Here is a 227988-nt window from a genome sequence, read left to right on the forward strand (position 1 = left end):
TAATTAACCTTTATTTGGATCGAGATAATCGCGAAGACCATCACCGAATAAATTTAAACCAATAATTAAACCTGCCATCGTCACTGATAAAATCATGGCGATGTGAGGTGCTTCTAATAAAACTGTTTTTGCCGCAGAAAGCATTGCTCCCCACGAGTATGGACTTCCACCAAGACCTAAAAATCCAAGCGAGGCTTCGCTGATAATAACACCACTGATTCCCAGAACCATGTTAACGATCATCACTGGCAAAATGGCCGGGATAATAATCGTAAAGAAAAGTCTCACTTCACCAATTCCGATAGCACGCGCCCCTTCAACATAGGTTAGCGATAGCACTCTCTTTGCTTCACCGCGGGCAATCTTGGCGTAACCAGGCCATCCGGTAATGATCATTGCAAAGATCAGACCTTTCATTGATTGACCAGTAACGGCCATAATCATAATCGCAATCAGAATGCTTGGAAAAATAAAAACTAAGTTGATCGCCAGGTCAAACCCAAGCTTAAACCAGCTCGGCGCTTTGACCGCCATATACCCCATCAGGATTCCAATAGAAGCTGTAATGATTGTCACCAACATCGAGAGAGTCAACGAGTAAGTTAATCCAGCAGAAAGAACTTCAAGCAGCGAGCGACCAAGTAAATCTGCTCCCAAAACAAGCCCTTTAGTCATAGGCATTGCCAGCTCTTGTTTCATATCGAGCTCTGGAGTGTAAGGCTTTAGGAATGATCCTTTAATAGTGTATTTATAAACAAACCACGATAAGGCCCAAACGATATAGAGCGAGAGGACTCCAAGTCCCCACTTCATTTCTTTAGTAAATTTTCTTTGTAGACTCATGGACTCTCCTAGCTCTGGGTTCTTGGATCTAACTTTTCGTTAACAAAATCGATAACGAAGTAGATCACCATGTAGGTTAAAGTTGAGTACACAATAACGGCCTGGACAATTGGGTAATCGCGGTTTTGGATTCCATCAAACAGAAGGGACCCCATCCCCGGAATATCAAAAATAGTTTCTGTAATCATTGTTCCTGCGATAACCACCGAAAGCTGGATAGAAACAACGTTTAGAATTGTAGGAAGACAAACTTTTAATACGCGAAGAAGAATGGAAACTTCATTAAGACCTTTTGATCTCGTCACCATAACCCATTGAGAATGAACTTCTTCCAGGTATTTGTTTCTCGTCACGCGCATAACGACTGCACTTAGAGGAATAACTAATGTCACAATCGGCAGGAACATATGCTTAAGAGTTCCCCACTCAGAAACCGGGAACCAGTTAAGCTTAATAGAGAATAAAAGAACCATTAGCGGCGCTAATGAGAATATCGGAAATGATAAGGCAAAAAGAGAAATCAAACGAGAGAACTTATCAAAACTTTTGTTCTTTTTGTAACCAGCAAGAATCCCCAGGAATATTCCTACGATCGCGGCAAGGGTAACTGAAATAGAGGCCAGTGTAATCGTCGGCTTCATTCTTTCTTTCAGAAGTTCTTTTACATCTTTGTTTCCAAAGATTGTTTTTCCCATGTCTCCCTTAGTTAGGCCTTTTAAGTAAGCCTTGTACTGAGAAGACATTGGCAAGTCCAGACCAAGCTGACTTTTTAATTTCATGATTTCTTCTTGAGTCGCTTTTTGACCAAGGACTGTCTCAACAGGGTCTCCCGGAGACATGCGAATGACAAAAAAGATTGTCGTCAACGCAACAAAGATAGTCAGCGCTGCGTACAGAATTTTTTCAATGAATCTACTCAAAACTTCCCCCGTCCTCTGCTGAAGTTTCTTTGGCGACCGACTTGCTCACCATCGAGATCCCCTGGCTAACCCAAAACATTTTAATCATGACGTCCTTATCATTTAAAATGTAGAAAATTGATTGCCCGGCAACTCTTAAATTAAATCTTCTCTCAGATTCTTTGGTTTTGCCATCATATTCAAGTACAGCTTCAGAAAAAAGCTCACTTGGGAAATCACTGAAGGTTTCATTGAGATAGGGGTAGCCTTCCCAGATCACCAGCATTTTTGTGCTGCCAGATTTTTTATCAGAAGCTTTAGAAATAAAGCCTGAAACTTTTGCACACTCAATAATCTGTGAGAAAAAGCACGGAAGCATCTTAGTATTGGGAAACTTGACTTGTTTTGTTCCATTCCACTGAGACTCGGGGCTTGTCATCTTTAGATCGATGGCCTTTTTTGCGGCGTTGATCTTAAGTTCAGAAGCGTATTTCTTTCCATCAAACCAGACGTTGTATTGGGAAATTTTTGGTCTCAATATGATATTTTTTTTCACTGACCCCAGTGTTGAGATTGCCACGCTTTGCTCAAGGATTTTATCCTTTTGACGGTTGGGGATCTCCATCACTCGTTTCGTTGAAAAATTCTTATTGTTTTTATCGAGCCCAGCTGAAATACGGACTGAGAACTCACCATTCTTATCCGTATAACTAAAGGCCCCATCTTCGGAAGGAAGTTTGGAAACGGCGCCTTTTTTCCCCATCACACTACAGGAGATCAACGTCACCAGTAAAATAGGTAGGAGATAAAAACTCTTATTCATTTTTTATAAACTCTTCAAACTCTTTTTGATAATCCACCAGGTCTACTGTGATGCCTGAATGGTCTTCAATTTTTCTCTTTAAACTTGGGCTGGCCTTGAAAGTGATCCCGATTTTATACATCGGCACACCAGAGAACTGCGAATTGATATAATTAATTTTATAAACAATACTCGCTTCTTCCAGGTTAAAAACCTGCATTTCAAAATTTAAAACTAAAGAAAATTTTCCGTCGCCTAAAGCGTCCAGAATATTTTCTTTTTCTTTTGTGTTGGCAAAAAAGCTCAGCCCAGATGAAGAGAGGTCTTCTACACGAAAACCTACCAAGTCTTCGCTTTCACCCAAATGAAGATCAGAAGTCAGCGATTGAATTCTATTTTTTTGAAGGTTATCGATTTCTGAGAAAAAATCGCGGCTCTGTTGTTCCTTTTTATTAAAGAACACTACATTGGTTGCCGGATTTTTAGCGTACTTCAAATAAGCATAGACTTCATACACCGGGTAAGTCAGAAGTCTTTCACGACTTCTCTTTTCCACTCGGAAGCAATGCTCTTCAAGCTCCACCACCATCTGCATATTGTTTTCCTCTTGCTCAACTACTTTTCCTCTAAGGAAATAGTCGATGTCATTGATAGAAAAATTCAAACAAATGCGCTCTCCACTTAATCTTAAATGTATGTTGCAATCGCTGACTGTCAGATAGGTTTTTCTTTGGCGAACATCGAACAGGAAAGCTCTCCCTTCGTAATAACGAGGGGCCGTTTTCCAGAAGATCACTCGGCTGGTCTCAGAAACTAAAAGAGCTATCTTGGCAGATAGCTCTTCTTGATTAAGTTTAATGAAGTTAATTTTTGCTCGCGACACTTGTCGCCTCTTAGCTAATTGTTACTTGTCTTAGAAGTTCAAGAGACTCTAGAACTTTTCCACACCCACGAACAACACAAGTTAAAGGATCTTCAGCGATTGAAACTGGAAGACCTGTCTTTTCCTTGATTAGAACATCTAGGTTAGCTAGAAGTGCACCACCACCAGCAAGAATGATTCCGTTATCAACGATATCAGCTGCAAGTTCAGGTGGAGTTTTTTCAAGAGAGATTTTGATGGCTTCAACAACTTCTGAAACTGGATCTGCTAGAGCATCACGAATTTCATCAGAAGTTACTTCGATAATTTTTGGAGCACCTGCAATCAGGTCGCGTCCTTTTACTTCGTAAGTTTTAACTTCATCATCGAATGGATAAGCGTTACCGATAGCAAGTTTAATGGCTTCAGCTGTTCTTTCCCCAATTAGAAGAGAGTATTTTTTCTTAATGTATGAAGCGATGGCCTCATCGAATTTATCACCGGCTACACGAACTGATTTAGAGTAAACGATACCTCCAAGAGAGATAACCGCAACTTCAGTCGTACCACCACCGATATCAACGATCATGTTACCTGATGGTTCAGTGATTGGAAGGCCAGCTCCGATAGCAGCAGCCATTGGTTCTTCAATTAGATAAACTTCGCGAGCACCAGCTTGTTCAGCCGATTCTTTTACCGCTCTTTTTTCTACTTGAGTGATCCCGAAAGGGATACAAATAACGATTCTTGGCTTAATCAGTTTTGAACCGGTAAGTGATTTTGTAATGAAGTATCTGATCATCGCTTGAGTCACTTCGAAGTCTGCGATAACCCCGTCTTTAACTGGTCTGATGGCTTTGATAGATCCAGGAGTTCTTCCCAACATATCTTTTGCTTCTTTACCAACAGCTAAAACTCTACTTTGGCCTTTTGCACCCTGGTGAACTGCTACCACTGAAGGTTCGTTAACGATAATCCCTCTGTCTTTTGCATAAACCAATGTGTTAGCTGTCCCAAGGTCGATAGCTAAATCATTTGAAAACCAGTCTAAAGCTCTTTTAAACATTTTCCATATTCCTTAATTAGTTTTTACCATTGATAGTGACGGATAGCCTCTCCTCTCTCCGCAATGTCGGCCATAGCTTCAATACCAAGTTCGATGTGAACATCGGTAAATTTTCTAAAGACTGCTTTTGCTGACTGTTTAGTTTTAATTCCACCTTCTTTTAGTGGGCAGTCAGAGATGAGTAAAAGGGCTCCAATATTAACTTTACTTACAAAACAAGAAACGAAAAGAGCGGCAGTTTCCATCTCTACGGCCAGTACTCTTTCTTCTAATAAATTTAATTTGAATCTGTCGTCGAATTCCCAGAAACGGTAATCCGTCGAGTGAATCGTTCCTGTTCTGTATTCTAATCCGTGCTCTACCAGAATTTGTGAAACAAACTTCTGAACCTTGAACGTAGGAAGGGCCGGAACTTGCTCAGGTAAAAAGTGCTGAGTTACACCTTCTCCTCTCACTGATGCGATTGGAAGAACGAAATCTCCAACATCAAGAGAAGGGTGAACACCGCCAGCTAAACCTAGGAATAGAACTGCTTTGGGCTCTACTACTGCCAGAAGCTCGCCGATTAAAGCGGCCATTGCTGAACCAACACCAAATTCAATAATCGTTACTTTTGCTTTCTTCGATGAAGAAGCCTTAAACGCTGAGCCTTGAGTGTAGTGTGCATCTGGAAGAAGAGCATTGAAGCGCTCTACGTAGTAGTGAAAGTTTGTTAGAATAATCTGTTTTTGAAAGTCTTTGATTTCATGGCCAGTGTATCGCTCAAGCATGTCGCGAGCGATTTTCTTTTTGTCTTCATTTCCATGAATTCTTCTGTGGCGAAGTTTTTCTTTAAGATCACTGATCTCGTGAAGGACTTCACGTCTTTGCTGGCTGATAGTTGAATCTTCGTTCAGCGCAGTTTCAATACTTGTATCTAAGGCTGCAGCGATATCTTTTTCAGCTCTCGCCTTCACGGCCTTAACCGTCTTCTTTGTCGAATTAGCAGTTTTTTTGGCCTTTGCAGGCGATTTTTTTTGCACTGCTTTTTTTTGCGTGCTTTTTTTAACAACCATTGTTATTTTCCGAGTCCATTCTAATAAACTAAAATGTTTATAATAAAATTTATCATTTCACTTGGTTGGATACAACAATTAAATACTAGATTTCCCTTGTTGTTTTTAATAGACTATGACATCTGAAAATCAGCTTAATTAACCGACCAAAAAGGAAGAATAAAATGGGAATGGGAAGAAAATCTATCGCGCTAAAAATGAAAAGAAAAACAGCTCAAGCAAAGAAAAAAGCAAGAATCAAAAAGAAAATTGCAGCTGCTAAAAAATAGTTTTTCAGTGCCGATTACCTGATTATCCCAATCGGGTAATCGGCGCAAACTATTGATAAAACTTAATTTACTACAGCTTCAATTCCTTCTCTCTTAATTCTAAAAGTGCTCATATCCTTCATCCAGATATCATCCGCCAATTTCCACGACCCACTTTCACTTTTTAAATTTTCCTTTTTAATGAGGGCTAAATCTAAATCTTGTCGCGTCTGATAAGAAGAGTCCGCCTCAATGACGTCAAACAATATTCTTAATGAGTCATAGGCAATAGTTTCTACTATGTTTGGTTGCTTCTTAAATTTTTGGAAAAATTTCTGTGTAAATGGAGTCTCGGTTCCACTGATTGGCTCATCCATGAAATACACATTTCCGTAACGGTAACCTTCGTTCACCATCAACTCAGACCTCCAGCTTGGCACCCCTACGTAGTTTAAGTTGAAAGCATCAAAGTAATTGTAGTTTGGCAGGATCTGCACCACTTCTCTTGGAAGGGCCGGAACAAATACCCAGTCAAAATCAATTTGTGGCTGAAGATTCTGCACGCGCTTAATGCTCTTTTTACTCTCCAGGTGAGCGATGTCTTTAACAATCGCCAGCTCTTCTTCACGTTCACGATTAAACTTAATTCCCAGAATATTTTTAACCGGGTCGCGGTAATCAGTTTGATTTGGATCGAAAGAAATAAGACCAGTCACGTCTAAATTGTATTTCTTTGATTGTCTCCAGAACTCGTTCGCGTAAGCTTCGCCGATATCCGTCTTTGGATACATGATCGCCGGACGCTTACCGATTTTTGCGAGCATTCTCTCAGAGAAAAGTGTATTCACCTGCGATTCTATTGAGCCTGGGATCTCGATTAAAAGATGGTTCTTTTCTTCTTTTGGCAGAAGAACCTTTGAGAGCGAAATAAAGACTACTCCATATTTTTTAGCTTCCAGGTACTCTTTTGTCGCTTCAGCTGTTGTTAGCCCACCAATAACAGCGGCAACGTTGTTTGTTTCAATAAAGTCCTTAACCGCAAAAGCTCCGTTGGCCGGATTCCCTTTTGTGTCTTTAATTTCTAAACGATATTTCTTGTTTGGGTCCTGTGACATTTCTTCAAGGGCCACATCAATACCCGCCAGTGCTCTTTCTCCCAGGCTTTTTAGGTCCCCAGAAAGAGGCAGGGCCACACCAATGTAACGGAGATCAATCTTTGCTGTGTTGTTTTGGTTTCTTGCTCCAAGGCTTGCCACCAGTCCCATAATCTCTGTGTTTGATCCATAACGTTTTTCAATCCATTCTGAGAAGTCTTTAACTTTGTCCTGGTCTCCTTCACGGAAAGCAGTCTCGGCTTCCTTATAGGCTAAATAGGCCACACTCAGGTTTTTGTCCTGATCGAACTCTTCTAATAAACGTACACGCTCACTGCTTGAAAGTTTTTTAAACTGCTCTTCAATTTGTCCGTATCTTGGATCTGTTGTCAGTTCGCTGATTGATTTTCTATCTTCAAGTGAACGGATAAGGGCCGAAAGGCTTTGTTCTTTTTTTCCAAGTTGTTGAGAAAGAAGAGCGTAAAGTTGGTGGAATTTTTTTGCTTCTGTATCCTGAAGATTTTTGTAATTTGCCTGAGAAAGCGTATTAAGCGCTTTTTCATTTTGATTCATCTTATAGTAAGCACTTCCCAGGTTGAGATAAATTTGTGCATCTAAGGCCGGGTCATCTTTTGCTAAAGCACTCGCCTCTTCAAAACTCTTAGCTGCAGCTTCATATCTTTTTTGAGAGAAATTAATAACACCTGTTAAGTTTCTCTTCGTTGCTTTCTCAGCATTTGAAAGTTTTTCTTCCTTAATTGCTGCTACATCTTTAAGAGCGAGGTCGTTTTTCCCTTGGCGCACTTTTTCTTTAGCTGCATTGATTTTTTGCAGGAAATCCTGGTGGTATAATTTAGAAGTATCAACATTGTCTGCCACTTTTCTTTCCGGTGTGATCATACTCACCCCTGAACATGAAGTAACAAAAAGAAAGGCCATCAAAACAAAAACACTTTTCACAATACAATCCTGGAAAATCTATTATTTGATTGGATTATTCTAACAAGCGTTGGAGTTTTATAAAAGGAAGTTGTGTTATAAATTGACTGACTAAAAAAGCCGGGCATTGCCCGGCTCATCATTTGCGAAGTTATTATTGAAATAAGTCTTTTACTTTATCAAAAAACCCACGGCTCATCGGATTAGAATTCTCTTCAACTTCTGCTAAGCGCTGGAATAAATCCTTTTGTTCGCTTGAGAGTTTAGTTGGAGTTTCAACTTGTACAGTTACGATCTGGTCGCCCACTCCGTATCCGCCTAGTCTCTGGATTCCCTTTCCTTTAAGACGCATTTTTACGCCCGACTGAGTTCCTGCTGGGATTTTCAATTGAACTTTCCCGGATAGTGTCGGAACTTCCATTTCCGCTCCCAATGCAGCTTTCGAGAAGCTGATAGGCACTGTACAATGGACGTCGAACTCATCGCGCTCGAAAATTTCGTGCTGACGAATATTGATCACTACGTACAAGTCTCCGTTTGGTCCACCATTAGATCCAGCATCACCTTCACCTGAAAGTTTTAAGCGCTGACCTTGGTCAATTCCCGCCGGGATTTTCACTTGCAGATCGACTTTCTTTTTCTTCTTACCTTGACCGTGACAAGTACCACATGGATCTTTAATCATCTGACCTGAACCATTACATTTTGGACATGTCGATGAAACAGTGAAGAAGCCTTGTTGACGGCGAACTTCTCCGTGACCATTACAGTAATCACAAGTCGTAGGAGATGATCCGGCCTTTGCTCCCGTTCCGCTACAAGTGTCACACTTCACGTTTTTAGTTAGTGAAATGGTTTTCTCTGTACCAAAAGCAGCTTCGCTAAAGTCGATATCAATTCCCATTTGCAGATCGTCACCAGGGCGTCCTGTTGATCTTCTGCCTCCGCGGCCTCTACCGCGTCCACCAAGCATATCTCCAAAGATGTCGCCGAAAATATCGCCAAAATCCCCAAAGTCTCCTTGTTGGAATCCGCCGCCGCCAAATCCGCCTTGCCCGTTCATACCGGCATGACCGAATTGATCATAGCGTGCTTTTTTATCATCATCTAAAAGAACTTCTGCGGCTTCAGAAGCCTCTTTAAATTTTGCTTCAGCTTCTTTGTTGTCGGGGTTTTTATCAGGGTGATACTGCATGGCCATCTTGCGATAGGCCTTTTTAATTTCATCCTTGCTAGAGCTTTTCTGGACCCCAAGAACCTCGTAATAATCGCGTTTGTTGCTCATATGATCCTTTACGAAAAAGGTCTCTCCGCTAGGAGAGACCTTCAATTCTTAGTAAAATTATTTAACTGAACTCAGATTAAACTTCTTTGTAGTCTGCGTCTACTACATCGTCGTCATTCTTTTTTGCACCAGCGTCTGCACCAGCTCCAGCACCAGGGTTACCTTGTGCTCCAGCTTCTGCTCCAGGAGCTCCACCAGCTTGGTACATTTCTGTAGCAACTTTATGAGATACGTTTTGTAGTCTTTCTACAGCTGCTTTTAACTCATCAAGAGACTCAGAAGTTAATTTAGTTTTCGCTTCTGTTACGGCCCCTTCAAGCTCTGACTTAGATTGAGCAGAGATTTTCCCTTCTCCATCTTTAATCATTTTTTCAGTCGCGAAGATTAAACCATCAAGGTTGTTTCTTGCGTCTACAACGTGACGTCTTTCCTGGTCAGCTGCACGGTTAACTTCTGCATCTTTTACCATTCTTTGGATTTCTTCTTCTGTTAAACCTGAACCAGAAGTGATTCTGATTTCTTGAGATTTACCAGTTGCTTTATCCTGAGCAGAAACGTGAACGATACCGTTGGCGTCGATGTCGAACGTTACTTCAATTTGTGGAATTCCACGTGGAGCTGGAGAAATTCCAGTTAAATCGAATCTACCAAGAGTTTTGTTGTCTTTAGCAAATTCTCTTTCCCCTTGAAGTACGTGAATCGATACAGCTGGTTGGTTATCCTGAGCTGTCGAGAACACCTGAGACTTCTTAGTTGGGATCGTTGTGTTTTTCTCGATGATTCTTGTAGAAACACCACCAAGAGTTTCGATACCAAGTGATAATGGAGTTACGTCTAGAAGAAGAACGTCTTTAACGTCACCAGCTAGAACCCCACCCTGGATAGCAGCACCAGCGGCTACAACTTCATCCGGGTTTACACCTTTAGAAGGCTCTTTTCCGAAGATATCTTTTACTTTAGCTTGTACGATTGGAGTACGAGTCGCACCACCTACTAGAACAACTTCATGGATTTCAGCAAGTGAAAGTCCTGAGTCTTTGATACATGTGTTACATGGCTCAACTAGTTTTTGTACAAGGTCAGCAATTAACTGTTCAAACTTCGCTCTTGTGATCGCTACGTTTAAGTGCTTCGGTCCAGTTGCATCTGCAGTGATGAACGGAAGGTTAACGTCTGTCTGGTTAACGTTTGAAAGCTCATGCTTAGCTTTTTCAGCGGCTTCTTTTAATCTTTGAAGCGCCATTGTGTCTTGTCTTAAATCAACACCATTTTCTTTCTTAAACTCTTCAGCAAGGAAGTTGATGATTCTGTAATCGAAGTCTTCCCCACCAAGGAATGTATCCCCGTTAGTCGCTTTTACTTCGAATACACCATCAGATGTAATTTCAAGAATAGAAATATCGAATGTACCACCACCAAGGTCGAATACAGCGATGTTTTTATCTTTCTTAGAGTCCATACCGTAAGCAAGTGCAGCTGCAGTTGGCTCGTTAATGATACGTTTTACATCAAGACCCGCGATACGACCTGCATCTTTAGTTGCCTGTCTTTGAGCATCGTTGAAGTAAGCTGGAACAGTAATAACTGCTTCAGTAACAGATTGTCCTAGGTAGTCTTCAGCAGCTTTCTTAAGTTTCTCAAGGATTTTTGCTGATACTTCTTGAGGTGACATTTCTTTTCCGTCAACCTTTACCCAAGCATCTCCATTTTTGTTAGCTAGGATTTCAAAAGGTGCTACTTCCATGAACTTTTTTACTTCTAGAGCGTCAGCCTTTCTTCCGATTAGTCTTTTAATACCAAAAAGTGTTTTCTTTGGGTTTGTAACTGATTGTCTTTTAGCAACCTGACCAACAAGTACTTCACCGTTATTTGCGAAACCAACGATTGAAGGAGTTGTGTTGTGTCCTTCAGCGTTTGCGATAACTTTGTATGTTCCGTTTTCAAGTACGGCCACACATGAGTTTGTTGTCCCTAAGTCGATACCAATAATTTTTCCCATAAATGTCTCCTTATATTTTTAATTTCTAAATCTAAATTACGCGTTATTTGCTACTACTACTTTTGCGGCCCTTAAGAGCCTTCCATTTAACACATATCCTTTTTGATACTCAGTGATGACTTCTTGGTCTTCTTTCCCCGGAGCCGGAGCCTGAGCGACTGCTTCGTGGAAATTAGGGTCAAAGGTTTTGCCAAGAGACTCAACCTGAGTTAGTCCATTTTGTTTTAATACGTCTAAAAATTGTGTGCGGATCATTTCAATTCCTTTCACAATATTTTGAACTTTATCGTCATTATCATTTTTAAGTGCTGCCACTGTTAAATCGAAGTTATCCACGACGTTGATCAGGTTAGAGAGAATTTTCTCACTTCCATACTTAAGAAGATTTTCTTTCTCACGCTCAAATCTCTTTCTCGTGTTTTCAAATTCAGCTGCCAGGTAATAGTATTTCGCTTTGAAATCTTCCCCCGCTTTCGCGTTGGCCGCTCCAATGCTTTCTACATTTTCTGTCGTTGCTTCATTTCCATCAGCGTTTAAAATCTCTTCGCTGTTTGTGTCGTTCGTGTTTTCCGTCATTTCATTTCCTCGATTCAAAATCTTATAATTTAAAGGTGGTATCATCCGGGTGAGTGTCAATGTTATGAACGAAAAATACTTTGGATTTGCCTAAAAATAGCCTGATTATAAGCACTTAAAAGTGCCCTCTTTTCAAGGATTTAGAGGTGCGATGCGCAGGCCGGAGTTATAAGAACTTAATGTTGAGTCCGTTTCCGATGTCTCGCTGGTCTTTGAATTCGACTCCATCAAAGACAAACCACATGAAAACAGAGTCGGTGTAAGTGATCACATGCGGGTGTCTTGAGCCATCAAATTGCATATGAAAAATAGAGCCATCCATCGGCATATTGAGTTTCATATAAGAAAGATCTAGGTCTCGGATTCGTTTGTAATCGACATAATAACGAGTCGGCCACTGGGTTTCATTGACATAAATATCAAAACTCGGTGCTCGCTCTCCTAAATAAAGTGGGATGCCAAAAGTTAAAACATTGCAACGGTCTCCATTCATTTTCGGATGAAGATGACGGATTCCCATTTCTGCGCCGGTAATATCTGTTGCAAAAGTAACAAAAGTTGCTTTTGCACTTGAGGCCACTTCAGTAACGTAGGCCAGGACATGATCCATGGCCTTTCTGATTTCAGCATAGTTTGGACAGTTCTCAAAAACGACATCGAAGTCAGCGACTTGCCCTGTGTATTCTGTCAGCGGAGTTTTCACTTCCAGAATATTAGGTTGTTCATTATCATCGAGCTTTTGTTCGCGGGCCTCAACATTTCTTTTTAAGAATTCAGCTCTTGGTTTAAAAGCACTAAAGGCCTCTCGGATAAAAGGTGTGGCTTGTTTTTTCCATTCTAAATCGTATGTTGGTACTTTCATGCAATGATCCTGCTTAAGGAAGAAAGGTGAGCTTTAATATGCTCAATCTCTTCTACCTTTAAATCCGATCGACTTGTGATGTGCAGAGCTTTTGAGAAATAATCCTCAGCGCTCTCGCGCGTCCCTTCTATCATCTTGGCGTCTTTAAAGGCATTGTACATATATAATGGTTTGTGATTCAGGTAACACTGAATCCCGTTATTATTAAAATACTCTTTTGCTGCTTCTCTTTGAGCGTTCGTTGCAAAACGCATGAAGTAAGTCAGGCACACTCCATTTAAATCACTTTTGATCTGATTAAAGGCTGCGAGTTTATCAAACTCTAATGAAAGCGCTTTTCTCTTCTCTGTGTCCTCGTTAAATTTCTCCAACTGAAGTGAAACGAGTGCTGCCCCCAAAGCATTAAAAGGTGCTTTAGTGGTAATCTCATTGATCTCATAGTCACTTATTCCATAAGTCCCAGTGAGATTGGTGATTCCACAATATCTTTTTTCTTTATAAAACTCTGTATTATTTGTTGTAAAAACAATTCCACCTTCACCAGCAGTTAATGGTTTCCCGTAGGAGAAACTAATCACTGAATCGTAAGGGGCATCGTAGATCAGGTCTTTGCCATCCTTAAATTTGCCACCAAAGGCAGAAGCGGCGTCATCAATAATTGTGAGATGAGAGAAGTCGCGCAAATCAGACACGCGGCTATTCATATGCACATTCATCACAATGTAATTGTCCGGGATGTTTTTTAAAACTGACTTATCAATATTTCCATACTGGTCAACAGGAGCAAGGATGTAGTCGTGCCCGACCTCAAGGATCGCGCCAATCACTCCAAAAAAAACCACAACCGGAACAACCACAGTTGTTGGTTTGTATTTGCTTAGAGCAATCTTTAATCCACTCGTGCAGTGGTTAACTGCCACGGCCTGTTTTCCCCCTTTAGAAAACTTTTCTTCCAACTTCATCACATGACGGCTTTTCACGCCGCCGAGCATATCCGCTTCATTGAAATACTTATGAAGATGAGACAGGTTCGTTTTTAAATGTGGAACTGAATAAATATTAATCATAAATTAAAGCTGCAGGTCTTTTTTAATAAACCAATCTGCTAAGTAAAGTCCGATGCGTTTATATCCTAGTTTGTTGTACTGGATGGCATCTCCTAAGAAAATCAGCTTCTCGTCTGATTTCTCTACTTCTTCGCGCGTATGGTGTAATTCACTAAGCCAGTTCACCTTTCCCCAAAAAAGATTTTTCTCTTCTGCCGTCGGTGCCGGGTCTAATGAAGCTGATGTATCCACAAAGTACATTCTTTCTTTAGGAGCATCAAAAGCTGTGTACTCCTGATTTGGAATCGTCACACCTCTGTGTCTTAAGAATACCACTGGGATCTTGTTTTCTTTTGCCCACTCTCTTAAAAGTGTCATAGATTCTTTCCACCCGTCAATGGCATCACTGTAGCTGACTTTTGTCATTTTATTCAGCGAGAACTTACAAAGGGCCAAAGGTTCAAGGATGGTGTTCACACACTTTCTAATAACTTGTCTTTCAAACCAATTCAGGTTTTTAAGCTCAACTCTCTTTCCATCTTGCTTTACCATGTCTCTGCCGAGATAGAGTTCAATCCAACCAAAGTCCCAAATAATGAGATCGGGCCTTAAAGAGAGAGCGTCTTTTTTCAAACGCGAGTAACCCATGATACTGGTTGCCCCCTGTTTTCCTCCATTCCAGATTTCAATGTTCTTTTTCCCATTGAAATGTTTGTTAAGAGAATTTTCAAGAATACTGGCATAGGTTTCATCGTCATTAACTGCGTGACCAAAGGCCGGATAGGAACCAAGTAAGACAATGCGAAAAGTGTCTGTTTTTTTTTCAATTGGAATATTTCTACTCCCACGAAATCCTAAATTATTGCTGGTCACGGTAAATGTTTCGTTTTGTTTTTGATCATTTAAGCGCAAAAAATTTTCAACTGTCGTATTAATATTTTTTGGCAGTGAAACATAATTGTGAATAAAATCCAGGCGGCTTTGATTATGAAAGTCTTTGTTGACGAAAACATCAAACGGCGGCTCAAAGAAGTGGTGGCGGGCGTCTCTTCCCCTTACCCAAAGGCGATTGATTTTATCCTGCAAAAAACTCTTCATTGCTTGCGACTGAATCCCTTCACCTTTTTCATTTCCTGGTGCAGATTTGCGAGCGTAATGATCGACTAAGCGGAGAGAAACCTCACATATGACAAGGGTAAGGACAGTGGCCAGGATGAGTTTTAAAATATTTTTCACTGATAATAATTAAATAGTGCCATAACCCCCATGGCAAGTTAAAGTTTAAGCCTAACGAATTACCAAGTGGAAAACTCCTCGAGTGAATAACGGATTAATTATTATCAGGTTGATTTTCTCTTCTCTCATCTGCCTGATTGCCTTACTTCTTCCCTACCGACTGAGACTCATGTGGTTTCAGATGATTTCTTTTTTTGTTCATCTTCCTTTTAAACTTTTTGGCGCCTTGGCCAAATGGATGCTTAAAGAATTAGGAGTACAAAATCCATATGAATGAGTGTGTCGTTTTATTTTCAGGTGGAACTGATTCTTTTTGCACAGCGGGACTCGCTGCTGAAAAGCACGACCGCGTTCATCTTCTGACTTTCTACGAGAAAGCGACTGAAAACTCTCCCTGGCCAGAGCAAAATCTTGAGCGCCTGCAAAAAAAATACGGCGCTGATAAATTCACTCTTTCAGTTTTTTCAACTGATAAAATCGTTAAGCATTTAAGCTACAAACATTTCTTTAAATTCTTAAAAGAGTTTCACTTTTATAACCTGGCCACTCCCGGGTTAAGTTCGCTGAGCTGGCACACGAGAACGGTGCTTTTTTGCCAGGAGAAAAAGATTCAAACCGTCTATGACGGAATGACCAAAGAACTTCTGCATCTTCCGGGGCACATGCCAGAAATCAGAGAACTCTTCCGCGAGTTTTATAAAAGTCATGGCATCCAATTTTCCAGCATGGTTATCGACTGGGATATTCCGGAAGATCAGCGTTTTATGGATCGATTGATTGTTGACCGCCACGGTTTCACGCTAGGCCCAAAACCCAAAACGCGCACGACCGGGGACTGGTTGTTTAATAACGGACTTCTTCCTAGTAAAAATGTTAAGGGGAGTGAGTTTGACCGGCTTATGCAGCACGATTGTTACCCTTTCATCGTCTACAACATGCTGGTTTTCTGGTTTTTTGAACCACTGATTGGTTATGAGAAATATAAAATCAACCTGCGCACATTTATGAGTAAAAAAGTTGAGATGGCCCAGGCCTTAATCAATGATGAATCTCACTTCCCATTTGTCAGATCTCCAAATGAAAGAGTCTGATTTCCTCAGGATAAAAAAATCTAGTCAAATAAATCATTCAGTGGTCTACTAAATACATTATGCAGAACACCGATAATACTCCTGAACAGAAGGAAGAAATTCCCAGAACGACGTCTGGTTTTTTAATTTTCTTATTTAAAAAGATTATTGAAAAAAGAAAGTACTGGCTTCTTCTTGTATGGTGTTTATTGGCGGCACTCGGCCTGGTTCTCTTTCTCACAGGTAACGGTGCTCTACTTCCTGCCATCTACATGGCCTTTTAAAAAAGATTATGACCGACAGAATATTAGCTGTTAGAAATTCATGGGTCTTTAACTGGAAGCTCGACCTCTTATCTTTTATTGCGCCTTTTATCGTCGCTTACTTTTTCATAGGTACAAAATACAACAGTGTAAATAACTACTGGTTGAGTTTTTTCCTGGCGAAAGTTTTTATCGGTGGCGGTCACATTTTTGCAACCTACATTCCTTTTGCCACTGGTTCTGAATTAAAAAAGCGACTGGATAAAAAATTCTATATTGTTCCTCTCGTTTTCGTCGGAATCTATGCGATTGCAAACTTTATCTCTGATGTCTATTTTATGAATCTTCTGGCCATCACAGGTCTTGCTCACATTTATCTTCAGCACCAGGCCTGGTTAAAAATGTCTCAAGGGAAACTCTCCGCTCAAAGAAAGAAATTTGAACGCATCTTTTTTCTGACTGTATTAGGACTTCCAAACTTCATCTGGTTTTTTCGCCAGCTGGATAATCTTCCTTCTTATCTTTATGGGATCACAATCACTCAATCAATTCCTAATTGGGGAATCTTCACTCCTGCTTTTTTAACTACTTTTACGGTGATCTCGCTTATCATCAGCATAGGATTAGGTTTTAGAAAAGAAAATGGAGTACTCGTTTTAGATTTTGCCCGCCTGATTTATTTTCTCTCAACGACTGTCTGGATGTGTTTCGGTCTCTTTTTTATAAAGTCTCTCGGCTTCTTCCACGTCTACCTCGCCATCTCTCACGGGACTAGCTACATGGCCTATATTTCACAGGCCTGGCCCAAACACCTCGAAAACGGAGTGTGGAACTCAAACTATAAATTCGTTATCGTTTGCCTTGTCTCTCTAATTTTTGGTTTAGCATGGGTTGGATCTTTCTATTTATTTAAATGGACTCCTAGCTCTTTAATCTTTCTTCCATGGGTGCCTTTACTCGTTCACTACTCTTACGATTCTATTATCTGGAGAAAATTCCAACCAAAGGCCGTCACCAATGAGTGAGATTGTTAGCTGGAAAAGGGCAGCACTTCAAAAGCTTTTAGAGATTGAAGGCGGATCTTCTGTCTACTCTCATCAAAAGAATATCATTCAGGAAGAGCGTCCTAGTATCTTCTACACCATTGCTGAAAAAAGACTTCCGATGAATGAAGTTATTGCCATGGTCAAAAGTGATTTTGCAACCAACCTTCCAGAGGGACATTTTTCCAATGGAATTGTTGAACTAACCCTTAAACTTTTAGAGAAATCAAAAGACAAAATCGACTCTCTTTCAAGCCTCTTTGTGGCCATTGAAACAAATTGGGGGGTCATTGATTCAAGGTTTGAGCGCAGAAAATTTTATGATCACTACCATCCACCACGTGGGGATAGAAATGAAATTAGCACACTTTCTTATTTCGCTCCTCTCTATTTAGAAAATAAAGTCGATGAAAGTTTTAACTATTGTGATCTCTCTAAGATGAATCTGTCAGGCAAACCTTATAGTTTCTGGAAGAATAACAATCCAGAAAAGATCGCTGAAGATTTTATTGAACTCTCACAAAAAACTTTACCTGCTGACTGGAAAAAGATTCTTTTCCCGGAGAATGGGGCCTTAGAAATCGCTTTTGATTCCTTCTACAATCTTCACAACCTAAGTGATCTTTCAGGCAACTTGTTTTTAACAATTGTTATTAATGATGTTGAATTGAAAACCAAGATGACTAGAGGTGGAATGTTCTCTACTTACCTTTCGCCGAGTGAAATTGGGTAAATCCCTCTGTATCTGTCACATCCATAATAAGATGCCAGCGATCCTCTTTTCCATAATTCACGACACGGTGGCGTTGATTGACTTTGATAAAATAAGCATCACCGTTTGCCGGAAAATGCTCTCTTTCATTTTCTGTTTCAAAAAACGCCTTATTATTCGTTAGAAGTGGAATATGGAGTCTGACGGAATACACATCCTTGGGTGCATCCGAGTGCCAATACAATTCACTTCCGGCAGAAAGAATACTGATGCGCATACGACAAGGCTTCAATCCTTTGCTTGAAACGAGGGCCACTACCCTCTCTAATTCAGGAGTCATAAGTTCAGTTGGATGAACGTGTTTTAAATCATTAATAAGACCAAGCTCTTTCTTTTTAGTGTAAGACTTTTCTAAATCCATTTCACCTTTATCATTAAAGACGACTGCTTCTGCATTCCATCCGCTAAAGAGTCCACCATCTTCTGAAAGAATCGACCAACCTTGGTAACCAGGGTAAACTTCGCGGGCCTCTTGAGTGCTCGCTTTAATGATAGATTGGTAAATGTCCTGGACATTAAATCCAGCTTTCCAGATTTCAGCGATCATCGTCTTTTGTTTTTGGTTACAGAGTCCACCAGGTCATAGAACTCTTCGAGTCTTAAAGAATCGTAAGCAGCATCCCATGAAGGAGCATCATATTTTTCACAAAATTCCACAGTGGCTTCATAAAGCCTATGAGAAACAAACTGATCTCGAGCATTTTTATCAAGGCCGATTTTATCAAAGTAATGATAGCTCTGAAAAATTTCATGATGAAGAATCATCCAATGCAAATCCTGACTTACATAAGGCCTGATCATCGCTGCTGAAATCTCAGCGTGATTGACGTGAGTGAAATAAGAGCCGATATCATGAAAAAGTGCAGTAAAGACATACTCATCGCTTTTGTTGTCGCGATGAGCGCGTGTGGCTGCTTGCAGACTATGTTCTAGTCTTGAAACAGGAAGAGCCCCTTGGATTGTATCGAGTTGCCTAAGAGTTTCAATCAGCCTGTTGGGTAATTGATCACGCAGCTCATAATAACTCAGGTCGATTGATTTCCAATCTTCACTCGTACTGTCTTTAATATTCTTAAATTTTGTAGTCACTTTTCCTCTCTCTCTATACTATCTAACAGATGAAGAATATCCAAGATCAGCTGCTAGATTTAAGCCCTGCGCTCTATAAAAAATTATCCTGGTTGCGCCTGGAGGGGAAAACTCCATTTTACAACGACATAACTCCTACATGGTTTTTGAACTTTAAATCAGCACTGGAAGCAATTTCCGACATCCAAGTCTTAGGTTCAGGGATGGCCTCGCCTTCTGAGTACCATATCGACCTGGCCTTTTTAAAACCTCAGACCCATCTCGACTTCATTCACAGTTTTTATATCGATGGTATGGTTAAAACCTTGTTTAAAGATAACATGGCCTATTCCACACAAAACAATATAGCTTTTCACATGGCCTCAGTGCTTCCTCCCACCTGGGAAAAAAGAAATGAATCTTTAAACCTAAAGGCCCATGTACTTTATGAAATCAGACCAGATGGAGAGAAGTTCCAGGCAGCAACGAAAGAGCATAGAAACTCATTTGATTATTTTCAGTGGATGCTCTTTTTCCCTCATACCTGCTCTATTTCGGCCTACTACGACTACGATCATCGCGCTCGTCATATCCAGACAATTTATATGGATTACGATGAAGTGGCCCATGCGAAAGTGGTTCATGAAGCACAAAAATACCCTTCATTCTTTCAGAAGCGCTATGACTACAATCAGGAAAAACACATTATACACAAGCAAGGAATGGTGGAGTACAAAGGCAGAATCGATCAACACCTCATTTCTGAGTCAGAGTTTCTCGATAACCGCCCTTTTGCACCTAAGAAGATTATTTTAGAACTTATTTAACAGCTTCGATTTTTTGAACCCAGTCTTTTAATTTAGGAAGATCTTCTCTTACCTTCAGACCAATTTCATGCAGGCGTTTTTCTTCTGCCTCAGGAAGCTTTACGAACTTCACACCTTGCTTAATCAGCTTCTCTCTGTTTTCGACTTCTAGTCTTAATGAAAGCTCTCTCTCATCCATTGCCAGCTTGTGTGTTTCTTCCAAGAAGATTTTTTTAGTCGCGCTATCAAGAGATTTTAAGAAATCTTCATTAACTACAATCAGAGTTAAATAAAGGCTGTGGTACGTGTCGATAACATAGTTAGCTTTTGTTTTTAACTCTGGGTACGTTCTATAGAAAACTTCGTAACGGTTTAACTCACCTTCTTCGATATCAATCTGGTTAGCATTGAAACTATAAGCATAAGTTAAAGAACCAAACCCAGCGTTACCTGGAACGTATTTAACCCCAAGTCTTTGAGCAAATTTATCACCGGGAATGTTTCCTGGACGGTACATTCTTAGACCTTTGAAATCATCAACTGATTTGATTTCTTTTGATCCGTAAATGATTCTGTATCCACCACTGTATGTGTAAAAGAGTCCGCGGATTTTTTTGTCTGTCTTTTGATTTAATTCACCATTATAAATCCCGTCGAGGATTTTGTTACCGATATCACCATCAAGAACTTTATAAGCGTGCTCGTGGTTGCGAAATATGAAAGGCATATCAAAGGCCATGATTGGTTCGTAATACTTCTTAAGTGAAGAGATTGTCACCTGAGACATCTCTGCCTGGCCTTCTCCTACTTTTCCAACCGGATTATCACTTCCCGGGTGATTTAAAGGACTGGCCTTGTTGATTACAACAACCTTAAGTTTCTGAGAACTTTTTTTGTAAAGCCTTTCAGAATACTCTTCAATGATATTTTTTAATTCAGTACTGCTCGGGCTATGGGCCAGGTACCAACGGATTTCTCTGGTTTTTTCAGTAGCATGAGCAGATGTAGATAAAACAAAAGCTGCAACTGTGAAGATAAGGGATAATTTCATGACCTTTCCTTAGCTATGAGATTTAAACTTATTATGAGAGAAGATTATTTTATTAAGCTGTTTGCATCGAAATCTTAATATCTTTCTGCTTTTTAAAAGCAATCAACTCATCTGAAACAGACTTCGATGACTCAAGAAAAAGATCGTATGATTCCTTTGATTTAAAAACAAGAGTTGATTGCATTGTGCCTTCTGCAATCGGGTAGAATTCTGAACGGTAAACCAGGTGACCATCATTTTCTAGCTTCGTGTTGTTGCTTCTGACTCCAGAAGTTTTAAGAAGCGTTAGAAACTCTAAAATGTCTGCTTGGTTTTTTGCGGTGAAAGTATAAAGAACTTTGTAAGTGCCTGTTGCTTTTGCAGCTGCTGTCGCACCAAGAACTGCATCCGTGCCCTTTGCACCAGACGCAAAACTCTTACCAGGTAAAATAGCCAAGCTGGCCGCTACCAGTGATAACTGTTTGAAAAATTCTCTTCTATCAAAATTCATAATTCTATTATGACCTATTTTCTAAAAAACGCTAATAAATTTATTTAATATTTCAATGGCTTAAGCCAAACTATCTGGAAAAGGCCAGTTTTAAAGACCAAATTTTAATGACTTAGAACTTTCAATCCCCTAGCTAAAGGACTGAGTTTACAAAGGCCTCCCGCTAAAAGTGAGTCCTATTCTGGGCAGGAGTGTATACACACCTAAAACCCATAAATGGGTATCGCTTGAAGGTAAAGACATCTACGCCCAATGAAAAAACACCAGTCATAAAAGGCGATTTATGTTTCCAAAAACCACTGCGACCAATTCCATTTCTTTTCACATCGTGAGTCCAATAATAACCAAGCCCACAATAGCTATATTCAATTTGTGGTGTTTCACATTTTTGATCCGGTCCAAAAGAGGCATAACGAACATCTTTAAAATCGACGAGGCTTACATACATCTGAGGAGCTTCAATTTGTTTTTTATCATTGATGTCTTTGACCCATTCAGCAACATTGCCGGCAAAATCCCAGATTGTTTCACCGTTAGAAAGTTTATGGGTTCTCTTTTCTAAATTCCATTTTAATGAAGAGCAACTTTGTCCTGTGAGATAACAAGCTTCATCATCATTAGAACTAGCTTCAAGGGCCCTGTCAGGCACACCATCGCTATGGCCAATATTCAATGTTCCTTTAAAAGGAACACCGGTATTCCAATTTGATTGAGTATGAGAAATATCTCGAGCAATGTCAGTCCACTGAGCATTGCTAATAAGATCATAACCGTGACCTAGATCCTGACAGGCCTTCAATGCTTCTTTTTGATTAATCTCTACCCATGGTCGATCTTTAGCTTCTGATGAAGCTTTTTTATCTTTGTCTTTTTTCATTTCATACTTGGCGACACAAATATTTTTAAAGACGACATAGTTCGCTGGACATGCCGATTGAGCATAAAGTGATTGCGAAAAAAAAGAAGGGCCTTAATAAACAAAACCATCAACCAAACCAATTTTATCCTGCACTTCTTTTGTAAAAGTGCCATCGATTCTTAAAGTATAGCGCATTTCATTTTCAGCATCGACACCATGATAATCGCGATTATTAAAGAAATAAGCGCGGCAATTTGGATCAAGATAACTCTTCTCTCCAGTCACTTCGTTGTAAATAAAACTTGGTCTTCCTTTTGATAAAAAAAGATTTACGCTGTGATCGCGGTGAGACTCTTGAATATAGTCACGGTGTACGACAGTTGGAACCAAAGGGTAGCTGACAAAGAGAAGAACTCTTCCTACTTCATTAAAAACCTTTCCCTTCAGGGATTCAATATAAGAGACAAGCTTCGGAAAGTGAGCTGCATTATCATGCCAATCAATCTGAAGTTCTTTTTCAGAAGTTTTCTTTAAAAAATTATTATAGCGTAAATAACAAACACCATACCACGGGCTAAGGGCCCCGAAGGCCATGTAGTAGTAACGTCTTTTTTGCTGCAAGGTTAAGTCTTTAGTTCTTTCGCGGTGAAATCCAGTTGGGTCGTAGGCTTCGATGTTCTCAACGATTTCTGACTCTAGAAACATATTTCCGTAGTCTTTACGAAGCTCAGGCGGAATTTCCCCCATAATGTAGGAATGGTCCAATTTATCGACTAAGGCCAGGCCAAGAATCACTTCGTGGTGAAGATCCATAAAATAAGACGTGTCCAGGAACTCTTCCATATTCACGAAGAGTTTTCCATTCACTCCTTTAGGTCCAATAAGGGAATGTTTAAAATTTCCACTTGTCGTTGACATCGCTTCCTTATTTTTCTTTACTATTAAAAATGATTAATCCCATAAAGCTTAACAAATCCGACATCAATAAAGAAGTCTCTAGAGTCACCCGCGCAGGAAATTTACTGTCAAAGGACTCTGTTCTTTATCACCAGTGGAGGATTTTCTGGGTTACCGAAGACGTCGTTCATCGGATTAAAGTGATCAGGATCATTGAATCAGGACACCCTGAGTCGCTTTATACCAAAGGATCATTGCATCCCATTAATAGTGTGGCCATTCCCAGCTCAGAGCTTGAAAAAACTCTTCAAGGCATTGAACCTCACCTTTTCGATTATGCTGTCGTCATTCGCGATGGAACTTTGATTAATCACTTCATGGATTTCTGGATTTATGTCAATTACCAGATCTATCTTTTAGAAAATGCCCACGCACATAAAACAAGTAATCATTTTATTTCTATTTTCAATTTAAAAGAAAAGAACTCAAAAGAAATTGATCTCATTCATGAATTCCAGAGAATTCTAATCCCTGCTGAAAATGCGAACGCTATTCATACTTTCATCAAGCGCTATTACGATTATTCTCTGCAAAGGGTTTACCTGCTTAATAATGACAGTCTGGAAATTGCTCCTTATAACTTTTCTCCAGAAGAGATTTTCTGTGTGTCTTCTGGGATAAAACCCGTGCATTACTTTGATCAGATGAAGCAGTCGCTAAAAAAAATTCATTTTTGTGACTATAGCCCGTTGGCCCTGCAGTTCTGGAAAGATGTCATCCAATGTAAAAACATGAATGCACTCCTGAGTGTTTTTGAAAAATACTCTCCCTATTTTTTGGGCCCTTCAGCTAATGCGATGGAAGCTGTCAAACTCACGCTCAATCATCAAATTGAAAATTTCTTTCAAGACAGTGCCCACTTCTTCACTCTCCTGGATCAAATGAAAGAGCGCTCTCATTTTCTTCAAGTTGATATTATTGGCAACTTAGATTTTTTAACTCAGGCAAGCGGCCCTTATTATTTCTGGTTTTCTAATTCCTATGAAAGAAACCTCACTCTTCTTCAAGAAACAAAGGTCCAGCATAGGGAAGCTCACTTAATGCGCCTTCAGCGATTAAAAAGCTTTCATCAGGAAACCATTTATTACAACACCGACAATTACGATTTTAAAATCGGAAGCCTCACATCGCCTCACTCTCTTGGCACCCAGGACATTCCAGACTCAACTCCCATGGAATGGCTTTCGCTATAATTGTCATTTTTACCAATTAGGATAAAATAGATGCATGTTTAAATGGGACGAAATTCTTCAGAGTAAAGTGCACCGCTATTACGGCTCGTGCCTAGCGCTGATTCATGTGATTACTTCCTATCTTTTTTCAAGTTACCGCATTGATGACCTGGCCCGTGAAAGTGCTTTCCCTATTTGTTACCCCGGTCTTGAAGGTTGTGAGCACTGGAGGTTTTTCTCTTCTCCAGAACTACGCGCCCTAATGATTCTTTATGGAGCATTCGCGATTGCGACTATTGCTGCTTTTATCAGCGAACGTTTTAAAAAGATCGCCCCCTTAATGCTTCTTGGTCTTTGCGTATTCAAATTAATCCTGCAGCTATCTGATTACAGGATTGCTACGAACTACCACTTTCTCGCTCAAGTCATTACTTTCGTTTTTCTTATCGTCCCTCAGCGTATCGCCACGATATCTATCTTGATCCCCGGAGTTTATTTCTGTGCGGGACTTCTCAAGCTTAATGTCGATTGGTTGAGCGGTGATACTTTAATTAAACCTTCTATCATCCAAGGGCCGCTCTTAAGTGCCTTGCTCGTTTATGTTCTTGTTCTCGAAATTTTTATTGTTTGGTTTATTTTCTCCAATAAAAAAGCTATTCGCCTGGCCGTTTTACTGCAACTGATAGCTTTTCACATTTATTCATGGCACATTGTAGATTATCCCTACCCATCATTTATGTTTTGCATCCTGGGATTTTTTGTCCTGACTTTAAACTACGATTATAAAATTAAAGACAACCTTCCTCGTTTTGCCACAATCATGGGGCTTCTATGCCTATTTCAGTTAACCCCCTACCTTTTTGCCAAAGATCCAGGTCTTGACGGTCGCTCGCGCATTCTTTCTCTTAACATGATGGATGTGAAGTCTGTGTGTGAAAGACAAATTGAATTAACAACAGCTGAGGGTATGACTTCTTTTAAAATCCCCATCGACATTAAAAGACCACGCATGCTTTGTGACCCCCAGGTTACCAAAGAGATTGCTCGCCATTACTGCGAAAGATCGATTGTTCCGGGAACGATGAAAATCTTTCAGCAATCGCGACGATCAACTGAAAAAGACTTCAAAGAAATTCTAAACTATTCACTCCAATGCCCAGGTATCTCCCATGGGTCTTGAGTCTTTCGTTAACTTCGCCCGATTTTTTGTCACCTTTAATGACTTAAGCCTGGCGATTTTAGTCCTGGGACTTGGGTTGTTTTTAACTCTGCTAAATTCTCGCTATAAACTCACAAAAGAATCATTTTCTAATCTCCTAACCTTTCTTTTGCGCTCTTATATCAAAGTTTATATTCTTCTCATCTTTGGAAACTTTTACACCTACACTTCTTTTTCCAAGCTTAACCTGGTGAAACTTCCTAAAGGATGGTTAAGTTTTCTATTTTGCTTTTTGCTAGTTGATTTCATTAAATACTTCCAACATTGGTGTGGCCATCGTTTTACTATTTTCAGGCTGGGTCATACTGTTCATCATTCAGGGACTCATTTTGATATCACGACGGCCATCAGAGTTCCGATGATGCTCTATGAACTTCTTTTTCTTTTGCCTTGTTTTTTATTAGGTTTTTCGATGGAATACATTCTCATCGCTATTGTTGCCCAGTTTCTTTACAGTCTTTTAGTGCATATTAATTACGACTATCCATGGTTGAGATCTCTGGAATGGATTCTAATCACTCCACGCTTGCATAAAATTCACCACAATAGAACGCTCACCCATAATAAAAACTTTGGTTTTATTTTTAGTTTTTGGGATAGATTATTTAAAACCTATGATGACTCATTAGAGATGGATGAAATCAATATAGGACTCGAGACTCTCCCGCAAGAGTTCAACCCCATTATGATTCAAATAAGACCATACATGAACTATTGGAAGAAAATGAGAAACAAATTATGAAATATAAATGTGGCTTTTAATTTCAAAGTCTTTATTAAACTGAGGGTCCTTAAAGATAAAACCATTTTTTCCTCTCATGACAAGATTCGAAATATGTTTTAATTGATTTAAATCGCTCTGACCAAAGTCCACCAGGTCTGCCTTTTTCCCTAACTTCACCATACGCTTAACACGATAAAGAACGACATGCAGATTATCGTCGTGGACAAATGATGTGGTATGATCAAAATCTGATTTAGGCTCATTGGTATTGGAAAAATCAAAGATTTCTAAACTTTGGTCTTTTCTAAATTTTCCTATAGCCATGTTGGTGACTAGGTCTGTTTTTGGGTCAAATGCTGCGAGAACAGGATAGAAAGCATCCTTAGTCTGCATAAAATGCCTGAATTTTAGATGCTTATATTTTTCATCAATAGGTTGTGTGCGAATAGTTTTTAAAGAGAATAAATCCAGATAAACCAGTGCACTTAACTTGTTTTGTGCATCTCTACTGACGGCCATGACTATCTCATTTTTATGAATAATCAATTCATGTGGCCCATAACCAAAACCCTCTAGCTGACTAACAAGCTTTAATGTCCTTTTGTTATAAATCAATAAAACACCTGGTGCTTTATTAGGATTAAACTTGTCGATATCATAATCACTTTTTGTATTCTCAACTTTTACGCCACTAACATAAAGTAGATCCTGGTAAACAATACTATGCCCGTAATAAAGAATTCCGTCCGGAGACTTAATCATCCTGACATCTCTTGGATTTCTAAAATCAATCTTAGCCAGGTTAGGACCTTTCTTCTCAACCCCATAATAAATGCCACTATCATTTTGATAAGAATGTGGCCCGCAAATCGCAGGGATCTTCACAATACTGTTTATCTCGGGGTTGATTCCGACGAAATAAAGCTTTCCGTCTAACTTCGCAGTAAAAACCATCTTTCTTGCTTGATAAGCAGAAGATACACTTTTCACGCTACCGCCCATGGCACTAGAGGCTACTAACCATGTTCCGGCCATGAAAATAAAATCTCTTCTGTTATATGAGGTCATAAAAAATTTTCGCTTGAAAAGGGTTAATACTCAAACCGCGGTGAACAGATACAAAACTTCGTGAAATCTTTAGTTAAATAACCTTCGCTGATTTAGATCAATGAAATGGCCATTCACTCTTTTGACCGAAGGCAATAAAGGGAGGATAACAAGCCTAATTTCCCTTAATTTCATTGCTAAATTTAGCAAATTACGGAACAATTCCCCTATAAAACCTGCGAGAAAATTGCATGATCCATAAAAATAAAGACGATGCTTTAATCAACTCCGCCTATCTTTCCGAGCTTTGGGCCGTAAACGATTTATTGCGTTTAAAAAATCTTTATCCAGCAGCATGGTCTCCTGAAAGAGAAGTTCAGCTTCAAGATGAAATCCGTCATGCCAATATGCTACTTCATGCTCTTAAAAGCAAAAACTCAATTATTATAAAAGATTTAGATTTTTCCATGCAGGCTAAGCTATATGGAATGTTTATTGATTTAGGTAAAACGAAATCACTAATTGAAGCAGCTCAAGTGCATGACATGACCGAAAGAAGAGCAGTATGGATTTACCGCACATACCGCCGAGTTGGAACAGACCGCGATTATAAAAAAGTAGCTAATGATATTTGTATCGATGAACAAAATCATTTTGACATCAACTCTGATCAAATCGGCCAGGAAGATGCAAATAGTGTTTTTGCCGATTCAATCGTCAAGATCGATCAATTTCTTTTTAGCAAATACCTTCCGGAAAAATTTGGTTCAATTGTCTTTGCTTCCGAAGATTTCTGGAACTTCTACTACGATGGAGCAAAGGCTTGATCACCGAAAAGATGGTCAAGACCCATTTAACGAAGGCCCTTTCAGAGGGCGGTCTCATTGCTGAGAATTTAAAAGTAACTGAACTCGAGAAAAAAATAACGTCGTTCAGGTCACTGGATGAACTCGATTACAACCATCCTGAAAATAAAGCTTTCTACAGTGCTGCTTATGCACTTATGGATGCTCATGCTCAGGAATTAATCACAGAACATAAAAGGCGCATTGGGGGGTTTAACCTATACCCTATCAATTTCCATGCTGGAAGAATTCAAATCCGTCCTCGCGTTTTCAGCGGGCAGTATCGCATGGGGTTTTGTAATTTTGAACTGGCCTCATCAATGTTGAGTGCTGGCGTACTTGAAAAATTAAATGAACTCTACCGCTTCATCAGAAGCGAAGTTGAATCTGAAGTTGAATACAACACTGAAGACTCAACTATGGTTCTACATAGAACCGGATGGGAGCCACCTCACTTTCACGTGCAGGATAAAGACCATGCTGATGATATTTACTCTGTCTCTTACGCAGTAAGAATTGCAGGAACTAAAGAAAGCACATCGGTCTTTGATTTTTTCTCTGACTCTTTTAAAGTTTTTGATTCCCCGGAAAACTCTATCACTAAGATTTACTTCAAAAGCAAATTCATTCACCAGGTTTTTAAAACAAGCATTAAAGACGACGATCTTTACTACTTTTTTGTCTGGGATGGATGCAAATTCAAAAAACCAATTAACTTAGACGACAATATTTATGTTCAAAGACTCTATTGTCCAAAAGTTTAGCGAAGACGGACACGAGTTCACGCTCACCCACTACTTCGACACCACTTTATGTTATGAGCAGATAAAAACTGAAGCCCAAGCCTATTGGGAAACCAAAGGGAAAAAAGACGCTGAAGCTAATTACCTCTTTGACAATAAGACATCGTGGTCACTAGGTCAGATGCTAAAAAATCAAGGCTTCGAATTGGGTTTTACTGTTGTGGAAATGGATGGAAAATTCCTAGCGGCAGCTGGATTAAGAAAGCATGATGAAAACGAAACAATCTGCTTAAGTCGCTTTTTTGGCACCCCTTCCCTTTATCCTTACGGCAATGCCTTCATTCTTCCTCTGCATATTAAACTCAGTCAAGAAAGCGGCTACAAATCGACCATCATCACTTTTAACCCCTACAACGAACATCTCTTGAATTACTACACGAGAATTCTTCCTCGAAAAAGCGACAAGATTTCGCTGATGGTTTATGAAGAAATCAAGAACTTTAAATCCTTAGGCCTTCAGACCATCAATCATACAGAGCAATTTGTTTTAGCTTATTCGTTTTAAGAAATATCCATGTGGTCAATGATTACATTGATGTTTTCTTCGCTCACGGGAATATTGAGAACGGCAATCATCGTATCATCTGAAAATGAAAACACGCTGTGCTCTTTAAAAGTATTAATGGCATACCATTTTCTTTCAATCAACTCGAGTCTCTTGTCCTCTTGAAGCCACACAAAGTCCGATTTGTTAGAGCCCTTAACCAGTGCAAAAACTCTGAAACTTTTAGCTGGTAGTCTGAAATTTCCATCTCGGTGATAAGGAAAAAATCCACCTGCACCAAACTTAATAAAGTGACTTCTGCCAAGGCTCGCAAACTTTGAAGTGATGTTAACAAGCGATGGACTGGCATTCACTACAGCTGTTTTTTTATTGAAGTCCGGTTCATCCAGTTTTAGTCCATGAATCTCATTGTACTCTTTCACTGAATCTAAATCAGGATGTCCCGTCAAAAGACCATCGAGACTTGTAATACTTAAACCCATACGCTTGATATGTGGTTTTTTAGAATTGTATTGTTTCCAATCATTATCAAAAGGTTTTAGAAGATCAGTTAAGTTCGCTTCCATCGGAGTAAACTTCAATGGGATCACATCACCGTACAATGTAAAAAGCTGACTTAACATAATCTATTCCTTACTAACTTCAACGCATTCAAGTTCAACTAAATCCTTCAGGCTGTTTTGTCCGTGCATATCAATAATTAAGTGCAAACGGCCTTCGTTTGAGTTATTGCTGGCAAAGTGCTTAAGACCAGCATTTAAAAAGTAAAGACGGCCATCGGCCGGGTAATGAGCGCGGTACTCTACGTTATTGCGAAAAACGTGCATGTGGCAATTCGGATTGGTGATAATTGGTAAATGCAGTCTCGTAATATAACTTGGATCGTAGTCCACATGAGGTTTAATCGAAAAATTTGGCGACAAATACGCCAGTCGCACGCGAGTGATTTTATCTGAAAATGAATCCAGGATCGTTTCAAAAAGTCCTGTGACTAATTTGTTTCTCGTATTGTAATTAAGTTCATCAGCAACCGGGTTATAGTTTTCACTACCAGGGTCAAGGCGTCTTTGCCTGGCCATGCGCGAATTATTTGAACTTAAATCCAGTGGCTGATCCAGGTATTTTGGGTCGAGCTCAGTCAGATAAATTTGGCGATACTTTTCACCTTCAAGTTCAGCGGCCTCTTCTTCTTTAAAAAAAGAGTTTTTGTTAAAAGCATTCACTCGCACAAAAAGAGATTGTTTGGAATTTGAACTAACTTTGATGTCGTTGTAGTTGTCGAAATTTAAAAGATCGAGACTTTCACAAAGTTTTAAAATCTCCTCAATAGGAAATTTTACATTGGCAATATAACCAAAGTTTGGAAGTTCTTTGCGTGTTTTTGTTTCAACCATTCTTACTGCCCTGCAAGGTCTAAATTAACATGACTACAAAGTAGAATCAAGGTTATCCTGTCCCTATGGATTTGTCTCTAGTCATCCCTACTCATAATCGCCACGAAAATGTGCTGCTTCTCCTGGATTCTATCAGAGAGCAGGACCTGGGCGCTACAGTGATAGAAGTCATTGTTGTGAGTAATTTAAAAGATCAGGTTTTAGAGAAAAAACTAAGGGCCCATAAAGTTCCAACAAGTGTGTATTTCACTGGGAAAATCGGTGTGAATGCAGCCAGAAACCTGGGAGTGCAAAAGGCCCAATCAAAAAATATCTATTTTCTCGACGATGATGTTCTCTTAAAAAATCCAAAACATCTTCAGCATCTTCTGACCCTTTCAAAAAAATATAAATCCATGGCCGCCATTGGTGGAAGTTATCTATTAAGCAAAAAGGCCGGTTTGGTTGATGAAATTTATCATCAGATCAGTACTGCCTGGATGAATAAAAAAAGCACATACCTCTTAGGTGGTAATACACTTTATCATCTGGACTCCATCCGTATTCCTTTCCACTTTAACGAAGGGATCATTTTTGGTGGATCTGAAACTGAACTCAATTTACGCCTGCATAATAGCGGACATGAATTTCTTTTCTTAGAAAGCTTAAACATTGAACACGACACTCATCTCAATGCTTTTTCATTAGCAAAAAAAGCCTTAAGGCAAGGAATGGGACGATCTTTTCATGAAGATATAGTTCCAAATTCATTTTGGAGCGTGGACACAAATAGCTCTCAAGATATTCTTTCACGTTACCAACATTCTAAAATTCTTTATTACTCTGCGCTTTGCCACTTAGCTCTTTATGAATTCTTTTTTCATGTCGGCTACAGGCATGGAAAAAAAGAGCACAATGGACCGCTTTCTCTAAAAGTCGTTTTCACTTCTATGCTTGAAACTTTTTTTCAAGTCGACTCAGATAAGATCCTCTACATACCCAATGCAGATGCAACACCTTTTCACCAGAAGGCCTTTCCATCCTTAAAGTTTAAGGAGTTTCATCACTGGACTAAGGCCAATGTATGGTGGAAGATCCCAAATTTTATTTTCTGGAAAGCAGTTCCGCCTCTGGTGACAGTTTTTGTCTGCGCTCTTTGGACATTGATCCCCTTTAATACAATTGGGCTTCGTGTGCCTTATGACCGCGCGATTAATCGCCTTGAAAGATTATTTAAAAAAGAAACTTAGATGGCGAGTTTGCGGCAGTGTTCGTAGAAGTCTTTCATTTCAGGAAAAGTTTTTAAGAAGTCAGTGCCACGTCTTTTGTCATGTTCACTAAAAAAAGAATAGAAGTCTCTTTGATGTTTATAAAGCTCTTGTTCTTCTTTTTTATTTTGAGGTTGTTTTGATTCCATCCAGTCTAAAATGCGTTTCATTTTTAGCGTTTCAGCAGGCTTAATCCCGAAACGGTTGTCTTCTCTTTCTTCCATAAAAGCGATGATTTTTTTCATATGCTCCTGGTAGTCAGGGGTCAGGGCCGCACACGACATAAACATAGGGTATTTTAAATGGGGAAGATCAATATAGATTTGTCTTCCGACACTTGCAAAACGCTTACGAAGAGAAATGACCCACTCAAGAAATGGAATAAATCCCACCACACTAAGGGCATTAAATGTACAGGTAAAAGAAATAGATGAAGTTGGAAGCTCTGTTAAATAGCGCTCTACATAGCCTTCAAAACGCTTAAAATCCAATCCATGCCTGATGTACTCGGCGTGAGTTCCGTAGGTATCTAGACTCGTGTGCATCATGAAGTGCTTCACTTTCTTATTTTCAACAATACTCTTCGTCAGAGTCATGAATTTATCAAACTGCTTTTCCGGCACACCTAAATTCGAATTTACTGAAAGCTCCAAATGTGGAAGAGGTTCTTCATCAATCAGGCCTAAAAGCTTAAATGTATCGGGGATTAAAAGTGGCTCTCCACCTGTCAGTCTGAAAAACATCAATTGCTTTTTTAATGTCGGCCACCATTTCCAGAAAGCATCAACATAAGGATTCACTTCATCAGTAATCGGCATTAGACCTTGGGCCTTAAGCCAAAAAAGGGATTGGTGATCCGTGAAGTTGGAAAGTTTATACCCACCCTTCTCTTCAATTTCCTGAATCCAGGCCGTCGAATAAGTCGGGCCGCAATAGCTGCACTTAAAATTACAAGTCGAACTGAAACTCACTTCCAGGTAAGATGGATTGATGTCTTTATCCCACTTTGAAGAAGTGACTTCTTCATAAAAAGGTTTGATCCATGAATCCTGGCCTCGAAAATGGCGATCGCTGTAACGTTTTTCCGGGAGGTCTTCAATATCCCAACATGTCTGGCATTCGCTTGGTCTTTTCCCTTTTAGCATCATTTTGCGCAAATCTTTTTTATAAGACGTATTATGCAGGGCCGATGGATTCTTTTTGATTTCTTTTAAAGGAATCACATGGTGATGCGGCAAGTGACAACTATGAGTTCTTCCAAGATTTAAATGAATCGTCGAATGCATCCATTTGGCCATGCAAAAAGATGGCGAAACTGCATTGAGTTTTTGGACGGCTTCTTCAATGGAAGATGGATCATTGAACATGGGCATAATCGTATCTGAGAAAGAGGGTCAGTTCAATGAAAATAGTAAAAGGTGAAGTAGCGGAATGAACGTGATTAATATAGTATAACTCAATGAAAAAAACCGTCATTATCATAGGGGCCGGGCCTGCTGGGCTTACCAGCGCGTTACTTCTCGCCCGAGAAGGGCATAACGTTATTGTCTATGAATCTGACAAGGAATATGTCGGTGGTCTTTCCCGCACTGTTCTTCATAATGGTTACCGCTTTGATATTGGTGGGCATCGCTTTTTTACCAAAGAGAAAGTTGTCAGTGATTTCTGGAAAAAAATTCTTCAGGATGATCTCTTAAGAAGAAAAAGAACCTCACGCATCTTTTACAAAAAAACATTTCTTTCGTATCCGCTTAATCCATCTGAATTGATTTTTAAACTCAATCCACTGGAAACTGCCGGTTTTATGCTTTCCTTTTTCAAAATCAAACTCTTTCCTCAAAAAAGAAAAGATAATTTTGAAAATTGGATTATTTCAAACTTTGGACAAAAACTTTATCAGGCCTTTTTTCAATCCTATACGGAAAAAGTCTGGGGAATGGAATGTTCCAAAATTTCTTCAGACTGGGCCGTTCAGCGAATCAACAACCTCAACATCACCGCTTTGATCAAAAAAACTCTTATGCAGCTTTTGAGAATCAAAAATAACGATATCAAAAGTTTGATTGAAGAATTTGATTACCCAAAACTGGGTCCAGGAATGCTCTGGGAAAAAGTTCGCGATGAAGTTGAAGCGCTAGGTGGCACTATTGTGATGGGTGCCAAAGTAAACTCTATTCATCAGATCAATGCTCAATGGAAAGTTTCTCTTTCTAATGGTGAAGAAAGCCCTCTTGCAAATGATATTATTTCGACGGCCCCTCTTCGCGAACTCATTAAAGGAATTCATCCTCAACCACCGGACAATATATTAAAAGCTGTTGAAAGCTTTTCTTATAGGAGCTTTGTCACAGTTGCCATCATGTTCCGTGGAAGAAACCACTTTCCTGATAACTGGATTTACATTCATGATCCACGAGTAAAAGTCGGCCGCATTCAAAACTACGGCAACTGGTCTGCGGCCATGACTCCTGGGCTAGACTGCGTTTGTTATGGACTTGAGTACTTTTGCCAACGCGATGACGACTTCTGGAAATTAACCAACGAAGAGCTTTTTGAGTTAGCTAAAAAGGAACTTGATATCCTGGGATTAAAATACTCACAGGAAGAGCTTGATTACAAAGTGATAAAATCTCCTTACGCCTACCCGATTTACGATCTTTCATACAAAGAAAGACTGATTCAAGTGCAAGAATACTTAAATCAATTTAGCAATCTTCATCCGATTGGAAGAAGTGGGCTTCATCGCTATAACAACCAAGACCATTCAATTAAAACGGCTATGCTTGCCAGTGAGAATATTAAGCTGGGGCACAAGAAATTTAATCCATGGAAAGTAAACCAGGATGCTGAGTATATTGAAGAGATTAAGCTATAGCTTAGGTTTCATTTTATACACCGTGGCACCTTTGTATGGATAAGACTCTGCCACATCGTAAAAATCACTCACAAATCGAACCTTGCACTTTGCTCTACTGTAATCAAAATCAACAAAAACAATGTCTTCAGTGGCCACTAGACCTTTGCGGTTAAAGCTGTTCATGCATTGAAGTTTATTTGATTTAATGTAATACGAAAGACAATTGCCACAATTGATAATACTCAGTTTTTCTTTCGATAAGTCCTGCGACTTAAGCGCCACACTTTGTGAATCAATTTCATAAGGCCTGTGTTGAATGTCTTCCTTGATAAAACTTTTATAAATCAAAATGACAATGGCCAGACCAAAAAAGACATTTTGAATATTCATCTCGTCAAAAGCATCGTCGAGCATCGAAATAATCATTAACGGAATCAAAGGCAGGGTCAAAAGCAAATGTCTTGGGTAAGCATATTCCGGGAAAAAGAGAAGAAGGAAAGCTCCTAATCCAGCCGTCCAAAAGAAGATTTGGACATAGTCACGGTCAAGGCCTTTAAAGTTCTTCTTTTTATAGAGATAAGTCCCACTCAAGATCAAGATCCAAAGAGAAAATACCCCTCCTGAAAAAATGAATGATAATTTCCTTAAGTAATCAACAATGCTTAGTAAGTTTCTTCCACTATTTAAGATCAGCATCACGCCTTTAAAACGGTATTCTACGTAGAGGGCCAGAGCGACTAAAAAAATCCCAATGTAGCGGTAAAAATATTTGCGGTGCTCACGTGAAGAAAAGAGATTATGCCCTAGAAAAACAAAAGAAAACACGACCCCTAGTGGATGTGAGAGGGCAAGAAGTAAAAGAGCTAAAGATGTCTTAACAATTTCCAACGAACTGCGATCAAAGCAAGGAACAGGGTCTTTTTTAAAGTTATAAAGCACGACAACCTGAAAAAAGACCATCGTAGCATAAGGTCTCATTGAGCCAGAAAAAAGCAGTAAAGGATGTGCCAGCATCATTAAACAAACTGCTTTTAAAGCATTGTTACGATTAAAACTCAGGCGCGCCAGTTTATAGTAAAAAAAACTCAAGCCCATAGTAAAAAGAAGTGAAGGTAAACGAAGAATTCCTGAATTGTCTCCAAACATTTCAAAAAGCTTTTTAGCTAGATAATATGGAAGAGGCATCTGGATTTCAAAAGTTAAAAGCAATTCAGTTAAAAGCTTATAGGGAAACTGGGAGATGATGTCATACATCAGGAGTTCATCATACTGCAGGGGAATTTTGTTGAAGATATAAACATGAAGGACGAGAGTCCCCATCAATAAAATCCAAAGAATATTAAATTCTGCTTTTTTTTCGTCCATTACTGAATCGTTCTCTGGTCTAAGATTCCGTTTAGTGCTTTAAAATTATTAAACTTTAAAAAATCATTTTTCTCGATGTTCATCACATAGAGGATTTCATTGTCTTGATTAATAAAGCGCAAATTCGTATCCAGATTAATTTTCTGGTTATTTTGAAAGATAATAGATTTATTCAGGACATTTTCCTGATAGCGAGGCTCGAAGCGTCCCCTATAGTCGTTTTTTAAAATCCCTAGAGCTCTTCCTGTCGCTTTAAAAGTTGAATTAATCGCCTTTAGAAAGTAATAACTGTCCCATTTAATAAGTGAACGAATGACGTTGAAAACAATTTCATCTTTGACCAGGTAATAGTTTAAACGGATAGAATCCGGAATAAGTGGCTTTTTTACTGGCCCTTCAGGTGCCTCATTGTGTTTTAGAGTGGTAAAATACTGCTGCCATTTTTTATTGTAACTCTGTTTTGTGTAACCTTCTGACAGAGAGCGCATAAAATACGAACCCCATCCTTCCCCATGATATTCGACATGGGCAACGGCTTGAGTCTGTGCTGTTAAGTCATAACCAGCAAGACTGACTCGTTTTGAAAGATCAATGTCTTCATGCCTTTCTAAAAGAACATCAAAGCCACCTACGAAATGAAAAGCCTCTTTACGGTACATACATGCCGCTGAATTTACCATTGGACTTTCAATATACATCAAACGGAGAATAATATTTGTCCCACTTGTCGATTCTGTTTGTTGGCGAATACGAAAGCGGTTTAATGAAAGCTGGCCGTCTTGATCGCAAGGAATGATTCTTCCTTGTCCTCCACCAATATAGTCTTTATTAAAACCAGCTGCGAGGTGTTTTAGCCATCCAGCTTCGATGAAGACATCTGAATCGATAAAAGCGAGTAGTTCTCCTCTGGCCATCTTTGCCCCAGTGTTTCGAGCATAACTTCTTCCCTGAATCGTTTCTTTAGCATAAGTCACTTCAGGAAAAGACCTAATGATTTCTGCAGTCTTATCTGTTGAATTATTATCTACGACAATAATCTCGTATGAATTTTTATCGTAATCAGCATTAATCAGTGATGAAAGACATTTATGAATAGTTTTTTGGGCATTGTAGGCAGGAATGATGACACTAATAAATTTCATGTCAATTCTCTCTCAAACACTTTTTCTTTTTCTCCGGTTGAAAGCAAGCTTCCATGAAAGATACCGCAGAAATAAATCAAGTGATCAAAAAATGTCCAGGCGACAGATTGAATTAAAAACCACGTCCCTTTTTTCTCTTTTTGTGAAAAAAATAAGTCCTTATTTAAAAGAAACCAAGCAACCATTAAAAAGGGAGTTATTTCCGGCATAATGAAAAACATCAAAGTCATAGTTACAGCTAAAAGCACACTGGCAATTTGAGTCTTAGAAGTATGTCCAAAATTTTCCCGAGTGTAGAGAGTGTTCCATCTTTTAAATCCCCAGAAAGCTCTGGCGAAATAAGATGAGATAAGAAAATCATTTTTTACAAGCGTATAAAATGAATAGTTTTTTAAATGAATCACATTTACATGTTTCAAGCAATGAATGCTGTGCCCTTGAGTCTTTTGTAAATACCCCCAAAGAGAGTCTTCAGTTAAGCGTAAATGAGTTGGCCATGAAATATAACCGCTTGCTCTGGTTGCACAACAAGAACCATACACATAGTTCACATCATCGTCTCCCATGCTGATAATATGGTTCATATAAAGATTTTTATATTCACTGAAAAAATTATTATGGGCTGCACTTGGATTCACATTAAGTGTGACCGTATGACAGCTTCTGAATTTCTCAAAATATTTTCTGATGTTTTCCACATTGTCTTTTGTAATCAAAACATCTGAATCGACAAAAAGAAAAAGGTCATTTTTGGCCGATCCCGCTCCTTCGTTGCGAGCATTGGCTGCGCCTTGATTCTCACTCAATCTAACCAGGTGGCACCTAAAGGATTGAGCAATAGAGACAGTTGAATCATTCGAGCAATCATCGACAACAATAATTTCATCCATTTCCCCAATTGCTGAGGCCACTGACTTTAAACACTCTCCGAGCGTTTTCTCAGCGTTGTAAGCAGGAATAATCACCGATATTGAAAGACTCATGAACCTTGCCAAATGACATTACAAATTGAATGATAGTTCCTAGATACTTTACCATAACAGCTTTGAGTGTCAAAATGACTAGCATGGAAAAAGAGCCCCTGGCCCCAATGATGACGGCCATCATTCACTTCACAAATGCACTGTATGATCCACAGTGTTTTGAGCTTATTAAAAAAGAAGAAATCAGAGACGTTTTATCTAAAGGCCAGCTTGAAAGTAAGATGTGGCTTCTTAACGAATTTAAGCAAATATTTAAAAACAACCCATACCTTGATAATCTTAAAACCATTGTTGTTGGTGGTTGGATTGGTATCCTGGCCCGCGCCCTCAATGAATCGGACAAACGCATCACTGCTGACACTGTCGATATTGATCCGAATGCCACGATCATCGCGCGCCTAACATTGGACCTGGATAGAGGTAAGGCCTTCACCATGGATATGTTTGACCTAGACTATCGTAGCTATCAGTGCGTGGTGAATACATCTACAGAGCATATTTTAAATTTGAAGGCCTGGTCAGATAATCTTCCGAAAGGAACTTTTGTCGTGGCCCAAAACAATAATGGTCACAAGATTCCTGGACATGTCAATTGCGTGAACTCTAGCGAAGAATTGGAAAAGCTTTTAGGATTATCTGAAATTTATTATACGGGGACAAAGGCCTTTTCTCTTTATGACCGCTTTATGGTGATTGGAAGAAAATAATTAAAACTTAATCGCCTTGGATAATTCATTTACAACTTGTTTGTTGCCTAGAGCATTGAAGTGATAATCAGGCAAATGAAATTTTTTAACATCCATAAATCCTTTATGAATTTCAACAAACTCTATCTTATCTTCAGCCAGGTATTTCATTAAGTCTTTAGACCATATCGGCCTCATCAAATTATAATCGCTGATTGCGACGACGAAACGCCCCTTAGGAAATTTCTTCATATACTCTTCTTTCATTTTAAGAAAGATTTTAGAAATTAATTTGAAGTCACTTGCCCCAACCTTAGGCAAGTCTCCTATCCAATGAAATCTATCAATAGAATCAATAAATCGCAGAACTTTAGATAACCATCTCTTATTGAAGTATCCTCTTCGTTTTACTTGGTCATTTGAATCGAGCTCATACCATGGGCTCAATCCACCATCCCACTTAATAAACTCCTTTGTCCCCATAACTCTGACTGTCATCCATTGAGGGTAAAAGATATAAATCATCATGCCTTCAGGCTGTCTGATGGTTTTTTCCCACGGATAATTTTCCATCAAGGCCAATGTATTATTCGGGGCCCCACCACCATGTCCGTAATTGTAAGTCTCGTACTCAGGATGAGCTTGTCCCATTTGAAAAGTAACAGTGTCTTCATCTTTGTTACCGATACCAAAAGTATTTGAATCACCTGCAATGATAAGATGTTTTTTTCGCAGTTCTTTTGGTGGTGGAATCACACGTTGACCATATTCATTAATGTTGTAAAAAACATCAATACGGCCTGGACCATTGACCTCTTCTTTAATGTGCTGAATGCGCGAACTAATTGAATACACCCAGCCAATATTGAGCTTTAATCTTTTATACTCATAGAAATTGAATTTAGGCCCAATAAAAACTCTGGCTTCATCTTTAAATTGTCTTCCATTAGGAAGGGTTGTAACCATCCGATGAATGTAGGAAGGCTTTTCGGCCATGGCATTCATTGAAATGAAAATAGAAAAAATGAGCGACTTTAGCAACATAGACCTATTTTACCTGCAATCTACAGCTATACAAGCCAGGCTCTTGCATTCTTTCACACTCTGAATTGCGAACCAGGCGTTTGAAGAAAAAATAGTGGTCTTTGTGTACGATAAACTGATTTGCTCCGGCGGTCATTTGTTCGTAGTTTTGATAGTAGTCTTTGCAGAGGTAGTTGCTACTTGGGAAGTAGAATTTTGGGCATGGGGTGATAAAAAGACCTACTCCTTCGCTCGTGCGGGGGACTTTTTCATATTTTGTGACAAAAGAAGCACCGAAGGTTCCCTGTAGTTGGTGAAGAGAAAATAGACTGACGACAACAAAAACAGGCACGATAAACTTAATTTCGATTCCTTTAAAAAGTGCATAAAGAGGATAGATTAGAATTAATAAATAACGGGCCTCAAAAGAGGGCGAGATAAGGCGGGATTTTAAATAAGCAATTGCCACAACTGTAACAATAAATAGAAATTCTCTGGTTAAAATGATTTTCCATTTTCTTTTCCATAACAACAGAAAAATAAGGAGAATTGAAAGATAACGACCACCATTAAGAAGGTTGATTGAACCTAAGACCGTATAGAGGGTCGGCATCTTTCGGTAATTGTGAACAACGGCAAAGTCGTTGCGGAAGTCACTAAAAGCAATCAGAGTTCCAAAAAGAATTAATGTAAGGAAGAAGAATCCGACTTTAAGCTTTTTGTTGGGGCTGCGATAGATATAGTAAGCTGTTACTAAAATGGCTTGGAGGGCTCCATAGTAATGAGTAAAAATCAGTATTAAACTCGATAAAAGAAATTGCAGAAAGTTATTTTTATTTTCCTCTTTTTCTAAAACGGCCAAAGCGTAATAGTTAAAAACAGAGGCCAATATCAATAAAGAATAAGGAAGAAAAAAAGACGAATACATTAACAAGAAAGGCGAAAAAAGATAAAGACTCCATGGAATTTGATTCTCTTTTTCTGTATAGGGAAAGAGTTTATTCCAGAAAAAAGCCCCTCCTAAAAAAAAGAGAAGCGAAGGAAGTCTTAGAAAAAACTGGCCCCAGATAGTTGTAAAAAGAGGGTACCAAAAAAGATAGAATAAAGGTTGGTGAGTATCGTATTTTACGAAATGGTTCCAAAACTCCTTGAATGAGTCACTATATTGAAAGTTATTCCAAATATTTAATTCATCAACAGTTAACGAAAAATGAAATGAAAAAAGTAAATGTGATACTAATGATAAAAGAAACAATATGATAAATTGCTTTTTAGTCATTAATAATATTAATCAATAATTAGTCGCACAAGTAGAATTACCGAAACTATCAATGGCAATCATTACTTGATTAGCTCCACTGCAGACTGCACCAGGTAGAGTTAGAGCACTACAATTTGTAATGGCCCCATTAGCATCGACACTCCTAACATAAGTTCCGCCAGGACAAGCTGTCGCTGTTTTCGTAATGGCCCTACATTGAGCATTCCCACTAGCATCGATTTGATAAACATATTGATCGGCCGGACAAGTATTTGCGATTGTTTTTGGAACACAAACTTTACCAGTAGTGTTATTAAATTTTTGTAAAACTTGCCCCGCTGGACAATTCAAGTTTTGAGCGACATAGCCTCCAGTAGTTGTAGAAACTACATACGAATCAGTCATAGAAGCCAGAAGACTTGCTACCGTTACGCATACTGCTGCACCATTAACATCGATTTCTTTCAAATACGATCCAGCCGGACATGAAGAATTTAAAGTCACTGTTTTACATTCATAAGTTATCTTCCCAGGAGTTGTAGTTCCACCAGCCGTACCATTTGAATTTGATGTTTTAACTAAAAATTGATTTGGAGGGCATACATTTGTAGCTTGAACAGTATTTGCTTCATTTCGAGTTTCAATATTATGTCTTACGCATTCACCATATGGAAGAACACTCCCATTATATGTAACGACTCCATTAGCAGTCCCACTAGGGTTACAACTCAATCTTACAGCATCTTGAATCATCTTGGCTGTATCTGTAAAGCAACTCGCAACTCTCAATCCAGTTGCCGCATCTTTCCCAATAAAAACCTCGACAGTAAAAAAATCTGTCTTTTTTGTTGTCTCAACTTTTAATCCCGCTAAAATCTGATAATCAACCCTAATATTCATGATATTCGCTTTAGTCGTAGAAAGAGATGTTCTGATTTGATTAACTGTTACTGCATTTTGACCGGCATTTTGTCCGTATGATCTATTTTGCTCAATAAACGGAATGGTCGTACCATTTCCCTGTTTTCTGATTAAACTTGTATAGCTCGTTGGAGTTGCAGCTGTACCAATAATTTGATTATTGAAATTCAGCATGCAATTTTCTGGCATAGAAATAAAAGCGATTACTTGATTTTTTAAGAAAGAAATTTCATGAGTAGCAATATTGGTGTTAACAGTTTTTCTTGAAGTTGATAGAAGACCATAGGCCATAAGCCCAATTCCTCCGGCAATTCCCAAGGTAACCATTATTTCAACCAGCGTAAACCCAAATTTATTTTTAAATAAAGATTTCATTAGTAGCACCCTACCGACGTTTGATTAGAGTAAATTGTTGCATATGTGGATGCGTAACAAGCATGGCTTGTATTTGGGTACCCCGACCACAAGATACATCCCGTTGATCCTTGCCCATTATTCTGCCAGTTTCCATCTCCCCCTGGAGGAACTGCATATCTCCAAGTTCTGTTTCCATCGCAATAGCCGGTGTTACTGGCATCAAAACAGGCGTTTGTTGTCTGATGCCCAAAGCTGTAACATCTTGACCATCCTGCTGGACAAGTAGCTAAATTGAATCGGCACATGCTATTTCCTGTTCCTTTATACTCAATTGTCCCGCCAGCGTTAGTGCAATCCTGATAATTATGACTGGCCCTTGTTCCATCACAAGCTAAAGGGCGTTGAATATATTTACACGTCCTATAACCACTAGCATCTACACCATCAATAGCATATCCGGGAGGACATGAAGCGGGTAATTGAAACCAATCTGCACAAGTCACATTTCCATCTAAACCAATTCCAGTAACTCTTTGTCCTACTCCACATCCACTAGAGTTTACTGTTGCTGTATTGCAAGTCACAGATCCATCAGTGTTATATGAAGTTGCATAACCAGTACCGCATCCGGAGACTGGAATATTTACACAATTTGCAGCTCCAGTAGCAGCATTAAAAGTTCCATTAAAAGCCTGTAGAGAAGGGCAATTGATATCGGTACAAACATAAGCTCCGCTTGATGTTTTGAAGAGAATTTTATTTGGCCCACACTCTTTATAGACCAAGGCGCATTGAACAGACCCGTCTGAATTAAATCCAGTCACAAAATAATTATTTGGGCAGGCATTTTCTAAACTAGCACAGACATACGAAACCGTAGCTGTTCCTTTAGCATTTGCACTCGCCCCGGGAGGTGCAACAACTCGCTTAATGTATTGCCCAGCTGGACAAGTGATAGCAGTGTTAACATGCTGGCATTCTCCATATGGGAGATTGACAGTAGGATCATACTTTGCCCCATTACCAACACACGATAACTCAACGGCCGTCTTTACAATTAAATCGTAATTACCATAACAATTCGTAACTCTTGCAGGTGAAGCTCCATCTGTTAAAATATTTAATGGAATTTCTCTTTCAACACTTCGAGTAGTGAATTTACTTAAAACACCACTAATGATGTTTCCTTCTTTTTTTCTAAAACTAAGAGTAAGGTACATTTCATTTGGAGAAAGTGAAGATGATTCACGGAATGCACTCTTAATTCCCGTGACCTCAATTTGACCATTACCACTTCCGAAGACGTCCCCAACTTTAATAATAGTATTCGAAGTTGTTAGCGCCCCTGCTGTATTTTGCAAACTAGTGATACTTGAACGTTCTACATACTGACCACCAAAGTTCTCAGACAATGAGCAGACTGAGAGTAGGCCAACTTCAGAAAACACTCTTTTTGTTACGTTGTTAATCTCTGTTTCAGAGGCAACTGTTGTAATACCTTTTGATGACAATCTTTGTTGGCTAATTAGCCCGGTTACGAGAATTGCCAACACCCCGATAGAAACTACGGCTTCAGTTAGACCAAAACCTGAGTCTTTTTCTTTTCTTATTAAATTCATAAAGTTATTGAGCTTTTTAGACATAAAGTAGCCTTTATTTAAATAATTTATCCTTAACTTTAGTATATTATGATCTAATATTAGAATTATAGAAATCTTTTTTGATTATACATGAGATTAAAGATGCTTAAATTAGACCAGCGAGGAATGTCACTTCCTATAGTCATTGGAGTTGCAGCTCTAATTCTTGCCAATTCGTACTACTTTATGTCCCTCAATCGCTCATCTCAAAAAACTGCGATAGGTACCAAAACTGAAGTTTCAGAGCAATCAGAACAGTCTCGAATAGCAGGGGCCCTTTCAGACTTAAACGTTTGTACCAGCAGTGATAATTTTGGAGGCAAAAACTTAGCCTCTATGGTAGGAGCACAAATTCCTTTTCCAATCAAAAGAAATTCCATCAATATTCTAGAACTCAACAAGGCCTACTCCAAAGACACGCACGTTGTCAGCAGATTCCAACTTGAAGGTGATTCTTCAATTTCAAATGCGCAATTAAGGTACTCTCTTGTTGTAACTTACAATGCAAATAACAACGTTGCTGCTGGAGTCAATGGGAAAGCCAGTCTTCCCAAAAGGTCAGCGGTTGTTAAAGTTCCACTTTTCATAGAAACAGATGTCAGTGGTAACATTACTCGTTGTTATGCCCGTCCAACACAAGACACTACAGCAAATTCAACAGCAGTTGAAATTGTAGTTACTCAAGCTTGTGTGAATGGTTCTTCCACAACACCTCTCTCTTTTAAAAGGTCAACTGCAGGTTCAGCTATTGCTGAATGTGTGACCAACGTTGAGGAAATAATTTGTGGGACCGGTCAGGTAATTAATGGATTAGGTATTAATACATCCAACACTGGAACGCCCGGCGCTGAAAACCGTAGAGAAGCTTCATGTTTAGGATACAGTGCGCTTTGTACTTCTTCACCAGTGCAACTAGTAGCTACTAACATAAGTAGCAGTAACTTAACATGCTCTGATCCGGCCAACGGAATCTGTACCGGAAGTGCGATGATCAGAAACTCTGGAAGTGGTTCTGGAATTTCTTGTTCAACTAGCTGTTCTACGACCCACTTGCTTTTTAATTCTTATAACGCAAATGGATCACCAAACTGTCTTAATGCGATAACATCGTGTCCAGCAGGACAATATCCGACAGGAGTCGACTCTGTAGGTAACGTGACAGGTTGTGCTTATGTACAATATAGAGGAAAGTCATGTGGTGCTAACCAATACGCTACTGACATTGACCCAAGCGACACCGCAAACCCATTCAAATGTGCCGCCTATACAAGAACCAGAACATGTAGTGGTACTTTTAACTTTGCCACAAGCTTTAACACAACAGGCATCGGTTGTACGAACTATAACTACTAATTACTCTCGGCCGGTTTGTAAGGAACTTTATTTCTAATCATTTCTTCATAAACCTGCTTAAACTTAACTTCATCTTCTCGACTAGAATAGATTGTCAGTAACATCTGATACCAATCTTCTACTGGAAATTTCAGTTTATTCAATTGAATAAACTTATCGGCATCATCATATAATTCCTTCTTCATAAGTAATTGTGCATAAGTTAGTTTAACTTCAAGTTCATGCTCATAACTTTCAGGCAAAAAGGCTAGCTCTTCTTTCCACATTTTTACATAATCCATGCTGGTTCTCTCCCAACTAATCAAAGCTGCCGACCAAACCAGAACAATGAAAGCAATGATAGTTTGTTGAATTTTACTATTCTTAAGTAAATCCAAGTATGAATTAATAAAAATGAGAAATAGAGGAAGAATTAATGAATAAGATGTTGGAAGAAAAAAATATGGAAAGCCTCCTGACCCGAGAATCTCTTTTGCGGCTAAGAATGATCCTAAAAAAAGAGACAGCCAGATTAAACCGATGAATCTCAATTTACCCTTCTTCAAAAATAAACCAAATATCGCAATTCCAATTGTGCTTAGCCAAAACAATAACATAAATGTCGACAAGTAATTAGGAATTAATACTGCACGATTTAAGCTACTCATACTCAAAGGGGAAACTGCAGTCAGTAATACATAACTTAACGAACTGAGTTGCTCTTCAAAGAAATAATCCTTCTGGTAAAAACTAATTGCAGTAAAAATTAATATACTGAAAGAAGTAGCACACAAGAATATTTTATAAGTATTTTTTAACCTTAAACATGTTGAAACTAATATCCCCAAAAATGCTAGTTTTACGTTTAGTAGCATTGAAATTATAAGGGTCATCACTGACCAGCTCTCTCTGGACATTAACCAGAAATAGCATGATAGCAACATAAAAAACTCTGCCAGAAAAGCTTGCCACTGCGAAGGAAACAAAAAAGAATCGAGATGCAAGGGAGCTACTATGTAAATCAAGGCGAGAAAAAAAGCTCTTTGTTTATCAGAAACCCACTTCAAAGCTATTAGATATACTAGTGAACTATTAAAAAACAAAATTACAAACGGCGTAAAAAATAAATATTTCCCTGCAAGAAGTGTGTGCTCTGGTATGTTGGAAAACCACATCCCAACATAGGCAGCTATCGCGGAAATAAAAAGATAAAAAAATTGATCCTTAGAGTGCGTAATCATTTACTTCCTCGCCTTTTATTCCTCTTAAGTTAGCTTCTATCTCGAGGTCAATTTTATCAATATCTCTCTTAAAATCTTTTTTATATTTAAGAAGGATTTCATTGGATTTTGAATATTCGCCCTTATAGAAATAATGTTTTGATAGAATTAATGGGATGAGAACATTCTTTGGAGAATCAGCTGCCGAATTATTTATGATCGCTATTGAATTTGAGTTCTCTCTGACTGAAAAAAACGTTTTCCCTGAAAAGAACAGCAGCATAACACTTAAAGCAATAAATGTATTAAATCTATAATTCGACATTGATACTGCCAGGATTATACCAAGAAATGGAACTGCCAACCAATATTCAACAAAGTTTGAATACTGAAAAATAGGGATTAGAATAATCCCGCAAAAAGGAATCAAAGTGATTAAATAAAAGAAGATGCCGGCCATAAATCCTTTATTCTTATCCTGAAAAGCCTTAATTATGAAAGATACGATAATCAAAAATAAAATTGTAAATCCGGTCATTTCAAAAAAATTATTTGATATTTTTGTTGTTGGATGTACTAATAAGTTTTTCCAAGGAAAAACCACGTACCAAGAATATTTTGTTAAGTTAACGAGAGAGAGAATCAAAGAATCAAATGGTGTATGTATAGGGTCAATGATTATTGGTGGTGGTCTCATTGATGTAATCTTCTCAGCAGCTAAAGCACTCTCAAAGAAGAGGGAGGTAATTTTTTTTTGTAATCCTTCAATGACCCCCCCTAAGTGTGAAGACCATATCGTTAATCCCATGGAGTACAATGACACTAAGAAAAATGGTACTAATTTGATTTTTTTTCGATAAAAAGGAAACAATAAAACAATCGGAAGGAAAGATGACTTGGAAAACAACGAAAAAGAGTAAAAGAAAAAGGAAGGTACGATCTTCCACCCTTTACTCTCTCTTTCACTTTCAAGGAAAAAATAAAATGCAATTAAGAAGAAAAATATCGCCATCAAAGTTTTTATCTGAATAATCCATATTACATTAAATAACTGCAAAGGGTGCACCAAATAAATCAATGATAATAGTAATGGGTAATTGCCTTTAATCTTTTTGATTAACTTATAGATGAAAAAACTATTAGTAACATGTAAGATCAAACTCGTTAGATGATATAAAAGATATTCACTCTTCCAATATTTCAACATTATAGAGCAGGCACTATAAAAAAGTGGCCAAGATCTCTTATATGGCCCCCATTTCCAATACTCTAAAAATCCAACATGATTTATGGTCCAAGATTTAAAAATATAGTACCAATCATCCCATAAAGGTTCTGCTTTGAGAGATGGGAAATAAATAACAAAGGCAACAATAGTAAAAAGTAGAACAATACCAAAGCAGCTACTTTTTACTTCTTTGAGAGAATGGTTCATCCTTGCTCCATCTTCAACTTGAATTAAATCGATAAATTTCTTAACATTATTATAACTAATGAAAATATTAAAACCTATCTTTTTTATAGTATTTCAATTCATCCTTTGTGCATTTATGCTCGAAGTGACTTCCTATTTTTTTCTTATAAAATCATCTAATCCACTTTATCGCTCGCGCAGACTTCTCCAATATGATGCCGATTTAGGCTGGATGCAGAAAGAAAAATTAAATACAAAATTTGAAAATCAAATCCTCAAAACTGACAATAGAGGTTTTAGATCAACTGATGGTTTAGCAAACAATAGTACTGAAGTGAAAATGCTTACGCTTGGGCCTTCTTCTGCATTCGGTTGGGGTGTAAAAAATGAACAAACATATACGTCCCTTAGTGCTAAAGCCATCAACACAAGATCTATAAATGCCTCCGGCATAGGACATTCAATAATGCAAGGTCAGCTTATGTGGAATAAAATTAAAAATGATGTCCATCCAGATTTTGTCTTGATCTCATATGGCGTAAATGACCTTGATAAGTTTCGTTTTTTTGATGCGGACTCAATTAACGATAAAACTTTTTTTCAAGCTGAGCCTCGAGCATTAAGATTAGATAAACTCAAGCTGCCATCTGATTTCTTAGTCGTTCTATCATTAGTCATTCGACAACTTACTCATACATTGCAATGCGATCAGCTTATAAATTTTCCCCAGCGAGTAGAATGGCAAGATTATAAAGAAGTTTTAACCAATATGATAAACGAAATGAGATCGAGGAGAATCAGGCCGGTGCTAATCAATACACCATTTTATCTTGCTTCCCCTGATCCAAAATTTAATGAACAGCTTATAATCAAAGCATACGCAGAAGTAAGTGCACTGGCATCTAAGCAACAATGCAGTGAAGCCCATGAGAAATTAAAATATGCAAAATCACTTGAGCCATTTAGCATTTCTCATAAAATTATTCTCTTAAATAAGAAACTAAAAGACTTCGCCAATTTTGAGAATATCACTCTTGTGGATACTTATTCAATTCTGTCTGGAGCAAACGCAAAAGAAAACTTCTACGACCCAGTCCACCCTTCGGCTAAAGGCCATAAATTAATCGCCGATGAAATTGTAAAACTAATTCAGCAGAAAAATTAATTTCTCAATCTAGTAATCAAATCACGCACAGAAGTAATCCCTTCCAGCGGCTTATACATACATCTAAACCCAAGATGCTTATCTCTATCCCAAATATTCAGGTTAATCGCCGTCGCAAAAACCCCAGCAACATCCGGACTTCCCTGCTCCCAGTGACCACCTCTACAAATTCCATTCTTGTGAGCAACTTTAGCATTCTTAAAAGCACCAAATCCACAAAACATGTTCGAAAGTTCCGGGTTATCACAATTAGTAGTCGGTCCAAAACGAGAAAAAGGTGGATTGTTGAATTTAACCAAACTGAAAGCAACATGGTTATCCGTGTTTAAAAGTGGCGAAGTATCTTTAATCCACTCAGCAACGTTACCCGAGAAATCCCAGATAACAACATTATTTGGAAGAACGTGAGTTCTTCTAAAAAAGCTCCACACAGATTGAGAGCATTTTTCAGTTAAACCAAAACAAGCATCCTGATCATTAGTGCTAGCGGCCAGTGGTGCATTAGGTGATTTGTTCGCATGCCCAACATTTAGCCTACCGACATACTCGGCCCCGGAACTCCAGTTCTCTGGAACTGAAGCAATATCTCTTGCGACAAGAGTCCAAATTTCATTTGAGATCAAATCGTATCTCTCACCATTTTTTTGGCAAGCAGCGATAGCTTCCTTAAGTTTGACCATTGTCCAAGGAAGGCCTTGGGGTTGAGAAACTGCCTGTCCATTGGCCCCTTTTCTCATTTCGTATTTAGCAACACAGACTCTTGAAAGTGCACCGTCGAATTCAACGTATCCGGCCGGACAAACCTGTGGGTTGAAATAGAAGAAATATGCGCTTGCGATGACGACGATCAAGACGATGATAATAGAAGTAATAGTAATTGTTTTTTTACTCATAATACCCTGCGTGGCAATATTGTTGAAAATCATTAATAGTATACATTAAATTGAATTAATTGCTATTGAGCGGGGAGCATATTTTTATAAAAGTCGATACCATCCTGAGCCTTTCCATCAAAGGCGATGGATCTGTCAGATAAAACAATCACCCGATTGCAAAGAAGGGACACTTCATCCAGGTTGTGAGAGACAATAACCGAGGCTCCACTTCCTTCAATCATTTTATTAATTCTGGAATTTAATTTCTCTGCAAAAAACTGATCGGTCCCACCTAGGACCTCATCGAGAATAATTAAGTCTGATGTTTTGGCCGTTAAAAGAGACAAGAAAAGGCGCGCCTTCATTCCCTTGCTGTAATTTTTTAAAGGAACGTTGGCAAAATCTTTAAGATCGCTAAAAAGAATGGCTTCTTCTACCAAAGCTTTTTTCTCAGGACGTGAAATGTTGGTATACATCAACTCACATAAAAGAATAGCGTTCTCTAGGCCTGTCAGCTCAGGATAAATATTAAGTCCGGTTTCAAAGATAGCGCGTGCTTCGCCATTTAACACAATTTTATCTGAAGCAATAATTTTTGAAAGATAACGGCAAAGAGAAGTTTTTCCAACGCCATTGGCCCCTAAAATGCCTACTCGTTCCCCTTTTTTTACATCAAATGAAATTTTGCTCAAGACTAATAAGCGGTCAGGTGCATTGAGAAAATAATTAATAGGACTCTTAAGCATACTGACAAAGAGGTCTCTCACATTGTGGGCGCGGTAGTACTTTGCCTCATAAGAGAGGGAAAAATCTTTTACGCTTAAGATGACTTCACTAGACATTGATGTAAAAATCCTTCATTTTTCTGTTAAAAAGAAAGGCCAGCATTAGTCCAAGACCGGTGACAATCGTCACGCTGATTCCCATATAATTTAACCAGGCTTCTGTATTTAATTCATAAAGAGAATTTTGAAAGAGAGCGATTAGAGGATAAAAAAGATTGATCTTTAAAATCCAAGGGAAACTTGCCTCCAGATAGTCGCGCGAATAAAAAATGGGCGTTACGAAAAAAGCGAGCCCCAGGAGAAAAGTCGAAACAAATTGAATGTCTCTATAAAAAACATGAAGAAAACTAATAATCATCGTTAAGACGAAACCAAACACTAAAAGGACTAAAGTACTCAATAGGAAAAGTACTAATTGCGGTAAAGAAAAACTCATCATTCCAAGCCCCATTAAGGCAACGATTAGAATCAAAGTGGCCACCAGATAATTAAAAAAATTATCCAGGACATTGGCCCCTATAATGTAATTGGGATGAACTTTAAAAGTTAACAGAACTTCTCGCGAATGAACTAATGAACTTGCAAAAGACGTCACACTTTGACTGATAAAAACCCAAGGAAGGAGCCCTGAGAGTAAAAATAAAGGATAGTTTTGAATATTAAGTTTTAAGATTTTATCAAAGACAGTCGCCTGAATGATAAAACTAATAATGGGGTAAGCAATAACCCATACGAATCCGGCCAAAGTTTTGCGGTACTTTGAACGCATTTGAAAGTAAGTAAGAAAGAGCAGTTTTTCTAGCTGTTTCATTTAATCCAAAAAAGGAGTTTAAGTTTCGTCCAAAGAGGAAGTTTGACATTGGTCACTCTCCCGACGACCTGATCAAAAGCAAACGGGTCATCAAACTTATAACCATCCAGGTTTCTAGTAATGATCATTCCTTGATCCAGGTGCTTATTGATATGCCATATATAGTGACAAGTGTACTTGCCCGAGTCATTAAAGACAATGATGTCGAATTTTTTTAGGTCGGGGAATCTCACCTCTTCTAAAAAAATCTCCATTCCAATGGGGATGACCGGCATCATAGAGCCGGAAACAACTCTATATTTTTTCATAATTGGCTTCAATGTATTTCATAATCACTTCTGCAGCTTCTTCCGGGTTTCTTCCTAAAAAAAGCTTCATGCGCTTAGCTCGAAACAACAGTGCTCCAAAGCCAATGCAACGAAAGCAAAAGATCTTTGTTTTTGTTAAAAAATCTCTCCAGCCATTTTCCCAAAAATATTCAATGACCATCGGCAAACCAAAACCAATAACTCCATGTTTTAGAAGCCCTTTTCCAGTCGAGAGAAAACTGGAAACTTTAAGAATTGACGTCCTTGAATTGTAACGGAAAGCTTCAATTAAAAGCACCTTCTCATAGGACTTCTCAAGCTCTACAACTTTTCCAGGAAGGCCTTTAAGCGAAAGAAGTTTTTTCTTTCCGTATTGGCCCCTATCCATGAAATAGTAATTTTCGTCCGGATTGAGTACTTTTAGCTCTACTGCTTTATCACTCAATCCAATCTTAATTGGAAAAGGTCTGATATGACCTTGCCAATCAACAAGTGGAATATCGTCAGAGATAATTTTAAAACGAGAGTCTTTTAAAAACTCTAACAGAAGCGTGCTCTTTCCACCTTTCATTGGCATCATGCAAACTAAGGCCAGGTCTTTGTAAGCAACACTAAAAGCATGAAGCTTATGAAGCCCTCCCAAATCCATGCGCTTTCCAATGCGCGAGAGAATCAGAAGATAACTCACCTCATGGATCTTTGAGAGATTTTTAGAATACATTTTTGCACTATTGGTTTTCTTATTCAGAACGACCATTAAATCACCGTAATAGTCGCAATAACGAACATCGTGAATGTCATAACAAATCGAATTAATCGTCTGCATGGTGCAAACAATATTAGGAATCTGTTCAAGAGGAGGATCATTTAGAAAAATCTGGAGCGAAAAATCCGGAATGACTTCTTCTGCTTTTACAAAAACAGAAAAGTCCTTTTTTAACAAAGCGAGAAGATCAGATGCCTCTGACTCCACTTTCACTTTATGACCGTAAAATTCAAAATAGGCAGGCTTCATGGTTTAAGCACTCCCATTAAATCCTGGGCCGTCATTTTCTGCCCTTCAAAATTAAAATGATGATCAACTAAATGATAACGTGGGCTTTCAGGATGATTTGAATGAATAAAGGCCGTGTCGATTTTATATAATTTTAAAAGGCGATCGAGCTCTTTTGCGTAATCATGTTTTGCTTCATGGTAGTTACTGATCACCACGGTAAATTTCCCTTTGGGAAACTTGGTGAGGTATTCATTGTTCATCTTCACCAGAATTTTAGCTACCAGGTCCATGTCTGACGGTTTTAATTTTGGAAGATCACCAATCCAATTAAACACATCAATAAAAGTCAAAAATTTTAGAAGATGCGTAAGTAGCCGGTCATTAAAGCTCCCTTTTCTCACCAACTTTCCTTTATCCAATGCATACCAAGGACTGTCCCCCCTATCCCAAGTCAGGTAACTTTTAGTTCCAATAACTCTCATCGACATCCAGTTTGGATAAAAAATATAAACAAACTGCCCTTCACTTTCTTTAATCTCTTTATCCCACGGAAAATTTTCCATCAGGGATAATGTGTTGTGAGGCGCCCCTCCTCCATGGCCAAAATTGTAGACATGATAATCTAACCAGGATTTAGTAAAAAGAGCGGCCAGTGTCTCTTCATTGGGAAGCCCTAATCCGAAAGTATTAGAGTCTCCTGCTAGAATGAGATGCTTTTTCTTAGGAGCTGCTACATCATAAACTCTTTGCCCTAAAGCATTAATGTCGTAGAAGACATCGTAACCCTCTTGAGTGCCTTGAATTTTTTTAGAATGCTGAACTCTTGAATAGATAGGATAAACCCAACCGATCTGAGCCTTTAAAGCTTCATAAGTGTCTTGATTGTAACCTTGGCCGTACCAAACTTTATTATTCTCCACTAATATTTTGCCGTCAGCAGTCTTTGCAGTCTCAATGACTTCTGAGTCAGGCACTTTGGCCCAGACACCAAGAGAAATACAAAAAATTAAGAGTGAGAAAAGTTTCATAAGATTATTGTAACGTCACTACTTTCCTCATGACAATGACATCATCTTTCTTTAATCTATGCCCATGAAATATAGTATCATCATCGTGACCTACAACAGGCAAAAGGAGCTTGTTCAGTGTCTGGAATCCATTCGAAAAAGCCCAACTTCACATTCGTTTGAAGTTGTTGTTGTTTTTAATGGCGATCGCACAAACATTGAAAGATTTTCACGAATCTACAAAGACTACTCTTTTCATTTCATTCACAAAACGACACCTGCCGCTGCCCGCAACTTTGGCGTGACAAAGGTACGCGGTGAGTACTTATTTTTCCTCGATGATGACTGTACTTTACCTCCTGATTACTTCTCGCACCTAAATTTCGACAGTGGGTGGGATGTTCTTGGTGGTCCAGATCAAACGCCAAGAAATGCCAGTGTTTTTCAAAAACTCACTGGAGAAGTGCTCTCTTCTCCACTTTGCATGGGGCCAACTTATAAAAGGCATACTAAAACAGACAAGTATTCGTCGGATTCAAGCGAGCGCGAGCTGATTCTTTGCAACCTGTGGATGAAGGCCTCACTTTTTCATGCAGAGGGCTTTAAATTTAATGCTGATCTTTTTAGAAATGAAGAGAACTTTCTACTTAAAGAATTAAAGGAAAAGGGCAAAATCCTGCACTACTCTCCAGAAATTTATGTCTATCACCTGCGCAAAGAAAACCTGGAAAAGCTTGGAGCTGCCGTTATTAAAAGTGGCGAATGCCGCGTGCTTAATTTCGTGACTCTCCCTAACCGCAAAGAGCTGATCTACTTTTTACCACTAGTGAGTTTTTTATCTTTTCTCTGGCTGGTATTTCACCCGCAGAGTTTTTTGATTTTTGTCTTTGCAGTGTACGCCCTTATCGTCGCTCTTTACAGGGCCATCGTCTGGAAGTCATTTAGCTTCAAGTATATCTTCATGCACTATTTTATTCTTGGTGCCTATGCAATTGGACTTTCAAAAGGCCTATGGAAATTCGGCCCGATTTTCTACAATAACTTTAAAGAAAACAGGTCATTCATCAACGAATCAAGTAGCAAGTAACCTCTGCTCGTTAACCTCACCTTGCCATCAGTTTCAAGAGCAGCCCATCCGTGTTTATTCCACTTATCTGCTAATCCTAAAAACGCCTGTTCATCCTTAAACCACGAGGGAGAAACTCCTTCAAAAGATCTCATGGCCATATAAACTTTTTCCAGGCCGAAAGCTTCTTCATCTAATTCTTCAAGTTCGACTTTCGTTTCTTTTGTTTTCCATTTATAGCGAAGCCTTGCCTCTTTTAAAAATCCCGTTGCTGAAGGCCCGATAGCTGCGACTGACTCTGACTTCCAGTAATTCAAGTTGTGCTTTGATTCAAAACCAGGTTTTGCAAAATTAGAAACTTCGTAATGAACAAACCCTTGCGACTTTAAAAACTCTGCCACCTTAATGAATTCATCTTCAATCCACTCTTCACTGGGCAGGGCCTTGTAGTGAGTGTAGTTATCTTTAACCGTTAAAATATAAACGCTAAAGTGTGATGGATTATATTCCAGGGCCATTTTAAGTTCGCCAATTACATCTCGCTTCATTTCTGCGGAGTATGGAAGCCCCAGCATAAAATCCATTGAGAAATTGGCCTTTTTATCTTTGAAAAATTGTAATGTTTCGTAAACATCTTCAATACTATGGACGCGGTCGAGGTATTTAATCGCTTCTTTTTGGAGAGACTGAATTCCTAATGAGTATCGGTTTACTCCGGCCTGCTCCCAAAGGGCCAAGCTTTCTTTGTCCCAGCTTCCAGGGTTTACTTCCAGAGTGAACTCACAATCTGGCGCTAATGTGATGTGATGTTTTTTTAGTAAGCTTTGCAAAAAAGCACTACCTTCACTTCCCCACAAAGAAGGTGTTCCGCCTCCAATGTAAAGAGTCTTAAGCGGTGCCCAGGAACACCCGTTCGTTTTCATCAGCTTTTCATGCTCTATTGCTGCGCTTTCCATATATTCATGAAAGCCAGCAAGATCATTTGTTCTATCGGTCGGAACTTTTTTATAAAAGTCGCAATAGTTACATAAATGTCTGCAGAATGGAAAATGGAGATAGAGGGATGAAACGGGATTAGACATCAAACATTACTTCCATTTTATAGAGAAATTCTATTAGGAGATACTTTCCTTTAGGGACTATAATAAGATGTTTAGTTCTAGATTAAAAGTTTAAAGGAATTTTATTATGCAATACGAGATGTCCACTTTAAAAAATAAGCTTAAGACCCTATTTGTTCATCAGCCAGGCTCAACTGCCGGGACTGTACAAATCTGGTTTAGAGCAGGAAGTGCCTTAGAGCAAACTGACAATGAAGGGATTGCTCACTTCCTCGAGCATATGTTTTTTAAAGGAACAGCAACAAGACCAGGTGCCATGATTGCTCACGATGTTGAGTCTTTCGGTGGTGAGATCAACGCTTTCACATCGTTTGATTACACTTGTTACTACATCAACACTCCCAACACAAAAATGGGGAACTCAATTGATATCCTTCTGGATATGGTGTCTCACCCGATGTTCAAAGAAGAAGACCTAATTCCTGAGCGCAATGTCGTTTTCGAAGAATTTAGAAGATCAATTGATAGCCCAAGCCAATTTGCTTTCGCTAGACTGCAAAACTCTGCTTTTGAAGGAGCTTATGCTCATCAAATTCTGGGACGTGAAGAAACTATTAAAAACTTCTCAATCGCTCAGCTCAATTATTTCAGACAAAATTTTTACAACCTCTCAAACGCTCTTTTAATCGTTGCCGGTGACATGAGCGAAAAAGAAGAGCTCATCAAAACAATTGAAAAATATCAACTGCCTGAAGGGCCTCAAAGTGACTTCCCGGAATTCGACCTGAAACCTCAGGCGACAACTGATATGCACCAGAAAGAAGTTGGTATGACAACTTTAACGATGGTGATTAAGTCTCCAACTTACTCAGAAAAGGAAGCGGCTGCAGAAGACCTTGCTATTAACTGTTTAGGTTTCGGTGAAACATCAAGACTACACAACGCTCTTGTTTTAGATAAGACACTGGCAAACGTAGCTTCTTCATCGACGATGTTTATGGCCAAAGGTGGAGCGCACTTCATCAGATTGGTTTTCCCTCATAAAAATATGAATGAACTTTTAAAGAAGTTTTTGGGAACTGTAAAAGACACTTTAAAAGAAGGTCTTGGAAATGATGAAGTGGCAAAAATCAAAAACCAGTACCTTTCATCTAAAATTTACGAAAGAGAATCAATTGAATCTTACGCTTTCTCTCTAGGTCACAGCTACGCTCAAAACGGCGATATCAAGTGCGAAGAAGAGTTTATCGATAAGATCAAAGGAACATCCCCAAATGCAGTTAATCAGTCTCTGAAGAAAATTTTCATGAGAGATGTTCATATCAGTATCCAGCTTCCAAAAGAGGCCAATGCTCAAAAGACTAAAAAAGACCTGGCCGATTTCCAAAAGAAACTAAAAGAACTTAAAGTAAGCCTGGGTGGAACTGCTAAGGCCAAATATAAAATCGACAGATCAAAATACGATCAGCAGGTTGAACTGGTTAAAATTAAACCAGGTGTCTCTCTTATCTATCGTCAAAACAAGATGACTCCGACTTTCGTTCTTCAAGCTTACCTTCGCGGCGGGCTTACAGAAGAAACGGTTAAAACAAACGGAAGCTATCACCTTATCAGTGCGATGCTGACAAAAGGTCACAACAAAATCAGCTTTGATAAAATTAAAAAATCACTGGAAGAAAAATCTTCAAGCATCTCTGGGTTCTCAGGGAAAAATGCTTACGGACTTCTAATGCATGGATTGAGCGACAATCTACAGGAACTTTTCCCGCATTTTAGAGGTGCACTCGTTTCCCCAGACATGCCGACAAAATACTTAAACCATGAAAAGCAACTTGCTCAAAGAGCACTGGTTAACCAGAAAGAAGACCCGGTTAAACAGTGTTTTAAAGAAGTTCAAAGACTGTTCTTTGGAACTCACCCTTATGCTTTAAGTCCGATTGGTACAGACAAGACGCTTAAGTCGATTACACAAAAATCTTTACTTGATACCCATAAGAAAAACCTGAAAACAAAAGAGCTGGTGTTAACTTACTGTGGAGACGCTGAACTTCCGGAAGTCTTAGCAATGCTTGAGCCGCTTTTTGCAGAACTCCCATCGAGAAAGACACAAAAACTTAATTTCAAAAAATATAAATCAACACTCAACGTTGAGAGCTTTATCCCATTTAACCGCGAGCAGACTCAAATCTTCCACGGTATCCCATGTGGAAAGATGGGTTCACCTGAAAACCTATACCTGAAAATGTTAACGACTCACCTTTCAGGTCAGTCTTCTGAGCTTTTCGTTGAAGTAAGAGACCGTCAGGGTCTTTGTTACTCTGCTCAACCAGTTCATTTCTCGGCGATTGAAGGTGGATACTTCGGGATTTATATGGCCTCTGGATTTGATAAGGTCATTCCTGCGATCGCAGCGATTAAGGATATTATCAATAGAATCAAAGAAAATGGTCTACCTGAAGAAGACTTCACTCGTATTAAAAACATGATCAAAGGTCAGAATTTAATTAATGTTCAAACAAACGAAGACTTTGCGAGTGTTTACTCAGTTCCGGTTCTTCAAGGGCAAGGGCTTGATTATTACCACAAAAGCAACAAGGAGATCGAAGATCTTCAGTACGAAGCTTTCCAGACCAATATCAAGAAGATCCTTTCTCAGAAATGGAACACAATCGTAGTTGGACGATCGGTAAAGTCTTAAGAGACTTGCCGATCCTTCAAGATCAACCAAGGTAATGCCGGGTCGGTCTCTTTAGAGTATTTCTTAGAGACCAGGCTCATCAGCATTGTGACATCTGAAAAATTCGATGCCATTTTTTTATAAAAAGACGGGACATCATAAGCATTCGGGCAAAATGAATTTAGCTTGGTGTAAGCAATCTTTCCTACATCTTCATAATATTTTACATCGATGATTTTCTTATTAAGTGAATCGTAAAAATACCCACAAAGAAGAAGCGACATCTCAGCAATCTCTTTGAGTGCATTTTTTTGCAGCTCCCTAGGAAATTGACTGGACTCCATTAATTTAATCCCAAGGATTTTTTCGCGAGCGCGTCCGTTAACCTGGTCAAAGAATTTTTCCGAGTTACCAAAGCGATCCATCACAAGACTTGAATAAAAGATTGTTTCAGTAGACAGAGGTGCAAGTGAACGAGTGTTGAATTCTTGCAAGTGATCATAAAAAAAGACCTGCAAATTGCCATCGAGAATCAGTTTCGCGCTATCAGACATCGACTCTTTCCTCCTGATCGCCACCAAGATCGTAGTGGCCATATTAAATTTTACAATATTTTGAAGGGTGATTTGAATCTGGAAATTATTGCCAAGCCGCGCTTGATTAAGTCGTTCTCGCTCTTTACTCTTATTGCATGCTCTATCAGATATATCTTTTGATTTTCAAATCCTATAGCTTCTTTATGCGCAAAAGGCATTCAGAAGTGGTGGATATTTGGTTTAGAAACTCATTAAAGCTGGGTTACTGGGCCTTTGGAAAAAGCGACATTGATGTCACCATCATGGTTAAACGAGGGACACCCGAACTCTTTTTGCGCCTGATAAAAACTCACGACAGAGTCAAGGCCCTTTTTCCCGTTATGGGGGAAATCGTTTTTTTCGATGAATCCCGCGATCGCGCTCTTCTCTCACTGATGAATCCCTTAGAACTTAAGCGTGACCCAACTCTTATGGACAAATACCAATTCTCCAAAGAGGCCCAGATCGCAGATAAGGCCGTGTTTCTCCATAAATTTCTAATGTCAAATTGGAGCAAGAGGGCCCTTCCTCAAAGAGCTGAAAAAATTCAATACACCATCAACGAAGTCCTTCCCCATCGCGAAGCCCTGGATTCACTCGAACAAATTCCCGCTGTCCTAGCGGCTCTTTTGGGAGAAGAAAAAAAGTTTATTGAAGAGTACCGCTACTATCTCGATTATTACGGCATTGCTCACAAAGAATGTCCTGAAAGCGATACAGTCTATTGTCTTTTCTACAATAAAATTTGTTATCTTCCTCTCAATAGAAAACTCTCAACACTTAATAAAGATATTATGGAAAGAACGATTGCTTGGGAATTATGGGGATGCTTTAGCAACCAGGCCACTGATAACCCTGAACAGATAAAAAAACACATGAGCTTTTTATTTGAACAATCTGAGGATCACTTGGCTCCTGAAGTTTCAAGACAACTTAACAAGTCAGCAGAAGAGCTTGCATTACTTTAGAAAAGACCCTCTATTAATAACCATTGGATCTTCGAACATGACATCAAATTTCTCCAGTGGATTCCCTTTAAAGCCAACTAAATTGGCATAGGCTGATTTCTTAATCACACCAATGTTATTATCTTCGCCCAAGGATTTTGCAGGATTTAAAGTCAACGCACGCAGAATTTCCACTCGCGGAATATTAGCTTCAACATAAGTTTTTAATGTTCTCTTAACGTAATGAGCACGATTAAACGGCGGTGGGTTATGAAAATAAAAGTCCGGACCAAAAACCAGATTGAATTTTCTTTGATAAAGCTGCTTTAGTCTTTGAGACTGGGACTGATAAAAAGGCTGGCGGTAATAACTAAACTCTTTCAGCGTTTCGCTATCTTGGTCTGTTGGCGTAACATAACGAAGAGATGACATTGTATGAGTTAAGGTAATTTGATTAGCGTGCTCCAGGCTTTGAATTGGCAAATTTTCTGCTATCTCAAAACTTTTTAACTCTGAAGCGTGATAGGTGATCTTTTTAAATTTTTTACTTTTAAGATTGGCCAAAATCTTTTTTAAAAGAGTTTCATCCATTCCTCCGATACCGGGAGTGTTGTCTAAATATATTTTTAAGATATCCACTTTTTGGTTGAGATACCCCTGAAGCAATTTATCGACATCTGTTTTACTATCCACAAGTGTGTATTCGTTATTAACTTCACCCATCTTTGCATTCGCTGGAAATTGACCTTTGTTAGTGGCAATTCCAGGTCCTGAAACATATAGATGGGGAAATGACTTATCATTCTCAGTCTGGTTTCTTAGTTGCACATCGAGAAATCTTCCAGAATTCCCTAAATCACATAAACTGGTAAAACCGGCCTTTAAGTAGTCTTTTAAAAATCCTTTAGCTCTCTTAATTCGCTCAGCTGGGCTAAGCCTAGCTTCTCTACTAAGTGCGTCTTCAAACTCAGTCTCACCTTTTAATTGGGCCAAAAGCACATGAGTATGACAGTCAATAAGGCCTGGCAGCAGATAGATATCTTTAAGCTCGGTAACTGTTTTTACTTGATTGCGGTTGATGATCCCCGTGATTTTATCGCCCTTAATCTGGATAACTTTTCCATAAACCATTTCACCTTTTTCCGAATCAAAATAGGCCTTCGGGAAAAGATTTAATTCACTAGCTTGGGCATAAGAAAAAAGAAGGGAAAAAAGAGCAATGATCACAGAGTCGACTCGCGCATTTTATCGAGGTATTGAACGTAATCAATTTTTTCCAATGATCGAACAAGTGGTCTGATTACTCTTTGAGCAAAAATCATCTCAGTTGAAGACAATGTCTCAAAGTAGAAATTTAAAATATTTTTTCTATCTGCATGATCGAGAGTTAAAAGAGAAAATCTCTCCGGAAAATAAAGAAAAGTTAAAAAAGGAATAATTCTTCTTTCTGTGCAGTAATTAACAATTGTTTTAACTTCATGCCAATTGTCTTTCTGGACAACACAATTAAGTCTTAGATTAAGTGATCCTAGCCCTCTTTTGACTCTTTCTTCCTGATAACAAAGAAGTGCTTCAACATTTTTAAAAACAAAACTCAAATCTCCGGGATACCTGATTTTGGCATACCCAGCGTGATCTAAACTATCAATAGAAAGAATGATATTTTTTATTTTAATTCTATCAAGTTGCTCTTTAATTTTATCTGTTAGCTTCCAGTGCATATTAGTTGTTAAAGTCCATTGGCAATCTGGATTAACAGCTGTGATTTCATCAATCAATTTATAAGTATCTGCCTGAATAAAAGGCTCACCAGAAAGCAGATCGACTTCCTGAATGTCTTTAAAAAAACGTTCTCTGGCCGGTTTCCAAAAGTTTTCTTCTGTATAAAAACCATTCGGCAATTTCCATACATCGCACATCTGGCATTGAAGATTGCACTTCCCATTGAGATTGGCCGTCAGTCTTAAAATCTTAGGATTTTTAACTTCTAGTTCGGCCATAGGAAGAAGTTTATTGAGCTCCGGGCATTGGTTGCATTTTACATCAATAACTTCTTTCGAGCAGACTTCGACTTCTCCTGAAAGAAATTCGCTTCTCCACTTCTGGACTTTATCTGACTGCCAAATTTCATCCAGACTCTGAGTTCTAATATTTCCGTAAGGGAATTTGATTCCTTTATGTCTGCAAAATCCGACATCGCCATTAGGCTCAAGAATAATGTTCACAAAGGGCATGACACAAAATGAAGATTTTTTGAGTCCTCGAGATGAGAAGGTTTGATCAACATCGGACGATTGATTTTTTAACTGCGCTAGAATGTCAAAAGAGTGATCAACCATGAGAGTTTCCGAGGCGCTTTACTAGTTCTCAGTAATTATTCTATGATCTAAAGATCAAAGTCAACAAAAGACTCACCGCGAGGAAGCCATCGAGCAGCTAGAGAAAATTGAGCACATAAAGGCCAAAGTCCCTCACGGATTTTGCCTCGCCAAGTGGTATCAAGTCACGTTGGATTTGAGCCGTGGTTTCACTCACAGTTGTCACCATCCCGAAAGACATCAAATTCCCTTAAAAGAATTAGAAATTGATTCGGGAGCCTTACACAATACAGTCTTTAAAATGCAGCAGCGTAAGATGATGCTTGAAGGAACTCGTCCGCCTGAATGCGAATACTGTTGGAAAATTGAGGATGCTCCAGGAGAAAACATCTCTGATCGCTTTATTAAATCCATTGATCATTGGGCCTTTGATAAACTGGATGAAGCATTAAACACTCCTTGGGATACGCCAGTTAATCCTACTTATCTGGAAGTCATCTTTAGCTCCGATTGCAATTTAAACTGCATGTACTGTGTATCCGATGTCAGCTCTTCAATTGCTCGTGAAATGGAAAAGTTTGGACCTTACCCCAATCTTCCTTCCGAACACCGCATGCCAAAACACAAGGAAATAACGGGAGACAATCCCTACATTACGGCTTTCTGGAAATGGTTTCCGGAAATTCTCCCTACACTGCGCGTGTTTCGCATTACAGGAGGAGAGCCTCTATTATCCTCAAACACTTTCCGAGTGCTAGAGTATTTAGAGAATCACCCAACCCCTAATCTTGAATTAGCAGTCAATACCAACTTAAGTTATTCGCCACAGCTTCTAGAAAAATTCATGGCCCATATTAAAGTTCTTCTCGCTAAAAAAGCGATTGGTACATACACAACTTACACCAGCCTCGATGGGCATGGCGCGGAGTCTGCCTACATCAGACGTGGACTTGATTTCGAGCGTTTTACAAAAAATGTGAACATGCTTTTTCACTCACTGCCTGAAAGCAGAGTGATTCTTATGTGTACATTCAACATTCTTTCGATTGGATCATTTGGAAGAATGATTCAGTGGGTGGATGGAATGAAAAAAGAAGGTAAAAAAGTTGTTCTCGATCTCTCTTATTTAAAAGACCCTGATTACCTGCGCGCTAACATTCTTGATGAAAGCCTGGAAGCACAACTGCTCAGCTCGCTAGAGCTAATGAAGTCTCTTCCTTCTTTTGAGACCTATGAAATTAAAAAATTTGAAAGAGTCGTCAACTGGGCATGCTCTACAAAGAGCGATGAACGCAACAAATGGCTAAGGGCCCACTTTTATCAATTCATTCAGGAGTTCGATCGAAGATTTAACTCTAACTTTGAAGAGACTTTTCCTGAATATGCTTCTTTTCTTAAAATTTGTAAGAAGGCCGATATCTGGATGAAGGTCAATAACCTTTACTGATACAATTCCCTAGCTCGTTCAAGAGCAAACTGCTTGAAGGAATGATTAGTTAAAGTGACAAAGGTATAACCTTTAAAAGCAGGCTTTTCTCTGATTTCATCACCAAAAATCATTTTTAAATCGACCTGATCATATAATGAGCGCTTTTTATCATCAGTCCATTCAGTTAACTCAACCCCATGGTTCATAGAAAGCTCTTCCCTATGAATCACTTTACCTGCTGTTTGTTTACTCTCTAAAAGCGAGGCTCCTCTTTGTAAGAGGTCATGAGTTAAGAATGAATCAGTAAAATAAAAAGACAATGGATTAAAATGAGTAAAACAAACCTTAGATAAATTCTTCTTCTGCAATTTATTCCAATCAATAATTTCGACATTCTTTCCGTGGAAAGTTTTGTTGATCATATTAAGAGTTGTATATCCCCAAGAAGAAACAGCCTCCGCGTACTCTTCCCCCTTCTTAATACAACTTGAAAAATAAAATGAAACCTTAGGATAAGATTTTGTTTTATCCGCTAATTTCTTTAGCTCTAATTCCATAATATCCAATGGAAGGGAGTCTTCATCGGGTGAAATCAGGATAAGGCATTCTTCGATTGTTTTTGGGAAAACCTTTTCGTTTGTATACAAACTTCTAAGTAAGGTTTTTTCTCTCCAGGCCACTGGCACTAGTGAAGATAGTTTTTCATCAATCACAATTTTTGGATCGGCAACATGAGGTGCTGGGTTGATAAAGAAAAAACGCAGCAAAGGATAGACCCCGTCGCGCAAAGAAAGGACGTTAAAATATCTTAAATAGCTCTCTTCAACTTCAAAACTAAAAATCGGATTTAAACGCGAGCAATACGGATTGGAGTCCGGCGAAAGATAGAGCGCCGTTTTCTGTGAAACAGCTGTGCGCTGATCCCAGATCTTTTCAAGGGAGAAAATGGAATTCCCAAAATCAAATTGTTCCATAATCACCGTATACATCTTTATAAAGAGCTAAATTGTTTTTAAAAGGGGCATCAGAACTTAGATGAAAAGTTGTGCTGAGTTTGTAAAATAACTGCGAGAACTCAATCTCAGCATTAAAATCAACTGCAAAGACTAATTCTTCGAGTTTTTTTCCAATCGCTTCAATTGATAAATGAGTAGCCGAATAATTGGCCATTTCTTCTCTAGAAAACTTACCATTTTTTAATTCAAGGATTTTTGCCATCATTTTCTTTTGAGCAAGAATAGATTGAGGATGCATTCTCACATCTTGAAACTCAACCGGAACAAGATCGACGTGTTCTGAATATTTCTTAAAAGTGGGAAGCCCTCCCCACTGAGTAAGAAGTGCTGGCAATCCACACATTAAAGCTTCAGCAATCGACATTCCATAGTCATCGTCATTAAAGGTGCTAAAACTCACAAACAAGTCACTGGCGTGATAAACTCCTAAGAGTTCTTCTTCATCTAAGTCCCCTAGGAAACGAACATTAGATAGACCTTTATCAAGAAGTGAGCTTTTAAACTGAGTAAAATAAGAGCCAGGCAATCCTCTTGTCCCATGATAAGGCAGAAGAATATTATCCCATGGACCTGCCAACCAAAGCTCTACATTGCCTCCAACCAGATTTTTTACTTTCGTAAAAGAATTGATTAGAGAGTCAATATTCTTTTGCAATGACATGCGGCCAGAATAAAGCAGGACGACTTCATCCTTTAACTTAAATTTCTCACGCATTAAGTTTCTTTGCTGAGAATAAGAACTGACATTAAAAACACTTTTTTCAACAGGAAAAGGAACCACCGTTGATATATTTTTTGTGGAAATAAACATTTTATCCACAAGAATTTTTTGTGCATCTGAAGCCACTAAAAAATGCACCGGGAATTCATTCAAACTCTTAATGGTTTTCTCCCATTCGCGGCATTGAAGAACAAAGTCTCCAAACAGATGGATAAAAAACTTTGGCCTTTCATTATAAGCTTTATCGCTCAGGACGTTATTAAGAGCATTTAGTAATAAAGCACAGCATGGTTCGTGGTCGACCCAAATCAAACCTTGCGGATTAATCTCTCGAATTTTAAGTGCATGTTTATAAGCACTGGCCGGAGTTAAGTCCTCTTCAACTTTTAAGAACTGGATATTATGGCCCTTTAAGGCCAACTGATAACTTTGAATCAGGTTTTTAGTGATGAGCTGACAGCTTTTCCAGAAGGAAATTTCCTCTTTTGTGATAATTAAAAACGTCTGCTCTCTCATAGGGAAATTATTCCATTTTCCCTAGGACTTTCGCAAGCCCCATGTCGCAAGGCAAACAGCAAAGAAGGTCGTCATCTCGATAGAAAACAGTTACTCTAGAGCCTAAATGAAGATTCTGATCATCAAAACAGGACATACGGAAACTTTTGACGCTCACCCGGTGCATACGCACATCGTAAGCTTGGGCGATGTTCTAAGGACGACTGTCCTCTTAGAAGTCTTTAAAAATGAGCAAGTCACTTGGCTTACTTCCAAAGAAGCTTCACTTCTATTGAGTAAAAATCAAAAAATCAAAAAACTCACAACTGACTTTTCAGAAATCGACAACGAACGCTTTGACCTGGTTTTAAACCTAGAGAGAACGGACGATATCTTAGAGAAAATCACTACGATTAAAACGGCCGCCCTACTTGGTTTTAGCGACAAAACTCTCCCTGAATGGACTTCACAAAAACTCAACTGGAGCGAAAAGCTCTTCACTCTTATTGGGAAAAAGTGGACACGTGAAACTTATAGTTTTGACTGGGATATTCCCACTTCTTCCTCTTCACGTTTAAAAATTGGTCTAAACTGGAAAGTTGGCCAAAAGTGGCCGGGAAAAAGCTGGCCTTTAGAAAATTGGGAAGCACTAGAAAAACTTCTTCAATCTGATTTTGATATTTCATGGCAAGAAGGGTTTCACAATCTTTCAGAGTACATAAAGTGGATCAGCAGCTGTGACTATATCGTCACTCACGATAGCCTTGGGCTTCATCTTGCCCTGGCGATGAAAAAGCCATTTACTGCTCTCTTTGGTCCTACATCGAGCCATGAAATTGACCTAGCGGGATTAGGTGTTTCACTTTCCACTCAAGACTTAGAAGTTTCAACTCTTGCTGAACTTATTAACCTTAAGGCACACAGGCATGAATAAACTTTCTGATATTCATGTTCCTGATCATTATAATTACGTTGGAGTTTTTCTCACTCTAAGTTGTAACATCTCTTGTTCTTATTGCATCAACCATTTGGTTGGATTACAAAAAGGAAGAAAGCTTCTAAATGCAGAAGAATGGTCTCAAGGACTGTCTCGTTTAAAAATGACCTATAAAGTGCCTCTTACCCTACAAGGTGGAGAGCCAACAATTCATAAACATTTTTATGATATCGTTAACTCATTACCTGCTGAATACGATATTGATCTTTTAACTAATATCCAATTTTCTCCAGAAAAATTCGCTCAGCAAATTGATAAAAATAGAATCAACAGAGAAGCTCCTTATGCTCCTATTCGTGTGAGTTATCACCCGGAGACAATGGACTTAAGAGACACTCTTAATAAAGTTATTGAACTTAAAGCATATGGCTTTAATGTTGGTGTGTATGGAGTCAGGCATCCATCACAGATTAAAGAAGTGGAAGAAGCAAAAGAGCTTTTCTCTTCTCACGGAATTGATTTTAGATTTAAAGATTTTCTAGGAATTCATAACAATCAGCTTTATGGTGAATACAAATACCACGGTGCTGTTTTTAGCCAAGAAAAGCGCTCATGCCTGTGCAAAACCAGTGAGCTTCTGATCGACCCTTTTGGAAAGGTTTTTCGTTGCCACCATGATCTCTACAATAATAAAAATCCCGTTGGAGATATCTTAGATCCCAACTATCAAATCGAAGATATCTTTAGGCCATGTGATTATTTTGGAAGCTGTAACCCATGCGATGTCAAAGTCAAAAACAACCGCTTCCAGCAGTTTGGTCACACATCAGTCGAAATCAGGCTTTAGAAAATAGCGTAGATTGCCGGAAGAATTGATCCTCCCCCAACAAGAACAATGAACATGCTCAAAACGGCAAAGACGAAAAAGATCGGCATCAGCCACCATTTTTTGTGTGTCTTAAGTAAAACAAAAATCTCCCTCAACATTCTGAAGTTCTGCTTAAACTTAGCAACTAACGATAGCTTTTCAGGTTGATTTGGTGTTTGGCTCATTTCACATTCCTCTCTTTGCTCATTAGCTCAATTTTGTCATAAAGAGTCTGAGCAATCAAATCATAACCTTCAGGACTGCAATGTTCCCAATCATCCAAAAGCACATCTGTCCCTTTTTGATGTAAGGTAAAGATTTTTTCAACGTCAATAAACTCGGATTGCTCTTTTTGGGCCACACTTTGGAGATAGCCATTAGTTGATTGGTAAGGCAAAGGGTAGTTCATCACCACAATGCTTGAATTGTGCTCGCGGGCCAGCGTAAAGATCTTTTTCCAATAAACGTCTCTTTCGCCATTAAGTTTTTCCAGATTCTGATACCAATAACTAGCATTGGCAATCAGCTCTTGATTCACTTTTTGGGCCTCTGGAGCAATCTTTTGTGAATTCTTCTCGATAGCGTTTTTTAGCTCCTCAAAACTTACAATATCCTGAAGCTTAACCAGTCCCAGTAAGTTCATCACTAAATAGTCGCGTTCTAAAAGTTGCGGCTGATATTCAATAAGCCCCATAAAATCTTGAATCACTTCAGTCACTTCACTCGAATTAAAGGCCTTTTGCTCCAATAGGAAACGAATGATTAAATACTCTTTAGACCCTTGAGAAAGCTTTTGATAACTTTCCAGATTGAGTGTTTTAAACAAACAATCCACTCTTTCTTTTGATGTTTTAGCATCATGACAGCTTGAGAGCTCTTTGCTCGAAAAGGCGACCTGATCTGTCACTGAGTCGACTTTATCAATTCTATTTCTCAGGTCTTCACCAAGAAGCACCAGAACTTTATAAAAGTAGAATTCTGATAAAAATGAATTCGGCTTCTGATTCATCTCTACCCATTTTTGATCCTTTGAGATATTAAGAGCTGAAATTTTTTGAACAAGATTATTTCCTGCAAAAACATCTGCACTTCCAGCCATGACAGCAATAATGTACTTCTTATTTGGAGAATACTGATTGCTTTTATAAAAATCTTCGAGTCTTGAAGCAATCTGTTCAGTTGTACTGGCACAAACTCCCAGATTTCGAACCGTGACTTTTTTACTAAATTTTAAATAAAGTTTATAAGGATAAGAGTTATCCCAAAAAGTATTACCACCATTAGTAAATGAATCCCCAATACAAAGAACTTCTAAAGGCGCCTGCCCTCCATAAATCTCCATTGAGCGATCGCGATAATAATCGCTCTTGCCGGCCGATTCTTGGTCAGAAAGATTGTATTCTGCAACGTCATGATAAATTCGTGGGAGGTTGGTTTTTTTTATCAGGTAGCGAAGTCCTAGCTCCACCGCTGTCACCGAAATAATAAGTGACATGAAAAAAATGGTAAATTTCGTTTTCCAGTTTTTCATTTAAATAAAGTTCACATGCTCTGGTTCGCGGTTAAGCTCTTCAAGAAATTCGTTCACTCGGGCCATGCGACAATTCACGCGGCAGGTGCTTCTCACATCCAATTCATTGCGTGCATACTGAACTGAAGCCTCTCTTTCTTCTCCAAAAAGCACTCGTTCCGGACTTTGAAGATTGATATTTCCTGCTCTGAATTTTTCGTTACCGATATGAATTGGGCAAGTGTAAAAATCTCCACTTGCTGTCATGTAACCCCAGTAGGGAAGCGCATGGCATCTTGGGTAAGTAATTTTCTGTGAGCGGTATTTATCAAAGGCCTCTGAACGACAAATGACTTGAGTGGAGTTCGTTTTATTTTCTTCATGAATGGCATCTAGCTCATACATGATTGCTTGATCGTAAGTTTCATTTTTATCCAGAATCATTTGTGGATTTCTGGAAAAAGGTTTGAATGTTATATAATCGACACCAATATCGGTAAAAATTTTCACTATCTCACGCATTTGATGCCTGTTTTCTTCCAAGACAACAAATTGCACACCAAGAGTCGTTTTAAGATTTCTTTCTTTTTTAATTTTGACTGCTTCCTGGATATTTTTACAGACTTTATCAAATTCCTTCAAAGTCGTATGATGAACTTCTGAATAAACCTCAGGACTTCCCCCGTTTACGCTAAAACGAATCCAAGTTAAAAGAGGAAGAACCTCATGCCACAATTCAGTCGTCGCTCTTGATCCATTAGTTGTGATTGAAACATCAACACCTGATGCTTTAGTGACGGCCACCAATTCTTTAAACTCTGGATGTAAAAGAGGTTCACCTTCGCCAGCAAACATTAGACTCTTAAGCCCACTTTTACCTGCGAAAGTAATGAATTCAGAAAAGACAGATGTTTTAAGAAGATGATCCGGTGATTGAACGAAATCCTTACCGCAGAAATTACATTTGTGATTGCAATAAGATACTGGGGAGACTTCCAGGTAAATTGGCGCGATCCTCTCGCCATTTTTAACCTTCAATACTTTGTCGAAATGCCAAAGCATCTTATGCCCATCCATGAAATAGTGATCAGTCATGAATCTTAACTCCCAAGTGTTACGCCCTAGAGTATAAGCTTGAACATCCAGAATGAAAACTATATCGTGTTAGGTATGAAAGACACGTCCTTCTTCAAAGAGAAGAGTAAGCAAATCAGAAAAGATATTGTCCATGCGGCCTTTGCTGCTCAAAAAGGTCATATCCCCTCTGCTTTTTCTATGATCGATATTTTGGTCATGCTTTACTACCAACTGGCGAAAATCACTCCTGAAATGACACCTGATCGCGACCGCATTATTTTAAGTAAAGGTCATGGGTGCTTAGGGCAATATGCCATTTTAGCAGACTTAAACTTCTTCCCAAAAGAAGAGCTAATGCGCTTTTGCACCAAAGAAGGAATTCTCGGCGGCCACCCTTCAAGAAAAGTTCCTGGAATTGAAGTCTCTACAGGTTCATTGGGCCATGGGCCATCACTCGGAATCGGTATAGCCCTGACAAATAAAAACTCCAACATTTTTGTTATTGTCGGCGATGGCGAATGTAACGAAGGAAGTGTTTGGGAAGCTGCACTTGCGGCCAACAAACATCAATTGAATAATTTTTGGATTATTGTCGATTACAATAAATACCAATCCTATGATCACACTCAAGTGATTTGCCCACTAGATGACCTAAAAGCGAAATGGCAAAGTTTTGGCTTTCAATGCGAAGAAATCGATACGATTCATTCTCCATACTCATTTATAGAAAGTTTTACTCGCTTACAGAAAACACAAGGCCCCAAATGCATCGTCTCTCATTCCATCAAAGGGTTGGGAGCTAAAGTACTGGAAGGAAACCTTGCTCACCATCACTTCAGGTCAATGAGTGAAGACTTTAGAAACCAACTACTTCAGGAGATTGATTCTCATGCGTAGTTCAGGCCTAAATAAAATTTTTGAGATGGCCAAAGCTGATAAGCGCATTGTCTTTGTCGGCTCTGACTTAGGCTTTAAAGTTCTCGACGAATTTAAGACAACTCTTCCTGAACAGTTTTTTATGGAAGGGATTTCTGAGCAGTACATTATTGGAATGGCGGCCGGAATGGCACTTAATGGGAAGATCGTTTACGTCAATACGATTGCCTCTTTCCTCACTCGCCGCTGTCTTGACCAGATCTCTATCAACCTATGTTTAGAAAAAACAAATGTTCGTCTTTTTGCCAATGGAGGAGGACTTATTTACGGTCCAATGGGTCCAACACATACAATCATTGAAGACATTGCTCTTATGATGGCGCTTCCTAATATGGCCGTCATTGTTCCTGCCGATAAAAATCAAATGCTTCATCTTTTAAAGCAGTCGCTTGAATACCAAGGTCCAATGTATATTCGCGTTGCTCGCGATAACTATCCAGACCTCACTTCAAAACACGATATTGTTTTTGGTGAACCTTGCTTGTTAAAAAATGGTGAACGTCTTGCCATTGTTTCTAACGGTTACATGTCTCATACGGCAATGAAAGTCGCAGAAAATTTAAAGGCAGAAGGTTTGAACGTTAAAGTTATTGACCTGCACAGCCTTCGCCCTCTCAATATCAAATCACTACAAAAGCACCTTGAGGGGATTGAAAAAGTTGCGACCATGGAAGAACACATTACTACTGGTGGTCTTTACAGCATCGTCAGCCAATTGATTCTTTCTGAGGACCTGCCAATTAAAATTAAAAATTTCAACCTTCCTCAACAATACTCTGAAACCTACGGTGAGCAAGATGACCTACTTAAGATCATGTCACTTGGTCCTGAATCTATCACTAAAGAATCAAGGGATTTTTTCCTTAAAGCTGGTAAAGGTCTTCATTAAGACATTGGCAAAAACGGCAAATATCGTGGGCCTTTTTATCAGGATTAACTAAAGACTCACGAAGAGAAACAATCGACGAAGAATTCCATCCCTCAGGTGAGAAGATGTTTCCAAAGTCTTTTGCAGGAGCACGCACGCAACAAGGTCCGATATTACCGGTATTATCAAGCTGCACGTAACTCATCGGCAAAACACAATGTTTGATTTTTCTTTCCTCTAAAGGAATTAAAGGAACCCAGGTAATATAAATTTGCCCTTTATATTTTTCCTTCAGGCGTTTTTCTTCATTTTTATATTCGGCATTGTCTTCAAACAGAACTTTTTTCATCCTGTCTTTAGTTTTAGGGTAGTAATTGTCAAAAATCAGCTCTCTACATCCAATATCAAGAGCAAACCTGATTTTATCTTCCATATGATGAATCGTCGTACTATCAATCACCGACTGCATCCAAAAGCGTTTTTTTCCTCTTATCGCAGTGGCGACTCTTCTAATATCTTCTCGGTTATTGTCATAGAGACTCAGACCTAAAACATCCAGTGAAGACACTTTCAATTTATCCAACATCTCACCCTTTAAAAGAGCTGAGTTTGTAACTACAGAAGTGACCTTTCTTTTCTTATGAAGAACTTCGATATAATCAAAAATATTTTTATTTAAAAATGGCTCTCCACCAAGAAAACCAATTCGAAGAGAGGCCTTTGCTGCGTCAGTTGCCAAAATCTTTTGGAATTCCTCTGGGGACAAATCCCCTTCTTTCCCAGGGCTTTCGGCCATGTAAGTTTCAACAAAACAGAACTCACAGGCGAAATTACATCTTTTTGTTGCCGAAATAATAATAGAAACAGGATGAAAATTGAGAGTTGTATTCTTCGTCCACTTATTTAACTGAAACTTTAAAAAGTTAAGAAGAACCTTCAACTCAGGTGGATTTTTTAAAAATCGCAGCAATACATAAAGATAGAGTGAAAGTTTCAAAGAACTTCTCTCCTTGAAACGACATATTGCCAATAAAGCATTCGAGAGAATCCTTTAATAACTTCCTTAAGAGATTTCCAAGATAACGCTTGAGACTTCGTTTGTTTAACACTCGTCAATCTGATTGGCACTTCTTTATATTTAGCATCTCCACGCAAGAGTTTAAGTAAGATTTCTGCCGTAAAAAAGAAACCGCGGCTTTCCAGATTAATCTTTTTAATTACTGAAACTTTGTATAAAGAAGTCCCATTGAAATACTTAAGTTTATGCCCGAAAGCTAAATTGATAATATGTGTGTAGCTGCGTGAAAGCTTTTGCCTGAAGGCACTTCTTTCTTCTGGGTTTTCTACGTATGTTACGAGGACATCTTCCTGGCTTAAATCCTGAATATGAACCATGACACTTTCCGGGTCATTTTCATTGTCTCCCGGAAGTAAAAAAGCATAATCCATTTTTGCTGATTGGATACCACTTAAAAAAGCAGCTCCCAATCCTTGAGATTCAGAATGAGTAATAACTCGAAGACTTGGATACTTTTTTTGAAGATTAACTAAAATAGTCTCTGTCTGATCCGTGCTTCCATCATTAACTGCGATCACTTCTCCGGATAAACCAAATTTTGCAAGTGATTTAAAAGCACCATGAATCGTGTTTGCGATTTCCACTTCTTCATTTTTGGCAGGGACAATGATGGATAGAGTTTTCATTACCTAGGATTGTAGCAACTTATTAGTGAGTTCTACAATACGACGGGCCTCGCTTTCTGAAACACAAAGAGGAAGATTCACGATTTCTCGTGCTACCGTTTCTGCATAATTACGCTCTGAAAGATATTTATGACCTTGATAAGGCCTAAGTGCAGGAAGAGAGTAATCGTACATATCACCCACTTGAATACCATTTGAAAGCATTGAGTCCATATAAGGTTTGCGATCTTTCACCAGGATATTAAAGTGCGACACAACTACGTTTTCAGGGGCTTCTATTTTAAGAATCTTTAGCTCTTGCTGATAAATGCGAGTGATACGGTCAATAGCTTCAGCTGTATCTGAAAATTTCTCTAATTGAAGTCGCCCAATAGAGGCCTCAAAGGAACTTAGGTTCTGAAAGCTATCTTTTGGAATCTCAATTTTGTTCACATCAAAGAGCTTAACAAAATAATCTATAAAGCCGTGGCGCTCAAGGAAGTTTGTCACAATGTAAAAAGGCCTCCAGAAAGCAAGAAAAGCGAGGAAAAGATAAACTCTCTTAAAGAAGCCGCGAATAATAGAATCAGAAAAGAGATGCATTTTCACTGAATCAATTTTTTTAATCAATTCAGCATCATTGGTCGTCAGCATCCCCCCAAAAATGGAAGTTACCGGCTTACTCAGCCCAAGCCCAAAAAGCGCCATATCACCAAAGTGCGCGATGGTTTTTCCTTGAGATTTTCCATCTAATAAGTGAGTGCAATCCTGGATAATTTTAATATGTGGATAATGTTCTTTAATAAATTGAACTTCACCTAAATTGACCGGCAGGCCATAAAGAGAAGTAAAAACGATAGCAGCAGTCTCTGAAGTAATCGCTTTTTTGAGAAGTTCGAAGTCCATAGAAAGGTCTTCTTTTCGTACATCTACAAAAACCGAGCGGTTTCCACTTTCCTCTATGGCGTGCGCCATAACGATGCAAGTATAGGCAGGAAGAATGACTTCCTTCTTTTCAATCTGGTGAGCTTTTAAAAAAGCATAGAGCGCCATTCTTCCATAAGAAAAAGAACGTCCATATTTTTGTCCCATAAAAGCAGAAAACTCTTCCTCAAAATCATTAACTTCTGACTTTGCTGTAAGAGAGAAAATTTTCTTGAATTCGGCCCAACCAAGATTGGGTTTAAACCTAGGGATCATCGTTTTTGCCTCTGAAATCATCTTCTCACGCTCCCTGTAAGAGTCAAGGTTTTTTGCCCCCCTGGTTATTGCTACTGTGAATTATTTAAGAGTATAATTTCTTCCATGAATCCACAGAGATTAATTAATAAATTCACTCGTAGAATTTTTTTGGCATACTCCGATCTCTATGGTTTTTTGGCCCAAAAGCTATTTAATATTCATCACCTTTACCCAAGCAAAATCACTTTCAAAATAACGAACATCTGCAATGTCGATTGCCATTTTTGTTACAACGCTGGCAAAAACACGCAGGCAGAAAGAAAATCTGAAATTGACCTGGAAAGCTGGAAAAAACTTGTAGAGAATTCTCCTTTTTACACCGCGATCTCTTTTACAGGAGGAGAGGCCTTCCTTTATCCTCACCTCTTTGAGCTTTTAAAGTTTATCGGGAAAAAGAATCGCAAGGCTTCCATTGTCAGTAATGGAACAACATTAAACGAAGACCAACTCAATAAACTTATTGATTCTAAACTTCACTATTTAATGTTTTCTCTTCACGGAATGGAGCGCACTCACAACCGCATCCTTGGCGGTCATGTTAATTATTTTGAAAAAACAACAGAGACAATTAAAAAATTAGAAGAATTAAAGAAGAAGAGAGGAAGCAACTATCCTATTGTCGGAATTAAAGTCGTTATTACTAACGAAAATTACCAGGATATCCCTGAACTAATGGACTATTCTGAAAAAGAGCTTCAAGCTTCTCATCTTTACTTTAATCTCTTATCAAATGAACCTTTTGAGCTTTTTGAAAACGTGAACGATGCCTTTAAGGTCCAAGCGTCAATTCACATGTACGAAAAAATTAAAGTTCCAAAGATTCATGCTCTCATTGATCATATCTTTGACTATAAGAAAAGCTCTCGTATGAATATTGGCTTCACTAATGTTTTTAAAAATAAACAAAAACTAAAAGACTATATCGAAAATCCCGGGCAATTTGATGTCACTGCCTGCAACAAGCCTTTTCATGAGCTTTATATTCAGCCCAATGGTGATGTGATCTTCTGCTTAAAGTATAAAGTCACCAACATCAAAGATATCAATTACGACATCAGAAATATTTTCACACTTCCTCGCTACCGCGAACTTCTAGAAGCCTTTCAAGAGAAAGGAAAAAAAGTGGATTATTGTCACACTTGCCTGGAATCGACTTTTGAAGATAAGCGAGCCGAAGTGTGATAAAAAAGATTCCTCGAGGCGTTTATTATCTTTCTCTTGGCAGAATCCTAAAGACGCTAGTGACTTACCCATTTCGAAAATTTTCTAATCAAAAGAAAGTTGAGCAATTTGAAAATGCAGCTTCTTTAAAGCTCAATTCCCCTTATGCACTGGCCATGCCTCATGCCCGCATAAGCCTTTTTTACCTGCTAAAACACTATCGCTTAGATACTGGAAGTGAAATCCTAATGTCACCAACGACTCTTCCAGATATGGTCAATATGGTTTTACTTTTAGGATTAAAACCTGTTTTTATAGATTTTAAAGACAATACTCATACTGCCGATATAACAAAAGCAGAGAAGCTTTTAACTTCAAAAAGCAAAGTTTTATACCTCACACATCTCTATGGCATTATCCCTGACATGGATGAAATACTGGCCTTCACTCAAAAAAATAACCTGATTTTTATTCAAGACTGCACTCAATCTTATGGCACTTCGTTTAATGGCAAAGCAATCACTGAATACGCTACCGCCACATTTTACTCAACTTGCTCATTAAAAGATCTGCATACACACATGGGGTCTCTTCTTTGTGTAAAATCTGCCACACAATTAAAGGCTATAAGAAAAGAAACTCTTAGAGATTTTCATCCATTGAGCAAAAGATACTTCTGGAAGTTTTTAAAAGAAGACCTGGTTGCGTCTTTGGCCCTAAATCCATATATCTTTTCCTTTTTTACTTATTATGTTTTTAAGATTCTTTTTGCCATCGATGCGAAACTAATTGAGGATCTCATTGATGGAAGAGGCCTTAAACTTGGACCTCTGACTCTTTTTAAAGGACTCTTTGCTGGGTCTGGAGATCAAAGAAGAACTAAAATCCCTCATGAAATGCTCTATCTTTTTAATGACGTCCAGGCTGAAGTAGGACTTCAGGGGCTTAAGGTCATGGATGAATTTGAAAGGATGAGAAGACAAAACACTCTTCTTCTCATTGATCATCTCTCAGACAAGGCAAAAGCGAGAATTCCTCATTTAGAAGAAAAAGCGCATCACTCTTTTTGGCGAATCCCAATCTACATAGATAACCAAAAGCATTTTGAACACTATCTCTTTAATCGTGGGATTGATCCTGGAAAAACGACTCTTCCCTGCCTTCCTCATATGGATATTTTTAAAGACTTAAATCAAAGCGCACCCGTTGCACAGAAAATGGGAGAGCACTCTTATTTTCTTCCAAACTTTCATTATTTAAACGAACGAGAAATAAAGTATGTTGCCAGCATCATTAACCAATACTTCGCTCTATAAGTATTTTTCTAACCGCTTGCCGCGCTTTCAGTTCTTTTATAGAACTCCAAGACTTTATCACTCTCTTCTAAAACTTCAGGCAAAAGATGCACTCGCCCGCTCAACAAAGACCGCTGAATTTGAAAAAGCTATTTGCCAGCACTTTGGTTCCCGCCATTGCCTTACAACTTCATCTTTTCGCATGGGACTTTACTTCACTCTTAAATCTCTTAACTTAAAAGAAGGAGATGAAATCCTTCTTTCTCCCATTACAATTCCTGATACTATTAATGCTATTTTGCTCTTAAAGCTAAAGCCCGTTTTTATTGATATGTCACTGGATGATCATTGTATGGATCTTGATTCAGCAAAAGATCACATCACTTCTAAAACACGCGTGATTTTAACGACATATCTCTCTGGGATTGTCCCGGACATGCAAAAGATTAAAGACTTCTCCCAAAAGCACCGTCTCATTTTCATTGAGGATTTCTCTCAAAACTACGAAGCTCATTTTAATGATAAATACTTAGGGACATGGGGTGATATTAGTATTGGCTCACTTTCAAGTGGAAAAATTCTTTCATCAGCTGTTGGGGGAATTATCCTCACGCAATCTGATGAATATGCTTCTAACATCCAAAAAGAAATTGAATTGGAAATGAATGCTCCAACAAGAAATGTCCTGGGCTATTATTTAAAAAACTGCATTGTCGTTGAAACAGCAACACTTAGACCTATTTATATTTTCTTTACTCATACCTATCTGAAAATGATGTCGATTCTCAATGGAAAAGGCATTGTCGACTTTGAACACGACCCAGATCACCGCCATAATATCTTCTTCTGCTCAAAGCCTAAGCTACGCACAGAATTCCCTAAAAGTTTCTACACCTGGCTTTGCAACTGGCAGGCAGATATGGCGCTAGGTCTTTTGGAAGACATGAAGACCAACACTGATAAAAGACGTCACCTGGCAAAAACTCTTTTTGAAAATTTAACTCCAGAAGCTAGAAAATTTATCCCACATAACCTTTTTGATTATCAGAGAAACTCTTATTATCACTTTCCTATCAACTGTTTTGGTAACAGAGAAGAAATGAGAAAAAAGCTCTTTAAAAATGGGATTGATAACGGCAGTTATGGTTTAAATCTATGTTCCGAAGAAGAGGTCTTTCATCCACACACGAAAGCTCTAAAAAACGCTCGCATTATTAAACACGACACCGTTTTTATTCCTCTCAATGAAAAATACTCCGAAAATCATATGAAGCATATTGCTAGTACTTTAAACGAAATGGCCTATTGATTTTTTTCGTATTGCTCTAAATGCATTAGCCAACTATGCCCAACAGGACCCAGGTCATACCAAGCATCGATATGCTGAAACTCAGATGACTTATCCAGTTTTTCGTTAAAGCGATGACGAAGTTCTGTGCTTTTAACCAAGTGATAGCCTACGCGGTTAATAGCTTCATTAACCGGTTCAACCTGCTCAGGCTCCCCGGGCGAATTTCTCAAGACGAAAAGTTTTTTTCCATCCTTTGTTAGGTCCTTTAATTTTTTATCTATCTCTACATTATCTACGATGATTTCAATCTGTTTGTTGGCAAAAAATGGATGGTGTTTTATCGCCCAGATAATTCCGTAATAATTGAGATAGCTAGTTTCTGCAAAGGTATCAAAGATGATAATGGCCATCTGAGTGTCATCTTTAACCTCAGAGGAAATTTGATCAACAAAGAAGTATTTATCTTCATCTATCGCCATTTTTGGATAAATGTCGTTGATAAAATTCCCTGTAAATAACACAAGCGCAAGCCCTAACGTCCAGGCATTGCGACATTTCATGCTTTTAAAATAGAAACTTAAAATAAAAATAAATCCTGGCATTAAGAAAAGCCAATAAGTGATGTCGTAAGGAAGAAAAAGAATATAGCAGGTAAAAATAAAATAAGTGGCAAACCACCACAACATAAAACGCGCTTCATTGGATTTATCTTTCATCACCATTCGAAAGGCCTTATAAGCGATGACAATCAAAACCAACCTAAAGAACAGCCAGATAAAATGATATCCTTCAAGAACTGTAAAAATCAGGTGGTAAACACCAGTCACAAAAGGGTAAAGAATAAGTCCCCATACAATACTAAAAAGGCTGTGAACATGTTGCGTCCAGACTCCCATTTCATCACTATAAAATAGGAAGACTTTAATCATCTCATCTAGGCTTTTGGCACCAATGTGGAAATAAAGCGGTAAAATATAAAACGACATCCCAAATGCGAAGATAATGGCAAAGATGATGGCACCAACTTTTAAAATATTCTTCTTATCGGCCCTTAAAAAAAGAAAGAATTGCGGAATGAGCATAAAAACAAAAAGAGAATGGAAGGCCATTGCCACACCAAGACTCAATGCCTGATAAATGATATAAGAAATCTTCTTTTCTTCAAGATACTTAAAAATTAGATAGATTGAAAGTAAGTTAAAGCACTGCCCTGACGTATACCCTTCACCAGATTTTGCTCCAAACCAATAGATATCAGAAAACATTAAAACGACCGTCATAAGAGTGGCGAACATCTTATCTTTGGTAACCTTGTTCATGATTTTAAAAAATAAAAAACCACTTCCTAGGCCAGTCACTGTATTGATGAGTGATACCGTTTGAATCCCGGTTATTTTAATAGAAAGAAGAGAGAGGAAATCTTTAAGCATCTTCCCCAGTAAATGCAGCAAAGGATGATCTGGGTGATAGTTTCCGAACTCGTTGTAATTAGCCAGCCAAGGGCTTACACCGTAATGCCCGTGAGTCACATCAAAAAAACCCTCCATTGCACCAGAGTAAACATAGGCCTCATGCATATGGATTTTGATATTAAAAAAAAGATAAACAAAAACAACAAATCCCCACAAGCAGTAAAAAGCTGTCTTTTGAGATTGTTCAGATTGAAAGAGATCTTTTTTCAGCATATCTATCTTTGTGACTTAAGCACGTATTGAGGTGTTCCGTTGTGATCCATATACAGTTTGCCTAAATACTCGCCAATAATTCCCAGAAAAATTGACTGGATAGCAAACAAAAGAAAAAGTGCACTAATAAAACTTGGCCAACCGCCAATTCCTAAAACAGTAAAAGCAATAAGTACTGAGGCAGACACTAAAAAAGTAAAGCCGCCAAATAAAGTCATAAGCCTTAACGGCTTAGATGAAAAATTGATCAAGATATTTAGCCACAAATTAAGGAGCTTTCTCACGGTGTAATTACTACGCCCTTCTTGTCTTACTTTGTGCTCAACAAGTACTTGCCCATAATTATTAGTCGATCTTAAAACCAATCCTTGAATATAAGGAAAGGCTCCTTTGTACTTAATGACTTCGTTTATCGTCTCTCTATTCATAATAATGAATGTTGAAAAATAAAGATCATAAGGTTTATTAATTAAGTAAGTTAGAACCAGGTTATTTAACCAACTGGCCGAATTTCTAAACCATCCGTGATTCTTTTTAATAAAGTCAGAAAAGACGACATCGTAGCCTTTTTGAATTGTCTGATAGAGTTTAATAATCTCATGAGGCGGATTCTGGAAATCATCATCAATAATCACGGCATATGGTGCTGTCGCATGATTAAGAGCGCACATCACGGCATTATTTTCGCCGAAATTCTTTCTCAGAGAGTAAAATTTAACGTCTTTATTGTTTTTAGCAATGTCCAGGCAAACAGCTTCTGTCTGATCCTGGCTTGAATCGTTAACGATGACGATTTCAACTCTCAAATCGCTGAGTTCTTTAAAAATAGCTTCGACCATCAAACCAATGGTTTTAGCGCTATTGTAAGCCGGAATACAGACTGAAAGATCGTATGTCATGTATTAAACGGTATCTAAACTTCTCTATAAATTCTATTAAAATTTAATCATACCTGATGTCATCAGAAATAAAGCTGCCGTCACTTTGCAAGAGACTTTCTTTAAACCCGACAGGGTCATAAATGATTTCTGAGGCTGCCTTTTGAATGTAGGCTTTACGGCTTTTTTCAATAACTCGGACTCTCTTTTCATCTCCACGATACTGGTAAAAACTTAAAAGCTTCTCGTAGGTCCCTAGGTTTTCAAACAAAGACTGAATGTTAGGTCCAGCGCCAATAATGGCCTGATCCAACTTTCCTGTCGCCTTATAGGCAATATAGTTTTGCTGATTGTACTTTAAATTAAGCCCAGTAATGAGCAAATAAGAGCATGAAAGATAAATTGTAAGAACACTCACCAAAGGCAAGAAGCCTTTCTTATCAATAGCAAAATAGCGATAAAGCTTAGTGGCAAGAAAAGCGCAAATGAGAATAAGCGGAATCATAAAACGAAACTTTAGTCCGACTTCTGGAAAATAGAAAACGTTCCCCAAAAAGCCTGAAAAACCTTGGTATCTAAACCAATTGAGCATCTCCTGCCATTGGCTTTGCCCAAAAAAGAAATGTTCATAATTAAGAATATAACTAAAACCTTTTATAATATTTTGCCCGGCCGCCAATACAACAAAGGCCCAGAACAAAACCTTCTTCCACTTCACGTCTTTTACCTTTTCATATAGACACATTAGCAAAATAGCAAAGATAGCAAAGTGAGGCACCCAATGACGGGCCCCATAACTTTCATGATGAATGCGCGCAAAAGATTCAATAACCAGGGCGAAAAAAGGAATACTTCCTAAAACAATAAGAGAAAAATCTTTTTTCTTTTCAAGACAAAGAAAGATAAGCCCCAAAAAACAGGCCAGATAAATTGGGCAGTTGTTAAAAAATCCTGATGGATACACCAAGTTTGGCCACAAGACGTAGTAATCAAAATTCACCACATCTGCATAACCATAATTCACAAAACCAAATTTAACTGAATCATTAATCAGCATTGGAATGAGATTAATGAGAACTCCGACACTAAAAATCAATCCATTTTTAATCGTAGCTTTAAGCGATTTAGTATTTAAAAAATAATGAATTAATAAATAAACCGGGAGAATAAAATAAAAAACATGATCAATTTTAAGTGCTAAACCAGCTCCCAAAAGAAGCCCGAAAAAAAAGAGCGAGCGAGTTGACCAATTCTTTAAAAGATAAAAAAACATCCCCACTTCCAACGTCGCCAACACACTGGAAGTTACATCCGCATTACCTGGCTGCACAAAAGTAAACCACCAATAAGAAGTTGTCAGAGAGAGGGTTACAAAAACCCATCCACGTTTTTTCCCTGGGAAAAGTTCTCCCAAGAGAAAGGCCGTAAGCATAATGGTCATAACACTAAAAAAGACTGTGGCCAATGACCTGGTTAAAACAATCAGGTTTTTATTTCCTGATGAAACAAAAGGCTGCATAAGTTTTTTGTATGTGAAAAATGGAGCCCACATATTCACAATGCCGTTTGAGTGCACATCCGGCCAATTGCCACTTCTGGTGATTTGCCAGCGCTCTTTATCTGGCACTTGATTGATCACGTTGAGGTCTAAGTCGTTAACAATACTTTCCGAGTAATAGTCATAGATGTTCTTTTCAACGGAAATGTTCTGGTGGTTAACACGCAGAAAAAGAATGGTGAATAGCAAAGCAAAAGCTATAAACTGAAGGGTGCTTCCTGCTTTTTTAAAACGCTCAAAAAAACCCAAACGAACTCCGAGGCAAGAAAAGAAATTATATTAACTTTATACCAGAAATATGATTTTATTAATTAAAAGTCTCCTCTGACAGCGGTTTTATTATTAAAAGCGATATTATTTTAGATGGACATAAACTGAGCTGGCATTCCGACCGAATCAAGGATTGGATTGCTGGTAAAAGAGTTCCGCCAATCACTATTGATATGGCACTGACTCAAGACTGCAATTACCGCTGTACCTACTGTTACGCCTTCTTTCAACGAAATGAAGGTCATCGCATGACTAAAGATGTTGTTTTTCGTTTTCTTGCCGATTGCGCCGAATTAGGTGTAAAGGCCATCACATTTACCGGTGATGGAGAAAGCACACTCTCACCTGTTTTTAGCGATGCTGTTTTAGAAGGAAAAAGGCTTGGTCTGGATATGGCCGCCGCTTCTCATGGTGAAAAGTTTGGGCCTCTGGATTTAGAAAAAATTCTTCCTGCGCTCACTTATTTGCGCATCAATATCTCCGCGGCCACCCCTGAGCGCTATGCTAAAATTCACGGGACAAGCCAGCAAGCTTTCTTTAGAGTGAAAAAGAATATTGAAGAGCTTGTGCGCATTAAAAGAGAAAATAATCTCTCGACAACAATCGGTCTGCAGATGGTGCTTATGCCAGAGAATGGCGAAGACATCATTCCTCTTGCCGACTTCGCTGTCGAAATGGGAGTGGATTATTTAGTTATTAAACACTGCTCTGATGACAAAGACCGCACACTTGGTATTGATTACAGCAAGTATTTTGAGTTAAAGGATGTTTTAGAAGCGGCCCAAAGACGCTCAAACTCTGTCACTCAGATCACTGCAAAAATGTCTAAAATCATGAGTCAGGGAAAGCGTGAATACACAAAGTGCTTTGGCCCGACTCTCATGCTACAAATTTCAGGAACAGGACTTGTGGCCCCATGTGGAGACCTCTTTGCGACTGATAAAAAGCGCTTTCACATTGGAAACATCTGCGAGCAGTCTTTTAAAGAAATCTGGCATGGTGAAAAATTCCGCGAAGTCATGGAGTATATTGGCTCTGACGAGTTCAACCCACAAACTCAGTGCGGGACACTATGCCTTCAACATTTAGTAAACACTTACCTTTATGATCTAAAAGAAAACAATGGCCCTCTTTTAGAAAGCTCAGCCCAGCCACCTCAGCACATTAACTTCATTTAAAATCGATTGAGAACTTCACAAATTTTTTGAATATCTTCTTCACTGATATAAGAACTTAGTGGAAGACTTAAAATTTCAGATTGCAGCTTCTCCGCTATAGGAAAAGTTCCTAAATCATATGCATGATAAGCCTTTTGCTCATGGGCTGCTTTGGGATAGTGAATTTGAGTTTCAATCCCATTGTCTTCTAAATACTTTTTTAAAGTATCTCGTTCATTTGAACGAATAACAAACAAATGCCACGAATGACTTTCATTATCTGTAAAAGTTGGAAGTTGAATTTTAGGATTCTTGATTTGTTTAAGATAAAGCATGGCCGCTTTTTTTCTCATCTCCAGGTCTTCTTTGAAATATTTCATTTTTACCTGAAGAATCGCCGCCTGGATCTCGTCCAGTCTACTATTTACTCCCTGGTAATCATGTTGATACTTTTCTCTAGAGCCATAGTTCCTAAGGGATAAAAGAAGCTCATAAAGACTTTGATCATTAGTAGTAATGGCACCAGCATCCCCTAAAGCTCCCAAATTTTTACTAGGGTAAAAACTAAAAGCTGCCGCATCTCCAAATCCTCCGGCCATTTTTCCTGCAGAGGCTGAACCATGTGACTGGGCTGCATCTTCAAGTACTAAGAGCTGATACTCTTTGGCGAGCGCCATGATCTCTGTCATAGGCGCAAGTTGCCCATAGAGATGCACTGGAATAATCGCTTTCGTTTTTTTAGTGATGGCCTTTTTTATTTCCAAAGGGGAAATATTAAAATTTTCTGGATTTGGTTCGACAATTTTAATAACGAGATTATTTTCAGTGATTGCCAACATCGATGCAATATAAGTATTGGCCGGAATAATAACCTCATCTCCAGACTGAAGTTTTCCCTGCTCCTTCCATGCCCGTAAAACCAAAGTCAATGCATCCAGACCATTGCCCACACCAACAGCGTACTTGGTCCCGCAAAATGCCGCAAAGGCCTCTTCAAAAGACTTTAGTTCACTCCCCGAGATAAATCTCCCTGAATCAATCACGCGCGTGCAAGCTTCGATGAGCTCTTCTCTTAAAGGTGAGGTTGCATTTTTAAGATTTAAAAATTCGATCATGGAGACATCATCAAAGAAGCAGGTGAAGCTTCATTAAAAAAACAATCGTAATCGCAGATATAGTCTTCTGAATCATACAACTCACTTGCAAGAACCATGAGAATGCAATCCTGGCTAAAGTCATGCATTTCTCTCCAAACCATGTTCTTAATAAGAAGTCCCTTAGAATTTGAAGAAAGGATGACTTCTTTTTTAGTGAATCCATCGTCAGTTACTATTCGACATGAACCTTGGATACAAATAAGCATTTGAGAAAGTTTACGGTGAGCGTGAAATCCTCTGGAAATACCTTTTTGCATGCCTTTAATGTAATAGACACGTTTGATATCAAAAGGAACACTTTTCATACTCTCAAAAACAGAGAGTTCTCCCCTCCCGTCTTCAATTGTAGTGAGCGATAATTCCTTGACTCTATCCATGCATAAAGTCTAAACGAAAACGAAATGTAAGGCAATTTTCTAGAAGACGCTCTTCATGTTGAGCGTATGTTTATCGACATCTTTTTCATCACTCAGACTTTTTCTGAAAAAGACTCTGGCAAGAACAGCGTAAGGACACAAAACAAGAAAATAAAGCACGGTGTAAAATCCCCAGGACTTTAATTTTCCAACAATCTTAGCAATGACCATCCAAACGATATAAGGGTGCTTAAGCCACTCTGGTTTTAAAAGTCCCGAGATCATCAATAATGGACCTAAAACCATCGGCCAGTATGAATGAGATGTGTGTTTCAAATAAGGAATGACAAAACCAAAAAGTCCAAGGATTAAAAGCCCCATGACTATTCCAAACTTTCTTAACTCCCCCCTCTCCAATTGATCTTGGTTTGGTAAAAAAGGATCGAGGCTTATTTTTTTTATTGCCTCAAAATGTTGATCTTCAAAATGCTCATAGGCCTGAAAATTATCAGCTGGAATAGCGTGCTTTAAATGCAACTCCCAAACAGCACAAGCAGCTCCAAAATCATAAGCATTTAAGTGTTTTGGCAAATGTCTATGCAAAAGCTCTTTAGTCACTGGCATTTCACTAAAAAGGATTTCTGGAACTTTTTCATTAGGGTAAAGCTTTATAAGCTCTTCGCTCATCTGATTTTTAAAGAGCATCTTCCCTTCTGAAATCCACTCTTTCGTCGTATTCATAAAACGCAGGAAGGAAAAAGGCACTTTGAAAATGACATCCTTCATGACTCGCTCAAACTTAAGAAGAGGTTTGTCGTAAAAAGCAATATAACTTATATCCTTGAGTGTAATTCCTTCTTTCTTTAAACATGCCAACACTGATTCTTTGGGAAAAGAGTAGTCGTCTTTTAAATGGCTAAAGTGAGATTCTGAAAAATTAACGACGACTCTGCCATCTTTTAATAAAGTAGCTCCCGCTTTCTCCCAACCATAGGCCAATCCTAAAATATAAACTGGAGTTTCCAACATTAATCCCACAGGTTCTTAAGCAAATAACTTCTCATGCGGTATAACCAACCTGAGTTAAAAATCAATTGCCATGAATTCATTTCTGGATAGAGAATTTTCATTTTTTTTGTAAAGGAAAGCTCTCTCGTATCGCTCTTAAAAGCAGGGACATTTTTCTTTAAGTTGCAACAGTCTTTTTTATCGGCCCAAAGATCCTGGTCTTTCCAGAAGTAACTTTCTCCCAAACCAAGATAACAAGTCGAAAAGTCCATTCCGACTTCCTTACATTTTTGAGAAATAGCTTCGTAATAAGACCTGATTTCCGGAACACTATATTTAAAACCTTCTGTCGTCTGCTTGATCTCTTCTTTCATAAGCGAGCGAAGATCAAAGCCAACTTTCTGACTCACGGCCTGAGTTGTCTTACCATCCATGTGAACAAAACCAGCTAACAGGTTTTTACAGCCATAACTTCTGATCTCCTCAATCATCGAAGGATTAAAAAAATCAAAAACAGGCCTATCGCCAAAACTTCCTTTTTTGCCACTCAGGTGCCTATCGGGGAAATTGGGAAAAAGTGGGTTAAGCCTTACCGAGGTAAAAACTCCGGCCTGGTTTAACTTTTTTAAGGCCTCTAATCTTGCATATGGCGATTCTGTCCCCGGCTCAATGAGCTTAACCATTTGTTCATTTAACGTAGGAATCGAAAACTGCACTGTCGCCTTTTCCGGGTCCATATACTTTAAGTATTCATCCTCCGCCACTATTGGCGAGCGGGTTAAAAATAAAAAGGGATAATTATAGGCCTTAAGAATTTTTAGTGTCTCAAGCGTATTTTTATACTTTTTTTCCATCGAAAGAAAAGGGTCCGACATCGAACCAATCCTTAATGGAACACGTTTTAAAAAAACTTCCCTCAGAGGAAATTCTTCATCCGTCTCGAATGCTTTATAAAAAAGCTCCCACAGTGATGAGATATCAATAGGCACAGGCACCGGACTATTCCATTGGTCAATCTTAGAGAGCTCCGCTTTGGCCCAGCAATAAACGCACTCATGGGTGCACCCATTCATATAGGTATCGAGCTGAAAACCGTAATAACATTGCAAGCAATCTGAGGTCGCCCCAATTAAATGAGGAATTCCCTGAGGAAAAAGATCTATCCCTCTTCCTGCCTGATTTCTCATTGAGGCAAAATGTTGAAAGGGAGCGATGTCAAAATCGTACTTAAAACCCGAGCGATACTTTAGAAAAGATATTTTCTCATTGATGGCATTCAGACTGGTATAAGTCGATTTATCGTACATTTTTACCTGTTAATAAAACTGAATAATTTGATTAATGACTGAAACAAATGTCTCTGCTTCTTCCTGAGTGTTATAAACAGAAAATGAAAGTCTCAAGGTCGGAGGAAGATTTTCTTTATGAAACCAGGCATGAGCACAGTGAAAACCGCTTCTGGTCATAATATTCTTTGATTCATCCAGGAGAATCGAAAGCTCTCCCATATCTTTATTCTTCAAAGAGAAATTTAAAATTCCAGAGCGAAGCTCTGCTTCTTTAGGACCTAGGATTTCAATGTTTGAATGTTTTAAGAGCTCTTTCGTAATAAGTTGATTAATTTTCACTTCATGCTGATGAAAGCTTTGAATACCCAGTTTTTCAATATAACGAAGAGCTTCCGCTCCTCCAATTGCTCCCGCATAATTTTGAAGTCCAGCCTCTAAACGATAAGGAGTTTCAGCAAAAGTAAATGAAGTATAATCTGCATCTAAAACAGTTTCTCCACCATAAAGAAGAGGTTTTAACTTCTGAAGAAGTTCAAACTTCCCATAAAGAGAGCCAAATCCAGAAGGGCCAAAGGCCTTATGAAATGAAAAGGCCAGAAAATCAACATCTAGCTCTTTTACATTAATTTTCTGATGAGCAATCGCCTGAGCAGCATCGAGTAAAAAGAGGGCCCCATTTTCATGGGCAATTTGCACCATCTCTTTAATGGGAAGACTCATACCCGTAACATTCGACGTATGGAAGACAGACACCAGTCTGACCTTGCCTTCAGTAAAAATTTTCTTATAAGATTCTAAATCAAAGGTCTGATCGTCTTTTTTGATATCGACTAACTTATGAACAATTCCTTTTTCCATCGCCAGCATTTGCCAGGGAATTAAATTTGAATTGTGCTCCATGTTTGTCGTCAGGACAATATCACCTTTTTTAAAGTCCAATCCGTTGGCAATAAGATTGATTCCCTCTGTTGTGTTTCTGGTAAAAACAATCTCCTGGGGCCTATCAGCGCCAAGGAAGCGCGCAACCGTACTTCTTGCTGCTTCATATTCTTTTGTCGTCTGTTTTCCAAACTTATGAACAGCGCGGTTATGACAAGCTGGATGATCCGAGTAATAAGCCTGAGAAGCTTTAATGACACTTTCAGGTCTCAGTGTTGTACAAGCATTATCAAAATAAATAGGAAGCTGTCCGCCTACTTTTTTACCCAACACTGCATAGTCTGCACGGATTTTTTTAGTATCGAGTCTCATTTCAAGAACCACCATGAAAGGCCTGCGAAACAAAGCCCCCAAGAAGAAAAGAGAATAACGAAATTAAATGATTTAAAAAAAAGACCTGAAGCTCTTGGTGAATATCTAAGAATCTTTCCTGCCATCTCACATTTTGTTTTTCGTAAGAGTGAGCTGTTTTTGATCAAGTCAGCATTGGCCTTAATCACAACACCCAAAACATTGTGCCATGATTTAAAGACTAGTGATAACGGCCAGGTTAAAACCCAAAGAAATGATAAGAAAATAAGTGCTGTCGTTGAAAGAGTAAGAAGGCCCAGAAAAGAAATATTATTCTTTTCAAAGCTAGCTCCACAACATCCTAAATCCTGGTCGAAAAAACTCATGGTCTAATCCAGCATCACTTTTACTTTTTTATCATTGCGATTTTCTATCAGCTTAATCATCGACTTGATTTTATCCGAGTAAAACTTCGTCGTCAGATCAGTGTATTCTTCATAGGTTTTGTTGGCCATGAAGTATTTCAGAGCGAAAATATTAAAAATGATAAACTGAAAGCATCGAGGTTGCCTTTTCTTATCATAGTCTGAACCTTTAACATTGGGAGAAGGTGCCAGCCCCATTTTATAAAGCCTGAATCCCGGTGTCTTTTCGTTTTCAAAACTAGTGACACTGTAATCTGACTCGCGGGCCAAAAGCTTGGCATTAGACTTATTGATAAAGTCTTTATCTTCCGGGCCATCCATTTCAAAGACTGGATTAAAATAAGTAATCCCAAAATGGGCGTACATCCTTTTCATCTCATCAATCACCGGCTTCATCTGCGCCGGCTCCATCGTCATGGCCTGGTTTGCACCATCGGCGACGAAGTAAACGTCGTTATCGATGCAGTACTTGATTGTCCTGACGTGCATAGAGAGCTTACAAAGCCCGCATGTCGAAAGATTAAAGAGCCCGTGCTTCTTTATATTTTCAAAATAGTTTTCGTAAGAAACGTGTTGGAAAAGTTTATCCACATTCAAAAATGTATGAATGAAACGATCTTCTCCATATTTCTCTTTTAAGGCCTGAGTTTGAACTGCTGTATTGTCTGTGGCGTGAAATCCAAAACGGTCATAAGTGACCAGGTGAACTTTTTCGAAATTCTCCTGAAGCATCGCTGCCGTCAGAGTCGAATCTGTTCCTCCAGAGAATAAAATGGCGACAGCTTTTCCTGATGGATTCATGACTGCTTCCTCTTTTCTTCTTCAAGTTCTTTGGCCTTTCTAATTTCGCCAAGAATGTAGTTTAGGATTCCAAAATAAGTGAAATAAACGAATTGAGTGATCCACCCCAGGATTTCACTTAATATAACACGCAATCTCCAAGGGAGAATAAGAGCGAGAAGACAAATGAAGTAACCAATTGCTCTACTTATCATTTTACCACGTAAAAGAAGAGAGATGCATTACTTGTTCTTTAACTGCTCTTCCAGACTAAGGATTCTTTCGTTCAGGTTCTTGATCGTCTCGGCCATGATCGGAATCATTTGCTGATAGTTTACGAAACTATGCCCCTGAGGATCTTTTTTTACTAGTTGAGGGAATTCTTTTTCTACTTCTTGTGCCATGAAACCAAATTGCTCACCCTGTGGGAAGTTGTGTTCCGGGAATTCAGAAGTTTTGTATGTGAAGTTGTAAGCTTGAAGTTGGCTTAGCTTTGAAAGAGCGTCTTGTGCATTAAGAGCTGAGATATCATTTTTAAATGCAACATCAGAGCCTGCAAAAACGTCTAGGTAAACGCTGTCTTTTAGAACTTCAGCTTCGATTTTTTCAAGATCGTATTCCTTGATCTCTCCAAAAACGTAGTCCTTAAGCGCCTTATTTTTGTTATCTTCCATGCTAAACCTCATTTTTGTATAGCTAATACTATAAACCAATATTCTAAATTAACAAAATTTTAAAAAACTACACTGCGCGACAATGGTTTAGCATTTCCCTTCGTATTTACATAGTCGGTAAATTGCCAATAAGATGGTGTATCTTAAGAGCGAAAATCGAGGAAAAAGGCCCTATGTATTACTGTGACGACCTGGAAATCAAGGCGATCGAAAGAGTCTTGAAAACCAAGAAACTCTTCAGATACCAAGGCAAGGATGTCGAGACAGAATGCTCACAATTTGAGAGGTCATTCGCTCGCTACATTGATTCCAAAAATTCTATTCTTCTCTCAAGTGGCACAAATGCCCTGGTAAATGCTCTTTTTTCACTCGGAATCACTGAAGGCGACGAAGTTCTCATTCCCGCTTACACCTTTTTTGCGACAGCAGCTGCTGTTTTAGAACTCAAGGCCACTCCGGTTGTAGTAAATATCGACCAGCACCTGAGTTTTGATTCTCTCGATTTACAACATAAAATCTCTGATAAAACTAAGGCCATCATCGCCGTTCACATGGATGGTTATGCCTGCAATTTGAATGCACTGACAGATTTTTGTCAGACTCACAAGATCGCTCTCATCGAAGACTGCGCTCAAGCTGTCGGTGGTCAGTACCAGAATAAAAAACTCGGAAGTTTTGGAGCTTTTGGCTGCTTCTCCTTTAACGTTGATAAAATCATCTCGTGTGGGGAAGGTGGAGCTTTGAATGTAAATGATGAGGAGCTTTATCAAAAAGCGTTTCTTTATCACGATACCTGCAACCAGTTTGGTGTCACTCATAAAGACCTCTATTCCATTGCCAAGTTTTCCGGAAAATCTATGCGCGCCTCTGAAATTCAAGGGGCCATGATGAATGTTCAACTAGATCGATTAGATACAATCATTGCGGATTTAAAAATAAGAAAAGAACTTTTAGACCAGCGTTTCTCAGAATTAGGATTCGAACAAGTTCCTACTTACGATAAAAAGGGTGAGTGTTTCACAACATCTCGCCTGTTATGCAAAGACGCAGCTATCGTTAATGCCATGGTGATCTCTCTTAACAATCTTGGCATCAAAACCAATTCTCCCATGTTAAGACCGGCCCATCACATTTGGCAGTGGCATGCGCTTCTTCCAAAAACTCAGCACAAGTTTGATTTCCTACCAACGATTGATATTCTTTCCCGCGTTCTATTAGTGCACGTGACTCTGGATGAGACAATTGAAGAATGGCAGGAAAAATTAAAGAGGATTCATGCCTAATCAAAAGCGCATTGTCCTTCTGACCAGCAAAGACAATTTTGTCTGGACCAGTATGCAGGAAATTATTCCCATGATTGAGAGGTCATGGAGCGAACTGGCAAAAAAAGAAAACTACTCTCTGACAACAATCAATGTCGACGATTCAGTGCCATCGCAGTTTATGCCAGCGCTTATCTCTTCAGACCTGATTGTGATTTCATGTTTTAATACAAAAATCGCCCGCTTTATTAAAATGATCAGAGAGAGTTACAAGATCGACACTCCTTTTTTCTTCTATCTTCACGGCCTGGCGACTATTGGACTTTGGCCACTAGAGCGCTTTGGAGTTCTTTCTCTTTTTACATCCAATGACCTTTTTATTGGCACATGTGAAGGCGACTTAGAGTCGATGAAGATTTCTTTTGAGAACGCTAGAACGCAAAAAATCCCTTTTACTATTTCTGATTCTCCAATGCTTCATGATCACTTAAGTGCGAGTGCTCCTTTTGTTTATATTGGAAGAATTTCCCCACAAAAAAACCTGGATCAATTAATCACAGCTTATTCAGATCTCCCTCTGAGTATCAGAGAGAATCATCCTCTGTATTTATATGGAAACGAAGATCACTTGGGCTACCCCAACATTGGTCAAAAAGAAAATACCTATCTGGAAAAACTAGAGAGGTTAGTTCAAACACTAGACCTCAAAGACCAAGTGACTTTTAAAGGTTTTGTAAATAGATTAGATATTCAAAAGGAACTTGGCTCAAATTATATTTTTGTCAGTCCTTCAACTCACTCTGATGAAAATTTTGGCATGGCCGCTTTTAGAGCACTTCTTTCTGGAGCCACTTGCGTTTTATCAGATTGGGGTGGACACAAAGAATATAAAAATCATTACCCCGATCATATTTATTACATCACGCCCCTTTTAACAGACACCGGCCCCATCATACCCCTTAAGCAATTTACCGAAATTTTATTGCTGGCCGTGCGAGAAAGACGACAAGGACAACCTGGCTTTCCTGAAGCCTTTTCAATGGAAACGATTCACTCACTGTTAAAAAATGAAATGGCTCGACTTCCTCTTCAAAATGAAAGTTTAAAACCTAAATCTCTTGCTCAAATTTTAATTTCTCAACAGAAAAACTTTGAGTCCCAAGAAGATATCCAGCGCTGTTTTCATTCATTTTCCGATCCTGCTTTTATTTCTTTCTTCAAGGCGTACGCCAAATGAAAAAGCAATACTTAGGCTTGGGAAAAACAAAATACAGCTCTTCTGTTTGTTTAATCGACCAGGATCAAACTGTCGAAATGCTCCTGACTGAAAGATTAAACCGCAAGAAAAATTCAGGTGCCTGGCCAGAGCTTCCTCTTAAAGCTCTTAGCGAAAGACTTGATCGCTCAGTCCTAATGTTAGCTGAAAATCGCGATGTCCATCACCCAATGCAAATCGAAGACATCCAAAACGGAATCTTCCCTTTTTATGATTACCTAAAAAAAGAAAACCTGGATTTTTTCACCAGTAGGTTTAACCCACATATCACTTTTATCTCCCACCACTTCTGTCACGCTTCGGCAGCTCTGGCCATCTCACCTTTTGAAAAAGCAGTGATCATTGTCATGGATGGTGCTGGAACTGAAGTGAACGCAGAAGAGTATGAGGAATGTTCAGTCTTTTTACAAGACGGAGTCAAACTCACTCCTTCATTCAGGCAAACGATTCGCTTTTCCAAATCTCACAAACACTCTCAGCACAGTTTTGGAAATCGTATTGGTTCTGCTTATGAAAAAGCTTCTGAGTTCATTTTCAACTCTCCTAATTCTTCAGGGAAAGTTATGGGACTGGCTTCATTTGGAAAAGCACTCCCCTTAAAAGACTATTACGACTTCATGGAAAATCTTCCATGGGACTTAAGCTTTAAAAAGAGATCTAAAGAAGATTGGGAAAAAACAGACCATACGCTTTTTAAAAATATTGCAGCGACAGTTCAACAAGCACTAGAGGACGATTACGCGAGAATCATCGCGAAAGTCAAAGAACTTCACCCTGAATACGAAAACCTGATTCTTACCGGTGGATGCGCTCTCAACTGCACTAACAATGCAAAAATCCTTTACCAAAATCTTTTTAGAAAAATTTTCGTCCCTCCATTTCCCGGAGACGAATGTATTGGTTTTGGTCTGGCGCACGCTCTAAAATTCAAAGAATACCCAGAATCATGGCAACCTCTTTTATTTGAAAATCAATCGGCCTATTTTGGCGCTCAAAGTTCAGTGCCGACTGATCATGAAATCGAAAAACATTTCACTTCGGATGAATTTGAATTAGAAAAACACCAGGATATTACAAAAGCGGCTGCTCAACTTCTTCACGACGGGCAAACAATTGCCTGGTTTCAAGGAAGAAGTGAATCAGGTCCTCGCGCTCTTGGAAACCGCAGTATTCTTTCTCGCCCTGATATTCCTGGCCTTAAAGATAAACTCAATACCCACGTTAAATTTCGTGAGAACTTCCGCCCGTACGGCTGCTCGGTTCTCTACGAGAAGGCCCATCTCTACTTTGATGTCGAAGAAGGCTTTAACAACCCTTACATGTCTTATGCGATTAAAGTTCGCCCTGAATTCAAGGCCACTTTAAAAGAAGTGAGTCACATCGATGAAACATCTCGCATGCAAACCGTAAGAGCTGGTCAAAATGAAAAATTTTATAAATTAATTAACGAGTTCGGTCAAAAAAGCGGGCTTTACTGCCTGTTAAATACATCACTCAATGTTATGGATGAGCCGATTTTAGAAACAGTGGCAGACGCTAGACGTTTTATGGAAAAAACCCCCATCGAATATCTCATCATTGGGGATTTCATCATCAAAAAAATAAATAATTAAGCTTTTACCAGAAGGTTTTTCGATAACAGAGTTTCAACAAAATTCGTGATATCAGATTGAATTTGTTCTTTTGAAGCATTGTAAGTTGAGAACATTTCTTCAGCGATTTGATTAAGGTCTTTTTTTGCTACCATCTCTTTCCAGATTTCTGCAGCGGCCCCATTAATTTTAAAGAACGTACTACCTTCATCCATTTTCATCAGGATCACTGTTCCATCTTGATTAGACCTAGAAACGATGTCTTCTGGAATCGAATAATTGTTCTCAAACATGAATAAACCCCTTTTGCCTTCTTTCCAAAAGTATTCTACAGTTAACGAATTAATGTCAATAATAAAGCATTTCCCATTGGGAAAATCTACGCGGCACCCAAGACATGATTAAGTATTTTCTAGGCATTGAAATTGAGATCAATCATCATTGCAACTTAGCGTGTACTTATTGTCCCAATTCAAATACCGAAAGAATTAATAAAGGCCTGATGTCGCTGGAAAATTTCCGCGTGATCATGAATCAATTAAAAGACATTAATTACGAAGGAAAAATCAGCTATCACTTTTACAACGAGCCGATGCTTCACCCGGAGCTTGAATCTTTCGTCAAACTCAGCAAAGAAATTTTGCCCAAAAGTCAGTCCGAAATTTTTACTAACGGTGTGTACTTAAATCCTGAGCGTTATGAAACTCTAAGAAAAGCGGGTGTTGACCGCTTCACAGTCACCAAACACAAAGGCCTCTCTAAAATCGCTTTTGAAGAAACTTACAACAATCTCTCTCCTGAAGAAAAGGCCCGCAATCAGTTTTTTGATTACTCTAAACTGGTTTACACTAATCGCGGCAACCTGGTTGATTTCGGAAAAAAGCTCGATCACCCATCTAAAAAAATGTGTCTCATTCCTACTTGTGCCCTGGTTGTTACCGTTAACGGAAACGTTGTGACTTGTTACGAGGACTACCAGGAAAAAACCGTCATGGGCAACGTCTTCGAAGAGCATATCAAAGACATCTGGATCAAGCCTGAGTACCAGTCTTTCCGAGAGGATTTAAAGCAAGGATTCCGCTACAAGCACGAAGTGTGCAAAACCTGTAACAACCTCAAAGTTATCGTCTAAAACCCGCTCTGAGCCACGCATCAAATTTCCCAGTTTAACAACTCTTTGCTAGAGTAAGTCCATCTCTTATCTAAAGGAAAATGTATGTTGAACGATTGGGAAAAGCTCGTCGAAAAAGAAACCAAAGGCAAAAAGCCAAGCGACCTGACATGGAACTCACCAGAAGGAATTCCTGTTAAGGCCTTCTACTCTAAAGCTGATACTGAAAAATTAAAATTTACAGATACAATGCCTGGAATTGAGCCTTTCATTAGAGGGCCAAAAGCTACGATGTATGCGGGACGCCCGTGGACAATCCGTCAGTACGCAGGATTTTCAACTGCAGAAGAATCAAACGCGTTCTACAGAAAAGCACTAGCGGCCGGAGCTCAAGGGGTTTCAGTTGCTTTCGATCTTGCCACTCACCGCGGATACGATTCAGATCACCCGCGCGTTTCTGGTGACGTTGGAAAAGCTGGTGTGGCTATCGATTCTGTTGAAGACATGAAGATTCTTTTTGATGGAATCCCATTAGATAAAGTTTCTGTTTCAATGACAATGAACGGAGCCGTTCTTCCAATTTTAGCTAACTATATCGTTGCTGCTGAAGAGCAAGGTGTCTCTCAAGATAAACTTTCTGGAACTATCCAAAACGATATCTTAAAAGAATTCATGGTGAGAAACACTTATATCTTCCCACCAGCTCCTTCAATGAGAGCGATCGCTGACATCTTCGCCTACACAGCGAAGAATATGCCAAAATTCAACTCAATCTCTATTTCAGGATACCACATGCAGGAAGCTGGAGCGGATGCCGTTCTAGAACTTGCTTACACAATCGCTGACGGAAAAGAGTACATTGACACTGCTCTTGCCGCTGGCATGAACATCGACGACTTCGCTCCAAGACTTTCATTCTTCTTTGGTATCGGAATGAACTTCTACATGGAAATTGCAAAACTTAGAGCAGCTAGATTCCTTTGGAATAAAGTTGTATCTAAATACAACCCAAAAAAAGAAGACTCAAAAATGCTTCGTACACACTGCCAGACTTCTGGTTGGTCACTAACAGAGCAAGACCCATACAACAACGTTATCAGAACAACGATTGAAGCCATGGCCGCTGTTTTTGGTGGAACTCAATCTCTACACACGAACGCTTTTGATGAAGCCATCGCTCTTCCAACTGAATTCTCGGCAAGAATCGCCAGAAACACTCAGATCATTATCCAGGAAGAAACTCACATCACTAACGTTGTCGACCCTTGGGGTGGATCATACATGATGGAAGCTCTGACTCAAGAAATGATTGATAAAGCTCAAGCCATCCTTGATGAAGTTGAACAAGCTGGTGGAATGGCAAAAGCTATCGAAACAGGTATTCCAAAACTAAACATTGAAAAATCAGCGGCGATTAAACAGGCCCGCATTGATAAAGGACAAGATGTTATCGTGGGAGTTAATAAGTACCGTCTTAAAGAAGAAGACGCGATTGAAACTCTGGAAATTGATAACCACAAAGTTCGCGACTCACAAATTGTCCGCTTAGAAAAACTTAGAAACAACCGCGATGACGAAGCTGTTATGCAAGCTCTTGAAGAGCTGACAGAATACGCTCGCACTGGAAAAGGAAACGGACTTGACCTTGCAGTGAAGGCCGCTCGCCTTCGCGCCAGCGTTGGGGAAATCACTTACGCCCTGGAAAGAGTTTGGGGACGCTATAATGCCAATACACAAACTGTAACCGGTGTTTACGGTAAATCTTTTGAAAAGGATGAGAACTGGATGAAAATAGCTGACGACATTAAAGCTTTCGTAGAAAAACACGGACGCCGTCCGAGAATGCTCGTTGCGAAGATGGGTCAAGATGGTCACGACCGCGGAGCTAAAGTTATTGCAACCGCTTTTGCTGATGTTGGTTTTGATATCGATCTTGCTCCTCTTTTCTCAACTCCTGCTGAAGTCGCAAAACAAGCTGTAGAAAACGACGTTCACGTCGTGGGTGTCTCTTCTCAAGCTGCCGGACATAAAACTCTTATCCCGGATTTAATTGCAGAACTTAAAAAACTTGGTGCCGACGATATCATCGTTGTTGCTGGTGGAGTTATCCCAAAAACAGACTACGACTTCCTATGGAAGGCGGGAGTTAAAGGAATTTTCGGACCAGGAACTGTTATTCCAGTTGCTGCCCGCGATGTTCTAAAAGCAATCGAAGAAAATCTTAAAGGCCAATAATGATTGATTTTAATAAACTGATTAGTGGCGATAGAAGAACTCTGGCAAGGGCCATCACTCTTTTGGAATCAACAAAAGATTCTGACCGCGCTCTTGCTGAAACTCTTTTAGATCAGGCCCTTCCTCATTCGGGGAAAAGCTTTCGCATCGGGATCACTGGTGTGCCGGGTGTTGGTAAATCGAGCTTCATTGAAGCTTTCGGCCAGCACCTTATCGAAAAAGGACACAAGGTTGCCGTTCTTGCTGTTGACCCAAGCTCTCCGATTAATGGCGGAAGTATTATGGGCGATAAAACGAGAATGGAAAAACTCTCGTCAATGAATGAAGCGTTCATTCGTCCATCTCCAACATCAGGTTCATTAGGTGGTGTGGCCTTTAAAACCAGAGAGGCCATCGTTCTTTGCGAAGCTGCCGGCTTTGATTTCATCATCGTTGAAACTGTTGGTGTTGGACAATCTGAGTATGAAGTTCATAGCATGGTGGATTTTTTCGCCATCCTTATGCTTCCCAATGCCGGTGACGAACTCCAAGGGATCAAGAGAGGAATTTTAGAACTCGCTGATCTCATTGTCGTCAATAAGGCCGACGGACAAACGGTTCAATTAGCAAAAGCTGCGGTTCAACAATACACAGGGGCCGTTGAACTCTTAACTTCGGTTTCTTTATGGAAACCAAAAGTTGTCGCGACTTCATCCCTGGAAAAAACCGGAATTGATAACGTCTACGACATCATCAGTGAATACAGAACAACTCCAGCGATTGCCGGCGCTTTTAAAACTAAAAGAGCTGAACAAAATAAAAACTGGTTTCATAAACTCGTTCATGAATTAATCGAGCTAAGACTTAATTCTAAAAAAGAATACAAAGACAAACGCGCCAGTCTTGAAAATGAAGTCACAGCAGAGAAAAAATCTCCTCTAAGTGCCGCTCAAGACTACATTAACGAGGTCCTTAAATGACCTCGTCGACCTTTTGCATTCTCCCTTGGTTGCATTCGGCAATCGAGGCAGATGGGCGAGCATTTCCTTGCTGTCTATCAACGAGAGACAAAGCAATTGGTCACCTTCATCAGAATTCTCTGGCCGAAATCTACAACTCTCCAGCTTATAAAAAAATTCGAACAGACATGCTTGAAGGTAAAAAAGTGCCTTCCTGCACTCACTGCTACGACATCGAAAAATGCGGTGGAACGAGTTTAAGACAAGACTCCAATAGAGACTTTCAAGATGAAATTGAAAATAGAATCGCTCAAACCGCTCCCGATGGAACTCTACCGGAGCTAAATATCACATCCCTTGATTTGCGCTTTTCCAATGCCTGCAACTTCAAGTGTCGCACATGCGGGCCGAATTCAAGTTCATCTTGGTATGAGGATTTTAATGAACTCACTCCTTCAGAAAAGTTCACTAAGATCTTGAGACCGACAAAAACCAAAGAAGAATTTTGGAGCATGATAGACCCAATGCTGCCGACACTTAAAAAGGTTTATTTTGCTGGAGGAGAGCCTCTACTTGAGCCCGATCATTACTTAATGCTAGATAAACTCCTGGCCCATAAAAATACCGATCTTACTCTCCACTACAATACAAACTTCTCAGCGATTAAACTTGGAAACAAAATCACGTTTGATTACTGGAAACAATTTAGCGATGTAAGCCTCTTCCTAAGCTACGATGGATTTGGAAAAAAAGGTGAATACATTAGGAGTGGTATGGACTGGAAGAAAATTCTGGAAAACCACCGCCAGATGCAAGCTCACCCGCACATCAAATACTACATCACACCCACGGTAAGTGTGCTTAACGCTTTTCACCTACCTGAATTCTTCTCTCATCTCATTGGAGAAGGACTCATTACAGATGGAAGCCAGATTGGCCTCAACATCGTCCACCACCCGACTTTCTACAATGTGACGATTTTCTCTCAAAACGAAAAGAAGGCCCTAAGAGACCTCTTCCTGAACTATATTGAAAACAAACTCAAGGCCTACAAAATCAAAAATACTGAACACTTGATTCAGCAACTTCACATGGTACTCAACTACGCCGAAGAAAAAACAGAAGACTCTCCTTCGGCTAGAAAGATGTTTTTAATGCAAACCGTGTCTTTGGATAAAGTCAGACAGGAAAAGATGCTGGCCCTTTTCCCTGAACTCATTGGCTTTTACCAATAAAAAGGCCCCAGACATGCTGAGGCCTTCGTATAAAGCTTTTTAAAAAGTCTTATTCTGCTTCTACTTCGATCATTAAAACGCCGTTATCAAGAGCATCTCCCGCTTTAACGTGGATAGCTTTAACAACACCATTTGTTCCACACTTAATCTCGTTTTCCATTTTCATAGCTTCAAGAATTAAAAGTGTCTGACCTTTTGTAACCTTGTCGCCAACTTTACAGTTGATCTTAACAACCTTACCAGGCATTTGCGTAAATAGACCGCCTTCGTCTCCACCACCTAGAGAAGATGGCTTGTATCCGCGGTAAAGTTTAAAAACTTTATCCACGTTCAGCATGATCCCTGGAGAATCCTGACGAGCAAGCTTATTCCATCTTACACCATCAGTTGAAGCAAAGTACTGATCAGCAAGCTTTCTAACAAAGATTGTTTCTTTGTTAACTTCTTTTTGATCTTTAATCGTTCTGAACTCAAACTCCACCATCTCTGCTGAGTGAGTGATCGTTTTTGTCAGGTCGATAATGTATTCGTTTTTATCGTTATCAATTAAATACGTTCTCATTATAACCCCATTCTTCTTGCTTCAATTCCCGCGATCTGCTTATAGATATGCGTGAAATTCATGTCTGTACTCACCTGTTCTTGAGGTTTTTCGGTACCGATGAAGTTAGTTGAATATTTACCTTTAACGAAAACTTCGTTCTTCATAATAACTTTATGAAGAGGGATGTTTGTTTTTAATCCTTCGATTAAAAGACCATCAAGAGCAGCTTTCATTTTTCTGATTGCTACTTCTCTTAGAATCCCTTTAACAACCAGCTTTCCTACCATTGGGTCGAAGTCTGGAGTTACTTGGAGTCCTTTATAAAGACAGTTATCAAAACGAGTTCCTTGCGGGAAGTTCGTTTCACATCCTGTTACAGTTCCTGGAGCTGGAAGCATCGTGATTGGATCTTCAGCACAGATACGGCATTCAATAGCGTGACCTGTTCTCTTAATCCATTCCTGTGAAGGAATACCAAGATCGTCACCGAAAGCAGACTGGATCATACATACGATCAAGTCGATTCCTGTGATTTCTTCAGTAATCGGGTGCTCTACCTGGATACGAGTGTTCATCTCAAGGAAATAGAACTCTCTGTCTTCACCCATAATTAATTCAACAGTTCCTGCAGAGTCATACTTGATGGCCTTAGCAAGGTTTACCGCTGAGTTACATACACGTTGGCGAAGATCTTCATCATCTCCAATGAATGGTGATGGAGCCTCTTCAACGATTTTTTGGTGACGACGTTGAATTGAACATTCTCTTTCGAAGAAGTGGAAAACGTTCCCTTTTCTATCAGCTAGAATCTGAACTTCAATGTGGTGAGGGTTTACGATGTATTTTTCTACAAGTAAATCACCATTTTTGAAAGCAGCTGCTGCTTCTCTTCCTACAGCTTCGAAGTTATTTCTAACGTCTTCCTCGTTGTGACAAACGCGCATACCGCGTCCACCACCACCAGCAACAGCTTTAAGTAAGATAGGATATTTAATCTGGTTTCCGATTTTGATAGCTTCTTCAATCGACTTTACCGGCCCAGTTGAACCAGGAACTACTGGCATACCAACTTTTTGAGCAAATTCTTTTGAAACAGCTTTATCACCCATAACTCTTACAGCTTCTGGGTGTGGTCCAATCCATACGATTCCATTATCAACAAGAGCTTGTGAAAACTCAGTGTTTTCTGAAAGGAATCCGTATCCAGGGTGAACCCCATCGATTTTATACTTTTTACAAACATCAAGGATGTTTGGAATGTTTAAGTAAGTCTCAGCATTAGTAGAACCCGGAAGTCTTACCCATTCATCACACATTTCAAGGTGCTTTGCTTGAACTTCATTATCAGTCCAAACACCAACAGCAGTATGACCTAACTCGCGACACGCCTTAGCGATACGAGAGGCAATTTCCCCACGGTTAATGATGAGAATTCTTTTATTAGATGCAGTCGTCTTTGTTGTACCTTGGCTCATAGTTGGATGTTCCCGTGTTTACGTTTAGGCTTCTCTTGCTTCTTATTTTTAAGAGCGACAAGGTATTCATAAACTCTCTTACGAGTTTCTTCCGGAAGAATAATCGCATCCATAAATCCAAGTTCCGCAGCTCTGTAAGGGTTTGCGAATTTTTCTTCATAGTCAGCAATTAGCTGTGCTTTTTTATCGTCGAAAGCCTTCCCTGTTAATCCTTCCATATCAGCACGGTTAATAATGTTAACCGCTCCCTCAGCTCCCATTACCGCGATTTCCGCAGTTGGGTAAGCAAGGTTAACGTCAGTTCTGATGTGTTTAGACGCCATAACGAGATATGCACCACCGTAAGATTTACGAGTGATGATTGAGATTAGAGGTACAGTTGCTTCCGAGTAAGCGTATAGAAGTTTTGATCCGTGCTTAATGATCCCGCCGTACTCTTGGTTAGTCCCTGGAAGGAATCCTGGAACGTCTACTAGAGTTAGGATAGGAATATCAAAAGCGTCACAGAATCTAACAAATCTAGCTGCTTTTTCAGATGAATCGATGTCTAAAACACCAGCAAGAACTGCTGGTTGGTTGGCCACGATCCCGATCTTAATTCCACCAACTGAAGCAAAACCAACGATGATGTTTTTCGCGTAGTCTTTATGAACTTCTAAGAATTGAGCATCATCAACAACATCAAAGATAATCTCTTTCATGTCGTATGGTTTTTTAGGGTTAGCTGGAACAGTTTCTTTAATTTTTACGTTGTCGCGATAGATTGTATCCGACGTGTATTTTGGAGTCGCTTTCGTAAAGTTAGCAGCTGGAATGTATGAAAGTAGTTCGCGAACTCTTTCAAAACACTCGTCTTCTGAAGCCACTTTGAACTGAGCCACACCTGATTTCTCTGCGTGTGTTCCAGCTCCACCAAGCTGATCTTTTGTTACTTCTTCATGAGTTACAGTTTTAATAACATCTGGTCCAGTTACGAACATATAAGATGTCTTATCAACCATGAAAATAAAGTCTGTTAGAGCAGGAGAATAAACCGCTCCACCAGCACATGGCCCAAGGATTAAAGAGATTTGTGGAATTACCCCAGAACATTTTACGTTTCTGTAGAAAATTTCACCGTATCCCGCTAGACCTTCAACACCTTCCTGTATACGAGCTCCACCTGAGTCGTTCATTCCGATGATTGGAATTCTATTTTCAAGAGCAAAATCCATGATCTTACAGATTTTCTTTGCGTGAGCAGATCCTAGAGATCCACCAAAGCAAGTAAAGTCCTGAGAGTATAGAGCGATCTTTTGTCCGTTGATAGTTGCTATACCTGTAACTACACCGTCACCAAGAAAAGACTCTCCTTTTCCCATAACCGCTTTTTTACTAATAATGAAACGATCGAATTCAAGAAATGACCCCGGATCTACCAGGCGCTCAATTCTTTCTCTCGCTGTATATTTACCTTGTTCGTGTTGTTTTTTAATACGGGCTTCACCACCGCCAAGTTCAGACTCATGTCTTAGTTTTAGCAATAGCTCACGCTTCCCTTCCAGTGTCTGGGTTTGAGACATAAAAAAACCTCCTAAAGAAGGAGGCATATTATACTGTCATTCTTTAGGAGGCTACTTATAGTGCGTCAAATAAGAGTGAAAAAATGCAACTAAATAATGCAAGGCACAGGTTAAAAAGGCCCACGATAGTTTTTGAAGAAGGTATTTAAATTGATTAAGCGCGCCTCTTGAAAGACTTGGCCTCCGCTGCCAAAGGGAGCGGGTTTGGGTGTGAATTTTTTCTCTACGTTCCAATTTTTATCAAAGTAGGCGGCCATGTGCCCTTCTTGTGGAGTGTACACTGACGCGAGTTTTCTTTGATTCGGCAAGAGTTGCATTCCGCCGGCGAGTGCTTGATAGAATTTCTTCCCCTGATATTTCATATCATAAACCTTAATGGCCTCTTTGCCATTTACGAGAGGATCAATTTCAGCGATCGCAGAATAAGGTCTTTTTGGTTCAGATGCACTGAAGTGGTTATTCACATAAAGAAGAATTTTTCCTTCAGGCGTTGATTGGATGTCGTGAAAGTTAATCCCTGGAAGTTCAATATTTCTATGCCATAAGACTTTTTTAAAATCGCGGTCAAAAATGAGTACATATCCGGTAAAAGAAAAGTTCACCAACCAGTTTCCTTCGACAAATGCCGGGATTTTTTTAGAAATTGGATTCTTGGTAATCTGAAAAAAAGAATTCACATGAGTGGTATCACATAAATAATTTTTATTATTTCTCATGATGAGTTTTTTTAAGAAGGCATACTCTCTGGAGATTTGAATAATCTTTTCCTCAAAAACATCTCGGAAATCAACTACGTGTTTTTTTCGTCCTGTTTTCATATCATAGATTTCAATTGTGTCGAATCTGGTCTCACAGCCAAAAACGCTATGAGATGTTTCCCCTAAGATCGCCAACTCATTCCTATCGTCATCTACTTTAAGCTGATGATGGTGAACCCCTGGAGCTGACCAGAGTACTTTTTCATTGGCATTGATATATTGGATATCTTGATAATTGACCTGAATCCTGTCACCACTTTCTTCAAAGTGGCACATTGAACCCGGAAACCTTTTAATTAAGCCGCCATTTTCATCATAGAGCTCACACCCGATCTGGATAACCGGCATCGCCCAAGACGAAGAGATAAAGAGCAAGAAAAAAACCAGAAACTTTAACATGCTAAAGCTCCACAACTCTGGAAATTAAATGGCCAATACTTTCAGTGTTATGATCAATAAGAATTAAGAGAATATTATTTTTTTCCGAAAAACTTTTAACTTCAGATAAAATGTCATTTTTCCACTTATCGTCTAAAGAGCTTAGTGATTCATCTAAGATCAGAACTTTTGGTTTAAGAAGCATCCCACGCAAAATGGCCAATCTTCTCTTCATCCCTCCAGAAATTTCTTTGGGAAATAAATCTTTAGACTTTGCCAATCCAAACTTCTGTAAATAACCATCAAGGTCTATCGTTTCCGTTTCTAATCCTGCTTCTTTTAGAAAATGCAAATGACCCTTTACGCTCAACCATGGAAATAAATCATTCTCCTGATGAACGACGATGACATCGCGGGAAGGTGCGACCATCTTTTTTCTGCCGACTTCAATACTTCCACTTAGAGGTTTCAAATGACCTGCAATCAATGAGGCCAAAGTACTTTTCCCACGCCCCGAAGTTCCTTTGAGTAAAACCACCTCACCAGAATGACCAGTGAAATTGATTCCTGAAAAAACCGATGAACCTTCGGAGTAAGCAAAATAAAGATTTTGAACTTTAACTACTTCCACGGGGCCATCCTCGCTTCCAGTAAATAAAGTAGTCTCGTCATAAAATACCCAATGACTCCAATAGCGATCATATCGTAAATCATGTTGATATACTGCAGATTGATTCGATTGATCTGAATGGAATACCCTAACCCCGATTGCCCACTGATCATTTCAGCTGCAATAATCGACATCCAGCCCATAGAAAAACCTACGCGGATACCGGTCATGAGTTGAGGTAAGATCGCTGGGATAAGAATAAACCTAAGCATCTTCACTTTACTTAACTGCATTGACCTCGCCGTCTGAAGCACTTCGAGCTTGATACTCTCCAGCCCATCATACACTTGCGTGACAATTGAAGGCAGAACACCGATAAAAACAATGATAAAAGAAGCTGCATTACCAATGCCGAAAAATAAAATAACAAAAGGGATCCACGCAATCGGCGGCGGAAACTTAGGTGCATCTAAGATTAAATTGATTATAAAATTTCTTTTGAGAAACCGTGGTAAAGAATAGCGTAAAAAACCCAGGAGAATCCCCAGAACAACTGCCATCGCGCCTCCGATGAGAACGCGAGAAAAACTGCTCCAGGAATTTAAAAGAAGGTTGTACATTATTTTACAAGCTTAGCGTAATCATTATTAACAAAGTCTTTCATATTGATCTCTTTGTTAATGTTTTTCTTAATGAAGTCTGCTCCCTTTTGCATAATCATGAAGTCATCTTCATTAAACTGCATACGAATATCAGCATTCTTCTTGGCATTTAAATTTGGCTCAAGTGATGAAGCAATGGCCAAAGCGCCACTGTCTTTTAAATCAAACTTTGCTTCTTCCATAAACCATTTATCAACTTGTACTCTATTTTTGTTGTAATAAGCATAAGCATCACGCATAGATGTAATCATTGCGACTGCGGCCTTCGGACTCTTTGCCAGGAACTCCTTATTCATCAAAATCATTGAGCAAACTTTGCCAACATGAATCTCTCTTACCAGTCCTCTTGATTTTAAGATGGCCGGAACTGGGTCAAAACCGCTTAAAGCATCAAACTGATCCCACATCACTGACTCTGCTCCACTTTTTAAAACTAGTGGAATGTGCTCTTGAATCCCCAGGTTGATTAATTTTACATCTTCTCTAGCATTCAATCCTGCTTGTGTTAGTCCATCTACCACAATTCTTTCTGCCGCTGCACCAAACGGCACACCAACAGTTTTTCCTTTTAACTCTTTTAAATCTTTTATTGGAGACTTCACTGGAACATACGTTGATGTCCTGTTGTACATCATACGAGAAATCCCCACCCATCCTTTATCTTTTGAAAAAAGCTGAGCTGCTGGCTGATCTGCAGTCAAAACCACATCAATTTGTGATCCCATTGCTAGCTCATTTAACTCCGGCCCAAAATTTCTTCCAACGAACTCTGCTTCAATTCCATTTTTCTTAAGGATATCTGTATGTTTTAAAACCTGAACCAGCTGACCTTGAAGCGCCCAAGGAACTTGCCATCCAATACGAAGTTTAATGGGCTCATCGGCCATTGCTATGCTAGAAGCCAAAAACAAAACTGCAATTAACTTTTTCATTTTCCACCCATATAAAAAATTTCATTTATAACTTTGCCGTCAAGCAAGGGCTTGGTCGGATGATTTATTTTTGTTATTTTAGCGATTGTTGCATACTGGTCTGCGTGTTGTAAAACGTGCTCAATTTTGAAATTATTTTTTATCCCTGGACCGGCAATCACAAAAGGAGTTAAGAGTCCTTCAACATGCTCCGGATTTAAGGCCTGCTTATACCCCCCCCTTAATGAGCCAGTGACAATTTCCCCGTCTTCACTTACATCTTCCACCCAGCTAAAACCAGGCAGAGGTGAAATAACCAAATCACCAACACGCTCTTTGGGCATATGGATTTCTGCAACGTCTTCTCGGCGCCAGACTCCGGCCAGAATTCGTTTGCCTGTCTTATCATCTCTTAATTCATTGATCGCCTTAATCACTTCTTCTTTGAGTTTCTCTGATTCTTTAGTGTGGACTGGATTATAAGGATCGCCCAGTCCTCTAGGGTTAATATAAATATTATTCATCTGCAGAAAAACAACCTGCGTTTCTTTCCAATCAATTTCATAACTTTTTGTCCGCTCGCTATAGTTAAATTTTAACCATCCCTTTTTAGAAAAAAGATTGTTTAAACGAACTTCATTGTTGAGAGGAATTGCCCCGTGATCTGAGCTCAAAATAACATAGGTGTTCTCATCCGCATTTTTCATGACCTCGCCCAAGACGCGATCCATTTCACGGTACATCTCTTTAACTTCTGTCCAAAGTAACTTTTTTTCTTCTGCTGAAATCGCTTGTGATAGATGCCCATCATTATCAATAAAAGGAAGCCACCATCGGCTCGTGAGCATTTGATTTGGATTATAAACACTATGAATAATGAAATCGGATTTCAAATCTTTCATCAAATAAGCAACAACTCTTTGATGCCAATCCCAGCTCAGTTTTGATTCTTCCAAAAAAGTCTGTTTATCGTTCTTGTGATAAATCAACTGTGGTGGATAGTTATCGACAAAATCAACCATTGGTCCTAGTTTTTTTGACATATCGTCTGCCAGAACTGCCGGATAAGTTAAATATTCATTTAAAGAATCAAATAAAACCCTTAAACGGAATTTACCATCGGATAATGCAATCAGCTTCACTTTGGCATGCACATTCACATCTACAGACGAAAGCTGATTTTCCCAACCTGTCTTTTTAGGTGAATGAATCTGGTAGTCATTTTTTAATTCATAAGTAAGTGGCAACATAAACCAATTTGACCACTGTCCTTCCTTTAAAAGATATTCGCTCCCATTCACAGACAAAGTCACAGCATCCTTCAATACTTGAATGTTAAAGCGCTGTCCCCATGTCTTGAATTCATAAAAATTAGTTTTTTTCTCATGCGCAAACGTCAGAAGCTCAGGACCACTCGCAAACACCAACCTGTTGTGTCCCAGGCTTTTGTATAATTTCTCATCCTTTTGCTCTGGCTCAACAACCATCGATGGAAACTCAACACCCCATCCTCCCCAACGGCCCTTAATAACATTACCTTTGAAAATTTCAGGAGGAGTTGACCCTGGTACTGACTGCAGAGAAACGATGTAACTCTTATCTTCTAACTCTGTCCAAATAGGCGCAACAAGCTTCGCTAAAGAGCTAAAGCCCCCCTTGCTCACCATACTGAGAGGGTAGCCAAAAGTTCTCATCGCCCCATCGGCAATTCCATGTTTATCAGGATTGACTCCCGTTAAAAGAGTCGCAAAATTTGTTGGTGTGTGTCCTGGAAAAACGGGACGTGAATAACCATAGCTCCCCCTGGCCATTAAAAGCCTTAAGTTGGGAAGTTCTCCATTGTTGGCCCATTCAAAAATATTAAATTGACCGCGATCTGCCCGAAGTCCGTCAGGAATGAACCAATAAACTTTAATCTTTTTTTCTAATGAAGCCGGTGCTTGTTTATTGGCAATAAAAACGGCAAAGAAAAAAAAGATTACCGAAGCAACCTGCACAATAAGCGGCACTGAATGTTTAGACAAAATTCTATTTTTCATTCATCATTTACATATGCGACAACTTTTTTATCCCACATTCGTACTTATTGGAATTTTGCTTGGATGGTCATTTCCATTTTATGCTTTGGCCTTTAGCAAGTGGGCCTTCGTTGTCTTATTCGTCCTATTATCTATTAATATGGTCTCTATTGATCTTAAAATTAAATCAATTTTTAATTATAATAGCACGGACTTTTATTTTATCTTCTTTTCTTATTTCTTCATTCCGGCCTTGGTTTTCACTTCAGCTCACTTTTTAAATGTCGCACACACATTGAAACTAGGATTTTTTATCACAGGCCTTGCTCCTCTCGCGATTATTACTCCGCAATTTTTGAATGAGCAGGATAAAAAGCAACTCGCTCTTAAGCACATCTTAAGCTCTACTTTTCTTTTCCCTCTTTATTTCTCAATAATGATCTATTGTTTTTTTAACCAAATGCTCAAAGTAGATATACTATCTATCATTCTGGACTCTTTACTGCTGACGATTCTTCCTATTCTTCTTGTTTTTTCTTTTAAAAAAATCTTCAAAAAATCATCTGATCAATTGATTAAAAAAGTGGGCCAAGCCCTGCCTTTAATCAATATGCTCTTAATCGGTATTTTAAGTTTTATTTTTGTTGGAAGTTCTTACTTGAAAAATGATTTGCACCACTTTATGGCACAAGACTGGATGGCCATTATTTGTTTTGCTGTCTTTCAAGATTTTGGTGTCTTTTTTCTGGCAAAGCTCTTTAATTTCCCAAAGGCCTATGCCGTTACTGTCTCGATGAAAAATGTCCCATTTGTTGGTATCTTTGCTTTGTTATTTTTCCCTCAGGCCCTCATTGCTATTATCTCAATACTTGTCGTACACATCTTTCTGATTTTCTTTCATTCGCTTAATCAAAAGACTCAATTGCCGTCGACAAATTAAAATCCTTACCTACCTTGAGTGCCTTTAGTATTTTAGGAGTTCCCGAAAAACTCCTTTCTTCAAAAACGACTTCTTCATTTTTTTTGTAAGCTCGTAAAAGCTTGTTGCCAAAATCAATCAAAATTTGCCCTTCTGTTGCCTCCAGGTCGCAAACCTCTTTCATCTTCACACCAGATTCAAAATCCCATTGTTCCATACAGAACTTAGCATCTGTCTTGTTTTTAGTAAGCATTACCAGGTCACCATTTTTTCTCAGGATTGCGTCCATGATGGTTATTTCTCTTGTAGCATTCATTACAAACTCAAAATGATCCAGACTAGGATTTATAAAAAAGAGAGACCCCATCCTCTTAGAAAAAATCATATAAAGATCATTTTTAGCCGCCATTTTTTCTGGCAGTAGAGCTTTTGTAATTTTTCTTGCACGGGTAAAACCAGGGAATGGATAGCATAGTTTCTGAGTGCTGGTGGACTCGCTAACATTGAGGCGCAATACTCTTTGCTGGTTAATCAATCCGATAACCTGTCCAAGTTGATCTAATCCACTCCACTTTCGAGTTCCCCCAATTACTTTTATGTAGTCTGCTGGGAATTTACAAAACATAGTATCTTCGACCTTCTGGTAGAAGGCGTAATATTCATTCTTTTTTTGTCCTTCTACAAAAAACTCATTTTGCACATCTTTGCCAAGATTGCTTTTTTGACGAAGTTCTTTTTCTTTGCATTTTTTCGTCTCCACAAGCGCGATTTCCTTCTCCGAGATCTCGATTTTCTGGCAATTACTTTCGAGCGAAACCGCCATAGCACTAGAGATTAAAAAATGAACTAAAAATGAAATCATTTGGAACCTTCAGATGCATAAAGCTTAGTCATTTGCTGAAAGTTCACTTCAAATTGCTCCCTGTCTTTCTTGTTCTTTAATAAAGATTCATTAAGTTCTTTAACAGCTCCAAAATCAAGCGGAGTGATATTTCTTGGCCGAATCCTATTTTTTTTTAGCGCATTTATAAAAGCAGGCTCACTCACAAACGTTTCAGACTTTGCCCCTAACACTAAAAAATAAAAACCCGCATTGAACTTAATAGAAAATAGCTTTTTGTATTGATTATATAATTCAGGATCAACAACAACTGCATCCACATTCTGGCCATTTAACACAAAACCAGAATTGATCAAGACTTCAAGATCCCGCGAATTTACGGCCATTTTACGGTATTGAATCTTTCCAAGATACTTTCTTAAAAAGTATTCATTCGTTGAGTTCGGAATGACCCCAATTGTTTTATTTTCTAGCTTTTCCTTATCAATCTTTCCTAATTTTGGAGAAAAGAGAATATAAGCATAAAAGTCATCAACAACTCGCTTAACTAGAATCTCACCATACCACATCGACTGAATGGTATTTTGTGGAGAAAGAATAGACATCGACAACTCTCCACCAATTGTTCGATTCATTGTTCTCAAACTAAATCTGTCGTATTCAAATTTAATTTTTATTTTATCTTCTTGATGATTCGTTAATTTTTTATAGGCCGGTGGAACGCCAACAGTAATTTCAACAGCTGACACTGAAAAAGAGAGAATTGAGAGGAGGATTACCTTAAGCATTTAACTTCGGCCCCCTCAAGGTCTTTTTTATTTTTTGCGAAATACTTTACATCAAACAATTGCGCCTGTTTCTCACATAAAACGACAAAATATTTTGAAAAGTAGGTCACACTTTCACCATCGCATTTCCCATAGGCAAAATTGCGGGTGGCCTTTGTATCAAAAACAACACTGAGAGTTCCTTCTTTCGAAATGACTTTCTTCTTTAAAGCTTCTTTCTCAAAGCATTCCGTATTAACTGTAATCGCCCCCTGGTAAGGCGAAGATCTTTGTTCGAACAATAGTGAGAATTGGAGAATCTTTCGCTGAAAACTATTCTTCATCTCTTTGGCATTTTTCTTTTTTAAATCCTCATATGTGACCTTTATAATTTGACCATCACCTGACTCCAATACGTATGAACCAGCTGGATCAAAAGGGCCCTCTTTAACTCTTTTAAAGCTCTTTAAATCTTTGGAATGATCTAATTGGATTGATTGGTAAGCGATTGAGGAAAAGGCAATAGCAGGAGATAAAACTAAAAAAGCAGTTAGTATGAAGTTTTTAATTTTAAGGGCTATAGTCATTTATCAAATGATATAGCAGGCTCAAAATAACTTCAACTAACTGCTCTCGTAAGATTTAATTAAGCAGCTTTAGCGCGTTTATCAAGTCCGTATTTTTCAACTTTCATAATCAAACTCGCTCTCGAAATATCTAATTCCTTAGCAAGTTTAGACTTATTGAAATTGCAGCGCTTCAATCCTTCACGGATCATCATGATTTCCAATTGCTCAAGGGCATCTCTCAGAGTTCCCTCTGTGTTAACGCCTTTGAAAGCTGGTTCTGCTGATGCTCCCCAATCAATAATACGTGGAGATAAGTTCTCCGGCCCAATCATTTTCTCGTCACCAGCAAGGACCACAAGTCTTTCAACTTCGTTTTCTAGCTCACGAACATTACCTGGCCATGGGTAATCAAGCATTTTTTCCATACACTTTTTAGCGAAAGTCTTAAGCGCTTTACCTGCTTCATCACATCTCTTCTTCAGGAAGTAATCCATTAAAACAGGGATATCGTCATGGCGCTCACGTAAAGGAGGAAGAGCAACGTTGATAACGTTAATTCTGTAATATAAGTCCTCTCTGAACTCACCCTTTGCCATCATTTCTTTAAGATTCTTGTTTGTCGCCGCTACGATTCTCACATCAACTTTCTTAGGAGCTGTAGCACCTACTGGAAGGTACGTCCCTTCTTGTAGTACGCGCAGAAGCTTTACCTGCATTGACAGAGTCGTATCCCCAATTTCATCCAGGAATAGTGTTCCACCGTTCGCCGTTTCAAATAGACCTTTTTTATCTTTCACCGCTCCAGTAAACGATCCTTTCACGTGTCCGAATAATTCCGAATCAAGTAGGTTGTCGTTAAAAGCTGAACAGTTAACCGCTAAGAACATCTTATCTTTTCTTGGCGAGTAGAAGTGAATCGCTTTTGCTACAAGTTCCTTACCTGTCCCGTTTTCCCCGTTGATAAGAACCGAAGACTCAGAGTTCGAAATCTTCTCAAGTAGAGAGTAGATCGCCTGCATCTTTTTAGATTTACCAATCATTGCGTGGTAACGGTATTTTTCACCCACTTCAGAAGATAGCGCCTGGATATGATCTTCGCGCTTCGTGATCTCGTCATGGAAAGAAACCATTTCTTCCGCCACTAATGATGTAAGCTCTTTTACGTATTCAAGTTCACGCGGCCACATCTTCTTAATCTTCTCACACGCAACAGCGGCGTCAGTTGGCGTTGTTCCACATTCAATCATTTGAGCTTTTAGCATTTCAACATCAGCACTTGTTGCAGTATCAAGTACGAATGGATAAACGAAAACCGCTCCGGCAAATTCCCCGTCAACTTTAACCGGGAACGCTACACCTTTTACGTGTTTAAAAAATGATTCATAAACCACCACTTCATTAGTAGAGGCCATCTTTTCAACCATCTTCTCAATGTCTTCTGCTAAGAAGTCATGTCCGTATGCTGATTGCATCTGCACTTTCATAAAGTGAGATTTAAATGAATAAGACTTACTTGCATGATCAGACCAAAGTTTTCCGTGAGCATCTGTATAGAACATCTCAACATCAAACCATTTACCTAGAATCCCTTCTAGTTTAGAGATAACGTGAAGTTTCCCCATATCTTGCCAATTAATCATACAACTCTCCTGCTTGAGTCTATGCCATTAGTAGTAAAGGCATCTAAGTTGTAAAACTTTTCGGCAGTTTCCAGGAAATCTTAAAAGAATTGATAAAATTTTTAACAGGCAAGGAAGGTCCAATCTCTTAAAAAGAGACAAAAAACCATTTCACTCATATATTAATGATTAAAAAAGCTACGAAAGCCTAGTGAGTCTCTACCGCTTTCTGTTCAAGATTTTCACCACTTAACCAGAAATTCAGACGAGTCACATATGAGTCCGCCATCCAGTCCTGTGGGCCAATAAACTTATTGATGTGTTTCCCCGTGCTCGAGAACAAAAATGTCTCTGGCACTTTTAATGTACCTAATTGGTCCATTACTCTGTTTTCAACATCAATAGCGAATGTAACGTTTTTTGGAATGTTCGGGAAACGAGTCAGAAACTTCTTAATCTTCATCTCTTCATCATTAACGGCCACCAAAAGGAACTTCACCCCAAGAGGCTCAACCTTAGTTGCGTAAGAAAGAAACTCCGGCATCTCCTTTTCACAAGGCGCACACCATGTTCCCCAGATATGCACAAATGCCCCCTTAGAAGTGCTTGCAAAGTCTTTAGACTTAATCGTTGCACCAGTTGCAATGTCATTAACCTGGAAGTCTGGAAGCTCTTTTAAAACAGGAGCATCGATCGCACCATCATTCTTTCCATAGAATTTCTTTCTTTCATACTGAGCATAAAGGAAAGTTAAACCAAGAAGGGCCACGATAAGGAGAATTTTTTGAAAAAAATTTAGTTTCATAAGAAATTGGGCAAAAAAAAGCCTCCGTTTCCGGAGGCTTTAATATTTAATCTTAGGACTATTCTACTAAAGCGAAGTAGCTCATTTTAGCGCTATCGCCAACACGGCCTTCAGCGATTTTGATTACTCTAGTGTATCCACCATTTCTAGTCTTGAACTTCGGAGCAACGTTTGTGAAAAGTTCTTTTACAGCGTTGTCGTTGTTAAGTTTTGAGTAAGCTAATCTTCTGTTGTGTACAGTATCTTCCTTTGCAAGAGTGATTAGTTTTTCAACGTATCCTCTTAGGGCCATACAACGAGCGTGAGTAGTTTTAATTTTTCCGTGCTCAATTACTTCAATCGCCAGGTTTCTGATGATTGCTTGTCTGTGAGCTGGCTTTACGCCTAAAGTATATTTGTGATTCCCGTGTCTCATAATTCCACCTAATAATTAGTTTTTACCTACAGTTTTTCCATCTTGCATATCTTTCATTAAGCTATCAACTTTCATTCCTAGACCAAGACCCATGCTCGTTAGAATTTCTTTGATTTCATTCAAAGACTTTCTTCCGAAGTTCTTAGTTCTTAGCATTTCACCTTCAGTCTTCGAAACTAGTTCGTAGATATACTTAATGTTAGCATTCTGTAAACAGTTAGCTGAACGAACTGAAAGTTCAAGCTCAGAAACTGGCTTAAGAAGCGCATTGTTTGTAGGTGATGAAACTGCGATTGGCTTAGAATCGTGTTTTACAACTTGCTCTTCATCTTCGAAAGTTAAGAATACCGCTAATTGGTCTCTTAAAATCTTAGCTGCGTAAGCAATAGAATCAGCTGGAACAATTCCAGAGTTCGTCCACACTTCAAGCGTAAGTTTATCGAAGTCAGTTCTCTTACCAACACGAGTGTTTGTAACAGAATAGTTTACACGGTAAACAGGCGAGAAAAGTGTATCAAGGTAGATCCATCCAACTGGAAGATCGTACTCATCTTTGTTGTCTACAGCTGTAACGTAACCTTTCCCTCTAGCAACTTTAAGTTCGATTTTTAGAGATCCACCAGAAGAAATGTTAGCGATAACGTGATTTGGGTTAAGAATTTCAACGTTAGCGTTTGTTACGATATCAGAAGCTCTAACTGGACCTTCCCCTGATTTCTCAAGAACAAGTACAGTGTCTTCTTTTCCAGAAATTTTGAAACGCACTTCTTTTAAGTTAAGAATGATTTCTGAAACTTCTTCTTTTACGTTATTGATTGTACCGAATTCGTGTTCTACACCTTCGATTCTGATAGCAACAATACCTGCCCCCTGAAGAGAGTTTAGAAGAACTCTTCTTAGTGAATTCCCAAGTGTTTGTCCGTATCCTCTTTCAAGTGGCTTTGCTACGAATTTTCCGTAATCGCTTCTTAGGCTTTCGCTTTCAGCTTCTAAAGCTACTGGTCTAATCATGCTATTCCAGTTTTTAGCTGTAAAATTATCCATCTTAAAGACTCCTTAAATAGTTTAATTAGACTCTTCTTCTCTTAGGTGCTCTACATCCGTTGTGAGGAATTGGAGAACGATCTGAAACAGATACGATTCTGATTCCCGCTCCTAAAAGTGCTCTGATTGCGTTTTCGCGACCAGCTCCTGGACCTTTTACTCTTACTTCAACTGAGTTTAATCCGTGTTCAACAGCTCTTTTTGCAGCTTCTAGAGAAGCAGTCTGAGCAGCGAATGGAGTAGACTTTTTTGAACCTCTGAATCCTAATTGACCAGCAGATGCCCATGCAAGTGCGTTCCCTTGAGGATCAGTGAAAGTTACAATTGTATTATTGAAAGACGCCTGGATATGACAAATACCGTGCGAGACGTTCTTTTTTACTTTTTTCTTAACAACTTTTTTTACCATAAAATTACCTTAATTATTTAAGTGATTTAATTGATTTCTTACCAGCGATAGCAACCGCAGGACCTTTTCTCGTTCTTGCGTTTGTATGCGTTCTTTGTCCTCTTACTGGAAGTGATTTTCTATGACGAACACCTCTGTAACAAGCCATATCTTTTAGTCTTTTGATGTTAAGACCGATCTCGCGACGAAGATCCCCTTCAACCACGTGACCTTCTTCAAGGTGCTTTCTGATTAGCTGAACTTCTTCTTCAGTGATATCGTTTGAGCTTTTTTCTGGATCAATAGCAGATGCCTTTAATACGTCCATTGCTACTTTTGGTCCAACTCCATAAAGAGATTGAAGTGCAATTCTCATTGCTTTATTTCTTGGAATGTCTACCCCTAAAATACGTGCCATATGTTTCCCCTAATTACCCTTGTCTCTGTTTATGTTTTGGAGAAGCTTTACAAACAACTCTTAAAACACCTTTTCTTTTAATAACTTTGCAATCTTTACAGATTACTTTTACTGAAGCTCTAACTTTCATAAATCCCCACTACAACTACTACTTACTTCTGTAAGTGATTCTACCTTTAGTTAAATCGTATTTACTAATCTCAACAAGAACCTTATCTCCAGGAAGAATTTTGATAAAGTGCATGCGCATCTTTCCGCTAATATGGGCAATGATAATGTGCCCATTCGGTAATTTCACACGAAATTTTGTGTTAGGAAGAAGTTCAGTAACTTCGCCTTCCACTTCAATAATATCTTTATCGCTCATATTCCCCTAAAGCAGGTTGTATATCCTAAAACAATCTCATTATGCAAGAGCTATATTTAGGTCAATTTAATTTGTTAACCAATAACTTTTTCTAGTGCCGAGAAAACATCTTTTTCTTGTTTTGAAGCATCAAGCTCGACCAAAAAGCCCTTCGATTTATAGAAGGCAAGCATCGGGTCTACAGTGTCCTTGAAAATCTGCAGGCGGTTAGAGACAACCTCTTCAGTGTCATCTTTGCGCTGAGTTAGACTTCCAATGGCACCACACTTGTCACATGTATCAGCAACACGAGGAGGCTTAGTAGCCATGTTGTAGATTTCTCCACACTTGCTACAAGTTCTTCTGTTCACTACACGTGATACGAGAATGCTCAAATCAATCTTAAAATAAACTGCAAGGGTCTTTTTCCCTTGAAGCAGTTCAGCCTCAAGCATTTCCGCCTGGGCAATGTTACGTGGGAACCCATCAAAAATATAACTAACTTTGTCTACGTCGCAGTTAGCTTTTAGGAGGGCCATAACAGTTCTATCGTCTACCAGGTCGCCTCTTGAGATAATTCCTGCGACTTTCTGGCCTAAATCCGTACCTTTTGCAATTTCAGCCCTTAGAAGATCACCTGTTGAAATATGCTTGTAGCCTTTTTCAACTAATTTCGCTGCCTGAGTTCCCTTTCCAGAGCCAGGAGCCCCTAAGATGATCAAATGAGGTTTCATTATTAAAATCTTCTATTTGGACCGTTGTACTTCCCTCTACTCTTGAAGGCGGTCTCATATTTATCAGAATACATAAATGTCTGAACGTTTAACATTACTCTCATAGCTACAGATACCATGATCAGAAGCGAAGTTCCTTCGAAGCGTGAGTGGCTTCCAGTGATAACAGAAGGAAGAATGCACACAACGATCAGGAAAAGAGCACCGAAGAAAGTCACTCTATTAAGAACGAAATCCAGGTATTCCTTAGTTTTGTCCCCTGGTCTAATCCCAGGAACGAAAGCATTGTTCTTTTGCAGCATTTCAGAAACTTTTTTAGTTTTGAACTGAATTGGAGCATAGAAGAATGACATGTAGAAGATTAACAGTGCGAACACTAGGTTAAACAGAAGTTGACCCGGCATTAACGACTGGTGAATCGTATCAACGTATGGCTTCAGCGGGCTCGTAGCTGGAACAAAGTTCGCTAGAGTTGCCGGAGCAGCTAAAAGTGAAGAAGCTAGGATTGGAGGCATTACCCCACCAGTGTCTAGTCTTAGTGGAAGGTTTTGAGCTCCACCGTACACTTTGTTATTTACTACTTTTTTAGCATATTGAACTGGGATATTTCTAAACGCACTTTCAATATAAGAAACAATGTAAAGAGATAGGGCGATAATTGCTACCCCGATAGCTAGATTCCACCCAGAAAGCTCTCCATTTCTAAACAGAGTTACCTTTTGGAAGAATTCAGCTGGAAGTTCAACTGCGATCCCTGTGAAAATGATAAGCGAAACACCGTTTTCAAGGCCGAATTCAGTGATTCTTTCCCCTAGCCATAGAAGGAACATTGTCCCACCAGCCAGAGTAATCATAGTTGTAAGCCTGAAAAGCATTCCTGGTTCATTGATAAGTGGAACACCTGTCGGGCTTCTGAAGCCTTCGAACACAGCGGCCATACCATAACCTTGAATACAGCACAGAAGAACCGAGGCGTAACGAGTCCATTTCTGGATCTTCTTGTTACCTTCGCTGTCTTCTTGCATCTCTTGAATTTGAGGTACAACCTCTCCCAATAGAGAGAAGATGATTGATGTAGTGATGTAAGGCATGATCCCAAGTGCAAGCACTGAGAATCTCTTAAAAGCACCACCAGAGAACGTGTTAACTAGGTCGAAAATCCCGCCGCCACCTTCAGAGAAGTACGATGCTAGAGCCGAAGCATTAACACCTGCAACAGGTACTTGAGCTGCTAGTCTGTAAACTAGCAGCAGAAGAAATGTATAAAATATGCGTTTCTTAAGTTCCTCTATTTTTCCCTGAGATGTCGACATTAGTTATCCTTAACTACTTAACAGTTCCAGAACTGTTTTGGATTGATTCAAGTGCTTTCTTTGAAAACTTAGTAATTTCCTCAAAGTTTAGCGCTTTAGTCAATGCAATATTGCCGATAACCTTAATTTTTAGAGATTTATTTGCTCCAGACAGAAGTCCTTTAGCAATTAGAGTCTCTCTGTTTACAGTTTCAGACTTAGCGTATTTCGCTTCAATGTTCTCAAGCGTTACAACTGCGAATGGATCCGCGAATCTAACGTTGTTGAATCCACGCTTTGGTAGTCTCATGTATAGAGGAAGGTTGTTACCTTCGAAACCAGTTCTAACGTGTCCAGATTTTCTAGCTTTTTGTCCTTTGTGACCTTTACCAGCCTGAGTACCTTGACCAGAACCTTGTCCACGACCAATTCTTTTTGTGTTTCTATTAGCACCTTTTGGGCTTTGTAGATTATTTAAAGTTAACATAACAATTCCTCTATAATTCGATCTTTTCTTATTCTACTACTTTTAGCATGTGGATAATTTTCTTGATCATCCCTCTTACGCTTGGAGTATTTTCAAGCTCAGAAACCTGACCAACTTTTCTTAGTCCAAGGCCGCGAACGTTCGCTTGAACACCTTTAGTTGTCCCAGGAAGTCCTTTTACAAGTTTTACTTTAATTGTTGATGATGTTTTAGCCATAAAATTTCCTAATTAGTTTTTAGCTCTAAGACCTTTAACGTCTTTATCTCTAGCTTTTGCAATTGATTCAACTGATCTAAGACCTTTAAGGGCCTTGAAAGTTGCCTTAACTACGTTATGTGGGTTATTTCCACGTAGAGACTTAGTTAAAATGTTATGCACCCCTGCAAGTTCAAGAATTGAACGACAAGCACCTGCCGCCTTTACCCCGGTACCGTTTGCAGCTGGCTTGAATAGGATCTTTCCTGCATCGAACTCACCTAGGATTTCGTGTGGAATAGTTCCGTTATCAAGAGGAACAGTAATCATGTTCTTATAAGCTTCTTGAGTTGCTTTTCTGATAGCTTCAGGAACTTCTTTTGCTTTTCCTAAACCGTATCCAACTTTACCTTTTTTATCACCAACGATCATTAGAGCTGAGAAAGAGAATCTTCTACCACCCTTAACAACCTTAGCAACGCGATTTACAGCAACAACTCTTTCTTCAAGTTCTGTTCCTGCTGGACCAGGGGCTTTTTTCTTAGGAGCACCAGCGCCATCGCCTTTTTTACCGCGTGGACCTTTTTTTCCACCTTCAGTTTCTAATTCTTCAATTACAGAAATTTCTTCAGACATATTATCTCCTAAACCTGGATTCCGCTTTCTCTAATAGACTGTACAAGTGCTGCAATTACGCCTGTATATCTGTAACCAGCTCTATCGAATACAGCTGTGCTCAGCTTCTTTGACTTCATTGTTTCAGCAACTTTAGCACCAACCTTTTTTGCACCTTCGATGTTGCAGCTATCAGCTGCAGCAGCTTTACCAAAAGTACTTACTGTGAAAAGGCTGATTGATTTTGAATCGTCAATAACCTGAACAGTAATGTGCTTGTTTGATTTAGTTGCACAAATACGAGGTCTTTCAGAAGTACCGATAACTTTCGCTCTGATCGTTAAACGTCTCTTCTGTCTTTGTTGGTCTTTTTTTGTTCCTGCTTTACCGTACTGCTTTCTCATATATGATCCCAATTAAGTAATTAATTATTTACCTTTACCACCAGCTTTACCAGCTTTTCTAATAATAGTTTCAGTAGTGTATCTAACACCTTTCCCTTTATATGGCTCTGGCTCTCTGAAAGATCTAACTTTAGCAGCAACTTGTCCAACAAGTTCCTTATTTGATCCTTCGATATCGATTTGGTTTTTGTTAACCTTTGCAGTGATTCCAGCTGGAAGCGGGAAATCGATTGCATGAGAGTAACCTAAGCTTAGGTTAAGAACGTTACCAGTTACGGCCGCTTTATAACCTACCCCTGTGAACTCTAGAGACTTTACGAAACCTGCTGACACACCAGTTACCATATTGTTAACTAGAGTACGAGCTGTTCCCCACTGAGCTCTTGCTACAGTAGATTCGTCTTTAGGCTTTACTACGATTGTTTTTCCTTCAACTGTAGCAATTACGTTGCTGTTTAATTTATGAGTTAAAGTACCTTTTACACCTTTTACAGTTACAAGGTCACCTTTGATAGTAACTTCAACTTTCTCAGGAATATTTACTGGATGTTTACCAATACGTGACATGACTTAAACTCCTACCAAACGTTGCAGAGAATTTCTCCGCCCACTTTATTTTTCTTAGCTTCGCGAGATGACATAACACCTTTTGAAGTAGAAACGATTGAAACACCTAGACCACTCATTACGCGAGTGAAAGAGTCATAGCTGTTATATCTTCTTAGACCTGGCCTAGAAACTCTTTGTAGACCAACAATTGCACCTTCTTTAAGAGCAACTTTAATTTTGATATCATTTGGTGCCTTAGCAACGATTTTAAAAGACTTGATGTATCCTTCGTCTTTTAGAACTTTACAGATAGCAGCTTTAATTTTGCTAGCTGGAAATTCTACTTTCTCGTGGCCAGCGCTGTTACCATTTCTGATTACTGTAAGCATGTTTGAAATTGGATCTGTTTGCATATATTCCTCTATATCCTCTAATTACCAGCTAGACTTAGTTACGCCAGGAACCATCCCTTTAAGAGATAAGTTTCTGAAACACACTCTGCATAGTTTAAACATTCTAATGAAAGCTCTTGGTCTTCCACAGTGTTCGCATCTATTTCTGTGTCTTACTTGGAACTTAGGTTTTTTATCGTTTGCAATAATTTTAGCTAATCTAGCCATTTATAACTCCATTATTTTCTAAAAGGCATACCAATCAATGTTAAAAGCTCTCTTCCTTCTTCGTTAGTCTTTGCAGAAGTAACGATTGAAATCCCTAAGCCTCTGATTTTATCAATTTTATCGTAGTTGATTTCTGGGAAGATAATTTGCTCTTTTAGTCCAAGAGTGTAGTTCCCTTTTCCATCAAATCCTTTATTTGACACACCTCTAAAGTCTCTTACACGTGGTAGAGAGATTGAGATTAATCTATCAAGGAATTCATACATTTTTTCACCACGAAGAGTAACTGAAGCACCTAGTGGCATCCCTTCTCTTACTTTGAATGAAGCGATTGAAGTTTTAGCTCTTGCGATAACTGGTTTTTGACCTGTGATTGCTCCAAGGTCAGCAACGATTGTATCAACTACTTTAGAGTTTGATACTGCGTCTTTAGTTACACAGTTAACTACGATTTTTTCAATCTTTGGAATCATGTGTACGTTAGAGTAGTTAAATTTCTTAACTAGTGATGGTACAACTTCTTTTTTATATACGTCTTTTAGTCTACTCATAAATTTTCCCTATTAAATTACAGCGCCACAAGCCTTAGAAACTCTAGATTTTTTGTTATCCTTACCAACAACAAACTTTACTTTAGTTGGTTTCTTTGTTTTTGGGCTGATCAAAGAAACGTTACTTGCATGAAGAGGAAGATTCTTCATAGCAAATCCGCCTTCAGGGTTTTGTTGACTTGGCTTCATCGATCTCTTTACTTCGTTCACGCCTTCAACAATAACTTTGTTAGTTTTTCTGTTAACAGAAAGAACTTTTCCAGTCTTACCAGCGCTCTTACCAGTTGTTACGATTACTTCGTCATTTACTTTTAATTTTTTCATAAACTTCTCTTATTACCTTATTAACTAATTAAAGAACTTCTGGAGCTAGTGAACAGATCTTTGTGAAGTTCTTAGCTCTTAGCTCTCTAGCTACTGGCCCAAAAATACGAGTTCCAACAGGCTCATTAGCGTTATTGATGATTACAACTGAGTTAGTATCGAATTGGATGTATGATCCATCTTCTCTTCTAACAGGGTAAACAGTTCTTACGATTACTGCTTTTTTTACGTCACCCTTTTTGATCTTCCCGCCAGTAACAGCTTGTTGAACTGCAACTACGACAACATCACCTAGTCCGGCAGATACTCTTTTAGAACCGCCAAGAACTTTAAAACATGTAACAATTTTTGCCCCAGAGTTATCAGCAACATCTAGGTTTGTTTGCATTTGGATCATATACTTATCCCTTAGTTAACTTTAAATAATTCCCATTTCTTTAATTTAGAATATGGACGTGATTCAATAATAGTAACAGTGTCACCAACGTTCGCTTTATTAGCTTCGTCATGAGCATGATACTTCTTGCTTGAGCTTACGAATTTTGAGTAAACATTGTCTTTGAATCTTCTTGTAACTTTAACAACGATAGTTTTATCGTTTTTGCTGCTTACAACAGTTCCATCAAGTGTCTTTTTGAATTTTTTTACTTCTGTAGTCATTGTCAATCCTATTTGCTTAACTGCTTGCTAAATGTCAAAAGTCTTGCAACGTCCTTCTTAATTTGTTGCTTTCTGTGTGGCTTTTCAGCTCCTGACACAGATGCTTGAATTTTAAGAGTTAGAAGCTCTTTTTTAAGTTCAAAAAGTTTCTTTTGAACGTCTTTTGCGCTTAGTTTTTTTACGTCATCAAGTGTGATCATATTTTGTATCCAAAAATTAATTTAATCGGCTTGCGCCTTATTGCATCTTTTTCTTATTAAGACAAGGCTTCTTTCGCAGCCACTACTTCTTTTTTAACAACTTTTGTTTTAATTGGTAGTTTATACATAGCTAGTCTTAGTGCTGCTAAGCTAGTTTCTGCATCTAAGCCACCAACTTCAAAAAGGATTCTTCCTGGTCTGATAACTGCTACCCAAGTTTCTGGAGAACCTTTACCCCCACCCATACGTACTTCCGCAGGCTTTCTTGTTAAAGACTTATCTGGGAATACCTTGATCCACATATTTCCACCGCGCTTCATTTTTCTTGAGATCGCGATACGAGCTGCTTCAATTTGTCTGTTTGTAATATATCCACAACCAGTTGCTTGAAGACCGTACTCACCGAAAACCAGTGTGTTACCACGGTTTGCAGCTCCGGCCATTCTACCTTTCTGTTGTTTTCTAAATCTAACTCTTTTAGGACTTAACATGAGAAACCTCTACCTTATTTAAAAATCTATAAATCCTATTTATAGATCTCGCCCTTATAAACCCAAACTTTTACACCAATGATTCCATAAGTTGTACTAGCTTCAGCTGTGTTGTAATCAATATCTGCTCTTAAAGTATGAAGAGGAACTTTTCTTTCAGCGTACCCTTCAGTTCTTGCCATTTCAGCACCGCCAAGACGGCCAGCAGTTCTTACTTTGATCCCTTTAACACCTGCTCTAAAAGCAGATTGCATCACTTTTTTCATTGCTCTTCTGAAAGCAACGCGCTTTTCAAGCTGTTGAGCGATGTTTTCAGCGATAAGTTTCGCGTCTGCATCTGGTCTCTTAACTTCAGCGATGTTGAAAATTAAAGTTCCAGTAGTCATCTTCTTAAGATCGTTTCTGATCTTTTCGATTCCTGTACCTTTCTTACCAATAGCAATTCCTGGCTTAGCAGTATTTACTGTTACTTTTACTTGGTCAGATGTTCTAGAGATATCGATGCTTGCTACAGCAGCAGCTTTCATAGTTTTTTCGATATAAGCTCTCATCTTGATATCTTCATGAAGAAGCTCAGCATATCTATCTTTTGCATACCAGCTTGAGTGCCAACCTTTGATATACCCTAGTCTAAAACCGTAAGGATGTACTTTTTGTCCCATTTATTTCCTACCTATGCTTCTTTTAAAACCACAGTTACGTGGCTTGATCTTTTTCTGATTTTGTAAGCGCGACCTTGTGCTCTTGGCATAATTCTCTTCTGCATAGCACCTTCGTCAGCGAAGATAGTCCCTACAACAAGATTATCAAGATCGTATTTATTTGCTTCGTTAGCAATCGCTAGACCACTGTTGATTAACTTAGTAAGAGCGATAGCGATTTCTTTCTTCTCACAAAATCTTAAGATTTTGATTGCATCTGAAGCTTTCTTGTTTCTTACTAGGTCGCAAACCTGTCTAACTTTTCTTGGTGCGATTCCTACGTTACTTAACTTTACTTTAATGGCCATAAGCCCCTCTCTCTAATTAATTTTATTTCTTAACTACTTTTTTATCAGCGCCGTGACCATGGAAAGTTCTAGTAATAGAAAATTCTCCAAGCTTATGGCCAATCATATTATCTGTTACGTAAACAGGAATAAATTTCTTCCCGTTGTGTACAGCAAATGTGATCCCGATAAATTCAGGCAATACTGTTGAACGACGTGACCATGTCTTAATAACCTTACTTGCTTTGTTAGCATCGTTAGCGATAGCGATAACTTTTTTAAGCAAATGTGTATCAACGAAAGGTCCCTTCTTTAGTGAACGAGCCATATATTCTCCCTAATTACTTTCTTCTCTTAACGATAAATTTATCAGTTCTCTTATTCTTACGAGTCTTGTATCCACGAGTAGGTAATCCCCATGGAGTCACTGGGTGACGTCCACCAGATGTTCTACCTTCTCCCCCTCCCAATGGGTGATCAACAGGGTTCATAGAAACACCACGTACAGTTGGTCTGATACCAAGTTTTCTTGTGATACCAGCTTTACCGCGGTTAACTTTTTCATGGTCAAGGTTACCAACTTGTCCGATTGTAGCGCGACAGTTAGCTTTTACTTTTCTTAACTCGCCAGATGGCATTCTTAAAAGAACTGAATCTTCCTCTTTCGCCATAACTTGAACGTAAGAACCAGCTGAACGTGCAATTTGTCCACCTGCTCCTGGACTTAGCTCAACGTTGTGAACTAGAGTACCGATTGGCATTTCGCTTAGAAGCTTAGCATTTCCAACCTTGATGTCGGCGCCAGAAGAAGACACAACAGTGTCACCAACGTTTAATCCAAGTGGTGCAAGGATAAAGGTTGTAGCTCCATCAGCATAAACGATTAAAGCGATGTTACATGTACGGTTTGGATCGTACGCGATAGCTTTAACAGTTGCAGGAACATCGATTTTATTTCTTTTGAAATCAATGATTCTGTATTTTTGTTTTACACCGCCACCATGGTGTCGAGTTGTAATACGACCGGCATTATTTCTACCAGCTTTTGATTTTTTTGGAGCAAGAAGGTTATTTGGAACAACAACGTCTTTTGTAAGATCCTTGCTGTTCATTACTTGCTTTTTTCTAAGTGTCGGCGTGACCGGCTTAAATTTTGTAATTCCCATAAATATTCCTTAACAATCCTTTAAAATTAGATTCCTTTAAAAAACTCAATCTTCTGACCTTCTGCTAATTGCACAAGGGCTTTCTTGTAAGAAGATGTCTTCTTATAAGCTTTTGCAGTTCTTTTTGTTTTGCCTGGGATAACAGCAGTTCTGATTGCCACTACCTTTACATCATAAAAAGCTTCTACAGCATTCTTGATTTGGTTTTTATTAGCTTTAAGGTTTACAACGAATCCGTAGCGGTTATTTGCTTCAGAATCAGCTGAAATCTTTTCTGTGATAAGAGGTTTTACGATTACGTCATTAATTGCAGCCATGATTACACCAACTTGTTAGCTAGCTTTTCGAAAGCTTGCTTTTCAATAATTAAATTTTCATATTTAACTGCTTCGTAAACGCTTAGGTTGTCTACACCAAGGCCTTTAGCAGTTCTAATGTTATTTGTAGCTCTGATTGCCAGACTGTTTGAATCTGTAGTTACCACTAAAGCGTTTAGTAGGTTTTTAGATTCAAGAAGCTTAGCCATCTCTTTCGTCTTACCTGTTGAAGTAAGAGCGTCTACGATGATTAGCTTTCCAGCCAATTGCTTATCTACGATTACCGATCTTAGAGCGCCAATCATAACTTTTTTATTTACTTTTTGCTCATATGATCTTGGCACTGGACCAAAGACAGTCCCCCCACCAGGCATTAGAGGCGAACGAGTAGACCCTTGACGAGCGTTACCTGTACCTTTTTGCTTGAATGGCTTCTTACCACCACCAGATACTTCAGACTTTACCTTTGTCTTAGCTGTACCTTGTCTTCTACCTGCTAGGATAGCTTTAACAACTTGGTGAACAACTGGAACATTGATAGCATCTGGAGTGAACTCAAGGTTAACCTTGATTTTTTCTTTGCTTTCAAATTTATTGTTTAATACGTTTAATTCTGTCATTTTAGACCTCTACCTAATTACGCTTTTTTAAGAGCTTTAGAGATTTTAATAAATCCTTCTTTACCACCTGGAACTGAACCCTTTAGCAGTAAGTAACCTTTTGCTGGATTTACTTCGACAACTACAATGTTTTGTACTGTCTTTGTATCTGTCCCCATGTGTCCTGGCATTTTTTTACCGCGGAATACACGTCCTGGAGTCGCTCTGTTACCGATAGATCCCACTCTTCTGTGGAAGTGAGAACCGTGAGATGCAGGTCCACCACGGAAGTTATAACGTTTCATAACTCCGGCAAAACCTTTACCTTTAGATTCACCTGTAACGTCTACATATGATCCAGCTGCGAAAGCAGTTGTTTCGATTTCTTTACCAAGGTTAGCTGCATCTACTGCATCTGTCTTAATTTCAGAAAAACGTGTAACGTTTTGAGAAACACCAGCTTTCGCCAGGATTCCTTTATTTGGCTTGTTAAGAAGTGCTTCACGTTTTTCACCGTAACCAATTTGGTAAGCAGTGTAACCGTCTTTATCAGCAGTTTTAACTTGTGTGATTAGGTTAGGGATAAGTTTGATAACTGTAACTGGAATGTGGTTCCCATTTTCATCGAAAACTCTAGTCATTCCTGCTTTAACGCCATAAAAAGCGTCTAAAGCGATCTTTGCGTCAGACATTTTTTCCTCCACAGCATCACCCTAGTCTAAGGGATGCGTTCATGGTTTTTATTAATTGTTAGTTCAAAAAAGTTTTATTGTTTTACTAGTACTTGATCTCTACGTCAACCCCAGAAGACAGGTCCAACTTCATTAGTTGGTCGATTGTCTGTTGAGTTGGTTCAATGATGTCCACTAGACGCTTATGAGTTCTCATTTCGAACTGCTCGCGCGACTTTTTGTCGATGTGAGGTGAACGAAGAACAGTAAACTTGTTGATTTCAGTTGGTAGAGGGATTGGTCCCGCTACTCTTGCACCGGTTTCTTTAGCAGTTTGAACGATTTCGTTAACCGAAGTGTCTAACAGCTTGTGATCATAGGCGCGTAGCTTAATTCTTAGTCTAGTTGCTTTCATAATATCCGTGGGTCCTTTTTTTGTTTTTGACTTTTTATTTTTTATACGGCCCTTTGTCAAGGGGCCGCAAATGTTTTTCTTAAAAAATTAATCGTTGATTTCAGCAACAGTTCCGGCACCAATCGTACGTCCACCTTCACGGATCGCGAAACGAAGTGACTTTTCCATAGCGATCTTAGAAATAAGCTCTACTTTGAAAGTTGTGTTGTCACCTGGCATTACCATTTCTACACCTGGGTTCAGTTCAATTGACCCAGTTACGTCTGTTGTTCTGAAGTAGAACTGTGGACGGTATCCTTTGAAGATTGGAGTGTGACGTCCACCTTCTTCTTTTGTAAGAATATAAACTTCTCCTACGAACTTAGCGTGTGGAGTTACTGATCCTGGCTTAACAAGACACTGTCCGCGCTCGATATCTTCACGTTTTGTACCACGAAGAAGTAGACCTGCGTTGTCCCCTGCTTGACCTTGGTCTAGAAGCTTACGGAACATTTCGATACCTGTTACAGTCGTTTTTTGAAGATCACGGATACCAACGATTTCGATCTCGTCGTTAACTTTAATGATCCCTCTTTCAATACGTCCAGTTACTACCGTTCCACGTCCAGAGATTGAGAAAACGTCCTCTACTGGCATTAGGAATGGCTTATCAACATCACGTTGAGGAGCTGGAATGTATGAATCTACTGCGTTCATTAGTTCGATGATCTTATTTTCACCGATTTCTGGGTTACGTCCTTCTACTGCTGCTAGAGCTGATCCAGCTACGAAAGGAATCGCGTCCCCTGGGAAGTTATAAGAAGAAAGTAGCTCTCTCATTTCCATCTCTACAAGTTGTAGAAGTTCTGGATCGTCTACCATGTCTACTTTGTTAAGGAATACTACTAGGGCCGGTACACCTACCTGACGAGCAAGAAGGATGTGCTCTCTCGTTTGTGGCATTGGTCCGTCCGCTGCTGAACAAACAAGGATACCACCGTCCATCTGAGCTGCACCTGTAATCATGTTCTTTACATAGTCAGCGTGACCTGGACAGTCTACGTGAGCGTAGTGACGAGTTGCTGTTTCGTATTCTACGTGAGCAGTGTTAATTGTAATACCACGTGCTTTTTCTTCTGGTGCTGAATCGATATCTGCGTATGACTTAGCTGCTCCACCGTGGTGTTTTGCCATTGTCATTGTAATTGCTGCTGTTAGTGTCGTCTTACCATGGTCTACGTGACCAATAGTTCCGATGTTAACGTGAGGTTTGTTACGGTCAAATTTTTCCTTAGCCATTTTAATGCTCCTGTATGTTCTAAAGACGAAAACTAAAATTAAATATAGATACCTTTTTTCTCAAGTGTCGCTTTTGCTAAATCAAAAGGCATTTCCACGTAGCTTTTGAACTTCATCGTGAAGCTAGCGCGTCCTTGGGATTTTGAGCGAAGATCAGTACTATAACCGAATAATTCCGCCAATGGAACTTCTGCAGAAATTAAATCTTTATTCTGCTTGATTCCCATTGTTAAAATCTTGCCTCTTTTCGAGTTAATGTCCGAGATAACATCTCCGGTATAGTCTTGCGGAGTCACTACTTCCAGCTCCATAACTGGCTCAAGAAGGACAACTCCTGCTTTTTTACAAGCATCTCTGAAGGCGCTAGAAGCAGCAATTGCGTAAGCTACTTCTGTCGATTCATTTTCGTTGAACTCAACAGCCGTAAGCGTCGCTTTAATATTTAGGAAAGGGTAACCGGCCATTGCCCCACCAGGAGCCGTGTCCATAACCGCTTTCTTAATAGAGTCGATAAAGTTTTGACCAATCTGCTTATTAGTTACAGAAGACTCAAAAAGTACTCCGGCCTGGTAATCAACTGGCTCGACTTTTAAAGTCACAGAACCAAATTGCATCTTGCCGCCAAGTTCACGGTTATATGTATGAGATTCAGAAGCTGTTCCTGAAATACTCTCACGGTAAGAAACCTGTGGTTTACCTACACGGATCCCAACATTGAATTCGCGTTGAAGCCTGTCGGCGATAATCTCAAGGTGCAACTCTCCCATTCCCAGGATCAGAAGCTGACCAGTTTCCTGGTTGTTACTGAACGTGAAAGATGGGTCTTCATTTTTTAATTGTTCTAATGTTGAAAGAAGCTTCTTTTCATCTGCTGCTGTCTTTGGCTCGATAGCAACAGAGATAACCGTTTCAGGGAACTCCATTAGATCATAAATGATTGGCTTATTTTCCGTACAAAGAGTTTCACCTGTTGTTGTATCTTTGAAACCTGCGACGGCAACAATATCTCCGGCAAAAGCCTCTTGAAGCTCTGTACGCTTATCGGCGTGCATTTGGAAAATCTTATTAATTCTCTCTCGTTTCTTTTTAAGCGAGTTGTAAACAGTTTGTCCTGATTCTAGTTTTCCAGAATAAATGCGAACGTAAGTTACACTTCCAACGAATGGATCAGTTGCGATCTTAAAAGCGATCCCGCTGAACATCTCTTCGATTTCTGGTTTTCTCACTTCAACTTTATCCGGATCTTTCAGGCTGTGCCCTTTAAGCTCTCCTCTATCTGTAGGAGACGGAAGGTAATCTAGAACTGCATCCAGCAGCGGCTGAATGCCTTTATTCTTAAAAGCTGATCCACAAAGAACAGGAATGAAATTGTGAGAGATAGTTGCTTTTCTTAAAGCAGCTTTGATTTGAGCAACACTTGGTACCTCTCCCATAAGAATAAGGTCTGTTAATTCCTCATCGTATTCAGAAAGGTTATCTAGAAGCTCATCTCTGTATAATTGGCATTCATCAACAATATCTGCTGGAATGTCTTTGATTTCAATTTTTGAACCTAAGTTTTCAGCTGGGAAATAAACAGCCTTCATTTCAAGAAGGTCGACAATTCCTGCGAAATTTTCTTCAGAGCCAATTGGCCACTGAATAGCTGCGGCTTTTTTATCAAGTTTCTCTCTGATTTCCGAAATACAATTTTCATAATTCGCACCCATGCGGTCCATCTTGTTGACGAATGCTAAGCGAGGAACTTTGTATTTATCGGCCTGTGCCCAAACCGTTTCCGACTGGGGCTCAACACCAGAGACGGCGTCGAAAACACCGATCGCTCCATCAAGAACGCGAAGAGATCTCTCTACTTCAATCGTAAAGTCTACGTGTCCCGGAGTATCGATAATGTTGATTGTTTGTTTGTTCCAGCTACAAGTCGTAGCGGCAGATGTGATCGTGATCCCTCTTTCCTGCTCCTGAATCATCCAGTCCATCGTTGCAGTTCCATCGTGAACTTCACCGATCTTATGGCTCTTTCCAGTGTAGTAAAGAATCCTTTCTGTAGTCGTAGTTTTACCGGCATCAATGTGGGCCATGATTCCGATGTTACGAATTTTATCAATCTGTTTAGAACTCATAGTCTTTAAAAATAAAAAAAGCTCCCCTTTCGGGGAGCTCCTGATTTATGCAAAAATTAAATTACTACCATTTAAGGTGAGCGAAAGCCTTGTTAGCTTCTGCCATTTTGTAAACGTCTTCACGCTTCTTAACAGATCCACCACGGTTTTGAGAAGCATCGATGATTTCATCAGCAAGCTTCTGAACCATAGTCTTACCACTTCTAGCTGAAGAATATTCTTTTAACCAACGAAGTGCTAGTGATTGACGACGAGCTGGACGAACTTCAACTGGGATTTGGTAAGTAGCACCACCGATACGGCGAGACTTTACTTCTACAGCTGGCTTAATGTTCGATAGAGCTTTTTTGAAAACTTTTAGAGGCTCTTCGCCTGTTTTTTCTTGAACTACTTCAAGAGCTCCGTAGAAGATTTTTTCTGCTACAGATTTTTTACCACCAATCATAAGTGTGTTCATGAACTTTGTGATAACGATGTCTTGGTAAACTGGATCAGGAAGTACTTCTCTGACGTCCGCTTTTCTTTTTCTACTCATTTGATACTCCTCTTCACTTCTTTCTTTCGAAAAAAATTACTCTCCCCAGCCCGAGTAAACAGAAAGGGGAGTGTGTTATTTAAAATTACTTATGTAATTTACTATTTCTTAGGTCTTTTCGCGCCGTACTTAGAACGACCTTGGCGTCTCTTATCAACACCAGTCGCATCTAGAGCTCCACGGATAGTATGGTAACGAACCCCTGGAAGATCTTTTACTCTTCCTCCACGGATTAGAACGATACTGTGCTCTTGAAGGTTGTGACCTTCTCCACCGATATATGAAGTTACTTCAAATCCTGAAGTAAGCTTTACTCTACATACCTTTCTCATAGCTGAGTTTGGCTTCTTTGGAGTCGTTGTATAAACTCTCACGCAAACTCCACGTCTTTGAGGACATGATTTTAAAGCTGGCGATTTAGTTTTCGAGTACTTATCCTCGCGACCCTTTCTGATTAACTGATTAATTGTAGGCATAATCCAACTGCTCCCTTAAGTTCCCACTTCTGCAAAAATACTAGCCATTTTTCTTACCAGAAGAAAATGGCTAGTTCAAGTTTATTTTTAAAATGATAATGAAGCTGCTGACGATACTTCGTCTTCGCTCATTACGGCCTCATAGTTTCTATATCTTGGAATACCCGACCCTGCTGGAATTAGGCGTCCCATAATAACGTTTTCTTTCAATCCACGAAGAGCATCAGATTTTCCTTCAAGCGCAGCTTGAGTAAGGACCTTTGTCGTTTCCTGGAAAGAAGCTGCAGAGATAAATGACTCTGTCGTTAAAGATGCCTTTGTGATCCCTAGTAGAAGCGGTGCCGCTTCTGCTGGTTTCTCGCCTGCAGCAATAAGTCTTTCATTTACTTCATCAAGCTCACCGCGTGTTACTGAATCTCCAGTTACGTAAGTAGAGTCACCAGCGTTAGTGATTTCAACTTTCTTTAACATTTGAGAAGCAATGACCTCAATGTGTTTATCATCGATCTTAACCCCTTGTAGGCGGTAAACTTCTTGGATTTCGTCAACGATGTAACGAGCAAGAGCTTTAACCCCAAGTACACGTAAAATATCGTGTGGGTTAGATGGTCCATCCATGATTGGTTCCCCTGCACGGATATAGTCACCTTCGTTAACAACTACGTAACGTCCCTTTGGAACTACGTATGTCATTGGATCTGATCCGTCTTCTGGGCGAACGATGATTCTTCTGTTTCCTCTTAACTCAGTACCAAACTCAATTGTTCCTGAGATGTCAGAGATTTGAGCAGCGTTTTGTGGTTTACGTGCTTCGAAAAGTTCAGCAACGCGCGGAAGACCTCCGGTAATATCCTTAGTCTTCGTTGTTTCACGTTGAACTTTTGAAACCGCTGTACCTGCATCAACCTTGTCACCTTCAGATACGATGATCGAAGCTCCGACTTGTAGACGGTAAGCTGCGTATCTCTTCGTTCCTGGAACAAGAATTGGAGAACCGTTATCATCAACAATCACGATACGTGGTTGAAGAGATGGGTTTTTAGATTCTGTTACAACTCTGTGAGATAGACCTGTAACCGCATCCACTTGCTCGTTAACTGTAGATCCAACAATTAGATCTTCGTATTTAACTGTCCCTGATACTTCAGTAAGAACTGGAATAGCGAATGGATCCCATTCTAGTACTCTATCACCTACCGAAACTTCCTGACCTTGTTTGAAGAAAATTTTCGATCCGTAAACTACTGGGTATCTTTCCTTCTCAACTCCACGAGCGTCTTTTACAACAAGCTCTCCGTTTTTGTTCATAACGATAGTAACACCTTCGTTATTAACAACAGAAACTACGTTTTCAAGGTGGATAACACCGGCCGTACGAACTTCAGTTTTGTTTACTTGAGCACCTGCAGTTGCAGTTCCCCCAACGTGGAAAGTTCTCATCGTAAGCTGTGTACCTGGCTCCCCGATTGACTGAGCAGCGATTACCCCAACTGTTTCACCGATAGAAACTAGCTTTCCGCGAGCAAGGTCGCGACCAAAACAGTATGCACAGAAGCCGTGTCTTTCTTTACAAGTTAGAACTGATCTAACTTTAATCTGATCAACTTCTTGTTCTTTAAGAACTTTTAGATCTTTTTCAGTCAGCATGTAGTTTCTTGGGAAAACTTCAGTTCCTGAACCAGACATAATCGCTTGAGCAGTTACACGGCCCATTGCTCTTTCAGCAACGTGCTCAACAACTTCCCCAGCTTCGATTCTTGATGTAAGCGTGATTCCGTCAGTAGCGTTACAATCAACGTTTCTGATGATCCCGTCTTGAGCAACGTCAACTAGACGACGAGTCAGGTACCCTGAGTTCGCTGTCTTAAGAGCTGTATCGGCTAGACCTTTACGAGCACCGTGAGTAGACGTGAAGTACTCTAGTACTGATAGACCTTCACGGAAGTTAGATGTAATCGGAGTTTCAATGATCTCTCCAGATGGCTTCGCCATTAGACCTCTCATCCCTCCAAGCTGTCTGATCTGCTGAGTAGAACCTCTGGCTCCAGAGTTCGCCATCATGTATAGAGAGTTGAATGATGGAGCATTCATAGTCTCTTTACCATCTTCAGACGTGAAAGTTTGAGTCGAAATACGCTCGATTACTACTTTTGTTAGTCTTTCGTTTGTTTGTGCCCAAACGTCGACAATCTTGTTGTAACGTTCACCATCAGTAATAGAACCTTCGTTATATTCTTCAGTGATTTTTGAAACTTCTTTATGAGCTTCAGCTAGAATTCCTGCTTTTTCAGCTGGAATTGTCATGTCGTTAACGTTGATCGAGATTCCCGCTTTTGTCGCGTACTCATATCCAAGTCTCATGATAGCGTCAGCTAGCATTACAGTGTCTTTTTCTGTACCAACACGGTAAGCGTGGTCAATTAGTTTCCCTAGTTCTTTTTTTCCTAGGATTTGGTTGATGTCGTTGTACTTAAGACACTTAGGTACTGCATCCCAAACGAACGTACGACCTACAGTTGTTTCGATCATTGTGTTGTCGATACGAACTTTAATCGGCGCTTGAAGGTGAAGGTTTCCTGAGTGGTAAGCGAATTGTGCTTCTTCCTTAGACGCGAATACTTTGTTGTACCCACGAGCGTAAGGTCTAATTCTTGTCATGTAGTAAAGACCAAGAACGATATCCTGAGAAGGAACAACGATTGGTGTTCCGTCTTTTGGAGAAAGAATATTGTTTGTAGACATAGCTAGAATACGACATTCGATCTGAGCTTCAATCGATAGAGGAACGTGAACGGCCATCTGGTCACCGTCGAAGTCAGCGTTGAACGCTGTACATACTAGAGGGTGAAGTTGGATCGCTTTACCTTCGATAAGGATTGGCTCGAATGCCTGGATACCAAGTCTGTGTAGAGTTGGTGCACGGTTAAGTAGAACCGGGTGCTCTTGTACAGCTTCTTCTAGAATATCCCAAACTTCTTGCTTTTGTTGGTCAACCATCTTCTTAGCTACTTTAATAGTAGTACAGTGACCTTTTTCAATTAGTTTGTTGTAAATGAACGGTTTGAAAAGTTCCAGGGCCATAAGCTTTGGAAGACCACACTGGTGAAGTCTTAGGCTTGGACCTACTACGATTACCGAACGTCCAGAGTAGTCAACACGCTTACCAAGTAGGTTTTGACGGAAACGTCCTTGCTTACCTTTTAGCATGTCAGATAGTGAACGAAGAGGACGCTTGTTAGCTCCTGTGAACACTTTACCACGACGGCCGTTATCGAATAGAGCATCTACTGCTTCTTGAAGCATTCTCTTTTCGTTACGGATGATGATTTCTGGAGCGTTAAGCTCTTTTAGTCTTCTTAGACGGTTGTTTCTGTTGATTACACGACGGTAAAGATCGTTAAGATCTGAAGTCGCGAAACGTCCAGCTTCAAGAGGAACTAGAGGACGAAGATCCGGTGGAAGAACCGGAATAACATCCATCATGAACCACTCTGGCTTGTTTTCAGACTTTAGGATTGATTCAACAACTTTAAGTCTCTTGATAACTTTAGCGCGAGCCATTTCTGTAGTAGCTGCAGCTAGGCCACGACGAAGTTCTTTATTCGTAATGTCCATATCGATTTTTCTAAGAAGTTCTTTAATTGTCTGTCCACCCATACCAGCTTCGAACTCGATTCCTTGCTCTTTAAGCTCTTGGTATTGTTGTTCAGAAATTACGCGACCAACTTCAAGTCCACCGTCAACATTGTCAGTAGCTGAAGAAGTTACAACGTATGCTTCATAGTAAAGAACTCTTTCAAGTTCTTTTAAAGTTAGGTCTAGAAGTGCTCCCAAACGTGATGGAAGTGATCTTAGGAACCAGATGTGAGCTACTGGAGCTGCTAGTTCAATGTGACCTTGTCTTTCACGTCTAACTTTCGAAAGAGTTACTTCAACACCACACTTCTCGCACACTACTCCTCTGTGCTTCATTCTCTTGTATTTTCCACAAATACATTCGTAATCTTTGATTGGTCCAAAGATTTTTGCACAGAAAAGACCATCTCTTTCTGGCTTGAAAGTACGGTAGTTAATTGTCTCTGGTTTCTTTACTTCACCAAAAGACCATTCTCTGATTGTATCTGGAGATGCCATTCTGATCGAAACAGCTTCTACGCTGATTGGATCTTTCGGCTTATCAAAAAAGTTTAACAAGTCTTTCATTTTATATTCCTTGTACGATTTAAATTTCTATCTAGTATCCGCTTACCAAAACCAGTGCGGGAGATTTAAAGTCCCGCACTTCAAAACACTTAGTTAAAAGTGCTTTCTTCTTCTGTGTTCTCTTCTAGTTTAATGTCTAGACATAGAGCTTGAAGCTCTCTGATTAGAACGTTAAACGACTCAGGTAATCCTGGTTCAAGAACCTGCTCACCTTTAACGATCGATTCATACATTCTTGTACGTCCGATAACGTCATCAGATTTAACAGTTAAGAATTCTTGTAACGTGTAAGCAGCTCCGTATGCTTCAAGTGCCCAAACTTCCATCTCTCCAAGACGTTGTCCCCCGAACTGAGCCTTACCACCAAGTGGCTGCTGAGTTACTAGAGAGTATGGTCCAGTAGAACGAGCGTGGATCTTCTCATCAACAAGGTGGTGAAGTTTTAACATGTACATCGCACCAACTGTTACGTCTTCCGAGAATATGTCACCAGTTTTTCCGTCGAATAATGTTGTCTTCCCTGATCTGTCCAGGTCGCCAAGTTCAAGCATATCTTTGATATCTTCTTCAGAAGCACCATCGAATACGCTTGTAGAGAAACGAACACCTGTTGAAAGTTGTTCAGCTACTTCAATAACTCTTTCGTCAGAAGCTGATTTTAACCAAGCTTCTACTTCTTTAGTTTTGTAGATTTTAAAGATGAAATCTCTCAACTCATTAACTTTTGCTTTTTCTTCCATCATCGTCTTAATTTTTTCACCAAGACCACGACCTGCCCATCCAAGGTGAAGCTCAAGAAGCTGCCCGATGTTCATACGTGAAGGTACCCCTAGTGGGTTAAGAACGATTTCAACTGGAGTTCCATCTGCAAGGAATGGCATGTCTTCTGCGGTAACAACGTTAGAGATAACCCCTTTGTTTCCGTGACGGCCGGCCATCTTATCACCTGGCTGAAGCTTTCTCTTAATCGCTACGTAAACCATTACCTTCTTGATTACTCCAGGAGGTAACTCGTCACCTTTGTGTAGCTTAGCGATTTCATCGTTGGCTTTTTGACGAACTCTAGTGATTCTGTTTCTTACGTCAGCGAAGTACTCAGAAAGTTTTTCTTCAAGAGCAGCTTCTAGAGGTAAGTAACCGATTAGTTCGAAAGGAATTGAAGCCAGGATTTCACCTGTAACAGCTACACCTTTTCCAAGAAGTTCAGTTGTCCCGTCTTCTGAGATAAGTTTATCTGTCGTCTTCGCCCCTTTGAACATTTCAGCGATCTTTTGGATGGCTGATGTTTGGATAGCTTTAATCTCGATTCTTTCGTCACGACGGATTAGTGTCGTTTCGTGGTCGATGATTTCTTTTGAACGAGCGTCCAGTTCAACACCTTCGCGAGTGTAAACTTTAGCGTCGATTACAGTTCCGCGAACTGATGAAGGTACGCGAAGTGATGTATCTTTTACGTCCCCAGCTTTATCCCCGAAGATAGCTTTAAGAAGTTTTTCTTCTGGAGAAAGTTGAGACTCACCTTTTGGAGTGATCTTACCAACAAGGATATCCCCTGGCTTAATGATCGCACCAACGCGAATAATACCAGCTTCATCAAGGTCTTTTAGGGCCTCTTCAGAAACGTTTGGAATATCGCGAGTGATTTCTTCTTTACCTAATTTTGTATCACGAGCTTCGATTTCAAAGCTTTCGATGTGAACAGATGTAAACACGTCTCTTGCAAGAATGTTTTCGTTAATTAGGATCGAGTCCTCGTAGTTATATCCACCCCATGGCATGAACGCTACTAGAACGTTTTGTCCAAGGGCAAGGTCTCCCAGCTGTGTAGCTGGACCGTCAGCAATAACCATTCCTTTTAGAACCTTGTCCCCTTCTTTAACTAGGGCTTTTTGGTTGTTACAAGTATTTTGGTTAGTACGTTGGTATTTTGTAAGTTTATAAACGTCTACTCCAGACTCACCTTCAGAGAAGTTATCTCTTTGGATAACGATTCTGTTAGAGTCAACGAAGATTACACGTCCACCTTCTTTTGCGTACACAATAGCACCAGAGTCACGAGCGATAATTTGCTCAACACCAGTACCTACGATAGGAGCATCAGTTCTAACAACTGGTACTGCCTGTCTCATCATGTTCGATCCCATTAGCGCTCTGTTGGCATCGTCGTGCTCAAGGAACGGGATAAGAGATGTTGCAATCGAGATCATCTGAGTTGGAGAAACGTCCATTAACTGAACTTCGTTTGCACCTACTACAGTAAAGTCACCGGCCGAACGAGCAGCGATAGCATCACCAACGATTTTTTTACCGTCAACGTACTTAGCTTCAAGCTGAGCAATAACTTTTCCTTCTTCTTCGAAAGCCGAGAAGTATTTTGGAGCTGAAATCGTTCTGTCTTCGTTTACTACCTGGTATGGAGTTTCAATGAAACCATACTCAGAAACACGAGCGTATGTTGCAAGAGATGTGATTAGACCGATGTTTGGTCCTTCCGGTGTTTCTACCGGACACATTCTTCCGTAGTGAGTAGGGTGTACGTCACGTACTTCGAAACCAGCGCGTTCACGAGTTAGACCACCTGGCCCAAGAGCTGAAAGTCTTCTCTTGTGAGTTACTTCAGAAAGTGGGTTTGTTTGATCCATGAACTGAGAAAGCTGAGAAGAACCGAAAAATTCTTTTACAGCAGCAGCTACTGGTTTTTGGTTAACTAGATCGTATGGCATCATCGTTTCAATTTCTTGAATGGCCATTCTTTCTTTAACCGCTCTTTCCATTCTTACTAAACCAACTCTGAATTGGTTTTCTAGTAGTTCACCTACAGCTCTTACACGACGGTTACCAAGGTGGTCGATATCATCAACTTTACCTTTACCGTTGTTAAGTTCTACTAGGTATTGAACTGTAGTCAGGATGTCTCTTTGAGTAAGAACTGTTTCTTCAACCGGAATGTTCATTCCGAATTTGTAATTGATCTTCATACGACCAACTTTCGAAAGGTCATATTTTTCTTTGTTGAAGAACAGGTTGTCGAAAAGTTGAGACGCAGCTTCAACCGTTGGAGGTTCACCTGGTCTTAGTCTTTCGAAAATTTTAATTAGAGCGTCTTCTTTCGTTTCAGTTTTGTCGATAAGAAGAGTGTTTCTGATTTGATCACCGAAGTTGATCATATCGATGTAAAGAACGTTAACTTCTTTTACACCAGCTTTAACTAAATCGTGGATTTTTGCTTCAGAAAGAGCTTCGTTAGCAAGACAGATAACTTCACCAGTTTTTTCGTTGAAGATATCTTCTGCTAGAACTTTTCCTACTACTTCTTCAAGTTCAGCTGGAAGATCAGTGATCTTTGCATCTTCCATTTTCTTGATCGAAGCTTTTGTATATTTTTTACCTTTTTTAACAATCGCGCTTCCTGATTTATCAAGAACGTCAGCGTTTGCTCTTGTTCCAACAAGTAGGTTGAAATCTAGTTTTCTAGAGTATGAACCATCTTTATTGAATGAGATTGTTTCCATCTGATAGAACTCTTTTAGAAGTTCAGATGTAGAATATCCCATTGCCTTAAGAACTACAGAAGCGTGAAGCTTTCTCTTTCTATCGATACGAGCGAATAGAATGTTCTTGTGGTCGAATTCGAAATCTAGCCAAGACCCTCTGTGAGGAATGATTCTTGCTGAATATAGAAGTTTCCCAGAAGAGTGTTTTTTTCCGTTGTCGTGTTCGAAAATGATCCCTGGAGATCTGTGTAGCTGAGATACGATTACTCTCTCAGTTCCGTTGTAAACAAATGACCCAGTTTCGGCCATTAGTGGAATGTTTCCTAGGTAAACTTCTTGTTCTTTTACCGAAGAAACAGTTCTTTGCTCAGCTCCGTCTCTGTCAACGCTTACGTCGAAGAAAACAAGGCGAACAACTACTTTAAGAGGAGCTTCGTATGAAAGACCTCTTTGGCGGCATTCTTTTACTGTATATTTAGGTTCTTCTAGAGAGTACGAAACGAACTCTAGAGAAACAGTTTTGTTAAAGTCGTAGATTGGAAAAACTGACTTGAAAACTTGTTGAAGACCAAGGTCAATTCTCTTTGCAGGTGGAACATCTTTTTGAAGAAAATCTTCGTAAGAGTTTACCTGTAACTTCATTAATGGCGGGGTATCTAATACTGCTGGAGTATTTGAAAAGGTCTTGCGAAACCATTCGTTAGGTGAAAAAACCTGAGTCATCGCGCTCTCCTCGTATAAGAGATAATTCTTAGAATAATTTATAAAAAGCTAAAAACACAAAAAGGCGTGAAAGAGATTCCTCTCTTTCACACCTTATTTTTAAAAAATCTATTTTAAACTAAAGCAATCAAATTACTTAAGTTCAACCTTAGCTCCAGCACCTTCAAGAGTTTTCTTGATTGCTTCAGCGTCAGCTTTTGAAAGACCTTCTTTAACAGTCTTTGGAGCACCTTCAACTAGATCTTTAGCTTCTTTTAGACCAAGACCAGTGATTGTGCGGATTTCTTTAATTACGTTAATTTTCTTGTCTCCACCGTCAGCTAGAACAACTGTGAATTCAGTTTGTTCTTCAACTGCAGCAGCTGGACCAGCAGCACCAGCAACAGCAACAGGAGCTGCTGATACACCGAATTTTGTTTCAAGTTCTTTTACTAGGTTAGCTAGGTCAAGAACTGACATTTTAGAGATGTGCTCGATTAGTTGTTCATTAGTTACGCTCATATAAGTCTCCTATAAAATAAAAATTTAAAAAAATTGTAATTAAGCTAGTTCGCCTTTTTCTTTCTTCTCTTGGATAGCAAATAGTACTCTAGCGAAAGCAGAAACTGGTGCTAGGAATGTAGCTAGAAGAGTACCAAGCATTTGGTCTCTTGAAGGTAAATCCGCAAGTTGTTTTACTTGTGCTTTGTTTAACATTTGGCCATCAAGTACTCCACCTTTAAGATCCACAAGCTCTAAACTAGCTCCTGCTTCCTTTAAAGATTTTGCTACTGCTGCTGGGTCTTCGAACGCAAACGCAAGTGCGTGTGGTCCATGAAGATCAGCAACTAGAGCTTCAACAGGTGTCCCTGCTGCAGCTTTTTTGAAAAGCGTGTTTCTTGTAACAACCATTTTTCCGTTGTTATCGCGAACTGCTTTTCTTACGCTAACGGCATCATTTGATGTAATACCGATTAGGTTTGTAAGAAAGATTGCTTTAGCACGACCAATATCTGTTTTCAGATCTTGGATGATTGCATCTTTCTCCGAACGGTTAAGCATAAATCCTCCTATTAATATTTGGAGGGAGATTTGGGCAGGCTTTACAGTTAAACTTGGGTTAGAAATTTAACAGACCGACTTTCATCAATCCCTACAGTAAACTTTAATTAAACAGCGTTGAACGCCTCTACAGTGTCAATCTTGATCCCTGGACCCATAGTTGTACTAAGAGTTAGAGACTTAATGTATGTCCCCTTCGCTGAAGCTGGCTTAGCTTTTACGATTGCAGTAAGAACTGCAGAGTAGTTAGCCTTAAGTTGCTCAACAGTGAAAGAAGATTTCCCGATTGGAATATGAACGATACCTGTTTTCTCAGTTCTGTACTCAACTTTACCTGCTTTTTGCTCTTTTACAGCTCCAGCGATGTCAGTTGTAACAGTTCCAAGCTTTGGGTTTGGCATTAAACCACGTGGCCCAAGAAGACGAGCAACTTTACCAAGCTTACTCATCATGTCTGGAGATGCGATTACGCGGTCGAAATCTAGCCATCCACCTGCGATTTTTGTGATGATGTCATCTCCACCAGCGAAGTCTGCACCAGCAGCAGTAGCTTCATCAACCTTTGATCCTGAAGTGATCGCGACAACAGTTACAGACTTACCTGTACCAGATGGAAGAGCTAGAGCTCCTCTGATCATTTGATCAGCGTGACGTGGGTCAACCCCTAGTCTGAACGCTAGATCAACTGTTTCGTCGAATTTTGCTGATTTTGCTTCTTTAGCTAGTTTAATAGCTTCGTCAGATGAATAGACTTTAGTTCTATCGATCTTTTTTGCGGCTTCTGCGTAACGCTTTCCCGGCTTTTGCATAATATTCTCCTGTGGTCAAACGACTGTGAAGTCTCCCACTTTACTTTCCCGAAATTGGGATTTTTTTAATTAGTAATCTAGTTTTAGACCCATTGAACGGATTGATCCTTCGATCGTTCTCATTCCTGCTTCTTTTGATCCAGCAGTTAAGTCTACTTTTTTTGCTTCAACGATTTCTTCTACAGTCTTCTTTGGAACTTTTTTAGCCATAACTTCTGAACCTGGCTTTTGAGCTCCTCTTTCCAGTTTTAACTTATCTTTTAGAAGGTAAGTAGCTGGAGGAGTTTTTGTAACGAATGTAAACGATCTGTCAGAGTAAACTGTAATGATCGTTGGAAGAACAACACCGTTTTGTTGTTGAGTTTTTGCGTTGAAAGCCTTGCAAAACTCCATGATATTTACACCTTTTTGACCAAGAGCTGGTCCAATTGGTGGAGATGGGTTTGCTTTACCACCTGCGATTTGTAATTTAATAAAACCTGTTACTTTCTTAGCCATATAAACTCCTGCTTATCCCAACAAATATTTTTTATGAAATCTTCTCAACCTGAGTGAAGTCTAACTCTACTGGAGTCGGACGACCGAAGATTGAAACGTTAACTTTAATCTTACCTTTATCGCTTACTGCTTCGATTGTTCCTACGAAGTTAGCAAACGGTCCTTCAATAACCTTAACAGACTCGCCTTCAGCAAAATTAACAGACGTACGTGGTTTTTTGAACCCGTCTTCCATTTGAGAAGTCATGTATGCAGCTTCCTCTTCTGTAATTGGAGCTGGTTTATCTAACGTTCCCCCAACAAAACCAGTGATTTTGTCAGTGCTTTTAACAAGGTGCCAAGTCTTATCATTCATGATCATCTTAATCAAGACGTAACCTGGAAAAAACTTCTTCTTGATGGTCTTCTTTTTCCCGTTAGCAGTTGTTACTACTGTTTCTTCAGGAACAAGGATCTCAGCGAAAAGATCAGTCATTTTATAGTTAACGATTCTCTCTTTAAGAGATTTTGTTACTTTGTTTTCTTGTCCAGTCTGAGCCTTAGCGATGTACCATTTGAAATCTGGTGTATCACCCTTAGCTAGCTCAACATTATCGTGATTTGTTTCAGCCATAATTTTAGTTACCAATAGATGTTATTAATAAAGGAACTCTAATACTTTTTTGAAGATGAAATCTACAGATGTGAAGATTGCAGCTACAACAACAAGAGCGATCGCAATCCCTACTGTCATTTTCACTGTGGCATCTTTCGATGGCCATACAACTTTCACAAGTTCATTATAAACTTCTTGTAAGTATGTTGATGTTTCATTGTTTTTTAGGATGTAAATGAATGTCCCTAGACCAGTAACAAAACCAAGTCCTTGAGCTACAACACTGTAGTTAGAAATTTTTGTTTCTAAATCAAACCAGTCACCAAGTTGCCCTACGAATTTATAGACAACAAATCCTGCTAATGCTGATGCAATTACAACTAGAGCTGTAATCCATTTTCTTGAGTCTTCGCTCTTAATGATCGACATAGTTAACCTTTCTTTGGGATAAAAAAATTAGAGTCTAATAGATATGCAAGAAAAAACCCAATTTGTCTAGTGAGATTTGAAAGAATTCGGCGCGTTGCGGCCTGTTGGCCAAGACGACATTAAAAAAGTGGCGGGTGCAGTAGGATTCGAACCTACAACCAAGTGATTTGGAATCACCTACTCTACCATTGGAGCTATACACCCATTGAGAAATTACTTTGAGATAAAAGCGGGCCGAATTTCTTCGGCCCGCTTTGTAAACTTTGTAAGTTTAAGAATTGGCGAATTCTTAACTAACTAGTAAAAACGCTTCGCGTTTTTTTGCCAATTAGTCGTTGATTTCAGCAACAGTTCCGGCACCAATCGTACGTCCACCTTCACGGATCGCGAAACGAAGTGACTTTTCCATAGCGATCTTAGAAATAAGCTCTACTTTGAAAGTTGTGTTGTCACCTGGCATTACCATTTCTACACCTGGGTTCAGTTCAATTGACCCAGTTACGTCTGTTGTTCTGAAGTAGAACTGTGGACGGTATCCTTTGAAGATTGGAGTGTGACGTCCACCTTCTTCTTTTGTAAGAATATAAACTTCTCCTACGAACTTAGCGTGTGGAGTTACTGATCCTGGCTTAACAAGACACTGTCCGCGCTCGATATCTTCACGTTTTGTACCACGAAGAAGTAGACCTGCGTTGTCCCCTGCTTGACCTTGGTCTAGAAGCTTACGGAACATTTCGATACCTGTTACAGTCGTTTTTTGAAGATCACGGATACCAACGATTTCGATCTCGTCGTTAACTTTAATGATCCCTCTTTCAATACGTCCAGTTACTACCGTTCCACGTCCAGAGATTGAGAAAACGTCCTCTACTGGCATTAGGAATGGCTTATCAACATCACGTTGAGGAGCTGGAATGTATGAATCTACTGCGTTCATTAGTTCGATGATCTTATTTTCACCGATTTCTGGGTTACGTCCTTCTACTGCTGCTAGAGCTGATCCAGCTACGAAAGGAATCGCGTCCCCTGGGAAGTTATAAGAAGAAAGTAGCTCTCTCATTTCCATCTCTACAAGTTGTAGAAGTTCTGGATCGTCTACCATGTCTACTTTGTTAAGGAATACTACTAGGGCCGGTACACCTACCTGACGAGCAAGAAGGATGTGCTCTCTCGTTTGTGGCATTGGTCCGTCCGCTGCTGAACAAACAAGGATACCACCGTCCATCTGAGCTGCACCTGTAATCATGTTCTTTACATAGTCAGCGTGACCTGGACAGTCTACGTGAGCGTAGTGACGAGTTGCTGTTTCGTATTCTACGTGAGCAGTGTTAATTGTAATACCACGTGCTTTTTCTTCTGGTGCTGAATCGATATCTGCGTATGACTTAGCTGCTCCACCGTGGTGTTTTGCCATTGTCATTGTAATTGCTGCTGTTAGTGTCGTCTTACCATGGTCTACGTGACCAATAGTTCCGATGTTAACGTGAGGTTTGTTACGGTCAAATTTTTCCTTAGCCATCTGGTCTCTCCTTCTTCATTTATTCTCTAAAAGAATTAATTTTTTTATATGGAATTATAACGGGTTCTAAATTAAGTCAACAGTATGCCTGTGAAGCCCCCCTCTGACAAGAGGAAAAAAGTGGAGCTCCCGATGGGAATTGAACCCATGACCTCTCCCTTACCAAGGGAGTGCTCTACCACTGAGCCACGAGAGCAAAATCGTTAAGTATTATGTAAATAAATTATTAAAGATTGGGTAGAGAATGGAGCGGGCGACAAGATTCGAACTTGCGACATCCACCTTGGAAGGGTGGCGCTCTACCAACTGAGCTACGCCCGCATAGATAACACTGGTTAGAAAGTGGTGGAGAGAGAAGGATTCGAACCTTCGAAGGTATAAACCGACAGATTTACAGTCTGTTGCCTTTGGCCGCTCGGCAATCTCTCCTCATTTTCCAGCTCTCACTTAAGATAAAGATGGAGCTGACTATAGGAATCGAACCTACGACCGTCGGTTTACAAAACCGATGCTCTACCAACTGAGCTAAGTCAGCCTACAGTATCTAACCGCTATGCTAGGGGTATTTTATAAACGATGGTGTTTTTAAAGGCAATCTTTTTTTTAAAAAAAATTGTCGTTAAACTGCTCCAAAAATTTTTTCCATCGCAATTGCTGCAGCGACTGATACGTTGAGAGATTTGATTTTCCCTGCGGGTTTAAAGGCAATTGTCGTATCAACCACTCTGCTAACAGCATGTGACATACCCACATCTTCTGCGCCCAAAACTAAACAAATTGGTTTTGAATGATCCATTTCGCCCAAAGTTCCTGAAGCGTGTTCAGATAAACCGATGCAAGTTGCACCCAATTCTTTAATTTTTGTAATTGTTTTTGGAAGGGCCGAACAACGGACAATTTTCACGTGCTCAGTTGCTCCAGAGGCAATACGAGAAAATCCTGGCCCAAGACCAAAGTTCCCTTTAGCCGAAATTAAAATTGCGTCTACGCCGTAAAAAGCAGCTGTTCTCATGATGGCAGCGCCGTTGTGGGCGTCAGTCACCTGATCAAGAGCTAAAATCTTAATTGGGATGCGACTCTCCAACTGATTGTAGATCCAAGTTGGCTCATAAATATTAATCGGACTTACCAACATAAAAATCCCACTTGGGACACGTTGGAATTCAAGATCAAGGTCGCGGTAGTTTTTCTTTGCTTCTTCTTGAAGTGCGTGGCCTTCAAGCCATCTTACTTTGTTAAGTGGGATTTCATGATCTCGAAGACCGCTACGCTTTTTAAATTCCTGAAAGCCCTCGTCAGTTGCGACGATCTCAAAGATTTGTCTCTCTGGGTTTCTAATAGCTTCGGCAATACTGTGAATGCCAATGATCATGTCGTGGTCCATACTCTGTCCTGAAAATGTAGAATCTCTAGAATGGACACTTTTTATAAGAGGATAGCCACAAAAGCAACTTTAGAAGCCCCGGGGCTTTTATAAATCCCGGACCTTGTTAGAATATAAGTAAGTTTTACAGGGAAAGGTGAATATGTTGGTTTTGATGATCATTGCCGCGGTCTTTTTTTATTTTGCTCTTGGAGCGCTCTTTATTCACTGGGCCTACAGCAAATCTGGGAAAGTGTATCCTGGCAAAGTTATTGCCCTTCACCGCAAACAAAATTCCCCAAGGACTCACCCAAATGGATACCACGGTTTTTATTATTGTCCGGTCGTTGAATATAAGTTCAGCGATATAGAGAAAGTCATTTTCATTGGCGGCGGAAACGCTGAGATTAAACACACGATAGGACAGAAAGTAGATGTGTTGGTCCTCAATGGATGTAGAGAAAATGTCATTTTAAGAGACAACACTTATCTTATTTTCGGTTTGGTATTTCTCCTTTTTGCCATTGTAGATTTTTCAATTTATATCAAACTCACTTCATTTACTTTTGGCCTTTATGGTGCCGTTTTTTTCTTCGGGGTTCTCCCTTCGGCCCTTTATTTCTTTCTCAAATCTAAATCCCAATCAAGCCTTGCGATCCTACTGAAAAACAACAATCTGGTGACGATGGAGCAGCTAAAAACGATGAATGTCATCTGGAAGGCCAGTGAAACGGGATCGATTAAAGAACGTTCATTAAAAACAGGAATGATGGTCTGTCAGGTTTTTATGTTTATTTGCCTGGTCGGATTTTTTATGACCTGGAAGGGACTTTTGCCTGAAAGTGTATTTAGCGCTAAATTATTTTTGACTGGCAAGATGGCCTGGAATGACCTGCAAAATTCGACTCAAAGGGCACTGGTGATTTTAGGATGCATTCTCTATGCAGCCGCCATGCTGGTTTTCAGCATGGTTCGACTGAATAGAAAAAGAAAAAAGACTCAAATTACTTCAATAGATTCTTAAGTGTAGAAATCAGTTCATCGCGCTTAACTTTCGTTACAGTTCCAGTTTTGCGCTCGATTATTTCCAGCTCGCCAGAAGCTCCAAAGTCCCTTTCTCCGAGAACTACACGATACGGTAATCCCAGAAGGTCGGCGTCTTTGAATTTGTTACCTGGGCCTACGTTTCTGTCGTCGTAGACAACATCGATTCCCGCTTTTTTCATATCGGCGTAGATTTCGTCTGCGATTTTAGCAAATTCCTCAGCCTTTACAATTGTTGCGAAATATACATCGTATGGTGCGATTGATTTTGGCCAGATGATCCCGTTAGCATCGTGGTTTTGCTCGATAGCTGCGGCCACAACTCTCGTTACACCAATTCCATAACAACCCATAAGTGGAGTCACTAGTTTTCCGTTTTGGTCCAGAACCCCTACCTTCATGTCTTTTGTGTACTTGTCACCAAGTTGGAAAACGTGACCAACTTCGATCCCACGTTTTTCAACAACAGTGTGTTTTCCATCCAGAGTTAAATCTCCCGCTTTTGAAAGGCGAAGATCAGCCTGGATGATTTTTTTCATATCGCGTTTTGGGTTGAACCCCATAACGTGAGCGTCTTTTTTATTTGCTCCGATGGTGTATGAAGCATCTAAGTTAACAGCGTTATCGAAAATGATTTCCAACTGTCCTTCAAGACCAAATGGCCCAATATAACCTTTCCAAAGTTTCGCTTTTTTAAGCTCGTCTTCAGAAGAAGCTGCAAGGTGGTCACACTTCAGGAAGTTTTGCAGTTTAATTTCGTTAACTGAATCGTCTCCGATCATCATCGCCAGAATCATTTTAGATTCATTGCCCGTTGTCGCTGTATAAACCATCGACTTTAAGCTTTGGGCCGCTGTCTGACCTAGAAGAGCGCAAACGGCTTCGATCGTTTCAGTTTTAATTGTTTCTACTTCTTTCATTGGGACAACATTTATATCGTATGTTGTTGGTGCTCTTTTCGTTTGAGCTTTTTCAATGTTAGCTGCGTACCTAGCTTCTGCAGAGTAGATGATTAAGTCTTCACCTGAGTTCGCTACAACTTGGAACTCGTGTGTTTTAGAGTCAGATGAAGCCATTGCTCCACCATCTGCTTCAACTGGGATAAATTCCAGCCCTAAACGCGTAAAGATCGCAGTATATGCATCGTAAAGAGCCTGGTAACCTACATCTAAGCTCGCCTTATCCAAGTGGAATGAATAAGCGTCTTTCATCGTGAACTCGCGACCTCTCATAAGACCAAAGCGAGGTCTGATTTCATCGCGGAATTTTGTGTTAATTTGATAAAGAGTCACTGGCAGTTGTTTATAAGACTTAATCGTCTTTCTAAAGATATCAGTAACAGCTTCTTCGTTCGTTGGAGAAATACAAAGATCAGCATCTTTTTTATCTTTAAAACGAAGCATTAGCCCGCCCATCTTGTCCCAGCGTCCTGTTTCCTGCCACAACTCTCCTGGAGTTACGACAGACATGGTGATTTCAAAACACCCGATCTTGTCTAGTTCCTCGCGGATAATGTTTTCTACTTTTCTAATCGAGCGAAGCCCCATTGGTAGATAGTTATAAAGGCCAGACCCAGCTTTGTGGATAAGTCCTGTTCTAATCATAAGTTGGTGAGAAGCAATCTCAGCGTCAGCTGGAACTTCTTTATACGTCTGCCAAAAACCAGTAGATAGTTTCATAAAGATCCTTTATCGGTGAATTAAATTAAATTGATGTTACTACAAAGTCGCTACTATTGAAATGATGGTTGTAGCGCTCTGGGGAGTGAGAATGCTTCTACTGTCTCGCGTTCTAATGATGCGGCAGAAACAATCTCGTAAGCAGAAGGTGTAGCTAAAAGCTTTCTGCACAGAAGATTGTGGACGTGGTGACCTGATTTATAAGTTGTTACTTTACCAGCAATTTCATAACCCATAAGGGCAATATCCCCTACTGTATCAAGGATTTTGTGGCGTACGAATTCATCCTGGAAGCGAAGGCCTTCAGGGTTAACAACTTTGTAATCGTCGAGAACGACTGCGTTATCAAGAGATCCACCCTTGATCAGTCCCTTTCTCTTTAATGCATCTACGTCTTTTACGAAACCGAATGTGCGGGCACGGCCGATTTCATTGATGTAGTTTTCGCATGAGAATTCAAAAACTTTGTTTTGAGTTTTAATTGTTGGGTGAGCAAATACAATTGTTGAATCGATCACCAGTTTTGATGACGGTTCAATTTCGGCCCACTTGTCGTCGAACTCAACGCGTACTTTCTCAAGTACAACTAAGAATTTTTTTGATTTATTTAAAGTCGCGATCCCCGTTTCCTTTAGAAGAAAAACAAAAGATGCTCCCGAACCATCCATAATTGGAACTTCTGGTCCATCGATTTCACAGTAAACGTTTTCAATACCAAAACCATAAAGAGCAGAAAGTAAGTGCTCAACAGTGTGAACAGCATTAACTCCAGCACCAATAGTTGTATTGTTTTCAGTTGCACCTACAGTCAGAGCATTTGCTTTTAAAACTGGAGCATCCTGAAGATCTACGCGCTTAAATTGAATGCCAAAATCCGCCTCTGCTGGGTGCATAGTTAGGGTAACCTTCTTTCCAGAGTGGATTCCGATACCTGTCACTGATAATTTTTTAGCAATAGTACGTTGGTTAAGCATTCTTTTTAATTACCTAATTCTTTAATAGTTACCATAATTTAATCGTCGCGTAATTTGTTGGCAACTACAAACATATTATAAACTGTATGGAGGGAGGACAGAAGAAATAAATCTTGCCGATGTGGGGTTACCCGAGTGCCTCACTCTAATTATACCCCATTTAGCCTTTTTCAGAGGGAAAATCACCTAATTATGAAAAAATTCCTCAATAAATAAAGAGCATTTTTATCATATTTTTTAATGAAAAACCTTTGTTTACAAAGAGTTAATGGTCTAATTCATGTCTGGCCTAACTAATTTAAATTTAAGGGGAAACTAACTTTTCAAGCTCGGCCCTTGAGGAGATCACTTTAAAAACTAGCCCCAAAGAGATGGCCTCTTCGGGAGAGACCCAGCGGTCGCGCTCCATCATCTCTTCGTAGCGCTCTTTAGGAATACCAGTTCGCTCAGAATAGAGAGCGTGCATTCTATGCTTTAAATCGATGATGTCTTTTGCGTGAATGGCGATATCTGAAGCAGGGCCAGTGATTGTTCCACCGATGAGTGGTTGATGCAGAAGGATTTTTGAACGTGGAAACATAAAGCGGTTTTCTTTTTCTGCGGCCAGTGAAATAACTGAGCCCATACTCGCAGCCATACCTGAAATAATGGTGATCACTTTTGGTTTGATAAATTGAATCGTGTCGTAAATTGAAAAGCCTGAATACACTTCACCACCAGGTGAGTTGATCCACATGATAATTGGTGCCGCTGAGTTAGCTTTTTCTAAAGCTAAAAGTTCGCGGTTAATTCTTAAAGCGAGCTCGGCTTCAATAGGTCCGGTTAAAAAAACACTGCGAGATTCAAACGCAAAGAGATCAATTTTATTGGATAAGTTTTGTTCGCTCATAATTCTTCCTTGATTGAGTTTTAATGAGCGTAAAATAAAAAAAATAAAAAGTGAGTATGTAATTTTTACATGGTCGATTGCTAAAGAGTGCTTTTTCTTTCGGCAAAAAATGCCTTTAATCAGAAGGATGAGCTAGAGATGATTTTATAAAAAATCCTATTAAAATTAGTTAATATGAAGACATTTTTAACTGCAATATTCGTGAGTTTCTCTCTTGTTTTTTCAATGACGGAGTCTTTTGCTCAGTCAAATGAAGGACCGACGGTCTACATGATTAAAGGTAAGGAGTCTCTCGATAGCATCGCCAATAAGCTCATTTCTCGCTACAAAGAGAAGTACGGCAAACGAATTGATGAGTTCAAAAAAGACCTGATGGTGTGGAATCCGCACATCACAACCTGGAATGAAATCCCACTTTTTAGCAATATTTACATCGAATATCCTTACCCTGTTTACGTCTCTCATCCATACGCCGACAAGCTTCAAGCTGAAAAAAATTACAACGTTCTCAATTCTGATGCTGAGACACCAATTGGAACAAACAAGTTTACTGTTTTCACAATGTACACAGCTTCTGCCGGAGATTTTCAAGAACAGCTGGCAACACAAGAAGGAAGTATCAAGAGCACACAAAACTCTCCACTTTCACTTGGTCTGGGAACTACTATTTTCCTGGATAAAACCAATCGCATGATCAGCTCAAGTCTTTACTGGTCTCATCTTCGCGAATCGAAACTAAGTGCTGAAGGATTAAATTCAAGCAAATTAAAAAGCAAGGATGAAATTGGTTACAATCTTTACTACCAGCAGCTCACGCCTTGGGCCGGGATTTCTCTTTACGGTGGAATGGATTACGAACAGTTTTCTACTTTTAACACAACATCTTTCATCAATGGCGCGCCATTGGGAATGAATCAAAATAAGATCTATTATGGTACTATCGGTGCTGGAAAAACATTCTTTGTAGGTGATCAAAAAATATTAATTAAAGGCAGTTTTGCTCAATCAATTAAATCTGACACAACTTCAGAAAATACTATTGATAAATTCGAAGGACAGCGCCTATTATTATTCGCAAGTATTAAGGGTGAAAGTCGTTTCACTTACCACATTCTCTACAAACGCCATATGCTTGAAGGTCCAACCAAATTAACCGTCAACCGCATTGGTGCCGGTATCGGGTTTGTGCTTTTTTAAGGAATCTTTATGGCTAAAATCTGGTTTCACGATGTCGATTTAGATCGCATGAATAAAATGAGTCAAAAAACTCTAGTCACTCATCTAGGGATTCAATTAACTAATATGACAGAAGACACTCTTGAGGGGACTATGCCTGTTGATGAACGCACGTTCCAACCAGCAAGACTTCTGCACGGTGGGGCCTCTTGTGTTCTTGCTGAAACATTGGGAAGTATCGCGGCCAATATGTGCATCGATACCAATGAAAAAATGGCCGTAGGCCAGCACATTGAAGCCACTCACATCAGATCGGCGACAAAAGGTCACGTCCGCGGCGTTGCTAAAAACATTTACATGGGAAAAAGCACGCAAACCTGGCGCATTGAAATTTACAATGACGACAACAAACTTGTCTGTGATTCAAAAATTATTATGGCAATCGTGAACAAGAGTTCTAAGACAACAGCTTAAAACCCTCTCATTTTTAAAAGATGATCGCGCGATTTTTGACTGATTTCTCTTCCGCGAGGAGTTCTCAGTAAAAAACCTTCTTTGAGAAGATAAGGTTCATATACGTCTTCAATCGTCGTGCGGTCTTCCGCGAGAGTCGCACACAGAGTTTCAATTCCGACAGGTCCACCTTTATAGTAATCTTCGATAACCTGAAGAATTTTTCTATCCATGCGATCAAGCCCGTAAGAATCAATCTCCATTAAAGAAAGAGATTTTGTAACAGACTCTTCTGAAATTTTTGTTTCACCTTTAACTAAGGCGAAATCGCGAACTCGTCTAAGGATGCGGTTGGCGATCCTTGGCGTTCCACGTGCACAGGCCGCAATCAACTGCAGCGCTTTTTGCTCAAGAACAATATTGAGTTTTTTAGCGTTATTTTCGACAATTTCAGCGAGCTCATGCTCGTTATAAAAGTCAAAATGCAAATGGGCCATGAAACGGTCGCGAAGCGGGTTTGATAAAAGACCCGATCGTGTTGTCGCTCCAATTAAAGTAAAAGGTGCCACCTGAATTTGCATTGTGCGCGCTGAAGGTCCCTGACCGATAACAATATCCAATCGGTAGTCTTCCATTGCTGAATAAAGTATTTCTTCCACTGAAATATGCATGCGATGGATCTCATCGATAAAGAGAACATCGCGAGGGCCAAGATTGGTTAAGATGGCCGCGAGGTCACCTTTTTTCTCAATCGCCGGGCCTGAAATCACGTGCAGTTCACTGCCAATAGATTTAGCAATGATCATAGCAAGAGATGTCTTCCCCAATCCCGGAGGACCAGATAAAAGCGCGTGATCCATAGCTGAGTTTCTGATTTTAGCCGACTCAACCATAACGTCGATATTTTGCACGACTTTTTTCTGACCGACATATTCCGTGAAATCTGTAGGGCGAAGAAGCACTTCGTGCTTAAACTCCTCTGAATGAGATTCACTTCCTAGCATGCGGTTGTTTTCGTCGTTTTCAAAAATCATAATTATAATTCTTTAAGAACCAGGTGAATTAACTGCTCTGGTTTTGTAATTAAGTTTGCACCAAGAATTTTTTGGGCGATTGGAATGATCTTATCTTCTTTAAAGCCCAGTTCTTTACAGGCCATTAAAGTGTCATTCATGATTTCGTGCTGATTAATACTGCCAACTGAAACCACTTCTTCGATATAAGTAGTTTCTTCAATCGTTGTAAAATCAATTTTTGCAGATGGGGCCAGTCCACCTCTGACAACTTTTGTTGAATCGCTGTACATTTTTACGCGGTCGATTTTCCCAGCTAAATCCAGGACAATTTGCGCAGCCCCCTTAGTCCCAAGACCTGGAACTTTGGTTAATGTAGCTTTCGCTTCCAGATTAACTGCGTTGATAATTTCATTTACACCCAAATTTGAAATCAGGTTGTATGCCGACTTAGGGCCAATGCCTTTAACTGTTAAAAGCATTTCAAAAAGTTTTTTAGCGCGAAGAGAAGAAAAACCAAAAAGTGTTTCTGAGTCTTCTTTAATAATGTGGGCGATATAGATGGCCGCAGATGTTCCTTCAACTAAAACTTTGTTGTAGAAAACCTGGTATCCTACGCCACTAGTGGTCTGAATGATCGACTCATTCCCGTCACTAAAAAGAACTTCCCCAGTTAAAAAACCAATCATAGTGATTTCCCCATAAGTTTCATTTTCATATTGCGATTAAGCGCATGGCACACGGCAATCGCCAGCGCATCCGATTCATCCGATGTTTTGAAAGTCATTTTTCCAAACATCATATTCATCGCCTTATCTACAGCATCTTTATCCGCGTGACCGTGACCGGTTACCGAAGACTTAACTGTATTTGGCGCATACTCGAAAATTTTTCCTTTGCGAGTGCGTGAAAACGCTGCCACCATCGCACCTCTTGCTTGCGCAAGTTTACTTAGGGCCTCGACACTTTTTACATAAATTAAGGCTTCAACCGAAACTTCATCCGGTTGATATTTTGACATCAGCTCATCACAAGTCTGATAGATCATTCCCAAGCGGTCGATAAATTCATCGACATGGTCGTATTTGAGCACACCTGAGGCAATATAAGAAATCTTTTTTCCCTGAACGTCGATCAGCGCATATCCGGCCTTTCTTGATCCTGGGTCGATTCCAAGAATAATCACTTAGCGCCTCTGCCTTTCACAAAAGTTCCGACATAGAACATAAGTGAGCCACCAATTAACTGGATAAGTTCAAGCTGACCGTAATCGCCCTTCGTCATCCCTGCAAAAAGACACAGCCCGACAGAGGCAAAACCAACTAACTGCATCCCAAGACCAATATAAAACAACATAAGAAATCCTCGTGAATTTTATCATACTTAAGGTTTTTTTCTTTGTAAAAATATCTCTAACTGAGTATCATTCTTCGCATGAGTCAAATCCTCCACTCGGCTTCAGTTAAAAAACTGATCACTAAAGGTCTTAAAGCGGAATGCAAGGCCTTAAAGGAAATAAATATTTTTCCTCAGTTGAAAGTCGTCCTCGTAGGTTCAGATCCAGCAAGTCTTATTTACACAGCTAACAAGAAAAAATACTGTGAGAAAATCGGTGCAATCTGTGAAATCGTCGCACTTGACGAACATATTTCTGAAAGCGATTTCCTAAAAACAATCACTCAAATCAACGAAGACCAATTAGTCGATGGTTGTATTATTCAGTTGCCGCTTCCTAAACAATTATCGCACTTAGATGTAGGTAGCCTGGTAAAAAAAGAAAAAGACGTCGATGGTTTTCACCCTGAGAATTTATACGCTTTAATGAGCAATCATTTAGGTCCAAAGAATTTCATTTCGTGTACCCCGAAAGGAATTCTTACATTGATGCAAGAAAGCCAAATCGAAATTAGCGGAAAACATGTAGTTATCGTTGGTCGCAGTATGATTGTTGGAAAACCTCTAGCAATGCTTCTGACTAATAACAACGCCACTGTCACTTTGTGCCATTCGCATACAAAAAATCTAAGAGAGATCACTAAAAACTGTGACATCCTCATTAGCGCCATTGGTAAAGCACAATTTATCGATGAAACGTACATCTCTCCTGACAAAAATCAAGTTATTATCGACGTTGGTATGAACACTGACACTCAAGGCCAGTTATGCGGCGATGTTCATTACGCGAAAGTTGAAAATCTCGTCTCAGCAATCACTCCTGTCCCGGGCGGAGTTGGTCCAATGACCATAGTTTCTTTAGCGCAAAACCTTTTACAAGCTAGCAAAAACAGGTTATCTCTTTAGCACTCTTTTTCATAGGGGATGACCATGTCACTATTAAAAACTTCATTACATGAAGAACACCTTTCATTGAATGCGAAGATGGCTCCGTTTGCCGGATTCGATATGCCACTACAATACTCTTCAGTTAAAGAAGAAGTTTTAGCTGTTAGAGAACACGCTGGTGTTTTCGACGTTAGTCACATGGGTGAATTTTTCGTTTCAGGGCCGGATGCAATCGCATTCGTCGATAACTTGATCACAAACGATTTTAAAAACGCAGAAATGCACAAAGCTGTTTACTCGCCACTTTGCCGTGAAGACGGAACAGTGATCGACGATCTTATCGCTTATAAATTAGGAACAGACCGCGTTCTTATTTGTGTAAACGCTTCGAACATTGAAAAAGACTGGAACTGGATCAGCTCTAAAACCGGATCTTTTGATTGCACACTTTCAAACCTTTCAAATGAATTTTCACTTTTAGCTCTTCAAGGGCCAAAAGCTGAATTAATTCTTCGCGATTTCGGCATTAAACTTCCGGAAAGCTTCCCATACTACTCAATCTTGGAAACGTCTCATGAAGGTGAAAAAATCATCGTGGCAAGAACAGGATACACAGGGGAAGATGGATTTGAAGTTTTTTCAAGTCACGAATACGCAAAAAGACTTTGGAATAAACTCATTTTTAACGGTGTTAAACCATGTGGATTGGCAGCAAGAGACGTTCTTCGCGTTGAAGTTTGTTACCCACTATACGGACACGAAATCAGCGACAACGTTACTCCGCTAGACTCAGGACTTGGATGGACAGTGAAGCTCGCAAAACCAAACTTCATTGGAAAAGCGGCACTTGAAGCATACAAACCAAAATACCAATTGGTTAAACTTTCCCTGGATCGTGGAATTCCTCGCGAAGGATACGATGTTTTAAACGGCGAAGGTGAAAAAATCGGGACAGTCACTTCAGGAACAATGTCTGTTGTAACTGGAAAAGGTGTAGCGTTGGCCCTTGTTGAAAAAGCCAAAGCTCCACAAGACAAAAAATACTCAATCAATATCAGAAATACTAACTATGAAGCGAACTTTCACGCGAAAGCTTTCGTAACCGGAGGACATAAGTAATGAGCAGTAACGTACCAGCAGAACTGAAGTACACAAAAGACCACGAATGGGCAAAGATCGAAGGCGATGTTGCAACAATCGGGATCACTGATTTCGCTCAATCATCTCTTGGGGACATCGTTTTCGTTGAACTTCCAGAAAACGGAAAAACCCTAGGTCACCACCAGACTTTCGGTGTTGTTGAATCAATTAAATCTGTAAGTGATCTTTACTCTCCACTTGCAGGAACTGTTCTTGAGCGCAACGACAACCTTGTAAACTCACCAGAGCTTTGCAATGCTGAGCCTTACGGAAACGCATGGATGATCAAACTGAAACTTTCTAATCCATCTGAAGTAAATTCTCTACTTTCTGCATCTGACTACCAAAATTTTCTAGCAACTCTATAATTTTTTTCTAATTCATATTTTTCGATAACTTATGGAAATGAACACCCGAAAGGGTGTTCATTTATAAGCTTTTTCCCTGCGAAAAATCTAAATGTTACTTAGTTTTTAGATACTTTTTGTCTCATTTTTTTTACATACTCTCATTGCTTTATCAGAAAAATTTTTGTTTAAAAAATTCTTTACGAAAGAATGTATTCACTCCATACTTCTGATCTCACAAGAACGAACCGTAAATAAAACGAATGGGATTCATTACTTTATGATGTCTGAAAAACAGGACGCAATTCAGCTTCTCAATACTGCTGTTATTAAGAGCAAAGAAAAAAGAATCAACGCTAGTTATGAAGATAGGTTAGCTAAAATTTGTAACTCGCCTGTTATGAGTGCAATTTTAATCGCTATCGACCATCTTGCCGAAGAAGAAAAAATGTCTAAAGACCAAGCAGCGATTTCGATCGTTGAAACAGTTAGAGAACTAGACTCTATCTGGAACGACTACGTACTAATGGAAGGAATCGGCAAACTAAAAGACCTTCTAAAAAACAACATGCACTAATGACTTAATTTCTCCCAGCCCTAATCCTTCAAAATCGTTAGAAGGCATTAGATATTAGGCGACGAGGAGTGAGGAAGGAAACGTACTCATGTACGTTGACGACCGAAAGACGAAGGCAACGAAGTAGATGATGCCTTATAACGATTTTAACTCTTAACCACGAATCCCCATTGAATTGTGGCCCTGCCACCAACAAGCAAACCTTTCGGAGGGTTTGGAAAAGGGCCGGCTTTATTAAAGGACTCGATCGCAGCTTGATCGAGTTCTCTTACTCCCGATGTTCCTTCAATCTGCATATCTACAATTTGCCCTTTATCATTCAACGTAACAGACACTGATGTGATTAGGTTTTCACTTGCTGGCATTCTTCTGCCTGAGCGGTAAAGATTTTTTGCTTTATCTTTAATTGATGTTCCCCAGTGCTGCTCTAGCTTCTGGCGAATACGGTGATAGAATCCATAATACTTAAACTCTGTCGTATTCAGGTTTGTCATATCTCCAAGTGGGACGTCTTCGACGAAGTCACTATTTTGGGCCAGACCATTTTTGCCAAGCTGTCCTTTATCAACGCCAAGAGCACCGGCGCGGGCCTCTTCATCCATCTTCTTTTTCATCTCTTGTAGAGTTTCTTGCGCTTGGTTTTGCATTTTTTCTACTTCGGCCATTTTAAATCCACCCAGATCACTTAGAGAAAGAGCTTTTTTGAGCGCTTTTGGACGGCTTTCCGCCATCTTTTTTGACTGTGGACGAGACTTAGGTTCTGTTTGAGCTAAAGTTGTTTCTGAGCCGGATTTCTTCCCTAGTCCCGCCTCTTTAAAAGCACCATTTCTTGCGGCCATTGTCTGGCGGTCAAAAGTCTGGTCTTTTTCACCTAAAAAACGCGAGTTCGCGGGCCTTTCATTTTTGCCAGATGTTTCATTGGCAACAACTTGTCTGTTGCGCGCATCTTTGATGGCCTGAAGCTGTTTTGGGGAGATGAATTTAATAGAGTCCAACTTGATGCTATTTTTCTTTTCAGTGAATGCTACTTGCTGAGGCATAGAGAATGAATCAGGTGGGGCGATTTTCTTCACAGCGAAGGCAAAAAAGCCAACATGGAGAATCAAAGAAAAGACTAACGAATAAGAAATTTTCTGGCCGTCTTTTGTTAAGATTTTCATATTTTCATCCCTAATCCACAAACCTTCGCGTCCAATTGCAAAAGTCGTCTTATGTGTATCGGAAAAGAGAGGGAAAAGATTGAGCTGAGATTCGGCACTCAGCTCATTACTTTAATACTTTAGTCACTTATTGATTTTCGAAGTATTCGTCATCGCCAAGTGGTCTGGTTTTTTGAGGTGTCCTAGCACCTTCTTCCACTGGAGTATCAGGTGCTTCCGCAAATGATTCCAAAATGGCCCCTGGACTATTAGGTGCAACTTTTCTACCAGTCTGTTTATCAACCCATGCCTGAGTAATTCCGGCGGGAACTTCAAAAGGCTCATCACCATACTTGCGTACAGTTGCCTTCATGTATTCAGTCCACATATTAACCGGAGCACGTCCTCCAGTTTCACCGTATCCAAGTGTTTTATTGTCATCAAATCCTGTCCACACCGCCGCTACAACATTTGAAGTGTAACCAACAAACCATGCATCGATATAATCGTTGGTTGTTCCTGTTTTACCAGCGACATTTGTTCCAACCGCTCGAGCTGCTCCACCAGTACCACTCGTTACAACACCTTTAAGAAGAGATGTCATTACGTATGCAAGTCTTGGATCGTAAACCTGTTTCCCAGCTAAGCTTCTCGTGAATGGGTTTCCAGCAAGTGCTTCATTCGTTGCTTCTTCATCAACTCCCGCTGGGATTTTCATATCTTTTTCCACTTCATTGATGATGTATTTTTTCCCATCGCGGTCAACAACGGAAACGATTCCATGTGGGACCACATAACGACCACCATTAGCAAAAACAGCGAATGTCGTTACCATGTCTCTCGGGCTTACACCAAATGTTCCAAGCGCGATACTCAGGTTGTTTTCTAATTTAGCGTTGAATCCAATTCTTTCTGCAAATTTTAAAATTGTTCCCACTCCAACTTTGTCAGCAATTTTAATTGTCGGGATGTTTCTTGATTGCTCAAGCGACACACGCATTGTGACCGGCCCTTTGTAATCGCCGTCGTAGTTTTTTGGTTTCCAACTTGAAGCCGAGTCAAACCCTGGCATTGCTTCAGGTGTATCCATAATGATCGTCGTCGGATTGTACCCATGCTCTAAGGCTGCCGCAAAAAGGATTGGTTTAAATGCAGATCCTGGCTGTCTCTTTGCCTGAACAACACGGTTAAACTTCGAGTGATTGTAGTTGCTTCCTCCAACGTAGCTCAGGATATCCCCTGTTTTCGCATCCATTGAGAAAATCGCTCCCTGCACTTCTGCCACCTGATCCAGTCGGCATAAGATATATTTTTGAGCGCGAGTCAATGCCGCACTTTTTGACTTGCTTAGAGCAGTCGTTCCTTCTTTTGTTAAGTACTCAGCTACGCCGACAGATTTTTTAACCATCTGAACGTGAATAAGATCTCCCACTCTTAAAATCGTCGAAGGTTTTGTCACTTCCTGATAGTACGCTGTGTTTTCGTTAATACTTCTTTTGTGTGCCCATTTAAAGTAATCAAAAGGAATGATCCCGCTTGATCCACCTAGGGAGACATAAACGACTCTGGCCGCATCATCAATTTTTGTAACAACGGCTTCGTATTGAACATTCTCTTTTAAAACATTTGGAAGATTATCTTTAGCATTTACACCTGGAACAAAGTTTTCATCCCCTGATGTTACACTTAGACGGTTTTGTTCTTCTTCCATTTCATCGTATGCTTTCTCATCAAAATGGAACTCATAGACTTTGTCGTTATGTTCATTAAGCGTGAAATATGATGACTTCTCTTTAAAAAGATTAATTCTCGATTTCTTTTCAAATGTAACAAACTCATCACTTCCGATGTGGGCGAAAGGTCCTTTATATCCCTGGCGCTTATCGATTTCTTTAATCCCGCGTTGGATTTGCTCCTCAGCTACTTTTTGCAATTCCCAATCAAGAGTGGTCTTAATTTTAAATCCATCAACCAGGAATGATTTTTCGCCAACGACATCAACAACTTTTTGTCTTACCCATTCCGTGAAATAACCAGCTTTAAGTTCGTCTTCGCGCAAGCGGTAAACTGTTTTTTCAGCAACAGCAGCTTTGTAGTCGGCATCGCTGATTTTTTTAAGCTTATGCATGCGCTCTAGTACGTACCCTTGGCGCATTTTAGCGGCGTGAGAGTTTACATATGGAGAATATTTACCGGGAGCAACCAGAAGACCCGCAAGCATCGCTGCTTCTGCCACTGTCACTTCTTTAAGTTCTTTATTATAATAGCCGCGGGCCGCAGCTTTGACACCGTAATACCCACCGCCCAGATAGACCTGGTTAAGGTATAAATAAAGGATTTCTTTTTTTGTTAGTTTCTCTTCGATTCTTTGAGCAAGAATAAAATCTTTAAGCTTTCTGGTAATTGATCTCTCTGAACTTAGAAGAAGCGATTTCGCTACCTGCTGGGTAATCGTACTTCCCCCTTGAACAACACGACCAGCCTTAAAGTTAGCAAACATCGCACGGCTCAGACCCCAGTAATCTACCCCTTTATGCTCAAAGAATTTATCATCCTCAGCTGAAAGGAAAGCATCGATCACTCTTTGAGGAACATCCTTCATTTCAACGATTTCTCTTTTTTCTAATCCAAGCTCGGCCAGGATCACACCATCTTTAGAAATGATCTGTGAGGCCAGGTTTGGTTTATAATCTTGAAGTTTATCAATCTTCGGTAGGTCGAGATTAAAATAAGTAAAGGCAAGCGCCCCCGTCATTCCCGCTAATAGTCCAACACCAAGTAGCGCGAAGACAATTTTTACAATCAAGCTCTTCATTCTCATTCCTTACAGGTAAATCCTTTTACTCAGATCTTCTCGTTCGATGAATTTTTTTGTTGAATCAGTTTTTTTAGAGTTCCGGCCTGGCCCTCTACATATTCCTGAGTTTTTAATAAATAAAATGCTCCGTTCTCAGTTGAGTCCAGACTCATTTTTGAAACCGGGATAGAATAGAAGTAATCAAATCCTTTTTTCTCACGAGCAATGCGCCCTGAAACTCGGCCATAAACACCGATAAGGAATTCATTGGAATCTTCAAAATCAAACTTTGAACCAAGAACATCTGCACCAATCGCAAAATCTGCCCCCAGTCTCTTCATTAGTCCAGGATTGAAAACTTCGTTTTCAAAAGCGGCAGTATATTGGTTGCCTTTTTTTCTAGGATCAACAGAGTTGCTCAACTTCAAATTCATCAGCAGTAAATCGCGGATATTTCCCTTGTCGAAATAGTACGTCTTTTTAGTCTTTGAATTATAAAGAGTGATATAGAGCTTTTTCGTTGTATCCTGAATATTTTTATTTTTTAGTTTATCCAAAAGAAGTGTATCGATTTCTTCCAGCCATTCAGCATCGTATGGGCGATACTTTCTCTTTTCCTTGAAGTAGCGGTAAAAATTCCACTCAATTACTTCCGGGGTCATTCCACTTGCATACATCGCTGCTACCACGGCTCCAAACCCTGTTCCCGTCACAATCTGAGGAGAAAGGTTTTGTCTTTCTAAATATTTTAAAAGGGAGACATAGTTGATAGAGCGGTAAAGCCCTGGACCTAAACTAAGACCGATGCGCAGTTTTCTCGCTACACCTTGACCAATTGTTGCCGCATCTTCAACGGGAGTAAAAACATCTCCTCCTCTATCTCCCAAACGGACAGTTTCTTCGTTAGGAATCAATTGAGGTGTTGCCCCTGAGCCCACACCAATTTCTTCCGGCAGTCCCATGTCGACTTGAGCAGGAACATTCGTTTGATTTGAAGTTGTTGAGTTTGTTTTACTAGTCGCAATCGGTTGCACCGATCCACAGGAAGCTAAAACAATTAAAAGGCAGCATAGGAGTAAACGATTCATTAAAGGTCTTCTTCTTTTAAACTATCGGTTAATACCGCAATCTTTTTTTCAGCAACTGATAATTGGTCTTTGCACTCTTTATAGAGTTTAGTTCCAACCTCAAACTGTTCTAAACTTTGTTCGAGGGCCAGTTCACCTGATTCTAGTTTGGATACTATATTTTCCAGCTCTTTGAGAGATTCTTCAAAAGATTTCTTTTTTGTCATAATCTGCCCCTTTATTTAACCGAGTCTTTTAAACCTGTATTATGTGTCAAAATCCCTACACTTACCGATCTAAAATTTCCTCATAAGTTCCTTTATCTTTAAGGGCTAAGATACATTATCAAGCACTTACTTGGAAGCATTTTGAGAGGGACAATTTTACCTATGTAGGGATATTGGCACTCGGCACGTTATAGTTAACTTAATAGTCATCTCAAAACCGGAGGAAGCTTTTTGAGAGAACTTTGGGTGCCCCTATCAGGCGCAATTGCTCAACAACGACAAGTTGAGACGATTGCTAACAACGTGGCCAATGCAAATACTCCTGGGTTCAAAAAAGACCAAGTCGTCTTTAAAGAATATCTTGCTGCCCTGGAAAAGGGTGATCAGCAAGGCGTTGATCTACCAGAAAAAGACTGGAAACCAGAAGACTTCTATAGAAGTTACAACGCAGAAGACTCTTTTGTTAAAGTCGATGGAACCTACACTCTTCATGAACAAGGTCAATTAACTCCTACTGGAAACTACTTTGATAACGCTCTTAATGGGCCAGGCTTCTACGAAGTCCTGACGCCTAATGGTGTTCGCTTTTCAAGAAAAGGTGCCTTCAGCATTAATGCTGATGGGAAGCTTGTGACGGATCAAGGATTTTTAGTCCTGTCCAAAGATGCTCCACCAGTTGCTGGGGCTGACGGAAAAATGAATTTTGCTTCATCTCCTGAATCGCGTGCAATTACTGTTGGAAACGGAAAATTCTCTATCAGCCTTGAAGGTGAAGTTTTTAACGGCGCTAATAAAGTTGCTGATATTGCAGTGACGGAATTTAATGACGTTCACGCGCTTAAAAAAGAAGGAAACTCTCTTTTTATCAACCCAGATCAACAAAACGTTAAAGTTGGCGATCTAAAGACCAGCATTCACCAGGGATTTGTTGAACAATCCAATGTTAATGCCGTGTCTGAAATGTCTAACCTGATCAATGCCAATCGTAACTTTGAATCGATCCAGAGAGTGATTAAGACCTACGACAACATGAGTTCAAAAGCAGTTAATGAGATATCAAAATTTTAATGGGGTGTGAGCTTTGAAAAAGAAAATGAGTAAATTATTTTTGATGATGTTAAGTTTAGCGACCATGTCTGAAGCGCAAGCAATGCTCAAGGCCCTGCATACAGCTGCCTCGGGAATGAGCGCACAGGAAACAAACGTCAACACGATTTCAAACAACATCGCCAACGTCAACACAACAGGTTTTAAAAGAGGCCGTACAGAAATTGATGATCTAACTTATGAAACAATCCAGGAAGCTGGGGCAAGATCATCTTCATCGACAAACTACAATGTAGGAACTCAAGTAGGCTCTGGAGCGAGAGTTTCAGCGGTAAGAAAAGAGTTCACTAACGGATCCCCTCAAATCACCAACAACCCGTTTGATTTAATGATTAACGGGGATGGATTCTTTGGGGTTATCATGCCAAACGGAGAATTGAAATTTACTCGCGACGGATCTTTCAACGTCGATGCCCAAGGGCAAATGGTGACTAAACAAGGATACAAAGTTTATCCAGGATTTAGTTTCCCACCTAACACTTCAAGTGTTTCGATTTCTGAAGATGGAAAAATGCAGGCCTTCACTAAAGGTGGAGCTGAGCCAACAGAAGTCGGACAGGTGCCAATCTTTACTTTCGTCAACCCAGTTGGACTTAAATCGACAGGGATGAACCTATACCAAATCTCTCTTTCAAGCGGGCAGCCTGTCCAAGGGATTGCTGGAATGGATAACGCCGGATCAATCATGCAAGGGGCGATTGAAACATCTAACGTAAGCCCGATGACTGAAATGACTGATCTTATTCGCGCACAACGTGCTTACGAGATGAACTCGAAAGTTATGGGTGTAGCTGATCAGATGATGCAAACGATTAACAACATCAGATAAGAGATTTTAATGAAGTATTTGCCCTTTTTATTCACATTATCTACTTTTGCAGTAAGCGCTTCGGAGTGCCAGGTCGAGCTTTTCTCTAAAGTGTACCGCCTGCAAAAGGATCAGCCTTTAGTTTCTCGTGATATCGTTCGCGACTCTAACTGCTCTCCTGAGATCACGAATAAACTAGGTTCAATTGTTTCTAACTCAGAAGGAACTGTTGGGACGGACTTCTTAAAATCTGAACTTCAAAAAGATTTCTCTGATGTGACAGTTACTTTTGCCAACAAAAAAATGTCTCTATTAGATTTTAATTCAGCAATCAGAGACCAACTTCTTCCAGAAAGCAACCTTCACTTTACTCAAGCAAGAAGCCTCAATGGCCTAAGTTCATTGGGATTAGTTGAAGGCGAACAAATGCGCGCTGTCTGCGACGCTTGCCAGAGCTTCGGTGAAAAAAACATCAAGATCGATATCACTAACGTTGTAGCTAATTCAACCAGAACTCTTTGGTTTGCTTCAAAAATCATGGCCAAAGTAAAAGTGGTTAAAGCAAAACGCAATCTAAGCTTTCAGCAAAAGAATTTAGAGCCGGAAGATTTCTACTTCGATGAAGTTTTAACAATGACTCCAGATAATGCTTTAACAACTCTGGACAACATCCGTTTCTACAAGTCAAACAAAACGATTCTTCAAAATGCTGTCGTATCTAACCTAGACCTGCAGGCCGTAAACCTGGTGAATTACGGAACACCTGTAAACGTTTCTCTTGTCAGTAACAGCATTGCCCTTCAAAAAATGGCCATGCCAGTTCGCTCGGGGCGTTTCGGTGAAACAATCGAACTTAAAGGACCAAATAATAAAAATATTGCTGGAAAAGTTGTGGACTATAACAAAGTGGTGATTGAACTATGAAAATGAGAAATGCGATTCTTTTATCTTCTTTAACTCTGTTTGCTTCATGCTCGTCTTTTATGGATGGTATGTACCGCGATCTTGACCGCCAAGGACGCGTTAACGCTGACGAAGAAGAACAAAATCAACCGTACCCAGATCAGTTCGATCAATACAGAAAAAACACGAAAAGAAGAACATCTTCTGTTTATAACAAACCTGGAAGAAACCGTGGTGACACTGTTTCAACAGGAAGCCAAAGAATGCTCAACCCAGAAGTAAAACGAAAATATCAAGACGAGCGCGTGGCCCTAAAGCGAACAACAGCAAGTGACCTGACTGACAACGGAAACGATGGAAGTCTTTGGGGAAGTGCTGATCCAAACGCTTTTTTATTCGCAACCAGCAAAAGTAAAAGCTCTGGAGACATTATCCAGATCAACGTTTTAGCAAAACTAAGAAATGAAATCACGCTAGAGTTAAAACGCGCATTCCCGGATAACCCGTATGAAGCAAGATCAGCTGGGGATGAAAAGAAACCTGACGCTGCGGCACCAGCACCGACTACGGCAACTGCAAAATCTGCAGACGCTGCAACAGATGCAAACTCTACGGATAAAATCTCAAGTGTGGTTGTTGAGGAAATCAACCGCGAGCACTTACTGATTAAAGGAAGAAAGAACGTTCTATATAAAAACAGAAAGAGAATGGTTGAAGTTCAGGCACTAGTCTCTAGAAAAGATATTACAGATGATGACGTTGTAAACTCTGACTCTATCATTGAATCAAACGTTTCTGTTGTGAGGTAATTAATGAAAGTATGCACACTGGCACTTACTCTACTTTTAACGACTCCAGTTTTTGCTGCTCCTTCAAGACTTAAGGACATCACTACTGTTAAAGGAGTTCGTGAAAACCCAGTCATCGGATACGGTCTGGTTATCGGTCTTAATGGCACAGGAGATGCTGGTGGAGAAATCACAAACTCTTCTCTTAAGAAGATGTTTGAGAAACTAGGTTTAAATCCTAAGTCTGAAATTACATCTAAAAACGTTGCCGCTGTTGTTGTTACTGGGAAGCTTCCTCCATTTGCCCGCGTAGGACAAAAAATTGATCTTGTCGTTTCAAGTATCGGAGACGCTTCTTCTCTTGCTGGTGGGACACTATTAGTGACTCCGCTTAAAGCAGGTGATGGGAATATTTATGCTGTGGCCAGCGGTCCTCTTTCAATTGGTGGATTAAAAAAAGGAGCTAAGTTTGCAACAACTGCAACACTTCCAAGTGGTGCAACAGTTGAGCGCGAAGTGATCACTGAATTTGAAAAGAAAAATTCATTAAGACTAAGCCTGAATATTCCCGACTTCACAACTGCCGCTCGCGTGGAAAAAGTTATCAATGAAGAACTGGGTGGAAAGTTTGCTTCGGCAAAAGACTCAACGACGATTGATCTAGTTGTTCCAAATCAGTACGAGAGAAACATCGTGCAGTTGATGGCCATTATCGAAAATTTTAAAGTAAACACTGACTCTGCTGCAAAGATCGTTATCAACGAAAGAACTGGAACGATAGTGGCCGGTGGAGATGTTATGGTAAAACCAGTGGCCATCAGCCACGGGGACCTGACAGTCGAAGTAAAAGGCGAAGGCGACGCTAAGGCCGCTAAACCAGGTTCAGTCTATTACATGGAAAAAGGCACAACCTTGAGTGAATTAGTCAAAAGTTTAAATGCATTTGGTGTAGCTCCAGAGGATTTGATCTCTATCTTTCAAACACTTAAACGAGACGGAGCTCTCGTGGGCGAAATTGAACTGATCTAAGGTCAGACTTTGTAAATTTTATATCTAGCTATAGATCACTCATTGATGCTAAAATTTTTAAGACTTCGTACTCATAAGCTTAGGAAGAGTAAAAATGAGTGATACTAAAATCAATCCCCAAATTAACCGCGGTATTTCCGTCAATGATCAGGTAAAGCCTAAAGAGCTTAACCAAGGTAAAACCATTGATGACCGCCAGTACATCCCAAAACAATTCAAAGACGTCGCTGCAAGCATGGAACAACAGTTTGCAGAAATGATGATTGAACAAATGAACCGCACAGTTGATGAGGCCGGCGGTGAAGACGGTGGCGGCGGAATGGCCATGGACTATTATAAGTCCCTACAGAAGGGCGAACGTGCCAAAGCTCTGACAGATCAAAATAGTCTGGGACTTCAGGACATGATTTTGAATCAAATTTATCCCAAAAGGATGCGAAATGAGGTAGCTTTGAGGCAATATGAGGCTCAAGCAAACCGCATACACCAGAATTTGCCTAGCTATAAAATTGACAGGAAAACAGATACAATTGAAATGGGGAAGAATGATTCTACCCCAATGTCTGATGAAAAAGCTCTTTCAGACAAGAATGAAAGCGGAGGCTTACAATGAGCAAAGTTGACAGTACATCATCTCGCTCGATCTTCCTTCCAAACAAACGCGAAAGCGGAAAAGTTGGATCTACAGGTCTTACAAGAAATTCAGATATCAGAAGAGAAGAGCTAGAAACATTCTCGAAAAATGATTCAAAAGTAGATATCCCTGACGCAATCAAGGACTTCTCTCGCATTAAAAAAGTAGCTGATGCTGCTCCTGCGATCGATAACACAGATAAAATTGCACGCTTAAAAGCTCAAATCGCAGCGGGAACATACAATGTAGACGCTGGTGATTTAGCAGATAAAATCATGGAACAAGAGTTTTAGGACTCTCCCTGAATTTAATCGATATCTAGGATGGATCATCGAATGAAAGATAAACTGGCCCTACTCTATTTTGAAGTCACTAATCTATGGAAGCAGTTCTGTGAAGAGCATAACGAGCTTTTCAATCTTACGTGTGACGAATACTCGCTTCTTTTAAAGAGCGACCTTGAGCTATTAGAAGAAAAAATCACCGAAAAAAATGAATGTATCGCTCGTATCGGGACTCTGGAAATGATGAGAAGAGACCTAATTAAAGATATCAGCGCTCTTTATCCCGAAAAAAATATCGACAGCGTTTCAGCTTTGCTGGAAGTTATGTCGAACTACGAAATTGAAAGCAATCAAAAACACCTGTTCCGTTTCAATGCATTGTTAATCGACATCATTGAGAAGATTCAGGCGCAAAATAAACGCAACCAACTTTTTATCAACAAAGCACTACACTCACTTCAGCAAATTCGCATCGAAGCATCGGGAAAGAAAAACTACTCGACTTACTCTGCGAAGGGCTCTGCGGTAACGACGAGCACGTAAGGAGAAGATGTGGCTGATTTATTAGGCATTGGGAAATCCGGTCTTAACGTTTCAAAGAAAGCCCTTGAGGTGACCGGGCACAACTTGTCTAACGTCAACACTGAAGGATACTCACGCCAACGTGTCATGCAGTCTACGGCCATTCCTGTTTCTGTCGGCGGATTCGTCCAGGGAACCGGGGTAAAAGTTGATGGTGTCAGACGCTTTAACGATGAATTCATCGACAAGCGCTTAAACACTGCTCTGGCCAATAATAAATTCTATGAAGCGAGAACTGAGCACCTTGAACAAGTTGAAAACATCTTCAACGAGCTGGACTCAGACGGATTAAACCAGGTTATCAACAAATTCTTTAACTCTTTTAGAGAGCTTGCCAACCAACCTGAAAATGAAACGATCAGATCAGTCGTTCGCGACAACGCGAACCTGGTTATTAAAGACTTCCGCCGTATCCGCAGGACTCTTGATACTCAATCAGGAAACATCGACAGAAAGATTCAAAACTCTGTTGCTGATGTTAACCAGCTTCTTCGTCACATTGCTGACCTTAACGGAAAGATCACGACAATTGAAGCAGCTCAAGGTGAAACTGGAGACCTTCGCGACCAACGCGATATGGCCTTAAGAAACCTTTCTGAGAACTTTAAAATTCACACTTACGTTGATGAAAAAAACCGCTTTATCGTAACAGCTCAGGGAATCGGGACACTGGTAACAGGTCTTCACGTTCAGGAGCTGGGAACGGTGACTCAAAATAAAAATGATTCTAGTAACGGAATGAATGGTTCTGTTGAAATCGTTTTAAAAGACCGTCCGTCGCAAAAAATCACTGATCTTTTCAAAGGTGGAACTCTTGCGGCGATTATTAAAGTAAGAAATGAAGATTTAAAAAAATTACAAAATGATATCGATGGAATTGCTTACCAATTTACGTCGTCAGTAAACTCTATTCACCGCCAGGGATTCGTTAACCGCGAAATCACTATTGGTGCCGATGGAAAACCTGCAGCTGTAGATCACAAGGGATTAACGACCGGTCTCGATTTTTTTAAACAGCCTCTTTCTGTAGAAGAAGCTGGTAACGAAATCGATCTTTCTGACTCGGTTAAAGCGGACCTGAGCAATATCGCAGCAGCTCTTTCGCCAAACGCTCCTGGTGATAACCGTGTAGCTATTGCGATTTCAAAACTTCAACACGAAAGAATTTCAGGTGACGGAAGCGTTACTCTGGAAGAAAAATACTTACAGACGATTGGTAATATCGGTCTAGAGACAGGTAAAGCGCGCATCGACTCGGAACAAGCGACAGGAATTCTCGCCCAGGCAAACAGCTTGAGAGAGAGATTAACGGGTGTTTCAATCGATGAAGAGACAGCTAACATGATCCGCTTCCAGCAAGCTTATCAGGCTTCTGCAAAGATCATGCAGGCAGCAGATGACATGTTTAAAACAGTACTGGAATTAAAACGCTAGTTGGATAAATAAATGACAAGAGTTTCAGAAAACAGTTCAACCGCCTCTCTTCAATACGCTTTAAATAAAACGAAAGCGAAAGTAGAAGATTTACAACTAAAGGGTTCAACCCTTAAGGCGATCACGCGTCCTTCTGACAACCCGGTTAGTAACGTTGAGGCCATGGCCCTGACGTCTTCTACCAACGACAACCTTCAATATTTAAAAAACGCTGACTTCGCTCTTTTAAACCTGAGCGTGAGTGAAAAATCAGTTGAAGAGTTGACTGACATTATCGTTAAGGCAAAAGAAATCGCCATCGCCCAGTCTTCAGACTTCTTCAACGCTGACGTACGAAAGAACGTTGCTAACGAAGTTCAGCAGCTCTACAACCAGGCACTGGCCATCGCCAATAAAAAAGTTGGGATCAAGCATATCTTCTCTGGAACAAGCACGCTGACAGTTCCTTTCGATGGAAATGGAAATTACAAAGGCGACAAAGGCCATATTTCATTGGAAGTTTCGAGAAACTTCTTCGTGCCGATCAATCTGACTGGGGAAGAAGTTTTCTATAATACAACTGATACTGTAAAAGCAGAAAACCCATTAGAGAAATTTGATCAATTCAAAGACGCTCCATCAGTTAGACTTAATCGCGACCTGGCCTCAGTTGAATCTGAAGGTGCGAAAGTCGAAAGTGCTGAAGGCACTGAAGACGGATTTAAATCACGCGATAATATCTTCTCTCAGCTTCAGGCACTAACAAGTGCACTTGAAAATAACGATCCTCAAATGATTCAAGGTCTCCTTGAAAAATTCGACAATACAGTCTCTCGCCTTGTTACCCTGAGAACTCGTATCGGATCGATCACAAACTCTGTAGAATCATCGAAAAACAACCTTTCCAACGAAAATATCGAGCATGCTTCCAGACGCAGTGCTCTTGTTGACGCTGATGTGACCGAATTATTTTCGGATATCAACAAACAGCAGGCCATTCTTAAAACAACCTATCAGGCAAGTCAGGGACTTATGAATCAATCCTTGATGGACTTCCTGCGTCGTTAATTCTCCTCTTCATGCACTGCCCATTGTCATTATCCGAAAATAATTTAGTTTTTGCTTGCAATTTAATTAATCAGATAATATATGAAGCATTGCAAGCCGGATCAGGAAAGACTTCCGGCGAATGATTTCTGAGGTTGATTTATGCTCGTGTTGACAAGGAAGCTAGGCGAAAGCATCGCAATAGACGATCACATTAAAATTGTAGTTGTTCAGATCAAAGGAAAACAGGTCCGTCTTGGTATTAAAGCGCCACCAGAGACCAAAATCCACAGAGAAGAAGTCTATAAGGCCATCCAAGACCAGAATACAGAGGCTTCACAGGCCGATTTAAGCTCAATTGCCGATTTAGCTAATGAGTTAAACAAGAAGTAATTTCCTGCTTGCACTTTTGCCCCTACGGCTGTTAAAATCTTTGCATAGAGGTCGGGTATTCGACCGTGGTGCACAAAGCGGAGGCTTTAACAGTGAAAATCAAAACTACTAGATTTGGCGAACTAGAAGTCGACAAAAAAGACATTATTGAGTTTACAGAAGGTTTACTCGGTTTTGAAAACCTAAAAAAATTCTTCATCGTTGATCCAGGTGATCAAACGCTTATTCTTTGGCTTCAATCGACTGATGATGCAGCTACTGCATTTCCAATCATCGAACCAAAAATTTTCCAACCTAACTACATGGTAAAACTTCTTCCAGTTGAACTTAACAGTTTAGCACTAGAAAATTTATCAAATGCAAGCGTGTACACAGTGCTTACTATCCCACAAAACGTTACTGAAATGTCAGCGAACCTAAAAGCGCCGGTCATCATCAATAACAAAACAAAGATGGCGAGACAGATCGTTCTTCAAGATTCAAAACTAGAAGTTCGTTTCAAAATGTACATGGATCTTAAGAAGTACATTGTTAACTACTCTACGAATGCTTCAGATGATTCTAAGAGAACTAACGTTGCTCAAGCTGCCAGAGACAATGGAACAACTGTTGTTTCAACAATCGCAGCTACGACAACGAAGAACAATTCTCCAGAGGCTAACTAATTCATAAATTAAAATTGATATAAAAAAGGCTCCTCATGGGAGCCTTTTTTATTTGTGCTTAATCGTTTTAAGAATTTTATAGGCGAGTTTCAGTCGCAGTCTTAGAAAGGTTCATATACATGCTGGCCTCAGCATGGAATGGATCTTTAATCAGAACCTTCTCCCACTCTGCTTGAGCTTCAAGAACATTTCCATTTCCATAGTGGATTACCCCAAGAGCAATGCGTGCTGGAGCGAAGTTTGGCTCTTCATTTTTAAGATTTCTAAGCTCTTCAATCGCTTTAGCAACAAAGCCTTTTTTAGCGTAAACCTTGGCAATTTTAATACGTGCATCCAGGTTTTCCGGGTCAAGGCCCACGACTTTATTAAACTCAAATAGAGCTTCATCGTAGCGGTTATATGACAGGTATAAATCTGCAAGTTCGTAGTGTTTAGAAGCGAATTTTTTATTGATGTGCTTGTCTTCCATCAGACCAGCACCTTTGTTTTTGCCTTTTACGCGCTCATTGGCTGCATCAAAAACCTTTTTAGCGTCTTCGTATTGTCCAATGTCGTTGTATAAAACAGAAAGGCTGATAGCTGCGTCTGTGTGTTCAGGGTTTAGGTTTAAAACTTTGTTAAAAGCTTTAATCGCCTTCCCGATTTCTCCATTGATATGGAAAATATTTGCCAGAAGAAATAGAGCATCGACATTGCGATCGTCTGATTCAATGATTTCATTTAAAACGACCTGCGCTTTTTTATATTCCTGCTTCTCAAAGCATTCGCGAGCTGTCTTAAGTAGTTGTTCATTGTTTGAAGTGTACATTCTGTGCTCTCCTACTTTGATTCTACCGGATGTTCCGCTAGTTCTTTATTGGCCTTTTCTACGTTGGCCATAATGCGCGGGCGTTCTTGTTCGTTTTTTAGTGTGGATAAAATGTCTTCGTAACGGTTTTTAGCCGCGAAAAAGTCTTTTGTTCTAAAGTAGAAATCTGCAATGTAGATTTCTTTTTTCTCTAACATATCTTCGATTTGAGCGATTCTCTTCTGAGCATCTTTTACATATTCAGTGTTTGAATAAGTCGTCATCAACTCATTGTAGTATTTAATCGCTTCAACTCCCGCAGAAAGATCGCGGTCGTATGTTTCTGGAAGCTGGCGGTAAAATGATTCTGAAATCCTGAAGATAACATAACCAAGCTCGTTGTATTTCGGGTGGAAATCGCGGAAGAGAATATAGGCCGCTGCCGCTTCAGCGTAGTTTTCTTGAGAAAATAAAATATCTGCCTGAAGAAGTTCTGCGTGAGTCGCATAGAAGCTGTATGGGTATTGAGAACGGATCAGGTTAAGTTTTTCCGTGGCCTGGATATAACGAGATTTTCCAACCAACTCCTGCGCTTCCTTGTAAAGAACTTCTGCTTCTGTCGCTCCCTGTGGTCTTTTAGTCGCACAAGAAATCACTAAAACAGACAACGCCATTACTAAAAACTTAACAACTTTCAACGATAGCTCCAAACGAGGTTCTTAATGTTAAAAATGTATCATTTTGGCGAAGGCTACGACAAGGCTAAAGGCATTGGAATGATTGAAAAATACACCCTGTTTTTAAGGGGTTGAGTAAGAGGCTCCAAGCTTTTTACTTGGAGCGTTCAGTATAAATTTCGTTGTAGATTTCAGTGATGATAAGCTTGATGGCTGCGACTACCGGGATTGAAATAACCATCCCTGTAATTCCGGCATAGTGAGAGCCTACAATAACACTGATTGCGACGATCATTGGGTGCAGGTTAACGATTTTTGAAACCAGGAATGGGAATACAAAAAAGGCGTCAACCGCATTAGCGACGGCATAAAGAATCAGTACCGCTCCCATCGTTGGCGATGTTAGTCCATACTCAAGCATTGTTAAGATAATGGCCGGGATCACACCCAGTATTGGACCGACATAGGGAACGATGTTGGTTATTCCAGCAGCAAACCCCAAGATAACGGCGTTATTAATTCCCATGATCAAAAGACCAATGGTGATGATCCCACCAACAATCACCGCCTCGACAAACTTTGCAAAGAAATAGTCTCCAAGCTGACGATTGAAAACGTGGATAACGTAATAAAAACGCTCAAAGATGGTATTTGGTGTAAAACTTAGAAGCGTCTTTTTAAACGAGTCTGAATCGCGGATTAAAAAGAATGTGAAAAAAGGAACTAAGAAAATCCATTCTAAAAGAGTTGCAAGGTAGTTGGGAACTTTAACCACAAACTCACTTGCCCATGTTTCTAACTGAGAAAGAGTCTGAAAGACATACCCATCGGCCAGTTCATGGCCTGTTTTCGCCTTGATAAAAGCAGTTACGACTTCGTATTGAGTGATAACATACTGTTCGATTTGCGGAAGATTGTATTGAATATCTCTCGTTTGCATTGAGAGAACCGGAATCACTTTAAAAAGTGGCAGACCAATTAACACCGAGAGAATCACGAAAACAATTAATGTCGCTTTGGTTTTACTTAAATGGAAGCGCATTAAGTAGTTTACGATTGGAGTCAGGGCCAGCGATAAAATATAGGCCAGTGAAATGGGAATTGAAATTCGTGGTAGAGCCAATACCAGAGTACAGAAGAGCAAAATCACAACTGCAAAAAAGATCAGCTGGATTTTGACGATGTTTTTTCGACTACTCAAAATCATGTTTGCTCTTTTGGTTCGTGGTTTTTCTCAGCTAATTGACGCTCTAACTTTCTTAAGCGTCTAGTGATTTTGCTTGCTTCTTCCGTCATATAATAAAGGCGATCAGCAAGTGCCAGTGAGATTGACTGAATCAACTTCGCAGCAATCACAGGGTGATTTTCAATTAAATGCTCAAGGTCTGGTTTAAATATACCAATCAATTCACAAGGGCTCTTCGCCATCGCTGTTGCTGATCGTGGGTGAGCATCCTGAAGTAAAGCCATCTCTCCGAAGTAGCAGAATTCATCCAAGACCAGGAATTTTTCTTCGCCAACTTCATGCCCATAATCTGTTCTTGATAATTCAATTAAGCCAGAGAAGATGAAATAGAAACCGATACCAATTTCACCTTCGCGAAATACTGTATCTCCCTCTGAAAATTTGCGAGAGTGCATGAACTTAGCCAAGATTCTGAGTTCGTTGTCGGAAAAGTTTTTTAGGAGCTCCACGTTTCTTAAAAAGCGCGGAATTGAATCACGGCGCAGTTTACTTAATGGATTGGCCATCCATAAGTATTTCATCATCCCGAAGTCAATTCTCTTTGAATGGCTTTCGCCTTTGTTGCCAGATTCTTTGACTTCTTTTTCGTAAGAGGCGCTCATCGTTTCTCCAGTATTTTAAAATAGGCCCAATTGATCTTTGTTAATCCATCCTGCGAGAGAAAGTGGGAATTCTACGTAGAACCAGCCCTCTTTAAATTCACCCAGAATTATTTTAGAGCCTGCGCGCACTTTTCCTTTTTCACTGAAGATCTTTGAAGGGCCTTCATAAAGCGGGATGTCTTGCAAAGCAATCGCATGGTTGACGTCTTTGACATAAATAAAAGAAAAAAGCATAGGGACAAGTGCAAGAATAAGAACTGCAGCCATCACCCATTTTTTAGTAATCTTTTGAAACCTAATCATCAATGTAAAGATAATGAGTAAAAGCAGATTAAAACTCACGTAACCCGCAACCGGAATGGATGTTGTTGTATTAACAAATTGATCCGGAAGGCTACTTGATGTGCTCAAGTCATCAACCTGTAGGTTCGACTTCACAAAATTTAAGTTATTGAGAGAGGAGCTATTGATATAACCCTCATGAATCGCCTTTTCTAAATGAAATCTCGCAGTGGCCTGGTCTCCCATTTTCGAATAAACCGTTCCAAGGTTGTAGTGGAAAATACCCGAGTCAAATTGTTGCTTATTCTTAAGTAGATACTGTGCTGCGCCCTTATAATCTTTCTTTAAATACAACTCATCAAAAGAGAGTTCTTTATTCTCAGAAAGCGGTTTTCTAGAGGCGCCAGTTATAGGCAATGTCTTAGGGATTGTGCTAGTATTTTTCATAAATTAATTATCGCAGAGGCCACGCTAGTTGCAAGCGAGAAAAAGAGTTCCGTATCACCCTAAAAAAAAAATTAAAACAACGTAAGGAAGTATAGTCATGACCATTGGAGTTCAATCTAACGATATTAACGAGCATTTTAATAAGCTTTTCTCTTCTATTCTCCTTGAACAGCAGAAGTTTGATCACATCAAACCTGCAGATGAAAGCAAAAAAGAAGTGCTAAATGAAAAACTAAAAGAATATGAGAGCCTAAAAGGACGTGGATTCTTTTATCCGTTCATGGCAACGGGAAGAGGACATGGTCCTTTCGTAGAACTACTTGATGGCTCTGTTAAATTCGACCTGATCAACGCTATTGGTGTAAACCTGCTTGGTCACTCTCACCCAATTTATATTAAAGCGAACCTTGAAGCTGCCACTAGCGACACGATGATGTGTGGGAACCTGCTTTCTTACCAAGAGCCATATGAGCTTTCAAAAGTTCTTCTGGATGCTGTGAAGAAGTCTCGCCTCAAGCACTTCTGGTTTTCATGTTCGGGATCGTTTTCAAACGATACTGCTCTAAAAATCCTATGGCAGAAAAAAGCTCCTAACTACCGCCTGATTGCTTTCCAAAAATCTTTCGCAGGAAGATCAATTGCAATGCAAGATGTGACTTACAACCAGGCCTACCGTGAAGGAATGCCTAAATCAATTCAGGTTGACCACGTTCCTCACTACAATTACAGAAACTCTGAAAATGCGATTGCTGAAACAATCGCGGCTCTTGATAAACTAATTGAAACAAACGGCAACACATACTGTGCTCTTTCAATCGAGTTAATCCAGGGAGAAGCTGGGTTCATCTACGGGACAAAAGAATATTATAAGGCGATCTTTGAGTGGGCTAAAAAGCACGGAATCTACATTTGGGTAGATGAAGTTCAGTCTTTTACCAGAACAACTGAAATGTTTGCTTATCAAATGTTTGATCTTGATGAGTATGTTGATGTTGTGACAATCGGAAAAGTTCTTCAAGCTGCCGGAACATTCTATACTGAAGAGCTAAATCCAAAAGCAGGGCTAATCGCAGGAACATTCAATGGTTCAATTGCTTCATTAAATGCTGGTAAAGCGACTGTTCGCTACCTCAAAGAAGGAAACTTCTACGGGGAAAAAGGACGCATTAAAGAGCTTGAAACAAAATTTAAAGCTAAATTCAAGGCCCTTTCTGAAGGGTCATGCAAAGGGAAAATCCCTTACTACGGTGGTATCGGAACTATGCTTTCATTTGAAGTGGGCGATGGTTCAGTTGATGTCACAAATAAATTTATGAAAAAACTTTTTGAAAACGGAATTATTTCATTCTCTGCTGGAAAAGAGCCAACTCGTGTTCGTTTCCTTCTGCCGCTTCCATTATTGGATTCGCACATTGATGAAATCTTCTCAATTGTTGAGAAGACTGTTCTCGAGACCATTAATTAGGATGTTTTATGTATATTCTTAGATCTGCAAGCCTGAATGACCTTGATGATCTTTACGATTTAAGCCAGCTGATGCTTTTTATCAATCTTCCACCTGATAAAGAGATCATTAAGACAAAAATCGAAAGTTCAATTAAGGCCTTCACTAAACCTTCCAAGAGGCTGTGGGAAAACCACTATCTCTTCGTACTGGAAGACACCAAGGCCCAAAGAATTGTCGGGACATCAATGATCCATGCTCAACATGGAACTGAAGATGAACCTCATTACTTTTTTACAGTTGGACAAGAGAACAAATTCTCAATGTCACTCAACACTGGCTTTATCCACGGAACTCTAAAGCTTGGATTGGACACTAACGGCCCGACAGAAATCGGTGGTCTTATTCTCGATCCAGAATTTAGAAAGAGTGACAAAAAACTTGGAAAGCAACTTTCATTCGTTCGTTTCCTCTATATGGGAATGTTCCCTGAGCGCTTCAAAGACACGATCCACTCAGAACTAATGCCTCCATTTGATAACGAAGGCCATGCTCCTCTTTGGGAAGCAATTGGAAGACGTTTCTTAAACCTGGAGTACCATGAAGCTGACGTGCTTTCGAGAAGCAACAAAGAATTCATCTTGAATCTTTTTCCGTCAGACACAATTTACATGACACTTCTTCCGATTGAAGCACGAAATGCTATCGGAAAAGTCGGCGACTCAACCGCGCCGGTAAAAAGAATGCTTGAGAGCATTGGCTTTAAGTATATGAACGAAGTGGATCCTTTTGATGGTGGTCCTCACTACCGTGCTAAACTAAAAGACATCACTCCGGTGAAAGATCTTTTTGAAGTGGAGATTCTTATCCGCGACAAAATTATCAAAAGCGATGTAGAGAGCATCATGGCCAGTCTTCCAACCGACGACGGGACATTTAAAGCTGCTTACATCACTGGAAACCTAAACAAGGGTTCCCCTGCTAAATTCATTATTGACCCTGAAGAAGCTAAAGAACTAGGACTTAAAGAAGACTTTAAAACGTTCGCAACTTATCTATAGGTGAAGATATGACAAAATATAAAATTTTAGGAAACTACTACAACGGAAACTTCAATCTACCAGCAACAACTGGACCACTTGCTGTTGAAAACATCATTAAGAGATCATGCCCTGCTGATTTATCGCTTGCCCTATGGGAAGCACCAGTTGATTACCGAGATGTGGATCGCGTAGTTGAATCGGCAATTAAAGGATTCAAGACGTGGAGAAAGCTCTCTCAAGAGGAGCGAAACGACTACCTGAAAAAATACCAGGCAGAAGTTAAAAAGAGACAAGAAGAAATCGCTATTGCCATCGCTTACGAAACAGGAAAACCACTTTGGGATTCAAAAACTGAAGCAGCTTCTGTTGTAGCAAAAGTTGATGTAACAATTAACGACTCTCTTCCACGCATTTCAAACAAACAAATTGATGCCATTCTTCCAAAAACAAATGGTCACATCGTATTTAAGCCACTTGGACCAAGCTTAATCATCGGACCATTTAACTTCCCTTGCCACCTGGCAAACGGACAAATCCTAAGCTCACTGATTGCTGGTAACTCAATCATCTTTAAGCCAAGTGAAAAAACGTGTTACTCAGCTCAGCTTATGATCGAGTGTTTCCACGCTGCTGGATTCCCAGAAGGTGTTGTTAACCTAATTCAAGGTGACGGCGAAGTTGCTAGACGCCTTTTAAAAGAAAAATCTGTTAAAGGTGTTTTCTTTACGGGTTCAAAAGAAGTTGGAAAGAAGATCCTGGATATCACTCACCACGACCTTTCAAAACTTGTTTCACTTGAACTAGGTGGAAAAAATACAACGATTCTTCACAAAGATGCCAACCAAGACCACGCTCTTCAGGAGCTTTTAAAATCATGTTTCCTAAGTTCTGGTCAAAGATGTACTTCGACTTCAATCGTTGCCATCCACAGAAGCATTCAGGAAGAATTTCTGGCGAAATTCCACGAAATGGCCAAAAAGATCATCATCGATCACCCGGTAGAATTCACTCGCGAACCATTCATGGGTCCGCTTGTTGACCAAGGTGCAGTTGATGCTTATTTACTATTTATGGGAATGGCAAAACGCGAAGGCATTCAAGAAATCATGCGCGGAAAGCAGCTTGATAAGACAAAAAAAGGCCACTACGTAAGCCCTTCTATTCACCTTGCTGAAAGATGGAACAACGATAGTATGTTCCTTCACAGTGAAATTTTCGGGCCAAACGTAACGTTTATCCCATACGACACAATTGAAGAAGCTATTGCAATTGCTAACGCTACTGAATATGGTCTGGCAGCAGCAGTATTCACAAAAGATCAGGCGATCTTTAAGCAATGTGTGGAAGAAATTGATTCTGGTCTTGTTAACTTCAACCGCTCAACAGTTGGTGCTTCAGCGAAGCTTCCTTTTGGTGGGGTAAAGAACTCTGGGAACTATCACCCAGCAGCTTTAACGACTATTGATGCTTGCGTGTATCAGATGTCTTGTTTGGAAGTTTTATCGGATGAACCGGAAGATATTAAATCGATTATTGGATTAGATCTTTAATAATAAAAAGGCCCGATAAAATGCACTAAGATTTTATCGGGCCTTTATTTCTTATAGAGATCTTTTAATTTGAATTTTAGATTAATCAAACTCTCTTCAATTAACCCACCATTGATACTTTCCCAAGCTTTTACATAACCATCGGACTGATCACCAAGTGAAAGTCTATGCATACGTCCAACAACATACGCTTCATCCGCTATAATATCAGCGTAATCATCAGCGGGAATATCTTCCAGTTTTAAGCCTGAAGCAAACTGATCGACAAATCTTAAGCTGTAGGCATGGCCATCAATAGAGACGCTATCAATAGATTTATTTAATCTGCCGTCATAAATGCGCTCTTTAAAAGCGGCCATACGTCCTTCAAAATTAACTTCTGCTTTAACAAAGACTTTATCATAACCACTTTGAGCTGATTCTTTTATGTCCAGCCACTGAACTTTATCCTGAGGTCTCACACGTGCTAAAACCTGAAAGCGCTTGAGTCCTGCACTTCCTCCGTCTTCTTTAATTCGCACATAGTGATCAAAGATCTCAATATTGGGGAATTTCTCTTTAAGTGAATTCGTTAAAGATTTTAGTTCTTCTACTGTTGTAGGGCGATCTGGTGTTTTATGTTTTATAAATTTAAAAGGCACATCTTCACTGATAAATTTCTTTAGCGTTTTTTCTGTGACTATTGAAACGTCTTCGATACCTTTTTCAATATAAAAAGAACTCACGTGAGCTTCGCCCTTAAGACCTTTTGCATAAGCTTCGAAATAAGTCTTCCATGCAAGATCTTTATCAACAATCTTACCAGAGACAAAATGTCTTAAAACATCATGATAAAGCAGGCCTTCCGTTGAATCATCAAAATCATTCAAGGTAAAAATCACTTTTCCTTTGTCATCAATAACAAATCCAAAGTTTTCGATATGGAGATCTCCCGCAATTGTTCCCTGAAATTTCTCTAATGGTTTATATAGGGCTGCAAATTCAGGATCAGCGACATACTTATAAAAAACCGGAGAAAAAGCACGATAGAAAGAATGGAAGTCTTTATTAGCCTCAATGCGCTTTTCAATAAACGCCCCTTTTTGATTCGGGTAAAACTCTTCCAGCATTTCCTTGCACGTCAGTGCTGGAGCTGCTGCTGGAGCTCGGGAAACGGCATTTTTTGGCATGTAATCGTAAAAAGCCAACTTAGTATAGATGAAGGCCAGTACAAACATGAATGGCACATACATCCATCTCATATCAGTACTGCTTTTTATTGACGAGAACACCGACTTCTGAAGAAGACATCGGGTTCTGGTTGGTTGATTTTATCTGTTCAACATCTACGTTAGAATTTTTTTGGTAGAGATCGATAATCTCTTTTTGCTTCAATGATTTTTGTGATTGTTTTAATCTCGCCTTCTCAATGAGAATAAACGACGACATATTTTCATCTTCTTTATGTTCTGGCACGATGACTTTTGCCTGGACAACTTCCGGCTCAGGTTCATACACCACTTGCGACGTCGGTTTTGCTTGGACAACAAAACGTGGAGCTGGCGTTTGCTCCGGCCCAATTGGTGACTCTTCACTCTCAACTTCTGTTGATTCTTTTTTGGTGAAAGGAAGAATTTTGGCAGTACTTTCTTCTTCTTTCTTATTTTGTTTTGAATGGGCCTCGTGAATTTCATCAAGCGATTCAGTGCTTGAGAAATCGCGGTAAATCTTGTGCTCTACTCGTTCATTCACCAAGTCTGTAAGTGAAAGGAACTTTCCACCATTGTGTTTGGTAGCAATGTCTGCGATCTCCTCAGGGGTGATAATTCGCAGAAGGTTCATGATAAGTAGATTTTGGACCGCCATAGTAATGAACTTATCGGAAGCATTGCCTTTAAACTTGAGTCATTTGATCTGGCATTGGCACTGAATAAGATTTCAAATAGTTAGTCATTCAAACTGGCATTTTTTAAAAAAGTAGTAGACATTTAGACCAATAATTTTTATAACTTGTAGACTTATTTCAGTAGATGTTGGGGAGTGGCGCAGTGGTAGCGCAGTAGACTGTTAATCTATTGGTCGTGGGTTCGAGTCCCACCTTCCCAGCCATTTTTTCGAAACGAACTTATCCTTCACTCCACGCCGAGTACTCCTTTAAATTCAGACTCTAGAATAATAAAATGCCGTTTCCTATGGAAAGAGTCTGACACAATCACGTGGGAACATTGTGGCTTCTTTTATATTATCTAAACCTATTATTTTTTGAGTAAGCCTTTCTAAGCCTAATCCAAAACCTCCATGTGGTGGAAGTCCGTATTGATGGGCATCCGTAAAAAATTCAAAATCTAGTGGATTCATTCCACGCTTAATCATTTTTTCTAAAATTTGTTCATATTGGTGAATTCTTTGCCCGCCCGTAGTTATCTCAACTCCTCTAAAAAGTAGGTCAAAGCTTTCTGTTACATTTGGATTCACAGAATTTTCCATTGCATAAAAAGGTCGTTTGCTTGTTGGATAAGCCGTCACAAAAACAAACTCTGAGCCTGTCGTCTTTTTGATATATTCACAAATCTTAACCTCTTCAATCGGTGACAAATCTGTTTCCTCGGTCTCGTTGATCCCGAACTCTGTTAACATTATTTCTTTTACTTCTGAAAAGGTTAATCGAGGGATATTCACGATTTCAGGAAGAGCTAGATTAAGCAATTCTATTTCCCTAGGACATCTAACTTTTATTGTTGAGATGATTTCTTTCAAGATATTTTCTTCAAGATCCATTATTTCAATAAAGCTTTCAATTGGACCCATTTCAATATCCATTGAAGTATATTCATTCAAATGTCTTGTAGTATTGTGCTTTTCTGCTCTAAAAACAGGGCCTATTTCAAAGACTTTTTGAAAGACACCACAACAAAACTCTTTGTAAAACTGAGGGCTTTGAGCAAGATAAGCTTTTTCTCCAAAATAATTCAATTCAAAAATATTTGCGCCTCCTTCAGCCCCGGCTTTTACTATTTTAGGCGTTCTTATTTCGGTGAAGTGATTTTTATCTAAATAACTTCTAAATCCTATAACAATGGCTTCTTGTATTTTGAATATAGCTTTAATTTTAGGATGTCTCATCGATATCGCTCTTTGATCAAAAAGAATATCGTTATTTATATTAAGCTCTTTTTTCGTTATATCGAATGGAAAACTTTTATACGGAGAAGAGAGCACTTTTAGTGCTGTAATTTTTAACTCAAAACTACTTGGCTTAATTAATGAATCTTTTATTTGGGCAGCTTGAAATGCTCCTTTGAACGCGATGGAAGATTGCTCTGTGAGATTATCAGGAAGCTCCCCTTCAAATATGGCTTGAATAAAGGTGTTATTGAGATTTATATGGATAAAGCAAAAATCCTTAAATTTCTTTATGCGATATACGACACCTCTTGATTCAAAAGTTGATCCTTCTGTGATTGAGTTGAAAAATTCTTGCATATTACCTCCATAACGCAAAAAGGCCCTGAATTATTCAGGGCCTTTGCAGTTTTTGTATTTAATTTGGTTTTTCTTAAATTAATTTACTCACGCAGTACCCCTGAATTAAAAAGACAATCACAATCGAGTTGTAATGAATTAAGTGAGAGGATGAATAGGCATGGTAAAGCTATCATAATCTTATACTACTGCTTTTCTCTATGTTCTCAACCGGCAAATTCTGTCATTTTTTAACATTCGCTAAAATCCTTTTAACCATCATTGGATGCCACTTCTTAGTACCCATTTTGCAAACAATGTTCTGGGCAGATAAATCCTGAGCTATTTTCCGATAAGTCAGTCCAAGATCTCTCTTAATTTTTATTAATTTATAGAGATCTTCTGAAGAATACATAACATCCACATCTAAGGCTTTTTTGGGTCTTCCTGGCTTCCGAAGCACCATTCCAGACTCTCTCATGCGCTTCGCAATTGTATCTCTGGAGTGAACGCTACCAGCGGCCAATTCCCTCAAAGCTAGCCCATATTTCTCGTATTTATCATGGAGTGAACCAACGTCTTCTTCTTGCTTTATGCCAGAAAGTTCAATAAAGTCGACAAGATAAGGATTAGGAGTGAAAGGTTCGACTGATGGATTACTTCCCAGCCATTTTTTCTAAGCCACTTTTTTAAATCAATTTAAATTCTAAATAAAATGTTGTTCCGGATGAATTGCTTTCGAAGCTAAGATGCCCATTAAGCTTTTGCATGTTCTTCTTAATGATATAAAGACCTAAACCACTTCCTTGAATATCGCTGTTATCAAAACGCTTAAACATGCCAAAGACCTGATTGTGTTTCTCAACAGGAATCCCTTTTCCATTATCTTCCACTTGAATGTAGAACTTGTTCGGATCGTTAAAGACATTGATTCGCACATAAGGATCTTTATTATCTTTATTACAATACTTAATTGAATTGCTGATTAAGTTATCAAGCACCTGTGTGAGACGGGTTTTTTGAGTGTAGAAATCTTTTTTATGACTAAAAGACCCAATAATTTTCACATTATTTTCTTTAATAATGTAAACATACTTCTCTTGAACATCTTTGATATATTCATCGAAAGAAAAAACACTGAGCTCCTCATCCATAACGTCTGCCTTAGTTAACGTTAAAATGTCTTCAATAAGTTTACTCAGTTTAATCGTGAGCTTCTTGACTCTTTCAGCATTTACTTTCACATGCTCAAAATTATGTTCTTCCAGGTCTTCCAAGATGCAATCACTTAAATTGCCTATTGTCATAAGTGGTGATTTTAGATCATGAGAAGTGCGATAAGAAAATTCTTTCATCTCATCAGATTTTTCCTGAATTTCCTGTTCGTTTCTCTTTCTTTCAGTAATGTCGACAATGGAGCTGATAACAAACGTTTCGTTATTGCTATAAACTGGCTGCAGGCCAATTTCCACCGGAACTAATTTACCAGACTTATGACGGCCGAATAATTCGCGTCCAATCCCCATGGCCCTTGGAACAGGGTTAGCCACGTAACCTTTTACATAATGTGGGTGTGGTTTTTTAAATTCTTCCGGGACAAGCATCTCTATTGGCTGCCCAATAAGCTCATGCTCATCATAACCAAATATTTCCTGGGTTTTTTTATTGGCCAGTTCAATGATTCCACTTTGGTTAATCATTAACATTCCACATGGTGAAGCTTGAACTGCTGCTTTAAATCGCACTTCTGCCTTTAGCCGCTCTGTAATATCTATGACAGAACTCACGCCATAAAGATTTCTCCCCACTCCCATCTTGCGCGATATAGGATTGGCCAGGTATTCTTTGACAAGCCCAGGATGCGCTTTTTTGATTTGAGATGGCAGGAGCAGATCGAGATTCTTTCCCACCAATTCATCAGGTGAGTAATCAAATCAAGTCCCCGCATGAACATTAGCAAGCTCAATAATACTGTCTTCATTCACTAAGAGCATAGCCACTGGACTGCAATTAAAGATGGCCTCATACACCGTCATTGCAATAGATCTCTCAGCATGCTCTCCAGATTTTTCATTCCTGCTGGCTTGATGACATAATTTTGAACAATTCCCATTTCAAGCACATTTTTTTTATCAGAGTCTTCGCGTGATGATGTCAGCATAATAATCGGAACAATCTTTTTAAATTCACTGTAAGTCTCTCTGAGCATTTTAAATTTTTCTAAAAATTCAAAACCATCCATGACAGGCATGTTGAGATCAACGAACATAGTGTCCGGTAGGCGCTTGCCTGCATATTTTAGAGCTATAAGTGTATCGAGAGCGGCCTTTCCATTTTTAGCGGTCTGAATTTCTGAGATAAAATCCAGCTTGTTTGCCACTCTCGAAAGAACGTATAAAAAGTCTTCATCATCATCTATAAATAACAGCACTTTGCTCATGGGAATTCCTATCGTAATTTTATTGAATCATAAGGTTCGTAATTTATATGTGTCAATAATTATTATTTTAGTGTGTATTCCTAAATAGTCCTTTAAAATCAGCGCATGAAAACACTCTCACTTGTACTCTCATTTTTAATCTTCAGTAACGCCCATTCAGCGCTCCCTTTAAAGGTCGATTACAAAAAAATTTTCGGGAAACGCGAGGGGTGTTTTATTATTTCAGATCTTACTACTGGCAAAGTCCTGGATGAACACAACCCAGCTCGCTGCAAAAAGCGATTTTCGCCTTATTCAACGTTTAAATTACCGGCAGCACTTATGGCCTTTGAAAGCAATGTTCTTAAAGACGAGCATCAAATTATCAAGTGGGACGGAGTAAAAAGAAGACGCGCCGAGCTCAATCAAGACCAGACACCTTTTACCTTCATGACGTTTTCCGCTAAGTGGGTGACTGAATGGATCATGCCTCAATTAGGTATCAAAACTATTAAAAAATATTTGCACATGTTCCATTACGGCAATGAGGATTTTTCTGGTGGTTTAAAAAATGCATGGGTCTCTTCCAGCCTAAAAATTTCCGCACATGAAGAGTTAACTTTTGTTTCTAATTTTTGGAATGAAAAATTAGGACTCTCTAAACGAGCAACAGACTTAACTAAAAAAATTATCTTCATTAATAACTTAAGCAAAAATACCGAACTCTACGGCAAAACGGGAACAGGCTGCACAGCTGGGCATGACTGTATGAATAGACCGGATAAAATGTTTGGTTGGTTTGTAGGTATTATAAAAACTCCATCCAACGTCTATGCTGTCGCAGGCAACGCCTCTGACCTAATAGATGAAAAAGCACCAGGAGGCGTGAGAATGAGAAGGGCCACCATCGATATCGTCACCCAAATGGGACTAATAACAGAGTGATAACTCGCGCTTAATTATTTTACCCTTATCCTTGCTTTATATCAGAAATATCAATAAGATCGGCACATAACTCCTAAACGAAGGCCTTATGAAAGAGCAATTATTTTCAAAAGATTTCCACAAAAAATTACAGAAGAATGTTGAGAGAAGTTACCTCGACTTCATCGAAGATTTAAGAATCGATTTTCAAAAAGGTTTTGATACTGATGTTGTTGATCCGGATTTTCTCGATCAATTAAACGATATCGTCCACGACGAAACATTTGATACATACTCGCCACTAAAATTTTACTGGCTAAACCTGGTTGATAACTTAATCTACGTCATCCAGCTGCACGAAGAACTTCTGATTGAAGAAGACATCGACAGTGACGAATTAACTGACCTGGAAAACGAGCTTTTTAATTTCTGGAATGATTCAGAACTTGCTGAGAGTTTCCTGAACTTTCTAAACGATGGCTCACCTGTTATTGAAGTTTCAACTAACCTGGTCCCACTTTTAGAAAACCAGATTGTTTCTTTCTACGTTGTTCACCTGAGCCTTTATCGCCAGGAATTTGAAGACGCTCTTATGTACCAGGTTGTTCCTGAACTGGGAGACTCTGAAAAGAAAATTTATATTACAGATAAACACCTTCCGGTGAAACTAAAGAAGACTCCTGAAACTTATCCTTCACTTCCTCTGCGCAAACTTGATCCTGAAGCCAGCAAAATGGTTATTGAGGTTGACGATAAAGATGTTGAATTAAAAATTGAAGATGCCCCTGAAGCATTAGCTCTTGAAGACTCAAAACTTTATGTTCTTCCACACTGTGAAGAAGGGGAAAAAAGAATTGAAGAGTTTAAAAAGAACATTATAAAGGCGTTGGGAAATATCAAAAAAGTAGCCCCTCACCTTTACACTACCTTTAAGAGCTTCACTCACACAGTGGTTCCTGTGAATGAAAAAGGCATCGTTAGCTATTCGATGCAGTCTCTTCCTGGTTATTCATGCTTAAACATGTTTGACCGCGACCAAATCGATTTAATGGATGACCTTCTTCATGAAAATGGACACCATTACTTGAATACTTATTTAAACCACGTTGACCTGATCAACGAAGATGATGATAAAGTTTATTATTCTCCATGGAGAAAGGCCCTTCGCCCTATCCGCGGGATTTACCATGCAACATTCACGTTCTTCTGGGCGATGGAGCTTTTTGCAAACCTGGATGCTGCTGCTGAAAAGAAAACGCTGACTTTCGCAAAAGCTGAAAGAGTTAAGATCAAGACTCGCTTTTTAGAAGAGTATTTTATGCTGGACTACTGCCGCCCTGACTTCACACACGCTTTTAAAAACAAACGCGTAAACAAAGAAGGCCTGGCACTAATCAACGCGACTTATGAGCGCATTGATGCTTATAAAAAGATGGTAGACGCTGCACTTAAGAACCTTGAAGCGTTGGATACTGAGGCTTTCGTTAAAATTTCTACGCTGAAAAAAGAATTAAGCGAGACGAGAAGCCACTATAAGTTGATTTAATCTGGATTGCATTTCATTAGCAGGCATCATGTCTCCTCTTTTAGAAGCGACATCGATGCCTTTTTTATACACCTGCATCGCGCGTTCTAAATTCCCACTGGCCTCAAGACTTTTACCTAATAATAAATAAGCTGCTGAGTATTTTTCATCAAGCACGACCACTTTTTCCAAGTGAGTGACGGCTTCTTTGAAGTTTTCGCGGTAGAAAGCGACATCTCCCAGACCATAAAGGGCCACAGTATCATCTGGATCGATTTCCAGGACCTGTTTAAACATTCCTTCACGTCTTTCAATATCGGCGTCTTTCTTTTTCTTTTCTTCGTCTAATGCCTTTTTAATTTTGGCCTCTTCACCGTACATTGAAAAAGACTTCACTGTCGCTAAAGCTTTTTCAGCTTCAGCTTCTTCAATTTTTCCAAGCTTCATTAAGAAAAGTGATTTATTAGTGTGGGCCATGACTGAAGACGGCTTAACTTTTAAAAGTTGATCCATCCATGCGATAGCTTCTTCATAGCGTTCTTTGCGGCCCAAAATAACACCGATTGATTCAAAAGCATCTGAGTGCTCTGGATTAAAGGCAATCGCCTTCTTCATAAAATCCATAGCGACTTCAACATTGGTGGCCTGGAACTCTTCAACACCTGCATGGTAAAGCTCTTCAGCAATCTCCAGGCGTTTTTGGTTTTTATAAAAAGGCAGGTAATGAACTGTAGCTGTCAGAGTTTCTCCTCCAACTGTTACCGGGATTTGTTTGCCTTCAACTCGAAAATCCCTAAAGAGACTTGCGACGACAATGTTTTCTTTTTGGTATTGGATTTTTCCAGCCTTTTTGGCATCGACAAAAAAGTCACTACCGCTTTCTAAGGCCTTTTTGGAGCTCATTTCCAAAATTAAAGGGTAATAAGCAGCCCCGCGGTTATTTTCAATTTTAGCGACTGTCTCCTGCCCTAAAAAGCATCCTTTTTTATAAGAGATGGCGATCTCATTTAAGTATGAGTCATTCACAAAAAAAGACTCATCGATGTCTTTTTTCCATTTCGGGTATCCGTTTAAAAAACGGACTTCTTCCAGCTCTGACTCTGAAGTAAATGGCACACCATCAAAAGGTGCTGTCGCTAAAGAAGCGTTGATGCCGGCATAGTTAAAACGAAATAACGATGAATCACTTTCGCCAAGAAAGTAATTAAAGTGCAGATACACTTTATCGTTTAAAGCTTTAAGCTCAACGTCGTCCATGATGATAAATTTATTGAAATCCGCAAGAATCGATTCCACTAATTCGCTTTCACAAAGAAGGAGAAGTTTATTTTCCAAGCGGGCGATGGTGAAAAAAGATTGAACTTTTCCCGTGCGGTTAAGCCTTGCTGTCAGCTGGCCTTCGCCGATTTCCAAAGCGTGAAGGTCATTAGTAACCTGGCCTTGAAAGAAAGTTTCGCGGTCAGCTCCCGTGACTTCAATCAAAGAGTAGCCGCGAAGTTCAATTTGGGTTTCGTTAAAACGGATTGATGAGAGATCAGCCTTCATAAATTAGACTGAGAACGATTCACCACAACCACAAGTGTTGGTTGCATTTGGGTTGTTGAAGACGAAACCTTTTCCGTTAAGGCCATCTTTGAAATCTAGCTCTACACCTTTTAGGTAGATTGATGACTTTGGGTCAATCAGGATTTTGATGTCACCGAAATCGAGAATATTGTCTTTTTCTTTTTTCTCAGAAAATTCGATTTTGTATGACAGTCCTGAACATCCGCCACCAGATACACCTAAACGAAGTCCAGTATCAAGGCCCTTTTGTTCCTTTTGGTAGATTTCGCGAATATGGTGAAGTGCTTTATCTGTTACAGTGATAATTTGTTCCATAAAAACCTCGAACAAGAGACCCCTTTTATCGGGTATTTTCCTCTGTTATTATCATATTATAGCATAAATACCTAAGAATGTTTTTCCCCTAGTTTTGTGATTTTCCATTCATGATATATTATTTAGTTAGAGAGGGATTTTATGGCCGTAATTCTATTAATCAAGACTGAGGACGGGCAAGTCTCAGAATTGCCAGTACTTAACAAAGTCGTGATGGGGCGTTCGAGCTCGAGTGATTACAAAATTGTCGACTCAAAAATGTCGAGCAAACACTGCTCATTTGAAGTCACAGGCAAGGGTGAAGTTCTTTTTTGCGACCTTAGCTCAACCAATGGTTCATACATAAATAACAGCCAGGTTCACCAAACCTATGTTCGTATCAATGATGTTATCCGCATTGGAAATACTCTGATCAAAATTGACGACAAAAGACTCTCTCCAAGTGAGAGATTAGCTATCGGAAGCACGCAGCTTAGAAATAAAAACGACAAAACTCTTCCTGCGCTCGGAAACTTGCGCCCGAATGGAACGAACTCTGTCGATAACCCAGTACGTCCTGGCGAACTAAAAGGTGAATCCCCAAAAAAGAAAACTGTTGTTCTTGGGAAAAATATTAAAGACAAAAAAAGACCTGTCAATCACTGGGCCGGATCTGCTGATACTGTTTTAGAACAAGAAGAAAGCACCGGGCACACGAAATTCTTAAAGCTTGATAAAGATAAAACGAAAAAGAAACCTTAGGCTTCGCTCTCCGCTATCCAGACAGGTTCTTTGATATGTTTTTTGGCGTTAATAAAACGCGAGAGCATAAAGAAGTAATCCGACAGGCGGTTAATATAAGTTAAGGCCTTCTCTGGCACTTCCCCATTATGTGCATCTTCAAAATCCACCATCTGTCTCTCTATTCTTCTGCACACTGTACGGCACACATGGAAAGCCGCAGCGGCCGGATGACCGCCAGGTAAAATAAAATGTTTTAATGGTTCCAGATGAGAATCCATTTCATCAATTTCTTTTTCTAGCTTCAGGATAGTACTGTCTTTAATTTGTGGAAGTTTAAACTGCCCTCTTTTTTCTTTTTCACAAGCGAGGTTGCTTCCGAGATCAAAGAGCGAAGATTGAATTTTTCGCAATAACGATTGGTCAGCATCTTTATCCAACAAAGACATGGCCAGACCAATGTGAGAGTTCAGCTCGTCTACTTCGCCATAAAGATGAATGCGCGGATCACTTTTTTTAATGCGTGTTCCTCCAACTAGTCCAGTTGTTCCTTTATCTCCAGTGCGTGTGTAGACGGCTGCTTTTTTCATTACATATTCCTGCGGTATTTACCACCAACTTCATAAAGAAGGTTCGTGATTTGCCCAAGGCTGGCGTAGTTAACAGTTGTTAGAAGCTCTTCAAAGACGTTTCCGTCTGTCAGGGCCACTTCTTTAAGGCGCTGTAGTGCCTCAGCTGATTTGCCTTTATTTGTTTCCTTGAACTTGTTCAGACGGTTGATCTGATCCATTTTTTCATCGTCTGTACAGCGAGAGATTTCAATTTCTTTTGCCATCTGCTCTTTAATGTTTGGAGCGATGTAAGTGTTAACACCGATAATTGGGAATTCTCCAGAATCTTTTAGAGTTTCGTAATATAGAGACTCTTCCTGGATTTTTGATCTTTGGTACATTGATTCCATCGCGCCAAGCACACCACCCTTATCAGAGATGTTTTCGAATTCTCTTAGAACCTGCTCCTCAACTATCGCTGCTAATTCTTCAACGATATAGGCCCCTTGAACCGGGTTGTCTGTCTTATTCATACCGAATTCACGATTGATGATCATCTGGATGGCCATCGCACGTCTTACCGACTCTTCTGTTGGTGTCGTAATCGCTTCATCGTAGGCATTGGTGTGAAGAGAGTTACAGTTATCAGAAAGAGCTAGGAACGCCTGAAGTGTTGTTCTTATATCGTTAAAATCAATTTCTTGAGCGTGGAGAGAGCGCCCTGAAGTTTGAACGTGGTATTTAAACTGCTGCGATTTTTCATTCGCGCCGTATTTATCTCTTAGTGTAACCGCCCAAATCTTACGAGCTACTCGTCCCATAACTGTGTATTCTGGGTCTAGACCATTAGAGAAGAAGTATGAAAGGTTTCCTGAGAACTCATCAATTTTCATTCCACGAGATAGGTAGTACTCAACAAAAGTAAATCCGTTTGAAAGAGTAAAGGCCATTTGAGAAATCGGATTCGCACCTGCTTCAGCAATATGGTAACCAGAGATTGAAACCGAATAATAGTTTTTAATCGCATTTCTGCAGAAGTACTCTTGAATGTCTCCCATCATCTTAAGAGCGAACTCTAAAGAGAAGATACACGTGTTTTGGGCCTGGTCTTCTTTTAAGATATCAGCTTGAACAGTCCCGCGAACTTGTCTCATGACTTCAACGCGTTTTTCTTTGTTCCAGAAATCGTCGCCCTTAAGCGCTTGTTTCATCGCCGTGTTCATAAATAGAGCAAGGATGATTGGAGCTGGACCGTTAATGGTCATCGAAACAGATGTTGCTGGATCGATTAGACTGAAGCCTTTATAAAGATCTTGCATGTCATCTAACGTTGCAATTGAAACTCCGGCCTCTCCGATTTTCCCGAAGATATCCGGACGTGTATCTGGGTCTTCTCCGTATAGAGTTACCGAGTCGAATGCCGTTGATAAACGTTTTGCATTGTCATCTTTTGACAGGTAGTGGAAGCGAGTGTTTGTTCTTAGAGGCCCGCCTTCTCCGGCAAACATTCTCTTTGGATCTTCATCAGCGCGCTTGAATGGGAAAATCCCGGCAGCAAACGGGAAGTGACCTGGAAGGTTTGAGTTTTTAATAAAGCGGTATTTATCAACCACTGAATTAAATCTCGGGTAAGCCACTTTCGAAACATCGTTTCCTGAAAGCGATTTGTATTTTGTCTTAACTTTAATTTCTTTTCCGCGAACGAAGTAAGAATAAGTTCCAGATTCGTACTGAGCGATTGTTTCGTCGAGAACTTTTAGCTCTGCAAACGCGCGCTCTGGAATTGAAGCTTGAACTTCAGCTAATTTCGTAGCGATATCTTTATTGCCGTTAAGAAGTTTTGAAACGATTGTTAGCGCTTCATAGTCTTTTAGCTTTTCTGCGATCTCAATCGCTTCGCGGTTATAAGAACGAACAGTTCCTGCGATATCGCGAAGGTAAAGTGATCTTTCTGGAGCGATGATTCTCTTCTTTTCAGTCGGAGCTTTATCGCGCTTCATTGATTCAAGGTTTTCTGCCTTCACGTTAAGTGCTTTAACGATATCGTAGAAAAGAGCGTTTACCCCAACGTCGTTAAACTGAGACGCCATTGTTCCATAGATTGGAAGTTCATGGTCTTCGCGAGCACCCGGGTGACCGGCGAATTCCTGATGGTTTCTTCTGTATTGTTTTCTGATGTCTCTTAATGCGTCTTCTGAGCGAGGTTTTTCAAACTTGTTTAAAACGATAAATGTCGCCGCTTCAAGCATCTCGATTTTTTCAAGCTGAGTCGCAGCTCCGTATTCCGGAGTCATCACGTAGATGCACTTGTCAGCTACTTTTGTGATTTCATCTGAAGCCTGACCGATACCAGAAGTTTCAACCAAGATTAAATCAAACGGTTGTGACTTTAAGAAAGACACTACGTTTTTAATTTGTGGTGAAAGTTCTGTATTTGAATCTCTTGTTGCAAGAGAACGAATGTAGAAATTGTTAAAACTTGCACTTCCTAAACGGATACGGTCTCCAAGAAGAGCTCCAGACGTTTTCTTTTTTGTCGGGTCTACTGAGATCAGAGCAATTTTGCAATCTGGTGAGTGGCGGTAGAAACGAAGTAGAAGTTCATCGATAAGAGATGACTTACCAGCCCCACCTGTACCTGTGATACCAAGAACCGGAACTTTTCCTTCGTTAAACTTAACAGGAAGTTCACCGTTGTCTTCGATTGCTGTAATAACTTTTGAAATATCTCTTTTTTCTAATTTTCCTAAGTTGAATTTAGAGAAATCTACGCCTTCCAGTGTTGAAGTCTTGGCCCTTTCAATCATGTCGTCGATGATTCCATTTAGACCAATTTCCATCCCGTCTTGCGGAGAATAGATGCGAGTGATTCCGCGAGAGTGAAGAAGTTTAATTTCTGAAGGAGTGATTACACCACCTCCACCACCAAAAATCTTGACGTTTTTTGCACCTGCGGCGTCCAGAAGCTCTCTAATATAAGTAAAATACTCAACATGTCCGCCCTGGTATGAGCTTAGGGCGACTGCATGGACGTCTTCTTGAAGGGCCGCATCGACAACCTCTTGCGCTGAGCGGTTATGCCCTAAATGAATGACCTCTACTCCCTTGGACTGAAGCATTCTTCGCATAATGTTGACTGATACGTCATGGCCGTCAAACAGGCTGGCGGCGGTTACAAATCTAAGTTTTTTCATAATCTCACTCTATCTCTAGTTAATCTAATAGCGAATTGGGCTAAATTGGGTTATAATCTGGGGATATTTATTAACACAAATTACATGATTTGGGTTTGCTATGAGCACCGAAAATACAGCAAATAATACTACGAATGAAGCCGATGAAGTGACTATCGTAGAAAATCCATTCCACACGGCCCGTCTTAAGCCTAAGAGAAAAGGTAAAAAACCACCTAAACTTCTGGCAATTGTTCACCAATCTGGTTGTACTGGATGTGAAGTCTGTATTCAAGGATGCCCTGTAGACTCTATCGAGCTAGTTCCGGGACCAAACCCGAACAACCCTCAATTCAACCAGACGGTAGAGATTGACCTTGCCCGTTGTATTGGATGCCAAAACTGTTCTCAAGACTGTCCTTGGGAAACAATCATGATGTACGAGCACGACGACGCTTTCACAGCTTGGTCGAATGAGACACTTAAGTCTGAGCTTTACATCGAAGAAAGCAATTTAGAAGAAATTAAGAAAAAAATTATCGGTTAATTTTGTTTAGCTTCTAGCGAGCAATCGAATCGATATTCGGTAGGTTTTCCTGTGGGGAATACTCTTGTCCCGTTCTTCTTTTTTCTGCGCGCTTGATATTGTTGATAGAGGCCAGGTTCTTTTTTACTGTTAAAAGACAACTTTTTAATGAATCCATCTTCACACAAATGCTCTTTGCCTGCTCAATAGCGCTTTCCATCGCCATGCTCGCCACTCCACCGGCCTTCAAAACAGCGATCCCACGACTCATACTATCGTAAGACCCATCGGCCACAGTTCCGGCCGTCATAATCCCTACGCAAGACTGATAATTCTTCTCAATCGCCAGTTTGTTTTCCATAAAAGCGTTTACTGATTTTCTATTGGCTTCGGCCACTTTCTGGAAAAGATTTTTCACTGACTGAAATTCAGGATTAAATGTCGAGTGGAGCATTGAAACCATCTTATAGCTGGAGAATTTGTTGATGGTGTCTTCTTGGGCTTCAGCAGCCACTGCACATTCACTATTTTCGCGATCAAGGGTTGCGAGAATTTTCTTTAAATTTTTTCCTCGAATTTCTTTCTGGCAGCCGGCAAAACAAATCATCCCTACTTCTTCCAGATTGCGGGACAATCCTCCTAAGGCCGTAAGAATAATTTTTGTACTTTCAGCATCCAAATCGTCTTCTTCTGCATGAGCAGGAGTAATCAAACGATCAAACCAGGAAGTGGTTTTAGGAATCCCAAACGTACTCTTTGTGACCTGGCGGTTGTTAATATAGATCTGATCATTAAGATAATTAACGATTGAAAAATGGACGGTGTTTGTTTTGGCCTTAAATTGATAAACCTGTGCTTTCACTTTTTTAATCACAGGTACGTCGACATCTTTACTCGTGTTATAGTTTTCGATACCTTTATGAAAATCATCAATTGTTTTTTTAGTTAAATAATCTAGCGTTTCTTTCTCTGTGTCAGCGGCCGTTGCAGAAAAAGCAGTCGCCAACACAACCAACCAAAGCGAAATGTACTTAGTCATATCAGGAACTCCATCTACTCCTTGCGGAATGGTACTATAACTATTGTACTTAATTTGATGAATAATTATAACATTGGCATTTTTCACCACCTAATTAACATCTAACTTATGGGATTTCCATTTCTCATTGGACGTATAGTAGACTAACAACCGCCAACACTAAGCAATTTCTTTAGATAAACTTAAACCACGGCTTTGCGATTGCGGAAGACTGCTCTAAGACTTTTGATTTGATTGTGACTGATTCTGAGACAATAAACTCAATGGTTGGTGAGACATTCGTTGCCTTCAAAGAGCAAAACATTGCCGTTGAAGAAATCACCAAAGCAGTAACAGACCTGGGTGAAGTTACAGCGGAATTAACTTATATCATTAATGGCCGCGCTTCATAGCCTGGTAACAGACTGTTGCCAGCGAAGCAAAGAATAGAGCAAGAGAAATTATCTGCGACGTCGAAAGGTGATACCAGTAGACGCCGCGGATGAGATCTCCGCGAAAGAATTCCACGACAAATCTTAGAAGTGAATAAATCAAAAGGTAGCGGGTCACGATAAACAGGTTATCCTTTTTCTGATCGACCCATTTCAATGTCAAGTATCCAATAGCAAAAAGCCCGAAAGCTTCATATAACTGCACCGGGTGAATCCACTCACCATGCATATGCACGGCCCAGGGAAGATCGCACTGAGTCCCATAACAGCATCCAGTAAAAAAGCAGCCTACACGTCCAACAGCATGGCCAAAAACCAGCCCCGGAACCAGGTATTTACTTTGTTCGAAAGGAAATTGTTTTAACCACAAGGAGTAGATGAAATAAAAAAGCAGTCCGAAAATCAATCCGCCGTAAAAAACAAATCCTCCACCTAACCAGAAGTTGTCATTTGCGATGTATTGATAGACTTTGTTTCCGCTAGAAACAGCGAGAAAAAAGACCTTCGCTCCAATCCATGAAGTGATAAACACTCCGGCAAAGAGTTTAAAAAGTGGAGTCGAATCTAACTGATGTTTTTCCAGTAAATAGCGGGTGAGATAAAAACCAATCCCCCATGCCAACCCCATAAACAAGGGGTAGGCATAGAGTGTAAAAAAACTGGATTCAAACAGTACGGGTAACACTGTCGTCTGTCTTTTTGGCTGCAAAAAATGTTTCGTAAATTAAAAGAAACGCGGCAATGGTGATTGAACTGTCGGCAATATTGAACGCCGGGAAGTGATGAGTTTTGTAAAAGAAATCCAGGAAATCCACAACGTAGTTCATGCTAAAGCGGTCAATTAGGTTTCCAACTGCACCAGCAAAAATCAAGCTGTAGGCAAGGCACTGGATTTTATGTGTGTTTCTCGTCGTCCAAATTAAGTAAATCAGCCAAAGGCAGGCAATAACCGGCACACCAAAAAAGAGCGGGATACGGATAAAGTCATGCGAATAACCAAACATCCCAAAGGCCGCACCTGGGTTTCTCACGTAAGTGAAATGGAAGAGCCCTTCGATAACCGGAACAGTTTCCCCAAGGTAGAACTTTTGCTGGACGATAGCTTTTGTAGCCTGATCTCCAATAATGATCGTAGAGATCAGGATACACATTTTATAAATCATATTCATGAGAACAACTTATCCGTTAACGTAATCTTTTGCGTGAATTTCGTATTTTTCAATTTTTCTTAAAAGCGTCTTCTTCGGAATGTTCGCTTTTAGTGCCGTCTGGTTAATCTTCCCTTTATTCTGTTTTAGGGCCCAGATAATAAATTCTTTTTCAAATAGATCTTTGGCAACCTGGAAATCCATTACCATTTCTTTTGAAACAAGAACACTGTTAAACGAGAAGCTCTCTGGCTCGCGGTCCACTTCATCGCTCTTCATATCGAAGATTGAATCCTGGATACCCTCAACGTCAATCATCATGTCTGAATTATCTTCCGGCTCCGGAACTTTCGTTGGAGACGTCATCTTCAGACTTGATGGAAGAGATGGTGCCTGAATCATATCAGAAGATTCGATAATGAACGCGTGTTCAATTACGTTTCTTAGCTCTCTGATGTTTCCTGGCCAAGAGAAGTTCGTTAAAAGGTTCTTCGCTTCTTCGCTCGCCCCTTTAATATTCAGACCGTGAACGTTGTTGAAGTACTTGATGTAGTAGTCAACAAGGTAAGGGATATCTGATTTTCTTTCTCTTAAAGGAGGAAGATAAACTGGAAGAACGTTTAAGCGGTAGAACAAGTCTTCGCGGAATGTTCCGTCAGCAATCATTTTTTCAAACGGCTTATGTGAAGCTGCGATTACACGCACATCTACTTTGATATCGCGGTTAGATCCGATTGGAGTGAATGTTTTTTCCTGAAGAACGCGCAGAAGTTTAACCTGCATTGTTGGGCTGATGTCCCCGATTTCGTCAAGAAACAGAGTTCCTCCGTCTGCGAATTGAAATTTACCAAGCTTTCTTTCTGAAGCTCCAGTGAAGGCCCCTTTTTCATGACCGAATAGTTCTGATTCAATTAAGTTTTCAGGAACTGCTGCTAAGTTGATTGTGACAAACTTGGCGTCTTTTCTTGGGCCGTTAAAGTGAATCGCGCGGGCAACAAGCTCTTTACCTGTACCAGACTCACCACGGATCAATACTGGCGTGTTAACTTTTGCCAGCTTATCGATAACGTTAAAAACTTTTTGCATGACATGTGATTCACCAACGAATTGATCATCACCACCAAGAGAAAGTCTTGGAGATGAAAACATTGAGGTTTCAACAAGTGAGCGGGCCTTTAGGGCACGCTTAATAAGAGCAACCAGGTTCTCTGATGAGATTGGTTTTTCAAGATAGTTATAAGCACCTTCCTTAACAACTTTAACGGCGTCCCCGACGTTGGAGTAAGCTGTCAGGATAATAACGATCACTGATGGGTCGACTTTTTTAATTTCAGTCAAAGCTGAAATACCGTCCATCTCTGGCATGTTCACGTCCATGACTACCAGATCGTATTTTTCTTTATAGACTGCGTGTAGTGCTTCTTTCCCGTTGTTGGCAACATCAACAGCAAAGCTATGGTAAAGCAGGGCCTCTTTTACTGAGTCCTGTAAAACCTTATCATCATCAACAACTAACACTCGATGCATTGTCTTCTCCTGGAGTTAAATCCTTTGCTCTATTTTACTACTAAATGGTGAAATAAACTACTGATTGACCAATTTCACTAAGAATTTCGTTTCTTTGCCGATAATTGAATCAACGGAAATAGTCCCGCCGTGTAGCTCTACGAAATATTTTACCAAATAAAGGCCCAGACCGGTTCCTTTGATTGAATGGTTTGCATCATTTTTTATCCGATAAAACTTCTCAAAAATGTTAGAAAGCTCTTCGGCCGGGATTCCTACCCCATTATCTTTGATTTCGATATATACCCATTTCTCATCGTCCCAGGTCTTCACTTCAACAGTGGTTCCCGTTCCAGAATATTTAATGGCATTTTCCACAAGGTTTGAGATCACGCGCGTAATCAGGTTTATATCCATTTGAATTGGATAAAGAGGGGCCAGCTCTTTTTTCACCAACACCTGTTTTTGGTTGGCACTGAAGTTTAAATCCTTCACAACTGTTTCAATGATTGAGTTGATATCTTTTGAAACTTTATTCAACCCGAAGTTACTCGATTCGATTTTTGTCAGATCGAGAATCGATGAAATGAATTTGTTAAGTTCTTTAGTTGAATCAATGATGAGTTGAGACTTTTCACGAATATCCGGATTCCCCGAATTTTGCGTGTATAAGTTATCGGCAACGCCGGCGATTTTTGCAACCGGAGTTTTTAAGTCGTGACTCATAAGAGACAGGAAGTTTTGTTTTAGTTTTTCTACCTGCTTTAACAGCTTTGCTTCCTCTTGGATCGCAAAACGGCGTTGGTATTCACCAATGGCCCTAAAGGGAATCCAGATGTAGTAAACCACGAAAACCGTCACAACCAGATGGGCGGTATAAAGCCACAATCCCATTAAGACAAAAAGCAGATATGAAATAATTAAAATAGATGCCAGCACCAGAAGCGTGATGATTAGACCGTCTTTTGGTTTTAGCCTTGAAATCAAAATCGATAGAACAATGGCTACAATAAAGGCCAGGATATTTGAGACCGTTCTGGGAATCATCTTAATCGTTTTATTTTGAATAAAAGAATCGATGATTGAAGCATGAATAATCAGCTTCGGTGCTTTATATTCTTCCAAGTTAAACGGAGTCAGGTAAAAGTTATCACTCTGAGATATATAGTTGGGACCGATTAAAACGATCTTATCTTTGAAAATTTCCGGAGAAAAATTCCCTACAAGGACGCGGTGATAAGGAATTGTTTTGTATTTAAATTCGCTGTAAACCGGAGAGCCTGAATACCTAAAAAGAACAAAGTTCGCATCAGCTTCATCGTTATAGTAGGCCCCAATAACGTCAGACACGTTAAGAACCGGCTGCCCTCTCATCTGCCTAAATTGATTAGCCGTCAACAAGTGAAGACTCTCTTCACCTGATACGTTAAAGATCGCGCGTCGAACGACGTCATCTTTGGCAAAAACACTATTGTCGATATTGAGTTGAGCTAGTGAGTAATGAAACTCGCGAAGCCCTCCTGGTGGAAGCTCTTCCCCTCTCACTTCATCAATTTCTGTCGCGAAGTTGACTTGACCGCCTTTAGTTGAGAAATCTTTTAACTTCGTTTTAAATTCATCAAAATATGGATCGCTCTCACCAGATGGCTCAGGCATCCTGACAAAATAGTCTACAATCTTTGGACCAGACTTCAGGACTTTTTCCAAAAAGCGGGAGTGCGTGGCGTATGAATAAGGATAGATGTCACCTAGGTAGTCATCACTTTCCTCATCGAGAGTGACGATTACAATTTCTGGAGTCGGCCTTGTCCCAAAATCCCAGCGGACTTTCAGGTCGTAGATGATCGATTCAAAAGAGGCCAGTGGGTACTGGAATAGAATCGTAACGAAAATCAGTGTGAAAAGCAGTGGATAATAATCCGAGAGATCAATATTGAGTTTTTTAAACTGCATTTTCATAGATTAATTCGCACTTAAGGCCTTCATACGGGCCTTGATATCTACTGTTTTAAAAAGAAGATTACCAAGAACTTCTTCCGTAGAGTTTTTAGTATGTGAAAGCTCAGCTAAGGCCAGGGCCCCAATTGTTTTTTCATTAAAACTTGGCAAATAGCTCACTTTAAAAAGAGCTGCGATATAGTCTTTTCTCAGCCCCTGCATCTTTCCTACTTCCTGGTCAAAAGCAATGACCGCTTTTTCATTTTCATACATCAGCGTTTTTATGCTGAAAGCCGGGTAGAAGAAAATTTCAAAATTGCGTCTGGTGCGAGAAGAATTAAAAAAAGCGCGGGCCAGATAAACCGGCGAATAAAGCACCAGGAAAATCAGTGACACCAAGGTACGGTTTTTAGCTTCTTTGGATTTGATCTTTAACAACGAAGCATAGATCAAACTATTAAGCTCGTTTCTTGTAAATTGCGAGTAAATGTTCTTTCCAATAATCAAGGCCGGTTTACCAAAATACGAATCAGTGTAATAAACATTATTAACGAAAGCATTAGACCAGTAGACTTTGACTTCATTGATACTTAAATGACAGCAGAAGTTTTTAACTTGATTAATGAGGGACTCATCATCAGTTACATAACGGGCCTTTGCAAAGACCAGAATGAGCTTCTCTCCCCACTTTGAAAAAAGAGCTATAAGGATAACAGCTAAAAGGATTCCTCCTCCCAGTCCATAAGTAAGGCTCAATAGCAGCCCTAGGAGTGCAAAACTCAGAATAAAGAGGGATAAGATAATGATTAAATACCTGTAACGAAAAATAAAAACTCCCTAAATTAAGTTTATCTTGATGTCATTATTACACTGCTATTCATAAATTATAGACAAAAATCCGGGCTAGAGCTATAAGGCAAGCAAGTGCATTTTTGAAAGGGTGGGAATTTTCAGACGCCCCATAAGCCTCCGATATTAAAGAGGTTTTCACGACGCGTCTCTCGTATTTTTCGGATTTGTGATAACAATGTGATGATTTCGAGTCTTATTACTTGGGGAGCTCTATATGAAATTTGAACGTCTTCTTTTTGGTACAGCAGGGGTTCCGAACTCTACGCCAAAGAAAAATAATCCGATCGACGGAGTTAAGCAAGTTCACGCTTTAGGCCTGGACTGTATGCAACTTGAATTTGCTCACGGTGTTCGTATGAAGGAAGAAGTGTCTTCTGGATTACGTAAGGTTTCTTACGAACTAGGAATTCCTTTAACATCACACGGTCCGTACTACATTAACTTGAACGCTCGCGAACAAGATAAAATCGATTCATCTGTAGAAAGAATCATCCAGACTGCGAAGATCTCTGATCTATGTGGAGCTGAGTCTATGACTTTCCACGCTGCCTTCTATATGAAAGATTCTCCTTATGATGTATTCGACCTGGTTCAAAAATCACTTAACGTGATTGAAGAAAGACTTAACCGTCTTGATATCCAGATTGAGCTTCGTCCTGAACTTACAGGAAAGACTTCTCAGTTCGGTTCACTTGAAGAGCTTATCGATTTAACAAAATCAGTTTCTTCATGTTCACCATGTATGGACTTCTCTCACCTGTTTGCTCGTACAAACGAGTACAACACGTATGAAGAGTTCTGCACTGTACTTAAGAAATTAAAAGAAGAGTTAGATCCAAATGCTCTTCAGAACATGCACATTCATATCTCTGGGATTTCTTCTAACTCTAAAGGTGATTTAAAGCACCTTAACCTTGAAGACTCAGACTTTAACTGGCGCGATCTTCTTCGTGCACTTAAAGACTTTGACTGTCGAGGATACGTCATCTGTAACTCGCCAAACCTTGAAAAAGACGCGAAGATGATGAAAGAATTCTACCTAGGTCTATAATTAAATTGTAATAAGCGGTCTGAAGAAATTTAGGCCGCTTCATCCTGTGACTTTTCCAGATTCTTCTTCTCAAAAAATCCTCTGAACCACTTCACATGATCCCTAGAAACTTCTTCAGGAAGATAGATTAATTTAACTCCACTGTCCTCTTTCACAAGTGCTAGGTTCGATTGAATTCCCGTCAGCTCAGAGAAAATATCCAGTAGAAAATCCTGGTCAAGAGATTGATCGACGTACACGACGTCTTCTGATTTGATGTCTTTAAAGATCGACCAGTTCGATGGGAAATCCAGAACTGATTTGTTATAAACCAGCCGATAGCATTTGCTTCCCGATTGAAAAGTAAGTTCACTCATTCTCAGGTCGTGTTGAATGAGATAATCGCTAAGTGAGTTGAAATCAACTTCGTTAAGTTTTCTTTCAAAATAAATTCTCAAATCGACAACAGCATTTGGCTGATCCTTATCAGGGGCCTCAGTGTAGGTTTCAGAAATTAGCTTGGAAATTAATGTGTCATCATTACTCATGTCTGACTTTTCGGCACTGGTCCAGGGAAAATTAAGAGACTAACTAAAAAGGCCTCTTTCTAGGCAAACTTTGTACAAGTCCGACCAATCCAGTTGGATATCAGATTTCTTCTCTTTAATGAAATCAAGGCCAATTCCGCGGTCATAGGTCGAAGTCAGGAAGGCCGGATGAGTGAAGTTAATCCCCTCATAGCTTGCAACCAATTGGTAAGTCGCTTTAGTGTCCAGAGAATCAATGAAATCTTTGGCATCTTCTCTAGTCAACAGGGCAAAACAGCTATTTTCATCAATATTAGTAATGTGGATGTCAAATCCATCTTCACCATTAGTGCCTTCAATTCTTCCTTTTAATTGAAAACGCGACTCTTTTTCCAGGTCGTTTTCAGCAAAGTTTGGATTGTAAGAAGCCTTGGCGATTTCCAATTCCCAAGTCACAAAGAAATAAAAAGCAAAGATGAGATAAACAAAGTTTAATCCCAGAATGAGCTTATTAAATGTCGCCGCCAGCATGATGAAGTTTTTGGCCGTAATCACACCAAGGCAAAATAGTAGCATTTTATCTGAATGCTTTTTGACCGTCACAATCATATAGAGAGTTACTGCTGTTAAGGCCTGGATGAAAGAGTGGTTTCCTAAAAAGGTTTTGGCACCATCGAGAGAAATAAGTGAGACACCTTTAGAAAGCGAGTAAATTGCTTGGAGATAGATCAGGGAAAAGATCAAAAACAAGATCAGGTTTCTATGTTCGTAATTTCTTCTTAGAATTTTCATCGTTTACTGAGGAAATTTTATCCCTTGCCGGAAGTCGTGCAAGAGGTTTGCTATTATAGTACCAATGATACCATATCTTGAAATTAACACACTTTGTATTTCATGCGACAATTGCAATTTAATTTGTCCCGAAAATGCTATCCTAAAAAACGGCACTCAGTATATCGTAGAAACATGGTCGTGCACTCTGTGCAATGCCTGTGTTGAAGTATGCCCGGTGGACTGTATCAAACTTATCACTGAAGAAACCAAGAAGAAAATCTTCTAGTTTAATTTCTGCACGATTCCTTTTCCAACAATCGCATTGGCAAAAAACTCACCATTGCCTTCCAGGTTTACTGAACGAAGTTCGTCGTTAAAAAATGCATCGACGTTTCCTTCCAGCGCCTTATTCTCTTGCAAAAAATCCATCAGGCGATTGCGTTTATTTTCCTTAAGCGCATGAAATATTTCCTGGATACTATTAAAATAAATCTCAGCTGTTCCAAAATCCCAGTATTCGAACTTTTCCGGAACAACAAAATGCACTCGCTCTTTTTTATAATTAGCCACTGTTTCAAAAAATTTTGAAATCCCGGATACGTGATAAAGCGAATCCAGCTTCAAAATCCCAAGGCCCGAATACGTTACATAATCGTAAGTTCCATCTGCCTTTCTGATTTCTTTCAACAGGTCATTTTCCAATACTGTTTCGTTATACTTGGCAGTTTTATCAACTTTAATTCCAAACAAAGCAGCACGCGAATTTTCCAATGCGGCCAGGGCATCAGTGAAATATTTCTGATCAAAAAAAAGGAACTGATCTGCATTTACCAGAAGTAAATTCCCAGTGTAGTTTACATCCCCTCTTGAGGCCATATTGTGGATGGCCCCGCCTGAATCTAAAAGCGGGTCTTCTTGAAGCATGATGACCTCTACAAATTTGGGATTTGATTTGAGGTGAGCTTCAATTTCTTCAGAGAGAAAGTGAGTATTAAGAAAAATTCTCCTTATCCCCAAAGAATGGCAGTAATCAACCTGCAACTCCAAAAGAGTTTTAAAAAACACCGGCCACAGAGGCTTTGGAATTTTTTTTCCAATCTCCCCCATACGGGTTCCCATTCCTGCACATAAAATTAGCGCGTGATCAATTTGCATAGTATAGGCTCGAAAGGATTTTTCTTTCATTCGCAAAATGCTCGTGATTTAGCATAATGCTTCTGACTTTTTCAAAGGCGTATCCAATGTATTTGATGTAACGAAGGTCTTTTCTATCGGCATAAATAAAAGCAAAACTTCCAATGGCCTTAAACACTCTTTGGATCGCCATCAGGTCATACATCGATTTAAATTGCTCGAAGTTTTTATTTGGGTCAATCGTTTTAAAATAAGTATTATAGTAATACTCAATCAGAAGTTTCTTGTTTGTATCATTAATTTGGTAGTAACAGTCTTCAAGCAGTGACACTAAATCATAGAGAGGTGTGCCCATTCTCGCATCCTGAAAATCAATAACGATTTGCTCGCCATTTTTAATCATCAGGTTTCTCGAGTGATAATCGCGGTGAACCAACACACGCGGCTGACCTGAAAGAGTCACACACATATCATGCAGTTTTTTATAAAGGGCCTGAACTTCCTTTGTTTCTACATCTAGCCCCAAGTACATTTTTAGGAAGTACTTTCTTGTAAACTCCATTTCCTGGTAAAGCTTCTCTGTATCGAAAGCAAGCTTAGTGAAGCTCTCACCTTCATATTTTTTTGTATCGATCTTGTGAATTGAAGCCATTAAATCAATGGCCTTAATATAATATTCACACTCAGCTTTCACGCCTTCAACATGAGCGATATCCTTTAGAAACGTCACATCTCCTAAATCTTCTTCAAGAATGTATCCGGTCGAAAGCTCTTTATCATGAATAAGGGGAACTCGGACTTTTTCTGCGTGAAGCACGCGCTGAAGCTTTAGAAATGTCGGCTCATCTGCATCTTCTGCTGTTGGGTTATCTAAACAGACCACGTAAGACTCTTTTGATGTCCAGATGCGGTAGTACTTTCTAGTTGAAGCATCTCCGGTCAATTTCTCAACGTTAATAACATGATCGTCGCTGAGAAGATTTTTATGGATGGTTTTTTTAAACAGCTCTTCAACGAGGATTCTTTCTGATTGTTCTGGCTTCATTTTCTACTCACAATATTATTTAACAGTTTATAAAATGCTTTAGATGAATTGGCTTCATTGAATCTTTTTTCAACTCCCAGTACACCTTGTTTCGACATGAAATTTTTAAATAAGTGCTCTTCTTTTGAAATCCCGATCGGGTCTCCGAGGAAAAGAGCGAAATCCAGAGTATTCCTATTTTGGATTTGAATCCAGTTCAAATAAGCCGAAGCATCGTACCCCGAGCGCTTTAAAATAAAGTAGGCCCATTCATTGACCTGAACTTTAGTTTCATTTTTAAGGCGGGTTAATTGAATCATTTTTTCCGTGCTGTAAAAACCTAACGGCAGCAGGAATTGCTTTTCATAAACATAGCGCTGACTTCTGACGATCTCGGCAGCAAAGGCCGCCACAAAAAGCTCTTCACTTTTTAAGTAGCGTTCAATTAATGCTGACGAAAAAAAGAACTGAGAGCGCGGAAGAGAAAATAAGAATGGAGATTTATGTTGGATGATATAAAACTTGGGCTTTTCTGAAAGATTTAAGATCATCTGATTGTTAGAGACCAGACGTTCATAAACATCTTCCAGGTATTCCTGACTTGCTGGAAGCAGCTTGATGGTTTTAACCTCTTCGTAACTTAAATAATCCCCTCCGGCCGAAGCCAGGTGGTCGATATAGTCAGTGTTTTTCAGCTCACCCATTCCGGTGTAGTCGATTGTTGCTTTTTTAGTGCTTGAACAAGCAGATAAAAGAAGCCCCAGGGCAAGGCAAAGAATTAAATTAAAAGATAGTTTCATAAAAAATAAAAAAGGCCCAACTTAATTGGGCCTTGCGGTTATTGACCATTATCTTTTGATTATAGATTATTTTGGCTCAGAAGCAAGATCACGTGTCGGTTGATAATATAACGTGAAGCCTGCGAAGATCAGGTTCGGATCTCTAATAAGTGGACGGTTATTCTCGTAAATAGACTTCCACTTTCTTGTCGTTCCGTATTTATCCATAGAAATGATTTGTAGAGTGTCACCCGTCTTAACCAGGTATGGTAGACCCATTGGCATCCATCCAAATTTTTGATCCGGCACATAGTATTTCAGCTCTACACCTTCTGAAAGTTTTTTTACGCCCTTATTCCACTCTTTAATGTCCTTCCATTTACGGTAGTCACCGTAAATTTTGAAAGCGATCATCATCATTGTGTCACCTTTTTGAACGCGGTATGTTTCCATCGGTCCATAATTCATGGCCGGCTGCTCTTCAACACGGATTTTAGCCGGAGCTTCTACCGTATTGTGGGCCAGGAACTCTTCCACTTTTTCATCTGGTTTTTTGAATTCTTCGAATTTTGGCTCTTCAGGTGCCGTCATTGCCATTTCATTTTCTTGTGGCTGTGGCGCCTGGTATTCGTCTGGAACAACTGATTCTGTGATTTTTTGTTCTTCAACTTTAAATTCTGAATTAGAAGGCTGATCACCAAGAGTGTCTACTGCGAACTCCAGGTCATCATTATGAACTGCCACTTCCTCTTTTCTAGAGTCAGATAGGCTACAAGCACTCAGGGTTAAAATTAAAGCTAGTAGGGTAACAATCTTCATATAAATACCTCTTCTTGGTACGTATATCGGCAAAAGTTGCACAATAGTTTAGTCACCAAAGTGGAACAAAAGGTGCGGGAATTATTTAAGTTGCAAATTTTTCGCGAAATCCTAGAATAATTTTATGTTCTTAAAGGATATGAAATTACCCATTCTTTTTACTCTACTATTTACGCTAATGATTTCGGCGGGATATGCCCAAAACGTATTAGATGATATAGAGGAAGAAGACCGCATGGAGACCGCTCAGTCAGATGAGGCCCCAAATTTAGTCGCGGAAACGATCAAAAGAATCTCACCTTCTAAAAAAATCTTCATCCTCACTAACGAGAACAAGACTTTTTCCAAAGGTGATTTCATCTCCCTTCTTCTTGCCAATAAATTAGTTTGTCGTGCACTCGTTGCTAAAACAAATGACGAGCAGATGTCAGGGATTAAGATCGTTAAGATTTACAACGTCAATCTCTGGAAGCAACTTAACGAAGGTAAAGAGGTTTTAGTTCTTAAAGGTGACGATAGTTATTACGTCAACTTAGAAAAGGCCCCAAAAACTCCTGCTGAAAAAGTCAAAAACGATCTTAAGGTTCAAGACGAAGACGATCTTTTCAACTCGACGACCCTTAACGATGATGACTTATCTTTAGAAGAAACATCAAAACGATTAATTAAAACAGACAATCTGATTTCTGCTGGAGTTGGTTTAATCTCAGGGAAAGATGACCAAGGCGCAAGTAAACGCTACACGCACTTCAACGCTTCATGGGGATACCAGTTAAGCGATAACATCTGGGCCGAACTAGGTGCCGGAATGAACACGATTAATGACTATCCTTCAACTGGTCTGGACACACGAATGGTGAACATTACCGGTAAATTTAAATATACTTTCAGTGCGCCTTTCTATAGCTACATCATGCCTTACGTCGGCTACCAGGTTATTAACGTCGATTCTCCGGGGGCAGGAGTAGATGACGGAACAACAACCGCTCCCCAAAGGGAAAATGAACTGGCATTAGTTGATGATTTAAAAAAGAGTTCTGTTATTTTTGGTGCCACTGTTCTAAAAAGGATTGTACCTGGTTGGTTCATTAGGGCCGACTTAGGAAGCGATATTATTAGCGGTGGTATGACTCTTGAATTCTAAAAGACTTCTTTTTTTTCTTACTTCAATCACATTATTTAGCTGTGGAGTAAAAGCTCCACCTGAGCAGTACCCAAATACAAGCGTTGACTCTTACATCCGCGAGTACACCGGGACCACTGAGCTGACACCGGAAGAAATCGAGCGCACAAAGAATAAGCCCCCCGTCTCCAACGTTGAAGATCAAGTTCGTCCCAATACGAATACAGACGACACAAATAAGACGACAAAATAATCATGTCACTTTTTATAGCGACAGGTTCAAATCTCGGCGAGCGCAAAGCCCATCTCCAAGAGGCCCGTGACTTACTTTCTAAAAGACTCACTTTCATTGCTGAAAGTCGAGTTTATGAAAGCCCGGCCGTGGATTATCTCAATCAACCAGACTTTTATAATCAAGTATTAGAGTTTAAGCTTCCTGCTGATTCGCCAGAGAGCATCATGGATTTTCTTCTGGAAACAGAAAAAATGATGGGGAGAAATCGCACGATACCTAAAGGGCCTAGGATTATTGATCTCGATATTCTTTTTTGGAGTGATCTGACAATTGAAAGTGAGAAACTTACTTTGCCTCACCCTCGCCTGTTCACGAGAAGTTTTGTTGTTCTCCCATTATCTGAGCTTCCGGGTTTTAAACATCTGCAACAAAAATATAATTTCACATTCACCTTCGACAACACTGCGACTCCTATTTCCTGATTGACCTAAATCGCTTTCGGGAAGTAAAATTATCTAGATCAAAATATCTCCAGATCATCTAAGATCACCAAGGAAAATCTATGGATTTCAACCTGACGAATGACCAGCTCGAGATCAAAGATCTCGCCATGAAGTTTGCAAAAAACGAAATGATGCCGAAGGCATCTGAGTTTGATGAAAAAGCAACAATGCCTTTGGATATTTTAAGAAAGGCATGGGAATTAGGACTTGTGAACACTTGTATTCCTACTGAGTACGGTGGAAACGGTTTCACAGCCATCGATTCAATGATTATCACTGAAGCTCTAGCCTACGGCTGTATGGGGATGAACACTTCCATCATGGCCAATGACCTGGCCCTTCTTCCTATCGTGATCGGGGGAAATGATGAGCAGAAAAAAAGATTTCTCACACCTTTTACTCAGGACTATAAAATCGCTGCATTCTGCTTAACAGAGCCTGGAAATGGTTCGGATGCTGGTGGAATCAAAACGCTGATTAAAGAAGACGGCGACGACGTTGTGATTAACGGAAACAAAATGTGGATCACCAACGCCGGATACGCTGATCTTTTCGTTTTATATGGGACAACTGACCCTGCTTTAAAGCACAAAGGAATCACGGCCGTTGTGATTGAAAAAGGAACTCCAGGAATCGAAGTCGGTAAAAAAGAAGACAAGATGGGTCATCGTTGCTCGGATACCCGAGCTGTGACTTTCAATAACGTGCGCGTTCCAAAGAAAAATATTTTAGGCGGTCTAAATCAAGGCTGGAAGATTGCCATGAAGACTCTGGATCATTCTAGACCAATGGTTGCTTCAAGTGCTGTCGGTGGCGCACAATGTGCTTTTGACCACGCTGTAAAATATGCGAAAGAGCGCGTGCAATTCAATGTGCCAATTGCCAATCATCAAGCAATTCAATTTATGATTGCCGACATGGCCATGAAAATTGAGGCTTCAAGACTTCTGGTGCATAAGGCGGCGTGGCTTCTAGACAACAATCAACCCAACACTCAATTAGCGTCTTACTCTAAGGCGTTTGCGGCCGATTCGTGTATGCAAATAGCGACGGATGCGGTACAAATTTATGGTGGATATGGATACAGCAAAGAGTATCCCGTCGAAAAAATCATGCGAGACGCGAAACTCATCCAGCTCTACGAAGGCACATCTCAAATTCAGCGATTAGTTATAGCTAAAGAAATATTTACCAGGTAATTACCCCAGGAGAATTTATATATGAATATTTTCGTTTGCGTAAAACAAGTACCAGACACAGAAACAAAGATTGTTCCATCTGGTGACGGATCATTTATTGAAACTAGCTCAATTAAATGGATTATGAACCCTTATGATGAATTTGCAGTAGAGCAAGCTCTTCTTGTTCAAGCAGCTAACGCTGGTTCAACTGTAACAGTTGTTCGCGTTGGAAGTGTAAAAGACACAGAAGCACTAAGAACAGCTATGGCCATGGGAGCTGACGACGCTTTCCTGGTTGAAGCAGCTGATAACTTAGATTCTTATATGATCGCGAAAGCTCTAAAGGGCGCGATTGAAAAATCTGGAAAAACTCCAGACCTTATCCTTTCTGGTAAACAAGCTATCGATGATGACTGTCTTCAGGTTCCTCAAATCCTGGCAACAATGCTTAACCTTCCATCGGTTTCAGTTGTTGTTGGATATGAAGGAAATGCTTCTGACATCACTGTAAAACGTGAAGTTGAAGGTGGGGCCCTAGAAGTTTACGGTGTTAAACTTCCAGCAATGATCGCTTGTAACAAAGGGATCAACACTCCACGATACGCTTCTCTTCCAGGTATCATGAAAGCGAAGAAAAAACCTCTTACGACACTTTCTCTTGCTGACGTTGGTGTTTCTGACGCAGATAAAAGAGTGAAGTATTCTAACTTCCAACTTCCACCAGAAAAACCACCTGGGAAGAAATTCGATGCAACTGATGCTGCAAAACAAGCTCAGGTTGTAAAAGATGTTGTTGGTCTACTTAGAACAGAAGCAAAAGTAATTTAATTAATTTAAGAGGATTTTATGGCTAAAATTTTAGTATTCACAGAACTTCACGGATCACACGTTAAAGGTGTGACTTTAGAAATCTTAGGAAAGCTTTCAGGCCACACTGTTGATGTTGCAGCAATCGGAGCAATCCCGGCTGAAGCAATTGCAGACCTGGCAAAATTCGGAGCTGCTAACGTTCACTCTCTAAAGGGTGCTAACTTAGATAAGTACACTCCAGAAGGATACGCAAACGCACTTAAAGGATTCATCGCTGGTGGATCTTATGATTACGTTTTTGCTGGAGCAACTTCACTTGGAAAAGATCTTCTTCCACGTGTTGCAACTATGTTTGATGCAGGTATGGCATCTGAAGTAACAAACTTCATCATGGAAGGCGACAAATTCGCTGGAACTCGCCCACTATTTGCTGGTAAGTGTTTCGCTAAAGTGGAATTACAAGGACCAAAACCACACTTTGTAACAGTAAGACCAAATGCACTTGGAATGAACGCTAACCCAACAGCTGGGGCGGCTAGCGTAAAAGAAGATGCTGTAGACGCTGGAGCAATCCGCGCGCTAATTAAAGACATCGTAAAAGGAGCTTCTGAAAAGCTAGACTTAACTGAAGCAAACATCATCGTATCTGGTGGACGTGCAATGAAAGACGCTGCGAACTTCAAAATCCTTGAAGAAATGGCAAACGTTATCGGTGCAACAGTTGGTGCTTCACGTGCCGCTGTAGACTCTGGATTTGCTCCACACGCAATGCAAGTTGGACAAACTGGGAAAACAGTTGCTCCATCTCTTTACATCGCTTGTGGTATCTCTGGAGCGATCCAACACTTAGCTGGTATGAGAACATCAAAAGTTATCGTAGCGATCAACACTGATCCAGATGCTCCGATCTTCACAAAAGCTGACTACGGAATTGTTGGTGACCTTTTCACAATCGTTCCGATCATGACTCAAGAATTTAAAAACTTACTTGGTAAGTAATAAACGAAAGGCCCCGAAAGGGGCCTTTTTTATTTTTGCAATTTATCCACAACACCCTTTCGGATATTGTCTATTAATCGAAGCGAGAAAAATTCCTGCGTGCTAAATTTGATTTTAAACTCGTTTTGAAAAGCAATTAAGAGCTCAACATAAATCACTGATTTTTGCGGCAATGATTTCATGCACCCAGGTTTTTGAGTGGGAGCCATCGTGGAAGACATCACCAAAACTGAGATGATTCTGATTTTTAACTCTATTAATATCTCCTGAGATATCCAACAAGTGAACTTTTCCACCGCCACGGTGGAAGATTGAAAGCTCTTCCAGGCCACCTATTTTAAACGACGAATTTTTTGGCACGACCAAGCATCCTATGGATTGATTTCTTCTAGATAAATTTTTATTCCACCAAGATTGATAACATTATCAGCGCGGCCTTTAAGAATAATATGCTCTGAGGAGACTTCCCAGACATCACCGGTCTTAAACCATCCATTCTCTACTGATTTCTCTGTCGCTTCCGGGTCATTGAAATAGCCGCTCATTAACGAAGAAGACTTTATCCAGATTTCTCCTGTTTCTTTCACAATTTTAACCTCTGCATTCCAAGGTAAATCAAAGGCACTTTCCTTATATCCTTGAGTTCTCTTTAAATCACCGGCAACCCATGAAGCCAACTCCGTCATGCCATACATGTTATGTAACCTTACGCCACTTAACCAATCCGAAGCACAGAAGACATCTTTGAGTGTTTTTTTTTGGGCACTTCTCCAAAACGAGAAACTACTTTTAGAATCGATGGCACTGAACTAAATGTCGTTACATTATAATTATCAATTAGACTTCCAAGAGAACTTGATGCCCAGATAAAAGAGGAAAAAGAAAATTAGAAATGAGACCATGTCCAAAATTAAGTGGAAGTATGCACAGGGTTCTTTCAAAAGATTGAGGAAGATACTTTTGATATGTATGCAGGAGTCCTGATTCTTTGCCTTCTGGGACTTTGTTTTTCTTATGTGCTTGATACGATCATTGATAAGTGGACTAGAACCTAGAATAATCCAGTTTCACTGAATCACCTAACCACATTGCCCCCTGTGTATGATCATAATAATCATCCCCTGATAGGGGATGAACAAGGACATTAAAGGTCCCTCTTTCTTTCATTAACCATAAGACAACTTCGGTAAAAATATCTTGGGGAAAGTTCGCCTCAAACATCGGCATTGGGTGTGGTCCTATAGGAACATCAATCATATCCCCTACAAAAAACGTCACATCTTTAAAGTGATTCTTAATTTTATTTCTTAATAAAGTCGCGGCTTCAAGCTCTTCGCTTTTATAGTAAATATGGGCATCGAACTCTCGCGGGAATCCGACAGGTAGAAGTTTTGAGTTTACTTTAAAATTTCTCGTTTCCACTTACTTTAGCCTTACTCCGTTAGGCACAGCTTGATCGACAGTGGCCAAGACCACATCTGTATCATTGCAATAAAATCCCGTCACCAGGATTTCCGACATAAATTTTCCAATCTGACGAGGAGGGAAATTAACCACGGCTAAAACTTTCTTTCCTACCAGCTCCTCTCGTTTATAAACTGTCGTGATTTGTGCGCTCGACTTCTTAATTCCAAGTTCCGGCCCGAGATCTACCCATAATTTATAAGCAGGTCTTTTCGCTTCTGGGAATTCCTCTGTCTGAACAATGGTGCCAACGCGAATATCGACCTTTTCAAAATCTTCCCATGAAATCATATATCATTCTCCATGAAACCATTAAAACGCAAAAACCTCGCTGATGCGAGGTTTTCGTGTTGTTTATTTGGTTTTTATTTTTAGAAGTTGAAGCCTTGAGTTTCTGCTGTTTCTTTAATTTCATCAGCACTTAAAATTTTTACCGGCTCATAGTTCTCAACGTTTTCTGCCATCTCTCTTCTTTCTTCTACTACTTCGTTTTGGGCTATTTCTTGAATCTTTTGTTCTTCTTGCTCAAAGTAGTTATCGTTTTGTTCAGCATCTTTTTGTTCTACCTTTTCAAGCTCTGCTGCAGTTACGAAGTTCAGCATTGCACCTGCTAGTGGACCAGTTACGAAGCTTAATCTGTATCCATCTTTACCATTGTTGAAGACTACACCAGAAACCTCTTCACCATCTACGTCAGCTTTAAACGATCCACCATCTAAAAGTTGAGCGCTGGCGATGTCAATGCTTTGAACTTCACCGTTAGTATTTGTTAAAGATACACTTAGTCCTTCAATCGATTTTTTTGTTAAAGTCATTTCACCAGAAATATCTGAACCAGAAAGAATCTTGCTAGACTTTGACTGGTTAAGAGCTCTTTCAAGCACCAGTTCAACTTCTTCAGAAATAGCTACTTCTGCTTTCTTCTCTCTGATCATTCTCGCTTCAATGATTTCAAAACCGTTACCCATCTTTTTAAAGATAGCGATTGTTCCAAAGTCTGAAAGAAGAGAGATCTTATAAACCAGGTCTCTATCGTTATTAACCATTACACTTGAAGTCCCAACTAATTTAAGTGGCACAACAATGTTTTTCTTAGAGTCTTCCGGGTTATTAAGCTTATCGTAAGTAACAACTTCATCGCTTCCTACAATACGAGTGATTTCCCATTTACCGTTAACCTTAAAGGCTTCCGACATCTCTACCCTCATAACTGCAATCCTCATTGAAGGTGCAACATCTGAAGCTAAACTTCTTTCTACTGGAAGTTCTTCTAGAGCATGCTTTCTACTTACGGTGCGTGAATTAATATCTTTAAGTGTACCAGCTAGAACCACAGAACCTAAGCTCAGGATTGCGATGATGGCCTTTTTAGATGTTAAAACTTTCATAACCGTTCCCCTTAATTGTTTGAGCTTTAAGGAGCAAGGATAATGCCATGTTTCAAAACACTTTAATCGGGTATTTTTGAGGTTAAGATATTGAATTTAAATGTATGTTTTTTTGACCGTGGAAAGGAAGTGATTAGTTTTTAAACACCCTGGCTATAACATTTACATGCTACGGCCAGGTGTCTATATTTTAGACTTATTCTGATTTCGGAGACTTAACATCCCAGTCTGAGTGAGACGAGCGGTATCTTTTCATCGCGATTACCACCATGTCTGCCATAGAGAGGCCTGAAGCTTTTGCCATTCTTTCGAAAGATTCAACAACTTCCTTCTCGATTTTAACGTTTAATTCTTTTAATTCAGTTTGATTGTGTACCTGACTCTTCATAGTTTCTCCAATGTATCACTTATAAAAACCATGAAATTCTAATGCTCTCGCCTTAGTTTTGGAACACCTTTATTGCTCTTTTTTTACGAAGAGAAACAAGGGCGTGGGTGACCTCAAAATCCATTAACTTGCTGTATTTATAGATATCACTGACATTGCACCACTCGCTAATCACTGCCAGGACATCAAATTCCAGGGGGGTAATGTCGTCTTTAGAGACAATAACCTCAGGGTCAATAACCAGTTTTAGGTGAGCAGCAGGGCGTAGTTTTTTGGCCGAGACGTACTCTTGAAAGTGTTTTTGAGCTTCGAGCTTAATTTCTTCGAAGGCAATTTTCATGGTTTGCACTTCGGCCGGAAGAACTTCCGGCTCGACAATGAATTTAAAATTTTCGTTGGATTCGACGTCGTCGAAGATCATTTTTAAAAGCGCCTTCTTGCCTCTTAGTTCCCTAATTTGGGCACCGACAATAAGACCTTCTTGTTGATAGACGACTCCGAGAAACTGGCCATTTTCTTTCGAGAGAAGATTAATCTTTCCCGTAAATCCGAATGAGGCCTGTTCTTTTAAAACTTCTATCAAGTTATTCATAACTCTATTCTAGTGTGAGTTTATGAAAAAAGTCTTTTAAAAAAACCTTTTGATTCACCTTGAGGTTCGCCGTTGAAACATTGATTGATGTTTTTCGCCAGCTGCATGTAAGCATTCCAAACAGGACGGCCTTCATACTTCTTTTCATTCATGTATGGCTTCCCTTGGTCAGATCCCTCTCGAAGAGCGATCTCTAAAGGAATTTCAGCTAAAAGATTAACATTAAGTTCTTCAGCCGCTTTTTTAACTCCACCTTCTCCGAAGATGAAATACTTTTTAGAAGTGTTGTCGTCTGGAACGAAATAACTCATGTTCTCCACCATTCCCAGAACCGGAACCTTAACCTGGTTAAACATGTTAAGACCTTTTTTCGAATCAAGGATTGCCACCTCTTGTGGAGTTGAAACAACAACAGCTCCATCAATGTCAGTCGCCTGAATCATTGAAAGCTGCATATCACCTGTTCCCGGAGGAAGATCGATAATTAAGTAATCTAATCCTTCCCAAGCAACGTCGAAAAGGAATTGGTTTAAAACTCCTCCAAGCATTGGCCCTCTCCAGATAACTGGATCTTTTTCATTGATAAAAAGACCGAAGCTGATGAATGGAATCCCATAAGCGTCAATTGGAAGAATTTTTTTCTCTGGAGTCGCACCTGGTTTTGCTCCTCTTTGGTTAAGAAGCATAGGCATTGATGGCCCGTAGATATCTGCATCCAAAAGACCTACTTTTAATCCAAGATTTTTTAGAGCGAAAGCTAAGTTAACCGACACTGTCGATTTACCAACTCCACCTTTACATGAAGAGACGGCGATCACTTTTTTTGCCCCAGCAACGTGTTTTTTATTTTGTCCAACTGGACCATGCCCTGTTTTAATTTGAGCTGCGGCCGCAGGTGCTGCTTTTGTTTCTGGCTTAGTAAAAGTTTTTCCAGCAAAAACATCTGCAGAGTTTTCCGAAATTGTCAGAACCGTTACTTTTTCTGCCGAATATGTTGGAGCTGCAATATTTACAACAAGTGTTTCGATCGCGCGCTTTTGTTCCGGTGTAATTCCATCGCGTTTATATTTAAATAGCAGTTCATTTTGGTCTGCTTTTACTTCAACGATTCTTCCTTCTTCATGAAGAGTTTTTCCCGTATTTGGATTCACGATCACTTTTAATTGATTTTGGATGTTTTCAATGGTCATAAAAGCCCCTAAATTATGATTTTTTCCAAGGGTATATATACCTGAAGAGCTGCGATTGTTAAAGGTTTTCCAATGACTGATGGGACTCGTCAACAATTGTCAGGGTGTTTCAATTTTTCCTAGGAGTGCGCGCCTTTATACACTAAAATAAAAGTATATTTTGAATGCTTTAGGGGATCTCGTGTCTTACAGTAGAAAAATCTATTTAATTAATCCCAAGTTCCAATACAGATTGAGCTTATATGCTTCTATCCTGGTATTCGTAACCGGACTTATTTATCCATTCACTATCTACGTTTTATTGAGTGCGATCAGCGCAAACTTCGCTCTGAAAAACCCTGAAATTGCTCTATATTACAGCGAGAAACGCGATTTATTGATCCTGCTTCTAACTGGTCTTCACTTCGGTTTTGCCATCCTGACGTTCTTTGGATGTATCTTTTTCTCCCACCGAATTGCTGGGCCGTTATATAAATTGCAAAAACATTTGCGCGCTATCCGCGAGGGATTTAATCCAGGGAAATTGTTCTTTAGAAAAGGCGACTATTTCCAAGACGTTGCAGATGATCTGAACGACACGATCGAGTATATCGAAGACGGGTACAAAAATGACCTGGTCTATTTAAGCGAAGTAAATTCATATATAAATAACCTAAGCCTCGTTGTCCCGGACGACAAACGAGTCGTACTAAATGAAATCTCTTCGCGGCTCTCTGAAATTCAGGAGAGATTTACTAATAAGAACTAACTAAAATAGGCCAAGACACGGAGGTCTTTATTTTACGGCTAATCACATTAGCGGCGCTTACCACATGTTCACTTTCTGTGGCGCTGGCTAATCCTAATCTAAATTTTGCATCCATTGCCATGGCCGATGATATTCCGTTCAAGCTGAACTATTCTCCAGCTGATCTAGACTATGGAAAAGAGCTCGTGACTCTTTACAATGAACTGACAAAAAATGAACTAAACCCAGCAACGATTAAAAAAATTTCTTCATACAAAGGCAAATCGCATTCATTCGATCACTTGAACTCGATGGTAGATCGCCTTGAAAAAATCTTGGCCATCAAAGACCAGGACTCGTTCTACACAAATTGTGCGATCCAAACTCGCCCGGTTAATGAATTCACAGAAAGCCTGGCACACAGGATGGACATTACGCTTGATCGCTATTGTCGTTTTTTGTATTTAAAAAACATGAGAAAGTTCTCTCCTAACATTAATCTGTCGACGAGAGACCTGAACTATCTAAAAGACGCTGCTCCTTTTTATGCCAGCGGAGAAAACCAGTCTGAAGTTTCAGCTTTGCTAAAACATTTCAAGGGCAACAAAGTTGAGCACGAGAAGATCTCAGACATTTTGATTGCGAAATACGTCGACTTTAAAACCAAACCTACTTCAGCTATTTTAGTAAACTTACATGTTAGTAAGCTACTTAACCAATTCCTAGCGAACAACTTGCACCTAGATAACAACTCTGGCACTTTCTTTCAGGAAGAATTCCAGCGTTTAATCAAAGACTCACAAGATGCCAGCGACAAAGGTGATTTCACCGTGGCCAAAAGCCAAGTTATTGCCGCCCTTAACTTTTACGGTAAAAACAAGAAATTTATTGATGAAAGACGCGCTTGGGTTGGAACTATTTTAGCTGCCAAAGCTCTTTACTACAAAGGTCGTGACAACGACGCCATTGAGATCTTTGCACTTTCTCGAGCGATTGCCCCAAAAGAAGAAAACTCTGAATCGACTTTCTATCTTTTATGGCCACATTTAATTAACAAAGATTACAAGGCAATGAAGGCCGTGGTTGATAAAAACAACCTTGAGAAGAATTTTGATTCTTACGATTCAAAACTTCAATTCTGGATCGCCTACTCTTTTCTAAAAACGGGCAGTATAAAAAAAGCTAATGATTATTTCCATAAGATCATCAATAGCTCTCCCTATTCATTCTATTCAATCATCTCTTTAAAAGAGCTTGCAGCTCAAGAAAAAGGAAAGAGCGAGCAGGAAATCCTTTCAAAACTTATCACCAAGGATTCTCCGGCAGAATTTAAAATGGATGTAGCAACAGACACGCTTAAAGATTCATTAAAACGTCTTGCTGTATGGAATAAAATTGGGCATGAGAGATTTGCAACTTTAGAGCTTCGTTATATTCAGGGATTGGATAAAAAAGATGTCTTTAAAGATACTGAAACAGTAAAAACAATTTCAAATAATGACTATAAAGAGTTTATTGTCTTAAATCTTGTGCGCCTACTGCACTCGCAAGACAAGTTCATTACGTCATTTAAAGTTTTCCAGGATTCATTAGGTGAAAACTCATTAAGCCTAAACTACCGCTTAATTAAGTACGTTTTCCCTCTGAGTTATTTCAACGTTATTGAGAAAAACTCTAATGACCTTGATCCACTTATTGTTATTTCGCTTATCAGACAAGAGTCTGCTTTTAATCCTGAAGCCACTTCTCGTGTAGGCGCTAAGGGCTTAATGCAGTTAATGCCTGCAACAGCAAAACGCTTTAACCGAAAAATCAAAGTGAAGCACTTAAGTGATCCTTCAACAAACGTCGCACTAGGAACAAAATATTTAAAGCAGTTATTCACAAAGTTTGATGGCAACCTGATTTACACCCTGGCCTCATATAACGCCGGTGAAAACAGAATCGACCGCTGGAAAAAAGAAATCTTTAGGAATGAAGATCCATTAGCGACGATTGAATCCATTCCTTATGAAGAAACGAGAAACTACGTGAAGCTGATTTATAGAAATAAATTTTTCTATTCACTTCTATCGAATCGTTCCGTGCTGACGACTCCGCTTGATGAAACGTTTAAAGTGACGTTTTCAACTTCTCTAAAGTAATTATTTTTTAAAGAAATCTTGAATAATTTTTTGCGACTCGGGTTTGGCCAAAACGTCCAAATGCCCGAGTCTGCAATCCATTCCGTGAAAATCAAAAACATTAAAATAGCTCAAAGAAGCTCCTGAAACCGCAGTCACAGTTCCGTCACCGTCAACTGCGCCTTTTTTGGTGAAGCTATATTTTAACCGTTTCTTTGTGCGTTTTAATGTCGCAATCTCGAGCGTCTTACGGCCAAGTCCTCTGACATGCAAAAGAGGAATCTTCACCGAAGGATGATTGACCACCGGCGCTCTTAAAAGCGAATGGAATTTAGTCGATCTCTGCATTTGTTTTTCTACAAATTCAAAAACAGCTTTTTGCTCTTCCGGGCGTGCGTATTTAAACGGCCCCCATGAATTCTTCTGCCATTTTTCAATATCGTGAAGCCCAAGCGAATGCTTATCGCCATTTTTCTCCATTCCAACATCTTCTCCTTTCGGCGGAAGAAAAAAGTAGCTCGACCGGAATGTTGAGTAATCAAGGCCTGAAAGAAGTGTGCGGTTAAAGGCCAGTCTTGTTCCATCTTCCATATCGCGAAATAAAATCATTAAACCATGGAGAGGTGGAGCAATCAGCGCGGCTTTTTTTACGTAGCGAAGCCCTTCCCAATTCTCTACTGCTCTCTCAACATCTTGAGCCCCGTAACGGAGATAATAAGACATCAAAAGAGCACCCATGCTATGGCAAAGAACATAGAGCTCATCTGAGTCCCGTAGGTTGAAGCTTTTAATTTTTTGATCAATCACTTTTAAGCAATTAAGAAAATCATCACGCCAATCATAATCAACTGTCGCTAATTCAATCTGATTGTCCTTAGTGAAGGTCTCTAATTGAGAAAGGGTTTTCCCATAAGAATCAACAACCCAAAGACGGGGAATGACCCGAACGTTTTTTAAAACGCCTGCTGTGACCAGTTTTTTTAATGAGCCAATTTGGGTTCCAGGAATATTTTGTGAGATGCCTTTTTGGCTGAGAAGAAAATTTGAAGCTTTTGCCCAGCGGACCTTTCCGGTCCTTTCTTCCTTTAGCATTGACCCGTAGTAACCGGGGATGAAGAGGAGGATTTTTCTGGGCATGCGTTTAACTAGACGTTGAATCTGAAGTGCATGATATCGCCATCTTTAACGACGTATTCTTTACCTTCAACTCTAAATTTTCCAGCTTCTTTAACTTTTGCTTCTGATCCGTATTTGATCAGGTCATCAAAGTGGAAAACTTCTGCTTTAATGAATCCACGCTCGAAATCAGAGTGAATAACACCTGCACACTGAGGTGCTTTGTAACCATCGTGGAAAGTCCATGCGCGAACTTCCTTAACACCTGCGGTGAAGTAAGTCTTAAGGCCAAGCATATTGTAAGCTGCACGAGTAAGTTTATCTAAACCAGACTCTGTAATCCCTGCCGCTTCAAGGAATTCTTTTTTCTCTTCAAGAGTTTCAAGAGCTGCAATTTCTGATTCTAATTTTCCACAAAGAACCATGACTTCAGAGTTTTCTGCTTTAGCGTATGCTTTTACTGCTGTTACGTAATCGTTGTCTTTTGAAAGACCTTCTTCGTCTACGTTACAAAGGTAAATAACTTTTTTACCAGTAATCAGGTTTAAGTCTTTGATTGCTTCTCTGTCTTCATCAGACATTTCAACGTTTCTAGCGGCCACACCAGCTTCAAGTTGAGTTTTTAAGTTCTCAAGGATTGGAAGTTGGATTTTTGCAGACGTTAGAACATCTTTGTTTTGTGACTTTAAAAGTTTTGGAATGTTGGCAAGTTTCTTCTCAACAACTTCAAGATCTGCAAACGCAAGCTCAAGGTTGATTGTTTCGATATCATCTTTTGGATTAACTTTTCCGTGAACGTGGATAATGTCTCCGTCGTCAAAACAACGAACAACATGAACGATTCCATCTACTGCGCGGATGTGACCTAAGAATTGGTTTCCAAGACCTTCACCTTTTGAAGCTCCTTTTACCAGACCGGCGATATCTACGAACTCAACTGTCGTATAAATCATTTTTTCTGGCCCGATAATATCACCGATCGCTTTCATACGTGGGTCGTGCATCGCTACGATACCTACGTTTGGCTCAATCGTACAAAATGGATAGTTAGCAGCTTCTGCTGGAGCTGAAGTGATAGCAGAGAAGATTGTCGATTTACCAACGTTTGGAAGACCTACAATTCCACAATTTAATCCCATAAAAATTCCTCTATTTATTTAAACAATTTTTTTCTTACTATAGGCCGTCGCTGCTTTATCAAAACCAAGTTTGATATATTCTTCAAGCGCCTGGGCACTCCCTTTTAAAAAGGGTCTAAAAAAGTCTTTATCCTCTCCGGTATACCCTGAGAGAACCCAATTGGAAACATCGCCATGAACCGGGCGGCCAATCCCTACGCGAACGCGTCTGAATTCCTGCGTCCCTAAGAGTCCTGCAATAGATTTCAAGCCATTATGACCGGCAAGACCACCGCCTTTTTTAAAAGCAATTGTTCCAAACGGTAAATCCAGCTCATCGTGAACAACCAGAATGTTCTCAACTGGAATCTTGAAGAAGTTCATCAAAGGCTGAACACTCTCACCTGAAAGGTTCATAAAAGTCTGGGGTTTTAAGAAATAAATCTTCTCATCACCGTTTTGGTAAACAGCGTACTGGCCCTTAAACTTATCTGTCCATTTCAGATTGCCCGCGAAACTAAGCTCTTCAAAAACATCCCAGCCAATGTTGTGGCGAGTGTAATGATATTTTATTCCGGGGTTTCCCAGCCCAACAATCAAACGGTCCATCAATTCCTCACCTAAATAAACAGTGAGCTGACAGAATCGTTGTTGAATGTTCTGTGGATAGCTTTCGCTAGAAGTTCTGCTGTTGATAAAACTTTGATCTTATCGCATTTTTTAGCAGCTTCAGTTAACTGGATAGTATCTGTGACGATCACTCTATCGAGTTCAGCACACTCAGAAATTCTCTTGATCGCAGGATCAGAAAATACCGGGTGAGTCGCACAAGCATACACCTTAGTCGCTCCGTTTTTCTTTAGAGCTTTACAGGCTTCAACCAGTGTTCCAGCTGTGTCGATCATATCGTCGATGATAATACATTCTTTGCCATTAACGTTACCGATAACGTTCATCGCTTCAGCGATGTTTTTACCTGTTCTACGTTTATCAATCATGGCGATATCTGAGTTTAATTTCTTAGCGTAGAAACGAACGCGCTCAACACCACCAGCATCAGGAGAAACAAAGACTGAGTTTTCAGTAAAAATTTCTTTCTTGATGTAGTTTAAGATGACAGGTGAAGCGTAAATGTTATCGAATGGAATATTGAAGAATCCCTGAATCTGACCTGCGTGCAGGTCCATTGTCACGACTCTCGTTGCCCCGGCCACCGTTACGATATCGGCAACAAGTTTTGCTGAAATCGGAGTGCGCGGAGAAGCTTTTCTATCTTGTCTGGCGTATCCGTAGAAAGGAATCACAGCTGTGATTGATGAAGCCGAAGCTCTCTTA

The 227988-nt window shown here is 39.6% G+C and carries 241 protein-coding genes, 6 tRNA genes and 1 pseudogene (2 of these 248 cut by a window edge); 74 read left to right on the plus strand and 174 right to left on the minus strand.

The window, feature by feature from the left end; genetic code table 11:
* The 14 genes from nagZ to ACN20O_RS06705 form a co-directional block, all read right to left on the minus strand.
* On the minus strand, position 1 holds a 1-nt sliver of the coding sequence (nagZ, locus tag ACN20O_RS06640; protein ID WP_491638389.1) for a beta-N-acetylhexosaminidase. The gene continues 1082 nt to the left of window position 1, outside the view; only 1 of the gene's 1083 nt is visible here; the start codon is cut by the window's left edge — 1 of its three bases falls inside, at position 1; the stop codon falls past the left edge of the window.
* 2 nt (positions 2-3) lie between these two features.
* Positions 4-843 (minus strand): ABC transporter permease, encoded by an 840-nt coding sequence (locus ACN20O_RS06645; protein ID WP_491638391.1) that lies wholly within the window; start codon positions 841-843, stop codon positions 4-6.
* A gap of 8 nt (positions 844-851) precedes the next feature.
* Positions 852-1763, minus strand: a complete 912-nt coding sequence (locus tag ACN20O_RS06650; RefSeq protein WP_491638393.1) for an ABC transporter permease — start codon at positions 1761-1763, stop codon at positions 852-854.
* Positions 1756-2565: a hypothetical protein gene (locus tag ACN20O_RS06655; RefSeq protein WP_491638395.1), complete on the minus strand. Its 810-nt coding sequence runs from the start codon at positions 2563-2565 to the stop codon at positions 1756-1758. Before ACN20O_RS06655 ends, ACN20O_RS06650 begins: the two co-directional genes overlap by 8 nt.
* On the minus strand, positions 2558-3427 hold the full coding sequence (locus ACN20O_RS06660; RefSeq protein WP_491638397.1) for a hypothetical protein: 870 nt from the start codon (positions 3425-3427) through the stop codon (positions 2558-2560). Before ACN20O_RS06660 ends, ACN20O_RS06655 begins: the two co-directional genes overlap by 8 nt.
* Positions 3428-3437: 10 nt before the next feature.
* Positions 3438-4481 (minus strand): rod shape-determining protein, encoded by a 1044-nt coding sequence (locus ACN20O_RS06665; RefSeq protein ID WP_407079779.1) that lies wholly within the window; start codon positions 4479-4481, stop codon positions 3438-3440.
* A 14-nt stretch (positions 4482-4495) separates the two neighbouring features.
* Positions 4496-5527, minus strand: a complete 1032-nt coding sequence (locus ACN20O_RS06670) for an AMP nucleosidase (RefSeq protein WP_491638399.1) — start codon at positions 5525-5527, stop codon at positions 4496-4498.
* Positions 5528-5858: 331 nt separating this feature from the next.
* The gene (locus ACN20O_RS06675) at positions 5859-7829 is read right to left on the minus strand and encodes an ABC transporter substrate-binding protein (protein WP_491638401.1); all 1971 of its coding nucleotides are present in this window, start codon (positions 7827-7829) and stop codon (positions 5859-5861) included.
* 133 nt (positions 7830-7962) lie between these two features.
* Entirely contained in the window at positions 7963-9093 is a 1131-nt protein-coding gene (gene dnaJ / locus ACN20O_RS06680) for a molecular chaperone DnaJ (RefSeq protein WP_491638403.1), read from the minus strand.
* Between the two features lie 76 nt (positions 9094-9169).
* A complete protein-coding gene (gene dnaK, locus ACN20O_RS06685; RefSeq protein WP_491638405.1) occupies positions 9170-11092 on the minus strand; it encodes a molecular chaperone DnaK in 1923 nt (640 codons plus the stop codon).
* Positions 11093-11128: 36 nt separating this feature from the next.
* Complete coding sequence (locus ACN20O_RS06690; RefSeq protein WP_491638407.1) at positions 11129-11668, minus strand: nucleotide exchange factor GrpE; 540 nt, start codon at positions 11666-11668, stop codon at positions 11129-11131.
* Between the two features lie 166 nt (positions 11669-11834).
* Positions 11835-12530 (minus strand): hypothetical protein, encoded by a 696-nt coding sequence (locus ACN20O_RS06695; RefSeq protein WP_102245152.1) that lies wholly within the window; start codon positions 12528-12530, stop codon positions 11835-11837.
* Positions 12527-13597, minus strand: coding sequence for a DegT/DnrJ/EryC1/StrS family aminotransferase (locus tag ACN20O_RS06700; RefSeq protein ID WP_491638409.1), 1071 nt, complete (start codon positions 13595-13597; stop codon positions 12527-12529). The genes ACN20O_RS06695 and ACN20O_RS06700 overlap by 4 nt, the downstream gene beginning before the upstream one ends.
* A 3-nt stretch (positions 13598-13600) precedes the next feature.
* Positions 13601-14812 carry an SGNH/GDSL hydrolase family protein gene (locus ACN20O_RS06705; protein WP_491638411.1) on the minus strand — a complete coding sequence of 404 codons (1212 nt, stop codon included), beginning with the start codon at positions 14810-14812 and terminating at the stop codon, positions 13601-13603.
* 269 nt (positions 14813-15081) lie between these two features.
* Between ACN20O_RS06705 and ACN20O_RS06710 the strand changes: the two genes are divergently transcribed.
* The 4 genes from ACN20O_RS06710 to ACN20O_RS06725 are packed head-to-tail and all read left to right on the plus strand — an operon-like array spanning position 15082 to position 17921.
* A complete protein-coding gene (locus ACN20O_RS06710; RefSeq protein ID WP_491638413.1) occupies positions 15082-15903 on the plus strand; it encodes an adenine nucleotide alpha hydrolase family protein in 822 nt (273 codons plus the stop codon).
* Between the two features lie 59 nt (positions 15904-15962).
* Entirely contained in the window at positions 15963-16166 is a 204-nt protein-coding gene (locus tag ACN20O_RS06715; protein ID WP_102245156.1) for a hypothetical protein, read from the plus strand.
* Positions 16167-16174: 8 nt separating this feature from the next.
* Positions 16175-17170 (plus strand): hypothetical protein, encoded by a 996-nt coding sequence (locus ACN20O_RS06720; RefSeq protein ID WP_491638415.1) that lies wholly within the window; start codon positions 16175-16177, stop codon positions 17168-17170.
* Positions 17163-17921, plus strand: coding sequence for a hypothetical protein (locus ACN20O_RS06725; protein ID WP_491638417.1), 759 nt, complete (start codon positions 17163-17165; stop codon positions 17919-17921). Before ACN20O_RS06720 ends, ACN20O_RS06725 begins: the two co-directional genes overlap by 8 nt.
* Here the strand turns inward: ACN20O_RS06725 and ACN20O_RS06730 are convergent.
* Positions 17890-18507: an aspartyl/asparaginyl beta-hydroxylase domain-containing protein gene (locus ACN20O_RS06730; RefSeq protein ID WP_491638419.1), complete on the minus strand. Its 618-nt coding sequence runs from the start codon at positions 18505-18507 to the stop codon at positions 17890-17892. The two genes, ACN20O_RS06725 and ACN20O_RS06730, sit on opposite strands and share 32 nt — an antisense overlap.
* A complete protein-coding gene (locus ACN20O_RS06735) occupies positions 18504-19049 on the minus strand; it encodes a phosphohydrolase (protein ID WP_491638421.1) in 546 nt (181 codons plus the stop codon). Before ACN20O_RS06735 ends, ACN20O_RS06730 begins: the two co-directional genes overlap by 4 nt.
* Positions 19050-19078: 29 nt before the next feature.
* Between ACN20O_RS06735 and ACN20O_RS06740 the strand changes: the two genes are divergently transcribed.
* Positions 19079-19855, plus strand: a complete 777-nt coding sequence (locus ACN20O_RS06740; protein ID WP_491638423.1) for a hypothetical protein — start codon at positions 19079-19081, stop codon at positions 19853-19855.
* On the opposite strand, the gene ACN20O_RS06745 is transcribed toward ACN20O_RS06740, so the two are convergent.
* The 4 genes from ACN20O_RS06745 to ACN20O_RS06760 form a co-directional block, all read right to left on the minus strand.
* Complete coding sequence (locus tag ACN20O_RS06745) at positions 19848-20885, minus strand: TRAP transporter substrate-binding protein (RefSeq protein WP_491638425.1); 1038 nt, start codon at positions 20883-20885, stop codon at positions 19848-19850. The genes ACN20O_RS06740 and ACN20O_RS06745 overlap by 8 nt on opposite strands.
* Positions 20886-20937: 52 nt before the next feature.
* The gene (locus ACN20O_RS06750) at positions 20938-21375 is read right to left on the minus strand and encodes a hypothetical protein (protein ID WP_491638426.1); all 438 of its coding nucleotides are present in this window, start codon (positions 21373-21375) and stop codon (positions 20938-20940) included.
* Between the two features lie 163 nt (positions 21376-21538).
* The gene (locus ACN20O_RS06755) at positions 21539-22252 is read right to left on the minus strand and encodes an SUMF1/EgtB/PvdO family nonheme iron enzyme (protein WP_491638428.1); all 714 of its coding nucleotides are present in this window, start codon (positions 22250-22252) and stop codon (positions 21539-21541) included.
* Positions 22253-22345: 93 nt separating this feature from the next.
* Complete coding sequence (locus ACN20O_RS06760) at positions 22346-23152, minus strand: hypothetical protein (protein WP_491638430.1); 807 nt, start codon at positions 23150-23152, stop codon at positions 22346-22348.
* A 29-nt stretch (positions 23153-23181) separates the two neighbouring features.
* On the opposite strand from ACN20O_RS06760, the gene ACN20O_RS06765 reads away from it, so the two are divergent.
* The 3 genes from ACN20O_RS06765 to ACN20O_RS06775 are packed head-to-tail and all read left to right on the plus strand — an operon-like array spanning position 23182 to position 26324.
* On the plus strand, positions 23182-24384 hold the full coding sequence (locus tag ACN20O_RS06765; RefSeq protein ID WP_491638432.1) for a hypothetical protein: 1203 nt from the start codon (positions 23182-23184) through the stop codon (positions 24382-24384).
* 34 nt (positions 24385-24418) lie between these two features.
* Complete coding sequence (locus ACN20O_RS06770) at positions 24419-25543, plus strand: hypothetical protein (RefSeq protein ID WP_491638434.1); 1125 nt, start codon at positions 24419-24421, stop codon at positions 25541-25543.
* Positions 25533-26324 (plus strand): sterol desaturase family protein, encoded by a 792-nt coding sequence (locus tag ACN20O_RS06775; protein WP_491638436.1) that lies wholly within the window; start codon positions 25533-25535, stop codon positions 26322-26324. Before ACN20O_RS06770 ends, ACN20O_RS06775 begins: the two co-directional genes overlap by 11 nt.
* Here the strand turns inward: ACN20O_RS06775 and ACN20O_RS06780 are convergent.
* Positions 26319-27374 carry a hypothetical protein gene (locus tag ACN20O_RS06780; RefSeq protein ID WP_491638438.1) on the minus strand — a complete coding sequence of 352 codons (1056 nt, stop codon included), beginning with the start codon at positions 27372-27374 and terminating at the stop codon, positions 26319-26321. The two genes, ACN20O_RS06775 and ACN20O_RS06780, sit on opposite strands and share 6 nt — an antisense overlap.
* A 230-nt stretch (positions 27375-27604) precedes the next feature.
* On the opposite strand from ACN20O_RS06780, the gene ACN20O_RS06785 reads away from it, so the two are divergent.
* From ACN20O_RS06785 to ACN20O_RS06795, 3 genes are read left to right on the plus strand one after another with little or no spacing between them, the layout of a single operon-like run.
* Positions 27605-28180 (plus strand): ferritin-like domain-containing protein, encoded by a 576-nt coding sequence (locus ACN20O_RS06785; protein WP_491638440.1) that lies wholly within the window; start codon positions 27605-27607, stop codon positions 28178-28180.
* Between the two features lie 11 nt (positions 28181-28191).
* Positions 28192-28962 carry a hypothetical protein gene (locus ACN20O_RS06790; RefSeq protein WP_491638442.1) on the plus strand — a complete coding sequence of 257 codons (771 nt, stop codon included), beginning with the start codon at positions 28192-28194 and terminating at the stop codon, positions 28960-28962.
* The gene (locus ACN20O_RS06795; RefSeq protein ID WP_491638444.1) at positions 28931-29506 is read left to right on the plus strand and encodes a hypothetical protein; all 576 of its coding nucleotides are present in this window, start codon (positions 28931-28933) and stop codon (positions 29504-29506) included. The genes ACN20O_RS06790 and ACN20O_RS06795 overlap by 32 nt, the downstream gene beginning before the upstream one ends.
* Here ACN20O_RS06795 and ACN20O_RS06800 read toward each other — a convergent pair.
* A complete protein-coding gene (locus tag ACN20O_RS06800) occupies positions 29503-30129 on the minus strand; it encodes a hypothetical protein (RefSeq protein ID WP_491638446.1) in 627 nt (208 codons plus the stop codon). The genes ACN20O_RS06795 and ACN20O_RS06800 overlap by 4 nt on opposite strands.
* A gap of 3 nt (positions 30130-30132) precedes the next feature.
* Positions 30133-30900: an aspartyl/asparaginyl beta-hydroxylase domain-containing protein gene (locus tag ACN20O_RS06805; protein ID WP_102245174.1), complete on the minus strand. Its 768-nt coding sequence runs from the start codon at positions 30898-30900 to the stop codon at positions 30133-30135.
* Between the two features lie 65 nt (positions 30901-30965).
* Between ACN20O_RS06805 and ACN20O_RS06810 the strand changes: the two genes are divergently transcribed.
* On the plus strand, positions 30966-32129 hold the full coding sequence (locus ACN20O_RS06810) for a glycosyltransferase family 2 protein (protein WP_491638448.1): 1164 nt from the start codon (positions 30966-30968) through the stop codon (positions 32127-32129).
* On the opposite strand, the gene ACN20O_RS06815 is transcribed toward ACN20O_RS06810, so the two are convergent.
* Positions 32126-33514 carry a twitch domain-containing radical SAM protein gene (locus tag ACN20O_RS06815; RefSeq protein ID WP_491638450.1) on the minus strand — a complete coding sequence of 463 codons (1389 nt, stop codon included), beginning with the start codon at positions 33512-33514 and terminating at the stop codon, positions 32126-32128. The two genes, ACN20O_RS06810 and ACN20O_RS06815, sit on opposite strands and share 4 nt — an antisense overlap.
* A gap of 92 nt (positions 33515-33606) precedes the next feature.
* Here ACN20O_RS06815 and ACN20O_RS06820 point away from each other — a divergent pair, with 92 nt between their 5' ends.
* Entirely contained in the window at positions 33607-35022 is a 1416-nt protein-coding gene (locus ACN20O_RS06820; protein ID WP_491638452.1) for an NAD(P)/FAD-dependent oxidoreductase, read from the plus strand.
* Here ACN20O_RS06820 and ACN20O_RS06825 read toward each other — a convergent pair.
* Genes ACN20O_RS06825 through ACN20O_RS06835 form a run of 3 tightly spaced genes read right to left on the minus strand, consistent with a single transcriptional unit; the run spans position 35017 to position 38494 of the window.
* Positions 35017-36369, minus strand: coding sequence for an ArnT family glycosyltransferase (locus tag ACN20O_RS06825; RefSeq protein WP_491638454.1), 1353 nt, complete (start codon positions 36367-36369; stop codon positions 35017-35019). The two genes, ACN20O_RS06820 and ACN20O_RS06825, sit on opposite strands and share 6 nt — an antisense overlap.
* On the minus strand, positions 36369-37511 hold the full coding sequence (locus ACN20O_RS06830) for a glycosyltransferase family 2 protein (RefSeq protein ID WP_491638456.1): 1143 nt from the start codon (positions 37509-37511) through the stop codon (positions 36369-36371). The genes ACN20O_RS06825 and ACN20O_RS06830 overlap by 1 nt, the downstream gene beginning before the upstream one ends.
* Entirely contained in the window at positions 37508-38494 is a 987-nt protein-coding gene (locus ACN20O_RS06835; protein WP_491638458.1) for a glycosyltransferase family 2 protein, read from the minus strand. Before ACN20O_RS06835 ends, ACN20O_RS06830 begins: the two co-directional genes overlap by 4 nt.
* 83 nt (positions 38495-38577) lie before the next feature.
* Here ACN20O_RS06835 and ACN20O_RS06840 point away from each other — a divergent pair, with 83 nt between their 5' ends.
* Positions 38578-39201 carry a class I SAM-dependent methyltransferase gene (locus ACN20O_RS06840; protein WP_491638460.1) on the plus strand — a complete coding sequence of 208 codons (624 nt, stop codon included), beginning with the start codon at positions 38578-38580 and terminating at the stop codon, positions 39199-39201.
* Here the strand turns inward: ACN20O_RS06840 and ACN20O_RS06845 are convergent, their stop codons facing one another.
* The 4 genes from ACN20O_RS06845 to ACN20O_RS06860 form a co-directional block, all read right to left on the minus strand.
* Positions 39202-40224: a hypothetical protein gene (locus ACN20O_RS06845; protein WP_491638462.1), complete on the minus strand. Its 1023-nt coding sequence runs from the start codon at positions 40222-40224 to the stop codon at positions 39202-39204. It abuts the gene before it with no gap.
* A 4-nt stretch (positions 40225-40228) separates the two neighbouring features.
* Entirely contained in the window at positions 40229-41092 is an 864-nt protein-coding gene (locus tag ACN20O_RS06850) for a hypothetical protein (protein ID WP_491638464.1), read from the minus strand.
* A gap of 402 nt (positions 41093-41494) precedes the next feature.
* On the minus strand, positions 41495-42760 hold the full coding sequence (locus tag ACN20O_RS06855) for a PulJ/GspJ family protein (RefSeq protein ID WP_491638466.1): 1266 nt from the start codon (positions 42758-42760) through the stop codon (positions 41495-41497).
* Positions 42760-44361, minus strand: coding sequence for a type IV pilus modification PilV family protein (locus tag ACN20O_RS06860; protein ID WP_491638468.1), 1602 nt, complete (start codon positions 44359-44361; stop codon positions 42760-42762). The genes ACN20O_RS06855 and ACN20O_RS06860 overlap by 1 nt, the downstream gene beginning before the upstream one ends.
* 123 nt (positions 44362-44484) lie before the next feature.
* Here ACN20O_RS06860 and ACN20O_RS06865 point away from each other — a divergent pair, with 123 nt between their 5' ends.
* Entirely contained in the window at positions 44485-45735 is a 1251-nt protein-coding gene (locus tag ACN20O_RS06865) for a hypothetical protein (protein WP_491638470.1), read from the plus strand.
* Here the strand turns inward: ACN20O_RS06865 and ACN20O_RS06870 are convergent.
* Both ACN20O_RS06870 and ACN20O_RS06875 read right to left on the minus strand, forming a co-directional pair.
* Complete coding sequence (locus ACN20O_RS06870) at positions 45732-46955, minus strand: hypothetical protein (RefSeq protein WP_491638472.1); 1224 nt, start codon at positions 46953-46955, stop codon at positions 45732-45734. The genes ACN20O_RS06865 and ACN20O_RS06870 overlap by 4 nt on opposite strands.
* Complete coding sequence (locus tag ACN20O_RS06875; protein ID WP_491638474.1) at positions 46939-48369, minus strand: hypothetical protein; 1431 nt, start codon at positions 48367-48369, stop codon at positions 46939-46941. Before ACN20O_RS06875 ends, ACN20O_RS06870 begins: the two co-directional genes overlap by 17 nt.
* 58 nt (positions 48370-48427) lie before the next feature.
* On the opposite strand from ACN20O_RS06875, the gene ACN20O_RS06880 reads away from it, so the two are divergent.
* A complete protein-coding gene (locus ACN20O_RS06880) occupies positions 48428-49513 on the plus strand; it encodes an SGNH/GDSL hydrolase family protein (RefSeq protein WP_491638476.1) in 1086 nt (361 codons plus the stop codon).
* On the opposite strand, the gene ACN20O_RS06885 is transcribed toward ACN20O_RS06880, so the two are convergent.
* From ACN20O_RS06885 to ACN20O_RS06910, 6 genes are all read right to left on the minus strand, one after another.
* A complete protein-coding gene (locus ACN20O_RS06885) occupies positions 49510-50406 on the minus strand; it encodes an SUMF1/EgtB/PvdO family nonheme iron enzyme (protein WP_491638478.1) in 897 nt (298 codons plus the stop codon). The two genes, ACN20O_RS06880 and ACN20O_RS06885, sit on opposite strands and share 4 nt — an antisense overlap.
* 62 nt (positions 50407-50468) lie before the next feature.
* On the minus strand, positions 50469-51230 hold the full coding sequence (locus tag ACN20O_RS06890) for an ABC transporter ATP-binding protein (protein WP_491638480.1): 762 nt from the start codon (positions 51228-51230) through the stop codon (positions 50469-50471).
* On the minus strand, positions 51223-51984 hold the full coding sequence (locus ACN20O_RS06895) for an ABC transporter permease (RefSeq protein WP_491638482.1): 762 nt from the start codon (positions 51982-51984) through the stop codon (positions 51223-51225). Before ACN20O_RS06895 ends, ACN20O_RS06890 begins: the two co-directional genes overlap by 8 nt.
* The gene (locus tag ACN20O_RS06900; RefSeq protein WP_491638484.1) at positions 51981-52292 is read right to left on the minus strand and encodes a S24/S26 family peptidase; all 312 of its coding nucleotides are present in this window, start codon (positions 52290-52292) and stop codon (positions 51981-51983) included. The genes ACN20O_RS06895 and ACN20O_RS06900 overlap by 4 nt, the downstream gene beginning before the upstream one ends.
* Positions 52279-53307: a hypothetical protein gene (locus ACN20O_RS06905; protein ID WP_491638486.1), complete on the minus strand. Its 1029-nt coding sequence runs from the start codon at positions 53305-53307 to the stop codon at positions 52279-52281. The genes ACN20O_RS06900 and ACN20O_RS06905 overlap by 14 nt, the downstream gene beginning before the upstream one ends.
* On the minus strand, positions 53304-54317 hold the full coding sequence (locus ACN20O_RS06910; protein ID WP_491638488.1) for a hypothetical protein: 1014 nt from the start codon (positions 54315-54317) through the stop codon (positions 53304-53306). Before ACN20O_RS06910 ends, ACN20O_RS06905 begins: the two co-directional genes overlap by 4 nt.
* A 64-nt stretch (positions 54318-54381) precedes the next feature.
* Between ACN20O_RS06910 and ACN20O_RS06915 the strand changes: the two genes are divergently transcribed.
* The gene (locus ACN20O_RS06915; protein ID WP_491638490.1) at positions 54382-55383 is read left to right on the plus strand and encodes a glycosyltransferase; all 1002 of its coding nucleotides are present in this window, start codon (positions 54382-54384) and stop codon (positions 55381-55383) included.
* Here ACN20O_RS06915 and hemW read toward each other — a convergent pair.
* On the minus strand, positions 55329-56444 hold the full coding sequence (hemW, locus tag ACN20O_RS06920) for a radical SAM family heme chaperone HemW (protein ID WP_491639269.1): 1116 nt from the start codon (positions 56442-56444) through the stop codon (positions 55329-55331). The genes ACN20O_RS06915 and hemW overlap by 55 nt on opposite strands.
* Positions 56445-56550: 106 nt before the next feature.
* On the opposite strand from hemW, the gene ACN20O_RS06925 reads away from it, so the two are divergent.
* Complete coding sequence (locus tag ACN20O_RS06925) at positions 56551-59121, plus strand: M16 family metallopeptidase (protein ID WP_491638492.1); 2571 nt, start codon at positions 56551-56553, stop codon at positions 59119-59121.
* Here ACN20O_RS06925 and ACN20O_RS06930 read toward each other — a convergent pair.
* Positions 59118-59654, minus strand: a complete 537-nt coding sequence (locus ACN20O_RS06930; protein ID WP_491638494.1) for a hypothetical protein — start codon at positions 59652-59654, stop codon at positions 59118-59120. The genes ACN20O_RS06925 and ACN20O_RS06930 overlap by 4 nt on opposite strands.
* A 185-nt stretch (positions 59655-59839) precedes the next feature.
* On the opposite strand from ACN20O_RS06930, the gene ACN20O_RS06935 reads away from it, so the two are divergent.
* Complete coding sequence (locus tag ACN20O_RS06935) at positions 59840-60643, plus strand: hypothetical protein (RefSeq protein WP_491638496.1); 804 nt, start codon at positions 59840-59842, stop codon at positions 60641-60643.
* On the opposite strand, the gene ACN20O_RS06940 is transcribed toward ACN20O_RS06935, so the two are convergent.
* Together ACN20O_RS06940 and ACN20O_RS06945 are read right to left on the minus strand one after the other, a co-directional pair.
* Positions 60635-61849 carry an amidohydrolase family protein gene (locus tag ACN20O_RS06940; RefSeq protein ID WP_491638498.1) on the minus strand — a complete coding sequence of 405 codons (1215 nt, stop codon included), beginning with the start codon at positions 61847-61849 and terminating at the stop codon, positions 60635-60637. The two genes, ACN20O_RS06935 and ACN20O_RS06940, sit on opposite strands and share 9 nt — an antisense overlap.
* A complete protein-coding gene (locus ACN20O_RS06945; protein WP_491638500.1) occupies positions 61846-62847 on the minus strand; it encodes an SPASM domain-containing protein in 1002 nt (333 codons plus the stop codon). Before ACN20O_RS06945 ends, ACN20O_RS06940 begins: the two co-directional genes overlap by 4 nt.
* 289 nt (positions 62848-63136) lie before the next feature.
* Here ACN20O_RS06945 and ACN20O_RS06950 point away from each other — a divergent pair, with 289 nt between their 5' ends.
* The gene (locus ACN20O_RS06950; RefSeq protein WP_491639271.1) at positions 63137-64387 is read left to right on the plus strand and encodes a twitch domain-containing radical SAM protein; all 1251 of its coding nucleotides are present in this window, start codon (positions 63137-63139) and stop codon (positions 64385-64387) included.
* Here ACN20O_RS06950 and ACN20O_RS06955 read toward each other — a convergent pair.
* Both ACN20O_RS06955 and ACN20O_RS06960 read right to left on the minus strand, forming a co-directional pair.
* Positions 64381-65343, minus strand: a complete 963-nt coding sequence (locus ACN20O_RS06955) for a hypothetical protein (protein ID WP_491638502.1) — start codon at positions 65341-65343, stop codon at positions 64381-64383. The genes ACN20O_RS06950 and ACN20O_RS06955 overlap by 7 nt on opposite strands.
* Entirely contained in the window at positions 65330-66622 is a 1293-nt protein-coding gene (locus ACN20O_RS06960; RefSeq protein ID WP_491638504.1) for a glycosyltransferase family 4 protein, read from the minus strand. The genes ACN20O_RS06955 and ACN20O_RS06960 overlap by 14 nt, the downstream gene beginning before the upstream one ends.
* Before the next feature lie 106 nt (positions 66623-66728).
* Here ACN20O_RS06960 and ACN20O_RS06965 point away from each other — a divergent pair, with 106 nt between their 5' ends.
* On the plus strand, positions 66729-67535 hold the full coding sequence (locus ACN20O_RS06965) for a glycosyltransferase family 9 protein (protein ID WP_491638506.1): 807 nt from the start codon (positions 66729-66731) through the stop codon (positions 67533-67535).
* Positions 67528-68385, plus strand: a complete 858-nt coding sequence (locus ACN20O_RS06970; RefSeq protein ID WP_491638508.1) for a radical SAM protein — start codon at positions 67528-67530, stop codon at positions 68383-68385. The genes ACN20O_RS06965 and ACN20O_RS06970 overlap by 8 nt, the downstream gene beginning before the upstream one ends.
* Here the strand turns inward: ACN20O_RS06970 and ACN20O_RS06975 are convergent.
* From ACN20O_RS06975 to ACN20O_RS06985, 3 genes are read right to left on the minus strand one after another with little or no spacing between them, the layout of a single operon-like run.
* Positions 68382-68591: a DUF5989 family protein gene (locus ACN20O_RS06975; RefSeq protein WP_491638510.1), complete on the minus strand. Its 210-nt coding sequence runs from the start codon at positions 68589-68591 to the stop codon at positions 68382-68384. The genes ACN20O_RS06970 and ACN20O_RS06975 overlap by 4 nt on opposite strands.
* The gene (locus tag ACN20O_RS06980) at positions 68588-69901 is read right to left on the minus strand and encodes an SGNH/GDSL hydrolase family protein (RefSeq protein WP_491638512.1); all 1314 of its coding nucleotides are present in this window, start codon (positions 69899-69901) and stop codon (positions 68588-68590) included. The genes ACN20O_RS06975 and ACN20O_RS06980 overlap by 4 nt, the downstream gene beginning before the upstream one ends.
* A 36-nt stretch (positions 69902-69937) precedes the next feature.
* Complete coding sequence (locus ACN20O_RS06985; protein WP_491638514.1) at positions 69938-71011, minus strand: radical SAM protein; 1074 nt, start codon at positions 71009-71011, stop codon at positions 69938-69940.
* Between the two features lie 75 nt (positions 71012-71086).
* Between ACN20O_RS06985 and ACN20O_RS06990 the strand changes: the two genes are divergently transcribed.
* Both ACN20O_RS06990 and ACN20O_RS06995 read left to right on the plus strand, forming a co-directional pair.
* Entirely contained in the window at positions 71087-71890 is an 804-nt protein-coding gene (locus ACN20O_RS06990) for a transketolase (protein WP_491638516.1), read from the plus strand.
* On the plus strand, positions 71883-72818 hold the full coding sequence (locus ACN20O_RS06995) for a transketolase family protein (protein ID WP_491638518.1): 936 nt from the start codon (positions 71883-71885) through the stop codon (positions 72816-72818). The genes ACN20O_RS06990 and ACN20O_RS06995 overlap by 8 nt, the downstream gene beginning before the upstream one ends.
* On the opposite strand, the gene ACN20O_RS07000 is transcribed toward ACN20O_RS06995, so the two are convergent.
* From ACN20O_RS07000 to ACN20O_RS07010, 3 genes are read right to left on the minus strand one after another with little or no spacing between them, the layout of a single operon-like run.
* Positions 72793-73794 (minus strand): radical SAM protein, encoded by a 1002-nt coding sequence (locus ACN20O_RS07000; RefSeq protein WP_491638520.1) that lies wholly within the window; start codon positions 73792-73794, stop codon positions 72793-72795. The two genes, ACN20O_RS06995 and ACN20O_RS07000, sit on opposite strands and share 26 nt — an antisense overlap.
* Positions 73791-74501 (minus strand): glycosyltransferase family 2 protein, encoded by a 711-nt coding sequence (locus ACN20O_RS07005; protein WP_491638522.1) that lies wholly within the window; start codon positions 74499-74501, stop codon positions 73791-73793. Before ACN20O_RS07005 ends, ACN20O_RS07000 begins: the two co-directional genes overlap by 4 nt.
* A 3-nt stretch (positions 74502-74504) precedes the next feature.
* Positions 74505-75701 carry a DegT/DnrJ/EryC1/StrS family aminotransferase gene (locus tag ACN20O_RS07010; RefSeq protein ID WP_491638524.1) on the minus strand — a complete coding sequence of 399 codons (1197 nt, stop codon included), beginning with the start codon at positions 75699-75701 and terminating at the stop codon, positions 74505-74507.
* Positions 75702-75857: 156 nt separating this feature from the next.
* Here ACN20O_RS07010 and ACN20O_RS07015 point away from each other — a divergent pair, with 156 nt between their 5' ends.
* The 3 genes from ACN20O_RS07015 to ACN20O_RS07025 are packed head-to-tail and all read left to right on the plus strand — an operon-like array spanning position 75858 to position 79487.
* A complete protein-coding gene (locus tag ACN20O_RS07015) occupies positions 75858-76904 on the plus strand; it encodes a radical SAM protein (RefSeq protein WP_491638526.1) in 1047 nt (348 codons plus the stop codon).
* A complete protein-coding gene (locus ACN20O_RS07020; protein ID WP_491638528.1) occupies positions 76901-78199 on the plus strand; it encodes a DegT/DnrJ/EryC1/StrS family aminotransferase in 1299 nt (432 codons plus the stop codon). Before ACN20O_RS07015 ends, ACN20O_RS07020 begins: the two co-directional genes overlap by 4 nt.
* Complete coding sequence (locus ACN20O_RS07025) at positions 78162-79487, plus strand: DegT/DnrJ/EryC1/StrS family aminotransferase (protein ID WP_491638530.1); 1326 nt, start codon at positions 78162-78164, stop codon at positions 79485-79487. Before ACN20O_RS07020 ends, ACN20O_RS07025 begins: the two co-directional genes overlap by 38 nt.
* On the opposite strand, the gene ACN20O_RS07030 is transcribed toward ACN20O_RS07025, so the two are convergent.
* From ACN20O_RS07030 to ACN20O_RS07040, 3 genes are read right to left on the minus strand one after another with little or no spacing between them, the layout of a single operon-like run.
* Entirely contained in the window at positions 79481-81154 is a 1674-nt protein-coding gene (locus ACN20O_RS07030; RefSeq protein ID WP_491638532.1) for a hypothetical protein, read from the minus strand. The two genes, ACN20O_RS07025 and ACN20O_RS07030, sit on opposite strands and share 7 nt — an antisense overlap.
* Before the next feature lie 2 nt (positions 81155-81156).
* Positions 81157-82053 (minus strand): glycosyltransferase family 2 protein, encoded by an 897-nt coding sequence (locus tag ACN20O_RS07035; RefSeq protein ID WP_491638534.1) that lies wholly within the window; start codon positions 82051-82053, stop codon positions 81157-81159.
* A gap of 43 nt (positions 82054-82096) precedes the next feature.
* Positions 82097-83839, minus strand: coding sequence for a hypothetical protein (locus ACN20O_RS07040; RefSeq protein ID WP_491638536.1), 1743 nt, complete (start codon positions 83837-83839; stop codon positions 82097-82099).
* A gap of 194 nt (positions 83840-84033) precedes the next feature.
* Between ACN20O_RS07040 and ACN20O_RS07045 the strand changes: the two genes are divergently transcribed.
* Positions 84034-85038, plus strand: a complete 1005-nt coding sequence (locus tag ACN20O_RS07045) for a radical SAM/SPASM domain-containing protein (protein ID WP_491638538.1) — start codon at positions 84034-84036, stop codon at positions 85036-85038.
* On the opposite strand, the gene ACN20O_RS07050 is transcribed toward ACN20O_RS07045, so the two are convergent.
* The 9 genes from ACN20O_RS07050 to ACN20O_RS07090 are packed head-to-tail and all read right to left on the minus strand — an operon-like array spanning position 85035 to position 91936.
* Positions 85035-86132, minus strand: coding sequence for a DegT/DnrJ/EryC1/StrS family aminotransferase (locus tag ACN20O_RS07050; RefSeq protein ID WP_491638539.1), 1098 nt, complete (start codon positions 86130-86132; stop codon positions 85035-85037). The genes ACN20O_RS07045 and ACN20O_RS07050 overlap by 4 nt on opposite strands.
* Entirely contained in the window at positions 86129-86551 is a 423-nt protein-coding gene (locus ACN20O_RS07055) for a sugar 3,4-ketoisomerase (protein ID WP_491638541.1), read from the minus strand. The genes ACN20O_RS07050 and ACN20O_RS07055 overlap by 4 nt, the downstream gene beginning before the upstream one ends.
* A 39-nt stretch (positions 86552-86590) precedes the next feature.
* Positions 86591-87559, minus strand: a complete 969-nt coding sequence (locus ACN20O_RS07060; protein ID WP_491638543.1) for an SxtJ family membrane protein — start codon at positions 87557-87559, stop codon at positions 86591-86593.
* Entirely contained in the window at positions 87559-88845 is a 1287-nt protein-coding gene (locus tag ACN20O_RS07065) for an SPL family radical SAM protein (RefSeq protein WP_491638545.1), read from the minus strand. Before ACN20O_RS07065 ends, ACN20O_RS07060 begins: the two co-directional genes overlap by 1 nt.
* Positions 88846-88854: 9 nt before the next feature.
* Positions 88855-90078 (minus strand): aminotransferase class V-fold PLP-dependent enzyme, encoded by a 1224-nt coding sequence (locus ACN20O_RS07070; protein ID WP_491638547.1) that lies wholly within the window; start codon positions 90076-90078, stop codon positions 88855-88857.
* The gene (locus tag ACN20O_RS07075) at positions 90075-90443 is read right to left on the minus strand and encodes a hypothetical protein (protein WP_491638549.1); all 369 of its coding nucleotides are present in this window, start codon (positions 90441-90443) and stop codon (positions 90075-90077) included. The genes ACN20O_RS07070 and ACN20O_RS07075 overlap by 4 nt, the downstream gene beginning before the upstream one ends.
* A gap of 3 nt (positions 90444-90446) precedes the next feature.
* Positions 90447-91283 (minus strand): adenine nucleotide alpha hydrolase family protein, encoded by an 837-nt coding sequence (locus tag ACN20O_RS07080; protein WP_491638551.1) that lies wholly within the window; start codon positions 91281-91283, stop codon positions 90447-90449.
* The gene (locus ACN20O_RS07085) at positions 91280-91477 is read right to left on the minus strand and encodes a hypothetical protein (RefSeq protein WP_133566658.1); all 198 of its coding nucleotides are present in this window, start codon (positions 91475-91477) and stop codon (positions 91280-91282) included. Before ACN20O_RS07085 ends, ACN20O_RS07080 begins: the two co-directional genes overlap by 4 nt.
* A 27-nt stretch (positions 91478-91504) precedes the next feature.
* Positions 91505-91936, minus strand: coding sequence for a tail fiber domain-containing protein (locus tag ACN20O_RS07090; RefSeq protein WP_158649743.1), 432 nt, complete (start codon positions 91934-91936; stop codon positions 91505-91507).
* 173 nt (positions 91937-92109) lie between these two features.
* On the opposite strand from ACN20O_RS07090, the gene ACN20O_RS07095 reads away from it, so the two are divergent.
* From ACN20O_RS07095 to ACN20O_RS07105, 3 genes are read left to right on the plus strand one after another with little or no spacing between them, the layout of a single operon-like run.
* Positions 92110-93219 carry an aminotransferase class I/II-fold pyridoxal phosphate-dependent enzyme gene (locus ACN20O_RS07095; RefSeq protein ID WP_491638554.1) on the plus strand — a complete coding sequence of 370 codons (1110 nt, stop codon included), beginning with the start codon at positions 92110-92112 and terminating at the stop codon, positions 93217-93219.
* Entirely contained in the window at positions 93212-94435 is a 1224-nt protein-coding gene (locus ACN20O_RS07100; RefSeq protein WP_491638556.1) for a glycosyltransferase, read from the plus strand. Before ACN20O_RS07095 ends, ACN20O_RS07100 begins: the two co-directional genes overlap by 8 nt.
* Positions 94432-96087 carry a carbamoyltransferase C-terminal domain-containing protein gene (locus ACN20O_RS07105; protein ID WP_491638558.1) on the plus strand — a complete coding sequence of 552 codons (1656 nt, stop codon included), beginning with the start codon at positions 94432-94434 and terminating at the stop codon, positions 96085-96087. The genes ACN20O_RS07100 and ACN20O_RS07105 overlap by 4 nt, the downstream gene beginning before the upstream one ends.
* Here the strand turns inward: ACN20O_RS07105 and ACN20O_RS07110 are convergent.
* Complete coding sequence (locus tag ACN20O_RS07110) at positions 96084-96359, minus strand: PqqD family protein (RefSeq protein WP_491638560.1); 276 nt, start codon at positions 96357-96359, stop codon at positions 96084-96086. The genes ACN20O_RS07105 and ACN20O_RS07110 overlap by 4 nt on opposite strands.
* 104 nt (positions 96360-96463) lie before the next feature.
* Here ACN20O_RS07110 and ACN20O_RS07115 point away from each other — a divergent pair, with 104 nt between their 5' ends.
* The 4 genes from ACN20O_RS07115 (at position 96464) to ACN20O_RS07130 (ending at position 101585) form a co-directional block, all read left to right on the plus strand.
* Positions 96464-97198: a radical SAM/SPASM domain-containing protein gene (locus ACN20O_RS07115; RefSeq protein WP_491638562.1), complete on the plus strand. Its 735-nt coding sequence runs from the start codon at positions 96464-96466 to the stop codon at positions 97196-97198.
* Between the two features lie 84 nt (positions 97199-97282).
* Positions 97283-99412, plus strand: a complete 2130-nt coding sequence (gene scpA / locus ACN20O_RS07120; RefSeq protein ID WP_491638564.1) for a methylmalonyl-CoA mutase — start codon at positions 97283-97285, stop codon at positions 99410-99412.
* The gene (gene meaB, locus ACN20O_RS07125) at positions 99412-100371 is read left to right on the plus strand and encodes a methylmalonyl Co-A mutase-associated GTPase MeaB (RefSeq protein WP_491638566.1); all 960 of its coding nucleotides are present in this window, start codon (positions 99412-99414) and stop codon (positions 100369-100371) included. The genes scpA and meaB overlap by 1 nt, the downstream gene beginning before the upstream one ends.
* Positions 100368-101585, plus strand: coding sequence for a twitch domain-containing radical SAM protein (locus ACN20O_RS07130; RefSeq protein WP_491638568.1), 1218 nt, complete (start codon positions 100368-100370; stop codon positions 101583-101585). The genes meaB and ACN20O_RS07130 overlap by 4 nt, the downstream gene beginning before the upstream one ends.
* Before the next feature lie 49 nt (positions 101586-101634).
* Here ACN20O_RS07130 and ACN20O_RS07135 read toward each other — a convergent pair whose 3' ends face one another.
* The 8 genes and pseudogenes from ACN20O_RS07135 to ACN20O_RS07170 form a co-directional block, all read right to left on the minus strand.
* Positions 101635-102147: a biotin/lipoyl-containing protein gene (locus ACN20O_RS07135; protein ID WP_491638570.1), complete on the minus strand. Its 513-nt coding sequence runs from the start codon at positions 102145-102147 to the stop codon at positions 101635-101637.
* Positions 102147-103604 (minus strand): acetyl-CoA carboxylase biotin carboxylase subunit, encoded by a 1458-nt coding sequence (locus tag ACN20O_RS07140; protein ID WP_491638572.1) that lies wholly within the window; start codon positions 103602-103604, stop codon positions 102147-102149. The genes ACN20O_RS07135 and ACN20O_RS07140 overlap by 1 nt, the downstream gene beginning before the upstream one ends.
* On the minus strand, positions 103601-105166 hold the full coding sequence (locus tag ACN20O_RS07145; protein ID WP_491638574.1) for an acyl-CoA carboxylase subunit beta: 1566 nt from the start codon (positions 105164-105166) through the stop codon (positions 103601-103603). Before ACN20O_RS07145 ends, ACN20O_RS07140 begins: the two co-directional genes overlap by 4 nt.
* A 110-nt stretch (positions 105167-105276) precedes the next feature.
* Positions 105277-106323 carry a hypothetical protein gene (locus tag ACN20O_RS07150; RefSeq protein WP_491638576.1) on the minus strand — a complete coding sequence of 349 codons (1047 nt, stop codon included), beginning with the start codon at positions 106321-106323 and terminating at the stop codon, positions 105277-105279.
* A gap of 1 nt (position 106324) precedes the next feature.
* A pseudogene (locus ACN20O_RS07155) lies at positions 106325-106831 on the minus strand (ATP-binding cassette domain-containing protein); the annotation flags it as partial.
* A 92-nt stretch (positions 106832-106923) separates the two neighbouring features.
* Entirely contained in the window at positions 106924-107532 is a 609-nt protein-coding gene (locus tag ACN20O_RS07160; protein ID WP_491638578.1) for an ABC transporter permease, read from the minus strand.
* Positions 107532-108506 carry an ABC transporter substrate-binding protein gene (locus ACN20O_RS07165; protein ID WP_491638580.1) on the minus strand — a complete coding sequence of 325 codons (975 nt, stop codon included), beginning with the start codon at positions 108504-108506 and terminating at the stop codon, positions 107532-107534. The genes ACN20O_RS07160 and ACN20O_RS07165 overlap by 1 nt, the downstream gene beginning before the upstream one ends.
* On the minus strand, positions 108503-110524 hold the full coding sequence (locus ACN20O_RS07170) for an alkaline phosphatase family protein (RefSeq protein ID WP_491638582.1): 2022 nt from the start codon (positions 110522-110524) through the stop codon (positions 108503-108505). Before ACN20O_RS07170 ends, ACN20O_RS07165 begins: the two co-directional genes overlap by 4 nt.
* Positions 110525-110537: 13 nt before the next feature.
* On the opposite strand from ACN20O_RS07170, the gene ACN20O_RS07175 reads away from it, so the two are divergent.
* Complete coding sequence (locus ACN20O_RS07175) at positions 110538-111443, plus strand: hypothetical protein (protein ID WP_491638584.1); 906 nt, start codon at positions 110538-110540, stop codon at positions 111441-111443.
* Here ACN20O_RS07175 and ACN20O_RS07180 read toward each other — a convergent pair.
* The 53 genes from ACN20O_RS07180 to ACN20O_RS07440 all read right to left on the minus strand — a co-directional run bounded on the left by ACN20O_RS07180 (position 111409) and on the right by ACN20O_RS07440 (position 149020).
* Positions 111409-112284: a hypothetical protein gene (locus ACN20O_RS07180; RefSeq protein WP_491638586.1), complete on the minus strand. Its 876-nt coding sequence runs from the start codon at positions 112282-112284 to the stop codon at positions 111409-111411. The two genes, ACN20O_RS07175 and ACN20O_RS07180, sit on opposite strands and share 35 nt — an antisense overlap.
* Positions 112281-113051: a substrate-binding domain-containing protein gene (locus ACN20O_RS07185; RefSeq protein ID WP_491638588.1), complete on the minus strand. Its 771-nt coding sequence runs from the start codon at positions 113049-113051 to the stop codon at positions 112281-112283. The genes ACN20O_RS07180 and ACN20O_RS07185 overlap by 4 nt, the downstream gene beginning before the upstream one ends.
* Positions 113039-113617: a hypothetical protein gene (locus tag ACN20O_RS07190; protein WP_491638590.1), complete on the minus strand. Its 579-nt coding sequence runs from the start codon at positions 113615-113617 to the stop codon at positions 113039-113041. Before ACN20O_RS07190 ends, ACN20O_RS07185 begins: the two co-directional genes overlap by 13 nt.
* Positions 113618-113676: 59 nt before the next feature.
* Entirely contained in the window at positions 113677-115239 is a 1563-nt protein-coding gene (locus ACN20O_RS07195; protein ID WP_491638592.1) for a sigma-54 interaction domain-containing protein, read from the minus strand.
* Positions 115240-115426: 187 nt separating this feature from the next.
* Positions 115427-116023, minus strand: a complete 597-nt coding sequence (locus ACN20O_RS07200; RefSeq protein WP_491638594.1) for a TlpA family protein disulfide reductase — start codon at positions 116021-116023, stop codon at positions 115427-115429.
* Positions 116024-116081: 58 nt separating this feature from the next.
* Positions 116082-116438 carry a 50S ribosomal protein L17 gene (rplQ, locus tag ACN20O_RS07205; RefSeq protein ID WP_102245252.1) on the minus strand — a complete coding sequence of 119 codons (357 nt, stop codon included), beginning with the start codon at positions 116436-116438 and terminating at the stop codon, positions 116082-116084.
* Between the two features lie 15 nt (positions 116439-116453).
* On the minus strand, positions 116454-117482 hold the full coding sequence (locus ACN20O_RS07210) for a DNA-directed RNA polymerase subunit alpha (RefSeq protein WP_102245253.1): 1029 nt from the start codon (positions 117480-117482) through the stop codon (positions 116454-116456).
* 25 nt (positions 117483-117507) lie between these two features.
* Positions 117508-117891 carry a 30S ribosomal protein S11 gene (rpsK, locus tag ACN20O_RS07215; RefSeq protein ID WP_102245254.1) on the minus strand — a complete coding sequence of 128 codons (384 nt, stop codon included), beginning with the start codon at positions 117889-117891 and terminating at the stop codon, positions 117508-117510.
* Between the two features lie 13 nt (positions 117892-117904).
* Positions 117905-118288: a 30S ribosomal protein S13 gene (gene rpsM / locus ACN20O_RS07220; protein WP_491638597.1), complete on the minus strand. Its 384-nt coding sequence runs from the start codon at positions 118286-118288 to the stop codon at positions 117905-117907.
* A 13-nt stretch (positions 118289-118301) separates the two neighbouring features.
* The gene (gene rpmJ / locus ACN20O_RS07225) at positions 118302-118418 is read right to left on the minus strand and encodes a 50S ribosomal protein L36 (RefSeq protein ID WP_102245256.1); all 117 of its coding nucleotides are present in this window, start codon (positions 118416-118418) and stop codon (positions 118302-118304) included.
* A gap of 18 nt (positions 118419-118436) precedes the next feature.
* The gene (gene infA, locus ACN20O_RS07230) at positions 118437-118655 is read right to left on the minus strand and encodes a translation initiation factor IF-1 (protein ID WP_102245257.1); all 219 of its coding nucleotides are present in this window, start codon (positions 118653-118655) and stop codon (positions 118437-118439) included.
* 74 nt (positions 118656-118729) lie between these two features.
* Positions 118730-119368 (minus strand): adenylate kinase family protein, encoded by a 639-nt coding sequence (locus ACN20O_RS07235; protein ID WP_491638600.1) that lies wholly within the window; start codon positions 119366-119368, stop codon positions 118730-118732.
* 2 nt (positions 119369-119370) lie between these two features.
* Entirely contained in the window at positions 119371-120681 is a 1311-nt protein-coding gene (gene secY / locus ACN20O_RS07240; protein WP_102245259.1) for a preprotein translocase subunit SecY, read from the minus strand.
* Positions 120682-120694: 13 nt separating this feature from the next.
* Complete coding sequence (gene rplO / locus ACN20O_RS07245) at positions 120695-121147, minus strand: 50S ribosomal protein L15 (RefSeq protein ID WP_102245260.1); 453 nt, start codon at positions 121145-121147, stop codon at positions 120695-120697.
* Positions 121148-121175: 28 nt separating this feature from the next.
* Positions 121176-121364 (minus strand): 50S ribosomal protein L30, encoded by a 189-nt coding sequence (gene rpmD / locus ACN20O_RS07250; RefSeq protein ID WP_102245261.1) that lies wholly within the window; start codon positions 121362-121364, stop codon positions 121176-121178.
* 12 nt (positions 121365-121376) lie between these two features.
* Positions 121377-121979 carry a 30S ribosomal protein S5 gene (gene rpsE / locus ACN20O_RS07255; RefSeq protein WP_491638603.1) on the minus strand — a complete coding sequence of 201 codons (603 nt, stop codon included), beginning with the start codon at positions 121977-121979 and terminating at the stop codon, positions 121377-121379.
* 8 nt (positions 121980-121987) lie between these two features.
* Positions 121988-122362: a 50S ribosomal protein L18 gene (rplR, locus tag ACN20O_RS07260; RefSeq protein ID WP_491638605.1), complete on the minus strand. Its 375-nt coding sequence runs from the start codon at positions 122360-122362 to the stop codon at positions 121988-121990.
* Between the two features lie 24 nt (positions 122363-122386).
* Positions 122387-122929 (minus strand): 50S ribosomal protein L6, encoded by a 543-nt coding sequence (gene rplF / locus ACN20O_RS07265; RefSeq protein WP_491638607.1) that lies wholly within the window; start codon positions 122927-122929, stop codon positions 122387-122389.
* 11 nt (positions 122930-122940) lie between these two features.
* Entirely contained in the window at positions 122941-123324 is a 384-nt protein-coding gene (gene rpsH / locus ACN20O_RS07270) for a 30S ribosomal protein S8 (RefSeq protein WP_491638609.1), read from the minus strand.
* A 21-nt stretch (positions 123325-123345) separates the two neighbouring features.
* Positions 123346-123531, minus strand: coding sequence for a type Z 30S ribosomal protein S14 (locus ACN20O_RS07275; RefSeq protein ID WP_102245266.1), 186 nt, complete (start codon positions 123529-123531; stop codon positions 123346-123348).
* 11 nt (positions 123532-123542) lie between these two features.
* On the minus strand, positions 123543-124082 hold the full coding sequence (gene rplE, locus ACN20O_RS07280; protein WP_102245267.1) for a 50S ribosomal protein L5: 540 nt from the start codon (positions 124080-124082) through the stop codon (positions 123543-123545).
* Positions 124083-124094: 12 nt separating this feature from the next.
* Positions 124095-124406, minus strand: coding sequence for a 50S ribosomal protein L24 (rplX, locus tag ACN20O_RS07285; protein ID WP_102245268.1), 312 nt, complete (start codon positions 124404-124406; stop codon positions 124095-124097).
* 28 nt (positions 124407-124434) lie between these two features.
* Positions 124435-124803 carry a 50S ribosomal protein L14 gene (gene rplN / locus ACN20O_RS07290; protein WP_102245269.1) on the minus strand — a complete coding sequence of 123 codons (369 nt, stop codon included), beginning with the start codon at positions 124801-124803 and terminating at the stop codon, positions 124435-124437.
* Between the two features lie 11 nt (positions 124804-124814).
* Complete coding sequence (rpsQ, locus tag ACN20O_RS07295) at positions 124815-125066, minus strand: 30S ribosomal protein S17 (protein WP_102245270.1); 252 nt, start codon at positions 125064-125066, stop codon at positions 124815-124817.
* A gap of 8 nt (positions 125067-125074) precedes the next feature.
* Positions 125075-125266, minus strand: a complete 192-nt coding sequence (rpmC, locus tag ACN20O_RS07300; protein WP_491638613.1) for a 50S ribosomal protein L29 — start codon at positions 125264-125266, stop codon at positions 125075-125077.
* A 56-nt stretch (positions 125267-125322) separates the two neighbouring features.
* Positions 125323-125757, minus strand: coding sequence for a 50S ribosomal protein L16 (gene rplP, locus ACN20O_RS07305; RefSeq protein WP_491638615.1), 435 nt, complete (start codon positions 125755-125757; stop codon positions 125323-125325).
* A 35-nt stretch (positions 125758-125792) separates the two neighbouring features.
* Positions 125793-126419 (minus strand): 30S ribosomal protein S3, encoded by a 627-nt coding sequence (gene rpsC / locus ACN20O_RS07310; protein ID WP_102245273.1) that lies wholly within the window; start codon positions 126417-126419, stop codon positions 125793-125795.
* 11 nt (positions 126420-126430) lie between these two features.
* Positions 126431-126766, minus strand: a complete 336-nt coding sequence (gene rplV / locus ACN20O_RS07315) for a 50S ribosomal protein L22 (protein ID WP_102245274.1) — start codon at positions 126764-126766, stop codon at positions 126431-126433.
* Positions 126767-126788: 22 nt separating this feature from the next.
* The gene (gene rpsS, locus ACN20O_RS07320) at positions 126789-127073 is read right to left on the minus strand and encodes a 30S ribosomal protein S19 (RefSeq protein ID WP_102245275.1); all 285 of its coding nucleotides are present in this window, start codon (positions 127071-127073) and stop codon (positions 126789-126791) included.
* A 13-nt stretch (positions 127074-127086) separates the two neighbouring features.
* On the minus strand, positions 127087-127911 hold the full coding sequence (rplB, locus tag ACN20O_RS07325; protein ID WP_102245276.1) for a 50S ribosomal protein L2: 825 nt from the start codon (positions 127909-127911) through the stop codon (positions 127087-127089).
* 26 nt (positions 127912-127937) lie between these two features.
* Positions 127938-128228, minus strand: a complete 291-nt coding sequence (rplW, locus tag ACN20O_RS07330) for a 50S ribosomal protein L23 (protein ID WP_102245277.1) — start codon at positions 128226-128228, stop codon at positions 127938-127940.
* 2 nt (positions 128229-128230) lie between these two features.
* Entirely contained in the window at positions 128231-128848 is a 618-nt protein-coding gene (gene rplD, locus ACN20O_RS07335; protein WP_491638619.1) for a 50S ribosomal protein L4, read from the minus strand.
* Positions 128849-128865: 17 nt separating this feature from the next.
* Positions 128866-129519 (minus strand): 50S ribosomal protein L3, encoded by a 654-nt coding sequence (rplC, locus tag ACN20O_RS07340; protein ID WP_491638621.1) that lies wholly within the window; start codon positions 129517-129519, stop codon positions 128866-128868.
* A gap of 85 nt (positions 129520-129604) precedes the next feature.
* A complete protein-coding gene (gene rpsJ / locus ACN20O_RS07345) occupies positions 129605-129913 on the minus strand; it encodes a 30S ribosomal protein S10 (RefSeq protein ID WP_102245280.1) in 309 nt (102 codons plus the stop codon).
* An 87-nt stretch (positions 129914-130000) separates the two neighbouring features.
* Entirely contained in the window at positions 130001-131191 is a 1191-nt protein-coding gene (gene tuf, locus ACN20O_RS07350) for an elongation factor Tu (protein WP_102245281.1), read from the minus strand.
* Positions 131192-131229: 38 nt separating this feature from the next.
* The gene (gene fusA, locus ACN20O_RS07355; protein WP_491638624.1) at positions 131230-133314 is read right to left on the minus strand and encodes an elongation factor G; all 2085 of its coding nucleotides are present in this window, start codon (positions 133312-133314) and stop codon (positions 131230-131232) included.
* Positions 133315-133378: 64 nt separating this feature from the next.
* Positions 133379-133849, minus strand: a complete 471-nt coding sequence (gene rpsG / locus ACN20O_RS07360) for a 30S ribosomal protein S7 (protein ID WP_102245283.1) — start codon at positions 133847-133849, stop codon at positions 133379-133381.
* 101 nt (positions 133850-133950) lie between these two features.
* Positions 133951-134325: a 30S ribosomal protein S12 gene (gene rpsL, locus ACN20O_RS07365; RefSeq protein WP_102245284.1), complete on the minus strand. Its 375-nt coding sequence runs from the start codon at positions 134323-134325 to the stop codon at positions 133951-133953.
* A gap of 87 nt (positions 134326-134412) precedes the next feature.
* Positions 134413-138528 (minus strand): DNA-directed RNA polymerase subunit beta', encoded by a 4116-nt coding sequence (rpoC, locus tag ACN20O_RS07370; RefSeq protein WP_491638626.1) that lies wholly within the window; start codon positions 138526-138528, stop codon positions 134413-134415.
* A gap of 89 nt (positions 138529-138617) precedes the next feature.
* The gene (gene rpoB / locus ACN20O_RS07375) at positions 138618-142745 is read right to left on the minus strand and encodes a DNA-directed RNA polymerase subunit beta (protein ID WP_491638628.1); all 4128 of its coding nucleotides are present in this window, start codon (positions 142743-142745) and stop codon (positions 138618-138620) included.
* A gap of 132 nt (positions 142746-142877) precedes the next feature.
* The gene (gene rplL, locus ACN20O_RS07380) at positions 142878-143246 is read right to left on the minus strand and encodes a 50S ribosomal protein L7/L12 (protein ID WP_102245287.1); all 369 of its coding nucleotides are present in this window, start codon (positions 143244-143246) and stop codon (positions 142878-142880) included.
* A gap of 39 nt (positions 143247-143285) precedes the next feature.
* On the minus strand, positions 143286-143786 hold the full coding sequence (gene rplJ, locus ACN20O_RS07385; RefSeq protein WP_491638630.1) for a 50S ribosomal protein L10: 501 nt from the start codon (positions 143784-143786) through the stop codon (positions 143286-143288).
* Positions 143787-143893: 107 nt separating this feature from the next.
* Entirely contained in the window at positions 143894-144595 is a 702-nt protein-coding gene (rplA, locus tag ACN20O_RS07390) for a 50S ribosomal protein L1 (RefSeq protein ID WP_491638632.1), read from the minus strand.
* 69 nt (positions 144596-144664) lie between these two features.
* A complete protein-coding gene (rplK, locus tag ACN20O_RS07395; protein WP_491638634.1) occupies positions 144665-145093 on the minus strand; it encodes a 50S ribosomal protein L11 in 429 nt (142 codons plus the stop codon).
* 31 nt (positions 145094-145124) lie between these two features.
* Entirely contained in the window at positions 145125-145706 is a 582-nt protein-coding gene (gene nusG / locus ACN20O_RS07400; RefSeq protein WP_491638636.1) for a transcription termination/antitermination protein NusG, read from the minus strand.
* Positions 145707-145730: 24 nt separating this feature from the next.
* The gene (gene secE, locus ACN20O_RS07405; protein WP_102245292.1) at positions 145731-146117 is read right to left on the minus strand and encodes a preprotein translocase subunit SecE; all 387 of its coding nucleotides are present in this window, start codon (positions 146115-146117) and stop codon (positions 145731-145733) included.
* Between the two features lie 128 nt (positions 146118-146245).
* Positions 146246-146321: transfer RNA gene (locus ACN20O_RS07410), tRNA-Trp, on the minus strand.
* A gap of 124 nt (positions 146322-146445) precedes the next feature.
* On the minus strand, positions 146446-147636 hold the full coding sequence (gene tuf / locus ACN20O_RS07415; protein ID WP_102245281.1) for an elongation factor Tu: 1191 nt from the start codon (positions 147634-147636) through the stop codon (positions 146446-146448).
* A gap of 121 nt (positions 147637-147757) precedes the next feature.
* Positions 147758-147832, minus strand: a tRNA-Thr gene (locus ACN20O_RS07420).
* 49 nt (positions 147833-147881) lie between these two features.
* Positions 147882-147957, minus strand: a tRNA-Gly gene (locus ACN20O_RS07425).
* Between the two features lie 22 nt (positions 147958-147979).
* Positions 147980-148065 (minus strand) — tRNA-Tyr (locus ACN20O_RS07430).
* A 30-nt stretch (positions 148066-148095) separates the two neighbouring features.
* Positions 148096-148171, minus strand: a tRNA-Thr gene (locus tag ACN20O_RS07435).
* Between the two features lie 84 nt (positions 148172-148255).
* Positions 148256-149020, minus strand: coding sequence for a TrmH family RNA methyltransferase (locus ACN20O_RS07440; protein WP_491638639.1), 765 nt, complete (start codon positions 149018-149020; stop codon positions 148256-148258).
* Between the two features lie 142 nt (positions 149021-149162).
* Here ACN20O_RS07440 and ACN20O_RS07445 point away from each other — a divergent pair, with 142 nt between their 5' ends.
* Complete coding sequence (locus tag ACN20O_RS07445; RefSeq protein WP_491638641.1) at positions 149163-150023, plus strand: DUF3592 domain-containing protein; 861 nt, start codon at positions 149163-149165, stop codon at positions 150021-150023.
* On the opposite strand, the gene ACN20O_RS07450 is transcribed toward ACN20O_RS07445, so the two are convergent.
* From ACN20O_RS07450 to ACN20O_RS07460, 3 genes are all read right to left on the minus strand, one after another.
* Positions 150004-151722: a proline--tRNA ligase gene (locus tag ACN20O_RS07450; RefSeq protein WP_491638643.1), complete on the minus strand. Its 1719-nt coding sequence runs from the start codon at positions 151720-151722 to the stop codon at positions 150004-150006. The genes ACN20O_RS07445 and ACN20O_RS07450 overlap by 20 nt on opposite strands.
* A 53-nt stretch (positions 151723-151775) precedes the next feature.
* Entirely contained in the window at positions 151776-152696 is a 921-nt protein-coding gene (gene lpxC, locus ACN20O_RS07455; protein ID WP_102245296.1) for a UDP-3-O-acyl-N-acetylglucosamine deacetylase, read from the minus strand.
* Between the two features lie 304 nt (positions 152697-153000).
* Positions 153001-153585, minus strand: coding sequence for a ClpP family protease (locus ACN20O_RS07460; RefSeq protein WP_491638646.1), 585 nt, complete (start codon positions 153583-153585; stop codon positions 153001-153003).
* 174 nt (positions 153586-153759) lie between these two features.
* Here ACN20O_RS07460 and ACN20O_RS07465 point away from each other — a divergent pair, with 174 nt between their 5' ends.
* Both ACN20O_RS07465 and ACN20O_RS07470 read left to right on the plus strand, forming a co-directional pair.
* Positions 153760-154782, plus strand: a complete 1023-nt coding sequence (locus tag ACN20O_RS07465; RefSeq protein ID WP_491638648.1) for a hypothetical protein — start codon at positions 153760-153762, stop codon at positions 154780-154782.
* A gap of 9 nt (positions 154783-154791) precedes the next feature.
* A complete protein-coding gene (locus ACN20O_RS07470; protein ID WP_491638650.1) occupies positions 154792-155235 on the plus strand; it encodes a hotdog fold thioesterase in 444 nt (147 codons plus the stop codon).
* Here the strand turns inward: ACN20O_RS07470 and ruvB are convergent.
* From ruvB to ACN20O_RS07490, 4 genes are read right to left on the minus strand one after another with little or no spacing between them, the layout of a single operon-like run.
* Positions 155232-156248, minus strand: coding sequence for a Holliday junction branch migration DNA helicase RuvB (gene ruvB / locus ACN20O_RS07475; RefSeq protein WP_491638652.1), 1017 nt, complete (start codon positions 156246-156248; stop codon positions 155232-155234). The genes ACN20O_RS07470 and ruvB overlap by 4 nt on opposite strands.
* A gap of 2 nt (positions 156249-156250) precedes the next feature.
* Positions 156251-156916 carry a Holliday junction branch migration protein RuvA gene (gene ruvA / locus ACN20O_RS07480; RefSeq protein ID WP_491638654.1) on the minus strand — a complete coding sequence of 222 codons (666 nt, stop codon included), beginning with the start codon at positions 156914-156916 and terminating at the stop codon, positions 156251-156253.
* Positions 156913-157413: a crossover junction endodeoxyribonuclease RuvC gene (gene ruvC, locus ACN20O_RS07485; RefSeq protein WP_491638656.1), complete on the minus strand. Its 501-nt coding sequence runs from the start codon at positions 157411-157413 to the stop codon at positions 156913-156915. Before ruvC ends, ruvA begins: the two co-directional genes overlap by 4 nt.
* Positions 157410-157583 carry a hypothetical protein gene (locus ACN20O_RS07490; protein WP_158649747.1) on the minus strand — a complete coding sequence of 58 codons (174 nt, stop codon included), beginning with the start codon at positions 157581-157583 and terminating at the stop codon, positions 157410-157412. Before ACN20O_RS07490 ends, ruvC begins: the two co-directional genes overlap by 4 nt.
* 78 nt (positions 157584-157661) lie before the next feature.
* On the opposite strand from ACN20O_RS07490, the gene ACN20O_RS07495 reads away from it, so the two are divergent.
* From ACN20O_RS07495 to ACN20O_RS07510, 4 genes are all read left to right on the plus strand, one after another.
* Complete coding sequence (locus ACN20O_RS07495) at positions 157662-158528, plus strand: bifunctional 5,10-methylenetetrahydrofolate dehydrogenase/5,10-methenyltetrahydrofolate cyclohydrolase (protein WP_491638658.1); 867 nt, start codon at positions 157662-157664, stop codon at positions 158526-158528.
* Between the two features lie 24 nt (positions 158529-158552).
* Positions 158553-159629, plus strand: a complete 1077-nt coding sequence (gene gcvT / locus ACN20O_RS07500) for a glycine cleavage system aminomethyltransferase GcvT (protein ID WP_491638660.1) — start codon at positions 158553-158555, stop codon at positions 159627-159629.
* On the plus strand, positions 159629-160018 hold the full coding sequence (gene gcvH / locus ACN20O_RS07505) for a glycine cleavage system protein GcvH (protein WP_491638662.1): 390 nt from the start codon (positions 159629-159631) through the stop codon (positions 160016-160018). Before gcvT ends, gcvH begins: the two co-directional genes overlap by 1 nt.
* 259 nt (positions 160019-160277) lie before the next feature.
* Positions 160278-160574: a hypothetical protein gene (locus tag ACN20O_RS07510; RefSeq protein ID WP_491638664.1), complete on the plus strand. Its 297-nt coding sequence runs from the start codon at positions 160278-160280 to the stop codon at positions 160572-160574.
* Positions 160575-160720: 146 nt separating this feature from the next.
* Here the strand turns inward: ACN20O_RS07510 and tolA are convergent, their stop codons facing one another.
* From tolA to ACN20O_RS07530, 4 genes are all read right to left on the minus strand, one after another.
* The gene (tolA, locus tag ACN20O_RS07515; protein WP_491638666.1) at positions 160721-161734 is read right to left on the minus strand and encodes a cell envelope integrity protein TolA; all 1014 of its coding nucleotides are present in this window, start codon (positions 161732-161734) and stop codon (positions 160721-160723) included.
* Between the two features lie 127 nt (positions 161735-161861).
* The gene (locus ACN20O_RS07520; RefSeq protein ID WP_491638668.1) at positions 161862-164528 is read right to left on the minus strand and encodes a penicillin-binding protein 1A; all 2667 of its coding nucleotides are present in this window, start codon (positions 164526-164528) and stop codon (positions 161862-161864) included.
* A 29-nt stretch (positions 164529-164557) separates the two neighbouring features.
* Complete coding sequence (locus tag ACN20O_RS07525) at positions 164558-165598, minus strand: patatin-like phospholipase family protein (RefSeq protein WP_491638670.1); 1041 nt, start codon at positions 165596-165598, stop codon at positions 164558-164560.
* Positions 165598-165804, minus strand: coding sequence for an exodeoxyribonuclease VII small subunit (locus tag ACN20O_RS07530; protein ID WP_102245310.1), 207 nt, complete (start codon positions 165802-165804; stop codon positions 165598-165600). Before ACN20O_RS07530 ends, ACN20O_RS07525 begins: the two co-directional genes overlap by 1 nt.
* Before the next feature lie 231 nt (positions 165805-166035).
* On the opposite strand from ACN20O_RS07530, the gene ACN20O_RS07535 reads away from it, so the two are divergent.
* The 12 genes from ACN20O_RS07535 to fliW all read left to right on the plus strand — a co-directional run bounded on the left by ACN20O_RS07535 (position 166036) and on the right by fliW (position 175457).
* Positions 166036-166872: a flagellar hook-basal body protein gene (locus ACN20O_RS07535; protein WP_102245311.1), complete on the plus strand. Its 837-nt coding sequence runs from the start codon at positions 166036-166038 to the stop codon at positions 166870-166872.
* A gap of 25 nt (positions 166873-166897) precedes the next feature.
* Positions 166898-167740 (plus strand): flagellar basal-body rod protein FlgG, encoded by an 843-nt coding sequence (gene flgG / locus ACN20O_RS07540; protein ID WP_491638673.1) that lies wholly within the window; start codon positions 166898-166900, stop codon positions 167738-167740.
* 9 nt (positions 167741-167749) lie between these two features.
* Entirely contained in the window at positions 167750-168643 is an 894-nt protein-coding gene (locus ACN20O_RS07545) for a flagella basal body P-ring formation protein FlgA (protein ID WP_491638675.1), read from the plus strand.
* Positions 168640-169431: a flagellar basal body L-ring protein FlgH gene (locus tag ACN20O_RS07550; protein ID WP_491638677.1), complete on the plus strand. Its 792-nt coding sequence runs from the start codon at positions 168640-168642 to the stop codon at positions 169429-169431. The genes ACN20O_RS07545 and ACN20O_RS07550 overlap by 4 nt, the downstream gene beginning before the upstream one ends.
* A gap of 3 nt (positions 169432-169434) precedes the next feature.
* Positions 169435-170439, plus strand: coding sequence for a flagellar basal body P-ring protein FlgI (locus ACN20O_RS07555; RefSeq protein ID WP_491638679.1), 1005 nt, complete (start codon positions 169435-169437; stop codon positions 170437-170439).
* A 94-nt stretch (positions 170440-170533) separates the two neighbouring features.
* Entirely contained in the window at positions 170534-171052 is a 519-nt protein-coding gene (locus ACN20O_RS07560) for a hypothetical protein (protein ID WP_491638681.1), read from the plus strand.
* A complete protein-coding gene (gene flgM, locus ACN20O_RS07565) occupies positions 171049-171366 on the plus strand; it encodes a flagellar biosynthesis anti-sigma factor FlgM (RefSeq protein ID WP_102245316.1) in 318 nt (105 codons plus the stop codon). The genes ACN20O_RS07560 and flgM overlap by 4 nt, the downstream gene beginning before the upstream one ends.
* Before the next feature lie 42 nt (positions 171367-171408).
* Positions 171409-171900 (plus strand): flagellar export chaperone FlgN, encoded by a 492-nt coding sequence (flgN, locus tag ACN20O_RS07570; RefSeq protein ID WP_491638683.1) that lies wholly within the window; start codon positions 171409-171411, stop codon positions 171898-171900.
* Positions 171901-171909: 9 nt separating this feature from the next.
* On the plus strand, positions 171910-173373 hold the full coding sequence (gene flgK, locus ACN20O_RS07575) for a flagellar hook-associated protein FlgK (RefSeq protein ID WP_491638685.1): 1464 nt from the start codon (positions 171910-171912) through the stop codon (positions 173371-173373).
* A 12-nt stretch (positions 173374-173385) separates the two neighbouring features.
* The gene (flgL, locus tag ACN20O_RS07580) at positions 173386-174420 is read left to right on the plus strand and encodes a flagellar hook-associated protein FlgL (protein WP_491638687.1); all 1035 of its coding nucleotides are present in this window, start codon (positions 173386-173388) and stop codon (positions 174418-174420) included.
* Positions 174421-174561: 141 nt separating this feature from the next.
* Complete coding sequence (csrA, locus tag ACN20O_RS07585; protein ID WP_102245320.1) at positions 174562-174792, plus strand: carbon storage regulator CsrA; 231 nt, start codon at positions 174562-174564, stop codon at positions 174790-174792.
* Positions 174793-174884: 92 nt separating this feature from the next.
* Positions 174885-175457 (plus strand): flagellar assembly protein FliW, encoded by a 573-nt coding sequence (fliW, locus tag ACN20O_RS07590; RefSeq protein ID WP_491638689.1) that lies wholly within the window; start codon positions 174885-174887, stop codon positions 175455-175457.
* A 76-nt stretch (positions 175458-175533) separates the two neighbouring features.
* Here the strand turns inward: fliW and ACN20O_RS07595 are convergent, their stop codons facing one another.
* The 5 genes from ACN20O_RS07595 to ACN20O_RS07615 form a co-directional block, all read right to left on the minus strand.
* Positions 175534-176265: a tetratricopeptide repeat protein gene (locus tag ACN20O_RS07595; RefSeq protein WP_491638691.1), complete on the minus strand. Its 732-nt coding sequence runs from the start codon at positions 176263-176265 to the stop codon at positions 175534-175536.
* An 11-nt stretch (positions 176266-176276) separates the two neighbouring features.
* Positions 176277-176942, minus strand: a complete 666-nt coding sequence (locus ACN20O_RS07600) for an outer membrane protein assembly factor BamD (protein WP_491638693.1) — start codon at positions 176940-176942, stop codon at positions 176277-176279.
* A 133-nt stretch (positions 176943-177075) separates the two neighbouring features.
* Positions 177076-178128 (minus strand): AI-2E family transporter, encoded by a 1053-nt coding sequence (locus ACN20O_RS07605; RefSeq protein WP_491638695.1) that lies wholly within the window; start codon positions 178126-178128, stop codon positions 177076-177078.
* Entirely contained in the window at positions 178125-178769 is a 645-nt protein-coding gene (locus tag ACN20O_RS07610) for a cyclic nucleotide-binding domain-containing protein (protein WP_491638697.1), read from the minus strand. Before ACN20O_RS07610 ends, ACN20O_RS07605 begins: the two co-directional genes overlap by 4 nt.
* 15 nt (positions 178770-178784) lie before the next feature.
* On the minus strand, positions 178785-179498 hold the full coding sequence (locus tag ACN20O_RS07615; RefSeq protein WP_491638699.1) for a tetratricopeptide repeat protein: 714 nt from the start codon (positions 179496-179498) through the stop codon (positions 178785-178787).
* A 97-nt stretch (positions 179499-179595) separates the two neighbouring features.
* Here ACN20O_RS07615 and ACN20O_RS07620 point away from each other — a divergent pair, with 97 nt between their 5' ends.
* Genes ACN20O_RS07620 through ACN20O_RS07630 form a run of 3 tightly spaced genes read left to right on the plus strand, consistent with a single transcriptional unit; the run spans position 179596 to position 183535 of the window.
* Positions 179596-180963, plus strand: a complete 1368-nt coding sequence (locus ACN20O_RS07620) for an aminotransferase class III-fold pyridoxal phosphate-dependent enzyme (protein ID WP_491638701.1) — start codon at positions 179596-179598, stop codon at positions 180961-180963.
* Positions 180964-180971: 8 nt separating this feature from the next.
* A complete protein-coding gene (locus tag ACN20O_RS07625; RefSeq protein ID WP_491638702.1) occupies positions 180972-182003 on the plus strand; it encodes an arginine N-succinyltransferase in 1032 nt (343 codons plus the stop codon).
* Between the two features lie 8 nt (positions 182004-182011).
* Entirely contained in the window at positions 182012-183535 is a 1524-nt protein-coding gene (locus ACN20O_RS07630; RefSeq protein WP_491638704.1) for an aldehyde dehydrogenase family protein, read from the plus strand.
* Between the two features lie 44 nt (positions 183536-183579).
* Here the strand turns inward: ACN20O_RS07630 and ACN20O_RS07635 are convergent, their stop codons facing one another.
* The gene (locus tag ACN20O_RS07635) at positions 183580-184776 is read right to left on the minus strand and encodes a DUF2252 family protein (RefSeq protein WP_491638706.1); all 1197 of its coding nucleotides are present in this window, start codon (positions 184774-184776) and stop codon (positions 183580-183582) included.
* Between the two features lies 1 nt (position 184777).
* A complete protein-coding gene (locus ACN20O_RS07640) occupies positions 184778-185356 on the minus strand; it encodes a hypothetical protein (protein ID WP_491638708.1) in 579 nt (192 codons plus the stop codon).
* A 192-nt stretch (positions 185357-185548) separates the two neighbouring features.
* Between ACN20O_RS07640 and ACN20O_RS07645 the strand changes: the two genes are divergently transcribed.
* Positions 185549-185623: transfer RNA gene (locus ACN20O_RS07645), tRNA-Asn, on the plus strand.
* A gap of 81 nt (positions 185624-185704) precedes the next feature.
* On the opposite strand, the gene aspS is transcribed toward ACN20O_RS07645, so the two are convergent.
* The 3 genes from aspS to ACN20O_RS07660 form a co-directional block, all read right to left on the minus strand.
* Complete coding sequence (aspS, locus tag ACN20O_RS07650) at positions 185705-186997, minus strand: aspartate--tRNA(Asn) ligase (RefSeq protein ID WP_491638710.1); 1293 nt, start codon at positions 186995-186997, stop codon at positions 185705-185707.
* 668 nt (positions 186998-187665) lie between these two features.
* Complete coding sequence (locus ACN20O_RS07655; RefSeq protein WP_491638712.1) at positions 187666-188886, minus strand: sensor histidine kinase; 1221 nt, start codon at positions 188884-188886, stop codon at positions 187666-187668.
* A gap of 122 nt (positions 188887-189008) precedes the next feature.
* Positions 189009-189416 (minus strand): response regulator, encoded by a 408-nt coding sequence (locus ACN20O_RS07660; protein ID WP_491638714.1) that lies wholly within the window; start codon positions 189414-189416, stop codon positions 189009-189011.
* Positions 189417-189521: 105 nt separating this feature from the next.
* Here ACN20O_RS07660 and ACN20O_RS07665 point away from each other — a divergent pair, with 105 nt between their 5' ends.
* Both ACN20O_RS07665 and ACN20O_RS07670 read left to right on the plus strand, forming a co-directional pair.
* Complete coding sequence (locus tag ACN20O_RS07665) at positions 189522-190340, plus strand: penicillin-binding transpeptidase domain-containing protein (protein ID WP_491638716.1); 819 nt, start codon at positions 189522-189524, stop codon at positions 190338-190340.
* Positions 190341-190428: 88 nt separating this feature from the next.
* Entirely contained in the window at positions 190429-191865 is a 1437-nt protein-coding gene (locus tag ACN20O_RS07670; RefSeq protein ID WP_491638718.1) for an aKG-HExxH-type peptide beta-hydroxylase, read from the plus strand.
* Here ACN20O_RS07670 and ACN20O_RS07675 read toward each other — a convergent pair.
* The gene (locus tag ACN20O_RS07675; protein ID WP_491638720.1) at positions 191830-193389 is read right to left on the minus strand and encodes a tetratricopeptide repeat protein; all 1560 of its coding nucleotides are present in this window, start codon (positions 193387-193389) and stop codon (positions 191830-191832) included. The two genes, ACN20O_RS07670 and ACN20O_RS07675, sit on opposite strands and share 36 nt — an antisense overlap.
* A gap of 3 nt (positions 193390-193392) precedes the next feature.
* Positions 193393-193725, minus strand: a complete 333-nt coding sequence (locus ACN20O_RS07680) for a HesB/IscA family protein (RefSeq protein WP_102245338.1) — start codon at positions 193723-193725, stop codon at positions 193393-193395.
* A 141-nt stretch (positions 193726-193866) separates the two neighbouring features.
* On the opposite strand from ACN20O_RS07680, the gene ACN20O_RS07685 reads away from it, so the two are divergent.
* Complete coding sequence (locus ACN20O_RS07685; RefSeq protein WP_491638723.1) at positions 193867-194466, plus strand: FHA domain-containing protein; 600 nt, start codon at positions 193867-193869, stop codon at positions 194464-194466.
* Here the strand turns inward: ACN20O_RS07685 and ACN20O_RS07690 are convergent.
* Together ACN20O_RS07690 and icmF are read right to left on the minus strand one after the other, a co-directional pair.
* On the minus strand, positions 194463-195035 hold the full coding sequence (locus tag ACN20O_RS07690; protein ID WP_491638725.1) for a cob(I)yrinic acid a,c-diamide adenosyltransferase: 573 nt from the start codon (positions 195033-195035) through the stop codon (positions 194463-194465). The genes ACN20O_RS07685 and ACN20O_RS07690 overlap by 4 nt on opposite strands.
* Positions 195035-198190: a fused isobutyryl-CoA mutase/GTPase IcmF gene (icmF, locus tag ACN20O_RS07695; RefSeq protein WP_491638727.1), complete on the minus strand. Its 3156-nt coding sequence runs from the start codon at positions 198188-198190 to the stop codon at positions 195035-195037. Before icmF ends, ACN20O_RS07690 begins: the two co-directional genes overlap by 1 nt.
* A 100-nt stretch (positions 198191-198290) precedes the next feature.
* Here icmF and ACN20O_RS07700 point away from each other — a divergent pair, with 100 nt between their 5' ends.
* A complete protein-coding gene (locus ACN20O_RS07700) occupies positions 198291-198716 on the plus strand; it encodes a 4Fe-4S dicluster domain-containing protein (RefSeq protein ID WP_491638729.1) in 426 nt (141 codons plus the stop codon).
* Between the two features lie 13 nt (positions 198717-198729).
* Here the strand turns inward: ACN20O_RS07700 and ACN20O_RS07705 are convergent, their stop codons facing one another.
* Positions 198730-199734 carry a hypothetical protein gene (locus ACN20O_RS07705; protein ID WP_491638731.1) on the minus strand — a complete coding sequence of 335 codons (1005 nt, stop codon included), beginning with the start codon at positions 199732-199734 and terminating at the stop codon, positions 198730-198732.
* A 263-nt stretch (positions 199735-199997) separates the two neighbouring features.
* Between ACN20O_RS07705 and ACN20O_RS07710 the strand changes: the two genes are divergently transcribed.
* Positions 199998-200126, plus strand: a complete 129-nt coding sequence (locus ACN20O_RS07710) for a hypothetical protein (protein WP_491638733.1) — start codon at positions 199998-200000, stop codon at positions 200124-200126.
* On the opposite strand, the gene ACN20O_RS07715 is transcribed toward ACN20O_RS07710, so the two are convergent.
* From ACN20O_RS07715 to ACN20O_RS07735, 5 genes are read right to left on the minus strand one after another with little or no spacing between them, the layout of a single operon-like run.
* A complete protein-coding gene (locus tag ACN20O_RS07715; protein WP_491638735.1) occupies positions 200107-200793 on the minus strand; it encodes a prolipoprotein diacylglyceryl transferase in 687 nt (228 codons plus the stop codon). The two genes, ACN20O_RS07710 and ACN20O_RS07715, sit on opposite strands and share 20 nt — an antisense overlap.
* A gap of 37 nt (positions 200794-200830) precedes the next feature.
* Positions 200831-201334 (minus strand): signal peptidase II, encoded by a 504-nt coding sequence (lspA, locus tag ACN20O_RS07720; RefSeq protein ID WP_102245346.1) that lies wholly within the window; start codon positions 201332-201334, stop codon positions 200831-200833.
* Between the two features lie 9 nt (positions 201335-201343).
* Positions 201344-202840: a sigma-54-dependent transcriptional regulator gene (locus ACN20O_RS07725; RefSeq protein WP_102245347.1), complete on the minus strand. Its 1497-nt coding sequence runs from the start codon at positions 202838-202840 to the stop codon at positions 201344-201346.
* A gap of 57 nt (positions 202841-202897) precedes the next feature.
* Positions 202898-204778 (minus strand): ATP-binding protein, encoded by a 1881-nt coding sequence (locus tag ACN20O_RS07730; RefSeq protein WP_491638738.1) that lies wholly within the window; start codon positions 204776-204778, stop codon positions 202898-202900.
* Between the two features lie 3 nt (positions 204779-204781).
* Positions 204782-205513 (minus strand): hypothetical protein, encoded by a 732-nt coding sequence (locus ACN20O_RS07735; protein WP_491638740.1) that lies wholly within the window; start codon positions 205511-205513, stop codon positions 204782-204784.
* Between the two features lie 310 nt (positions 205514-205823).
* Between ACN20O_RS07735 and ACN20O_RS07740 the strand changes: the two genes are divergently transcribed.
* Positions 205824-206660 (plus strand): TIM barrel protein, encoded by an 837-nt coding sequence (locus ACN20O_RS07740; RefSeq protein WP_491638742.1) that lies wholly within the window; start codon positions 205824-205826, stop codon positions 206658-206660.
* A gap of 29 nt (positions 206661-206689) precedes the next feature.
* On the opposite strand, the gene ACN20O_RS07745 is transcribed toward ACN20O_RS07740, so the two are convergent.
* Positions 206690-207187, minus strand: a complete 498-nt coding sequence (locus ACN20O_RS07745) for a hypothetical protein (RefSeq protein WP_491638744.1) — start codon at positions 207185-207187, stop codon at positions 206690-206692.
* A 39-nt stretch (positions 207188-207226) separates the two neighbouring features.
* The gene (locus ACN20O_RS07750; RefSeq protein WP_491638746.1) at positions 207227-207958 is read right to left on the minus strand and encodes a hypothetical protein; all 732 of its coding nucleotides are present in this window, start codon (positions 207956-207958) and stop codon (positions 207227-207229) included.
* 64 nt (positions 207959-208022) lie between these two features.
* Here ACN20O_RS07750 and ACN20O_RS07755 point away from each other — a divergent pair, with 64 nt between their 5' ends.
* The gene (locus tag ACN20O_RS07755) at positions 208023-208226 is read left to right on the plus strand and encodes a 4Fe-4S binding protein (protein WP_102245353.1); all 204 of its coding nucleotides are present in this window, start codon (positions 208023-208025) and stop codon (positions 208224-208226) included.
* On the opposite strand, the gene ACN20O_RS07760 is transcribed toward ACN20O_RS07755, so the two are convergent.
* The 4 genes from ACN20O_RS07760 to ACN20O_RS07775 form a co-directional block, all read right to left on the minus strand.
* A complete protein-coding gene (locus ACN20O_RS07760) occupies positions 208223-209125 on the minus strand; it encodes a nucleotidyltransferase family protein (protein WP_491638748.1) in 903 nt (300 codons plus the stop codon). The two genes, ACN20O_RS07755 and ACN20O_RS07760, sit on opposite strands and share 4 nt — an antisense overlap.
* Positions 209085-210119: an aminoglycoside phosphotransferase family protein gene (locus ACN20O_RS07765; protein WP_491638749.1), complete on the minus strand. Its 1035-nt coding sequence runs from the start codon at positions 210117-210119 to the stop codon at positions 209085-209087. Before ACN20O_RS07765 ends, ACN20O_RS07760 begins: the two co-directional genes overlap by 41 nt.
* A complete protein-coding gene (locus tag ACN20O_RS07770) occupies positions 210116-210898 on the minus strand; it encodes a hypothetical protein (protein WP_491638751.1) in 783 nt (260 codons plus the stop codon). The genes ACN20O_RS07765 and ACN20O_RS07770 overlap by 4 nt, the downstream gene beginning before the upstream one ends.
* 66 nt (positions 210899-210964) lie before the next feature.
* Positions 210965-211696, minus strand: a complete 732-nt coding sequence (locus ACN20O_RS07775) for a LysM peptidoglycan-binding domain-containing protein (RefSeq protein WP_491638753.1) — start codon at positions 211694-211696, stop codon at positions 210965-210967.
* A 139-nt stretch (positions 211697-211835) separates the two neighbouring features.
* On the opposite strand from ACN20O_RS07775, the gene ACN20O_RS07780 reads away from it, so the two are divergent.
* The 6 genes from ACN20O_RS07780 (at position 211836) to ACN20O_RS07805 (ending at position 216547) form a co-directional block, all read left to right on the plus strand.
* Positions 211836-212840, plus strand: coding sequence for a hypothetical protein (locus tag ACN20O_RS07780; RefSeq protein ID WP_491638755.1), 1005 nt, complete (start codon positions 211836-211838; stop codon positions 212838-212840).
* Positions 212830-213072, plus strand: a complete 243-nt coding sequence (locus ACN20O_RS07785; protein WP_491638757.1) for a hypothetical protein — start codon at positions 212830-212832, stop codon at positions 213070-213072. The genes ACN20O_RS07780 and ACN20O_RS07785 overlap by 11 nt, the downstream gene beginning before the upstream one ends.
* A 2-nt stretch (positions 213073-213074) precedes the next feature.
* On the plus strand, positions 213075-213536 hold the full coding sequence (folK, locus tag ACN20O_RS07790; RefSeq protein WP_491638759.1) for a 2-amino-4-hydroxy-6-hydroxymethyldihydropteridine diphosphokinase: 462 nt from the start codon (positions 213075-213077) through the stop codon (positions 213534-213536).
* 80 nt (positions 213537-213616) lie between these two features.
* Positions 213617-214756, plus strand: a complete 1140-nt coding sequence (locus tag ACN20O_RS07795) for an acyl-CoA dehydrogenase family protein (RefSeq protein WP_491638761.1) — start codon at positions 213617-213619, stop codon at positions 214754-214756.
* Positions 214757-214777: 21 nt separating this feature from the next.
* Positions 214778-215566 carry an electron transfer flavoprotein subunit beta/FixA family protein gene (locus ACN20O_RS07800; protein ID WP_491638763.1) on the plus strand — a complete coding sequence of 263 codons (789 nt, stop codon included), beginning with the start codon at positions 214778-214780 and terminating at the stop codon, positions 215564-215566.
* An 18-nt stretch (positions 215567-215584) separates the two neighbouring features.
* Positions 215585-216547, plus strand: coding sequence for an electron transfer flavoprotein subunit alpha/FixB family protein (locus tag ACN20O_RS07805; protein WP_491638765.1), 963 nt, complete (start codon positions 215585-215587; stop codon positions 216545-216547).
* A gap of 144 nt (positions 216548-216691) precedes the next feature.
* On the opposite strand, the gene ACN20O_RS07810 is transcribed toward ACN20O_RS07805, so the two are convergent.
* From ACN20O_RS07810 to ACN20O_RS07845, 8 genes are all read right to left on the minus strand, one after another.
* Positions 216692-216907 carry a hypothetical protein gene (locus ACN20O_RS07810; protein WP_491638767.1) on the minus strand — a complete coding sequence of 72 codons (216 nt, stop codon included), beginning with the start codon at positions 216905-216907 and terminating at the stop codon, positions 216692-216694.
* 11 nt (positions 216908-216918) lie between these two features.
* On the minus strand, positions 216919-217233 hold the full coding sequence (locus tag ACN20O_RS07815) for a hypothetical protein (protein WP_491638769.1): 315 nt from the start codon (positions 217231-217233) through the stop codon (positions 216919-216921).
* A gap of 358 nt (positions 217234-217591) precedes the next feature.
* Entirely contained in the window at positions 217592-217969 is a 378-nt protein-coding gene (locus tag ACN20O_RS07820) for a DOPA 4,5-dioxygenase family protein (protein WP_491638771.1), read from the minus strand.
* Positions 217970-218302, minus strand: a complete 333-nt coding sequence (locus ACN20O_RS07825; protein WP_491638773.1) for a tRNA-binding protein — start codon at positions 218300-218302, stop codon at positions 217970-217972.
* A gap of 80 nt (positions 218303-218382) precedes the next feature.
* Positions 218383-219399: a hypothetical protein gene (locus tag ACN20O_RS07830; protein WP_491638775.1), complete on the minus strand. Its 1017-nt coding sequence runs from the start codon at positions 219397-219399 to the stop codon at positions 218383-218385.
* Between the two features lie 196 nt (positions 219400-219595).
* Complete coding sequence (locus ACN20O_RS07835) at positions 219596-219787, minus strand: RepB family protein (protein WP_491638777.1); 192 nt, start codon at positions 219785-219787, stop codon at positions 219596-219598.
* Between the two features lie 52 nt (positions 219788-219839).
* Complete coding sequence (locus ACN20O_RS07840) at positions 219840-220379, minus strand: hypothetical protein (protein ID WP_491638779.1); 540 nt, start codon at positions 220377-220379, stop codon at positions 219840-219842.
* A gap of 20 nt (positions 220380-220399) precedes the next feature.
* Positions 220400-221569 (minus strand): Mrp/NBP35 family ATP-binding protein, encoded by a 1170-nt coding sequence (locus tag ACN20O_RS07845; protein ID WP_491638781.1) that lies wholly within the window; start codon positions 221567-221569, stop codon positions 220400-220402.
* Between the two features lie 181 nt (positions 221570-221750).
* On the opposite strand from ACN20O_RS07845, the gene ACN20O_RS07850 reads away from it, so the two are divergent.
* Both ACN20O_RS07850 and ACN20O_RS07855 read left to right on the plus strand, forming a co-directional pair.
* On the plus strand, positions 221751-222317 hold the full coding sequence (locus tag ACN20O_RS07850; protein ID WP_491638783.1) for a hypothetical protein: 567 nt from the start codon (positions 221751-221753) through the stop codon (positions 222315-222317).
* A gap of 119 nt (positions 222318-222436) precedes the next feature.
* Positions 222437-224440, plus strand: a complete 2004-nt coding sequence (locus ACN20O_RS07855) for a lytic transglycosylase domain-containing protein (RefSeq protein ID WP_491638785.1) — start codon at positions 222437-222439, stop codon at positions 224438-224440.
* Here the strand turns inward: ACN20O_RS07855 and ACN20O_RS07860 are convergent, their stop codons facing one another.
* The 4 genes in view from ACN20O_RS07860 to ACN20O_RS07875 are tightly spaced (at most 53 nt apart) and all read right to left on the minus strand, a layout consistent with a single transcriptional unit that may run on beyond the window.
* Positions 224441-225511, minus strand: a complete 1071-nt coding sequence (locus ACN20O_RS07860; protein ID WP_491638787.1) for a lipase/acyltransferase domain-containing protein — start codon at positions 225509-225511, stop codon at positions 224441-224443. It lies immediately after the preceding gene.
* Positions 225512-225564: 53 nt separating this feature from the next.
* Complete coding sequence (gene ychF, locus ACN20O_RS07865; protein ID WP_491638789.1) at positions 225565-226674, minus strand: redox-regulated ATPase YchF; 1110 nt, start codon at positions 226672-226674, stop codon at positions 225565-225567.
* Positions 226675-226692: 18 nt separating this feature from the next.
* Positions 226693-227262, minus strand: coding sequence for an aminoacyl-tRNA hydrolase (pth, locus tag ACN20O_RS07870; protein WP_102245381.1), 570 nt, complete (start codon positions 227260-227262; stop codon positions 226693-226695).
* A gap of 11 nt (positions 227263-227273) precedes the next feature.
* On the minus strand, positions 227274-227988 hold the 3' portion of the coding sequence (locus ACN20O_RS07875; RefSeq protein ID WP_491638791.1) for a ribose-phosphate diphosphokinase. It continues 230 nt past the right edge of the window; 715 of the gene's 945 nt are visible here — the last part of the coding sequence; its start codon lies beyond the right edge, outside the window — the gene reads right to left on this strand; the stop codon is at positions 227274-227276.

The sequence above is a fragment of the Bacteriovorax sp. As-1 genome (genome assembly GCF_058446905.1).

Bases quoted from the DNA above. Each gene is read 5' to 3' on its own strand.
- ACN20O_RS06645 (WP_491638391.1), bottom strand. From the start codon at position 843: ATGAGTCTACAAAGAAAATTTACTAAAGAAATGAAGTGGGGACTTGGA.
- ACN20O_RS06655 (WP_491638395.1), bottom strand. From the start codon at position 2,565: ATGAATAAGAGTTTTTATCTCCTACCTATTTTACTGGTGACGTTGATC.
- ACN20O_RS06670 (WP_491638399.1), bottom strand. From the start codon at position 5,527: ATGGTTGTTAAAAAAAGCACGCAAAAAAAAGCAGTGCAAAAAAAATCG.
- dnaJ (WP_491638403.1), bottom strand. From the start codon at position 9,093: ATGAGCAACAAACGCGATTATTACGAGGTTCTTGGGGTCCAGAAAAGC.
- dnaK (WP_491638405.1), bottom strand. From the start codon at position 11,092: ATGGGAAAAATTATTGGTATCGACTTAGGGACAACAAACTCATGTGTG.
- ACN20O_RS06690 (WP_491638407.1), bottom strand. From the start codon at position 11,668: ATGACGGAAAACACGAACGACACAAACAGCGAAGAGATTTTAAACGCT.
- ACN20O_RS06695 (WP_102245152.1), bottom strand. From the start codon at position 12,530: ATGAAAGTACCAACATACGATTTAGAATGGAAAAAACAAGCCACACCT.
- ACN20O_RS06700 (WP_491638409.1), bottom strand. From the start codon at position 13,597: ATGATTAATATTTATTCAGTTCCACATTTAAAAACGAACCTGTCTCAT.
- ACN20O_RS06710 (WP_491638413.1), top strand. From the start codon at position 15,082: ATGAATGAGTGTGTCGTTTTATTTTCAGGTGGAACTGATTCTTTTTGC.
- ACN20O_RS06715 (WP_102245156.1), top strand. From the start codon at position 15,963: ATGCAGAACACCGATAATACTCCTGAACAGAAGGAAGAAATTCCCAGA.
- ACN20O_RS06720 (WP_491638415.1), top strand. From the start codon at position 16,175: ATGACCGACAGAATATTAGCTGTTAGAAATTCATGGGTCTTTAACTGG.
- ACN20O_RS06725 (WP_491638417.1), top strand. From the start codon at position 17,163: ATGAGTGAGATTGTTAGCTGGAAAAGGGCAGCACTTCAAAAGCTTTTA.
- ACN20O_RS06730 (WP_491638419.1), bottom strand. From the start codon at position 18,507: ATGATCGCTGAAATCTGGAAAGCTGGATTTAATGTCCAGGACATTTAC.
- ACN20O_RS06740 (WP_491638423.1), top strand. From the start codon at position 19,079: ATGAAGAATATCCAAGATCAGCTGCTAGATTTAAGCCCTGCGCTCTAT.
- ACN20O_RS06745 (WP_491638425.1), bottom strand. From the start codon at position 20,885: ATGAAATTATCCCTTATCTTCACAGTTGCAGCTTTTGTTTTATCTACA.
- ACN20O_RS06750 (WP_491638426.1), bottom strand. From the start codon at position 21,375: ATGAATTTTGATAGAAGAGAATTTTTCAAACAGTTATCACTGGTAGCG.
- ACN20O_RS06755 (WP_491638428.1), bottom strand. From the start codon at position 22,252: ATGAAAAAAGACAAAGATAAAAAAGCTTCATCAGAAGCTAAAGATCGA.
- ACN20O_RS06760 (WP_491638430.1), bottom strand. From the start codon at position 23,152: ATGTCAACGACAAGTGGAAATTTTAAACATTCCCTTATTGGACCTAAA.
- ACN20O_RS06765 (WP_491638432.1), top strand. From the start codon at position 23,182: ATGATTAATCCCATAAAGCTTAACAAATCCGACATCAATAAAGAAGTC.
- ACN20O_RS06770 (WP_491638434.1), top strand. From the start codon at position 24,419: ATGTTTAAATGGGACGAAATTCTTCAGAGTAAAGTGCACCGCTATTAC.
- ACN20O_RS06775 (WP_491638436.1), top strand. From the start codon at position 25,533: ATGGGTCTTGAGTCTTTCGTTAACTTCGCCCGATTTTTTGTCACCTTT.
- ACN20O_RS06780 (WP_491638438.1), bottom strand. From the start codon at position 27,374: ATGACCTCATATAACAGAAGAGATTTTATTTTCATGGCCGGAACATGG.
- ACN20O_RS06785 (WP_491638440.1), top strand. From the start codon at position 27,605: ATGATCCATAAAAATAAAGACGATGCTTTAATCAACTCCGCCTATCTT.
- ACN20O_RS06790 (WP_491638442.1), top strand. From the start codon at position 28,192: ATGGTCAAGACCCATTTAACGAAGGCCCTTTCAGAGGGCGGTCTCATT.
- ACN20O_RS06795 (WP_491638444.1), top strand. From the start codon at position 28,931: ATGTTCAAAGACTCTATTGTCCAAAAGTTTAGCGAAGACGGACACGAG.
- ACN20O_RS06800 (WP_491638446.1), bottom strand. From the start codon at position 30,129: ATGTTAAGTCAGCTTTTTACATTGTACGGTGATGTGATCCCATTGAAG.
- ACN20O_RS06805 (WP_102245174.1), bottom strand. From the start codon at position 30,900: ATGGTTGAAACAAAAACACGCAAAGAACTTCCAAACTTTGGTTATATT.
- ACN20O_RS06810 (WP_491638448.1), top strand. From the start codon at position 30,966: ATGGATTTGTCTCTAGTCATCCCTACTCATAATCGCCACGAAAATGTG.
- ACN20O_RS06815 (WP_491638450.1), bottom strand. From the start codon at position 33,514: ATGTTCAATGATCCATCTTCCATTGAAGAAGCCGTCCAAAAACTCAAT.
- ACN20O_RS06820 (WP_491638452.1), top strand. From the start codon at position 33,607: ATGAAAAAAACCGTCATTATCATAGGGGCCGGGCCTGCTGGGCTTACC.
- ACN20O_RS06825 (WP_491638454.1), bottom strand. From the start codon at position 36,369: ATGGACGAAAAAAAAGCAGAATTTAATATTCTTTGGATTTTATTGATG.
- ACN20O_RS06830 (WP_491638456.1), bottom strand. From the start codon at position 37,511: ATGAAATTTATTAGTGTCATCATTCCTGCCTACAATGCCCAAAAAACT.
- ACN20O_RS06835 (WP_491638458.1), bottom strand. From the start codon at position 38,494: ATGAGTCTTTCAATATCGGTGATTATTCCTGCTTACAACGCTGAGAAA.
- ACN20O_RS06840 (WP_491638460.1), top strand. From the start codon at position 38,578: ATGGAAAAAGAGCCCCTGGCCCCAATGATGACGGCCATCATTCACTTC.
- ACN20O_RS06845 (WP_491638462.1), bottom strand. From the start codon at position 40,224: ATGTTGCTAAAGTCGCTCATTTTTTCTATTTTCATTTCAATGAATGCC.
- ACN20O_RS06855 (WP_491638466.1), bottom strand. From the start codon at position 42,760: ATGAAATCTTTATTTAAAAATAAATTTGGGTTTACGCTGGTTGAAATA.
- ACN20O_RS06860 (WP_491638468.1), bottom strand. From the start codon at position 44,361: ATGAATTTAATAAGAAAAGAAAAAGACTCAGGTTTTGGTCTAACTGAA.
- ACN20O_RS06865 (WP_491638470.1), top strand. From the start codon at position 44,485: ATGCTTAAATTAGACCAGCGAGGAATGTCACTTCCTATAGTCATTGGA.
- ACN20O_RS06870 (WP_491638472.1), bottom strand. From the start codon at position 46,955: ATGATTACGCACTCTAAGGATCAATTTTTTTATCTTTTTATTTCCGCG.
- ACN20O_RS06875 (WP_491638474.1), bottom strand. From the start codon at position 48,369: ATGAACCATTCTCTCAAAGAAGTAAAAAGTAGCTGCTTTGGTATTGTT.
- ACN20O_RS06880 (WP_491638476.1), top strand. From the start codon at position 48,428: ATGAAAATATTAAAACCTATCTTTTTTATAGTATTTCAATTCATCCTT.
- ACN20O_RS06885 (WP_491638478.1), bottom strand. From the start codon at position 50,406: ATGAGTAAAAAAACAATTACTATTACTTCTATTATCATCGTCTTGATC.
- ACN20O_RS06890 (WP_491638480.1), bottom strand. From the start codon at position 51,230: ATGTCTAGTGAAGTCATCTTAAGCGTAAAAGATTTTTCCCTCTCTTAT.
- ACN20O_RS06895 (WP_491638482.1), bottom strand. From the start codon at position 51,984: ATGAAACAGCTAGAAAAACTGCTCTTTCTTACTTACTTTCAAATGCGT.
- ACN20O_RS06900 (WP_491638484.1), bottom strand. From the start codon at position 52,292: ATGAAAAAATATAGAGTTGTTTCCGGCTCTATGATGCCGGTCATCCCC.
- ACN20O_RS06905 (WP_491638486.1), bottom strand. From the start codon at position 53,307: ATGAAGCCTGCCTATTTTGAATTTTACGGTCATAAAGTGAAAGTGGAG.
- ACN20O_RS06910 (WP_491638488.1), bottom strand. From the start codon at position 54,317: ATGAAACTTTTCTCACTCTTAATTTTTTGTATTTCTCTTGGTGTCTGG.
- ACN20O_RS06915 (WP_491638490.1), top strand. From the start codon at position 54,382: ATGAAATATAGTATCATCATCGTGACCTACAACAGGCAAAAGGAGCTT.
- hemW (WP_491639269.1), bottom strand. From the start codon at position 56,444: ATGTCTAATCCCGTTTCATCCCTCTATCTCCATTTTCCATTCTGCAGA.
- ACN20O_RS06925 (WP_491638492.1), top strand. From the start codon at position 56,551: ATGCAATACGAGATGTCCACTTTAAAAAATAAGCTTAAGACCCTATTT.
- ACN20O_RS06930 (WP_491638494.1), bottom strand. From the start codon at position 59,654: ATGTCTGATAGCGCGAAACTGATTCTCGATGGCAATTTGCAGGTCTTT.
- ACN20O_RS06935 (WP_491638496.1), top strand. From the start codon at position 59,840: ATGCGCAAAAGGCATTCAGAAGTGGTGGATATTTGGTTTAGAAACTCA.
- ACN20O_RS06955 (WP_491638502.1), bottom strand. From the start codon at position 65,343: ATGGAACAATTTGATTTTGGGAATTCCATTTTCTCCCTTGAAAAGATC.
- ACN20O_RS06960 (WP_491638504.1), bottom strand. From the start codon at position 66,622: ATGAGAGAGCAGACGTTTTTAATTATCACAAAAGAGGAAATTTCCTTC.
- ACN20O_RS06965 (WP_491638506.1), top strand. From the start codon at position 66,729: ATGAAGATTCTGATCATCAAAACAGGACATACGGAAACTTTTGACGCT.
- ACN20O_RS06970 (WP_491638508.1), top strand. From the start codon at position 67,528: ATGAATAAACTTTCTGATATTCATGTTCCTGATCATTATAATTACGTT.
- ACN20O_RS06975 (WP_491638510.1), bottom strand. From the start codon at position 68,591: ATGAGCCAAACACCAAATCAACCTGAAAAGCTATCGTTAGTTGCTAAG.
- ACN20O_RS06980 (WP_491638512.1), bottom strand. From the start codon at position 69,901: ATGTCACTTATTATTTCGGTGACAGCGGTGGAGCTAGGACTTCGCTAC.
- ACN20O_RS06985 (WP_491638514.1), bottom strand. From the start codon at position 71,011: ATGACTGATCACTATTTCATGGATGGGCATAAGATGCTTTGGCATTTC.
- ACN20O_RS06990 (WP_491638516.1), top strand. From the start codon at position 71,087: ATGAAAGACACGTCCTTCTTCAAAGAGAAGAGTAAGCAAATCAGAAAA.
- ACN20O_RS06995 (WP_491638518.1), top strand. From the start codon at position 71,883: ATGCGTAGTTCAGGCCTAAATAAAATTTTTGAGATGGCCAAAGCTGAT.
- ACN20O_RS07005 (WP_491638522.1), bottom strand. From the start codon at position 74,501: ATGAAAACTCTATCCATCATTGTCCCTGCCAAAAATGAAGAAGTGGAA.
- ACN20O_RS07010 (WP_491638524.1), bottom strand. From the start codon at position 75,701: ATGATTTCAGAGGCAAAAACGATGATCCCTAGGTTTAAACCCAATCTT.
- ACN20O_RS07025 (WP_491638530.1), top strand. From the start codon at position 78,162: ATGTTGCCAGCATCATTAACCAATACTTCGCTCTATAAGTATTTTTCT.
- ACN20O_RS07030 (WP_491638532.1), bottom strand. From the start codon at position 81,154: ATGCTGAAAAAAGATCTCTTTCAATCTGAACAATCTCAAAAGACAGCT.
- ACN20O_RS07035 (WP_491638534.1), bottom strand. From the start codon at position 82,053: ATGACATACGATCTTTCAGTCTGTATTCCGGCTTACAATAGCGCTAAA.
- ACN20O_RS07045 (WP_491638538.1), top strand. From the start codon at position 84,034: ATGGCACTGACTCAAGACTGCAATTACCGCTGTACCTACTGTTACGCC.
- ACN20O_RS07050 (WP_491638539.1), bottom strand. From the start codon at position 86,132: ATGATCGAATTTTTAAATCTTAAAAATGCAACCTCACCTTTAAGAGAA.
- ACN20O_RS07055 (WP_491638541.1), bottom strand. From the start codon at position 86,551: ATGGATAGAGTCAAGGAATTATCGCTCACTACAATTGAAGACGGGAGG.
- ACN20O_RS07060 (WP_491638543.1), bottom strand. From the start codon at position 87,559: ATGTTGGAAACTCCAGTTTATATTTTAGGATTGGCCTATGGTTGGGAG.
- ACN20O_RS07065 (WP_491638545.1), bottom strand. From the start codon at position 88,845: ATGTACGATAAATCGACTTATACCAGTCTGAATGCCATCAATGAGAAA.
- ACN20O_RS07070 (WP_491638547.1), bottom strand. From the start codon at position 90,078: ATGAGACTCGATACTAAAAAAATCCGTGCAGACTATGCAGTGTTGGGT.
- ACN20O_RS07075 (WP_491638549.1), bottom strand. From the start codon at position 90,443: ATGAGTTTTTTCGACCAGGATTTAGGATGTTGTGGAGCTAGCTTTGAA.
- ACN20O_RS07080 (WP_491638551.1), bottom strand. From the start codon at position 91,283: ATGAATCCATCAGGAAAAGCTGTCGCCATTTTATTCTCTGGAGGAACA.
- ACN20O_RS07085 (WP_133566658.1), bottom strand. From the start codon at position 91,477: ATGATAAGTAGAGCAATTGGTTACTTCATTTGTCTTCTCGCTCTTATT.
- ACN20O_RS07090 (WP_158649743.1), bottom strand. From the start codon at position 91,936: ATGGAAGATAACAAAAATAAGGCGCTTAAGGACTACGTTTTTGGAGAG.
- ACN20O_RS07095 (WP_491638554.1), top strand. From the start codon at position 92,110: ATGTATTACTGTGACGACCTGGAAATCAAGGCGATCGAAAGAGTCTTG.
- ACN20O_RS07100 (WP_491638556.1), top strand. From the start codon at position 93,212: ATGCCTAATCAAAAGCGCATTGTCCTTCTGACCAGCAAAGACAATTTT.
- ACN20O_RS07105 (WP_491638558.1), top strand. From the start codon at position 94,432: ATGAAAAAGCAATACTTAGGCTTGGGAAAAACAAAATACAGCTCTTCT.
- ACN20O_RS07110 (WP_491638560.1), bottom strand. From the start codon at position 96,359: ATGTTTGAGAACAATTATTCGATTCCAGAAGACATCGTTTCTAGGTCT.
- ACN20O_RS07115 (WP_491638562.1), top strand. From the start codon at position 96,464: ATGATTAAGTATTTTCTAGGCATTGAAATTGAGATCAATCATCATTGC.
- scpA (WP_491638564.1), top strand. From the start codon at position 97,283: ATGTTGAACGATTGGGAAAAGCTCGTCGAAAAAGAAACCAAAGGCAAA.
- meaB (WP_491638566.1), top strand. From the start codon at position 99,412: ATGATTGATTTTAATAAACTGATTAGTGGCGATAGAAGAACTCTGGCA.
- ACN20O_RS07130 (WP_491638568.1), top strand. From the start codon at position 100,368: ATGACCTCGTCGACCTTTTGCATTCTCCCTTGGTTGCATTCGGCAATC.
- ACN20O_RS07135 (WP_491638570.1), bottom strand. From the start codon at position 102,147: ATGAGAACGTATTTAATTGATAACGATAAAAACGAATACATTATCGAC.
- ACN20O_RS07140 (WP_491638572.1), bottom strand. From the start codon at position 103,604: ATGAGCCAAGGTACAACAAAGACGACTGCATCTAATAAAAGAATTCTC.
- ACN20O_RS07145 (WP_491638574.1), bottom strand. From the start codon at position 105,166: ATGTCTCAAACCCAGACACTGGAAGGGAAGCGTGAGCTATTGCTAAAA.
- ACN20O_RS07150 (WP_491638576.1), bottom strand. From the start codon at position 106,323: ATGTTAAAGTTTCTGGTTTTTTTCTTGCTCTTTATCTCTTCGTCTTGG.
- ACN20O_RS07160 (WP_491638578.1), bottom strand. From the start codon at position 107,532: ATGTACAACCTTCTTTTAAATTCCTGGAGCAGTTTTTCTCGCGTTCTC.
- ACN20O_RS07165 (WP_491638580.1), bottom strand. From the start codon at position 108,506: ATGAAAAAGTTAATTGCAGTTTTGTTTTTGGCTTCTAGCATAGCAATG.
- ACN20O_RS07170 (WP_491638582.1), bottom strand. From the start codon at position 110,524: ATGAAAAATAGAATTTTGTCTAAACATTCAGTGCCGCTTATTGTGCAG.
- ACN20O_RS07175 (WP_491638584.1), top strand. From the start codon at position 110,538: ATGCGACAACTTTTTTATCCCACATTCGTACTTATTGGAATTTTGCTT.
- ACN20O_RS07180 (WP_491638586.1), bottom strand. From the start codon at position 112,284: ATGATTTCATTTTTAGTTCATTTTTTAATCTCTAGTGCTATGGCGGTT.
- ACN20O_RS07185 (WP_491638588.1), bottom strand. From the start codon at position 113,051: ATGCTTAAGGTAATCCTCCTCTCAATTCTCTCTTTTTCAGTGTCAGCT.
- ACN20O_RS07190 (WP_491638590.1), bottom strand. From the start codon at position 113,617: ATGACTATAGCCCTTAAAATTAAAAACTTCATACTAACTGCTTTTTTA.
- ACN20O_RS07195 (WP_491638592.1), bottom strand. From the start codon at position 115,239: ATGATTAATTGGCAAGATATGGGGAAACTTCACGTTATCTCTAAACTA.
- ACN20O_RS07200 (WP_491638594.1), bottom strand. From the start codon at position 116,023: ATGAAACTAAATTTTTTTCAAAAAATTCTCCTTATCGTGGCCCTTCTT.
- rplQ (WP_102245252.1), bottom strand. From the start codon at position 116,438: ATGAGACACGGGAATCACAAATATACTTTAGGCGTAAAGCCAGCTCAC.
- ACN20O_RS07210 (WP_102245253.1), bottom strand. From the start codon at position 117,482: ATGGATAATTTTACAGCTAAAAACTGGAATAGCATGATTAGACCAGTA.
- rpsK (WP_102245254.1), bottom strand. From the start codon at position 117,891: ATGGTAAAAAAAGTTGTTAAGAAAAAAGTAAAAAAGAACGTCTCGCAC.
- rpsM (WP_491638597.1), bottom strand. From the start codon at position 118,288: ATGGCACGTATTTTAGGGGTAGACATTCCAAGAAATAAAGCAATGAGA.
- rpmJ (WP_102245256.1), bottom strand. From the start codon at position 118,418: ATGAAAGTTAGAGCTTCAGTAAAAGTAATCTGTAAAGATTGCAAAGTT.
- infA (WP_102245257.1), bottom strand. From the start codon at position 118,655: ATGAGCGATAAAGATATTATTGAAGTGGAAGGCGAAGTTACTGAACTT.
- ACN20O_RS07235 (WP_491638600.1), bottom strand. From the start codon at position 119,368: ATGAAACCTCATTTGATCATCTTAGGGGCTCCTGGCTCTGGAAAGGGA.
- secY (WP_102245259.1), bottom strand. From the start codon at position 120,681: ATGTCGACATCTCAGGGAAAAATAGAGGAACTTAAGAAACGCATATTT.
- rplO (WP_102245260.1), bottom strand. From the start codon at position 121,147: ATGTTAACTTTAAATAATCTACAAAGCCCAAAAGGTGCTAATAGAAAC.
- rpmD (WP_102245261.1), bottom strand. From the start codon at position 121,364: ATGGCTAAAACATCATCAACAATTAAAGTAAAACTTGTAAAAGGACTT.
- rpsE (WP_491638603.1), bottom strand. From the start codon at position 121,979: ATGTCTGAAGAAATTTCTGTAATTGAAGAATTAGAAACTGAAGGTGGA.
- rplR (WP_491638605.1), bottom strand. From the start codon at position 122,362: ATGAGAAAGCAGTACGGTAAAGCAGGAACAAAAAAAGACCAACAAAGA.
- rplF (WP_491638607.1), bottom strand. From the start codon at position 122,929: ATGTCACGTATTGGTAAACATCCAGTAAATATTCCTGAGAAAGTTGAA.
- rpsH (WP_491638609.1), bottom strand. From the start codon at position 123,324: ATGCAAACAGATCCAATTTCAAACATGCTTACAGTAATCAGAAATGGT.
- ACN20O_RS07275 (WP_102245266.1), bottom strand. From the start codon at position 123,531: ATGGCTAGATTAGCTAAAATTATTGCAAACGATAAAAAACCTAAGTTC.
- rplE (WP_102245267.1), bottom strand. From the start codon at position 124,082: ATGAGTAGACTAAAAGACGTATATAAAAAAGAAGTTGTACCATCACTA.
- rplX (WP_102245268.1), bottom strand. From the start codon at position 124,406: ATGAAAAAATTAAAAGTAAATGACGAAGTAATCGTAACAACTGGTAAG.
- rplN (WP_102245269.1), bottom strand. From the start codon at position 124,803: ATGATCCAAATGCAAACAAACCTAGATGTTGCTGATAACTCTGGGGCA.
- rpsQ (WP_102245270.1), bottom strand. From the start codon at position 125,066: ATGACTACAGAAGTAAAAAAATTCAAAAAGACACTTGATGGAACTGTT.
- rpmC (WP_491638613.1), bottom strand. From the start codon at position 125,266: ATGATCACACTTGATGACGTAAAAAAACTAAGCGCAAAAGACGTTCAA.
- rplP (WP_491638615.1), bottom strand. From the start codon at position 125,757: ATGTTAAGTCCTAAAAGAGTTAGATTTAGAAAACAACAGAAAGGTAGA.
- rpsC (WP_102245273.1), bottom strand. From the start codon at position 126,419: ATGGGACAAAAAGTACATCCTTACGGTTTTAGACTAGGGTATATCAAA.
- rplV (WP_102245274.1), bottom strand. From the start codon at position 126,766: ATGGCCATTAAAGTAAAGTTAAGTAACGTAGGAATCGCACCAAGAAAA.
- rpsS (WP_102245275.1), bottom strand. From the start codon at position 127,073: ATGGCTCGTTCACTAAAGAAGGGACCTTTCGTTGATACACATTTGCTT.
- rplB (WP_102245276.1), bottom strand. From the start codon at position 127,911: ATGGGAATTACAAAATTTAAGCCGGTCACGCCGACACTTAGAAAAAAG.
- rplW (WP_102245277.1), bottom strand. From the start codon at position 128,228: ATGGCTGCAATTAATGACGTAATCGTAAAACCTCTTATCACAGAAAAG.
- rplD (WP_491638619.1), bottom strand. From the start codon at position 128,848: ATGACAGAATTAAACGTATTAAACAATAAATTTGAAAGCAAAGAAAAA.
- rplC (WP_491638621.1), bottom strand. From the start codon at position 129,519: ATGTCTGACGCAAAGATCGCTTTAGACGCTTTTTATGGCGTTAAAGCA.
- rpsJ (WP_102245280.1), bottom strand. From the start codon at position 129,913: ATGAAAGCAACTAGACTAAGAATTAAGCTACGCGCCTATGATCACAAG.
- tuf (WP_102245281.1), bottom strand. From the start codon at position 131,191: ATGGCTAAGGAAAAATTTGACCGTAACAAACCTCACGTTAACATCGGA.
- fusA (WP_491638624.1), bottom strand. From the start codon at position 133,314: ATGAGTTCTAAACAGATTGATAAAATTCGTAACATCGGAATCATGGCC.
- rpsG (WP_102245283.1), bottom strand. From the start codon at position 133,849: ATGAGTAGAAAAAGAAAAGCGGACGTCAGAGAAGTACTTCCTGATCCA.
- rpsL (WP_102245284.1), bottom strand. From the start codon at position 134,325: ATGCCTACAATTAATCAGTTAATCAGAAAGGGTCGCGAGGATAAGTAC.
- rpoC (WP_491638626.1), bottom strand. From the start codon at position 138,528: ATGAAAGACTTGTTAAACTTTTTTGATAAGCCGAAAGATCCAATCAGC.
- rpoB (WP_491638628.1), bottom strand. From the start codon at position 142,745: ATGACTCAGGTTTTTTCACCTAACGAATGGTTTCGCAAGACCTTTTCA.
- rplL (WP_102245287.1), bottom strand. From the start codon at position 143,246: ATGAGCGTAACTAATGAACAACTAATCGAGCACATCTCTAAAATGTCA.
- rplJ (WP_491638630.1), bottom strand. From the start codon at position 143,786: ATGCTTAACCGTTCGGAGAAAGATGCAATCATCCAAGATCTGAAAACA.
- rplA (WP_491638632.1), bottom strand. From the start codon at position 144,595: ATGCAAAAGCCGGGAAAGCGTTACGCAGAAGCCGCAAAAAAGATCGAT.
- rplK (WP_491638634.1), bottom strand. From the start codon at position 145,093: ATGGCTAAGAAAGTAACAGGTTTTATTAAATTACAAATCGCAGGTGGT.
- nusG (WP_491638636.1), bottom strand. From the start codon at position 145,706: ATGGCTGAAACAAATCACGATAATGTTGAGCTAGCTAAGGGTGATACA.
- secE (WP_102245292.1), bottom strand. From the start codon at position 146,117: ATGTCGATCATTAAGAGCGAAGACTCAAGAAAATGGATTACAGCTCTA.
- tuf (WP_102245281.1), bottom strand. From the start codon at position 147,636: ATGGCTAAGGAAAAATTTGACCGTAACAAACCTCACGTTAACATCGGA.
- ACN20O_RS07440 (WP_491638639.1), bottom strand. From the start codon at position 149,020: ATGGACCACGACATGATCATTGGCATTCACAGTATTGCCGAAGCTATT.
- ACN20O_RS07445 (WP_491638641.1), top strand. From the start codon at position 149,163: ATGTTGGTTTTGATGATCATTGCCGCGGTCTTTTTTTATTTTGCTCTT.
- ACN20O_RS07450 (WP_491638643.1), bottom strand. From the start codon at position 151,722: ATGAAACTATCTACTGGTTTTTGGCAGACGTATAAAGAAGTTCCAGCT.
- lpxC (WP_102245296.1), bottom strand. From the start codon at position 152,696: ATGCTTAACCAACGTACTATTGCTAAAAAATTATCAGTGACAGGTATC.
- ACN20O_RS07460 (WP_491638646.1), bottom strand. From the start codon at position 153,585: ATGAGCGAACAAAACTTATCCAATAAAATTGATCTCTTTGCGTTTGAA.
- ACN20O_RS07465 (WP_491638648.1), top strand. From the start codon at position 153,760: ATGAAGACATTTTTAACTGCAATATTCGTGAGTTTCTCTCTTGTTTTT.
- ACN20O_RS07470 (WP_491638650.1), top strand. From the start codon at position 154,792: ATGGCTAAAATCTGGTTTCACGATGTCGATTTAGATCGCATGAATAAA.
- ruvB (WP_491638652.1), bottom strand. From the start codon at position 156,248: ATGATTTTTGAAAACGACGAAAACAACCGCATGCTAGGAAGTGAATCT.
- ruvA (WP_491638654.1), bottom strand. From the start codon at position 156,916: ATGATTGGTTTTTTAACTGGGGAAGTTCTTTTTAGTGACGGGAATGAG.
- ACN20O_RS07490 (WP_158649747.1), bottom strand. From the start codon at position 157,583: ATGTTGTTTTATATTGGTCTTGGGATGCAGTTAGTTGGTTTTGCCTCT.
- ACN20O_RS07495 (WP_491638658.1), top strand. From the start codon at position 157,662: ATGAGTCAAATCCTCCACTCGGCTTCAGTTAAAAAACTGATCACTAAA.
- gcvT (WP_491638660.1), top strand. From the start codon at position 158,553: ATGTCACTATTAAAAACTTCATTACATGAAGAACACCTTTCATTGAAT.
- gcvH (WP_491638662.1), top strand. From the start codon at position 159,629: ATGAGCAGTAACGTACCAGCAGAACTGAAGTACACAAAAGACCACGAA.
- ACN20O_RS07510 (WP_491638664.1), top strand. From the start codon at position 160,278: ATGATGTCTGAAAAACAGGACGCAATTCAGCTTCTCAATACTGCTGTT.
- tolA (WP_491638666.1), bottom strand. From the start codon at position 161,734: ATGAAAATCTTAACAAAAGACGGCCAGAAAATTTCTTATTCGTTAGTC.
- ACN20O_RS07520 (WP_491638668.1), bottom strand. From the start codon at position 164,528: ATGAAGAGCTTGATTGTAAAAATTGTCTTCGCGCTACTTGGTGTTGGA.
- ACN20O_RS07525 (WP_491638670.1), bottom strand. From the start codon at position 165,598: ATGAATCGTTTACTCCTATGCTGCCTTTTAATTGTTTTAGCTTCCTGT.
- ACN20O_RS07530 (WP_102245310.1), bottom strand. From the start codon at position 165,804: ATGACAAAAAAGAAATCTTTTGAAGAATCTCTCAAAGAGCTGGAAAAT.
- flgG (WP_491638673.1), top strand. From the start codon at position 166,898: ATGAGTAAATTATTTTTGATGATGTTAAGTTTAGCGACCATGTCTGAA.
- ACN20O_RS07545 (WP_491638675.1), top strand. From the start codon at position 167,750: ATGAAGTATTTGCCCTTTTTATTCACATTATCTACTTTTGCAGTAAGC.
- ACN20O_RS07550 (WP_491638677.1), top strand. From the start codon at position 168,640: ATGAAAATGAGAAATGCGATTCTTTTATCTTCTTTAACTCTGTTTGCT.
- ACN20O_RS07555 (WP_491638679.1), top strand. From the start codon at position 169,435: ATGAAAGTATGCACACTGGCACTTACTCTACTTTTAACGACTCCAGTT.
- ACN20O_RS07560 (WP_491638681.1), top strand. From the start codon at position 170,534: ATGAGTGATACTAAAATCAATCCCCAAATTAACCGCGGTATTTCCGTC.
- flgM (WP_102245316.1), top strand. From the start codon at position 171,049: ATGAGCAAAGTTGACAGTACATCATCTCGCTCGATCTTCCTTCCAAAC.
- flgN (WP_491638683.1), top strand. From the start codon at position 171,409: ATGAAAGATAAACTGGCCCTACTCTATTTTGAAGTCACTAATCTATGG.
- flgL (WP_491638687.1), top strand. From the start codon at position 173,386: ATGACAAGAGTTTCAGAAAACAGTTCAACCGCCTCTCTTCAATACGCT.
- csrA (WP_102245320.1), top strand. From the start codon at position 174,562: ATGCTCGTGTTGACAAGGAAGCTAGGCGAAAGCATCGCAATAGACGAT.
- ACN20O_RS07595 (WP_491638691.1), bottom strand. From the start codon at position 176,265: ATGTACACTTCAAACAATGAACAACTACTTAAGACAGCTCGCGAATGC.
- ACN20O_RS07605 (WP_491638695.1), bottom strand. From the start codon at position 178,128: ATGATTTTGAGTAGTCGAAAAAACATCGTCAAAATCCAGCTGATCTTT.
- ACN20O_RS07610 (WP_491638697.1), bottom strand. From the start codon at position 178,769: ATGAGCGCCTCTTACGAAAAAGAAGTCAAAGAATCTGGCAACAAAGGC.
- ACN20O_RS07615 (WP_491638699.1), bottom strand. From the start codon at position 179,498: ATGAAAAATACTAGCACAATCCCTAAGACATTGCCTATAACTGGCGCC.
- ACN20O_RS07620 (WP_491638701.1), top strand. From the start codon at position 179,596: ATGACCATTGGAGTTCAATCTAACGATATTAACGAGCATTTTAATAAG.
- ACN20O_RS07625 (WP_491638702.1), top strand. From the start codon at position 180,972: ATGTATATTCTTAGATCTGCAAGCCTGAATGACCTTGATGATCTTTAC.
- ACN20O_RS07630 (WP_491638704.1), top strand. From the start codon at position 182,012: ATGACAAAATATAAAATTTTAGGAAACTACTACAACGGAAACTTCAAT.
- ACN20O_RS07635 (WP_491638706.1), bottom strand. From the start codon at position 184,776: ATGAGATGGATGTATGTGCCATTCATGTTTGTACTGGCCTTCATCTAT.
- ACN20O_RS07640 (WP_491638708.1), bottom strand. From the start codon at position 185,356: ATGAACCTTCTGCGAATTATCACCCCTGAGGAGATCGCAGACATTGCT.
- aspS (WP_491638710.1), bottom strand. From the start codon at position 186,997: ATGCAAGAATTTTTCAACTCAATCACAGAAGGATCAACTTTTGAATCA.
- ACN20O_RS07660 (WP_491638714.1), bottom strand. From the start codon at position 189,416: ATGAGCAAAGTGCTGTTATTTATAGATGATGATGAAGACTTTTTATAC.
- ACN20O_RS07665 (WP_491638716.1), top strand. From the start codon at position 189,522: ATGAAAACACTCTCACTTGTACTCTCATTTTTAATCTTCAGTAACGCC.
- ACN20O_RS07670 (WP_491638718.1), top strand. From the start codon at position 190,429: ATGAAAGAGCAATTATTTTCAAAAGATTTCCACAAAAAATTACAGAAG.
- ACN20O_RS07675 (WP_491638720.1), bottom strand. From the start codon at position 193,389: ATGAAGGCTGATCTCTCATCAATCCGTTTTAACGAAACCCAAATTGAA.
- ACN20O_RS07680 (WP_102245338.1), bottom strand. From the start codon at position 193,725: ATGGAACAAATTATCACTGTAACAGATAAAGCACTTCACCATATTCGC.
- ACN20O_RS07685 (WP_491638723.1), top strand. From the start codon at position 193,867: ATGGCCGTAATTCTATTAATCAAGACTGAGGACGGGCAAGTCTCAGAA.
- ACN20O_RS07690 (WP_491638725.1), bottom strand. From the start codon at position 195,035: ATGAAAAAAGCAGCCGTCTACACACGCACTGGAGATAAAGGAACAACT.
- icmF (WP_491638727.1), bottom strand. From the start codon at position 198,190: ATGAAAAAACTTAGATTTGTAACCGCCGCCAGCCTGTTTGACGGCCAT.
- ACN20O_RS07700 (WP_491638729.1), top strand. From the start codon at position 198,291: ATGAGCACCGAAAATACAGCAAATAATACTACGAATGAAGCCGATGAA.
- ACN20O_RS07705 (WP_491638731.1), bottom strand. From the start codon at position 199,734: ATGACTAAGTACATTTCGCTTTGGTTGGTTGTGTTGGCGACTGCTTTT.
- ACN20O_RS07710 (WP_491638733.1), top strand. From the start codon at position 199,998: ATGGTTGGTGAGACATTCGTTGCCTTCAAAGAGCAAAACATTGCCGTT.
- ACN20O_RS07715 (WP_491638735.1), bottom strand. From the start codon at position 200,793: ATGGGGTTGGCATGGGGGATTGGTTTTTATCTCACCCGCTATTTACTG.
- lspA (WP_102245346.1), bottom strand. From the start codon at position 201,334: ATGAATATGATTTATAAAATGTGTATCCTGATCTCTACGATCATTATT.
- ACN20O_RS07725 (WP_102245347.1), bottom strand. From the start codon at position 202,840: ATGCATCGAGTGTTAGTTGTTGATGATGATAAGGTTTTACAGGACTCA.
- ACN20O_RS07730 (WP_491638738.1), bottom strand. From the start codon at position 204,778: ATGAAAATGCAGTTTAAAAAACTCAATATTGATCTCTCGGATTATTAT.
- ACN20O_RS07740 (WP_491638742.1), top strand. From the start codon at position 205,824: ATGAAATTTGAACGTCTTCTTTTTGGTACAGCAGGGGTTCCGAACTCT.
- ACN20O_RS07745 (WP_491638744.1), bottom strand. From the start codon at position 207,187: ATGAGTAATGATGACACATTAATTTCCAAGCTAATTTCTGAAACCTAC.
- ACN20O_RS07750 (WP_491638746.1), bottom strand. From the start codon at position 207,958: ATGAAAATTCTAAGAAGAAATTACGAACATAGAAACCTGATCTTGTTT.
- ACN20O_RS07755 (WP_102245353.1), top strand. From the start codon at position 208,023: ATGATACCATATCTTGAAATTAACACACTTTGTATTTCATGCGACAAT.
- ACN20O_RS07760 (WP_491638748.1), bottom strand. From the start codon at position 209,125: ATGAAAGAAAAATCCTTTCGAGCCTATACTATGCAAATTGATCACGCG.
- ACN20O_RS07765 (WP_491638749.1), bottom strand. From the start codon at position 210,119: ATGAAGCCAGAACAATCAGAAAGAATCCTCGTTGAAGAGCTGTTTAAA.
- ACN20O_RS07770 (WP_491638751.1), bottom strand. From the start codon at position 210,898: ATGAAACTATCTTTTAATTTAATTCTTTGCCTTGCCCTGGGGCTTCTT.
- ACN20O_RS07775 (WP_491638753.1), bottom strand. From the start codon at position 211,696: ATGAAGATTGTTACCCTACTAGCTTTAATTTTAACCCTGAGTGCTTGT.
- ACN20O_RS07780 (WP_491638755.1), top strand. From the start codon at position 211,836: ATGAAATTACCCATTCTTTTTACTCTACTATTTACGCTAATGATTTCG.
- folK (WP_491638759.1), top strand. From the start codon at position 213,075: ATGTCACTTTTTATAGCGACAGGTTCAAATCTCGGCGAGCGCAAAGCC.
- ACN20O_RS07795 (WP_491638761.1), top strand. From the start codon at position 213,617: ATGGATTTCAACCTGACGAATGACCAGCTCGAGATCAAAGATCTCGCC.
- ACN20O_RS07800 (WP_491638763.1), top strand. From the start codon at position 214,778: ATGAATATTTTCGTTTGCGTAAAACAAGTACCAGACACAGAAACAAAG.
- ACN20O_RS07805 (WP_491638765.1), top strand. From the start codon at position 215,585: ATGGCTAAAATTTTAGTATTCACAGAACTTCACGGATCACACGTTAAA.
- ACN20O_RS07815 (WP_491638769.1), bottom strand. From the start codon at position 217,233: ATGACGGAGTTGGCTTCATGGGTTGCCGGTGATTTAAAGAGAACTCAA.
- ACN20O_RS07825 (WP_491638773.1), bottom strand. From the start codon at position 218,302: ATGATTTCATGGGAAGATTTTGAAAAGGTCGATATTCGCGTTGGCACC.
- ACN20O_RS07830 (WP_491638775.1), bottom strand. From the start codon at position 219,399: ATGAAAGTTTTAACATCTAAAAAGGCCATCATCGCAATCCTGAGCTTA.
- ACN20O_RS07835 (WP_491638777.1), bottom strand. From the start codon at position 219,787: ATGAAGAGTCAGGTACACAATCAAACTGAATTAAAAGAATTAAACGTT.
- ACN20O_RS07840 (WP_491638779.1), bottom strand. From the start codon at position 220,379: ATGAATAACTTGATAGAAGTTTTAAAAGAACAGGCCTCATTCGGATTT.
- ACN20O_RS07845 (WP_491638781.1), bottom strand. From the start codon at position 221,569: ATGACCATTGAAAACATCCAAAATCAATTAAAAGTGATCGTGAATCCA.
- ACN20O_RS07855 (WP_491638785.1), top strand. From the start codon at position 222,437: ATGGCCGATGATATTCCGTTCAAGCTGAACTATTCTCCAGCTGATCTA.
- ACN20O_RS07860 (WP_491638787.1), bottom strand. From the start codon at position 225,511: ATGCTAAAGGAAGAAAGGACCGGAAAGGTCCGCTGGGCAAAAGCTTCA.
- ychF (WP_491638789.1), bottom strand. From the start codon at position 226,674: ATGGGATTAAATTGTGGAATTGTAGGTCTTCCAAACGTTGGTAAATCG.
- pth (WP_102245381.1), bottom strand. From the start codon at position 227,262: ATGGACCGTTTGATTGTTGGGCTGGGAAACCCCGGAATAAAATATCAT.